The sequence below is a fragment of the Bacteroidota bacterium genome (assembly GCA_016715945.1).
In the GTDB taxonomy this organism is placed as follows: domain Bacteria; phylum Bacteroidota; class Bacteroidia; order Bacteroidales; family F082; genus JALNZU01.
In genome coordinates, this window is sequence record JADJXJ010000001.1 from 2,248,799 (window position 1) to 2,479,484 (window position 230,686).

General features: G+C 52.0%; 192 protein-coding genes, 2 tRNA genes and 1 pseudogene (2 of these 195 cut by a window edge). 93 read left to right on the plus strand and 102 right to left on the minus strand.

Annotated elements, in window-relative coordinates; all coding sequences use genetic code 11:
- Window positions 1–267, minus strand: partial view of a hypothetical protein gene (locus IPM52_08760; GenBank protein MBK9291700.1) — the 5' portion only. Its footprint begins 234 nt before the window's first position; only the first 267 of its 501 coding nucleotides appear in the window; the start codon lies at window positions 265–267; its stop codon lies off the left edge, out of view.
- Window positions 268–423: 156 nt separating this feature from the next.
- Here IPM52_08760 and IPM52_08765 point away from each other — a divergent pair, with 156 nt between their 5' ends.
- The 6 genes from IPM52_08765 (at window position 424) to IPM52_08790 (ending at window position 6,393) form a co-directional block, all read left to right on the plus strand.
- The gene (locus IPM52_08765) at window positions 424–1,203 is read left to right on the plus strand and encodes an enoyl-CoA hydratase/isomerase family protein (protein MBK9291701.1); all 780 of its coding nucleotides are present in this window, start codon (window positions 424–426) and stop codon (window positions 1,201–1,203) included.
- Window positions 1,204–1,233: 30 nt separating this feature from the next.
- The gene (locus tag IPM52_08770; GenBank protein ID MBK9291702.1) at window positions 1,234–2,577 is read left to right on the plus strand and encodes a 3-hydroxyacyl-CoA dehydrogenase family protein; all 1,344 of its coding nucleotides are present in this window, start codon (window positions 1,234–1,236) and stop codon (window positions 2,575–2,577) included.
- Window positions 2,578–2,586: 9 nt separating this feature from the next.
- Entirely contained in the window at window positions 2,587–3,822 is a 1,236-nt protein-coding gene (locus IPM52_08775; protein MBK9291703.1) for a 3-ketoacyl-CoA thiolase, read from the plus strand.
- 24 nt (window positions 3,823–3,846) lie between these two features.
- Window positions 3,847–4,497 (plus strand): isoprenoid biosynthesis glyoxalase ElbB, encoded by a 651-nt coding sequence (gene elbB, locus IPM52_08780; GenBank protein MBK9291704.1) that lies wholly within the window; start codon window positions 3,847–3,849, stop codon window positions 4,495–4,497.
- Window positions 4,498–4,594: 97 nt separating this feature from the next.
- Window positions 4,595–5,362 (plus strand): T9SS type A sorting domain-containing protein, encoded by a 768-nt coding sequence (locus IPM52_08785; protein ID MBK9291705.1) that lies wholly within the window; start codon window positions 4,595–4,597, stop codon window positions 5,360–5,362.
- On the plus strand, window positions 5,359–6,393 hold the full coding sequence (locus IPM52_08790) for a hypothetical protein (GenBank protein ID MBK9291706.1): 1,035 nt from the start codon (window positions 5,359–5,361) through the stop codon (window positions 6,391–6,393). The genes IPM52_08785 and IPM52_08790 overlap by 4 nt, the downstream gene beginning before the upstream one ends.
- Before the next feature lie 44 nt (window positions 6,394–6,437).
- Here the strand turns inward: IPM52_08790 and IPM52_08795 are convergent, their stop codons facing one another.
- Both IPM52_08795 and IPM52_08800 read right to left on the minus strand, forming a co-directional pair.
- Entirely contained in the window at window positions 6,438–6,911 is a 474-nt protein-coding gene (locus IPM52_08795) for a DNA starvation/stationary phase protection protein (protein MBK9291707.1), read from the minus strand.
- Window positions 6,912–6,993: 82 nt separating this feature from the next.
- Window positions 6,994–7,620 carry a peroxiredoxin gene (locus IPM52_08800; protein MBK9291708.1) on the minus strand — a complete coding sequence of 209 codons (627 nt, stop codon included), beginning with the start codon at window positions 7,618–7,620 and terminating at the stop codon, window positions 6,994–6,996.
- A gap of 151 nt (window positions 7,621–7,771) precedes the next feature.
- On the opposite strand from IPM52_08800, the gene IPM52_08805 reads away from it, so the two are divergent.
- The gene (locus IPM52_08805; GenBank protein ID MBK9291709.1) at window positions 7,772–8,713 is read left to right on the plus strand and encodes a hydrogen peroxide-inducible genes activator; all 942 of its coding nucleotides are present in this window, start codon (window positions 7,772–7,774) and stop codon (window positions 8,711–8,713) included.
- Between the two features lie 13 nt (window positions 8,714–8,726).
- Here the strand turns inward: IPM52_08805 and IPM52_08810 are convergent, their stop codons facing one another.
- Entirely contained in the window at window positions 8,727–9,203 is a 477-nt protein-coding gene (locus IPM52_08810; GenBank protein ID MBK9291710.1) for a hypothetical protein, read from the minus strand.
- 179 nt (window positions 9,204–9,382) lie between these two features.
- Between IPM52_08810 and IPM52_08815 the strand changes: the two genes are divergently transcribed.
- From IPM52_08815 to IPM52_08850, 8 genes are all read left to right on the plus strand, one after another.
- Window positions 9,383–10,165, plus strand: a complete 783-nt coding sequence (locus IPM52_08815; GenBank protein ID MBK9291711.1) for a polysaccharide biosynthesis/export family protein — start codon at window positions 9,383–9,385, stop codon at window positions 10,163–10,165.
- 8 nt (window positions 10,166–10,173) lie between these two features.
- The gene (locus IPM52_08820) at window positions 10,174–12,639 is read left to right on the plus strand and encodes a polysaccharide biosynthesis tyrosine autokinase (protein MBK9291712.1); all 2,466 of its coding nucleotides are present in this window, start codon (window positions 10,174–10,176) and stop codon (window positions 12,637–12,639) included.
- Window positions 12,640–12,677: 38 nt separating this feature from the next.
- A complete protein-coding gene (locus IPM52_08825; protein ID MBK9291713.1) occupies window positions 12,678–13,184 on the plus strand; it encodes a UpxY family transcription antiterminator in 507 nt (168 codons plus the stop codon).
- Window positions 13,185–13,187: 3 nt separating this feature from the next.
- Window positions 13,188–14,195 (plus strand): SDR family oxidoreductase, encoded by a 1,008-nt coding sequence (locus tag IPM52_08830; GenBank protein MBK9291714.1) that lies wholly within the window; start codon window positions 13,188–13,190, stop codon window positions 14,193–14,195.
- A 100-nt stretch (window positions 14,196–14,295) separates the two neighbouring features.
- Window positions 14,296–15,198, plus strand: a complete 903-nt coding sequence (locus tag IPM52_08835; protein ID MBK9291715.1) for a hypothetical protein — start codon at window positions 14,296–14,298, stop codon at window positions 15,196–15,198.
- Between the two features lie 113 nt (window positions 15,199–15,311).
- Window positions 15,312–16,253: a ribose-phosphate pyrophosphokinase gene (locus IPM52_08840; GenBank protein ID MBK9291716.1), complete on the plus strand. Its 942-nt coding sequence runs from the start codon at window positions 15,312–15,314 to the stop codon at window positions 16,251–16,253.
- Between the two features lie 27 nt (window positions 16,254–16,280).
- Complete coding sequence (locus tag IPM52_08845; protein ID MBK9291717.1) at window positions 16,281–16,862, plus strand: 50S ribosomal protein L25/general stress protein Ctc; 582 nt, start codon at window positions 16,281–16,283, stop codon at window positions 16,860–16,862.
- 72 nt (window positions 16,863–16,934) lie between these two features.
- Window positions 16,935–17,498: an aminoacyl-tRNA hydrolase gene (locus IPM52_08850; GenBank protein ID MBK9291718.1), complete on the plus strand. Its 564-nt coding sequence runs from the start codon at window positions 16,935–16,937 to the stop codon at window positions 17,496–17,498.
- 18 nt (window positions 17,499–17,516) lie between these two features.
- Here the strand turns inward: IPM52_08850 and IPM52_08855 are convergent, their stop codons facing one another.
- From IPM52_08855 to IPM52_08875, 5 genes are all read right to left on the minus strand, one after another.
- Entirely contained in the window at window positions 17,517–18,155 is a 639-nt protein-coding gene (locus tag IPM52_08855; GenBank protein ID MBK9291719.1) for a hypothetical protein, read from the minus strand.
- Window positions 18,098–18,796: an SDR family oxidoreductase gene (locus IPM52_08860; GenBank protein MBK9291720.1), complete on the minus strand. Its 699-nt coding sequence runs from the start codon at window positions 18,794–18,796 to the stop codon at window positions 18,098–18,100. Before IPM52_08860 ends, IPM52_08855 begins: the two co-directional genes overlap by 58 nt.
- A 100-nt stretch (window positions 18,797–18,896) precedes the next feature.
- On the minus strand, window positions 18,897–19,406 hold the full coding sequence (locus IPM52_08865) for a cytidine/deoxycytidylate deaminase family protein (GenBank protein ID MBK9291721.1): 510 nt from the start codon (window positions 19,404–19,406) through the stop codon (window positions 18,897–18,899).
- An 11-nt stretch (window positions 19,407–19,417) separates the two neighbouring features.
- Window positions 19,418–19,972: an AAA family ATPase gene (locus tag IPM52_08870; GenBank protein MBK9291722.1), complete on the minus strand. Its 555-nt coding sequence runs from the start codon at window positions 19,970–19,972 to the stop codon at window positions 19,418–19,420.
- Window positions 19,969–20,565: a TIGR00730 family Rossman fold protein gene (locus IPM52_08875; GenBank protein ID MBK9291723.1), complete on the minus strand. Its 597-nt coding sequence runs from the start codon at window positions 20,563–20,565 to the stop codon at window positions 19,969–19,971. Before IPM52_08875 ends, IPM52_08870 begins: the two co-directional genes overlap by 4 nt.
- A 171-nt stretch (window positions 20,566–20,736) precedes the next feature.
- On the opposite strand from IPM52_08875, the gene IPM52_08880 reads away from it, so the two are divergent.
- The 4 genes from IPM52_08880 to IPM52_08895 are packed head-to-tail and all read left to right on the plus strand — an operon-like array spanning window position 20,737 to window position 24,741.
- Window positions 20,737–21,717: a class I mannose-6-phosphate isomerase gene (locus tag IPM52_08880; GenBank protein MBK9291724.1), complete on the plus strand. Its 981-nt coding sequence runs from the start codon at window positions 20,737–20,739 to the stop codon at window positions 21,715–21,717.
- 14 nt (window positions 21,718–21,731) lie between these two features.
- A complete protein-coding gene (locus tag IPM52_08885) occupies window positions 21,732–22,226 on the plus strand; it encodes a TlpA family protein disulfide reductase (GenBank protein MBK9291725.1) in 495 nt (164 codons plus the stop codon).
- Window positions 22,227–22,247: 21 nt separating this feature from the next.
- Window positions 22,248–23,900 (plus strand): hypothetical protein, encoded by a 1,653-nt coding sequence (locus tag IPM52_08890; protein ID MBK9291726.1) that lies wholly within the window; start codon window positions 22,248–22,250, stop codon window positions 23,898–23,900.
- Window positions 23,901–23,910: 10 nt separating this feature from the next.
- On the plus strand, window positions 23,911–24,741 hold the full coding sequence (locus IPM52_08895; GenBank protein ID MBK9291727.1) for an Omp28 family outer membrane lipoprotein: 831 nt from the start codon (window positions 23,911–23,913) through the stop codon (window positions 24,739–24,741).
- Between the two features lie 66 nt (window positions 24,742–24,807).
- Here the strand turns inward: IPM52_08895 and IPM52_08900 are convergent, their stop codons facing one another.
- The 3 genes from IPM52_08900 to IPM52_08910 are packed head-to-tail and all read right to left on the minus strand — an operon-like array spanning window position 24,808 to window position 26,765.
- Window positions 24,808–25,680, minus strand: a complete 873-nt coding sequence (locus IPM52_08900) for a hypothetical protein (GenBank protein MBK9291728.1) — start codon at window positions 25,678–25,680, stop codon at window positions 24,808–24,810.
- 22 nt (window positions 25,681–25,702) lie between these two features.
- Window positions 25,703–26,017 (minus strand): cytochrome c, encoded by a 315-nt coding sequence (locus IPM52_08905; protein ID MBK9291729.1) that lies wholly within the window; start codon window positions 26,015–26,017, stop codon window positions 25,703–25,705.
- 49 nt (window positions 26,018–26,066) lie between these two features.
- Window positions 26,067–26,765 (minus strand): hypothetical protein, encoded by a 699-nt coding sequence (locus IPM52_08910; GenBank protein MBK9291730.1) that lies wholly within the window; start codon window positions 26,763–26,765, stop codon window positions 26,067–26,069.
- A gap of 176 nt (window positions 26,766–26,941) precedes the next feature.
- On the opposite strand from IPM52_08910, the gene IPM52_08915 reads away from it, so the two are divergent.
- Window positions 26,942–28,396, plus strand: a complete 1,455-nt coding sequence (locus tag IPM52_08915) for an NAD(P)/FAD-dependent oxidoreductase (protein MBK9291731.1) — start codon at window positions 26,942–26,944, stop codon at window positions 28,394–28,396.
- A 231-nt stretch (window positions 28,397–28,627) separates the two neighbouring features.
- On the opposite strand, the gene hemW is transcribed toward IPM52_08915, so the two are convergent.
- A complete protein-coding gene (gene hemW / locus IPM52_08920) occupies window positions 28,628–29,758 on the minus strand; it encodes a radical SAM family heme chaperone HemW (GenBank protein ID MBK9291732.1) in 1,131 nt (376 codons plus the stop codon).
- Window positions 29,759–29,914: 156 nt separating this feature from the next.
- Here hemW and IPM52_08925 point away from each other — a divergent pair, with 156 nt between their 5' ends.
- Window positions 29,915–30,574 carry a YceI family protein gene (locus IPM52_08925; GenBank protein MBK9291733.1) on the plus strand — a complete coding sequence of 220 codons (660 nt, stop codon included), beginning with the start codon at window positions 29,915–29,917 and terminating at the stop codon, window positions 30,572–30,574.
- Window positions 30,575–30,645: 71 nt separating this feature from the next.
- Here IPM52_08925 and IPM52_08930 read toward each other — a convergent pair whose 3' ends face one another.
- The 8 genes from IPM52_08930 to IPM52_08965 all read right to left on the minus strand — a co-directional run bounded on the left by IPM52_08930 (window position 30,646) and on the right by IPM52_08965 (window position 38,505).
- Window positions 30,646–31,314 (minus strand): inorganic pyrophosphatase, encoded by a 669-nt coding sequence (locus IPM52_08930; GenBank protein ID MBK9291734.1) that lies wholly within the window; start codon window positions 31,312–31,314, stop codon window positions 30,646–30,648.
- Between the two features lie 144 nt (window positions 31,315–31,458).
- Window positions 31,459–32,922, minus strand: a complete 1,464-nt coding sequence (locus IPM52_08935) for a TrkH family potassium uptake protein (protein ID MBK9291735.1) — start codon at window positions 32,920–32,922, stop codon at window positions 31,459–31,461.
- An 11-nt stretch (window positions 32,923–32,933) separates the two neighbouring features.
- Window positions 32,934–34,274, minus strand: a complete 1,341-nt coding sequence (gene trkA, locus IPM52_08940) for a Trk system potassium transporter TrkA (protein ID MBK9291736.1) — start codon at window positions 34,272–34,274, stop codon at window positions 32,934–32,936.
- Window positions 34,275–34,283: 9 nt separating this feature from the next.
- Window positions 34,284–35,090, minus strand: coding sequence for an amidohydrolase (locus IPM52_08945; protein ID MBK9291737.1), 807 nt, complete (start codon window positions 35,088–35,090; stop codon window positions 34,284–34,286).
- Window positions 35,078–36,235, minus strand: coding sequence for a methionine aminotransferase (locus IPM52_08950; GenBank protein ID MBK9291738.1), 1,158 nt, complete (start codon window positions 36,233–36,235; stop codon window positions 35,078–35,080). Before IPM52_08950 ends, IPM52_08945 begins: the two co-directional genes overlap by 13 nt.
- Window positions 36,236–36,355: 120 nt before the next feature.
- Window positions 36,356–37,081 carry a 2-phosphosulfolactate phosphatase gene (locus tag IPM52_08955; protein MBK9291739.1) on the minus strand — a complete coding sequence of 242 codons (726 nt, stop codon included), beginning with the start codon at window positions 37,079–37,081 and terminating at the stop codon, window positions 36,356–36,358.
- Window positions 37,081–38,190, minus strand: a complete 1,110-nt coding sequence (locus IPM52_08960; GenBank protein MBK9291740.1) for an ATP-dependent 6-phosphofructokinase — start codon at window positions 38,188–38,190, stop codon at window positions 37,081–37,083. Before IPM52_08960 ends, IPM52_08955 begins: the two co-directional genes overlap by 1 nt.
- A gap of 242 nt (window positions 38,191–38,432) precedes the next feature.
- Window positions 38,433–38,505 (minus strand) — tRNA-Phe (locus tag IPM52_08965).
- A 120-nt stretch (window positions 38,506–38,625) separates the two neighbouring features.
- On the opposite strand from IPM52_08965, the gene IPM52_08970 reads away from it, so the two are divergent.
- The 5 genes from IPM52_08970 to IPM52_08990 are packed head-to-tail and all read left to right on the plus strand — an operon-like array spanning window position 38,626 to window position 43,961.
- Window positions 38,626–39,351: a type III pantothenate kinase gene (locus IPM52_08970; protein MBK9291741.1), complete on the plus strand. Its 726-nt coding sequence runs from the start codon at window positions 38,626–38,628 to the stop codon at window positions 39,349–39,351.
- Between the two features lies 1 nt (window position 39,352).
- Window positions 39,353–40,627 carry a hypothetical protein gene (locus tag IPM52_08975; protein MBK9291742.1) on the plus strand — a complete coding sequence of 425 codons (1,275 nt, stop codon included), beginning with the start codon at window positions 39,353–39,355 and terminating at the stop codon, window positions 40,625–40,627.
- A gap of 27 nt (window positions 40,628–40,654) precedes the next feature.
- The gene (locus IPM52_08980) at window positions 40,655–42,061 is read left to right on the plus strand and encodes a tetratricopeptide repeat protein (protein MBK9291743.1); all 1,407 of its coding nucleotides are present in this window, start codon (window positions 40,655–40,657) and stop codon (window positions 42,059–42,061) included.
- 16 nt (window positions 42,062–42,077) lie between these two features.
- Window positions 42,078–42,638: an LPS export ABC transporter periplasmic protein LptC gene (lptC, locus tag IPM52_08985; protein MBK9291744.1), complete on the plus strand. Its 561-nt coding sequence runs from the start codon at window positions 42,078–42,080 to the stop codon at window positions 42,636–42,638.
- A gap of 54 nt (window positions 42,639–42,692) precedes the next feature.
- Window positions 42,693–43,961, plus strand: coding sequence for an HlyC/CorC family transporter (locus IPM52_08990; protein ID MBK9291745.1), 1,269 nt, complete (start codon window positions 42,693–42,695; stop codon window positions 43,959–43,961).
- A 20-nt stretch (window positions 43,962–43,981) separates the two neighbouring features.
- On the opposite strand, the gene IPM52_08995 is transcribed toward IPM52_08990, so the two are convergent.
- The gene (locus IPM52_08995) at window positions 43,982–45,979 is read right to left on the minus strand and encodes a thioredoxin domain-containing protein (GenBank protein ID MBK9291746.1); all 1,998 of its coding nucleotides are present in this window, start codon (window positions 45,977–45,979) and stop codon (window positions 43,982–43,984) included.
- 212 nt (window positions 45,980–46,191) lie between these two features.
- On the opposite strand from IPM52_08995, the gene polA reads away from it, so the two are divergent.
- The 10 genes from polA to IPM52_09045 all read left to right on the plus strand — a co-directional run bounded on the left by polA (window position 46,192) and on the right by IPM52_09045 (window position 57,205).
- Complete coding sequence (gene polA / locus IPM52_09000; protein MBK9291747.1) at window positions 46,192–48,954, plus strand: DNA polymerase I; 2,763 nt, start codon at window positions 46,192–46,194, stop codon at window positions 48,952–48,954.
- Between the two features lie 21 nt (window positions 48,955–48,975).
- Complete coding sequence (locus IPM52_09005) at window positions 48,976–49,410, plus strand: nucleoside deaminase (protein MBK9291748.1); 435 nt, start codon at window positions 48,976–48,978, stop codon at window positions 49,408–49,410.
- Window positions 49,411–49,523: 113 nt separating this feature from the next.
- Window positions 49,524–50,861, plus strand: coding sequence for a PhoH family protein (locus IPM52_09010; protein MBK9291749.1), 1,338 nt, complete (start codon window positions 49,524–49,526; stop codon window positions 50,859–50,861).
- A gap of 53 nt (window positions 50,862–50,914) precedes the next feature.
- Window positions 50,915–51,802, plus strand: coding sequence for a cell division protein FtsX (locus IPM52_09015; protein ID MBK9291750.1), 888 nt, complete (start codon window positions 50,915–50,917; stop codon window positions 51,800–51,802).
- 49 nt (window positions 51,803–51,851) lie between these two features.
- Window positions 51,852–52,112 carry a DUF3098 domain-containing protein gene (locus IPM52_09020; protein ID MBK9291751.1) on the plus strand — a complete coding sequence of 87 codons (261 nt, stop codon included), beginning with the start codon at window positions 51,852–51,854 and terminating at the stop codon, window positions 52,110–52,112.
- A gap of 7 nt (window positions 52,113–52,119) precedes the next feature.
- Window positions 52,120–52,899, plus strand: coding sequence for an undecaprenyl-diphosphate phosphatase (locus IPM52_09025; protein MBK9291752.1), 780 nt, complete (start codon window positions 52,120–52,122; stop codon window positions 52,897–52,899).
- Window positions 52,900–53,008: 109 nt separating this feature from the next.
- Window positions 53,009–53,704, plus strand: coding sequence for a tRNA pseudouridine(55) synthase TruB (gene truB / locus IPM52_09030; protein MBK9291753.1), 696 nt, complete (start codon window positions 53,009–53,011; stop codon window positions 53,702–53,704).
- A gap of 168 nt (window positions 53,705–53,872) precedes the next feature.
- On the plus strand, window positions 53,873–54,922 hold the full coding sequence (queA, locus tag IPM52_09035) for a tRNA preQ1(34) S-adenosylmethionine ribosyltransferase-isomerase QueA (protein MBK9291754.1): 1,050 nt from the start codon (window positions 53,873–53,875) through the stop codon (window positions 54,920–54,922).
- Window positions 54,923–54,992: 70 nt separating this feature from the next.
- Window positions 54,993–55,574 carry a DNA-3-methyladenine glycosylase I gene (locus tag IPM52_09040; GenBank protein ID MBK9291755.1) on the plus strand — a complete coding sequence of 194 codons (582 nt, stop codon included), beginning with the start codon at window positions 54,993–54,995 and terminating at the stop codon, window positions 55,572–55,574.
- A 104-nt stretch (window positions 55,575–55,678) separates the two neighbouring features.
- Window positions 55,679–57,205 (plus strand): glycine--tRNA ligase, encoded by a 1,527-nt coding sequence (locus tag IPM52_09045; GenBank protein ID MBK9291756.1) that lies wholly within the window; start codon window positions 55,679–55,681, stop codon window positions 57,203–57,205.
- A gap of 65 nt (window positions 57,206–57,270) precedes the next feature.
- On the opposite strand, the gene IPM52_09050 is transcribed toward IPM52_09045, so the two are convergent.
- Both IPM52_09050 and IPM52_09055 read right to left on the minus strand, forming a co-directional pair.
- Window positions 57,271–57,777 (minus strand): mechanosensitive ion channel, encoded by a 507-nt coding sequence (locus IPM52_09050; protein ID MBK9291757.1) that lies wholly within the window; start codon window positions 57,775–57,777, stop codon window positions 57,271–57,273.
- A 129-nt stretch (window positions 57,778–57,906) separates the two neighbouring features.
- On the minus strand, window positions 57,907–59,682 hold the full coding sequence (locus tag IPM52_09055) for a C69 family dipeptidase (GenBank protein ID MBK9291758.1): 1,776 nt from the start codon (window positions 59,680–59,682) through the stop codon (window positions 57,907–57,909).
- 228 nt (window positions 59,683–59,910) lie between these two features.
- Between IPM52_09055 and IPM52_09060 the strand changes: the two genes are divergently transcribed.
- A complete protein-coding gene (locus IPM52_09060) occupies window positions 59,911–60,867 on the plus strand; it encodes a CPBP family intramembrane metalloprotease (protein MBK9291759.1) in 957 nt (318 codons plus the stop codon).
- On the opposite strand, the gene IPM52_09065 is transcribed toward IPM52_09060, so the two are convergent.
- Both IPM52_09065 and IPM52_09070 read right to left on the minus strand, forming a co-directional pair.
- Window positions 60,864–61,790, minus strand: coding sequence for a bifunctional riboflavin kinase/FAD synthetase (locus tag IPM52_09065; protein ID MBK9291760.1), 927 nt, complete (start codon window positions 61,788–61,790; stop codon window positions 60,864–60,866). The genes IPM52_09060 and IPM52_09065 overlap by 4 nt on opposite strands.
- 37 nt (window positions 61,791–61,827) lie before the next feature.
- A complete protein-coding gene (locus IPM52_09070) occupies window positions 61,828–62,826 on the minus strand; it encodes an aspartate-semialdehyde dehydrogenase (GenBank protein MBK9291761.1) in 999 nt (332 codons plus the stop codon).
- Between the two features lie 60 nt (window positions 62,827–62,886).
- Between IPM52_09070 and IPM52_09075 the strand changes: the two genes are divergently transcribed.
- Together IPM52_09075 and IPM52_09080 are read left to right on the plus strand one after the other, a co-directional pair.
- Window positions 62,887–65,472 (plus strand): lamin tail domain-containing protein, encoded by a 2,586-nt coding sequence (locus IPM52_09075; GenBank protein MBK9291762.1) that lies wholly within the window; start codon window positions 62,887–62,889, stop codon window positions 65,470–65,472.
- Between the two features lie 368 nt (window positions 65,473–65,840).
- Window positions 65,841–66,380, plus strand: a complete 540-nt coding sequence (locus IPM52_09080; GenBank protein ID MBK9291763.1) for a hypothetical protein — start codon at window positions 65,841–65,843, stop codon at window positions 66,378–66,380.
- A gap of 73 nt (window positions 66,381–66,453) precedes the next feature.
- Here the strand turns inward: IPM52_09080 and IPM52_09085 are convergent, their stop codons facing one another.
- Entirely contained in the window at window positions 66,454–66,780 is a 327-nt protein-coding gene (locus tag IPM52_09085; protein MBK9291764.1) for a single-stranded DNA-binding protein, read from the minus strand.
- Window positions 66,781–66,827: 47 nt separating this feature from the next.
- The gene (gene ssb / locus IPM52_09090) at window positions 66,828–67,184 is read right to left on the minus strand and encodes a single-stranded DNA-binding protein (protein ID MBK9291765.1); all 357 of its coding nucleotides are present in this window, start codon (window positions 67,182–67,184) and stop codon (window positions 66,828–66,830) included.
- A 322-nt stretch (window positions 67,185–67,506) separates the two neighbouring features.
- Between ssb and lipA the strand changes: the two genes are divergently transcribed.
- Window positions 67,507–68,370: a lipoyl synthase gene (gene lipA / locus IPM52_09095; GenBank protein MBK9291766.1), complete on the plus strand. Its 864-nt coding sequence runs from the start codon at window positions 67,507–67,509 to the stop codon at window positions 68,368–68,370.
- A complete protein-coding gene (lipB, locus tag IPM52_09100) occupies window positions 68,370–69,089 on the plus strand; it encodes a lipoyl(octanoyl) transferase LipB (protein MBK9291767.1) in 720 nt (239 codons plus the stop codon). Before lipA ends, lipB begins: the two co-directional genes overlap by 1 nt.
- Here the strand turns inward: lipB and IPM52_09105 are convergent.
- Both IPM52_09105 and IPM52_09110 read right to left on the minus strand, forming a co-directional pair.
- Window positions 69,073–69,474: a hypothetical protein gene (locus IPM52_09105; GenBank protein ID MBK9291768.1), complete on the minus strand. Its 402-nt coding sequence runs from the start codon at window positions 69,472–69,474 to the stop codon at window positions 69,073–69,075. The genes lipB and IPM52_09105 overlap by 17 nt on opposite strands.
- Window positions 69,475–69,554: 80 nt before the next feature.
- Window positions 69,555–70,145, minus strand: coding sequence for a 3'-5' exonuclease (locus tag IPM52_09110; protein MBK9291769.1), 591 nt, complete (start codon window positions 70,143–70,145; stop codon window positions 69,555–69,557).
- Window positions 70,146–70,306: 161 nt separating this feature from the next.
- On the opposite strand from IPM52_09110, the gene IPM52_09115 reads away from it, so the two are divergent.
- The 7 genes from IPM52_09115 (at window position 70,307) to IPM52_09145 (ending at window position 84,738) form a co-directional block, all read left to right on the plus strand.
- The gene (locus IPM52_09115; protein ID MBK9291770.1) at window positions 70,307–71,377 is read left to right on the plus strand and encodes an efflux RND transporter periplasmic adaptor subunit; all 1,071 of its coding nucleotides are present in this window, start codon (window positions 70,307–70,309) and stop codon (window positions 71,375–71,377) included.
- Entirely contained in the window at window positions 71,374–74,472 is a 3,099-nt protein-coding gene (locus tag IPM52_09120; protein MBK9291771.1) for an efflux RND transporter permease subunit, read from the plus strand. Before IPM52_09115 ends, IPM52_09120 begins: the two co-directional genes overlap by 4 nt.
- A complete protein-coding gene (locus tag IPM52_09125) occupies window positions 74,469–75,773 on the plus strand; it encodes a TolC family protein (protein ID MBK9291772.1) in 1,305 nt (434 codons plus the stop codon). Before IPM52_09120 ends, IPM52_09125 begins: the two co-directional genes overlap by 4 nt.
- 166 nt (window positions 75,774–75,939) lie before the next feature.
- A complete protein-coding gene (locus tag IPM52_09130) occupies window positions 75,940–79,959 on the plus strand; it encodes a PAS domain S-box protein (protein ID MBK9291773.1) in 4,020 nt (1,339 codons plus the stop codon).
- Between the two features lie 16 nt (window positions 79,960–79,975).
- Window positions 79,976–82,384 carry a response regulator gene (locus IPM52_09135; protein MBK9291774.1) on the plus strand — a complete coding sequence of 803 codons (2,409 nt, stop codon included), beginning with the start codon at window positions 79,976–79,978 and terminating at the stop codon, window positions 82,382–82,384.
- Between the two features lie 4 nt (window positions 82,385–82,388).
- Window positions 82,389–83,579 (plus strand): hybrid sensor histidine kinase/response regulator, encoded by a 1,191-nt coding sequence (locus IPM52_09140; GenBank protein MBK9291775.1) that lies wholly within the window; start codon window positions 82,389–82,391, stop codon window positions 83,577–83,579.
- A gap of 58 nt (window positions 83,580–83,637) precedes the next feature.
- Window positions 83,638–84,738, plus strand: coding sequence for a 1-acyl-sn-glycerol-3-phosphate acyltransferase (locus IPM52_09145; GenBank protein ID MBK9291776.1), 1,101 nt, complete (start codon window positions 83,638–83,640; stop codon window positions 84,736–84,738).
- On the opposite strand, the gene IPM52_09150 is transcribed toward IPM52_09145, so the two are convergent.
- Entirely contained in the window at window positions 84,727–85,902 is a 1,176-nt protein-coding gene (locus IPM52_09150) for a universal stress protein (GenBank protein MBK9291777.1), read from the minus strand. The two genes, IPM52_09145 and IPM52_09150, sit on opposite strands and share 12 nt — an antisense overlap.
- Before the next feature lie 281 nt (window positions 85,903–86,183).
- Between IPM52_09150 and IPM52_09155 the strand changes: the two genes are divergently transcribed.
- The 11 genes from IPM52_09155 (at window position 86,184) to IPM52_09205 (ending at window position 101,463) form a co-directional block, all read left to right on the plus strand.
- Window positions 86,184–87,431 carry a pseudouridine synthase gene (locus IPM52_09155; protein ID MBK9291778.1) on the plus strand — a complete coding sequence of 416 codons (1,248 nt, stop codon included), beginning with the start codon at window positions 86,184–86,186 and terminating at the stop codon, window positions 87,429–87,431.
- A 93-nt stretch (window positions 87,432–87,524) separates the two neighbouring features.
- Complete coding sequence (locus IPM52_09160; GenBank protein MBK9291779.1) at window positions 87,525–90,956, plus strand: isoleucine--tRNA ligase; 3,432 nt, start codon at window positions 87,525–87,527, stop codon at window positions 90,954–90,956.
- A 107-nt stretch (window positions 90,957–91,063) separates the two neighbouring features.
- A complete protein-coding gene (locus IPM52_09165; protein ID MBK9291780.1) occupies window positions 91,064–91,477 on the plus strand; it encodes a TraR/DksA C4-type zinc finger protein in 414 nt (137 codons plus the stop codon).
- Between the two features lie 80 nt (window positions 91,478–91,557).
- Entirely contained in the window at window positions 91,558–92,175 is a 618-nt protein-coding gene (locus IPM52_09170) for a lipoprotein signal peptidase (GenBank protein ID MBK9291781.1), read from the plus strand.
- Between the two features lie 109 nt (window positions 92,176–92,284).
- Window positions 92,285–93,796 carry a F0F1 ATP synthase subunit beta gene (gene atpD, locus IPM52_09175; GenBank protein ID MBK9291782.1) on the plus strand — a complete coding sequence of 504 codons (1,512 nt, stop codon included), beginning with the start codon at window positions 92,285–92,287 and terminating at the stop codon, window positions 93,794–93,796.
- A gap of 17 nt (window positions 93,797–93,813) precedes the next feature.
- Complete coding sequence (gene atpC, locus IPM52_09180) at window positions 93,814–94,053, plus strand: ATP synthase F1 subunit epsilon (protein MBK9291783.1); 240 nt, start codon at window positions 93,814–93,816, stop codon at window positions 94,051–94,053.
- Window positions 94,054–94,884: 831 nt separating this feature from the next.
- On the plus strand, window positions 94,885–96,486 hold the full coding sequence (locus tag IPM52_09185) for a T9SS type A sorting domain-containing protein (protein ID MBK9291784.1): 1,602 nt from the start codon (window positions 94,885–94,887) through the stop codon (window positions 96,484–96,486).
- An 890-nt stretch (window positions 96,487–97,376) separates the two neighbouring features.
- A complete protein-coding gene (locus tag IPM52_09190; GenBank protein ID MBK9291785.1) occupies window positions 97,377–98,201 on the plus strand; it encodes a hypothetical protein in 825 nt (274 codons plus the stop codon).
- Window positions 98,202–98,345: 144 nt separating this feature from the next.
- Window positions 98,346–98,567, plus strand: a complete 222-nt coding sequence (locus tag IPM52_09195) for a hypothetical protein (protein MBK9291786.1) — start codon at window positions 98,346–98,348, stop codon at window positions 98,565–98,567.
- Complete coding sequence (locus IPM52_09200; GenBank protein MBK9291787.1) at window positions 98,561–99,358, plus strand: hypothetical protein; 798 nt, start codon at window positions 98,561–98,563, stop codon at window positions 99,356–99,358. The genes IPM52_09195 and IPM52_09200 overlap by 7 nt, the downstream gene beginning before the upstream one ends.
- Before the next feature lie 425 nt (window positions 99,359–99,783).
- A complete protein-coding gene (locus IPM52_09205) occupies window positions 99,784–101,463 on the plus strand; it encodes a hypothetical protein (protein ID MBK9291788.1) in 1,680 nt (559 codons plus the stop codon).
- Between the two features lie 656 nt (window positions 101,464–102,119).
- Here the strand turns inward: IPM52_09205 and IPM52_09210 are convergent.
- The 7 genes from IPM52_09210 to atpB form a co-directional block, all read right to left on the minus strand.
- On the minus strand, window positions 102,120–102,641 hold the full coding sequence (locus tag IPM52_09210) for a ferritin (protein ID MBK9291789.1): 522 nt from the start codon (window positions 102,639–102,641) through the stop codon (window positions 102,120–102,122).
- An 82-nt stretch (window positions 102,642–102,723) separates the two neighbouring features.
- A complete protein-coding gene (atpG, locus tag IPM52_09215) occupies window positions 102,724–103,605 on the minus strand; it encodes an ATP synthase F1 subunit gamma (protein MBK9291790.1) in 882 nt (293 codons plus the stop codon).
- A gap of 9 nt (window positions 103,606–103,614) precedes the next feature.
- Window positions 103,615–105,198 (minus strand): F0F1 ATP synthase subunit alpha, encoded by a 1,584-nt coding sequence (locus IPM52_09220; protein ID MBK9291791.1) that lies wholly within the window; start codon window positions 105,196–105,198, stop codon window positions 103,615–103,617.
- 20 nt (window positions 105,199–105,218) lie between these two features.
- Window positions 105,219–105,779, minus strand: a complete 561-nt coding sequence (gene atpH, locus IPM52_09225; GenBank protein ID MBK9291792.1) for an ATP synthase F1 subunit delta — start codon at window positions 105,777–105,779, stop codon at window positions 105,219–105,221.
- Between the two features lie 21 nt (window positions 105,780–105,800).
- Entirely contained in the window at window positions 105,801–106,298 is a 498-nt protein-coding gene (atpF, locus tag IPM52_09230) for a F0F1 ATP synthase subunit B (protein ID MBK9291793.1), read from the minus strand.
- Between the two features lie 98 nt (window positions 106,299–106,396).
- Complete coding sequence (gene atpE / locus IPM52_09235; protein MBK9291794.1) at window positions 106,397–106,657, minus strand: ATP synthase F0 subunit C; 261 nt, start codon at window positions 106,655–106,657, stop codon at window positions 106,397–106,399.
- Between the two features lie 35 nt (window positions 106,658–106,692).
- A complete protein-coding gene (atpB, locus tag IPM52_09240) occupies window positions 106,693–107,787 on the minus strand; it encodes a F0F1 ATP synthase subunit A (GenBank protein MBK9291795.1) in 1,095 nt (364 codons plus the stop codon).
- Between the two features lie 233 nt (window positions 107,788–108,020).
- On the opposite strand from atpB, the gene IPM52_09245 reads away from it, so the two are divergent.
- The gene (locus IPM52_09245) at window positions 108,021–108,536 is read left to right on the plus strand and encodes a nuclear transport factor 2 family protein (GenBank protein MBK9291796.1); all 516 of its coding nucleotides are present in this window, start codon (window positions 108,021–108,023) and stop codon (window positions 108,534–108,536) included.
- Window positions 108,537–108,608: 72 nt separating this feature from the next.
- On the opposite strand, the gene IPM52_09250 is transcribed toward IPM52_09245, so the two are convergent.
- The 4 genes from IPM52_09250 to IPM52_09265 all read right to left on the minus strand — a co-directional run bounded on the left by IPM52_09250 (window position 108,609) and on the right by IPM52_09265 (window position 111,983).
- Window positions 108,609–109,664, minus strand: coding sequence for a glycosyl hydrolase 53 family protein (locus tag IPM52_09250; protein ID MBK9291797.1), 1,056 nt, complete (start codon window positions 109,662–109,664; stop codon window positions 108,609–108,611).
- A gap of 50 nt (window positions 109,665–109,714) precedes the next feature.
- A complete protein-coding gene (locus tag IPM52_09255) occupies window positions 109,715–110,605 on the minus strand; it encodes an NAD-dependent epimerase/dehydratase family protein (GenBank protein MBK9291798.1) in 891 nt (296 codons plus the stop codon).
- Between the two features lie 33 nt (window positions 110,606–110,638).
- Entirely contained in the window at window positions 110,639–111,001 is a 363-nt protein-coding gene (locus IPM52_09260) for a YraN family protein (GenBank protein ID MBK9291799.1), read from the minus strand.
- Window positions 111,002–111,077: 76 nt separating this feature from the next.
- Complete coding sequence (locus IPM52_09265; GenBank protein MBK9291800.1) at window positions 111,078–111,983, minus strand: LD-carboxypeptidase; 906 nt, start codon at window positions 111,981–111,983, stop codon at window positions 111,078–111,080.
- Window positions 111,984–112,038: 55 nt separating this feature from the next.
- On the opposite strand from IPM52_09265, the gene metG reads away from it, so the two are divergent.
- From metG to IPM52_09290, 5 genes are all read left to right on the plus strand, one after another.
- A complete protein-coding gene (gene metG / locus IPM52_09270) occupies window positions 112,039–114,102 on the plus strand; it encodes a methionine--tRNA ligase (GenBank protein MBK9291801.1) in 2,064 nt (687 codons plus the stop codon).
- Window positions 114,103–114,113: 11 nt separating this feature from the next.
- On the plus strand, window positions 114,114–115,079 hold the full coding sequence (tal, locus tag IPM52_09275; GenBank protein MBK9291802.1) for a transaldolase: 966 nt from the start codon (window positions 114,114–114,116) through the stop codon (window positions 115,077–115,079).
- A gap of 48 nt (window positions 115,080–115,127) precedes the next feature.
- Window positions 115,128–115,199 (plus strand) — tRNA-Arg (locus tag IPM52_09280).
- Between the two features lie 170 nt (window positions 115,200–115,369).
- Window positions 115,370–117,697 carry a type I DNA topoisomerase gene (gene topA, locus IPM52_09285; protein MBK9291803.1) on the plus strand — a complete coding sequence of 776 codons (2,328 nt, stop codon included), beginning with the start codon at window positions 115,370–115,372 and terminating at the stop codon, window positions 117,695–117,697.
- Between the two features lie 37 nt (window positions 117,698–117,734).
- On the plus strand, window positions 117,735–118,904 hold the full coding sequence (locus IPM52_09290; GenBank protein ID MBK9291804.1) for a formimidoylglutamase: 1,170 nt from the start codon (window positions 117,735–117,737) through the stop codon (window positions 118,902–118,904).
- 52 nt (window positions 118,905–118,956) lie between these two features.
- Here IPM52_09290 and IPM52_09295 read toward each other — a convergent pair whose 3' ends face one another.
- The 5 genes from IPM52_09295 to purH all read right to left on the minus strand — a co-directional run bounded on the left by IPM52_09295 (window position 118,957) and on the right by purH (window position 124,054).
- Window positions 118,957–120,069, minus strand: coding sequence for an AhpC/TSA family protein (locus tag IPM52_09295; protein ID MBK9291805.1), 1,113 nt, complete (start codon window positions 120,067–120,069; stop codon window positions 118,957–118,959).
- An 81-nt stretch (window positions 120,070–120,150) separates the two neighbouring features.
- Window positions 120,151–120,663 carry a rod shape-determining protein MreD gene (gene mreD / locus IPM52_09300; GenBank protein MBK9291806.1) on the minus strand — a complete coding sequence of 171 codons (513 nt, stop codon included), beginning with the start codon at window positions 120,661–120,663 and terminating at the stop codon, window positions 120,151–120,153.
- Window positions 120,656–121,474 carry a rod shape-determining protein MreC gene (gene mreC, locus IPM52_09305; protein MBK9291807.1) on the minus strand — a complete coding sequence of 273 codons (819 nt, stop codon included), beginning with the start codon at window positions 121,472–121,474 and terminating at the stop codon, window positions 120,656–120,658. The genes mreD and mreC overlap by 8 nt, the downstream gene beginning before the upstream one ends.
- A gap of 27 nt (window positions 121,475–121,501) precedes the next feature.
- Window positions 121,502–122,524, minus strand: a complete 1,023-nt coding sequence (locus IPM52_09310) for a rod shape-determining protein (protein MBK9291808.1) — start codon at window positions 122,522–122,524, stop codon at window positions 121,502–121,504.
- 15 nt (window positions 122,525–122,539) lie between these two features.
- Window positions 122,540–124,054, minus strand: coding sequence for a bifunctional phosphoribosylaminoimidazolecarboxamide formyltransferase/IMP cyclohydrolase (gene purH, locus IPM52_09315; GenBank protein ID MBK9291809.1), 1,515 nt, complete (start codon window positions 124,052–124,054; stop codon window positions 122,540–122,542).
- 174 nt (window positions 124,055–124,228) lie between these two features.
- Between purH and IPM52_09320 the strand changes: the two genes are divergently transcribed.
- Entirely contained in the window at window positions 124,229–125,482 is a 1,254-nt protein-coding gene (locus IPM52_09320; GenBank protein MBK9291810.1) for an ABC transporter permease, read from the plus strand.
- Between the two features lie 153 nt (window positions 125,483–125,635).
- On the plus strand, window positions 125,636–127,390 hold the full coding sequence (gene recJ, locus IPM52_09325; protein ID MBK9291811.1) for a single-stranded-DNA-specific exonuclease RecJ: 1,755 nt from the start codon (window positions 125,636–125,638) through the stop codon (window positions 127,388–127,390).
- Here the strand turns inward: recJ and IPM52_09330 are convergent.
- The 3 genes from IPM52_09330 to IPM52_09340 form a co-directional block, all read right to left on the minus strand.
- The gene (locus tag IPM52_09330) at window positions 127,374–127,934 is read right to left on the minus strand and encodes a DUF308 domain-containing protein (GenBank protein ID MBK9291812.1); all 561 of its coding nucleotides are present in this window, start codon (window positions 127,932–127,934) and stop codon (window positions 127,374–127,376) included. The two genes, recJ and IPM52_09330, sit on opposite strands and share 17 nt — an antisense overlap.
- A gap of 209 nt (window positions 127,935–128,143) precedes the next feature.
- Entirely contained in the window at window positions 128,144–128,788 is a 645-nt protein-coding gene (locus IPM52_09335; protein MBK9291813.1) for a LysE family transporter, read from the minus strand.
- 24 nt (window positions 128,789–128,812) lie between these two features.
- A complete protein-coding gene (locus IPM52_09340; protein MBK9291814.1) occupies window positions 128,813–130,360 on the minus strand; it encodes a GH3 auxin-responsive promoter family protein in 1,548 nt (515 codons plus the stop codon).
- Window positions 130,361–130,683: 323 nt separating this feature from the next.
- Here IPM52_09340 and IPM52_09345 point away from each other — a divergent pair, with 323 nt between their 5' ends.
- Window positions 130,684–132,057, plus strand: coding sequence for a BamA/TamA family outer membrane protein (locus IPM52_09345; protein ID MBK9291815.1), 1,374 nt, complete (start codon window positions 130,684–130,686; stop codon window positions 132,055–132,057).
- Between the two features lie 79 nt (window positions 132,058–132,136).
- Here the strand turns inward: IPM52_09345 and IPM52_09350 are convergent, their stop codons facing one another.
- Window positions 132,137–134,038 (minus strand): S9 family peptidase, encoded by a 1,902-nt coding sequence (locus IPM52_09350; protein MBK9291816.1) that lies wholly within the window; start codon window positions 134,036–134,038, stop codon window positions 132,137–132,139.
- 152 nt (window positions 134,039–134,190) lie between these two features.
- On the opposite strand from IPM52_09350, the gene IPM52_09355 reads away from it, so the two are divergent.
- Entirely contained in the window at window positions 134,191–135,693 is a 1,503-nt protein-coding gene (locus IPM52_09355; protein MBK9291817.1) for a HAMP domain-containing histidine kinase, read from the plus strand.
- A gap of 29 nt (window positions 135,694–135,722) precedes the next feature.
- Here the strand turns inward: IPM52_09355 and IPM52_09360 are convergent, their stop codons facing one another.
- From IPM52_09360 to dut, 9 genes and pseudogenes are all read right to left on the minus strand, one after another.
- On the minus strand, window positions 135,723–136,772 hold the full coding sequence (locus IPM52_09360; protein MBK9291818.1) for a LacI family DNA-binding transcriptional regulator: 1,050 nt from the start codon (window positions 136,770–136,772) through the stop codon (window positions 135,723–135,725).
- 13 nt (window positions 136,773–136,785) lie between these two features.
- Complete coding sequence (locus IPM52_09365; GenBank protein ID MBK9291819.1) at window positions 136,786–139,743, minus strand: GH92 family glycosyl hydrolase; 2,958 nt, start codon at window positions 139,741–139,743, stop codon at window positions 136,786–136,788.
- A 75-nt stretch (window positions 139,744–139,818) separates the two neighbouring features.
- On the minus strand, window positions 139,819–142,137 hold the full coding sequence (locus IPM52_09370) for a family 20 glycosylhydrolase (GenBank protein ID MBK9291820.1): 2,319 nt from the start codon (window positions 142,135–142,137) through the stop codon (window positions 139,819–139,821).
- A 10-nt stretch (window positions 142,138–142,147) separates the two neighbouring features.
- Window positions 142,148–142,602, minus strand: a pseudogene (locus IPM52_09375) (methylglyoxal synthase).
- Window positions 142,603–142,610: 8 nt separating this feature from the next.
- Entirely contained in the window at window positions 142,611–143,837 is a 1,227-nt protein-coding gene (locus IPM52_09380; GenBank protein ID MBK9291821.1) for a peptidoglycan DD-metalloendopeptidase family protein, read from the minus strand.
- 10 nt (window positions 143,838–143,847) lie between these two features.
- Window positions 143,848–144,666, minus strand: a complete 819-nt coding sequence (locus tag IPM52_09385; GenBank protein MBK9291822.1) for a DUF4292 domain-containing protein — start codon at window positions 144,664–144,666, stop codon at window positions 143,848–143,850.
- Window positions 144,659–146,401 (minus strand): tetratricopeptide repeat protein, encoded by a 1,743-nt coding sequence (locus IPM52_09390; protein MBK9291823.1) that lies wholly within the window; start codon window positions 146,399–146,401, stop codon window positions 144,659–144,661. Before IPM52_09390 ends, IPM52_09385 begins: the two co-directional genes overlap by 8 nt.
- Window positions 146,402–146,425: 24 nt before the next feature.
- A complete protein-coding gene (locus tag IPM52_09395; GenBank protein MBK9291824.1) occupies window positions 146,426–147,433 on the minus strand; it encodes a nucleotidyltransferase in 1,008 nt (335 codons plus the stop codon).
- Between the two features lie 19 nt (window positions 147,434–147,452).
- A complete protein-coding gene (gene dut, locus IPM52_09400; protein ID MBK9291825.1) occupies window positions 147,453–147,884 on the minus strand; it encodes a dUTP diphosphatase in 432 nt (143 codons plus the stop codon).
- A 168-nt stretch (window positions 147,885–148,052) separates the two neighbouring features.
- Between dut and IPM52_09405 the strand changes: the two genes are divergently transcribed.
- Both IPM52_09405 and IPM52_09410 read left to right on the plus strand, forming a co-directional pair.
- A complete protein-coding gene (locus tag IPM52_09405) occupies window positions 148,053–148,466 on the plus strand; it encodes a hypothetical protein (GenBank protein MBK9291826.1) in 414 nt (137 codons plus the stop codon).
- A 3-nt stretch (window positions 148,467–148,469) separates the two neighbouring features.
- Complete coding sequence (locus IPM52_09410) at window positions 148,470–150,716, plus strand: TonB-dependent receptor (GenBank protein MBK9291827.1); 2,247 nt, start codon at window positions 148,470–148,472, stop codon at window positions 150,714–150,716.
- A gap of 3 nt (window positions 150,717–150,719) precedes the next feature.
- Here the strand turns inward: IPM52_09410 and IPM52_09415 are convergent, their stop codons facing one another.
- From IPM52_09415 to asnB, 5 genes are all read right to left on the minus strand, one after another.
- Window positions 150,720–151,172, minus strand: a complete 453-nt coding sequence (locus tag IPM52_09415; GenBank protein ID MBK9291828.1) for a hypothetical protein — start codon at window positions 151,170–151,172, stop codon at window positions 150,720–150,722.
- Between the two features lie 20 nt (window positions 151,173–151,192).
- Window positions 151,193–151,588 (minus strand): hypothetical protein, encoded by a 396-nt coding sequence (locus IPM52_09420; protein MBK9291829.1) that lies wholly within the window; start codon window positions 151,586–151,588, stop codon window positions 151,193–151,195.
- Window positions 151,585–152,139: an RNA polymerase sigma factor gene (locus tag IPM52_09425; GenBank protein ID MBK9291830.1), complete on the minus strand. Its 555-nt coding sequence runs from the start codon at window positions 152,137–152,139 to the stop codon at window positions 151,585–151,587. Before IPM52_09425 ends, IPM52_09420 begins: the two co-directional genes overlap by 4 nt.
- A gap of 310 nt (window positions 152,140–152,449) precedes the next feature.
- Entirely contained in the window at window positions 152,450–153,427 is a 978-nt protein-coding gene (locus tag IPM52_09430) for a deoxyhypusine synthase family protein (GenBank protein ID MBK9291831.1), read from the minus strand.
- A 139-nt stretch (window positions 153,428–153,566) separates the two neighbouring features.
- Window positions 153,567–155,240 carry an asparagine synthase B gene (asnB, locus tag IPM52_09435; GenBank protein ID MBK9291832.1) on the minus strand — a complete coding sequence of 558 codons (1,674 nt, stop codon included), beginning with the start codon at window positions 155,238–155,240 and terminating at the stop codon, window positions 153,567–153,569.
- Window positions 155,241–155,903: 663 nt separating this feature from the next.
- Between asnB and IPM52_09440 the strand changes: the two genes are divergently transcribed.
- The 7 genes from IPM52_09440 to IPM52_09470 all read left to right on the plus strand — a co-directional run bounded on the left by IPM52_09440 (window position 155,904) and on the right by IPM52_09470 (window position 161,275).
- Complete coding sequence (locus IPM52_09440) at window positions 155,904–156,950, plus strand: hypothetical protein (protein MBK9291833.1); 1,047 nt, start codon at window positions 155,904–155,906, stop codon at window positions 156,948–156,950.
- Between the two features lie 109 nt (window positions 156,951–157,059).
- A complete protein-coding gene (locus IPM52_09445) occupies window positions 157,060–157,461 on the plus strand; it encodes a hypothetical protein (GenBank protein MBK9291834.1) in 402 nt (133 codons plus the stop codon).
- Between the two features lie 11 nt (window positions 157,462–157,472).
- The gene (locus IPM52_09450) at window positions 157,473–158,348 is read left to right on the plus strand and encodes a hypothetical protein (protein MBK9291835.1); all 876 of its coding nucleotides are present in this window, start codon (window positions 157,473–157,475) and stop codon (window positions 158,346–158,348) included.
- Between the two features lie 35 nt (window positions 158,349–158,383).
- The gene (locus IPM52_09455; GenBank protein ID MBK9291836.1) at window positions 158,384–158,797 is read left to right on the plus strand and encodes a cytochrome c; all 414 of its coding nucleotides are present in this window, start codon (window positions 158,384–158,386) and stop codon (window positions 158,795–158,797) included.
- 128 nt (window positions 158,798–158,925) lie between these two features.
- Window positions 158,926–159,882, plus strand: a complete 957-nt coding sequence (locus IPM52_09460; protein ID MBK9291837.1) for a cytochrome c3 family protein — start codon at window positions 158,926–158,928, stop codon at window positions 159,880–159,882.
- Between the two features lies 1 nt (window position 159,883).
- Window positions 159,884–160,501, plus strand: a complete 618-nt coding sequence (locus tag IPM52_09465) for a cytochrome b/b6 domain-containing protein (protein ID MBK9291838.1) — start codon at window positions 159,884–159,886, stop codon at window positions 160,499–160,501.
- A 51-nt stretch (window positions 160,502–160,552) separates the two neighbouring features.
- Window positions 160,553–161,275, plus strand: a complete 723-nt coding sequence (locus tag IPM52_09470) for an SH3-like domain-containing protein (GenBank protein MBK9291839.1) — start codon at window positions 160,553–160,555, stop codon at window positions 161,273–161,275.
- Between the two features lie 4 nt (window positions 161,276–161,279).
- Here IPM52_09470 and IPM52_09475 read toward each other — a convergent pair whose 3' ends face one another.
- The 21 genes from IPM52_09475 to IPM52_09575 form a co-directional block, all read right to left on the minus strand.
- Window positions 161,280–161,924, minus strand: a complete 645-nt coding sequence (locus IPM52_09475; protein MBK9291840.1) for a ribonuclease H family protein — start codon at window positions 161,922–161,924, stop codon at window positions 161,280–161,282.
- Between the two features lie 104 nt (window positions 161,925–162,028).
- Window positions 162,029–162,676, minus strand: coding sequence for a carbohydrate-binding family 9-like protein (locus IPM52_09480; GenBank protein ID MBK9291841.1), 648 nt, complete (start codon window positions 162,674–162,676; stop codon window positions 162,029–162,031).
- Between the two features lie 77 nt (window positions 162,677–162,753).
- On the minus strand, window positions 162,754–165,030 hold the full coding sequence (locus tag IPM52_09485) for a DUF4623 domain-containing protein (GenBank protein MBK9291842.1): 2,277 nt from the start codon (window positions 165,028–165,030) through the stop codon (window positions 162,754–162,756).
- A gap of 106 nt (window positions 165,031–165,136) precedes the next feature.
- A complete protein-coding gene (locus IPM52_09490; protein MBK9291843.1) occupies window positions 165,137–165,667 on the minus strand; it encodes a hypothetical protein in 531 nt (176 codons plus the stop codon).
- 23 nt (window positions 165,668–165,690) lie between these two features.
- Window positions 165,691–168,111 carry a glycosyl transferase family 36 gene (locus tag IPM52_09495; GenBank protein ID MBK9291844.1) on the minus strand — a complete coding sequence of 807 codons (2,421 nt, stop codon included), beginning with the start codon at window positions 168,109–168,111 and terminating at the stop codon, window positions 165,691–165,693.
- Window positions 168,112–168,132: 21 nt separating this feature from the next.
- Entirely contained in the window at window positions 168,133–170,904 is a 2,772-nt protein-coding gene (locus IPM52_09500; GenBank protein MBK9291845.1) for a hypothetical protein, read from the minus strand.
- A 23-nt stretch (window positions 170,905–170,927) separates the two neighbouring features.
- The gene (locus IPM52_09505; GenBank protein MBK9291846.1) at window positions 170,928–172,253 is read right to left on the minus strand and encodes an HAD family phosphatase; all 1,326 of its coding nucleotides are present in this window, start codon (window positions 172,251–172,253) and stop codon (window positions 170,928–170,930) included.
- Complete coding sequence (locus tag IPM52_09510) at window positions 172,250–173,677, minus strand: phosphoglucomutase (GenBank protein MBK9291847.1); 1,428 nt, start codon at window positions 173,675–173,677, stop codon at window positions 172,250–172,252. Before IPM52_09510 ends, IPM52_09505 begins: the two co-directional genes overlap by 4 nt.
- 6 nt (window positions 173,678–173,683) lie before the next feature.
- A complete protein-coding gene (locus tag IPM52_09515; GenBank protein ID MBK9291848.1) occupies window positions 173,684–174,985 on the minus strand; it encodes an FAD-dependent oxidoreductase in 1,302 nt (433 codons plus the stop codon).
- Entirely contained in the window at window positions 174,966–175,676 is a 711-nt protein-coding gene (locus IPM52_09520; protein ID MBK9291849.1) for an N-acetylmannosamine-6-phosphate 2-epimerase, read from the minus strand. The genes IPM52_09515 and IPM52_09520 overlap by 20 nt, the downstream gene beginning before the upstream one ends.
- Before the next feature lie 3 nt (window positions 175,677–175,679).
- Window positions 175,680–176,402 (minus strand): FAD-dependent oxidoreductase, encoded by a 723-nt coding sequence (locus tag IPM52_09525; GenBank protein MBK9291850.1) that lies wholly within the window; start codon window positions 176,400–176,402, stop codon window positions 175,680–175,682.
- A 3-nt stretch (window positions 176,403–176,405) separates the two neighbouring features.
- Window positions 176,406–178,550 carry a hydantoinase gene (locus IPM52_09530; GenBank protein ID MBK9291851.1) on the minus strand — a complete coding sequence of 715 codons (2,145 nt, stop codon included), beginning with the start codon at window positions 178,548–178,550 and terminating at the stop codon, window positions 176,406–176,408.
- A 13-nt stretch (window positions 178,551–178,563) separates the two neighbouring features.
- Window positions 178,564–180,057, minus strand: coding sequence for a citrate transporter (locus IPM52_09535; GenBank protein MBK9291852.1), 1,494 nt, complete (start codon window positions 180,055–180,057; stop codon window positions 178,564–178,566).
- A 12-nt stretch (window positions 180,058–180,069) separates the two neighbouring features.
- A complete protein-coding gene (locus tag IPM52_09540; GenBank protein MBK9291853.1) occupies window positions 180,070–181,218 on the minus strand; it encodes a family 10 glycosylhydrolase in 1,149 nt (382 codons plus the stop codon).
- Window positions 181,215–182,645 carry a DUF5009 domain-containing protein gene (locus IPM52_09545; protein MBK9291854.1) on the minus strand — a complete coding sequence of 477 codons (1,431 nt, stop codon included), beginning with the start codon at window positions 182,643–182,645 and terminating at the stop codon, window positions 181,215–181,217. Before IPM52_09545 ends, IPM52_09540 begins: the two co-directional genes overlap by 4 nt.
- A gap of 12 nt (window positions 182,646–182,657) precedes the next feature.
- The gene (locus IPM52_09550; GenBank protein MBK9291855.1) at window positions 182,658–184,394 is read right to left on the minus strand and encodes a family 10 glycosylhydrolase; all 1,737 of its coding nucleotides are present in this window, start codon (window positions 184,392–184,394) and stop codon (window positions 182,658–182,660) included.
- Between the two features lie 60 nt (window positions 184,395–184,454).
- Window positions 184,455–186,122: a DUF4623 domain-containing protein gene (locus tag IPM52_09555; protein ID MBK9291856.1), complete on the minus strand. Its 1,668-nt coding sequence runs from the start codon at window positions 186,120–186,122 to the stop codon at window positions 184,455–184,457.
- A 37-nt stretch (window positions 186,123–186,159) separates the two neighbouring features.
- Window positions 186,160–187,635, minus strand: coding sequence for a SusD/RagB family nutrient-binding outer membrane lipoprotein (locus IPM52_09560; protein ID MBK9291857.1), 1,476 nt, complete (start codon window positions 187,633–187,635; stop codon window positions 186,160–186,162).
- A gap of 17 nt (window positions 187,636–187,652) precedes the next feature.
- Window positions 187,653–190,868 carry a SusC/RagA family TonB-linked outer membrane protein gene (locus IPM52_09565; GenBank protein ID MBK9291858.1) on the minus strand — a complete coding sequence of 1,072 codons (3,216 nt, stop codon included), beginning with the start codon at window positions 190,866–190,868 and terminating at the stop codon, window positions 187,653–187,655.
- A gap of 47 nt (window positions 190,869–190,915) precedes the next feature.
- Window positions 190,916–192,160 (minus strand): ROK family protein, encoded by a 1,245-nt coding sequence (locus IPM52_09570; protein ID MBK9291859.1) that lies wholly within the window; start codon window positions 192,158–192,160, stop codon window positions 190,916–190,918.
- 12 nt (window positions 192,161–192,172) lie between these two features.
- Entirely contained in the window at window positions 192,173–194,044 is a 1,872-nt protein-coding gene (locus IPM52_09575) for a phosphodiester glycosidase family protein (GenBank protein MBK9291860.1), read from the minus strand.
- Window positions 194,045–194,427: 383 nt separating this feature from the next.
- Here IPM52_09575 and IPM52_09580 point away from each other — a divergent pair, with 383 nt between their 5' ends.
- Entirely contained in the window at window positions 194,428–196,674 is a 2,247-nt protein-coding gene (locus tag IPM52_09580; protein ID MBK9291861.1) for a glucosamine-6-phosphate isomerase, read from the plus strand.
- Between the two features lie 34 nt (window positions 196,675–196,708).
- Here the strand turns inward: IPM52_09580 and IPM52_09585 are convergent, their stop codons facing one another.
- Complete coding sequence (locus IPM52_09585; protein MBK9291862.1) at window positions 196,709–199,201, minus strand: prolyl oligopeptidase family serine peptidase; 2,493 nt, start codon at window positions 199,199–199,201, stop codon at window positions 196,709–196,711.
- Between the two features lie 213 nt (window positions 199,202–199,414).
- Between IPM52_09585 and IPM52_09590 the strand changes: the two genes are divergently transcribed.
- The 3 genes from IPM52_09590 to mscL all read left to right on the plus strand — a co-directional run bounded on the left by IPM52_09590 (window position 199,415) and on the right by mscL (window position 202,539).
- The gene (locus IPM52_09590) at window positions 199,415–200,317 is read left to right on the plus strand and encodes a hypothetical protein (protein MBK9291863.1); all 903 of its coding nucleotides are present in this window, start codon (window positions 199,415–199,417) and stop codon (window positions 200,315–200,317) included.
- Entirely contained in the window at window positions 200,318–201,979 is a 1,662-nt protein-coding gene (locus IPM52_09595; protein MBK9291864.1) for a GAF domain-containing sensor histidine kinase, read from the plus strand. It begins immediately after the preceding gene.
- Window positions 201,980–202,113: 134 nt separating this feature from the next.
- Entirely contained in the window at window positions 202,114–202,539 is a 426-nt protein-coding gene (gene mscL, locus IPM52_09600; protein MBK9291865.1) for a large-conductance mechanosensitive channel protein MscL, read from the plus strand.
- Window positions 202,540–202,569: 30 nt separating this feature from the next.
- Here mscL and IPM52_09605 read toward each other — a convergent pair whose 3' ends face one another.
- Together IPM52_09605 and IPM52_09610 are read right to left on the minus strand one after the other, a co-directional pair.
- The gene (locus IPM52_09605; GenBank protein MBK9291866.1) at window positions 202,570–203,136 is read right to left on the minus strand and encodes a DUF3109 family protein; all 567 of its coding nucleotides are present in this window, start codon (window positions 203,134–203,136) and stop codon (window positions 202,570–202,572) included.
- Between the two features lie 77 nt (window positions 203,137–203,213).
- On the minus strand, window positions 203,214–204,050 hold the full coding sequence (locus IPM52_09610) for a mechanosensitive ion channel (GenBank protein MBK9291867.1): 837 nt from the start codon (window positions 204,048–204,050) through the stop codon (window positions 203,214–203,216).
- Between the two features lie 263 nt (window positions 204,051–204,313).
- Between IPM52_09610 and thrA the strand changes: the two genes are divergently transcribed.
- From thrA to thrC, 3 genes are all read left to right on the plus strand, one after another.
- On the plus strand, window positions 204,314–206,761 hold the full coding sequence (gene thrA, locus IPM52_09615; protein ID MBK9291868.1) for a bifunctional aspartate kinase/homoserine dehydrogenase I: 2,448 nt from the start codon (window positions 204,314–204,316) through the stop codon (window positions 206,759–206,761).
- Between the two features lie 237 nt (window positions 206,762–206,998).
- On the plus strand, window positions 206,999–207,940 hold the full coding sequence (locus IPM52_09620) for a homoserine kinase (protein ID MBK9291869.1): 942 nt from the start codon (window positions 206,999–207,001) through the stop codon (window positions 207,938–207,940).
- Entirely contained in the window at window positions 207,937–209,232 is a 1,296-nt protein-coding gene (thrC, locus tag IPM52_09625) for a threonine synthase (GenBank protein ID MBK9291870.1), read from the plus strand. The genes IPM52_09620 and thrC overlap by 4 nt, the downstream gene beginning before the upstream one ends.
- Window positions 209,233–209,301: 69 nt before the next feature.
- Here the strand turns inward: thrC and IPM52_09630 are convergent, their stop codons facing one another.
- The 7 genes from IPM52_09630 to IPM52_09660 all read right to left on the minus strand — a co-directional run bounded on the left by IPM52_09630 (window position 209,302) and on the right by IPM52_09660 (window position 215,675).
- Window positions 209,302–209,925, minus strand: a complete 624-nt coding sequence (locus IPM52_09630; protein ID MBK9291871.1) for a nucleotidyl transferase AbiEii/AbiGii toxin family protein — start codon at window positions 209,923–209,925, stop codon at window positions 209,302–209,304.
- Window positions 209,880–210,185, minus strand: a complete 306-nt coding sequence (locus IPM52_09635; GenBank protein ID MBK9291872.1) for a hypothetical protein — start codon at window positions 210,183–210,185, stop codon at window positions 209,880–209,882. Before IPM52_09635 ends, IPM52_09630 begins: the two co-directional genes overlap by 46 nt.
- A 198-nt stretch (window positions 210,186–210,383) precedes the next feature.
- Window positions 210,384–212,303: a sulfate adenylyltransferase subunit CysN gene (gene cysN, locus IPM52_09640; GenBank protein ID MBK9291873.1), complete on the minus strand. Its 1,920-nt coding sequence runs from the start codon at window positions 212,301–212,303 to the stop codon at window positions 210,384–210,386.
- 206 nt (window positions 212,304–212,509) lie between these two features.
- A complete protein-coding gene (locus IPM52_09645; GenBank protein MBK9291874.1) occupies window positions 212,510–212,878 on the minus strand; it encodes a four helix bundle protein in 369 nt (122 codons plus the stop codon).
- Between the two features lie 93 nt (window positions 212,879–212,971).
- Window positions 212,972–213,889 (minus strand): sulfate adenylyltransferase subunit CysD, encoded by a 918-nt coding sequence (cysD, locus tag IPM52_09650; protein MBK9291875.1) that lies wholly within the window; start codon window positions 213,887–213,889, stop codon window positions 212,972–212,974.
- 10 nt (window positions 213,890–213,899) lie between these two features.
- Window positions 213,900–214,733, minus strand: a complete 834-nt coding sequence (gene cysQ / locus IPM52_09655; protein MBK9291876.1) for a 3'(2'),5'-bisphosphate nucleotidase CysQ — start codon at window positions 214,731–214,733, stop codon at window positions 213,900–213,902.
- Window positions 214,734–214,745: 12 nt separating this feature from the next.
- Entirely contained in the window at window positions 214,746–215,675 is a 930-nt protein-coding gene (locus IPM52_09660; protein ID MBK9291877.1) for a Gfo/Idh/MocA family oxidoreductase, read from the minus strand.
- 454 nt (window positions 215,676–216,129) lie between these two features.
- On the opposite strand from IPM52_09660, the gene IPM52_09665 reads away from it, so the two are divergent.
- The 4 genes from IPM52_09665 to IPM52_09680 are packed head-to-tail and all read left to right on the plus strand — an operon-like array spanning window position 216,130 to window position 220,491.
- On the plus strand, window positions 216,130–216,843 hold the full coding sequence (locus IPM52_09665) for an ABC transporter ATP-binding protein (GenBank protein ID MBK9291878.1): 714 nt from the start codon (window positions 216,130–216,132) through the stop codon (window positions 216,841–216,843).
- An 18-nt stretch (window positions 216,844–216,861) separates the two neighbouring features.
- Complete coding sequence (locus tag IPM52_09670) at window positions 216,862–218,097, plus strand: ABC transporter permease (protein ID MBK9291879.1); 1,236 nt, start codon at window positions 216,862–216,864, stop codon at window positions 218,095–218,097.
- A gap of 20 nt (window positions 218,098–218,117) precedes the next feature.
- Complete coding sequence (locus IPM52_09675) at window positions 218,118–219,374, plus strand: ABC transporter permease (protein MBK9291880.1); 1,257 nt, start codon at window positions 218,118–218,120, stop codon at window positions 219,372–219,374.
- Window positions 219,375–219,408: 34 nt separating this feature from the next.
- Complete coding sequence (locus IPM52_09680; GenBank protein ID MBK9291881.1) at window positions 219,409–220,491, plus strand: efflux RND transporter periplasmic adaptor subunit; 1,083 nt, start codon at window positions 219,409–219,411, stop codon at window positions 220,489–220,491.
- A gap of 63 nt (window positions 220,492–220,554) precedes the next feature.
- Here the strand turns inward: IPM52_09680 and IPM52_09685 are convergent, their stop codons facing one another.
- The 6 genes from IPM52_09685 to IPM52_09710 all read right to left on the minus strand — a co-directional run bounded on the left by IPM52_09685 (window position 220,555) and on the right by IPM52_09710 (window position 225,783).
- On the minus strand, window positions 220,555–221,034 hold the full coding sequence (locus IPM52_09685) for a DUF4625 domain-containing protein (GenBank protein ID MBK9291882.1): 480 nt from the start codon (window positions 221,032–221,034) through the stop codon (window positions 220,555–220,557).
- Window positions 221,035–221,044: 10 nt separating this feature from the next.
- Window positions 221,045–221,485, minus strand: coding sequence for a DUF4625 domain-containing protein (locus IPM52_09690; GenBank protein MBK9291883.1), 441 nt, complete (start codon window positions 221,483–221,485; stop codon window positions 221,045–221,047).
- A 24-nt stretch (window positions 221,486–221,509) separates the two neighbouring features.
- Window positions 221,510–223,882: a TonB-dependent receptor gene (locus IPM52_09695; protein MBK9291884.1), complete on the minus strand. Its 2,373-nt coding sequence runs from the start codon at window positions 223,880–223,882 to the stop codon at window positions 221,510–221,512.
- A 74-nt stretch (window positions 223,883–223,956) separates the two neighbouring features.
- Window positions 223,957–224,295, minus strand: a complete 339-nt coding sequence (locus IPM52_09700; protein ID MBK9291885.1) for a hypothetical protein — start codon at window positions 224,293–224,295, stop codon at window positions 223,957–223,959.
- A gap of 1 nt (window position 224,296) precedes the next feature.
- On the minus strand, window positions 224,297–224,710 hold the full coding sequence (locus IPM52_09705; protein MBK9291886.1) for a transcriptional repressor: 414 nt from the start codon (window positions 224,708–224,710) through the stop codon (window positions 224,297–224,299).
- Between the two features lie 71 nt (window positions 224,711–224,781).
- On the minus strand, window positions 224,782–225,783 hold the full coding sequence (locus tag IPM52_09710; GenBank protein ID MBK9291887.1) for an isoaspartyl peptidase/L-asparaginase: 1,002 nt from the start codon (window positions 225,781–225,783) through the stop codon (window positions 224,782–224,784).
- A 667-nt stretch (window positions 225,784–226,450) separates the two neighbouring features.
- Between IPM52_09710 and IPM52_09715 the strand changes: the two genes are divergently transcribed.
- The 4 genes from IPM52_09715 to IPM52_09730 all read left to right on the plus strand — a co-directional run.
- Window positions 226,451–227,335, plus strand: a complete 885-nt coding sequence (locus IPM52_09715; protein MBK9291888.1) for a hypothetical protein — start codon at window positions 226,451–226,453, stop codon at window positions 227,333–227,335.
- Window positions 227,336–227,347: 12 nt separating this feature from the next.
- Window positions 227,348–228,628, plus strand: coding sequence for a hypothetical protein (locus IPM52_09720; protein ID MBK9291889.1), 1,281 nt, complete (start codon window positions 227,348–227,350; stop codon window positions 228,626–228,628).
- Complete coding sequence (locus IPM52_09725) at window positions 228,625–229,890, plus strand: PQQ-binding-like beta-propeller repeat protein (GenBank protein MBK9291890.1); 1,266 nt, start codon at window positions 228,625–228,627, stop codon at window positions 229,888–229,890. The genes IPM52_09720 and IPM52_09725 overlap by 4 nt, the downstream gene beginning before the upstream one ends.
- A gap of 661 nt (window positions 229,891–230,551) precedes the next feature.
- Window positions 230,552–230,686, plus strand: partial view of a hypothetical protein gene (locus IPM52_09730; GenBank protein MBK9291891.1) — the 5' portion only. The gene runs 840 nt beyond the window's last position; 135 of the gene's 975 nt are visible here — the first part of the coding sequence; its start codon is at window positions 230,552–230,554; its stop codon lies beyond the right edge, outside the window.

Here is a 230,686-nt window from a genome sequence, read left to right on the forward strand (position 1 = left end):
GACTGCCTTGAGTGTAGTCAAACCATCTTCCGGAGGTGCCAACGGAGCGTAGCACTTGCTTTCGGGGCCGCAGCTTTCGTGCTGATCAATCTGGCAGCAAGCCTCTCCAACTTCATGCTGACAGGAAGCTTTTAGAAACGAAATGCCAAAAGTGCGCTCATTACTGGTATAACAAATGTGTGCGCTCATGCCAACAACAGTGTAGGTTGCCATAGTGATGGCAGCTACGAAAACCATAAGTGTTCTGTTGCGGCGAAAAATATCCATGGTGCAAAAATATCATTTCACATAATATAGACAACTACCTTTCTGGCAATGCTCACAAGAGCCAAACAAACGGTTGAAAACTCTTGTTCATGCATCAGCGTAATCGATTGCGCCGGAGGCAAAAAAGCTTATTTTTGGGCAATCAAACTCATTTTTATGGAATATCAGGTGCTCAGGCACATTTTTGAAGCCGGCATTTTGCACGTGACCATTTCCCGGCCCAATGCACTCAATGCCCTGAATACCCGATTCTTCGACGAGATGGAACACCTGCTCAACAACGAGGGCAGCCGTGAAGAAGTGCGGGTTATGGTAATCACAGGCGAAGGCAAGGCCTTTGTGGCAGGGGCCGACATTGCCGAAATGGTACATATGAACCCCTCGGAAGGCGAGGCATTTGGCAGCAGGGGTCAGATGGTTTTTGCCATGCTGGAACAAAAGCCATATCCCGTGATTGCCGCCATCAATGGTTTTGCACTGGGAGGCGGTCTGGAACTGGCTATGGCCTGCGATTTCAGGATAGCCTCCGACAAAGCTAAATTCGGACAACCCGAAGTCAATCTCGGCCTCACCCCCGGTTACGCTGGCACACAAAGGTTGCCCAGGCTCATCGGTCTGGCCGATGCCCTCCTGCTGCTCACCACAGGCGAGATGATTGACGCCACAGAAGCGCTCCGCCTGCGGCTGGTGCAGAAGGTTGTTCCACACGAACAACTGAAGGATGAGGTCGATCGCATAGCCCGTTTGATTGTCACCAAAGGACCAAAGGCGGTTGAAAAAGTCAAATTGCTTGCGCGCAAAGGATTGGAACTAGGAATGGTAGCCGGATCAAAGCTTGAGGCACAGCACTTTGGCTCTTTGTTTGGCGAGGGATCGCAAGGCCGGGAAGGAATGACGGCTTTTCTGGAAAAACGCAAACCCGTCTGGCCGAAATAAACCGAAACACCAAAAAAACAACATAAATCAATGATGACCTACGACGAACGCCTTCAAAAGGTGGCTGTGCTCGGAGCTGCCGGAAAAATGGGCAGTGGCATTGTGTTGCTTACCGCACTCGAAATGGCCGACCTGAGCCTGAAACCCGAAAACAAAGGCAAAACTTTTGTGCTTAATGCCATTGACCTGAGTGATGAGGCATTGGCCGGACTGGTCGAATACATTCGTGCACAAACAGTTAAAGTGGCCGAGAAGAAAACCGTTGCCCTCCGTCAGGCCTATGCCGACCGTGCCGAGCTGATCGAAAACGGCGAAATCATCGAGCAATACGTGCGCGATGTGCTCCGCATCGTCCGCCCGACCACCGCCATCGAAGCCGCTTACCAGTCCTCCCTCATCTTCGAAGCCGTAAGCGAAAACCAGTCGCTCAAAGTGAAGCTGCTCAGCCAGATTGAGCAGCACAACCCACACAAACCCTGGTATTTCACCAATACCTCCAGCGTGCCTATCCACCTGATCGAGCAAGGCGCAGGTTTGGACGGAAGGGTGCTCGGGTTCCACTTCTATAACCCTCCTGCGGTGCAAAAACTTGTGGAGCTCATCACTACCGGCCACACCCTGCCCGAAGTGAAACAATTTGCCCTCGATTTTGCCAAAGCACTCCGCAAAGTGGTCGTGCCCAGCAACGACTTTGCCGGCTTCATCGGCAATGGTCATTTCATGCGCGATGCCCTGTTTGGCATCAACAGTGCCTTGCAACTGGCCAACGAAATGCCACTGCCCCAGGCAATTTATATTGTCAACAAAATTAGTCAGGACTACCTGGTGCGACCGATGGGAATTTTTCAACTCATTGATTATGTGGGTATTGACGTGGTCCAGTTTATTATGCAGGTGATGAACCCATTTCTTCCCGACGAAGACCTGCATTCCGACCTGCTCGACCGGATGTTGCAGCTTGGGGTGAAAGGAGGACAATATTCGAACGGCTCGCAAAAAGACGGATTCCTGAAGTACGACAAAGGCGCCATCGCGGCTGTGTTCGATCCGGATGCGCAGACATATGTGCCCGTCGAAAACTTTGCCGAAGCCGCAGCCGAATGGATAGGTCCGATGCCCGAAGGTTTTGTTCCGTGGAAAAATGCCATCCGGCTGGCCGACAAGGAAGCCCATTTCAGGAAATGGTTCGATGCGCTCAAAGCCTTGGGGGCCAGAGGTGCACGGCTTGCAGTGAGTTATGGAAGAAATTCGGACGCCACTGGTCGCAAGCTCGTTTCCGACGGTGTTGCCCTCAACACCGACGATGTCAACACAGTGATGCTCACCGGATTCTTCCATGCGTACGGACCTGTGAATGAATACTTTAACCAATAGACAAAAACAATGAGGCGAAAAATATATCTGGCCGCCGGAGCCAATACCATTTCGATGGGTACCGGCCGAAAGGAGTTTAATCCAAAGAAAGATCGTCCCGGCCTGGAGTATTACATCAGGGAAGCCGGACAGGCAGTTATTGCACAACTATCTGATCCGGAGGCTATTGACGAAACAGTGATCGGCAACTTTATGTCGGCGCGGTTCAACAGGCAGGCACATTTAGGTGGTTTTGCGGCCACCATTCATCCCTGCCTGGAATTCAAGCCATCGCACAGCGTGGAAGGCGCCTGCGCGTCGGGAGGTCTGGCCCTGATGGCCGGCATCCGATCGGTGCTGGCCGAAACTGCCGAAGCCGTGCTTGCCATAGGTGTAGAAGTCCAGAATACCGTCAAAGCCATTTACGGAGCCGATATTCTGGCCGGTGCCGGATGGTTTCAGAAACGCAAACAAGGGCACGCGTATTTTTTCCCGGGACAGTTTTCCGACAGAGCCGGAGTTTATTACACACGCTATGGCTTCGATTATGCCCGGGCAGGCATGCGTCAGTGGTATGTGAATGCCATCGAAAATGCCCGCCTCGACCCCACAGCGCAGGAATATCACAACACCACACCAGACCTCGGTGCAGTTTACGACAGCATGAAACCCAACGGGAAAAACTTTGTTGACCATCTGAACGTGCTCGACTGCTCCAAGGTGAGCGACGGGGCTTCGGGGATCATCATCGCATCGGAAGAAGGTTTGAAGCGACTGGGCATTGCCCGCGAAGATGCTGTGGAACTTGTGGCTTTTGCCCAACTGACCCGCAACATCACCAACGATCCGGAGGATCCGGCTGTGCTTTCCACCATTGGTCGCACGGCAGCCCTGGCGCTGCAAAAAGCGGGTATTGGCACCGGACAACTCGGCACCATCGAAACCCACGACTGTTTCAGCATTGCCGGTATTTTGGCTGTAGAAGCCCTCGGTTTTGCCAAAGCAGGTCAGGGTGCGGCATTTGTGGCCGATGGGCACACTTCACGCACCGGCCAGATTCCGATGAATACCACCGGAGGTTTGATTGGCTGGGGACATCCCACCGGCGCCACTGGCGTGCACCAGGCCGTAACCATCTGGCAGCAACTCAGCGGCAAGGCAGGCCAGGCCCAACTGAAACTTTCGCCCGAAAAATCCTACGGAATGACCATCAATATGGGCGGTGACGACGTAACTGTTGTATCTTTGGTTTGCAGACCTGTTTGAGTCACAAACCAGAATAAATATCAAATGCCCATGAAAAAGTTTGCAGTAGTGCTTGCCGGCTGCGGCGTTTACGACGGTGCTGAAATTCACGAAGCAACCCTTGCCCTGCTGGCTATCAAAACACAGGGGTGCGACTATCAGTGCTTTGCACCCGACATTCCGCAACATCACGTGATCAACCACCTGAGCGGTGAAGAAATGCCCGAACAGCGCAATGTGCTGGTGGAAGCAGCCCGAATTGCAAGAGGCAACATCAAACCTTTGAGCGAATTCAAGGCTGATGAGTTTGACGTATTGCTTTTCCCCGGCGGATTTGGAGCGGCAAAAAATCTTTCTACCGTCGCCTTCGACGGCCCGAATGCCCGCGTCAATCCCGAAGTGGAAGCGGCCATCAAAACCATGCATCAGCTTGGCAAGCCTATCGGAGCCATGTGTATCTCCCCGGTTTTCGTTGCCAAAGTGCTTCAAAATGTGAAAGTTACCATCGGACAGGACGAAGGTACGGTTGCAGCCATTCAGGCCATAGGTGCCGAGCATGTGGCCACCAGCCACGGGGAAGTGGTGGTTGACAAAGAAAACAAGGTCTTCACTACCCCATGCTACATGCTCGATGCCAGCATAGCCGATATCTGGCAGGGAGCGCAAAATCTGGTAAAATCCATCCTGGAATTTTAGTAAACAAGTTGTTAAAAATTAACAGCCAGGATTCCTCTCCTGGCTTTTATGTTTTCAAACCGTCTAATTTTGGCAGGTTTACAAATAACAAAAACCCATGAACAAACACCTGGTAATCCTCCTGACGGGTTTGATGTTCACCAAATTTCTGCCGGCACAGACCACTGCAACAAATTTCAGTGTCAAAGATTGCGCCGGCTTGCAATACACTTTGTTCGATGAGCTGAATGCCGGCAAAGTGGTGGTACTCACCTGGACCATGCCCTGCGGTTCGTGTGTTTTGCCACTCAAAACTACATACAATGTGGTGCAAAGTTTTCAGAACTCACATCCGGGCATGGTGCAAATGATATTGGCCGACGATTATGCCAACACCTCCTGTTCATCTATTGATCTTTGGGCCAACAGCAACGGCTTGACCAATACCCGGCGTTTCTCGAACCCGGCCATCCGTATGCTCGACTATGGTTCGAACGGTATGCCCAAGGTGGTAGTGGTGGGCGGGCCGGATAAAACGGTATTCTACAATGCCAACGACGCCGTGGATCATGTGGCGCTTCAGTCAGCCATCCAGCAAGCCATTTCTGTTGTTACCGCTCTTGACCCACCTCAGCCTGTCATGGGCATAAGAATTAGTTATCAGGCTGTTAATCATTCTATTGAGATTACCGGACTTCCCGCTATGGATTCGGATATCGTGCTGGAGATCGTTTCGTTGCAAGGCCGGATGGTGTATCGCGGGCAGTTAGCACGAATACATGGCCACAGCGCAAGCTTTAAGCTGCCTGGCCTGCCGCCGGCGATTTATGTGGCCAGGGTGAAATATGACGGACAAAACCAGCAAACAAAATTTGTTGTCGAATGACGGGTAAAAAGCTGCTTTTCATTTGGTTGGTTGCCACAACTTTTTTTTACCACAATGAGCTCAATGCCCAGTGCTGCGGTGTTGGTGGAGGCAATCCCATGGCCGGCGATGCCTCCCGTGGTGTGCTTAAGCAGGGGCAAACCGAGCTGGCCCTGTATTACCAACTCTCGCGTTCGGATAAGTTCCTGACCGGCACTGCCACCGACACGGGATTTATGAAACAGTTTTCATCCGATTACCTCTATACCCGGCTGGCTTATGGCTTTTCGGAACGCGTCACCCTTGGCATGGAACTGGGCTACTGGATAGATAAAAAACAACTCGGTTTCCGGGATTGGGATACGTATAGTTCGGGCGGCCTGGGCGATCTGATTCTTTACCCGCGTTTTAACCTGATCAAACCCTCGGCAGCCAATCGCCTGAATGAGCTCACCCTTGGGCTCGGATTCAAAATCCCTTTGGGTACCTTCAACGATTCCATTGGTTTTTATGAACCTTTCTCAGGTGAAACTTTTTACAGCACCATGCCGCCGGCTGTGCAGGCAAGCACAGGAGCCAACGACCTGCTTTTCAACTTATTCTGGAGCGCACCACTCAGGGCAGAGGGCCTCCGACTGACCGCAAATACCACCTTTATCCTGAAAGGCTGGAATCCGTTGGGCGAAAAAATGGGCAACTACTTCAGTTCCGGCATTTTTGGAAGTGGAAAGCTCGGAAAAACCCTGTTTGGTGCGGTTCAGGTCCGGTATGAATGGATAGGCCGCATGAAACTCAACCCTGACGTACGCATGCTAAGCTTCCCCAATTACGACCCGGAGGCAACAGGCAGCCAAAAACTATTTCTCGCGCCGCAACTAAGCTATTCACCTCTTGATTACCTGACATGCCTTTTGCAGGCAGAGTACCCGATTTACCAAAAAGTGAACAAAACACAGCTTGCTTCCGAACACCAATGGGTGATTGGTTTGGCTTTCAGGCACATGAAGAAAGAAAAAGGTGTTATCAACCCGGCAAAAAAAATCGGAGAATAAAAAAAGCCGACAAATGCCGGCCTTTTGTATTTGCAGTTTTAAACCTATCCAAGCCAGGCGTTGAGCATCCATATAGTTTTTTCCTGCTCACGAATGTAGTCGCTCATCAGGGCGTTGGTACCTTCGTCTCCGGCATCGGCCGAAAGCTCGAGCAACTCGCGCTCCAGTAAGATGATTTTTCCAAATGAATCAACCAGCGAGGCTACCGCAGTGCGGCCATCGCTCACATTTTTCACTTCCTTGATCACGCTCACCTCGTTGTAGGTGCTGTAAGCATGCGCAGGAGTATATCCAAGCGTGAGGATACGCTCGGCAGTTTCATCAATTTTCACCTGAAGATCGTTGTAGATTTCTTCGAACTTGAGGTGCAGCTCGAAAAATTTCTCCCCACGTATGTTCCAGTGGAATCCTCGCACATTCATATAAAATACAGAGAACCCTGCCAGCAGATTGTTCAGCTTTGCAGCAAGCTGGGCCGATTTTTCCACATCCAGCCCGATGTGTGATAAACGCTTCATATTTTCCATGATTTGATTGGCTTCTAAAGTTAGCTAAACCGGATGCGGATTTGTTTCCACATCCGGTTTTCGGTTGTGATTATCAACCTATCGGTTTCTTCGCCAGATAGAAGTCCACCATTTCGTAGTCCGACTTGAGACGTTCTTCCATTTCATCTATGGTTTTCGGTGGTGGTACGATGGCTTTCTCACCGGGCTGCCAGTTGAGCGGAAGTGCAACTTTATATTTATCCGCCGCCTGCAGCGCAAGCAATGCACGCATGATCTCGTCCATATTGCGACCCACATTGAGCGGATAATACATGATCAGCCTGATCTTGCCGTTGGGGTCGATGAAAAAGACAGCCCGCACTGCTGCTGTTTCGCTTTCGCCGGGTTGAAGCATGCCATAAAGTTTGGACACCTTCATGTCGATGTCGGCAATGATGGGAAACTTCATCAGGATGCCCATCTTTTCGCGCACATTGTTCACCCAGGCCATGTGGGAGTGGATGCTGTCGATGCTCAGTCCGATCAGCTTTGTGTTCAGTTTGGTGAATTCGTCTTCGCGCAAGGCAAAACCAGTCATCTCGGTGGTGCATACCGGTGTAAAGTCGGCCGGATGCGAGAAGAGAATCACCCAGCTGTCCTTGATAAATTCCGAAAAACGAATCATGCCCTGGGTAGTCATGGCGGTAAAGTCGGGAGCCATGTCGCCAATGCGAGGCATAGTGAAAACCTGTTGTTCTTGCATAGTTTTAAGATTTTATTATGTTAATTATTTGTTAATGCGACAAAGATACCCCATCTGTTGATATATGTCAATTCAATTATTGTTAACTTTTAATAAATAAAATCTATTTTTGCAAAAAAACTCACGTATGGTAACACTTGTACAGCTGGAATATGTGTTGGCTGTCGACACGTTCAGGCATTTTGCCAGGGCAGCCGAGCACTGCAATGTGACACAGCCCACCCTGAGCATGCAGATCAAGAAGCTGGAGGATGATCTGCAAATCCGGATTTTCGATCGCCAGAAGCAGCCTGTGGTGCCTACCGATCATGGTACGGAGTTCATCGAGCAGGCACGCAAGGTAATGGCTGAGGCCGGCCGGCTTACCGAGTTGGTCGAAGCATTCAAAGGCAGACTGGGTGGTCAGCTGAGGCTTGGAATCATCCCAACCCTTGGGCCATACCTGCTACCGCTTTTTGCCGGCAACTTTAAGAAGCAATACCCTAACATTCAGCTGTTTGTAGAGGAGTTGGTGACTGAGGAGCTAGCAGCAAGGCTCAAAAGCGACCAGCTTGATGCAGGAATTTTCGTGACGCCTTATGGCGACAAAGGCATTGTGGAGGAACCTTTGTTTTATGAAGAAATGCTGGTGTATGCGCACCAGGATCATCCCTTGCTCATGCAGGACAATATCCGACCTACCGATATGGCCATGCCAGATTTGTGGCTGCTGAGCGACGGACATTGCTTCCGCAATCAGGTGATCAACCTGTGTGCCCTTCCACCCGGCAGCCGGCAGGAACTGCCATTTCAGCTAGAAGGCGGCACGCTCGAAACCCTGATGCGCATCATCAGGCGCGAAGGGGGGTATACACTCATCCCGGAACTTGCGGCCAATGATGCCGCCATATGGCAATCGAAAAACATTAAACGATTTAGCGGCACAAAACCACTGCGTGAAGTAAGCCTCTGCTATTCACGTCATTACGTAAAGGAACGCCTGCTTCGGGTGCTCGCCGAAGAGATAAAAAGATCGGTGCCTGCAGTAATGCTCGACAAGCAAAGGGGAGAAATTGTGGGCTGGAGATAACTATAGCGCCGCTTTATTGCTTTTTGCCCGAGCGTTCCACAACCAGCCCGACCGAAGCAATACCTGCCATATTGAACTTGGTCATTTTGTTCTCGATCCGTACCCTGGTCACGCCTGCTTCTGGAAAGCGCATCCCGAGGTTCACAGGGAATTCATTGTAAAAGAATTCACCCTGTTTCTGCCCGAGCCACTGCAGATCGGCATCCTGCAACCTGAACTCATAATCGCGCGATCGCATGCCGCCATTCGGAAAGTAAAATGTGATATTCATGGCAATATGATCGGAAGGGTAGATGTCGTTGTGCACAAAACGCACCTTAACATCATAGAGGTTTTCGGCATCTTCCACCGGTAGATCGAGCTCGATGATGTTGAAACGGTTCCAGATGAGATCGTCAAACCTGACATCCTGATCAAAAACAATACGGCCAGTGCAGGCACCCAATAGCAACAGAAGAAGAAAACCAATCGTTCTATTGAACACTTTCATGCTGCAAAATTAAGCAAAGCCGGCAAAACTGCCGAATCGCTTCACCTGCACCCTCATTGCTACGATGATAAGATATTGCAACTGATCGGTTCACTTTATCATCTGCTTGTGAAAACTGGTATGGAAAAAGGTTTAAATTTGCGCGTTAACTCCGCCACCCCGTAGGAAATCAACCAAAAATGAAAATTCACATAAGCAATTTCAGGCTGACGGTGCTGATTCTGGCCGCTGCGGCTATGTTTTCCTGCGTTCCCCAACGCAAAATGCTTTACCTTCAGCAAGAATCCAACAAGGCTGCCCAAACACATTTCGAAAACGAAAGGGCACTATCCTATCTTGTTCAACCCGGCGACAACCTTATCATCCGGGTAGTGAGTCTCGACGACCGGATGACCGCCCTGTTCAACCCCATGGACCGCACGCAAAACGCCGGCATGACTGACCAGACAGTGTTCCTAAATAGCTACACGGTGGATGAGCGCGGTCAGATTGATTTCCCGCTAGCCGGAAAAATCACCGTTCAAAACCTGACCACCGAGCAAATCAAAGAACGCATCAAAGAGGTGCTCGACCAATACCTCAAAGAAACCGTCATTATTGTAAAACTGGTCAACTTTAACCTTACCGTGCTTGGAGAGGTGCGGCGCCCCGGCCAATACAAAGTGTATCAGACCGAGATCAATGTGTTTGAAGCCATCGCCATGTCGGGCGACCTGACTGAGTTTGCCGACCGCAGCGAAGTGATGATCGTACGTCAGACCAAGAAAGGTTCCGAGATCATCACCGTGAATCTCGAAAAGGCCGACATCCTGGCTTCCGATTATTACTACCTCAAGCCCAACGACATCATCTACGTCAGACCACTCAAGATCAAACAGTTTGGTTTTGCAACCTTCCCTTACAGCCTGATTTTCACCACCATATCTACCGCTTTGCTTCTGATCAATTTCTTCAGTAAATAATCTGCCCCGTGGAAAACTTTCAGCCCTACCAACAGGAGGAATCAATCGACCTGAAGGCTCTATTCTTCAAGTTTGCCCGATTCTGGCACCTTTTTGTCATCTCAGTATTCATCGCCCTCTTGCTGGCCTTCCTTTTTAACAAGTACACCAAGCCGGTTTACGAAGTAAAATCTACGGTGCTTGTTAAAGACCAGAAAGGCGGCAAACTCGATCCCACCGCCCTGCTGGGATTAGGCTTAGGCACCCAGCAAAACGTGCAGAACGAAATCGGCATCCTGATGTCGTACAGCCTTGGCAGCCGTACCATCAAAAGCCTGGATTTTGAGGTGTCGTATTTCAGGGAAGAAGGCTTCATCAACCAGGAACTCTACAAAAATTCGCCCTTTGAAGTCATTATCGACCGGGAAGTCCCTCAATCTGTCAGCCTTACCTATATCATTACCTTTGTGGATGCCAACACATTCACGCTGGAGGCCGAGGGCGAAAACATCACGCTCTATGATTACAAAACAGGGCAGCCCACAGGTAAAAAGAATGATAAAGTCCGATGGTCGGGCATGGGCACCTATGGTGAATGGGTGGACAATGGCTTCAACAGGTTCAAAGTCATCCTCAACGAACGATTCAATTTCGACGAAGCGCGCAAAGGCACCTACAGCTTTGTGCTCAACGACTACCATTCGCTGCTGAACCTGCTCAGAGGCTATAAAATTGAAACAATAAACCGGGAGGCCAGCATTCTTGAGATTTCGCTCCGCGGCAACAACAAAGACAAGATTGCCGACTTTCTGAACCGTCTGACGGAAACCTACGTGCGCCGGGGACTGGAAAGCAAAAACCAAATAGCCGAAAGCACCATTCTGTTCATCGACCAGCAACTGGTGGACATTCAGGATTCGCTTCAGCTTGCCGAGATTGCCCTGCAGGAATTCCAGACACGCAACGAACTGCTCAATCTCGATTTTCAGTCGCAAAAAGTCTATGACTACCTGAAAGAGCTCGACAAGCAAAAAGCTGAAATGATTGTCAAGAACAAGTACTACCGCAGCATGCAGAAGTACATTCAGGAAAACATTGACAATCTGGACAGGCTGGTTGCCCCCAGTGCCATGGGTATCGAAGACCCCTTGCTTAACAGGTTGGTTCAGGAGCTGGTTAATCTGTCGTCACAAAAAGCCGAACAGTTGCTCACAAGCACCGAAAAACACCCCCTGGTTGTGAGTCTCGACGCTCAGATAGCCAACACCAAGCGCACCTTGCTCGAAAACATCAACAACATCATCCGCAATTCCGACCTGGCCATCAACGACATCAACCGCCGCATCGCGGATCTCGAATTGCAGATTAACAAACTGCCAGTGACGCAGCGCCTTTTGCTTGGTTACCAGCGCAAATTCCAGCTCAACGATGCCATTTACACCTTCCTGATGCAGAAAAGGGCCGATGCACAGATCACCAAAGCCAGCAATGTGCCCGACAATGAAGTGATTGACAAGGCCGACCCACAGCTGGCTTCCATGGTATTTCCGAAAAAAAGCCTTAACTACACCATTGCCCTGCTGATTGGGCTGCTCATCCCTATTGCTTATGTGCTCGGACGCGATTACTTCGACGACAAAATCCACGAGCGCCGCGATATCGAGAAAATCACCAGGCTTCCCATCATCGGGCAGGTGCTGCACAGCAATAAAGAAACCCAGCTCGTGGTCATCGAATCCCCGAAATCGTCCATTTCCGAGTCGTTCAGGTCGGTGCGAACCAATATTGACTACCTGACCCAGAATGCCGAGAAGTGTGTGATCCTGGTCACAGCCGACATGGTTAATGCCGGTAAAACATTCATCTCGATCAACCTGGCCAGCATTTATGCGCTTTATGGCAAAAAAACCATACTCCTGGGTTTCGACCTGCGCAAACCCAAGATCTATCAGGACTTCGGCCTGACCAACACCCTGGGTATAAGCGATTATCTGAGTAAAAAGTCGAGCCTTGACGAGGTGATCCAAAATTCGGGCAAAAGCGAAAACTTCGATATCATCATGGCCGGTAAGGTGCCGCCAAATCCTGCCGAACTCATCGCTTCGCCACGCTGCGCCGAACTATTCGACGAACTACGCAAGCGCTACGACTATGTCATCATCGACACCCCTCCCATCGGTCTGGTTACCGACGCATTTCTTCTGATGAAATACACCGATGTGAATACATTCGTCATCCGGCAGGGTTATACCCACAAGCAAATTTTCGAGACCATTATCAAGGACATCGAAGAACGCAAGATACCCATGAGTCTTTTGGTGAACGACATTAAAGTCGGCGGAACGTATGGTTATGGATATGGTTACGGTTATGGCTATGGGTACGGATATGGCTATGGGTACGGATACGGATATGGCTATGGATATGGCTACTATACCGACGAAAGCAAGGAAAAGAAACCCGGATTCTTCAAACGGCTGCTCAACAAAATCTGATTAATGTTCTGGCTTCCAGCCTGTTTTGACCGCGAAGCATGAGCGAAGAAAAGAAGTGGTATGCCGTTTATACCCGCTCGAAAGGCGAAAAAAAACTTGCCATCGAACTTAAGTATGCAGGCATTTCACATTACCTGCCCTTGGTTAAACGCATGAGGCAATGGAGCGACCGAAAAAAAATCGTTGAAGAACCTTTGTTCAGGTGCTATATTTTTGTGCATATCAGCGAATCGGAGTATTTTAAGGTGCTCAATGCGCCGGGTGCGGTACGGTTTGTCAAGTTTGAAGGCAAGCCGGCCGAGATTCCTCCGCAACAGATTCAGGCCATCAGGCATTACATCGAAGACCCTGATCCGGAGGAAGTTGACCTGAGCCAATTGCAGGAGGGCCAGCTGGTGAGGGTCAAAAGCGGGCCGATGGAAGGGCTGATCGGGCGGCTGGTTCAGATGAGAAACCAATACAGGCTCGTGGTACTCATCGAAGCTGTGGGTCAGGTGATCCGGCTGAATATTCCCCGATCGAGGGTTGAACCTGTGAACGAATAGAAAATGAACTGGAAGGATCAATTCGGAACATATTTTGAGGGCAAAGAGGTGCTGGTAACCGGCGGCGCCGGTTTCATCGGCTCGAATCTTACGGAGGTTCTACTTGAACTTGGTGCGCATGTGACCTGCCTCGACAACTTTGCCACCGGCCACAGACACAACATTGCCGACTTTTTGAAGCATCCGGCATTCAGGCTGATCGAAGGCGATATCCGCAATCTGCAGGTTTGCATGCAGGCCTGCGAAGGAAAGGAGCTTGTGTTTCATCAGGCCGCTCTGGGATCCGTGCCGCGGTCCATTAAAGACCCCATCACTTCCAACGAAGTCAACGTAAGTGGAAGCCTGAATATGATGATAGCCAGCCGCGATGCCGGAGTGGCCAGGTTTATCTATGCAGCCAGCTCGAGCACCTACGGCGATTCGGAAAGTTTGCCCAAGGTGGAACACATCATCGGAAAGCCCCTCTCGCCTTATGCGGTTACAAAATTTGTAAACGAGCTTTATGCCGACGTTTTTGCCCGAACCTATGGCCTGGAAAGTATTGGCTTACGGTATTTTAACGTATTTGGCCGCAGGCAGGACCCCAACGGAGCCTATGCCGCAGTTATCCCAAAATGGGTTATGCAACTGCTCAGGCTGGAGAGCCCGGTCATCAATGGTGCCGGCGAATACAGCCGCGATTTCACCTATGTGGACAATGTGATTCTGGCCAACCTGCTGGCTGCAAAAACTGCCAATCCTGAGGCAGTCAATCAGGTATATAATGTAGCTTACGGCGACCGGACCACGCTGAATCAGCTTGCCCATACCCTTAAAGAAATCCTTTCAGCATACAAACCTGAAATTGCCAATATCGAAATCCTTCATGGGCCATACCGCAAAGGCGATATTCCACATTCGATGGCCTCAGTCGAAAAAGCCCGTCGCCTGCTTGGATACATCCCATCATTCAACCTCCGCGCTGGCCTTGAGGAAGCCTGCAAATGGTACGTAAAGCACCTGGGAGCTTGAATCCTTTTTCAGGCTCGCACCCGGGAATTGCTCCGAAAAGCTGAGGCAAGTTTGCCAATCAGGCACTTATTGTTAATTTTGTAGCAATTCTTTAATTGTCATGAACACATTCAACGGAAACAACAATACCCGCTGGCTGTACATTGTACTTGCAGTCCTGGCCCTGGCAATTATTGCCCTAAGCATCTGGCTTATTTCGGCCAAGTCGAACCTCAGAGAGCTGCAGGAAGAAAAAGAAGCCCAGCGGATTATGTTTCAGCGGGAGGTGGACAGCCTGATGGAAGAGCACAATAAGGTTAAAGCGGCCTATGGTGCGCTGGCTGATTCATTGCTGGCAAAAGATTCCATCATTCAGGCCAATGCCCAGGAAATCAAACAACTGCTTGATACCCAATGGGAATATTACCGGATCAAGCGCAAGTTGCAGCAGCTTCAGGTCATCTCGCAAAACTATGTGAGGCAGATGGACTCGTTGTACACGGTGAACCGCGCCCTCACCGAAGAGAACGAACGCATTAGGGAAGACCTGAGCCAGGAAAGGCGCAGGGTGCAACAATTGCAACGCACACGCGACGAGCTGACTACCAAAGTGGAACAGGCTGCGGTATTCAAAACCTATAACATTGAAGTAACCGGAGTGAGGCAGCGCGGCCGAAACGAAGTTGAAACCGATCGGGCCAACAGGGTTGAGCGCATCAAGATATGTTTTGTGCTGGCCGAAAACAGCATCATCCAACCCGGAAACAAAAACATTTACATCCGCATTGCTGCCCCCGACTCCAAAATTCTCATCAAGAGCCGCGACGATGCCTATTCCTTTATCTTCAAAGGCGAGCGCCTGCAATACAGCCTGATGGAAGTGGTGGACTACCGCAATGCCGATACACCAGTTTGCGTTTACTGGGACAAACGCGATACCCAGGAACTGAAACCCGGATTGTATCATATTGACATTTACGAGGGCGACCACCAGATAGGCGAGACAACATTGCTCCTGAGGTGAGCCGGACACCTCTTGGATATACCAATCTGATAAACAATAAATTAAGTTTTGGCTATTTTTTCTGTCAGAAATAGCCTAACTTTGCACCCGTTTTTCAACAAAACGGATTCGCCATGCCAGAGCCAATCGTGAGTATATTTTCGGGCCGAGCCTCGGAATATCTCGCAAAAAAAATTGCAGACAGCTACGGTACCACTTTAGGTAAAACTATATTCACCGACTTCTCGGACGGCGAGTTTCAACCCTCGTTTGAGGAGAACATCCGTGGCCGCGATGTGTTTCTGGTACAAAGCACCTTCCCTCCGACTGACAATCTTTTCGAACTCCTGTTGATGGCCGATGCCGCACGCCGGGCATCTGCACGAAAGATAACTGCTGTCATCCCGTATTTCGGCTTTGCCCGCCAAGACCGCAAAGACAAGCCACGTGTAGCTATTGCTGCCAAGCTTGTAGCCAACCTGCTCATGACGGCTGGCATAACCCGTTTGATCACCATCGACCTGCATGCCGACCAGATCCAGGGATTTTTCGATGTGCCTGTAGATCATCTGTATGCCTCGAACATTTTCATACCCTACATCAAGGCACTCAACCTGCCCAACCTGACCTTTGCCTCTCCCGATACAGGGGGTACGCGCAGGGCAGCCTCCTATGCCAAAATGCTGGATTGCGGATTTGTGATCTGCTACAAGCAAAGGGCCAAACCCAATGTGGTTGAAGAAATGGCGCTGATTGGTGATGTAAAAGGCAAAGATGTCATCCTGCTCGACGACATCATCGACACCGGGGGCTCGATCACCAGAGCTGGTGAGCTCCTCATGGAGGAAGGTGCCAACAGTGTAAGGGCTTTTTGCACCCACCCCATCCTCTCAGGCGAAGCTTATGAGCGCATCGAAAAATCGCCTTTTGTGGAGGTGGTCGTTACCGACACCATTCCGCTACGCAAACAAACCGAAAAAATCAAAGTATTGACAACAGCCAATCTGCTCGCCGAAGTGATCCGACGTGTGGAAAACTATGAGTCGATCAGCTCGTTGTTCAAGGTAAACAAATAATTCATTTATCAACAATTCACAAAACCCATGAAAACAGTATCATTGAGCGGTGTGCTGCGTGCACACGTAGGGAAAAAAGATGCTAAGAGTCTTCGCAACGAAGGCAGGGTTCCTTGTGCGCTTTATGGCAACAATACCGAACAGGTGTTGTTCTCCATTGATGCCAAGGCTTTCAAGCCCGTCATCCACACCCCTGAAACTTATTTAATCGAACTCAACATCGACGGCAAGGCTCACAAAGCCGTGCTTAAGGAAGTGCAGTATCATCCCGTTTCGGACAAGGTGCTCCACGTCGATTTCTACGAGGTGCGCGAAGACAAGCCTGTGCTGGTTTCGTTGCCCGTAGTGCTGAAAGGAACTTCGCCAGGTGTGATCCGCGGTGGTAAGCTCAAGCTCAAGATGAAACGACTGAATGTGAAAGGACTGATTGCAAACATGCCCGAAAACATCACGGTTGACATTTCGAAGCTCAATGTGGGCCAGGCCATCAAGGTGAAAGACCTGAAAACTGAAAACGTGACTATCGCTGACAACGCCAACAATGTGATCGTTGAGGTGAAGACAGCGCGTGGTGTGGTGATTGCCGCCGAAGAAGAAACGCAGGAATAACATCAGGCACACAAGCCCGGGAAGGCATAAGGCTGTGCGCCTTGTGCCTTTCTTTTTTCAAAGCTGCAACACATGAAATACCTCATTGCCTGTTTGGGAAACATAGGCGCAGAATATACCGACACCAGACACAACATCGGTTTTATGGTGGGTGACCAGCTGGCCCGTGACTTAGAAGTACAATTCAGTACCCAGCGATTGGCGCAACTGGCCACAGCCAAACACAAAGGACGCACGCTTGTGATCATCAAACCCACCACCTACATGAATCTGAGCGGCAAAGCTGTGCAATACTGGTTAAAAGCTGAAAACATTCCGCTCGAGAATCTGCTGGTTGTGGTGGACGACATTGCCCTGCCTACCGGTACGCTCCGCATGAAAACCAAAGGCAGCGATGCCGGACACAATGGCCTGGCCAGCATCATCGAATCGCTGGGCACACAGGAATGGGCACGGTTGCGCTTTGGCATTGGAGACAACTTCCCCAGAGGCAAGCAGGTGGATTACGTGCTTGGCAAATGGACTCCGCAGGAACTGGACATCATCCTGCCAAAGATCCCTGTGGCAGCCGACATCGTTAAAAGCTTTGTGACCATTGGCGCCGCCCGCACAATGAACCTGTACAATAACAAATAGCCCATTGTGAGCAGCAAGTCAGCACCACACCACACCTTCCGCTTCCGAACCATACACGTTTGAGCGCCCATGCATCTTGAGCCAACCCGCAAACCATGCCAGTGCGCTGTCGATACCGTGAGGGCTGATTGCTTTATCGGCAACCAATTCGAAGCCTGTGAGTTTTTTTAGCTGAGCAGCAAGCACATCGCATTCCGGACGGTTTTCACTACCAAAATATGAACGCAGGCGGCTTGGCCAGGTCTCGAAAAACGGTATTCCCTGCGCCGCGAAAAAAGCTGAAAGCTGCATGGCACGCGCCGTCAGTCCGCCAAGGAACATGGGCGACATGGCCCCCAGCTGACGGTCGGCCTCACGAAAAAAATAATCATCCTCCGGAGAAAAAACCGCATCGCGCGGCTTGGTGTAAACGCGTGGAAGTGACAAAGGGGCATCGATCATGACAAAAGATGGCTTTCTGGCGCTGATCTGATCGCGACAAAAAGCGTCAGCATCCTGCTTTTTTGCAGCCTGAAGAATCAAAAGCGAGCTACCCAGGTCGAAGCAAACGGCTGTAGTGCCCGCAAATCGTGCACCATAATCGATGCCAAAGTGCATGGTCACACGCTCAGGCTCGACAAACCACCATCGACCCCAATGATTTGCCCGGTGATCCAACTGCTTTGGCTACCCAGCAAAAAGACTGCAAGACGGGCCACGTCGTCGGGTGTGCCCACCCGCTGAAGCGGATGACGCTTGGCGCTTACTTCAATTTTTTCGGGACTGGACAAGAGCCGTTGTGCAAGCGGGGTGTCTGTCAGTGATGGAGCAATGGCATTTACCCGGATGCCGGGCGCCCATTCGGCAGCAAGCGAGCGCGTCAGGCCTTCGATGGCCCCTTTGGCCGATGCAATGCTCGCATGGTATGCCATACCGCGGCCCACAGCCACCGTGCTGAACAAAACCACCGAAGCCAGACTACTGTTTTTCAGCGATTTAAAAGCAGACTGCAACACCCTGACTGCTCCCAGCACGTTTACTTCGAAATCGTGAAGAAAATCCGAAGGTTTGAGCCCCCTGAAAGGTTTCAGGTTGATCGTCCCGGGTGCATAAAGCAGTCCGTCAAGGACTTCCGGAAGACCCACTGGTGAAAAATCGTCGCTTAGAAAGTTGCCCTCAACAAACTGAATGCCAATCAGATGCGTAAGTTTTTCGGGATGGCGGCTGATCACAAAAAGCTGATGACCGTCGTTGTGGAGTAATTCGGCTGTTCGGAAGGCTATGCCCGAAGAAGCACCCACGATAAGAAAATTGCCCATTATAAATTGTTTTGAAAAGTAACAACCCTGGGCAACTTTTGTTTTTACCGGTTGTCAGGTGTTCAGTCCGGCCGGCTCTGGCTGATGAACGGAGCCTGAGCTATTGGTTGTCGTACTGCTGCACTTCGTGATGCACAAATTCAAGTTTCACGCCTGCTTCGGCAAACATGGCCTCGGATTCGGCTCCGGCATGGTATTTTTTTTCACACACCACCCTCACGATGCCGCAGTTGATGATGAGCATGGCGCAGGTTCGGCAGGGGGTCATCCTGCAATAGAGTGTGCTTCCCTCGAGGGCAATACCCCTTCGGGCTGCCTGGGTGATGGCATTCTGCTCGGCATGCACGGTGCGCACACAATGCTGGGTGATGCTACCGTCTTCGTGTATCACTTTCTTCATCAAATGTCCCACCTCGTCGCAATGGGCCAGTCCGCGGGGCGAGCCCACGTATCCGGTGACCAGGATCTGACGGTCTTTCACAATTACACAGCCGCTCCGGCCACGGTCGCAGGTGGCACGGCTGGCCACACTGTCGGCAAGCTTCAGAAAGTATTCGTCCCAGCTTGGACGGACATATTTGGGTTTATTGCTTTCGGCCGGTGTTTCCATGTTCTTGTTGTTTAACGACTTAACTTTGAAAGAATCTCGTCAATCTGTTCATACAGCTCAGCTGTGCTGCCGTTGTTTTCAATCCGGTAGTCGGCCTGGCGGATGCATTCGGCCAGGTTTTGGTGGTTGGGGTCGGCACTCTGCATTTCGCGCGCTTCGTTAGCCAGAAAAGTTTTGTAGTCAACAGCATCCGTCTCGCTTGCACGTTGTGTAATTCGGTCGAACCTCAGCTTTGGGTCGGCATCCACAGCCAGAAGCACAAAATTTCCTTTATTACGCAGCGAAAGAATCTCACCCGGGGTGCGAATGCTTTCGATGATTGCAGGTCCTCCTGCAAGACTTGCCTGCCCGAATAGCTCGTCCACAATATACGATGGTCCGTATTGCGCACGAAGTTCATTGGCCAGATGGGTCATGGTATCGCGGTTTTTTGGCAGTCCCAGCCGGTCGAGGGCGTCGATCAGATAGGCCCTTACACTGTAATGTTTGAAGCCTTTGTTGTGAACCAGGTAATCCACGATGGTACCTTTGCCCGCCCCAAGTGTGCCTGTGATGCCAATGATCATAATTGCCTGCTTTCGTTTTTGATATCTTCAATCCATTTGGGCGATTCGACAGGACGGTATTGTTGAAGCAGCCCGGGAAGCTCAACAGGCTCTGTGGCCACAAGGATCCCATTCCGGTGCTCAGGCCTGACGAAGCCTTCCTCGACGGCATGATCCAGAAATTTAAGAAGCTGGTCAAAATAGCCCAGCACATTCAGAAGTACCAAGGGCTTGTCGGCCAAACGGAGTTGACTCAGGGTGATGACCTCAAACAGCTCATCGAGGGTGCCAAACCCGCCAGGAAGCACCACAAAGGCATCCGACACCTCTACCATCAGCTGTTTGCGGGCTGCCATGCTATCTACCGTGATAAACTCATGCAATCCATTGTGTGCCACTTCTTTGGCCACAAGATTTCCGGGCATGATGCCGGTGACCCTGGCGCCGGATTCCATGGCCGTATCAGCCAGCACTTTCATCAAACCCACACTGGCGCCGCCATAAACAAGCTCAAATCCGGAAGATGCCAGCACCTGCGCGGTTTGCCTGGCCGCCATGCGGTAGGCTTCCTTACGTCCGGCACTGCTGCCACAGAAAACACATATTTTCTTCATGATGTCAAGTTGGTGGCGCGAATTTAGGTCATTACCGCAAACCTTTGATCCGGGAGACAGCGCTTTGTGAGTATGGTTGTGGTTTTGCCCTGTTAATGGCCTGCTAAATCGATTTTGGTTTACATTTGCCTGAAAAGCCGGATTCATCAGCATCAACAAAAACCCTTGGCTATGAATACACTTTATCCGATGACTTTCAGGCCGCTTTTTAAAGAAAAAATCTGGGGCGGACAAAAAATCAGACAATTGCTGGGCATGGAAACGGGGCTTTTGCCCAATTGCGGTGAAGCCTGGCTGCTTTCGGGTGTGGAAGGCAACCCAACCGTGGCGGCCAATGGCTATCTTGCCGGAAACGAAATCAACGAATTGGTAGAGGTGTTTATGGGCGACCTGGTGGGCGAAAAGGTGTATGAGCGTTTTGGCAAACAGTTTCCTATCTTGGTCAAGGTGATCGACTCAAACGACTGGCTCTCCATACAGGTGCATCCGGATGATGAGCTGGCCAAAAAGCGCGGCATTGGCTATGGTAAAACCGAAATGTGGTATGCCATGCAGGCCGATGAAAAAGCACAGTTGATCTGCGGATTCAATCAGGCCATGGACGAAGCCACCTATCTGTCGTACCTGAATGCCGGAAAACTGCCCGAAATCATGAACTATGAAAATGTAGCGCAAGGCGATGTGTTTTTCATCCCGGCCGGAAGGGTGCATGCCCTTGGACCAGGGCTGCTGATTGCCGAAATTCAGCAAACCAGCGACACCACCTACCGCATCTACGACTGGGGGCGGGTGGACGACAAAGGTAATCCCAGGGAACTGCATACCGAGCTGGCCCTCGAAGCCATCGACTATACCATGCATCCTTATTATAAAACACCTTATGATAAGGCAGGGCATCACCCACAAAACCTTGTCAGGTCGCCCTTTTTCACAACCAATATCTTAAGGCCCCTCAAAACTGAGCACAAGACTTACGATGGTCTCGACAGTTTCGTGTTGCTGATGTGCACCTCGGGCACCTGCTCGGTGGAGGGCGAAGGCCAGAAACTCAGCCTGAAGCCCGGAAGTGTGGCCTTGCTGCCAAACGCCGCCAAGGAAGTAAGCCTGATTCCCGGCGAGGATTGTGTATTGCTCGAAGTTTACATTGAATAAACATAACATTGATTATGAAACAGTTATTTGGATTTCTGCTGATGATTCTGGCATTCCATGCCCAGGCACAGCAAAGCCTGCCCTCCGTAAACCTGAAAAACCTCGGAGGAAAAACCATCAACACTGCCGATATTGCAAAAACAGGCAAGCCTGTCATACTCTCGTTCTGGGCCATGTGGTGCAAACCCTGCCTGAAAGAGCTGGAAGCATTCAATGAAAATTATGCGGCATGGAAGGCCGAAACAGGGGTTGAAATCGTGGCTGTTTCGATTGACGATTCGCGTTCGGTTTCGCGCATCTCACCTTTTGTAAAAAGTTCGGGCTGGGAGTTCGAAGTGCTGCTCGATCCCAACGGAGAATTTAAGCGTGCCATGAACGTGAACATGATTCCCCATACTTTTTTGCTCGATGCGGGCGGAAACATTGTTTCGCAACACACCTCATATGTAGAAGGGGCTGAATTTGAATTATTTGAGAAAGTAAAAAAACTGGCCGGAAAGAAGAAATAATCCCCCAACCGGTACACATCGATGAAAAAACAAATACTCTTTCTGGCACTGCTGACCAGTTTGGTTGTACGTGCACAACAGCCTGTGGTTAATGGTAGCTTTCAGCTTGATGCCCAGGCCTATGTCACCGATGCAGCCATTGGCATCACCGATTCGGCCCTGGCTGGTCAGCGCAGTGGCTTCAATGGTTTCGGAAATGTGGTGATCAACTGGGGCGATTTCAGGGCAGGAATGCGCTACGAGGCCTTTCTGCCCCCGCTGCGGGGCTTCGACCCCCGCCTCGAAGGTAATGGTTTTGCCAATGTCTGGCTGAACTACCGGACCGATTTTGCCGAAATCACTGCGGGTAATTTTTACGAGCAATTTGGCAGCGGCCTGCTTTTTCGCGCCTACGAAGAGTGGTCGCTGGGATTCGACAACAGCCTGAATGGACTCAAACTGCAGGTTTATCCCACTAAAGGCGTTGTTTTAAAAGGAGTTTACGGCAGCCAGCGCTACTTCTGGCAGCCATACACCCGCAACAGCCGCGGACTGGTGCGCGGGCTGGATGCCGATTTCAACCTGAATGAGCTTATCCCGGAGCGCGAAAACGCACCCTGGCGCCTGAGCCTTGGAATGAGTGGACTGAGCAAATATCAGCGCGATGCCGACCCCATCTATGTCCTTCCTGAAAACGTCGGCGGATGGGCAGGACGTTTCACAGCCGGCTGGGGCAATTTTATCCTTGCCGGGGAATATGCCACAAAAATCAACGACCCGGGCGCCGTAAATAATTTCATCTACCGCGAGGGCCGGGCTGCATTGGCATCCTTGTCCTATGCCACACGCGGTTTCGGAGCAGTGCTTCAACTGAAACGGGTGGACAATATGGGCTTTAAAAGCGATCGTACACAGCTTGGCAACGCATTGGACATCAATTTTATACCCCCATTGAACCGAATCCATGCCTACAGTCTCACAGGCAAATACCCTTATGCGACACAGGTGAACGGTGAAATGGGTTTGCAGTTGCAGCTCAATTATAAAATCCCGCGAAACAGCCTGCTCGGCGGCAAATATGGCACCTCTGTAGCAATTAATTTCAGTCAGGTGAACGACATCGTCAGGCAGCCCGTGAACGACACCACGCCCATTGGGCAGGATGGGTCAGAAGGCTATAAATCAAAGTTTTTTGCTGTTTCGGACCATGTGTTTTTCCGGGATCTGAATGTGGAAATCGACAAGCGGTTCAGTTCCAGGCTCAAAGGCGTATTTCAATACATGAACCTGCACTACGACATTGCCACTTTGCAGGGCCATGCGGGCGAGGAAGCCGTTGAAGCGCACATCGGCCTGGCCGATCTTACCTATCGCATCGACACGCGCAAAACGATCAGGATGGAAGCACAACTGCTGCTCACCAAACAAGACCTTGGCGACTGGGCTGCGTTGATGGCCGAATACACCATCGCACCCAAATGGTTTGTGTCGGTGTCGGACCAATACAACTTTGGCAATCCCGACAATGCTATGCGCAAACATTTTTATACAGTTGCTGCCGGAACCAATCGCGGTGCTACGCGCCTGGCGCTGAGCGCCGGCAGACAGGCCGAAGGCGTGGTGTGCGTTGGCGGGGTTTGTCGTCAGGTGCCTGCAAGCAGCGGACTGACCCTCACTTTCTCGACTTCATTCTAAGCCACAGAAAATGAAAAATATAGCGATTTTATTCGTATTGCTTGCAGCCATAATCGGATCAGGCTGCGACCACATCGAGCCGCCTTACAAACAACAGTCCGGGCAGGTGGGCACTGCCGACCGCAAGGTGCTGCTCGAAGATTTCACTGGTCACACCTGCGTTAACTGTCCCACTGCTGCGCTGATTGCCCATAACCTGAAAACGCTTTATGGCGACCGGTTGATCGTAATGGCTGTACACGCCGGGTATTTTGCCCGCCCCCAGTCGGCACCTTTCGATGCCGACTACCGCAGTCAGGCAGGTGAAGCCTGGGATCAGTTTTTCAACATATCGGCAAATGGCAACCCCAATGCCCTGATCAACAGGCAAAAAAACAATACCTACTGGCATTACCCTCCGGGCAGCTGGAGCACTAAGGTATCTGAAGCCATGCAAAGCGAGGCACATGCAAAAATTGAACTGAACACCAGTTACGAAGCCTCGACCCGAAAACTCGGAATCACAGCCAAAACCACCTTCCTCACCAGGCTTCAGGGAAATTTCAGGTTGCAGGTCTGCCTGGTGGAAGACAGCCTGGTAAGCGCCCAACGAAACAACGACCCGAATGCCGGCACAACCCCCGTGATTTCACAATACGTTCACCGGCATGTGTTGCGCGAAGCTGTAAACGGCATCTGGGGCGAACAGATTCTGTCCAATCCCGAGGCTGGTTATTCGGCTACCAAATCATATCAGCTGAATCTGCCTGCAGGCTACAATGCACAGCACTGCGCTGTAATCGTGTTTGTGTACGATGCAGAGACGTACGAAGTGCTTCAGGTGGAAGAAAAACACCTATAATAACTCACCAGTTCCTGTTAATGCTTTCTCCATAAAAAAGCAATAAGCGGGCAATCCGGGCATCGCTCATTTGAGCACAAAGTTCCGGTAAAGGTTAAAACCAAAATACACGTCGCCTTTGGCCCAGCTTCCCTGTGTTTCGGTAATAAAGGCCCGCTCGAACATGGCTCCGGCATTGCTGAAATGCAGCTGAAACACGTGGCCTCCGGTCTCTATGTCGAAACCTACTGAAAGGGCATCGTTGCGCTTGAGGGTAGTTTGCGAGGAGGGGTAATAAAAATACTCCGCATTGAAAGAGGCACGCTGGGTGAGCTTGAATCGCCCACCGGCACCCAGCGCAAATGAAGTATTCTGATCCTTTCGCGTGGAAACAAGGTTTTTGTGGATGAGCGTTGGGCTGAGCTGCAAGCTCACTGCCTGATTTAATTTGCGGGCAATGAGCAACTGGTGGTAATACGAAAGACGCGAACTGAAATAATTTTTCCTATCCGGATTGGCCCAACGGGTGCTGTTGAGTGCCATTCCTGTTGCGTAGGAAACCGTTACAGGCATCACCTTTGCTCCACTGCTCTGACGCAACAGCCTGACTTTGAGGCCGGCATCGTATGTCTTCTGCCAAGTGCTTCGTCCTGCAGCCAGCATGATGCGATCGTTGAGCCCATATTCCAGGGCCATGCGCATGGTAGCTCTGTCGAGACCAAACAAATCGTAAAAACCCGAGTTGACCGCCCCGAAATTGTGCTGAATCAAAAACATCAAATTGTTTTTTGCCGGCTGCTCCACGCTTTGTCCATAAACCACCCTGGGTGCCTTGAAGGTTGCATATGCATACTCGGTGGTGGGCGCCTCATCCTCAAACATGTCCAACAGGTTGTTCTGCGCAACCAAAGGCCATGTCAGAAAGATCAGGGCCGTTACAGATAATAGCTTGATTTTCATTGGTCCTGGTTCTGAAAAATATCTAGTTGTTTGGCTTGCCCTGTGCCACCCATGCCTCTATCTGGCTGATCTGACAATCGGTGAGCTTTGGCCCGGAGGGCGGCATAGCCGAAAATCCACTTTGATGCTTGATGGCACCCAGAAGCCTGCCACCATCCACCGCCGCTACCACCTCGCTGTGATTGGACAGCCTGATGCCTGCCGAAGCTCCGGCGCCACTGTGACACGACACACAGCTGGAATTAAATATGGGCTGTATGGTGGTGCTGAACTTGACATTTTCGGTGTTGCACCCACCCGGATACAAGTCTTCCTCATTGTCCTTGTAGCACGACATGACGAAAACCGGAATAAGAAAGATTGCCAGAAGGCGAAGAACTGAATTTTTAGTTGTTGGGACTACCATTTTCTATCCATTTTCTGATTTGAGTGATTTTACAATTGTCGAGCTTTGGTGCGCCTTGCGGCATGGCAGCATATCCGGGGCTGTGCATGATGCTTCCGAGCAAACGACCAGTAGCTGCTGCAGCCGATATAGTTGTGTGGTCAGTAAGCAATATTCCGCCCTGAGGCTGGCTTCCTGAATGGCATCCGGTGCAATTGTTCTGCATTATAGGTTGGATATGGGCCGAAAAGGTAACATTTAAAGTATCGCAATTGTTTGACTCACAGCTGTTGTTTTTAGCCCCTTGCTCAATCCATTTGCGTATTTTGCTGATTTGCTCGGCTGTGAATGGAGCGCGGGGTGGCGGAGGCATGCGGTCATCCGGATCACTATCAATCAGAACCTTGTATAGCTTGGAGTCGCCAGGATTGCCTGCTTTCACTTTTCCTGTACGAATGATATTGCTGTAGTCGGTGAGAATTACACCATCCTGGGCAGAAGCTGCATTGTGACAGCCCGAAACCGCGCATCCTGAATTGAGTAAAGGAAGTATCTCGTTTTTGAAATAAACGGTATCGGGATCACAAACTGAACTTGGAGGCGGATTCTGACCATCGTCGGGCAAAACCGGATCGTGCTTGCAGGAAAACAGGACTAAGAACAACAGCAGAGAAAAGCTGTACACGCGAAGTGTCGTCATAGGATTCATTTTTGGTTCCCGGGACTTAAGAGCGCAAGTTGCACACAATTATTGCACCCGGCACACTCGTTAACATTTTATTAGCGTTTCATTTTCAATTACATCTAATTTTATAAATATTTTGTTTTTTATCATGTGGTTAGCTAAATTTGAAGCTGAAACCAAAACCGACACACATGGCCAGGGTTGTTGTACTTGGGGCTGGCATTGCCGGACACACGGCTGCAGCTTATCTACGTAAAAAGTTGAGCAAAAAACACGAAGTCGTGGTTGTGGCACCTGCTGCTTACTACCAGTGGATACCGTCGAATATATGGGTGGGTGTGGGCAGGATGACTGTTGATCAGGTGCGTTTCAGGCTGGCGCCACTCTACAAGCGCTGGGGCATCGAACACCATCAGGCTAAGGCCGTGAACCTTTTTCCGGAAGGGCGGGAGGGCAGCCGGCCATGTGTGGAAATAGCATACACCAGCGACCAGAAACATGGAGAATCAGCGTTTCTGGAGTACGATTATCTGGTAAACGCCACCGGACCAAAGCTCAATTTTGACGCCACCGAAGGATTAGGCCCTGGCAAAAACACGGTTTCGGTTTGTTCGTACGACCATGCGGCCCATGCCTGGGAGACGCTGAAAAAAAGCCTCCGGAAAATGCAGCAGGGCATCCCCCAGAAAATCGTCATTGGCACCGGCCATCCCATGGCCACCTGCCAGGGCGCTGCTTTTGAGTACATCCTGAATGTGGCATTCGAAATCAGGAAACGCAAACTCGAGCACATGGCCCAACTCACCTGGATTACAAATGAATACGAGCTGGGCGACTTTGGCATGGGCGGTGCACACATCAAAAAAGGTGGGTACATCACCAGCACCAAGGTGTTCACCGAAAGCTTCCTGCGCGAAAACAACATCAGCTGGATCAAGCGTGCAGGCGTGAAAAAAGTCGAGCCCGGCCTAATTCATTACGAAACCCTGGATGGCGAAAACCACACCATCGAATTCGACTTTTCAATGCTTATCCCTGCGTTTGCAGGCGCAGGTCTGAAAGCCTTTGACGCCGGAGGCACCGACATCACTTCGAAGCTTTTTGCGCCCAACGGACTGATGAAAGTGGATGCCGACTACACGGCCAAACCTTTCGAAGAATGGAGTGTGGACGATTGGCCTTCGACTTACCGAAACCCTGATTACCCCAACATTTTTGCGCCCGGCATTGCCTTTGCTCCGCCGCATAGCATTTCGAAACCCATGTTCAGCAAAAACGGCACCCCCATCTACCCTACTCCACCCCGCACAGGCATGCCATCGGGCGTGATGGGTAAAATCACGGCACTGAATATCGTTAATCTGATAAACAAAGGAGAGCACGAATTGAAACACCGTGCTTCGATGGGCCGCATGGGTGCAGCCTGCATTGTTTCGGCCGGATTTGGTATGACCAAAGGGGTGGCCGCCACCATGACCGTATTCCCCATCGTGCCCGACTTTGACAAATATCCCGAATACGGCCGGAGCATCAGCTACACCATGGGCGAACCTGGTCTGGCAGGCCACTGGCTCAAATGGTTCATGCACTACATGTTTCTGCACAAGGCCAAAGGTTATCCATTCTGGTGGCTTTTGCCTGAATAATAATGTTTGAAATAAACACCTTTAGCCATGTACAATAAAAGTATAACCCCTTACACCGAAGAGTCGTATCCGCCTGTGCCCACACGAGCTACCAGGTTTTGGCGAAGTTTCGTTCCATGGCAGATTGTGCGGTTTTTTGTGTTGAATATCAAAATATTACGTATTGTCGTGGGTGGCCACTCCTGATTGGTTACCTTGCCTGCTCACCAATACCTGACCCAAAGGCCGGGATTATTCTTCGGCAAAGAGGCCGGAGGCTATGCCGTCGGCAAACAGCTTGCCTTTCGTGCTGAGGAATAGTCGGTTGCCACGACGTTCCAACCGCCCGTCGGACAGATACCTGGATGCTGCCTTTTCGCAATAGCCGGCCATTTGTTTGCCAAAAACTGCTTCGATATGCTCCAGGTCGGTTCCCCAGCTGGTGCGCAATGAGGTCATCACATATTCATTGTAACGCTGTGCATCGTTGAGCACCTCTTTCTCCAGCACCACGCTTTCGGTGGCGCTGCCGGCCATGTATTGCCCCAGGTTGGCCACATTCCACTGGCGTGAGAAACCGTTGAATGAATGCGCCGAAGGCCCAAGACCTAGATAATGCCCTCCGAGCCAGTAGAGGCTATTGTGTCGTGAATAATGTCCGGGCAGGGCAAAATTCGAAATTTCATAATGCACAAAACCTGCATCCGACATCCGCTGCATCAGTATTTCGAACTGAGTGGCCGTCTGCTGTTCGTCCACCGGACTCAATTTCCTCCGTGCAATCAGATGGTCGAGCGCAGTGCGGGGCTCCACAGTGAGCGCATAAGCCGAAAGATGCTTCAGACCAAGCTCTAAAAACCGATCGATGTTTTGATGCCATGCCCGGTCATCAAGGGTTGGTATGCCGTAAATCAGATCAATGGTCAGGTTGTCGAAGCCGGCCTCCCTGGCCGATTCCACAGCCCTGATGGCCCCATTGCCCGAGTGCACACGGTGAAGGTATTTCAGGTCGTCATCCCTGAAACTCTGAATACCAATGCTTAACCTGTTTACCGGCGTGGAAGCAAGCGCCGAAAGGTAAGCGGCCTGCATGTCGTCGGGGTTGGCCTCCAAAGTAATCTCCGCATTCGGATCTATCTCATAAAGCTGCCCCAACCGGTCGAGAATTTTCGTAATTGCCGAAACGGGCAATAGCGAAGGTGTGCCACCGCCGAAATAAATTGTTTTTACCATTTCGCCGCCAAGGTAGTTTTGCCTCGCCTCAGCCTCGGCAATCAGTGCATCTACAAACGATTCACGATGTTTGACTGTTGCCAGCGAGAAAAAGTTACAATAGTGGCATTTTTGCTTACAGTATGGTATATGTATGTATATTCCAGCCATTTAAGCTGATAATTTTTGAATTAAAGTTTTTAAAAATTCATAAAATTGAGAACAAAACGCACAAATATGTGTTTTTTTGCATGTGTTTATAGATTAAGTATATAAACCGAGGGATTAGATAACTTTTTTTTATCAAAAACCAAATCATTTATTCAAATGAACAAACTAATCTACACCATTGCCGCTTTAGTACTGATGACATCCTGCGGAGGCGGCGGACAAAAAACTGCGCAGGAAGCTGGTGAAGTTGCCGCAGCAGGCGAAAACGCGGTAGTTTACACCGTTGACACCGAAGCCAGCTCACTTCGCTGGGAAGGGGCCAAAATTACACAAACCGTGCATCACGGAACAGTTAAGATTGCTGAAGGCTCGTTGTCGTTCGACGACGGACAGCTCGTTGCCGGAAATTTTGTGATCGACATGAACACCATTGTGTGTGAGGATCTTGACGAAGCCAACGGCAAGCTGAAGCTCGAAGGTCACCTCAAGAGCGCCGACTTCTTCATGGTTGAAAATTTTCCCACTGCCAGATTCGAAATCACAGGCGTTGAAGCCATTGCAGACGGCTCGGGTGCCACGCATCGCATCACCGGTAATCTTACCATCAAGGATGTGACTAATGGAATCAGCTTCCCGGCTGTTGTATCGCTTACCGAAAACGGTGCCAGTGCATCGGCAAGTTTCGAAATCAACCGCAACGAGTGGGGGGTAGTCTGGGGTGGTTCGCTCACCGAGCAGAGCATCAAAGATTTTCTGCAGAACAATCTGATCAAGGACACCATTGCCTTCGAGGTAAATCTTGTTGCAAAGCAATAAGGTCTTAACCTCTTCAAAAAAAGAGGCTGTTTCCGGGTGGAACAGCCTCTTTTTATTTTGATCCGATATGCCTACACTTCCGACAGGAAAGTATCGAGGTTATCGAATTTGTGGTGGTAATCTTCCATCGATCTGCGAATGATTTCATAGGCTTCCTCTATGCCGAAAACATGGGTGATTTGGACCTTGCTTTCGCGACCAGGCAGGTCTTTGTAGGTGAGGAAATAGTGTTTCAGGCGATCAACCACCAGCGGGGGGCAGTCCGTGATGTCTTTGTAGTTGCCGTAAACCGCGTCGTCGTTGAGCACCCCTACAATTTTATCGTCGGCCTCGTTGCCGTCGATCATCCTGAACCCTCCGATGGGTCGCACCCTGACAAGGATGTCGCCATGGGTGATGGTTTTCTCGGTGAGCACGCAGATATCAAGCGGGTCGCGGTCGCCACGAATGTCGGTGCGTCCCGTTTTTTGGTTGCAGTATTCGGCCACCCGGGTATGGCAAAAAGTCTGAGGAATAAAGCCATACAAGGCCGGCACCACATTGGAATATTTTTGAGGACGATCGAGGCGCAGGTAGCCCGATACCTTGTCCACCTCATACTTCACGGTATCAGTTGTCACCATCTCGATGAAACAGGTGATCACCTGGGGAGCATCCGGACCAATCTCCACCCCATGCCAGGGATGTGATTTATAGCGCAATCCCATCAAACGTCCGATGGGGTCCATGATCTTCGACATTGCTGATTGGTTTTTAATTAGTGCAACAAAAGTAGGGATTTTGCAGGCTTTAGGCTGACTAATAATTTGAGTGAACTAATCCAATAATCGATATTTCTGGTGTGGATAAGCTTTCAAACAACGGGCAAAACTGATTCAGCGGGCCTATTTGCGCCAGAAATGCCGGGAAAACAGCATGAGCACGGTAAAAAGCTCAAGCCTGCCCAGCACCATAAGCAACGAAAGCACCCACTTTGCAGCGTCGGGTAAAAAGAAATAATTGAAAACCGGACCCACCTTTCCGATGCCCGGGCCAATGTTTCCCAGGCAGGCCGCGGATGCTCCGATTGAGGTATCGAAATCGATGCCCATAGCTGAGAGCACCATAACCCCCGCGGCAAAAATCAGGATGTAAACCACAAAAAAGCCCATCACTTTGTAAACCACATCCTGCGAAACGCTTTTTCCATTGTATTTGGCTGGTAACACTGCTGCCGGATGAATGGCACGCCGCATTTCAAGAAACGAATTCTTCAGAAGCAGCGATTGCCTGATCACTTTGATGCCCCCACCTGTAGAGCCGGCACTTCCGCCGATAAACATCAACACAAAAATGATCATCCACAGGAAAACCGGCCACTGCAGGTAATCGACCGTCACAAAGCCGGTGGTGGTGAGTATGGAAACCACGGTGAAAAGGATATTGCGCAAAAGCGGCTCCAGTTCGCTGGAAACATGAAAATAAAGGTTAAGCGCAATGATCAGGGTGCTGAATACGATGATGTTGAGATAAATGCGGAACTCCTCGTTCTCCCATACTTTACGAAACCATCCGTGAAGGGCAAAATAGTGAAGGGTAAAATTGGTGCCGGCCAGCACCATGAAAATAATAGTAACATATTGGCTGTATGGACCAAAGGCAGCCATGCTGGCATTACGGGTCGAAAAACCGCCTGTAGCCATGGTGGCAAAAGCATGACAGGCCGAGTCGAACCAGTCCATTTCGCCAGCCCAGAGCAGCAGGAATTGCGCAATGGTAAGCAGCACATAAATGCCCCACAATCGCTTGGCAGTGGCCGTTATGCGCGGATGCAGCTTATCGTAGGTCACGCCGGGCATTTCGGCCATAAAGAGCTGCATGCCGCCAATGCCCAAAAAAGGAAGCACAGCAACCGAAAGCACAATAATACCCATGCCCCCCAGCCAGTGTGTGAGCGCCCTCCAGAAAAGCAAATCGCGCGGCAAAACCTCGATATCGGTAAGTATGCTGGCACCCGTGGTGGTAAATCCCGAAACAGTTTCGAAGTAAGCATCTGTAATTGAGGGGATATACCCACTAAGATAGAATGGCAGGGCGCCGAAAAAAGAAGTCACAATCCACGTGAGCGAAACGATGATGTATGCATCCCGCTTTCCTACCTTGGTGGGGGCCTTGGTGCCTAAAGCGTACAAAATAATCCCTGCCAGCAAGGTAATTCCGACGCTCCTGGCAAAGTATCCGTTGTGTAAAGTATTGTCCACGAACGATATCGATAGCACCATTGTCATGAAAACTGCTTCGATCAGCAGCAGAATCCCGATGATGCGTGCAACAATGCCAAGGTTAAAGTCCTGAAATCTGCCTTGCATGGCCCGTTTGGTTAATGGAAGAGCTTCTCTACCTTATGGATTGCCTTGGGAAGTGCCAGCACGACCACATGGTCGTTTGCTTCGATCTGCATATCGGCAGTGGCAATGTATGCCTTGTCGCCTCTGACCAGCCCACCGATGATGGCGCCCTCGGGCAGTTGCAGCTTGCGGATGGGTTTGCGGGTCACGGGCGAACCTTCGCGGGCCACCAACTCCAATGCATCGGCTTCGATGCCGCTCAGGCACTTCAGCTGAACCACCTCTTCGCCCATGGTGTATTTAACCATATGGCTTGCCGCAATCAGCTTTTTATTGACAATGGTGTCGATGCCCACGCTTTGCGAAATGTCGATGTAATCGATGTTTTCCACCAGCGCGATGGTTTTCTTTACGCCTTTAGACCGGGCATGAAGGCACGACAGGATGTTGGTTTCTGCACTGTTGGTCAGGGCAATAAAGGCATCCATGCTGGCAATGTCTTCATCATCGAGCAACTGCACATTACGTGAATCTCCGTTCACTATCAGGGCATCCTCAAGATAATCGGTCAAGACCATGCAGCGGTCTTTGTCCTTCTCTATGAGCTTGATATTCATTTCCTTCTCAAGCCTTTTGGCCGTAATTCTTCCTACGCGGCCTCCACCTACAATCATCAGGTTGCGGATGGAGTGCTGCACTTTGCCTCCCAGTTCCAAAAGACTATTGATGGCATTGGGTTTGGTAATCACATAGGCCAGGTCATTTTCCTGAAAACGATCTTCGCCTTTGGGGATGAACGTTTCACGGTTGCGGTGTACGGCCAGTGCCCTGAAATCGAGATTGCGATGGCTGGCTGCAATCTCGTTGAGCGATTTGCCAATCACCGGTGCCGGCGACTCCAGCTTGATCATAAACAGCTGAAGGCGTCCGTTGGCAAAATCAAACACCTCAGTAGCTGCGGTTTGCCTGAGCAGCGAGATAATTTCCTGTGCAGCAATATCTTCAGGCGAGATGAGTGCGTCAATTCCGAGCTCCTGATATATTTTTCTGTTTTGCACGCTCAGATTTTCCATGGTGTTGACCCTGGCGATCACCTTTTTAGCGCCAAGCTTCTTGGCCAGGATGCAGGTGAGCAGGTTCACCTCCTCCTGCCTCACCACGGACATCACCAGATCGGCACGGTGCACATTGGCGCGCTGCAGGGTTGAAATCGAGGTGCTGTCGCCATTGATGGTCATCAGGTCGGCATGCGCCTCAATCATTTTCAGCAGGTCTTCGTGCGGGTCAACTATGGTGATGTCGTGGTTACTGTTTACAAGCGATTCTGCAAGATGAAATCCTACTTCACCATCGCCTGCTATGATAATTTTCATATCACCGAATTATTTTGGGCTTGTCAAATTTAGACGAAATGCATCCCAGTCGGCCGATACGCCAAATTTTTCGCGAAACATCCTAAGCGAAGCCGCATCAATGGTGCCTTCGAATATTTCTTCTTTACCCGGATTGCCCTGCCACAAAAGGTTTCCTTTGGCGTCGATCAGGCCGGAGTCGCCACTGTAGGCATTGCCCAACCCATCTTTCCCGATCCTGTTGAGCCCGATAACAACCGACTGGTTTTCTATGGCCCTGGCGATCAGCAGTTGTTTCCATGGCCATGCACGCACTTCAGGCCAGTTTGCCACAAATATCATCATATCGTAAGCAAAGTTGGCCCCATCGAAAGTGTTTCGGCACCATACCGGAAAACGCAGGTCATAGCACACCATGGGCCTGATTTTCCAGCCTTTGAGTTCGACTGTCAGCAATTGGTTGCCGGGTACAATGCTGTGATGCTCGCCACCCATCCTGAACACATGCCGCTTGGCGTAAGTCGCATAAGTACCGTCGGGGCGCATCCAGACAAAGGTATTTTGGTAGCCTTGAGCAGTTTCGAGCAGCAGGCTGCCACACAGCACTGCATTGAGCGATGCGGCCTGCTCGGCCATCCATTGCATGCTGATGCCATCGGGCTTTTGCGAAAAACGTGAGGCATCCACAGGAAAACCTGTGTTGAAAGTTTCGGGCAGCACCACCAGATCGGGTGCCGATTTCAGCGAGTTCATCAGCGCACCGAAATGCCGGTGATTGGCTTCGGGATCTTCCCAAACGATGTGTGTCTGGATGAGGGCAACCTTCAGATCTTGCATAGGATTTCGGCGGCTTTGGCCAGGGTTTGTTCGGTTTTGGCAAAACAAACCCTCACGAGTTGCTGGTTGAGCTGGTCGTGATAGAATGATGAAAGCGGAATAACTGCCAGACCATGTTCGCGAACCAGCCATACGGCAAATTCCTTCTCAGGCAGATCGGAAACACGCGAATAATCAAGCAGCTGAAAATATGTTCCTTTACTGGGAAGCGGCTCAAACTTTGAATTGCTGATCAACGAAGCGAAATAATCGCGCTTTGCCTGAAAGAAAGCTGGCAACCCCTGGTAACTTTCAGCTTCTCCGAGCATGTCGGCTATGGCATGCTGTATGGGCGTATTGGCAGCAAACACATTGAACTGATGCACTTTACGAAATTCTTCCGTAAGCCCGGCAGGTGCCAGTACAAAACCGGTTTTCCAGCCTGTGGCATGGAATGTTTTGCCAAAACTGCCAACCACCAGACTGCGGCTGGCCAGTCCGGGATACAGGCAAGCGCTCTGATGTGTCTGGCCGTCGAACACTAGATGTTCGTACACCTCATCGCTCAGCACTATGATGTCGCGATTGTGGGTGAGCTGCTCCAGTTGCTTCATGTCGTCATGGCTGAGCAGGCTGCCTGTGGGATTGTGCGGACTGTTGATGATGATCATCCGGGTGCGGTTCGAGATCAGTTTGGTCACAGCGTCCCACTGAATACTGAAATCAGGTTTTTGGAGGCGCGCATATTTTACAAGTCCGCCATTCAGGCGCACCGCCGGGGCATAGCTGTCGTAGGCCGGTTCGAAAATAATGACCTCATCGCCTTCTTTCACAAATGCCGTGATGGCCGTAAACAAGGCCTGTGTGGCCCCTGCCGTGATTGTGATCTCTTTTTCAGGATCATAGGCCACGCCGTAAAGGTGGTGCACTTTTTTTGCAATGGCCTGACGAAGCGCCTGCACACCGGGCATGGGCGCATACTGGTTGAAGCCCTTTTTCATGTAATGATGAACACGGTCAACCAGCCTTTTGTCGATCGGAAAGTCAGGAAAACCCTGCGAAAGGTTGATGGCATTGTGCTCAACCGCCAGCTTCGACATTACGGCAAAAATGGACGTGCCTACGTTTGGTAGTTTGCTGATCAGCTGTCCCGGAAATTGAGGCATGGAATCGGAATTGGTTTTACACGGCAAAATTAGTCAATTGGGCTGAGCAAAGGTGTGTTCAATAGAATGGATAAACAGGCCTGATAATTAAGGAGTATTGTCAGAACTTCTCCTGCATTTTCACAAATTACCGGCCGCAACGAACCAGCCTTGTGGGTTGCGGATTGGAACAGTTTCGACGCAATCGGTTGTCAGGCAATAGGCTAGGTCGCGGGCATATCCCGATGCTTCGAGAAAGACTTTGTGCGTACAATGCCTGAGCTTGCCTGCAATGCTTCCCCTTTGGCGGGCAAATTTCAGCAATACTTCGCCCAGGTCATTGGTTTTTAAGTTCGTGAGCTTCGAAAGCAGCCCGAGGGTCATACCGGCACACAGGGCATCATCCATTGAGAATCGTCCGTTTGTGCCGGCACACAGCAACTCAATATCCAATCCTGTCTGCAGCAAGGTCGTGGCGGCAGCGCTCATATTAACAAATGAGAGGGCCAGCACGACTTTTGCCTCTGATGCGGCAGCAATCGCCCGTGTGCCATTGGTGGTGCACATGATCAGTGACTTTCCTTCAACGGTTTGACGATCAAACTCGAATGGTGAGTTGCCCAGATCGAAACCCTCAATGCGCCTGCCATTGCGCTCACCGCAAAGCAAGGCGTTATCATCACAATCCTGCCTTAACCTGCGTGCCTGATCGATTTCGGCCACAGGAAAAATACCTTTTGCACCGTGATGCAAAGCAGTGGCCATGACCGAGGTGGCACGCAGCACATCGATCACCGCCACTGCTTTTGTTGCCAGGTTTTCAGCCGGTACCTCAGCAGGCAAGGCCCGGACGCTGACGTGAAGCATCAGGGGTTGTTAATGTCGATACCAAGAGAAATGCCCAGACCTGTGGCGGTTTTCACCAGAGCATTGTCGAGTGTGACAAAATTGGGTTTGGCAATGGCATCTTTCAAAGGCACAGAGATAAAGTAAGGATGACGGTAGGACACCATCTTACCAAACTCGCCCTTGAGCACCATTTCGAATGCCTTGACACCAAACTGGGCCGAGAGCACGCGGTCGTAGGCGATCGGGATACCACCGCGCTGCAGGTGACCCAGCACGGTTTCGCGCATGTCGGGTTCGAAACCAGCCTCTTTCAGCTGACGGATCAGCTGGCGGCCGATGCCACCGAGACGCAGGTTTTCGTAGCCTACCTCATCGCTTTTTTCGTACACCATCTCGCCATTTTTCGGACGGGCACCTTCCGAAACCACCACAACGGCAAATCCGCGGCCGCGGTTGAATCGCGACTCCAGTTTCTGCTTAACGATGTTGATGTCGTAAGGGAATTCCGGAATCAGGCACACTTCAGCCCCTCCGCCCACAGCAGCGTTCAGGGCTATCCATCCGGCATAGCGTCCCATCACTTCCACCACAAACACACGGTTGTGGCTTGCAGCGGTGGTTACAAGTTTATCCACAGCCTCGGTGGCCACTTCCACGGCTGTTTGGAAACCAAAGGTTGAGTCGGTCGAAGAAAGGTCGTTATCAATGGTCTTGGGTACACCAATAATAGGGAGACCTTTTTCGTAGAGTGCCTGCGAAATACGTTGCGAACCATCGCCTCCAATGTTGATCACCGCATCAATGCCCAGGTATTTGATCTTGCGGATCATCTCGTCGGAGCGGTCAACCGCACTCCAGCTACCATCGCTGTTGCGCACGGGCCAGGCAAACGGGCCGCCTTTATTGGTAGTTTCGATGATGGTTCCGCCCTGAAAGTGAATACCCCTGACTACTTCAGGAGTGAGCACCTTCACTTCGGTGGGCTCCCACAAAATTCCGTTGAATGCCTGAATGCTTCCAAGCACTTCCCAGTCCTTTTCCAGACTGGCACGTTTCACAATGGCCCGGATGACTGCATTCAGACCGGGACAGTCACCACCACCGGTGACAATCAGAACTCTTTTCATATTGTTTTGGATAATATGTCTTTAAAATTTCCAGGATGTCTGTGGTTTTTGGTCTTTAAGTTATTCATGCACAGCCCTTGCTACACTTGCGCGGGTGCAAAAGTACGCATTTGAATGCCGGGGTCGGATGTGTACATTGGAATGTATGGCATATTTATGCTGCAAACGGTTGTGATTTGGGTTTTACCCTTGCAGCTGAAAAATAAAAAAGCCAAACCGTTGATAATAAACAGTTTGGCTTGTGGTACCACTCGGATTCGAACCAAGGACACACGGATTTTCAGTCCGTTGCTCTACCAACTGAGCTATGGTACCATTAGGTTTGGGAGTGCAAAGATATGTCAAAACTTTAAATTTCCGAATCCGATGCCTCAAAAAAAATGAGATGCCTCAAAATCAATACCTTTGCAGATCCAAAACGAATCCAAAAGGGAAATGCGTTTAGCAATTGATTTGGGCAACACCCTGGCGAAAGCCATGTTTCAGGATGAAAGTTTTAGTTCGGGGGCTGTAATGTTCGAGCCTGAAAATCCGCTGGCCCTGATGCAGGTCATGGAAAGTCTGCCTCCGTCGGCTGCCATGATCTCGGCTGTGCGCGACGTTCCTGAGGCACTGATTGAAACTGTTTCAGCGTATTGTCCGGTTCATGTGCTCAGCCACGAAACGCCCCTTCCCTTCTCAATTGAATATGAGACGCCTGAAACACTGGGACGCGACCGCATTGCCGCTGTTGCTGCTGCCTATGCACGTTTTCCGGGATGCAATGTCCTTGTCATCGACATGGGCACCTGCATCACTTACGACCTGCTTACTGCCGACGGTCGTTACCTTGGCGGAGCCATCAGTCCGGGAATTGCCATGCGGCTCAAAGCCATGCACACCTTTACAAGTCGCCTGCCCCTGGCCGGGATAAGCCCGGAGGCTCCCCTCGTCGGCCAGACCACCCACCAATCGCTCCTTTCGGGCGCAGTAAACGGCACCCGGGCCGAACTCGAAGGCATGATCAGGAGATATGAAAAAACGGTGGGCAAACTGACTGTGCTTGTGGGCGGCGGAGACAATAAATACTTTGAAACTAAGTTTAAAAGTCGCATCTTTGCAGCCTCAAATCTCGTACTCGAAGGTTTGCAGGCTATCATGAAATTCAATAAGATAGGATAAGTTGAGAAAAGGACTCTTACTGCCTTTGGTGCTGCTGTATGCCTTGACCGCATGGGCCCAAACCGGAATTGATTCGCCTTATTCACGTTTTGGACTGGGCACCATGTCGCCTGCCAGCAACCATACCCGCCAGGTCGGGATGGGTGGAATTGGGAACGCATTGTCGAGCAACCGTTTCGTTAACCCGGCCAACCCGGCCAGTTATTCTGCTGTTGACTCACTCTCGTTTCTCTTCGGCACCGGCCTGAGTTTCACCGGGGTTAGTTACCGCACTACCCTGCGCAACGAGAGTGGCAACTATGCCAACCTTTCGTTCTTCTCGGCCGCCTTTCCAGTAACGCCCTGGCTACGTACAGGCATCGGCCTTTTGCCCTACAGCCATATTGCCTTCAACCTAAGTTCAACGGGTACCACCTCGCAAAACGTGCGTTACAACAAAATCTACGAAGGCAAAGGTGGAATCAATCGCTTTTTTATCGGAAACTCCATCAAGCTCGGACGAAATGCCTCTGCAGGTTTTAACGTCAATTACCTCTTTGGCCGAAACAGCACGCTGAGCTATCTTTACTTTCCCGACTCGGCCAATATGGCCACCACAAAAGTGGATAGCCGGTTGAATGCCAGCGCTTTTAGTCTTGATGCAGGCCTGTTGTACCGCATCGATCTCGGAAAGGAAACCAGCCTTCAACTTGGGGCGACCTATGGTTTGGGGCACGATATGCCCGTTAAGCGCGAATACCTGGTGCAATCGCAGTTCGGTGGCTTGTTTGGCAGCATTGAGTATGTGATCGACACCATCTTTTACCGGCCGGAACAACGTGCCACGCTCAGCATTCCCTTCTCGGCAGGCGGCGGCCTGGTGCTCGAAAAAAAAGACCGCTGGCTTGGTGGCATCGACTTCAATTGGCAAAACTGGGCTAATTACAACTCTCCATTGTATGCCGACTCGCTGGTCGATAGCTGGAATGTAGCTGCTGGTTTTCAGTATCTTCCAAGTCACACCGCCATATCAAGTTATTGGCGCAAAGTGACTTACCGCACCGGCGCCCGTTACAAACAAACTTATCTGAACATCAACGGGCAAGCCGTCAATGAGTTTGGCATCAGTTTTGGTGTCAGTTTGCCGTTGCCTCGTACGTTCACCACTGTCGATCTGAGCCTTGAAGCTGGCGGCAGGGGCAGCACCAAAAGCAACCTGGTCAGGGAAGGTTTCATCAACTTCCGGGCAGGAGTTTCGATCTACGAGCGATGGTTTGTTAAACGAAAATATGATTAGGCTATAACGTTCCAACACATAAAAACCATGAAACCCTACACTTACCTCAAGGCACTTTTTGCAACAGCAGCGTTGGCGCTTACACTTCAGGTGCAGGCAGGCAGCGACCGGTTCAGCTTTGAGCCTCAGGACAACATGCCCAAATACGGAAAAGACAGCGTCAACTGTGTGGTAAACATCTCGTTGTACCGCGAGTTTTACAGGCAGTGGAGAGCCAGCAATTTTGAATCGCCTGTGATCAAAGATATCATCGGGCCTTGGCGCTGGGTGTTTAACAACTGTCCGCTGGCCAGTGAAAACACTTATGTGGACGGGGTGCGTATCATGCAATATCGCATCGAAAATGCAAAAACCGATGCCGAGCGTAGCAAGCTGATCGACACGCTGATGATGGTTTATGACCAACGCATCAAATATTTCCCGAACCATTTCCGTACGGGCCAGCCTCAGAAAGGCGCCATTCTGGGACGCAAAGGGATTGACCTGTTCACTTACGACCAGGAACGATACGAAGAAGCCTACAACGTGCTGAAACAATCTATTGAGCACGACGGGGACAATACCGACGGAACTGCCCTCATCTACTACTTCAGGGCGGTAGTAAAAATGGCGCGCAAAGGCAAGGTTGACACCGCTTTTATTGTGGACACCTATGATCAGGTTTCGGAGATACTCGACCACAATATCAGCAGGGCTGTGGCCAACAACGACGACAAATGGGCTGAGAACTACCGCAATTTTAAAAACAACATCGAAGCATCGTTCGAACCTTTTGCAAGCTGCACCGACCTGGTGAGGGTATATGGCAACAAGCTGGCCAAAAGCCCCAACGACGTGGAATTGCTCAAGAAAGTTACTAACCTGCTCGACAGGCGTGGCTGCCAGGGCGATCCGCTTTATCTGGATGCCAGTGTGCGCCTTCACAGGCTGCAACCCAGCCCGGAATCGGCATTCAATATCGGCCGCCTTTTGCTTCGCGACGAAAAATTCAACCAGGCTATTCCCTACCTGGAAGAGGCCACCAAATCAGCCGAACAAGATCGTGCACATAGTGCCTTCAAGCTATTGGCCGAGACTTACAAAGCTGTGAAAAACTATCCCCGTGCACGTCAGGCAGCCTTGAATGCTTTGCAGATTAATCCGGCTGATGGCGCACCCTACATCACCATTGGCGACTGCTACGCGCTGTCGGCCAAAGATTGCGGTGACAACGATTTCACCAGCAGGGTAGGTTATTGGGCCGCGGTTGACAAGTACAACCAGGCAAAACGGGTTGATCCCTCGCAGACCGAAACTGCCAGCAAGCGCATAGCCACCTACAGTGTGCACTTTCCTTCGGTAAACGTGATATTCTTCCACGGCTACGAGGAAGGACAAAGCTACACCATCGACTGCTGGTACAGGGAAGAAACCACCATCAGGGCATCCAGATAATAACGTCATAAACAACTTGGACTTCAGAAGTCTTCTCACCCGCATCCTCACGCTCCTGAGCGTGGCGATGTGGGTTTCGTGCGAAAATTCGCTTACCGTGATCCGCGAAGTCACGGCCGAAGACACCCTCTCGGCGGTGCGTGCCAGAAATATTGAATACCTGCGTAGCGATTCGGGACATGTGTACATGCGGCTGGTTGCTCCACTAATGCTCAGGTTTGCAGGCGATGAGGAAAAGGTGGAGTTTCCCGAAGGTTTCGAAGCATTCTTTTATGATTCCACCGGCCAGCAGTCATCGCGCATCAAGGCCAATTACGGACTAAACCTCGAACGCGAGCAATGGATGGTGGCCCGTGGCGATGTGGAGGTGGAAAACTTTCAGACAAGCGAGCTGATGCAAACCTCCCAACTAATCTGGAACCAACGCTACAAAACCATACGCACCGGAGCACCCATCGTGATAACCGGGGCCGACAAAAAGCTTTATGGCGACAGCCTCACGGCCAATGACGACCTTTCGCAACGCACCATTTACAATATCAGAGGCACACTCGAGCTTGAGGATGATGACGAATAGCCCTGAAAGCATGGAATATGTGCTATCTTTGCTGCCAATGCGAAGCCTTGCTATATGAGTGATATTCAAATCATTCTGCTGACCTTGTTGTTTTCCGCTTTCTTCTCCGGAATCGAAATCGCTTTCGTCAGCGCAAACCGACTGAGGCTCGAAATCGACCTGAAGCGCAATCTCTTACCCGCAGGAATTCTCAATAAATTTTACAAAAATCCCTCGCGCTTCATCGGAGCCATGCTGCTCGGAAACAATATCGCCCTGGTGGTTTACGGTATGGCCATGGCCAACCTGCTCGAACCGGTGCTTATCAGAAACTTCCCGGATTTTATGGCCAGCAACATCAATCTTATTCTGACACAAACCATTGTGGCCACCTTACTTATACTCGTATTCGCAGAGTTTCTGCCTAAAATCCTCTTTCGCATCAATCCCAATGCTACCCTTTCGTTTTTTGCTGTTCCGCTCTGGATATTCTACCATCTGCTTTTCCCGTTTATCTGGATTTACACAGGAATTTCGGAATTGATCCTGCGGGTTTTCACCGGCCTGAAAATCAAGCACGATACCTACAAGTTCAGCGCTGTTGACCTGGATAATTACCTCAGAGACTTGGCCGCCGACGAGGCTCAAACCAATACAGAGCTGGACCCGGATCTGCAGATTCTTCAAAATGCTATTGAATTCCGACATATTCGCGTACGCGACTGCATGATACCCCGCCCGGAAATCGAAGCCATTTCAAGCGACAGCTCAGTGGATGAACTGCTGGCGAAGTTCACCGAGACCAAGCACTCAAAAATTCTGGTTTACGAAGAAAGCGTGGACAACATCACAGGATATGTACATTCGTACGATATGTTTACCCGGCCGGAGAGCATCCGTCAGGTGATGCGCAACATCGAAGTGGTGCCCGAGACCTATCCTGCAAGCCGGTTGCTGAGCCGTTTCATTCAAAACCGGCAGGGCATTGCTGTGGTGGTGGACGAATTCGGTGGTACAGCCGGCATAGTTTCGATGGAAGACATCATCGAGGAGATTTTTGGCGAAATTGACGACGAGTACGACGAAGAGGAAACCATTGAAGAACAGCTGGGATCCAACAGCTGGATTTTTTCGGCCCGGCTCGAAATTGAATACCTCAACGAAACATACAAGCTCGACATTCCGGAATCGGATGAGTATGAAACCCTGGCCGGATTCATCATCAGCCGACACGAAAACATCCCTGCTCCGGGTGAGAAAATACAGATAGACAAATTCAAAATCACCATCCTTAAATCCACGGGTAACAAACTCGAAGAAGTGCGGCTCGAAGTGGAAGAATAGACAAGGATTGACTTCGGCGGTTAGCCGGACAGCTTTTCGGGGATTGCGCAACCACGATAGTCGCATTTCCACAACCAGGTGCCGGGTTGCAAGGTTTTTGAATTTACAGCCGGAATGGCCGACTGACCGGTTGCAGCAGCTACCAGATGCCACATCGGCCGGTTTGCGAACAGCGATTTTGCAAAGCGAATTGCATCGTTTCCCCTCAACACACTGATATCCTTTTTTTCATGCATATACAGCGCCTGACCCCAGTGGCTGAATCCGGCAGGATACTGCATCATGAGGGCTACCTGATTTTGCAACAAGGCCGAAGCAATCCCCGATAGCCGATCGTCTTCGAAATAAACACTCAACATGCTTATAGCCATACACATAGCTGCATTTGAAGAAGGCATAACGTTGTCGTACATTTCACGCGGTCTTACCGCAAGATCGCTGCTTCCGTGCTGGTTGTAACTGAAACAGGCCTCGCCTTCGTGATAAAAATTGCTTAGGGTAAAATGGGTAAGCTGGTAAGCCTCAAGCAGATACTCCTCATCGAAGGTAATCTGATAAAGGGTGATGAGCGCCTGGATGTAAAAGGCATAGTCATCGAGAAAGGCGGCGATATGCGCATTGCCGTTTTTGTAGGTCCGCAGCAGGGCTCCCTCAGGTGTGCGGAGCCTGAGCCGGATAAAACGGGCCACATCCCGGGCTGTCTGGAGGTATGTTTCAATACCAAGAGCAAGGCTGGCATTGCACAAACCCATGATCATCAGCGCATTCCACGATAAAATCTGCTTATCGTCGAGCTGAGGCGCCTGTCGTGAACGTCGTATCCGGCAGAGGATTTCGGTCGCATCGGATAGCATTCTGGACCATTTGGAAGGCTCAAGCTGATGTTTACGACAAAACTCTTCGGTGGTATAAGGCCTGACAAGCACATTTTTTCCGTGCTCCCAGGCTGCAGGTCCACCTATGCCGAACCAATCCGACAAAATCGGAGCAATATCGCCGGGAAGTTCGTCGAATTCAGCCTTCGACCACACGTAATATCGGCCTTCCTCACCCTCGCTGTCTGCATCGAGCGCAGCACAAAACATCTCGCCCGGTCTGTAAAGCGCATCCATGCACCATTGTATTGTTCGGCGCAGCGCCGACTCCAGCTCAGTATCCCGGGTGCTGCGGTACACTTCTGCATATAGTCTGATGAGCTGGGCATTGTCGTAAAGCATCTTTTCGAAATGCGGCACATGCCAGCCTTCGTCGGTGGAATAACGCGCAAATCCTCCCTCGAGCTGATCAAAAATACCGCCGCGATGCATCCGGTCGAGGGTGAACAACACATGCCGTCCGAACCTGGGTTCGTCGAGCTGCGAGGCGAGCAACCACTCAAACAGCAGCAGGTCTGGCATCGGAAACTTTGGAGCTCCTTTCTGGCCGCCATAAATTGTATCGGCCTGACCAAACAACCTGCGGGCCATGGCTTTGAGCACAGCTGTGGCATCGTATTCATCTTGCCTCAGAGCCACCTTCATGCGCTCGTTCAAACCCTGATGCACATTGTCGGCCTGCTGCCAAAGGGCATTGTCCTGATTTTGCCAAAGCCTGGCAAAATGTTCCACCACATTCAACCACTGTGCTTTGCGGAAATAAGTACCGCCCCATACCGGCCTTCCGTCGGGCATGGCAAAGCAATTCAAAGGCCAGCCCCCGTGCCCTGTGATCAGTTGCACCGCCTCCATAAACATATGATCCACATCAGGACGCTCTTCGCGGTCCACCTTGATGCATATGAAGTGAGCATTCATGAGCTTTGCAACTTCCTCGTCTTCAAACGATTCTTTTTCCATTACATGGCACCAGTGACAGGCCGAGTAGCCTATGCTGACCAGGATCATGCGGTTTTGTTCAACCGCCAACCTCAGGGTATCCTCATTCCATGGGTACCAGTCCACAGGGTTGTAAGCATGTTGCAACAGGTAGGGGCTGGTTTCGTTGATCAGCCGGTTTGGTTTGCGGTGAGCCTGGCTCATGGACAGTTTTTTGAAATTTATAAAAGTATCAAGGCATCTAAGTTAACGCTAAAGCCATTGCAGTGTTCAGGCAATGTGTCAGGTGGGTGTGTTTTCGTGTCCAAATCAATCAAAAATCTTTCTCCACCGGGAGGTTTACAGGATTTTTGAGTCGTAGAGGGTTAGCAAAGGCTTCAATAGCCCTAATTTAGCAAACCAAATTTGAATCAGGCATGACGCAATCACGTCCGAAACTTTTTCTTCTCGATGCCATGGCGCTCATTTACAGGGCCTTTTTTGCGATGAACAAGACTCCCAGAATCAACTCCAAGGGCATGAATACCTCAGCCATTCTGGGTTTTGCCAACACCTTGTACGACATTATCCGCAACGAAAGGCCCAGCCACCTGGGAGTGGCTTTCGATACCATGGCGCCCACCCAACGGCACACCGATTTTGCTGATTACAAGGCACATCGTGAAAAAATGCCTGATGACATTGCACAAGCCATCCCCTGGGTGATCGAACTTGTGAAAGCTTTCGACATCCCGGTGTTGATGCTGGATGGCTACGAAGCCGACGACATCATCGGCACCCTGGCCAAAGCCGCAGAACGTCAGGGTTTTGAGGTATATATGATGACTCCGGATAAAGACTTCGGACAACTGGTGAGCGAAAACATCAGGATGTATAAACCGGGCCGTGCAGGCGAGCCGGCGGAAGTTTGGGGTGTGAGCGAAGTGTGCAGTCGTTATGGCATTGAACGACCCGAACAGGTGATCGACATCCTTGGCCTGATGGGCGATGCCAGCGACAATATTCCGGGGATTCCGGGCGTGGGCGAAAAAACTGCCATCAAGCTGGTGCAGGAATTCGGCTCGATTGAAAATCTGCTGGCCAACACCCATCAACTCAAAGGGAAGCTCAAAGAAAATGTGGAACAATTTGCAAATCAGGGGCTTCAGTCGAAGCAGCTGGCTACCATCATCACCGATGCGCCAGTGCCCTTTGAGCCCGACAAGCTGAAGATGGGCAGCCCTGACCTGGAAAAGCTGAAAGAAATTTTCGATGAGCTGGAGTTCAGGACCTTTGCGCGCAGGGTGTTCAACGATTTACAGAGTGCAGGCAACGACCTGTTCAGTGGGCTGCCCTCCGAAGATCAGGGCCTGGCTTCGGGGACCAAACTCACCATCGAAACCCTTGCACATCGTTACGAACTGGTTCAGGGAGAAGATGAGTTGCGACAGTTGGCATCAAATCTACTGAATCACAAGGTAGTGTGCTTCGACACCGAAACCACAGCCCTGGATGCACACACAGCCGAACTAGTTGGCCTGTCGTTTGCCGTTGAGCCACACCATGCGTGGTACGTCCCCATGCCCGAAAACTATCATCAGTGCCAGCAAATGCTCGACCTGTTGAGGCCGTTCTTTTCCAATCCGGAAATACTCAAGGTAGGTCAGAACATGAAATACGACATGGCTGTGCTACGCTGGTATGAGATACCGGTGGCGGGTCCATTGTTCGACACCATGATTGCCCATTACCTGATTGAACCGGAACAGCGTCATAGCATGGACTATATGGCTGAAACCCTGCTCAACTACAGCCCGGTATCCATCGAAAGCCTGATTGGCAAAAAAGGTAAAGGGCAGGGTTCGATGCGCGATGTGCCTTTGGAGAAAATAAAGGAATACGCAGCCGAAGATGCCGATATCACCCTGCAACTGTATCACAAACTGGCTCCGGAGCTCAAAAAAAACGGGCTTGAAGAGCTCATGCACGGCATTGAGATGCCGTTACTGAGCGTGCTGATGGACATGGAGGCCGAAGGCGTAAAACTCGACATTGCCACCCTGAACGAAATCGGGGAGGGAATGCAGCAGGAGATACAACAACTTGAGAAAGAGATTCAAGCCCTGGCCGGAACCCCATTCAACATTGCATCGCCAAAACAACTTGGTGAGGTGCTTTTCGAAAAACTCGGCCTGCGCACCAACGCCAAAAAAACCAAAACAGGACAATATCCCACAGGCGAAGAAGTGCTCAGCCAATTGGTACATGCCCATCCCATTGTAGAAAAGATCCTGGAATACCGCCAGCTGACCAAGCTCAAATCGACCTATGTGGATGCTTTGCCTGCACTCGTCAACCCGCGCGATGGTCGCGTGCACACATCTTATAATCAGGCTGTTGCTGCCACCGGGCGGCTCAGCTCGAACAATCCCAACCTGCAGAATATCCCCATACGCACCGAGCGCGGCCGCGAAATTCGCAAGGCTTTCGTGCCACGAAACAAACACTACACCCTGCTGGCTGCCGACTATTCGCAGATCGAGCTTCGCATCATCGCCCACCTGAGCGGCGACCAGGGAATGATTGAAGCATTCAGAAGCGGGCACGATATTCATGCTGCCACCGCATCAAAGGTGTATGGCGTTCCTATAGAATTGGTAACCAAAGAGATGCGGCGCAATGCCAAAACAGTCAACTTTGGCATCATTTACGGCATTTCGGCCTTTGGCCTGTCGGAGCGCCTGGGCATTCCGCGCAGCGAAGCCGCACAAATCATCAACAGCTACTTCAAGGAATATCCCGGCATCAAAGCCTACATGAACCGACAGATAGAATTTGCCAGGCAAAACGGTTATGTGGAAACCATGCTTGGCCGCCGGAGGTACCTCAGGGACATCAATGCCGCCAACAGCGTAGTGCGAGGTTTTGCCGAGCGCAACGCCATCAACGCACCCATTCAGGGCAGCTCGGCCGACATGATCAAGCTGGCCATGATCCGCATACACGCACAGATGAAACAATTGGGCATGCAGTCGAAAATGATTCTTCAGGTGCACGACGAATTGGTGTTCGACGCCCTGATCGAAGAGCTCGACGCACTCAAGCCATTGGTTGAGCAACATATGCGCGAAGCATTGCCACTTTCGGTGCCCGTTGTGGTGGAGATGAATACCGGAAACAACTGGCTTGAGGCACACTAAACCGGAGGGGATATGCTGAGCATCATGAGCGACGAATATTTTATGCGCGAGGCATTGCGCGAAGCAGCAAAGGCAGCCGAAGCCGGTGAGGTGCCCGTGGGAGCCGTGGTTGTGAGCAACGGAAAGATTATTGCCCGCGCCCACAATATGACCGAAACCCTCAACGATGCCACTGCCCATGCCGAGATGCTCGCCATCACCGCCGCCACAAACTACATCGGAGGTAAATATCTGGAAGAGTGCACCTTATATGTGAGCCTTGAACCCTGCCCCATGTGTGCATCGGCGCTCAACCTGTCGCAAATCGGAAAGATTGTCTGGGCTGCCGACGATCCCAAACGTGGTTTTTCGAGGTACAGCCCGCTGCTGCTCCATCCGAAAACAAAAGCCGAGAAGGGATTGATGGCCGAAGTGGCCGCCCGCTTGCTGACAGATTTCTTCAAAGCCCGACGTTAATTTTTTGACTTTAACAGCTGTTTGTTGATAAGTAATTAGGCTGGCGCTGATCCGGCAGACCTGTCAGGGCTAATTTTATCCACAGCCAGCAAGGGCGATAAACCACAGCACCTATGCCCGTTAAAAAACCTTCCTCCCCGAAGATTTTTGTGCTCGACACTTCGGTTATCCTCTACAACCACAACGCAATCAACACATTCGAAGAGCACGATGTGGCCATCCCGATCACAGTTTTCGAAGAGCTCGACAACTTCAAAAAAGGCAACGACAACAAAAACTACGAGGCCAGGGAGTTCATCCGGCTCATGGACCGCATTTCGGGCAAGACCACCATGAAAAACTGGAGACGCATCAACGGCCCGACCAAGGGACGCTTCAAAGTGCTGATGAACGAGATGAGCAAGCTCGATGCACGGCAGGTTTTCGGAGCCGACAAACCCGATCACCGCATCCTGAATGCTGCCATCAAACTGGCCGAGGACAATCCGGACCGCAAGGTGATCCTGGTTTCGAAAGACGTCAACCTGCGACTGAAGGCCAAATCGCTGAACCTACAGGCCGAAGATTATGAGACAGGCAAGATCAAAGACGTGGAATCGCTCTACACCGGCAAAAGCTATCTGGAAGATGTGCCCCCCGAAGCCATCGACAAGCTCTTTGTGGATGGTTTTTGCCCACTTCAGGACATCGGGTTGCAAAAGGCTGTGCCCAACCATTATTTCACCCTGAAAAGCCATCGCAATTCGGCCCTGGCATTCTACAATCCTATCACCGACAGGCTCGAACGCATCGACAAGCAATCCGTGTCGCGCATCTCGCCACGCAATGCCGAGCAGGTGTTTGCCCTTCACGCCCTGCTCAATCCTGAAGTGAAACTGGTTACCATTCAGGGTATTGCAGGCACAGGAAAGACCCTTCTTGCCCTCGCAGCCGCCTGGGAACAAAGGCGCAACTACAAACAGGTTTACCTGGCACGGCCAATCGTACCCCTGAGCAACAAAGATATCGGCTTCCTGCCGGGCGACATCAAATCGAAACTCAACCCCTACATGGAACCGCTTTGGGACAATCTGAAATATATTCAGAACCAGTACGGTGAAGAGGACAAAGAGTATAAACGCATCACCGAAGCCATTGACAAAGAGAAACTTGTGATCACACCCCTGGCCTACATCCGCGGAAGAAGTATCTCGAATGTATTCTTCATTGTGGACGAAGCCCAGAACCTTACGCCCCACGAAGTGAAAACCATCATTACCCGTGCAGGCGAAAACACCAAGATTGTTTTTACAGGCGACATTTTCCAGATCGATACCCCGTATCTTGATGCGCACTCCAACGGGCTTTCGTATCTGATTGACAAGATCAAACACCACAGCATCTATGCCCACGTCCGCCTTGAAAAAGGCGAACGCTCGGGTTTAGCCAACCTGGCCAACGACCTGCTTTGAACGCCGGCAACCGGGGTATTTTGTAACTTCGCTCCGCCAGAGCACGGAAAAGTATGGTGGCAATTGACGAGGAAAAATTCAACAAACGCAGGCTGGCCGGCAGCTACATCACCTCGGTGATCAGCATCTGGCTTGTGCTTTTCGTGCTCGGTCTGTTTGGCCTCATCCTGATCAATGCAGCCACACTCTCGCAGCTCATTCGCGAAAACATCGGGCTGGAAGTGATCATAAAAAAAGGTGTGAACGAAGCCACCATACTGCAATATCAGAAAATGCTTGAATCTGAGCCTTTTGTTAAATCGGCCAGATACATCCCGCGCGAAGAAGCAACCCGACTGCTGGCCGAAGACCTGGGCGAAGACTTTGTCAAATGGCTGGGAGATGCTGACAATCCGCTGCTGCCCTCCATCGAACTCAAGTTTAAATCAGAATGGGCCAACAACGACAGCCTCGAAGTCATCAGTCGCAAAATCATGCGCAATCCTGACATCAAGGAAGTGTATTACCAAAAATCGCTGGTCGATATGATCAACGAAAATTTCAAACGCATCAGCCTGTTGCTGCTGGGCTTCGGGAGTTTATTGTTAATTATTGCCATCATTTTGATACACAATACCATTCGCCTCTCGATCTATGCCAAAAGGTTCATCATCCGCAGCATGCAGCTTGTTGGCGCCACCGAGGGTTTCATCCATCGTCCGTTCTTTTTCAGGGCCTTGCTGCAAGGTATCATAAGCGCCATCCTGGCCATCCTATTGCTCGCCCTGGTGCTGTATGCCGCACTGAGCAGCATTCCTGAATTGCTTTTGATTTACAACCCGACTCAGGTGGGCATCCTGTTTGGGGCGATGCTGCTCACCGGTATTCTGCTTACCACCCTGTCCACCTGGCTTGCCCTTCGCCGCTACCTGCGCGTTAAAACCGACAAACTCTTCATCTGAAAGTCCCTATCCCCAAAAAACATATTTTTGCACCAAATCCACCGGAATTATGTCCGCAAAAAAACCGACAGTTACCCCGAAAAACGAACCATCCAACGACCAGTTTGCATTCACACGCGAAAATTACAAGTGGGTGCTTATCGGATTGGCGTTCATTATATTGGGATTTATCCTCATGATAGGTGGCGGCTCGAAAGACCCTAACGAATTCAGCGAAGGCATCTTTAGTTTCAGGCGCATGACCCTTGCCCCCATTCTGGTGCTGGCCGGCTATGCCATCGAGATTTACGCCATCATGAAGAAAGACTGAGCCAGCAATGAGTTTGTTCGAAGCCATTGTCATTGCCATCGTCGAGGGGCTCACCGAATTTTTGCCGGTTTCGTCCACAGGTCACATGATCATCACTCAGGAATTGCTGGGTATGGAGATCAACGACTTTGTAAAAGCCTTCACCGTCAACATTCAGTTTGGAGCCATCCTGAGTGTGGTGGTACTTTACTGGAAACGTTTTTTTCAGTCGTTCGATTTTTATCTGAAACTTTTTGTGGCTTTTCTGCCCGCAGCAGTCATCGGTTTTCTTGCCAGCGACCTGATTGACCAGCTGCTCGAAAACGTGGTGGTAGTGGCCGTGATGCTTGTGCTGGGCGGCATCGTCCTGGTGTTTGTGGATCGTTGGTTTAAAAATCCCTCACCCAATCAGGACATCACCTATGAGAAAGCGCTCAAGATTGGTTTTTTTCAGGTCATTTCCATGATTCCGGGGGTGTCGCGCTCGGCAGCTACCATCATTGGCGGTATGACACAAAAGCTCGATCGCAAGCATGCTGCAGAGTTCTCTTTTTTTCTTGCAGTGCCCACCATGTTTGCCGCATCGGGCTACAAGCTCCTTCAGAATTATCAGCACATCAGCAGCCAGGATATTGATATTCTGATCATTGGCAATATTGTTGCTTTTGTTGTGGCCATGATTGCCATCAAAACATTCATCAGCCTGCTCACCCGCTACGGATTCAAATGGTTTGGCTACTACCGCATAGTGGTCGGCCTGACCATTCTGATCATGCTGGCCATGGGATATGAACTGAGTATGATTTAATGCGGCTGTTTACCAACAACCACCTCATCTGGTTTACGGGAATCCTCACCTCAGCCCATATAACAGCAGAAACATAGTTTGCCCGGGGAAAATGGCCTAATTTTGCCTCATGACACACGACTTTGAAGCAGGCCGGTTGCTTTTGATCGACAAGCCTGCAGGCTGGACTTCGTTTGATGTTGTAAACTTTATTCGTATCCAGATTCGCCGCAGCCTGCAGATACCGCGGCTGAAAGTGGGACACGCAGGCACCCTCGATCCGCTGGCCACAGGTTTGCTACTGGTTTGCACAGGTAAGTTTACCCGGCAAATCCAACAGCTTCAGGATCAGGACAAAGAATATACGGGCACCATCCGGATCGGAATGACCACACCGTCGTACGACCTCGAAACCGCGCCCGACAGCACCCAGCCGTGGGCGCACATTCGAGTGGAAGATATCGAAGCTGTGCTGCCGTCATTCACCGGCAACCTCATGCAGGTGCCCCCGGTTTATTCCGCCATCAAGGTGGATGGAAAAAGGGCTTTCGACATGGCCCGCCGAAAGCGCGAGCTGAAGCTCGAAGCCCGGCCGGTGGTGATTCATGCCTTCGTGATTACCGACATCCGCCTTCCTGAAATTGACTTCCGGGTGCGCTGCAGCAAAGGCACTTACATCCGCAGCCTGGCACACGATTTTGGCCAGGCCCTGGGCACAGGGGCTGTACTGACCAGTCTCAGGCGCACTGCCATAGGGCAATACACTGTGGATGAAGCCATAAGCCCCGAACAGTTCAGGCTTCACCTGGAATCGGCCACAGGTTAAAAAAGCTTAAACCTGTTGCTTTAGTCTTATCGAACAAGCACTTACACTGCCACATAGCTTGACAAGGCCTCGTTCTTGGGCTACCTTTGCAAACCCTACCTTTTTTCGTTGCTTAAACGGACCGGAGGATTTTTAGAAAATCAAGTTGGAAATTAACAGGTTAAGCAAATGAAACTATCTCAATTCAGGTACAACCTGCCCTCGAACCTTATTGCAAGCTACCCCCCAAAAAACCGCGACGAATCCAGGCTGATGGTGCTCAACCGCAAGGATCAGACCATAGAGCACAGGATTTTCAAAGACATCGTGGAGTATTTCAAAGACGGTGATGTGTTTGTGCTCAACAACACCAAGGTGTTTCCTGCCAGGCTGTATGGAGAAAAAGAAAAAACCGGAGCCAAGATCGAAGTTTTTCTGCTTCGTGAACTCAATCGCGAAAGCCGCCTCTGGGACGTGCTCGTTGACCCCGCACGCAAGATTCGCATTGGCAACAAGCTCTACTTTGGCGAGAACGACGACCTGGTGGCCGAGGTTATCGACAACACCACCTCACGTGGGCGCACCCTGAGGTTTTTGTTCGACGGACCGTACGAGGAGTTCAAGAAAACCATCTACTCCCTGGGCGAAACCCCGCTTCCCAAGGTGCACGAACGTCCGGTGGAACCACTGGATGCCGAGCGGTATCAGACCATCTTTGCCAAGCATGAAGGTGCAATAGCCGCCCCGACCGCAGGTTTGCATTTCAGCCGCGAGCTGCTCAAAAGGTTGGAGCTCATTGGTGTGAACTTTGCCGAAATCACCCTGCACACGGGCATGGGCAATTTCCGTCCCATCGAAGTGGAAGACCTTACCAAGCATAAAATGGACTCGGAAGAGATGTATATCGACGAGGAAAATGCCGCCAAGGTGAACGATGCCAAAGCACGCGGAAACGCCATCGTCGCTGTCGGAACCACCTCCATGAAGGCCCTCGAAAGTGCCATGACCATTCCCGGACGCATCAAGCCCTTCAAAGGCTGGACCAACAAATTCATCTTCCCGCCCTACGACTTTGGAGTGGCCGATGCCATGGTAACCAACTTCCACCTGCCCAAATCGCCCATGCTGATGCAGGTGACTGCCTTCGGAGGCTACGACTTCATCATGAAGGCCTATAAAGAAGCCGTGAACATGAAATATCGGTTTTTTACCTATGGCGATGCCATGCTAATACTCTGACAAAGTTGAAGTTAAAAATATCCCCATCTTTGAGCCGGAAACAGCCTTCCGGCTCAGTTTTTTTCACTTTATGACAAGCGACATCTGCCGTTGCCCGTGGGCTGAGGTTCATCCGCTCATGCAAAAGTATCACGACGAAGAATGGGGTGTGCCCCTGCACGACGACCTCAAACTATTCGAGTATCTGGTGCTCGATGCTTTTCAGGCAGGGCTGAGCTGGCTCACCGTACTCAAAAAACGGGAGGCCTTCAGGGAGGCCTTTCAAGGTTTTGATCCTGTGCGCATTGCCAATTTTGGCGACAAGGAAGTGGAAATGCTGTTGCAAAACCCCGGAATTATACGCAACAGGCTAAAAATCAATGGCACCATACGCAATGCACGGGCGTTTCTGAACCTTTGCGAAAGGCATGGCAGTTTCGACAGCTACATCTGGCAGTTTACTGATTATCAGACGATACAGAACAACTTCACCAGCATAAAAGAGCTCCCGGCGCGCAGTGTGCAATCGGATGCCATGAGCAAAGCACTCTTCAACCAAGGTTTCACTTTTGTGGGAAGTACCATCTGCTACGCATTTATGCAGGCAGCCGGTATGGTCAACGATCACCTGACCAGTTGTTTCAGGCATCCTGAAAATCAGAAACTAAAGTAGCATCAGCGCTATGGCGGCACCTGCAAATGTTTGCGGAGCGTTTTAAGCAGAGGTGCGGCCAGGGTAGATGACGAAACATTGCCCATTTTCTTACCTTTGCGCCCATGAATCAGGACGATTTTTTCAAAAAGCTGACAGCCCATGCCAAGGAGTATGGGTTTGTGTTTCCGTCGAGCGAGATTTACGACGGACTTAGTGCGGTTTACGATTACGGCCAGAACGGTGTCGAATTGAAGAACAACATCCGCAACTACTGGTGGAAAGCCATGGTGCAGCACCACGAAAACATTGTGGGCATCGACGCTGCCATTTTTATGCATCCCACCACCTGGAAAGCATCGGGGCACGTGGATGCATTCAACGATCCGCTCATCGACAACAAAGACTCCAAAAAGCGCTATCGTGCCGATGTGCTGGTGGAAGACCATGTGGCTAAGATTGAAGATAAGATAGCTAAGGAAATCGAGAAAGCACGCAAGCGTTTTGGCGAAAGCTTTGACGAACAGCAGTTTGTGAGCACGAATGCCAGGGTGCTGGAATACCGCGAACAGGCCGAAAACATCAAAAAACGGCTTTATTCGGCCATGGAAGCCGGCGATATGGCAGCCATCAAACAGCTGATTGAGGATATTGGCGTAGTTTGTCCGGTGTCGGGCACACGCAACTGGACGGATGTCAGGCAGTTCAACCTGATGTTTTCGACGCAGATGGGCTCAACTGCTGAAGGCGCCAGCGAAATTTACCTCAGGCCCGAAACTGCTCAGGGTATTTTTGTGAACTACCTCAACGTGCAGAAAACCGGCCGCATGAAAATCCCCTTCGGCATAGCCCAAACCGGTAAAGCCTTCCGCAACGAGATCGTAGCCCGGCAGTTCATCTTCCGCATGCGCGAGTTCGAACAGATGGAGATGCAGTTTTTTGTCAGGCCGGGCGAAGAGCTCGAGTGGTTTGATTACTGGAAGAAAGAGCGCCTGAAATGGCATCTCTCGCTGGGCATACCTGCCTCCAAATACCGCTTCCACGACCACGAAAAGCTGGCCCACTATGCCAATGCGGCCGCCGACATCGAGTTCGAGTTTCCGTTCGGGTTTAAGGAACTCGAAGGCATCCACTCGCGCACCGATTTCGACCTGGGCGCCCACCAGAAATACTCCGGCAAAAAGATCCAGTATTTCGATCCGGAGCTCAACCAGAGCTATGTGCCCTATGTGGTTGAAACCTCAATCGGTCTCGACCGTATGTTCCTGGCAATGCTGAGCCACGCCTATACTGAGGAAAAACTTGAGGATGGTTCTGAGCGCGTTGTACTTAAACTGCCGGCCATACTGGCACCTGTCAAGGCTGCCATTCTGCCCCTGGTGGCCAAAGACGGCCTGCCCGAAAAGGCGCGCGAAATCATGGAAACCCTCAAGTACGATTTCTATTGCCAGTACGAGGAAAAAGACTCCATCGGCAAGCGTTACCGCAGGCACGATGCCATTGGCACACCCCTTTGCATCACAGTAGATCATCAAACACTTGAAGATCAGACTGTTACTATCCGAGACCGCGACAGCATGCGCCAGGAAAGGGTAGCTATAGATGCTTTGGAGCGCATAATCAGCCAAAAGCTGAAGCCACTGAAAGTTTGACAGGTTTGCAATCCATAAAAAAAGCCGCTGTATTAAGGCGGCTTTTTTCATATCCAAGGGCAATGTCACTCAGCATTCAGCTCATCGCTTAGCTGGATGGTTTTTTGGAGCACGATATTGTTTGGCAGCGAAACCAGCTGCCCCTCTTCGGTTCGGATATAGGTGAAAAAGAGGGAGATATTGTCCACAACACCTTCGATGGGGTAGTCTTTGTCCAGAATTTTTATTTGGGCTCCAATGCGCACGGGGTGGTTAAAAAACAATATCAGGCTTGCGCTGATGTTCGACAAGATGCTCCACTGGGCAAAGAAAGCCACGCCCAGAATGGTTAGGGTAGATGTGATGAAGATGGTGAACTGCTGAGGTTTGACCCCCCAGATGGCTGCAAGGAGCACAATTGCGACCAGAATCAGGAAAAAGTTGATGATTTTGGTAATGATGCGTTTGCGCTGAAGGGCAAAATGAAATTTTTTCATGATTCCGTTCACCAGGCTGCGCAAAACGATTTTACCCGCCAGGAGCACCACCAGCACCACCAGCGATTGGATGAGTTGTATCTGGATTGTTTCCATTTTCGGTTTGTGTTGATTTTCAGCTACCGGGTCTGCGATTCTCAAAAAGTATGCCAACAACATAAAAAAGACAGGCTGCCCCATATTGAAGGCAACCTGTCGGTCGTGCAAGGAACGACAATATTTTGTTTAGTGGTTGTCGGGTGCAGTCATGCGCAGTTTGTCTCCTGCATCTTCGACCACTTTACGCAGAAACTGTTCGCTGTATCCGGGCTGTTTCACCTTGGGGTTGCGCTGGCCGGGCTGGCGGGTTTTGATGTTGCCATCCATGTATTTCATGAAAAGTTCCTGATACAGATGCTTGTAGGCATGGAAAGTCCGGGCCACCTGGTCGGTGCTGTAATCGGTGAGGAAAGCCACGGCCGCATTTTTATCTTTTTCGTACAATTTGAGTGCTGCAGCATCGATGGAAGGCGTACGCTCGATAAACATTTTTTCCAGGCCGTCGCGCACTGTTTCCACATCGGGTTGAATATACATCCAGCGGGTATAGGCCAGGTTGGAGATTTGATTTGTTACCCAGAAAAGGGAGGTTTCTGACCATTCCATCATGCCACCATTGCCTTCGGCGATGTGATGCGGGTTGTTTGTCATACTCGAGTAAAGCGGCATATAGACGGTGGCATTGGCATCGTCAACACCCCACCAGATGATGCCCCCGATTTCGTCGGGCAGCCAGGAGCGCGACTGGCTCACAAACGAAAATCCGGTTTGCTGTGTCACTGTGGCGCGTTCGTTCACATAAGTAATGCCATCCACCTTCCAGGTGAGGGGACGCCAGCGGTAGGGCAGGCCGTATGGTCCTGCACCAAAATCTTTGGTCATATCCAGTTCGGTGCCCTGAAGGTGGTCGCGCATGAACATCATCATGTCGTGCAGGCTGATTTTACGCTCGGGCTTTACCCACAGGGGCATACGGTTGGTTGCGTACTTGTTGGGGTTGGGACGGCCGTCGGCAAAGGTCTCATCGTGGCGGATGTTGCCTTTTACATATTCCCAGTATGCATCCATCCCCGGGCTTACTTTGTTGAACATGGTCCAAACCCGGATATCGCAGAAACGTGCGCCGCCAAAATCGACGGGTGCATAGGTGTCGCTGAAACTGAAATGTGCATCTTCGCCTACATACCAACCTTTGCTGCGGGCAAAACTGATCACATCGTGGGCATAGACCACCTCGACAGCCGGATCAAAAATTTTGTCCATCTGTTTTGAAGTGATTGAGGTTTTGCCGTTTGCAAGCGGGAAGGTCTGAATGCGCGCCTGGTTGGCATGGCCGCTTACATAGCCATCGGGAATGCGGAGGGCTACCCAAACAGCTCCCTTGTTGGCATTGAATTGCTGGCGCGTCTTGCGGTCGGTGCGCATATCGGTGCCTTTGCCGATGAGTTCCATGATCCACACTTCGTCTTTGTCGGCAATGCTGAACGACTCCCCTGAGCTGTAATAACCATATTCATCGAGGAGTTCGGCAATAATCTTGATTGCCTCGCGGGCTGAGCGGGCACGTTGCAGGGTCACATAAATCAGGCTGCCATAGTCCATGATACCAGTGCTATCGGCCAGTTCGGGACGGCCGCCAAAGGTGGTTTCGCCTATGGCCACCTGAAACTGATTCATGTTACCTACTACATTGTAGGTGCGTGGTGCTTGTTTTATTTTTCCAAGATATTTTCCTGTATCCCACTCATATATATCGATCATTGTGCCCGGGGCATGTTCGCCAGCAGGCCAATGGTATAGCTCGCCATACAGCACGTGCGAGTCGGCGGCATAGGTGATCATGGTGCTTCCGTCAACGGAAGCGCCTTTGGTTACCAGGTAATTGGTGCAGGCCTGGCCGGCAAGGGGCAGAGCAAGAAAGAGAACTGCCAGGGCAATGGCAAAATACATTCTGAACTTCATAGGCATATGTGCTGATTTTGTGTTTCAACAAATGTAGGCATTTTGTCCGATATTGCCCCTATAGCACAGCCTCCGGCATGGAATGAACGGTAAGCGGATTCAATCCAGCCTGTTCAAGCCATATCCGTTGCCCCGGGGACATCGTTTTTTTACCAAATCAGGTGAGATATTTAACGAAAGGTTTGTATTACATCATGTTACATTGTTTATTTTCACCAAAAATCTGTCATGAAAAACAACACCATTTTTCTATACAGCCTGGTACTGATTGCAGTCAGCTGGGCGGTTGCCGGGATTTTCTACCTCACCGGCCTCGAGTTTAGCGGCACCACAGCCCTGCTTTTTGGGTTTGGCTACATGTTTCTTCCCTCCCTTGTTGCCATTGCCCTGAAGCCCAAAGGGGTAAGCTTTCGCAATCTGGTCTATCTCAATACCCGGCTGAATATCTGGTATTTATGGGCATGGATCATTCCTCCAGTGCTGGTATTGGCAAGTGTTGGCATGGCTTTGTGGCTGCCCGGGGTGGAATATTCGCCCGACATGTCGGGCATGTTCGATCGGTTTGCTGATAAGCTGAGCCCGGACGACCTGGCCCTGATGAAAGCACAAATGGAGTTGCTGCCCGTTCACCCGTTCTGGATTGGGCTTGTTGGCGGCATGTTTGCCGGAGCCACGCTCAATCTGGTTGCCGGCATGGGCGAAGAAATGGGCTGGCGTGGCTACCTGCTGAGGGCTTTCGAAGGAAAAGGTTTTATGTCAGCTTCGCTTATCACAGGTTTTATCTGGGGAATATGGCATGCCCCAATTATCCTGATGGGCCACAACTATCCCGACCATCCGCAGCTTGGCGTGCTCATGATGACGGTTTGGTGCATTCTGCTTGCCCCAATGTTTCTTTACCTCACGTTGAAGGCAAAATCGGTGCTGGCTGCCGGCCTGATGCATGGGACGCTCAATGGCACAGCCGGCACTGCGCTGGTGGTGCTCAACGGTGGCAGTGACCTTACGGTGGGTGTAACAGGAATCTCCGGGTTTATGGCGCTGGTTGTTATTCTGACCGTTATAGCAGCCTACGACTACTTTTCGGGCCAGCGCATCATGTGGAGCACAATAAACCTGGCGGAACACAGCCTCACATCAGAAGCAGGTAAGGATAGCAAGGCTGTGGAACAAACGGGAGCTTAGGCCAGCAACTTCAGGGCAGCTTCTTTGTCTTTTTCGAGCTGGTGGCTCAGCTGTTCGAGCGAGTCGAACTTTTGCTCATCGCGTATGCGGTCCACAAAGCTGATGCAAAGCTCGTCGCCGTATATTTCCTGGTCAAAATTGAAGAGGTGTGCTTCAATGGTCAGGTGTTGTGATCCTACTGTAGGGCGAAATCCTATATTGCTCATTCCCAGATATGTAGTGCCTTTATAGGTGACGCGGCAGGCATACACCCCGGTGGCATGGATGAGTTTGTATTGTTCGTCAACGGCCAGATTGGCTGTCGGAAAACCGATCTTGCGGCCCATTGCATTGCCGTGCACAACGGTTCCGCAAATGGTGTATTCGTAGCCCAGCAGTTTGTTGGCCTTGTGCACATCGCCGGCTTCGAGTGCCTTGCGGATTTTGGTTGAGCTCACTGCAATGTTTTCCACATCCTGAGCTGGGATGCGCTCGAGCTTGAAGTTGTATTTGAGGCTCAGGTCGTAGAGCAGCTTGAAATCGCCCATGCGGTTTTTGCCAAAATGGTGATCGTAGCCTACCACCAGGCGGGCAGGTTTTATTTTTTCGACGATGTAATTGCGGATAAACTCTTCCGAGCTTGTGCGTGAAAAAGCCCTGGTGAATTCGATGATGATGACATGGTCGATGCCGGTTTTTTCGATCAGCTTCAGCTTTTGCTCCTGGGTGGTGATGAACCTCAGGTGCTGGCTGTCGATATTGAGCACAACGCGGGGATGGGGATAAAAAGTAACCACAACGGTCTGACCACCAATTTTGCGGGCATCCTCCACCATTTTCCTGAAAATGGCCTGGTGGCCAAGGTGAACCCCGTCGAAAGTGCCTACCGTAACGATGGCATTTCTGACTGGTTGAAACTGATTTATGTCGTTATAAACTTTCACTTTTCAATGATTTTCGTGGTGCATTTTGCAGGATGAATCACCGGGCAATCAACCCTTGTTCGCGCATGTATTCAGCAATTTGCACTGCATTGGTTGCAGCGCCCTTGCGCAGGTTGTCGGCCACAACCCACAGGTTGAGGCCCGAAGGTATGCTGAAATCGCGCCGGATGCGTCCCACAAAGGTCTCGTCGCGTCCTTCGGCAAACAAAGGCATGGGGTAAAGATTGAGCGAAGGATCGTCCTGCACCACCAGATTCGGCCAGGATGAGAGCAATTGCCTGACTTGTTCGAGCTCGAAAGGTTTTTCAAATTCGATGTTGACCGCGATGGAATGGCCACCTTTCACCGGAACCCTGACCACCGTGGCTGTGATGGCAATTTCGGGCGCCTCCATGATCTTACGCGTTTCGAAAACGAGCTTTTGTTCTTCGCTGGTATAACCGGTTTCGTCGAAGTCGCCCCCGTGCGGGATGAGGTTCATATGGATGGGATGCGGATAGGCCTTCGTTTCGGGTTGGCGCCCCTGCTGTTCTGCTTCGAGCTGGGCCACACCTTTGAGTCCGCTGCCCGAAACCGATTGATAGGTGCTGATTACCAATCGTTTGATATTATATGCCCGATGCAATGGGGCAAGTGCCATCACCATCTGTATGGTGGAGCAATTGGGGTTGGCAATGATTTTATGGCCGGCTTTGATGGCATGACCGTTTATTTCAGGGACAACAAGCGGTATGGCAGGGTCTTTGCGCCAGGCCGAGCTGTTGTCGATGACCACTATTCCGGCCTCGGCAAACAATGGTGCCAGGCGGAGCGAGGTGCCCGCACCGGCTGAAAACAGTGCAAGATCAGGCTTTTGCTCAAGCGCCCGGGTGTAATCCACTACCGTATATTGCTTTCCGGCAAAACTGAGCCGGCTTCCCACCGATTTCTCGGAAGCAACGGGAATGAGCATCTCTACCGGAAACTGCCGTGCTTCGAGCACTTTCAGCATTTCGCGCCCCACCATGCCGGTGGCCCCAACAACTGCTACTTTCATGAAGATCAGGCTAAAATTGAATACCTTTACCAGTCTGAAACGCTGCAAAAATAGAAAATTATGAAGCGAGTGTTATGGTTGTTCCTGTTCATGCCCCTCTGGCTCAGTGCACAGCTTTTCGATAATTTCGATGATGGTGACTTCACAAACAATCCTACATGGTCAGGTACAAGCACACGCTATACAGTGAACTCCGCTTTTCAGCTTCAGCTCAACGCCACCGAGGCAGGTAACGCATGGCTGAGCACCCCATACAATCATCCCGGTGGCGATGTGGAGTGGCGCTTCTGGATCAGGCTCAACTTTGCACCTTCGGGCAGTAACTTCAGCGATGTATATCTGGTGAGCAATCAGCCCGATCCCACCGGGCCGCTCAACGGATATTTTTTGAGGTTTGGCGAGGCCGGAAGCAGCGACGCCATTGAACTTTACCGCAAACAAGGCACCCAGACCACCCGCATCCTGCGCGGAGCTGAAGCCTTCATCGCCTCGGCTTTTGCCATTCACGTAAGGGTAACACGCTCAACTGCAGGCGAATGGAAACTATTTGCCGACCAAACCGGCCAGGGATTTTATCAGCTGCAAGCCACTGGAACCGACAATACCTTTGAGCCCGGAGGATATTTTGCCATCTACAGCCAGTACACCATCAGCAATGCCACCCGAATGTATTACGACGATATATACTTCGACCGTGAGTTTGTGGACACCACCCCACCTGAGCTGAGCTCGGCCACAGCGGTCAGTCCGTTTACCATCAGGGTGCAATTCAGCGAAGCAATAAAAACCGAAAGCCTCACCAATCCTCAAAATTACACTTTGGATCAGGGAATCGGAAACCCGGCCGAAGTGAATGTAAACAATCCTGCACAGGCCTTGCTGCAACTGGCTATGCCGCTCGACAACGGAAAAGTGTATCAACTGACTATCAGCAACATCGAGGATCTGGCAGGAAATATCATGCAAACGCTCACTGTTCCGGTAAGTTATTATGAAGCTGCCACAGGCGATGTTGTGATCAACGAAATCATGGCCGATCCCAGTCCGGTGGTTGGGCTGCCCGAAGTGGAGTTCATCGAACTTTACAACACCACTGCCGTACCTATCAACCTCGAAGGCTGGAAGCTTTATATCGGCACATCCGAACGTGTGATTGGTCAGGTGAATCTGGCTCCGGGCGGATTTCTTCTGCTTGGGCACCAGAACTCGGCCAGCCAGCTGGGTCAGTTTGGTGCGTTTTTCGGTTTCAGCAGCTTCCAGCTGGCCAATGCCGGAGCCTCGCTCAGCCTGATCAGCAACCAGGGCAACCTGATTTCGGCCGTCAGCTATACCGATGCCTGGTATGGCGACAACAAGAAAAAAGACGGCGGATGGACCCTGGAACAGATTGACCCCGGCAATCCCTGCGGTGGCCGCAGCAACTGGACAGCCAGCAACGACCCCAGCGGTGGCACGCCCGGCAGGCAAAACTCGGTCTATAATGTGCTGGATGCACGCCCAAAACCTGAATCCTTCCGGCTGATCGGCGACAACATCGTGCAGATCTGGTTCGACCAGGTGATGGACAACGCCAGCACAGGCTTAGCATCCAACTACCTGCTTCAACCAGGCAATGTGATACCCAACCAGGCCGCCACCAATCCTGCCGATCCACAATTTGTAGAGCTTGTTTTTAGCAACCCATTGCAAACCAATGTTTTATACAACCTTGAGATTCTCCCCTCCGTGATGAATTGTGCAGGTAAACCGGTGTTGCCTGGTACCCGACTACGCTTTGCAAGACCCTCACCGGCCGAAGCTGGGGATGTGGTGATCAACGAGGTGCTCTTCAATCCGCTTGCCGATGGGGTGGACTTTGTGGAGCTATTCAACAAAAGCGAAAAAATTGTCAATCTCGAGGAGTTGAGGCTAGGGGCTGTGCAGCAAACCATACCCAACCCGCCCGATACCACCCTTCGCGAGATAAGCGCAACCACCCGCATCCTGCTGCCAGGAGAGCTGGCATTGCTTTCAACTTCTACCCGTGCCGTCACAAGCCAGTATCCGGTGCAAGATACCGGACAGTTTGTCGAGATGGCTCAGTTTCCAACCTATCCCAACGAGTCGGGCACAGTGCTGCTGGCGACACGCACAGGCAAAGTGATCGACGTTTTTTCGTATCACGAAAAAATGCACCACCCCTTGCTGAAAATTGTCAAAGGAGTCTCGCTCGAGCGCATATCGCCCTTCCGCCCCAGCTCCGATCCAAACAACTGGCACTCCGCTTCGCAAGCGGCAGGTTTTGCCACACCCGGCTATACCAACTCAATGTATGTATCCGATTTGCCACAGGATCTTGATCTTGTTGTTGACCCCGAGATTTTTTCGCCCGATGGGGATGGGTATGCTGACCTGACCACCATCAGATGGAACTTTCCAAACGAGGGTAATGTGCTCAATATCAAAATCCTGAATGCCGAAGGTTTGCAGGTAAGGCATCTGGTAAAAAGTATGCTTACCGGACAAACTGGCGCTGTAAGCTGGAACGGGCTGGACGAACAAGGCCGGCGTTTGCCCCAGGGTATCTATATTGTGCTAACTGAAGCCTTTGCCATGGACGGAAGCCGTAAGCTCATTAAACGACCTGTAGTGCTGCACATTAAATAATTGCCTCTACTTCTGGCAGAATCTTCAGGGCATGAAGAAAGACCCTTACCGCTCAGCAAACTCAAAAAACACCAGCACACCCCGAAATTAATTACAAACCTGATAGACCTATCTGGCTGAAAAACTGCATTCCTATCAGATAATACCGGATATTTCCATCTTACTTCGGAGGACTAGAACCATGAATTTAGGTAATGCTATGCAGAAATTTTGGGCTCCATGCCACGAAATGCGATCAATCTGCATCTGATTATGAAAACTTTAACACCAAAGTATCCAAAAGTTTATTGTAGTTCACCCATTGTTTAACTTACATTTGTGGCCTGAAGTTCAATTTAGTAATCAACCAATTAAATCCTTATCAAATCATGAAAAAGTATCTTTTAATCTTTCTGGCGCTTACGTCCGTAGGTTTTTTCAGCTCGTGCGAAAAGCTGAAGAGTCTGGCCGATGTTGAATTTGACGCCGATTATGAAACCGAGCTGAATGTGGACATCCAACCTACTTTTAAGTCAGGTGTAGGGACATTCAACCAGACAATCACGATCGACCCGCTGACCAATGCTGACTTTCAGAAGTATAAAGACAAGATTAAGAACATCAGCATCAGTTCGGCGGAGATTACCATTACCCAGCTCGACCCTTCACCTATCGTTATTTCCGGCACACTCACGGCAAGCGCACCTAACCTTCCGTCTGCTTCGTGGAGCCTGAACAACGAAACCCTGACTGTGAACAAGGTGATCACCCTCGACAACAACAACCAACAGTTCGATAAATTGAAGGACATCTTCAATACCAAGAATCCTTTTGATGTGAACGTTCAGGGTCAGGCAAGCGTGCCGCAAGGTACTTTCAAATGCAAGGTGAAGTTCAAAACCAAGGTCAAAGCCAATCCCCTGAACTAAAATACCCCTTGATAAAAAGCAAAGAGAGGCTGCCTCACTTTTGAGGCAGCCTCTCTTTGTTTAATGAGCTTTATCAGGCTGGCATGTACTCGTTTGCGACAATTTCGGTGAGGCTGCGCATCTTGCCTTCGTTGTCTTTCCAGCGGTTGTTCACCAGTTTGCCCGAGATGGCTACCAGCTGTCCTTTTTTCAGTTGCTTACCCATGCGTTCGGCCAGTTTGCCCCAGGCTACAATCCGATGCCAGTGGGTGGTTTCGACGCGTTCGCCGCGCTCGTTGTAATAGTACTCGCTGGTGGCCAGGCTAAAGCGCAACATGCTGCGGTTGTTGCCCAAAGTTTTCAGGACGGGTTCGTTGCCGGTGCGGCCGATCAGTTGAACTGAATTGGTTAAAGTTGCCATGGTTTTCAAGTTTTGTGGGTTTGACATCAGTTAATTTGCATTCTGTTTTACACATTCCGGTCTTTTTTCTCGCCATTGCCAATGAGCATGAAATCGTTCACAGTGACCTCGGTGGTGTAGTGCTTTTGCCCATCTTTGTCCTGCCATTGGTTGTTGGTAAGCTTACCTGTGAGCGCCACGTGTGTACCTTTTTTCACCTGTTTTTCAATGCGCTCGGCCATCTTGCCCCAGGCTACAATGCGGTGCCATGTGGTATCTTCCACGCGCTCCCCTTTTTCGTTGGTGTAAAACTCATTGGTGGCCACGTTCAGGCGGACTACCTTGCCGCTGTTGCCAAAGGTGCGCACTTCCGGATCGTTTCCTGCGTGTCCGATCAGCTGAACAAAATTTCTCATCGTTGTCATGGTTTTCAAGTTTTAGGGTTTGACATTTTGTTGATGAACGATTGATGCAGCAAAGGTATATCCACCCATCAGCCTGAGTCGTATGTTATCCGGATAGATACGTATGTAAGCGTTTATAAACGTTTAAAAACGGATATATTATTGAATTACAATTATTTGATTATCATATCGTCGTATCTGTGTAATGCGTTGTCAAACGCAATCCTGCTTCCAGAGTCAGCCTCAATGAGCAAGCCTGTGTTTTTCTGCGACAGCGCTGCCAATGATGTGTAGTGAGGTATTATTTACCTTTGCAGTTCGAACTTCATAAACTACGATTACTATGGACGACATCCGACAGACTACGCTGCTGCGCAAGCCTGAATGGCTCAAGACCAAAGTGCCTGCAGGAAAAGAATATATTCAGGTGCGCGAAATAGTAGAAAACCACAAGCTGCACACCATATGTACCAGCGGCCATTGCCCCAACATGCATGAATGCTGGGGGCGTGGCACAGCCACTTTGATGATCCTCGGGAACATCTGCACCCGTTCGTGCGGCTTCTGCAACGTAAAAACCGGCAGGCCTTTACCGGCCGACTGGGAGGAGCCGGAGCGTGTGGCCCGTTCGGTGAAACTGATGAATCTGAAGCATGTGGTGATCACCTCGGTGGACCGCGACGACCTGAAAGACCGCGGAGCCGAAATCTGGGCCATGACCATCCGGGCCATCAAGCGCGAAAACCCCGGCACCACCATGGAAACCCTCATTCCGGATTTCGACGGACGCGAAGACCTCCTGCAACTGGTGTTCGATGCCGGGCCGGAAGTGATTTCGCACAATCTGGAGACCGTGCGTCGCATCACCCCCTGGGTGCGAAGCCGGGCCAAATACAACACCAGCCTCAAGGTGCTCGAGCTGGTGGTGAAAGCCGGTATCCGGGCCAAATCGGGCATCATGCTCGGACTGGGCGAAACGCGCGAGGAAGTGCTCGAAACCATGGACGACCTGCGAGGTGTTGGTGTACATGTGATGACCATCGGACAATATCTCCAGCCCACACGCAACCACCTGCCTGTGAAAGAGTTTGTAAAACCTGAGGTATTTGCCGAATATAAGCGTGAAGGCCTGGCACGCGGTTTCCGCCATGTGGAAAGCGGACCGATGGTGCGCAGCTCCTATCATGCCGAAAAGCATATCCTTTAATGACAAACATGTCACCAATCGCATTCGAAGATCTGGGAACCGCCGACTACAAGCAGGTTTGGGATTATCAGGAAAAAATATTCTCGAACTTGTTCGAAAACGCAGATCAGGACAGCCGGTCGGCCGGAACCTTGCTTTTTGTGGAACACCCCCATGTGTACACCCTGGGCAAAAGCGGCAATGCAGCCAACCTGCTTGTGAACGAAGACTTTCTGCGATCGAAGGGTGCCGCATTTTACCGCACCAACCGCGGGGGCGACATCACCTACCACGGTCCGGGACAACTGGTCGGCTATCCGATTCTAAACCTCAGTGTATTTGGCATTGGGGTGCGCGAGTATGTGCACCGGCTCGAAGAAACCATCATCCGCACACTAGAAGTCTATGGGATCGAGGCTTCCAGGCTGGAAGGCGCCTCAGGGGTGTGGCTTGATCCGCACACTCCCGGTAAAGCTCGAAAAATTTGCGCCATCGGGGTGAGGGCCAGCAAAAATATCACCATGCATGGCTTTGCATTTAACGTGAACACCGACCTGCGATTTTTCGATTATATCAACCCTTGTGGTTTTACCGACAAAGGTGTGACCTCAATGCAGAAAGAGCTTGGATTTTCACCTGATTTTGAGGAAGTTAAACAAAAGGTGCTAAGCTCGTTTTTTCAAATTTTTCAGGCAACCGTTCAGCCGGCAACGCACCCAACGATCAGGCAGTTGCTTTAGGTTTGAACAAGGCAAGCCCCAGCAAAGTGGCTCCCATGAGTAAAAACGGCAGGTGCAAGGGCGGATAAAATATCTGCAACAGCATCATCTGCATGGTAATCCAGCCCCCAGGAAGAATTCCCTGTGCAGCAACAAGTCCGCGGGCTATCGGGTGTCGGAACAAAACAGCAGCAAGGGTCAGCAAGCCGAACAATCCGTTGACAGCAAACAATACCACACCAGGCCAGAAATAGTCGGTGAACGGACTTTTTTCGAGGTAACTGAGCGGCATTTGCAACCTCTGGCCTGTTGGGTCGGCAATCAGGCTGAGGCCACCATAAAATGCACCGGTGGAATTAATTACAAGTATGGCGATAATCAGGGTTTTGAATAATTTATTGGCCATGATGTAATTGTTCTGGTGACTGATTTCAGAACGCTATTAATGACACGCGAAAACACGGGAAGTTGCTGTGGGGGAAAATATCAAAACCTGAATCCACCTGCCAGCTCGAAGTACTTTTTGAAACACTGGTAGGTAATTCTGGCATCCTCGAGGGCATTGTGTGTGCTCTCGGAGCGCTGCAGCCCGAACATACCGGCCACGGCATCGAGGCTATAAGATTTTGGGCGACTGCGGCCGTTGCGGTCGTAAATGTGATAGAACAAAATGGTCAGGCTGACCAGGTCGAGGATACGCCGGGCAAAAGGCCACTCCAGATTGAGTTCGTCGTATTTGTATTCCAGAAAGTTCACATCGTTCATCACACTTTGTCCGCAAAGCACCACATCGGTGAGCGATTCGCCCTGCCGGCGCCTGAGTGTTTTTCGCAGCCACAGTTCCATGGCTTCCAGCGCTTCGTAGCTCGAGGGGGCATCCTGGAGGTCGTCGAGTGCAATGCCGTGCACTGCTTCGGCATAGCTGTTGAATGTTTCTTCATTATCAGGATAAACCAGGGTTTCGAATTCGCCTAAGGGCTGCCAGTTTTCGCCGGCCAGCACCGCTCCAATTTGAATGATATCGTGGTATCCGGCTTTGTGACCCGACATTTCCAGATCGATGACAAGGTAGTACATAAGTTATTTGTTTTGTCTTGCAAAATTATTCCACTATTCCATTAACTTGCCAGAGTGGTAACTTCGCTGCCCAAGGTTTGCTTCCCAAAACTGTTGGTTTACTTTTGGCAAGGAACATTTTGTTTTTATTGATTGTTGAATACCTGCAACATAGATAAGAGATGAATCAAAAAACGCTCATAAGGGTATTGGCCCTGCTCGTCATGGCCGGGCTGCTGGTCTGGTTTGTGCTGCCCCGCAAAAAGCAAGCCGGAAAGGCAGATATAGCTCAGCAGCAACGCGGTACAGCGCTACCCGTAACTGCGTACATTGCCAGGGTAATGCCAGTGAACGATGTAGTTGTTGCCACCGGTACGGTGATGCCCGACGAGATGGTTGAATTGGCATCGGAGGTGCCGGGGCGCATTGTTGGTATTCATTTCACTGAAGGACAACCTGTTAAAAAAGGGCAGTTGCTGGTGAGCCTGAACAATGCCGATCTGCTCGCACAACAGGAACGCAACATGCACCAGCTCAGGCTGGCCGAAGAACGCGAACGCCGGCAAAAGGTGTTGCTCGAAAGCGAGGGCATCAGCCAGCAAGCCTACGAACAGACCCTGACCGAGCTCAACAGCCTGAAAGCTGAGGCCTCCCTCTTGCAGGCCCAACTGGACAAAACCCTGATCAAGGCACCCTTCGACGGCCTTGCCGGCTTGCGGTTGCTGAGCGAAGGCGCCTATGTTTCGCCCGGCACCAGGCTGGTCAAAATTGTGCGTACCAGGCCGGTCAAAATCGACTTTAGCGTGCCTGAACGCTATGCCCAGTACGTGCGCACCGGCACACCGGTGCAATTCACGGTTGAGGGCAATGAAAAAGTTTTCAGTGCCAGTGTATATGCCACCGAATCCATGGTGGATCAGCGAAACCGTTCGCTCATGGCCAGGGCAAGGTTTGCGAATCCCAATGGCGAAGTGCTTCCAGGAATGTTTGCCCGGGTTGAGCTTTCGGCCAATGGTCTGGTGGAAGCCCTTCAGATTCCGGCAAGGGCCATCATCCCCGAAATGGGCACAAGCAAGGTGTTTGTGTATCGCAATGGCAAGGCATACCCGGAAGTTATCGTACCCGGCCTGCGCACAGCCTCCAAGGTGCAGGTGCTCAGCGGCCTGAACGAAAACGACACGGTCATCACCTCAGGCCTGCTTCAACTCAGGCCAGGTATGGATGTTCAACTCAAATCGGTGGAGCAGCCATGAGCCTTTCGTCAGTGAGTATCCGCCGGCCAGTGCTGGCCTCGGTGATGTCGATCCTGATTATCATCTTTGGCGTCATCGGTATGCTAAACCTGGGCGTCAGGGAATATCCCTCTGTGGATCCGCCTGTGATCACTGTTTCCACCAATTATGTGGGCGCCAATGCCGATGTGATTGAATCGCAGATCACCGAACCATTGGAAGAGTCGATCAACGGCATTGATGGCATACGGACAATCAGCTCGGTGAGCCGCGATGGACGCAGCACCATTACGGTGGAGTTCGACCTTTCGGTGGACCTTGAGACTGCTGCCAACGATGTGCGCGACCGGGTTTCGCGGGCATTGGGACAACTTCCCCCCGATGCTGACCCGCCAATTGTAGCCAAAGCCGATGCCGACGCCACTCCCATTGTGTTTTTGAACATCAAAAGCGAGCAACGCTCGTTGCTCGAGCTCACCGAAATTGCCGAGCGTACGTTCAAAGAAGCCTTGCAAACCATACCCGGGGTGAGCGCCATCAACATCTGGGGAGCGAAGCAATACAGCATGAGGCTCTGGCTCGATCCGTCACGGCTGGCAGCCTATGGCCTCAGCCCCATCGATGTGCGCAATGCCCTGGCACGCGAAAACCTGGAACTGCCCAGCGGTCGCATCGAAGGCACTGAAGTTGAGCTCACTGTGCGTACGCTTAGCCGCCTGGAAACCCCTGAACAATTCAACAACCTGATCATCCGCGAATCGGAAGCCGGAATTGTGAGGTTGCGCGATGTGGGCCGTGCCGAACTCGGACCACTCAACGAACGCACCATCCTGCGGCGCGACGGCGTGCCCATGGTGGGCAATGTGATCATCCCCCAGCCCGGATCGAATCACATCAGCATAGCCGACGAGTTCTACAAGCGCCTCGAAACCATTAAAAAAGACCTGCCCGAGGACATTGAGCTTGGCATTGGATTCGACACCACCACCTACATCCGCGATGCCATCAACGAGGTGGAACAAACCATCTACCTGGCATTTGCGCTGGTAGTGCTGGTTATCTTTTTCTTTCTCCGCGACTGGCGCACCTCGCTCATTCCTGTGGTTGTCATTCCTATTTCGCTCATCGGGGCATTCTTTGTGATGTATGTTGCCGGTTTTTCCATCAATGTGCTTACAATGCTCGGCCTGGTGCTTGCCATTGGTCTGGTGGTGGACGACGCCATTGTGGTAATCGAAAACATCTATGCCAAGATTGAAAAAGGCATGCCCCCTGTGGAGGCTGCCACCCAGGGTGCAGCCGAGATTTTTTTCGCCGTCATCGCCACCACCGTGGCGCTGGCCACAGTTTTTTTGCCCGTCATTTTTCTCGAAGGCCTCACCGGAAGGCTGTTTCGCGAATTTGGGGTGGTACTGGCCGGATCGGTCATTATCAGTTCATTTGTAGCCCTCACCCTGACGCCCATGCTCTCTTCGCGTCTGCTCAGGCGAGAGGAAAAGCACAACTGGTTATACACCCGCACAGAACCATTCTTCAATAAAATCAATACGCTTTATTCCAATAGTTTAGCTTCGTTCCTGCGGCGTCCGTGGCTGGCATTTGTCATCTTGCTGGTTTCGGGCTTGCTGATTTATTTCGCCGGACGGCAATTGCCCTCAGAGCTGGCGCCTATGGAAGACCGTTCGGGTATGATGGCATTTGCCACCGCGCCTGAGGGTGCCACTTTTGAGTTCATGGAAGCTTTTGTACAGGATTTGATTGAGGTGGTTCAGCGCGAGGTGCCGGAGCTCTATTCGCTGGTTACCATAACCTCGCCTGGTTTTGGGGCGGCAAGCTCCGTCAATTCGGCTTTTGCGCGCATCCGGCTGGTCGATCCGGATCAGCGCCAGCGATCGCAGCAGGAAATTGCCTCCCATCTGGGCAGGCAACTGTCGCAACTTACTCAGGTGCGCACTTTCATCACTCAGGAGCAGAGCATCTCCACCCAGCGTGGCGGATTGCCCGTGCAATACGTGATTCAGGCACGAAACATCGAGAAACTCCGCGAGGTGCTGCCTGCCTTTATGCAGGAAGTATCCCGCAGTCCGGTATTTCAGTTCTCGGACCTTAACCTGAAGTTCAACAAGCCTGAAATACAGATCAGTATAAATCGCGAAAAAGCCCGCAGCATGGGTGTGTCGGCTCAGGATGTGGCCCAGACCCTCTCGACCGCGCTCAGTGGTCAGCGATACGGATTTTTCATCATGAACGGCAAGCAGTATCAGGTGGTTGGCCAACTCGACCGGCAGTACCGCATGCAGCCCTCCGATCTGGATCAGCTCTATGTGAAGAACAACGCTGGCGAGCTTGTTCAACTCTCGAACCTGGTGGAGATTGCCGAGCAGATCAATCCCCCTGCCCTGTACCGATACAACCGCTATGTTTCGGCCACCGTTTCGGCCAGTCCGGCTCAGGGACGCACCCTGGGTGAGGGCATAGCCGAGATGGACCGGATTGCGGGCATGTTGCTCGACGACACTTACAGCACAGCACTGGCCGGGGTGAGCAAAGATTTTGCGGAGAGCTCGTCGAGCCTGGTGTTTGCTTTCATGCTGGCGCTTGTGCTGATTTATCTGGTGCTGGCAGCCCAATTCGAGAGCTTTCGCGATCCGCTCATCATCATGTTCACTGTGCCACTGGCCCTGGCCGGCGCTGTATTGAGCCTCTGGGTTTTCGGCAACACCCTGAACATATTCAGCCAGATAGGCATCATCATGCTCATCGGACTGGTCACCAAAAACGGTATCCTCATTGTGGAATTTGCCAACCAGCGCAAGGCTGCGGGCCTGAGCCGCCACGAAGCCATACACGACGCCGCCGTGGCCCGGTTCCGCCCCATCCTGATGACCAGCCTTTCGACCATCCTTGGCGCCCTGCCCATTGCGCTGGCCATAGGCGCCGGCTCGGGCAGCAGGGTCTCAATGGGGATAGCCATCATCGGCGGGCTGACGCTGGCCACCGTGTTCACACTTTTCGTGATACCTTCCATGTACCTCTACATCTCCGAAAAAACCAAGGCCGTATCGAATGTGGCCGAACTTATGCAAACCCAAACCGAAGCAGAGGAGGCGCCATGAAAAGAATTCTGATTGTCGCACTGTTTGCGTTCGTTTGGTTCAACTGTGGTGCACAAGAGTTGTTGCGGCCTGAGGACGCCCTGCGCATCGGGCTGGAGCACAACTTTGGTATTCAGCTGGTACGCAACGAGCGCGTGATGGCCGAAAACAACGCCACGGCAGGCAATGCCGGCATGTTGCCACGTATCAGCCTGACCAGCAACCAAAACTTCAGTGTCAACGACAGCCGCCAGGAATTTCTGACCGGCCAGGTTAACGAACGCAACAACGCCAGGTCGCAGGTATTCAACTACGGCGCCCAGCTCAACTGGACCATCTTCGACGGATTCCGCATGTTCAGGCGACTCGACCAGCTCCGCCTGCTCGAAGACAAAGCCGAATTGCAGGAGCTTCTGGCCGTTGAGCAAACCATTCAATCAATCTACAATCAATATTACAGCCTTGTTTTGCTGGAAAAAAAACGCAAGGTGCAGGAGCAAAGCCTTCGCCTGAGCAACGAGCGCGTGCGGCTTGCCACCACGCGTCTCGAAAGTGGCAGCGGGTCGAGGCTTGAGTTGCTGCAGGCTCAGGTGGACCGCAATGCCGACAGCAGTGCATTGTACGACCTCAACAACCAGCTGGTGAAAGCGCGTATGATGTTGAATCACACCCTTGGGCGCAATCCGCAAACCGGTTTTTCGGTGATCGACAGCATCCCGCACGGTGCCTTGCCTGCCAACGATATCCTGGTGCAGCGCCTGAGCCGTTATAACACCCTTTTGCAGCTTGCCTCACAGGATGAACAAATGGCCATGCTGAGCATCAGGGAGTTGCGCGCAAGATTTTATCCGGAAATTTCGGCCACCGCAGGCTATAACTACCTCAACCAGCAAAGCGAAGCCGGCTTCCTGCTCCGCAACAATACGTCAGGATTCACCTATGGGTTGTCGGCCAGTTGGAATGTTTTCAATGGCATGAACCTCCGTCGCGACATCAGCAACTATCACATCCTGGCCAAAAACAGTGAGCTGCGCAAAGCTTCGCTCGAGAACGAACTGAATACCAACCTCTTGTCGATGATTCAGCAATACCAAAGCAAGCAAAGCCAGTTGGTGCTCGAGCAACAAAACTCCCTTGCGGCCAACGAAACACTCCGTCTGGCCGAGCAACGTTACCGCATTGGCGACCTTTCGGGCATCGAATACCGCGAAGCCCAGCGCAATCAGCTGAATGCAGCCGTGAGGTTGCTCCAGACACAACAGGAAGCGCTCCTGCTCGAAACGGCAATCAGGCAAATGACCGGATTGCTGAATGCCGAATAACTAACCGGAATGACGGTTGTTGCCAGGCAAAAATTTCATTTGCTGCAGCTTGATTTTTTTCATAAATTTACGCTTGCAATTGATCTGTTTACTGCAGGTTTCTCAGGCAAGAAAAGCAGGCAAAACGAGCTGATCAAGCCTCCGGACCGACCAAAAATTTTCAAACATGCCAGGCGAGTTATCATTATTACGCATATTACTTGAGCATTTTGAGAAAATTCTTTTTGTGCTTGAGGACGGACGCATTACTTATGCCAACAAGCTTGCCCGCGCCCTCCTTGGCATGGACAATGCGATTGGGGAAGTTGACTTCAGCTCCTTTGTGATTAACGATGAAAAGCTCGGAATTTGCAACTGCAACGAAGGCATCCAGGATCATGGGGAACTTCACCTGATGATGTTGCGGTTGGCCGATAAAACGGTCAGGCACTTCAGGTTGCTCAAAAAGCAGATTGAACACCAGGGTAAGTTGCTTGATTTTTACCAGGAATGCGATGTAGAAAATTGTGAGCTCAGGCTCGATTATGAGCGAGAGCGCAACGATGCGCTGCTCAACATGATTCCGGACCTGATGTTTTTGCTCGATGAGCAGCACCGCATCATCGAGTTTCATACGCTCGATTACAGCAGCTTGTACGACACCAGCCTCTCCTTTTTGGGCAAACCTTACACCGAAAGCATGCCCCCGCACACCCACGGGATCATCAGCAAGGCGCTGGAAGAAGCCCGCGAAAAAGGGGTTTCGGCTGGCGCACAATACTGGCTTGAGCAAAACGGTGAGGAGCGATGGTGGGAAATTTCCGTGCATTGCACAAACATTGGCGAAACCCTTCGCTATGTGGCAATGGCACGCGACATCACAAAAATCCGCCAAAGCTCCATGGCGCTGGCCGAAAGCGAAGCCCTTTTCCGCTCTGTGGCTGAGCAGGGTCGCGACGGATTGGTGGTTGCTGATAAAACCGGCAAGGTGGTGTACTGGAACCGCAGCATGGAAACCATCACCGGATTTGAGCGAAATGAAGTCGTTGGAAAACCCCTGGCCGAGATATTGTTCAGGCTGAGCAAAGAAGAACAGCAGAAGGTACCCGATGCCTACGAACAGCTCGAGGCGCGCATCGGCCGGATACTCCGCAAAGAAGAATTGCATTGGTTTGGCCAGCCAGCCGAGCAGGAAATCATGCGGCCCGACAACAACATCCGCCTGGTTTCGACCCTGATGTTTCCCATCGAGTTTGACAACCAGTACCTCATCGGCGCGTGGTTTTCCGACATCACCGAGCAACGCATGTCGGAACTCGCGCTTGTGGAAAGCGAGGCCTACATCAGGACATTGTTCTACGATTCCCCCGTGCCGGTATTGGTGGTGGAGTTGCCCGGGCTCACCATTTACGACCTCAACAAAGCAGCCATTGAAGCCTTTGGCGCAACAGACCGGGAAGCGCTTGAAGGCAAAGTGGTCAGTGATCTGCTGCCCAAGGATGAGAATTTGAGAAAAGAACAGGAAACAAAACTGCAGAAACTCATCGAAAACCAGTCCACCTCGGTCGAATGTCACTTCAGGCGCCTGGGAGGTGAGGTGTGGGATGCCCGCATTTATGCATTCAATATCTCACTTGTGGGCCGCGACCTCTTGCAACTGACCATCATCGACACCACTGCCCAGAACAAAGCCATGCAGGCGCTCTTCGAAAGCGAATCGCGCTACCGCGCTGTGGCCGAAAACGCCAATGCGGGCATCGGAATTTTCGATCTGGAGGAGCGGGTGGTATTTGCCAACGATACACTCGCGCAGATGTTCGGATACGAACGCGAAGAGTTCATCGGTAAGTCGATGGCGGAGTTTGTTTCGGACGAAACTTTCGAGCTATTTAGAAAAAAGACCTCCGAGCGCGAACGCGACAATATCGACCGCTACGAAGCCTGCATACACCACCGCGATGGCAGCATGCGCTATCTGTCAATATCGGCTTCGCCACTCTTTTCGGCCGACAGACAGCTCACCGGCACCCTGGGTGTACTCACCGACATCACCCATCAGAAACAAACCGAACAAAAACTTGTCGAAACCTCCGAACGCCTGCAAGCCATCCTGGCCTCCATGCCCGACATGATTTTCATCCACGACCGCAACGGAAAATACCTCGACCTTTTCATCAACAAAAAACTCTATCCCAACACAAAATATCACCCAAAAATCGGTCAGGAACTCAGCGAGGTATTCGAACCCGACACAGCAAAGAACATTTTGCTGGCCATCCGACAATGCCTCCAGAAGCAGGAAACAGTCGAAATTCAGTTCGAGTATATGGTTAACAACAACCTGCGGCACCTTCAGGCCCGTCTGTCTCCCATGGGCGAGGATTGGGTTGTTTCGGTGGTGCGCGATACCACCCTGCTTTACAACCTCGAAAAAGAAATCATCCACAACAACGAACTGCTCAGGGTGCTCACCCAGCTGGCCACACGTTTCATCAACCTGCCGGTGACAGAAATAGAATCGGAAATCAACAGGGCACTGGCCGAAATCGGGCAATTTGCCCAGGTGGACAGGGTGTATATCTTCGATTACGACTGGCAAGCCGATACCATGACCAACACCTATGAATGGTGTTCCGAAGGTACCACGCCCGAAATTGATAACCTCAAAGACCTTCCAAACAGTTTGCTGCCCGACTGGGTTGATTCGCACAAAAGCGGCCAGATGACCTATGTGCCGCGTGTCGACGACCTCGATCCGGAAGACAACCTGCGCAAGATACTTGAACCCCAGGGCATCAAATCGCTCATTACCATTCCGCTGATGGATGGGGAAAACTGTATGGGCTATGTGGGCTTCGACGCGGTGAAATCGGAGAGACACTTTACTGACTCCGAACTTTCGGTACTGCGCATCTTTGCCGAACTGCTCACCAACCTCAACATCCGGCAAAAAACAGAAAACACCCTGCACCAAAACAAACTCATGTTGCAAAAGCAAAACGAACAACTGCTTTTGCTCAACGAAAAACTCAAGCAGCAAAACGAAGAAATTCTGCAGAAAAACCGCGAACTCGACATCGAGCGCGAACGTGCCCTGGCCAGCGACAGGCTCAAAACTGCTTTCCTGAACAATGTGTCGCACGAGGTGCGCACCCCGCTGAACGGCATCGTGGGCTTTGCTCAATTTCTGACCGATGACAGCCTGAGCTCCGAGGAAAAACAGGAGTTTGTGAATGCACTCAACTCCAGCGTTTCCAGGCTCACCGATACCATCAACGACATCATGGACGCCTCCCTGATAATGTCGGGCAATGTAGTGGTGCACCACGAACATTTCGTGCTGGGCGATGTGCTTCAGGAAGTGTACCGCAAATACCAGTATGATGCCCGTACCAAAGGCCTGAAATTCATCATCAAGCCCGAACCAGGCAATGTGGCGGTGATCAGCGACCAGAACATGGTTAAGCGAATGTTGGATGAAGTGGTCGGCAATGCCATCAAATACACGCGCAAAGGCCAGGTTGTTTTCGGAGCCACACTGGGCGGGGGCAAAATCGTGCTCGAGGTTACCGACACCGGCAAAGGGATATCAGAGGAAGCATTGCCACGCATCTGGGAACCATTCATGCAGGAGGATGTCTCGACTACCCGTTCGTTCGAAGGCAGCGGTCTGGGCCTGACCATCGTAAAGGGATTTATCGACCTCCTGGGCGGCACAGTGGAAGTGGAATCAAAACCCGGAATGGGAACCACATTCCGCCTTATTGTCCCCGACCTGAATCCGGACAATGCAAACCTCTCAGCCCGGGCAAGCAAGCCCGAAACCAGCCTGGCCAAACCCAACATCCTGATTGCCGAAGATGAAGCCTTGAATGTGCTCTATCTGAAACGCGTGTTCCGGAACAAAGATTTCGTACTTCACTTTGCCGGCAACGGACAGGAAGCCCTCGAACTGGTGCAGCAACATCCGGACATCAACCTGGTTTTCATGGACATCAAAATGCCGGTGATGGATGGCCTCGAAGCTACCCGGCGCATCAAAGCCCTGAGGCCAGACCTGCCGATTGTAGCCGTGACGGCCTATGCCGCCAGCGAAGACCGGCATGCCTGCTTCGAAGCCGGTTGCGACGAATATATCTCCAAACCCTTTACCCCCGAAGAACTCGATGTGATGATCAGGCGTTACACCTCGGGCTCATTGTTGTAATCAAAAGAATCTCAATATGAAGTTTCAGCTGAACCCCATCGAATCGGACATCCTGCGCAGCCTGCCGGCAACCATCTTTGCCTACAGCTATTCATCATCCGATGGTGTAGCAACATTCTCCAGCCTCAACGAAGGCCTTGTCCCCCTGCTTGCACCAGGCCAGACCAATGAAGCTGCAAATCAGGTCTTTGCCTTTCTGAACCCAGAACAAACCAACAAATTGAAACAATCCCTGGCCACTGCCGGTGCAGGCGAACAATGGAGTTGCAACTTCCTGATTGATGTTTCGGGCCGAAAGCAGTGGATTGCGATTTCGGGCAAACACCTAAGCGCACATGAAGGGCAGATTGAAGGTTCCGGCTTTGCCACCCTGGCAGGCGACCAAATACTCGAGTTGGAAAAAAGCCGCGAAAAACTTGCTTCGCTCAACCAGCTCCACGACCTGATCATCAACTTTTCGACCTTGCTGGTGCAAGCCCGCCTCGAAGAAGTTGATCAGGCTGTAAATATCACCTTGAGCCGCCTGGGCGAATACGCCGAAGTCGATCGGGTGTACATCTTTGAATATGACCCCGTTGCAGATGTGGTCAACAACACCTACGAATGGTGCAGCCCCGGCACCAGCCCCGAAATTGACAACCTCCAGGGCGTCCCCTTTGAAGCCGTACCACGCTGGAAAGAAAAGTTCTCCCGCAACGAGTATGTGTATATCCCCCTGGTGAGCGAAATTGCGCCTGAATACCATGTGGAAAAAGAAATCCTTGAACCACAGGGAATTATCTCCCTGTTGGCGCTCCCTCTGTATTATGGTGAGCGGCTTTACGGTTTCATAGGTTTCGACTCGGTGAAGCGGCAAAGGGAATGGTCGGTCGAGCACATCAACCTCCTCCGTCTGGCAGGCGAAATTATTGCCGGAACCATCAACAGGGCACATTTCGAACGCAGCATCGTGGCAGCCCGAAAGGAAGCCGAAGAAGCCAACAAAGCCAAATCGGAATTTCTGGCCACCATGAGCCACGAGATCCGCACCCCAATGAATGCCATCCTGGGTTTCAGCGAGATACTGAGCAACAGCATCAACAGCCCGAAAGAAAAACAATACATCGATGCCATCCTCACCAGCGGGCGCACCCTGCTGGCGCTGATCAATGACATTCTCGACCTGTCGAAAATCGAATCGGGACAGATGCACATCATCGAAGAACCCGTGGATCTGCTCCGGCTCACCGATGAAATTGTCCAGCTTTTCCAGCCCAAAGTGGCCGAGAAAAATATTTACCTCCATATCGAAAAACCGGCCGAATTCCCGAAAGCCCTGCTCACCGATGAAGTGCGCATCCGGCAGGTGCTGTTCAACATCATCGGCAATGCGGTTAAGTTTACCCTGGAGGGCGGGGTGATGATAAGCCTGAATGCTACACGGACAAACGAGGGCAGCTTTTATGATGTAGAAATCAAAGTGCGCGATACCGGCATCGGCATTCCACCCGAAAAACTGGAACATATCTTCCAGTCGTTCTACCAGGTGGAAAGCGATGTGACACGCAAATTCGGAGGCACCGGCCTTGGGCTGGCCATTTCGCAAAAACTGATGCAACTGCTTGGAGGCAAAATCAGTGTGAAAAGCGAGCAAGGCCGGGGCAGCACATTTACGGTTGAATTGAAAGGCCTCGAAGAAACGGAATTTGCCGAACTGGCTGCAGACCAGCACGATTGGTCGGAAGAAAATGTGGAGTTCGATCATGCCCTTGTGCTGCTGGTGGACGATGTGGACTACAACCGCGAGCTGGTGAAGAAATACCTCGAAAATTACCACATCGACCTGCTGCAGGCTGTCAATGGCAAACAGGGTGTCGAAATTTGCCATCAGTACAAGCCACAACTGGTGCTCATGGACCTTCGAATGCCCGAAATGAATGGTTACGAAGCCACCGAAGCCCTGAAAAAAGACCCGGCCACAGCCCACATCCCGGTGATTGCTTTCACGGCCTCGTCGATGAAACACGACGAAGACAAAATCAGAGAACTGTTCGACGGGTATGTGCGCAAGCCTGTCACCCGCAACGAGATTGTGCGGGTGCTGAAAAAATTCCTTCCGTACCGCACACTCAGCGAACCAGTAATGGCAAGCGATGTGGCATTGCCTGACCTCGAGGCTGGTCAGGTCGGCCTATTCCTGAAAGCATTCTACGAAGCGCTTCACCCATTGCTGGAGGAGCTGCGCACCTTTATTGAACCTGATGCTGCCGAACAATTTGTACGCGACCTTGCTTTTTATGCAAGGCAATACAACATAAGTCATATGGTGGAACGCTCGGAACAACTGAAACAGGCGCTCGAAAGCTTCGATTTCGGGCAGTTCGACAAACTGCTGGGTATCATTGCCGGCGAAATCGCCATGATGACTGAACAATCAAACCACTGACCGGATGACAAACGAAAATAACGAACAGACTGTAATCTTAGCGGTTGACGACAATCCGCGCAATCTTCAGCTCATTTCGGCCCTGCTCAGCCAGTGCGGACATAAAGTAGTTGTGGTGAATTCGGGTGAGAACGCCCTGAAATATCTGGCACTCAAACAACCCGACCTTATTTTGCTCGACGTCATGATGCCAGGCATGAGCGGATACGATGTGATTGAGAAGATTCACAACAACCCTGAATGGCGCGAAATTCCGGTGATATTCCTCACTGCAAAGAACGAAATTGCCGACCTCGTGCAAGGCTTCCGATTGGGTGCGGTTGATTACATCACCAAACCATTTCGCAGCGAAGAGCTGCAGATGCGCATACGCACGCATCTCGAACTGATGGCAAACCGAAAGCTGCTCAAAAAGCAAAACGAGGAGCTCAACCGCCTGTATGCCGAACTCGAACAAAAAAACCAGACCATCAGCCAGGATGCAGTCCGGCTTACCAGAATTAACGCTGAAAAAGACCGTTTTTTCTCCATCATTGCACACGACCTGCGCGCGCCCATTGCAGGATTCCTGGCTGTGACCGAGGTATTGCATCAAAACATTCAGCATATGAATCCCGACGAGGCCGGTCTCTTTATCAAAACCATGGCCGACTCGGCACGCGAGCTCAACACCCTGCTCGAAAACCTGCTGCAATGGTCGCAGATGCAGCTTGGCAGCCTGCAACCAAATCCCGAAAGTTTCGACATCCACCTGGCAGTGGCCGATGCGCTCAAGGTGCTTTCGGCTGCCGCTGCCCAGAAACAACTTCAGGTAGAAAACGAATTGCCTCAGGGGCTGATGGTATTTGCCGACCGGCAGATGATTGTCACCATCATGCGCAACCTGCTGAGCAATGCCATCAAATTCACCCCCCGTGGTGGCAGGATCAGGATACACATGGTCGGGACAATCGAGAAAAAAGTGGATGTTGCCGTAAGCGATACTGGTATCGGCATGTCTGCCCAGATGGTTGAACAACTGTTCAGGCTCGATGCCAAGGTTTCGCGCAAAGGCACCGAAGGTGAGTCCAGCTCGGGTTTGGGGCTCATCCTGTGTCACGATCTGGCATTGCGCAACAATGCCGGGCTGAGCGTTGAGAGTGAAACAGGCAAAGGAACCACCTTTACCCTGAGTTTGCCTGCCTCTGAGGCATGAGTATTGCCCCCGCTGGTTTATTTACTACCTTCGTCCCGATTGCACCAAGGATTTTGCCATGCAACCGGGATTGCTGTACCGATTTCTGAAACTGTATCTGCCTTTCGTCTTCCGGATATATTACCGCCGTTTTGTGATTCAGGGCCTGGAGCATGTGCCCGCCGGCGGCCCACTGATTTTTGCCGTTAACCACCAGAACGCGTTCATGGATGCCATAGTGGTTGCCGCCTCAAGCCGGCGCAACCCATGGTTTCTTACACGTGCAAGTGTATTTGCCAGCCCGGTGGCCCGCTATTGGCTCAACAAGCTGCAGATGATCCCCATCTATCGCTTCCGCGACGGCATGGCGGCCATGAAACGCAACGACGAGACCCTCGAAACATGCAGCCGTTTGTTGCAACAAAACCAATGCATCCTGATCTTCCCCGAAGGCAACCACGACGGACGCTGGTCGCTCCGGCCCCTGCAGAAAGGACTGGCACGCATCGTGTTCGACACCATTGAAAAATCGGGCGGCACTTGCAAACCATTGATTGTGCCCGTGGGATTGCAATACGAAAATATCTTTGCTTCGTGGTCCGACCTGCTGATCAGTTTTGGTGCGCCCATCGATGCTTATGAATATTACGGGCTGTATCAGTCCGATCCCGGCAAAGCCTATTCCGGCCTGATGGAAGAGGTGCGCAAGGGCATTGCCCACCTGATGGTGGATATTCAGCCAATGGGCGAATATGAAGCAAGGCGTGAGGACATGCTCAACCGCCAGGGCCGCGAAACATCGCTGCCCGAAAGACTGGCGGGCGACCAGCGTTTCCTGGAAAAGTGGCAGAAAGGCAGCCTGGGAGAGAAAAAAGCCCGGAAGCAGTCGTTGCGTCCGCTCTTTTGCCCGCTCTCGGCGCTCATGCTCCTGCCGCATCTGCCGGCCATCTGGATGATCAGGATGATTGTCAATGCCATAGTGAAAGATCCGCACTGGACTTCATCCATTCGTGTGGCCGCCCTGGCTTTCGGTGCCCCTTTGGTTTATGCTGCCTTGCTGGTGGTGATGTCGCAGTATTTTGAAGGCTGGCTCTGGCTGCCTGTGGGCATTGCCCTGCTTTTCGTTAGCGGCTGGTTAGGTCTGGAGTTTCGCCACAGGTGCCGTGGCTCAGCCCTTTGAGGCAATCCAGGAAGCATTCTCGGTTTCGCGGAATACCAACAGCGGCACGTCGGCCGAAAACAACAGCTTGCGCGTAAGACTTGGCCTGAGCAGCTGCTCAATGAGGTTGCGCTTGCGCGAAATCAAGGCCAGCACATCGATCTGCTTTTCCATGACAAATTGCTTCAAACCTTCGAGCGCATCGGCACTTTCGATGAGTCCGCATTCAATTTCCACATCCGTGATGGCCTCAGCAAAATAATCGCGCAGCTTTTTCATCCTCAGGCTGTCGAGCGCAAGGCTATCGTCGGGATGGAGGTGAACACAATAAATCTTAACTTTAAAAGGACGTGCAAAAGCCACAAGCCGGTGGATGGCCTGCAGGTCGTTTTCGTCGAAACGTGTCAGGTAAGCCACGTTGCGTGGTGCGCTGAAATTGGAGGTATCGTATCCCCAGGGCACCGCCAGCACCGGCACCGGGCATTTCTCGATGAGCCGGGCCGTAGTGCTTCCCAGCAGAGCCAGGCCCTCACGCCTGGTGCCATGCGTTCCCATAACTACTGTACCAGGTTGATATTCTGCTATATAGTCAAGGATGCTTTCGATTGGCCCTCCCCTGACCAGGTCGTAATCCACCTTTACCCCACGCATCTTTTCGTCGCGTATGCGTTTGCGCAGTTCGGTGGCCAGGTCTTCAATCTGCGCCTGTGCCTGTTGTTCCTGCTCGCGCAGCAGCTCTTCCACATTGAGCTGGTAGGCATACATTTCGTTGAACACAAAACCCTGGTTGGCGGCGTTGAACCAGGCATTGAGCAACATCACCTCGGCTTTAAGCGTACGGGCAAGGTCGAGGGCATAATGGGCTGCCTTGACGCTCAGCTCCGAAAAATCAACCGGAACCAGGATGCGCCTCAGGCCCCGCATCTTGCGCACAATGGCCTCTTTCTGGATGCCCGTAGCCTCACGAAGCTCATCAAGCAACTCGTACGCCAACTGCGCATCAGCTTCGGGAATGTTCAGGTCAACCCCCACCTCGGGCTGATAGATGTGTGTGATATAGCTCTGCACCCCTTCCATCTCGAGCCGCATCTTAAGCAGCAAAGCCCGGCTGTAGCTGAGGTTGCGAATCACAACAAACTGTTCCTTTTGTTCGTTCACGGTTGTTTGCGGATGATTCTCGTTCATAAGCTTTGATTGATTTTTAAAGTCGTCCGGCCACACAGCCCGCTGCATGGCCCTGTTGTTTGGATTTGCAAAATAAAATTACGCATTTCGCGGGGCGGATGCAAGTTTGCGGGCGTGTTTTTCAATGCGGTGAACCATAATTTTCGGGCCAGCCCCGGGCTTTAAACCAGAGTTTAAGTTTCGACGCAAAGAGAAATTTTTGCCAATGGCCGGATCATGCAGGTCGTTTCGCCACACGAGCCGGTATAATTCGTATCTTTGCCGGCTCAAAAAAGCTGAAAATGAGCGCAAAACAAAAATCTGACCGCCTGCCGGGCGAGAAAAGACCACGCATTCCGGGCGAGGCCAAATTATCTGAAATCAAGTCGTCGCGGCCAGGGAAGTCGGTGCAGTCACGCCAGGGCAACCGGAAGGATAGCAGCAGGCAATACGAATCAGGGGCACCCAAAGCTGCAGGAGACTATCGTCAGAAAAAGTATCGTTCGACGGGTGACGAACCTGCTGCGGGCAAGCGCGGGGAGTCGCATCGGACGGGCAGATATGCACCAAAACCGGGCCAGCCGGACGAACACAGGCCGGAATCCCGCGGTGGCAGGCCTGCTACCGGTTATGGTAGGGATCGTGCAGCACGCGACAATGCAGCTGAAGACCAGAAAAGCTATAAGCGAAGTGCAAAGCCTGAAAGAGCCGACGGACCTTCATATGCCCAAAAGCGCGACAACAGGTATGCAGGGGGCGAGCGAAACGCGCGGCCGAAAGGCCGTCCGGCAAAAAACAAGCCGCTGACCGAAGGCCTCGAGCGCAAAGACAAGCAAACCATCATCCGGCTCAACAAATACCTGGCCGATGCTGGCATCTGCTCGCGCCGCGAAGCCGACAAATACATCCAGGCCGGTGTGGTCAAGGTGAACGACAAGGTAGTAACCGAATTGGGTTCGCGCGTCAGCATACACGACAAAGTTGAGTTCGAAGGCCAGGTGTTGCGCCGCGAAAAACTGCGCTATGTGCTGCTCAACAAACCCAAAGGCTACATCACCACCTCCGACGACCCCTACGAGCGCAAAACCGTGATGGAGCTGGTGGCCGGCGCCTGCGAAGAACGCATCTATCCGGTGGGAAGGCTCGACCGCAACACCACAGGCCTGTTGCTGCTTACCAACGATGGAGAGCTCGCCAAAGCACTCACCCATCCCTCGCATGGCGCCAGAAAACTCTACCACGTGTGGCTCGACAAACCCCTCACCCGTGCCGACCTGCGTAAAATTGCCGAAGGCGTGGAGCTTGAGGACGGAAAAGTGGAAGTGGATGCAGTGGACTATGTGGCTGAAGATGAAACACATAAACAGGTAGGCATCGAACTGCACTCGGGACGCAACCGGGTGGTGAGGAGGCTCTTCGAACACCTGGGTTATGAAGTGGTCAAACTCGACCGGCCCATGTTTGCCGGACTTACCAAACTCAAACTCAGCCGGGGTCACTGGCGTTTTCTTACGCCCGCCGAAATCAGCATGCTCAAGCGCATCCGTTAACACAGCGCATACAGGCCAACTGCCTTAAACTGCCTTTTTTCATACCTTTGCAGCCAATTTTCCGGATTCGCAGCCCGAAAAAACATGCAGCCTATGACGCTGAAATACAGAGAATACAAACAACTCGACCTGAATGCCACAGGCAAAGAAATACGGGCCTGGTGGGAACAGAACGACATCTTCCGTAAGACGCTGGAAAACAGAAAAGATGGCAAACCCTTCGTCTTTTACGAAGGCCCGCCCTCGGCCAATGGCGTACCCGGCATTCACCACGTGATGGCCCGCGCCATCAAAGACATCTTTTGCCGCTATCAAACCCAGAAAGGCAGGCTCGTTGAGCGCAAAGCCGGATGGGATACCCACGGCCTTCCCGTCGAAATCGGCGTCGAAAAAAGCCTGGGCATCACCAAGGAAGACATCGGCAAAACCATCAGCGTCGAAGACTACAACAAAGCCTGCCGCTCGGAGGTGATGAAATATAAAGACCTCTGGGACGAGCTCACCCGCATGATGGGCTACTGGGTGGATCTGGAAAACCCTTACATCACCTTCGACAACAAATACATCGAAAGCGTCTGGTACCTCCTTTCGAAACTTTTCGAAAAAGGACTGCTCTACAAGGGCTATACCATTCAGCCTTACTCCCCTGCTGCCGGCACCGGACTGAGCACACACGAGCTCAACCAGCCAGGCTGCTACCGCGATGTAAAAGACACCTCGGTGACCGCTCAGTTTGAGCTCGAACCCCATGAGCGCCTGAACAGCCTGCCAGATGCCGGCTTGCCACTGTATATCCTGGCCTGGACCACCACACCCTGGACCCTGCCCTCGAACACCGCCCTGGCCGTTGGACCGGACATCGAATACGTGCTGGTCAAGACCTATAACCCCTACACCGGACAACCCATTCGGGTAATCCTGGCCAAAGACCTGGCTGGCAATTACTTTGACGACAGAATGGCTGAGGCCGACTTCGAGTCATACAAACCCGGCGACAAAAAGTTACCCTACCGCATCCTGCACACCTTCAATGGATTGTGGCTCGAAGGGCTGCGCTACAAGCAACTTATCCCCTGGGTGAAGCCCATGGGCGACGCCTTCAGGGTGATCGCCGGCGACTTTGTGACCACTGCCGATGGTACTGGCATCGTGCACATTGCCCCCACCTTTGGCGCCGACGACGACAGGGTGGCCAAGGCTTCGGGAATTGTACCCCTGCTTCTCATCGACCGCGACGGACAAAAACGACCCATGGTTGACCTCCGGGGCAGGTTTTACCCCATTGAAGACCTGGACGCAGACTTTGTCAGAAACCAAGTCAACACACAGGCTTACAGCGAGTTTGCCGGCAGGTTTGTAAAAAACGAATACGACCCCGAACTCGCACCTGATGCACCCACCCTCGACGTGGACCTCTCGGTCATGCTCAAAAAAGATGGCAAAGCCTTCCGCATCGAAAAATATGTGCACAGCTATCCCCATTGCTGGCGCACCGACAAACCCGTGCTCTACTACCCCCTCGACAGCTGGTTTATCCGCACCACGGCATTTCGCCAGCGCATGCTCGAGCTCAATGCCACCATCAACTGGAAACCCAAAGCCACAGGTGAAGGCCGTTTCGGCAACTGGCTCGAAAACCTGGTGGACTGGAACCTCTCGCGCTCGCGCTTCTGGGGTGTGCCCCTGCCCATCTGGATGACTGAAGACAAAACCGAACAACGCTGCATCGGCTCGGTGGCCGAACTCAAAAAAGCCATTGACCAGGCCGTGGCTGCCGGCTTTATGGAAAGTAACCCGCTGGCCGCTTTTGCCGAAGGCGACAACAGCAGCGAAAACTATAACCTGTTCGATCTGCACCGGCCTTATGTGGACAGAGTGGTGCTGTGCTCACCATCGGGCAAACCCATGTATCGCGAACCCGACCTCATCGACGTGTGGTTCGACTCGGGTGCCATGCCCTATGCCCAGTTCCACTACCCCTTCGAAGCTGCCGAACAATTCGACAGGTACTTCCCCGCCGACTTCATCGCCGAAGGTGTTGACCAGACACGCGGCTGGTTTTTCACCCTGCACGCCATTGCCGTCATGCTGTTCGACTCGGTTGCCTTCCGGACTGTGGTCTCCAACGGATTGGTGCTCGACAAAAACGGCAATAAAATGTCCAAACGACTGGGCAATGCCATCGACCCCTTCGAAACCATCGAAAAATACGGCCCCGATGCCACCAGGTGGTACATGATCACCAACTCCCAGCCCTGGGACAACCTCAAATTCGACCTGGGTGGCGTGGACGAAGTGAGGCGCAAATTCTTCGGCACCCTTTACAATACCTATGCATTTTTTGCGCTCTATGCCAACATCGACGGCTTCCGTTATGCCGAAGCCGAAGTGCCACACGATGAGCGCCCCGAAATTGACCGATGGATCCTGTCGTCGCTCAACACCCTGATAAAAACTGTGGACGAAGCCTATGCCCAATACGAACCCACCCGTGCCGGACGTGCCATTCAGGACTTTGTGGACGAAAACCTGAGCAACTGGTATGTGCGCCTCTCGCGCCGCCGGTTCTGGAAAGGACAATACACCACCGATAAGATTTCGGCTTATCAAACCCTTTACACCTGTCTGGAAACCATCGCCATGCTGGCTGCCCCCATAGCGCCATTCTTCTCCGAGCAGCTCTACCGCGACCTCAACCAGGTTTCGCAACGCAATGCAGCCATCTCGGTGCACCTGACCGACTTCCCTCAAGCCAACGAAACCCTCATCGACACCGACCTGGAAGAACGCATGGCTATGGCACAACACTTCTCGTCGATGATTCTCTCGCTGCGCAAAAAAGCCAACATCAGGGTGCGCCAGCCCCTGCAATCCATCATGATTCCGGTGGCCGATGCAAAGATGAAGGCACAACTGCAGGCCGTCGAAAACCTCATCCTTTCCGAAGTCAATGTGAAAGAGGTGATCTACCTGGAAGGCGACAACAGCGTGCTCATCAAACGCGTCAAACCCAACTTCAAAACACTGGGGCCACGCTACGGCAAACTGATGAAAGACATTGCCGTGCTGCTCACCGGCCTGTCGCAATACGACATCCGCAGGCTTGAACAACAGGGCAGGCTGCACCTGCATGTTGGAGAACAGGAAGTTGAGGTAGGACTGGAAGATGTGGACATCATCACCGAAGATATCCCTGGCTGGACGGTGGCCACTGCCGACGGCCTTACCGTGGCCCTCGATATGGGCATCAGCCCCGAGCTTTACCGCGAAGGACTGGCCCGCGAACTGGTCAACAGGGTGCAAAACCTTCGCAAAGACCGCGGATTCGACGTAACCGACCACATCATCCTGAAAGTGGACGGCAGTGAGGAGCTGTCGGAAGCTGTCAAGGAGTGTGCAACATACATCAGCACCGAAACCCTGTCGGAAATTCGCTGGGAAACGGGCCTGGCAGGCGATGAGGTGTTCGATACGGAACTTACCGACGAGGTCAGCGCCCGTATCCATGTGCAGAAAATCGGCTGAGATTCGGCCGAAACCGCGTGCCGATGACAAAAATGCATTATATTTATACCGGTTTCACGCGTTGAACCCGGAGATACAGTTTAGATTGGACACTAACACTTACCGCTATGAAAGAGAAGGAAAAAATCGAGCAGGCCGAGGTAAACAAAACCCGCTACTCGGACGAGGAACTGGAAGAATTCAAGGAAATCATACTGAAAAAGCTCGAAAAAGCCCGGGCCGACCTTAAATTGCTTACCGAAGCCCTGAGTGCCGATGGCGAAAACGGCACCAACGACACTTCGCCTACCTTCAAAGTGCTCGAGGAAGGATATCAGGTGCTCTCGAAAGAGGAAAACGGACGCCTGGCTGCACGTCAGCAAAAATTTATCCAGAACCTCGAGAACGCACTTATCCGCATCGAAAACAAAACCTATGGCATCTGCCGGGCCACAGGTAAACTCATTGCCAAAGAACGCCTCCGCATCGTGCCACACGCTACCCTGAGCATCGAAGCCAAACTTCAGCAAGGCAACAAGTGAAAATATTATATCTGAAAAGAAACCGCAACTCCCCGGTCAGACCCTGGCCGGGGTTTAATGTAATGTGTTGATTCCCGAAAATGAAAAAACCTCTCTTCATCATCTTGCTGGTGCTGCTTGCCGACCAGGCCCTGAAGTTCTACATCAAGCTCAATATGACCATGGGCGAGGAGATTCCCGTGCTGGGCAACTGGTTTGTGCTTCACTTTACCGAAAATCCGGGTATGGCTTTCGGGCTGCAGTTTGCCGGCGAGTGGGGCAAGCTGATTCTCAGCCTGTTTCGCATTGCTGCTGCCTTCGCCATTGGATATTATTTATGGCGCCTCACCCAGAAACAAACCCCTTTTGGTCCTGTTCTGGGCATCTCGCTCATCCTGGCAGGCGCCCTGGGCAACATCATCGACAGCTGCTTTTATGGCCTCATTTTCAGCGAAAGCACCTGGCACACCGTTGCCACATTTCTGCCCGAGGGCGGTGGGTATGCCGGCTTTCTGCACGGACATGTGGTGGATATGTTCTATTTTCCAATCATCATGATTCAAAAAGCACAAGCGCCTTCCTGGATGCCCGGCTTTTTGTTCGGACCGGATGATTATTTCATTTTTTTCCGGCCGGTATTCAATATCGCCGATGCTTCCATCACTACGGGTGTGCTTTGGCTGCTCCTCTTTGAACGCAAATTTCTGCGGGGATTGTAAAAAATATTTAACAACAGGCTGAATTATAGCCACAAGGCTTGTTGAGCTGTTTTTTTATTCCGAGCCAATTAACTACTTTTGCAGCTTACAAAATGACCAGGCTATTTCGATGAACACACAACAAAAAGGACGCATCTCGCAGATCATTGGTCCCGTGGTGGACGTAAGCTTTGACCATGGCGCAACACTTCCAAATCTTTACGAAGCATTAGAGGTGACGCGCGACAATGGCGAAAAACTCATCCTCGAAGTGCAGCAGGATATTGGAGAAAACACCGTGCGCGCCATTGCCATGGACTCGACCGATGGTTTGCGTCGCAACATGGAAGTAAGGGCCCTTGGTGCACCAATTTCGATGCCTGCCAGCGAAGATGTAAAAGGCAGGTTGTTCAATGTGATTGGCGAACCCATCGACGGGCTGAAACCCGTGCAGGCAAAAAAACGCAACAGCATACACCGCAAGCCGCCAAAATTCGAAAATCTCAGCACACAAACCGAAGTGCTCTATACCGGCATTAAAGTCATCGACCTGATTGAGCCTTACGCCAAAGGTGGCAAGGTTGGACTGTTTGGCGGTGCAGGTGTAGGCAAAACGGTGATCATCATGGAGCTGATCAACAACATTGCCAAGACCTATTCAGGTATGTCGGTATTTGCCGGTGTGGGTGAGCGTACGCGCGAAGGCAACGACCTCCTGCGCGAGATGATTGAGTCGGGTGTAATCAAATACGGCCCTGAGTTTTTACACAGCATGGAAGCCGGCAGCTGGGACCTGAGCAAGGTGGACTACAATCAACTCAAAGAATCGCAGGCCACGCTGGTTTTCGGACAGATGAACGAACCCCCGGGAGCACGTGCCCGTGTAGCCCTGAGCGGACTTACCATGGCCGAATATTTCCGTGATGGCGAAGACGAAGCCGACGGACGCGACATCCTGTTCTTTATCGATAACATTTTCCGTTTTACTCAGGCAGGCTCCGAAGTTTCGGCATTGCTTGGCCGCATGCCTTCGGCCGTAGGTTATCAGCCCACCCTGGCCACCGAAATGGGAATCATGCAGGAACGCATCACCTCCACCAAACGCGGATCCATTACCTCGGTTCAGGCAGTTTACGTGCCTGCCGACGACCTCACCGACCCCGCCCCGGCCACCACATTCTCGCACCTTGATGCAACCACCGTACTCAACCGTAAGATAGCCGAGCTGGGAATTTACCCCGCTGTTGACCCCCTCGACTCCACCTCGCGCATCCTCACCCCCGACATTGTGGGCGAAGCACACTACAAAACCGCCCAGCGCGTGAAAAATATCCTGCAACGCTACAAAGAACTGCAGGACATCATCGCCATCCTGGGTATGGATGAGCTTTCGGAAGAGGACAAACTCATTGTGCACCGTGCGCGACGTGTGCAGCGCTTCCTCTCGCAGCCCTTCCATGTGGCCGAACAGTTTACGGGTATCCCCGGCTGTGTGGTCTCAATTGACGATACCATTAAAGGTTTCAACATGATCATGGACGGCGAAGTGGACGAATACCCCGAAGCTGCCTTCAACCTGGTAGGAACCATTGAAGAAGCCATCGAAAAGGGTAAAAAACTGTTGGCCGAAAGCAAAGCATAACCAACAACCACCCACGCATGAAACTGGAAATCATCACCCCCGAAACCACAATCTTTTCAGGCGAGGTACAATTGGTGCAGCTGCCAGGACCCGATGGCCTGTTCGAAATCCTGCACAACCATGCTCCCATGATTGCCGCCTTAGGTAAGGGCCGGGTGAAAATTATTACAACCACCGATAAATCAACCGAATATTTCGAAATCAAAGGTGGTGTGCTCGAAGTGAAAAAAAACAAAATCATCGTTCTGGCCGACTGACACATCAACTTACCGGCAATCGGACTACAGTTCAGATATCGATAAAGCCTCCAGCTCAGGGGGCTTTTTCTTTTCAGCCCCCCGCTAACGCCCCGCTACCGCACGATTCCACCGTGCAGTAACGAATAAAACACCCCCACCCCCCTGCTGTACTGCCCGAATCCGTTTTTGCTGCTGTAAAAACCACGTTGTATTGTCCTGTTTTTCAGCACATTGAAAAAATGTTGAAAAAAAGTCCAAAATTTTTGATGCGATTTTGGCATTGAGTGGTACTAATAGGCGTAAAAAAGGAACAATGCCCGAAGCAAAAAGGCACATAGTGCCCCCCCGCAAAAAGCAAGCATTTGCTGCATGGGCAGCAGGGTCAGGCCATAGGCTATGGTCATGGAAACGCTTTTACACAGCTGTTTTGTACGCAATATTTGCCCTATTATACCACAAAACACATTTTTTGGCTGGGCAAGAATAAGTTCGACTGAGGTGGGCCTGGATATGCAAGCTCCGGGCCATCCATATCGTAGCCACTCAAAGTCGAACAACAGGGTGAGAATCCAAAATAAATTATGAACTTTAACCAGTTATTTAACATGATAAAAAAACTTTTCATACCAACAATGCTTATTGTTATGGTGCTTGCGCTATCGTGCAAAAAAGACCATCCGGTTCAGGAAAAACAAAGCCACATCCAGCAATATACCCCCGAGGCTATGGCCATTTGGCAGAAGCTTAACAGTTAAATTACACAGCGTACTCAGCAGCGTCAAACGGTGAACCTCGAGACAGCCTCAGCTACTTTTTATTAAATATATGATTACTATTGACCTTTATCCTATGAAAAAGATTTTTAACACACTTTTATTAATCCTTGCTCTGGGCGCTTCAAATGCGCATGGTCAAGGGCAGTTTACCCTGCAAACCGACACTGTTTGGGTGGCCGATACGGTTAAAATTCACCAAAACATGGTTGTGCCGGCAGGCCTTACTTTAAGCATACAGGCGGGGGTTGTAGTCGAATTTCAAGGCAATTACAGCATTGATGTTTATGGTAAACTCATGGCCATTGGCACGCCTGCAAACAGGATACTTTTCACCGTGAGCGACACCACTATGTTTGCCGACACAACCACCCTGAGTGGCGGATGGGGTGGTTTGCGCTTTCTGCAGAACCAAACCGATACTTCAGTCTTAAGCTATTGCAGCTTCAAATATGGCAAGGCTGTTGTTCCGGGTGCTTTTTGGTTTCTTGGAGGCGAGGACAACAAAGGTGGCGCTGTGTATGCCAATGGCTACAAAAGCCTGGTTATTTCAAAATCGCTCTTCGAAAGAAACCATGCCAACTATTATGGAGGCGCTATTTATGTAAAAAATATGCAAAAGTTTGTACTTACCGATAACATCTTCAGGCGAAACAGTACCTATGATAGCGGAGGTGCAGTTTCAGCAGAACAATCCAGCTTTTGGATAGAGGGCAATCTTTTTCAACACAATATAGCTATGAATGTTACTGAGACTATTTGGGGGCCAATGGGATCAGGAAGAGGTGGAGGATTTTGTGCTCATATGGGTACCACGGGAACAATTATCAGCAACAAATTTTTTAACAACATAAGTGTAAATGGGGCATTGTATGAAACTGCCTATAAGGTTTCGGTGGTTAACAACCTTATTGCAAACAACCTGGCCACTGGTTTATTTAACGGTCATGGATATGGCATCTCAAGGTATCTTAACAATACTGTAGTCAACAATAATTATTATACACCAGGAACTCCAGGTATCTTCTATGAAAGCCCGCATTTAACCATGCGTAATAATATTATTCAAGGCAACACATCAAGCTTTGGAGAACCTTTTCAGATTTGGACAGTTAATTCCCAATTCGTTAACCTTTCCTATTCCTGCATTGCCGATCCTCCTGTTTATTACTATGGCGAGGGCAATACTGCCGGGCCGCCCCTGTTTGTGAATCCCACACAGGGCTCGGGGCTGGGCTACGATGGCTCCCTGGCCGATTGGTCGCTGATGGATAACTCGCCCTGCGTGAATGCCGGCACACCCGATACCACAGGGCTTGGCTTGCCCGCCACCGACCTTTTGGGCAATCCGCGTATTTTCGGTGGCCGCATTGATATGGGTGCCATCGAAAACCAACACGTGGTGGTGGCTCTGCCCCAAAACCCGCTGGTAAATGCACGTGTGCAGGTTTATCCCAATCCTTTTCGTGGCAGCCCGCGTATTGTGGTCAACGATGCCTCGCGCCTCAGCAGTATGGAGCTCTACAACCAAAAGGGGCAACTGATGGGCAAAATTGAACTGTCAATGCTTAACAATGGGGCGATTTACGAGCTGTCGAAGCTCCCGAACGGCCTCTACCTGCTGCGTACCCGCTTTGATGATGGCAGCATCGAAACCACAAAGCTTATCAAAGAATAAATGTAGCTGGCCAGGGTGTGTATTGTGAAATATCCAGATTGTGTAATCGCAATTGCAGGCACGATAATGGTGGACTCATTTTCAGGAATGCAGCCTGTTCTGTTTTGGTTGGCCGCCTGGATTAATAAGTTTATCATTTGATTGTTAAATCAATATGACAAATAATGACAAGAAAAACTCAACCATTGATAGGTTTGAAAACAGGACTTACAGGGGTATTTATATCACTTCCAATAAATGTCGTATTCATCTGCTTATCAATTAGTTATGAACTTACGTTAATGGTTGTTTTATGGTCTGTTATATTTGGCATGACTTTCCTGAGCGGTATAGTGATCTTGCGCAGGATATTCCAAAAAGAAAGTGTATCAGAAAATGATTCCAAGCAGAAGTCTTCACAATTATAGATTGTTGTTTTCAGATATAAAGTCCCAGCTTCGGGCGGCGGTTGTACCGCCGCCCGGCTTAATTCGCCGGATTCCGCACGATTGTATCGTGTGGTAACGAATAGAACACCCCCCACCCCCCTGCTGTACTGCCCGAATCCGTTTTTGCTGCTGTAAAAACCACGTTGTATTGTCCTGTTTTTCAGCACATTGAAAAAATGTTGAAAAAAAGTCCAAAATTTTTGATGCGATTTTGGCATTGAGTGGTACTAATAGATGTAAAAAAGAAACAATGCCCGCAGCAAAAAGGCACATATTGGCCCCCCGCTACCGCACGATTGCATCGTGTGGTATAAAAGAATATACTCTTAAGTTCAAGGCTGCGCCTTCTTTGCTTTGTGAACCGCACGCCCGCGCCGAAAGCGGGCGGTTTGTGTCCCCCCCCCCCCGCAAAAAGCAAGCATTTGCTGCATGGACAGCAAGGTCAGGACATAAGCTATGGTCATGAAAACGCCTTTATCCAGCTGTTTTGTACGCAAAATGTGCCATCTTGCAACACTAAGCATATCTTCTGGCTGGGAAAGAATAAGTTCGACTAAGGTGGGCCGCTTACATCAAACCGAAGCGGCTAAACCTAAAGTCAGTTTATTTTTTAAAATCACCAATAAAACAATAATTAAAATGAGAAATTTAGTTTGTTTGATCGTGATCGCCATTTTTATGGCAAGTTGCTCCAAAGAGAAGTTTGCAGAAAGATCTGCTGACAATCATGGAGAAATCAAGCTCATAACATTAACAGCTGGTAGTAAGACTGGTGTAACCTTACTTGAATTTAGCAGTGTTGAGCATTATGAAGCAACAATTGCCTCTCTTGAGGCTCAGATGGAACAACATGAAAATGCCTTTTTAGCGGCATGGAGTAGTTTAAGTGATGATGCTTTAAATGCAAAAGAGGATGAAGTTGGTTTTGTTGACCATCAACCATTGATTAATTTTGAGAATTATTACAACATCCCTTTAACTTTGAGACAAGTTTACGTTGCTGCCGAGGAGTTATGGCTCAACAACGATGAACTCAACATTGAAACTTATCCCAAAAAGAAGTATCCATTCAGCCTTGTTGAAATGACTTTATTGAACGGCAACGGAGAAGTAAAAATCGGGGATAAAATCATTAAATTAACTGATAGAGGTTTTGTTGAAATCAGAAATCTTGATGTTGCAACACTGATCAGGATTAATGAAGGAGATGAAACCGCTTACAGCGAACCAACCGTAACCACCAATATTGAATTTGATGGAGGCGGTAAAGGCGAATGTACCAATTAGAAAGGGAGAGATTATCCGGATTATTATGCAACAGACCGTAAGGTTATCAAACATGTACATTTCCACAGTTATCCATGGAAAGGTGTTGGTTGTGCCGAAATCACTTCTTATAAGAAGCAGGGAAGCAGCTGGGAAAAATACAAAATGGATTTAGGAGTAGGTGTCCAATGCTCTTTCAGGGATGTGGATTGTAATAATGTTGCTTTTCAATGTTGGTCAGGCATGAAATATAAAAAAGCAAAAAGCATAGAAAAGAACTGCTCTTCATGGGGTGCCTTTCCACAATACAGGGCTGAAAAGAATGTATCAATTATTGGTTATTTTGAATATGCCAGTTATTCTAATCAAAATGTTCTGACATGGTAAGGATCTTAAAAATCGCATTGCTGGGCCTTCTGCTCAGCAATGCTTTCCTGAAAACAACTTTTGCGCAGGAGCAAATAGTTTATTATGAACTCTCTAAGTTTTCAAAATGGAGTTTTGTTGCCGGACCGGTATTATATAACAAGGCTGAACTTACTCCCCGGTATGGTAATCTTACTTTTGAAAATAAATCTATGTGGGGCTTTAATACAGGAGTGTTGTATGATTTCTATCCTGACAGGAAGTGGTCATTTCAAACGGGGTTGCTTGTTGCAAAAGAACCAATATACTCTGTAACCTTCAAAATATTAAAAGAAGATCTTTATTCTGAATATCAGGAGGATCTAATAGACAGTTACAGATCATATGCTCTTTATACTTTCTCATTTCCATTGTTTTTACATTTAAATTTACAAACAGGAAAAAAAACCTTTACATCATTTATAACGGGTTTTAAAGCAATGTATTTCCCTAATGGAAGTTCTGACCTTGTTGTATCAATTTCAAATGAAGAGCTTTCTGACTACAGAGAAATATTTGGATTAAAGCTAAAAAGTCCTGAGAACTCATTTCAGGGTAGTTTTGTAATTGGCACAGGGTTCTCTTATGCTTTAGAGAAAGTTCTTCTCAATGCAAACCTGATCTATGTAATGAACTTTCAGAATACAATTTCCGGAGAGTATCAATTTGCACACCTCTTTACATCGCCTGATACCAGAGGGTATTATGATCTGTCCGGGAATTATCTAGGATTACTTTTTACGGTAAGTTTGAAAAAAAGTAAAAAGCAATGAAAAGATGCTCCCCGCTACCGCACGATTCCACCGTGTGGTAACGAATAGAACACCCCCCACCCCCCTGCTGTACTGCCCGAATCCGTTTTTGCTGCTGTAAAAACCACGTTGTATTGTCCTGTTTTTCAGCACATTGAAAAAATGTTGAAAAAAAGTCCAAAATTTTTGATGCGATTTTGGCATTGAGTGGTACTAATAGATGTAAAAAAGAAACAATGCCCGCAGCAAAAAGGCACATATTGGCCCCCCGCTACCGCACGATTGCATCGTGTGGTATAAAAGAATATACTCTTAAGTTCAAGGCTGCGCCTTCTTTGCTTTGTGAACCGCACGCCCGCGCCGAAAGCGGGCGGTTTGTGTCCCCCCCCCCGCAAAAAGCAAGCATTTGCTGCATGGGCAGCAGGGTCAGGACATAAGCTATGGTCATGAAAACGCCTTTATCCAGCTGTTTTGTACGCAATATGTGCCATCTAGCAACACTAAGCATATCTTCTGGCTGGGAAAGAATAAGTTCGACTGAGGTGGGCCGCTTTGCTCAGGAGCGGCCTTACAGTTATGAAACTACCATATTATCACTTATAAATCAAATTACCATGAAAAGAAACCATAACAATCACATATTTTGTATAGCTATTATTGTTACGCTGTTCATCTTTCAGAGCTGCGACAAAGAAATCACAAGTGTCCGGCAAACCCAAAGCAACGAAACAAAAACAAAATCCGTCTATCAGAAACAACTTAAGAACCCCTACACGGTTGAAAATATGCAGGAAGCGCTCAACAACCTTTTAGACGGCCAGGGTGCTTATGAAATCACTCCATCGCACTACTATGTGAAGTTTATCCCATACGATGACGACGAACTGTCGTTGCTCAAAAACGATACATCTATATACCTGTATCAATATCCGCTTGATGTGGAGATCGAAGAAGGCTCGCTTACTTACCAGGATCCTGAAGTGCCGATTGGTCAGCCCACCTACCAATACACTTCTGTGCCTGTTGACTATGCGTTTCCTGATGTGGCATTCGAAATACTGGCAGAACTTTTTATTCCTGAATCAAGCGAGGAGGTGAAAGAGGAATTGCCGGTGCCGGTTGAAAAACTTGTGTATGAGGCTTTACGAATTACTGATAACCTCGGCGATGATAAAACGGCCAAATCAGGCCCATGGACACCATCCGGAACCATGCGGGTTTGGGATGACACACTCAATACCTTTGTTCCGATTGTTGGCCTCGAAGTTAGGGCCAGAAGGTGGTTTACAACCTATAAAGGAACCACCAACGAAAACGGCTATTATATCTGCGATGGCACTTTTGACCGGGAAGCCAATTATAGCCTGCAATTTGAGCGGTACGATTTTGAAATTCGCGATGGGTGGCTAAGCACGGCAAACATCAATGGCCCAAAGAAAAAGGGGCAGTGGAGTTTAGATATGGGCTCAGGAAAAGAAAAATTCTGGGCCACTATTTTCCGGGCTACCCACCATTATTACTACCAAGACATCCAGGGATTGCGACGGCCTCCTCAAAACAGCTTCTGGAACACACAACTCAAGCTAAGGGCGGTGTATGAAACAAACTCCAGCAATGGCACCCACTGTGCATCATGCAGGTTTCTGGGGTTGGGTAGTGCCATAAAAATTTATAACCCGCAAAACTCCTCAATGGAAATTTATGGCACGACTATTCATGAAATTGCCAATGCCAGCCATTGGAAAATGGACCCTGCTACTTACAATTGTCAATACGACAGCGATTGCTGGATTAATTGCTGCACCGGCGACCTCAAAGTTTCCGAATCGTGGGCCAGAGGGGTGCAATGGGTTCTGACCGGTATGGTTTACCCGCCAAATAGCATGGGTAATTATCCAAGTTATGATCCTGTAAATGGTGGATCTGTGCCAATTTACACAGGAGTAGTTCAAGATATGATAGACGGGATTGAAGGATACGATCAGGTAACCGGCTACACCATCAGGCAAATCGAGGATGCCCTATTAGGCCAACTTACATGGAACGCATGGCGTGATAACATTAAAAACCTTTACAACAATGCAACAGAAAACAATTTGGATGCTCTTTTTGCTCATTGGAATTAGTGTTTTGGCTTATTCCTGCGGGAAACATGTTAGTGCAGTAAAAACAATAACTTATGTTTATCGCAATAGTTCCGGGCAAGATTTGAATATAGAGGTTTACAATTCCGATGATGTCCTAAATAGAAACTATTATATTCCAAACAATAGCAGTATCGAGACTCACACCTCAAGATCGGAGACCATATCAATCTTCCCGAGCGGAGACTCGGTTGTGCTAAGGTTTACAGACGGTAGATGTATCCATTACTCAAAGAATAATAACGATAAGATCTTTAATGTTTCGCGTTATGATAATTATGATCCTGTATTAATGGAATACGGCAAACCAGTTACATACACCTTGTATTATACCATTACAGTGGCAGACTACAATGAATCGGTGGTTTGCCCATAAACTTTTGACCCTGTTGCCGCACGTTTTGTCGCGCGGCAACAGGGTTCGCAACAATCCGGCAAATCGAAGGTGCCTTGATAGGCCAACTCACATGGAACGCATGGAAAACGATTATTAAAAAGCTTTACTCCGCTACCGCACGATTGTATCGATTTGTAGCAGGGGGCAATAGCGCGGCAAAATCCGATCATTGTTAAAACAACAAAGAGGCTGTCTCATGCATTGCGACAGCCTCTTTGTTTAGCTCTATTGTGGAGAAGGTTTATTCGGCCTCTGTGCCACCGCTCACAGGCGCAGCCGAAAGGGCTTCGAGTTCTTTATCGATGTGGAACATACCGGCTTTATCGTCGCCCACGAGCTTAATTTTGTCGAGGATTTTCGACATGGTGCTTTCCTCTTCAATCTGTTCGTTGATGTACCACTGCAGGAAATTTCCGGTGGTGTAGTCTTTTTCGTTGAGGGTTACTTCGTAAATATCGTTGATGGAGCTGGTGATATAACGCTCGTGCTCCATCACCTGTTCGAACACCTCTTTCAGGCTGTGGTAACCCACCTCTGGAGCAGGAAGCGGCATAAGGGTAGCATAACCGCCGCGGTCGTTAATGTAATGCACGATCTTAAGCTGATGCATGCGCTCTTCGTCGCTCTGACGATACAGGAATGCGGCTGCGCCCGGATAGCCGTTGGCTTCGCACCAGCTGGCCATGGCAAGGTATAGCCTGGAAGAGAATTCTTCGCGCTTTACCTGTTCATTGAGGGCAGTTTCGATGGTTTTCTTGATCATAGCTTTGTGTTTTTTGATTTCAGACTTTCAACAAACACAGATGTGATAGGTTGTCGGCTGCTAATGAAATTTGTGTTAAAATTTATTTCAGCGCATTGGCGCCAGCCACAATTTCCAGAATTTCCTTGGTGATGGCAGCCTGGCGGGCCTTGTTGTAGCTAAGCTTGAGGTGACGAAGCATTTCGGTGGCATTGTCGGTGGCTTTGTGCATGGCAATCATGCGGGCGCCGTTTTCCGAGGCCAGGCTGTCGAGTATCACTTTGAACACCTGCGTACGCAAGGTCTTGGGCACCAGCTCATTCAAAATCTGGGCACCATCCGGTTCGAACAAATATTCGATGGTAGCTTTTTGTTTACTTTCGTCCACTACCGGGAGCTGGATGGGCAGAAACTGCTCAACGACGACCATCTGGCTGCTGGCACTTTTGAACTGACTGTACACGAACACAATTTTGTCGTAGGTTCCATTGAGAAAGCTCTCCATGAGGTGATCAGCCAAAGCTGCAACTGATTCATAATTCAGCTTGTCGAGCAGGTTGTTGTGTGTAGCCGTTACAGGGTATTTGCGGTTTTTGAAAAACTCGTCGCCTTTTCGTCCGATACACATCAGTTCGAGCTGGTTGTTCTGCTGGTGTGCGCTTAGCTCGTCGGATATGAGTTTTGCAGCAGTGCGGATGACATTGGTATTGAAGGTACCGCACAGCCCCCTGTTGGAGGTAACGGGTATGACGAGCACCTTGCCGCCTTCGCGCTGTTCGGCCTGGGGCAGCGTGAATCCTGCAGGCAGGCCGCCCACAATTTGCTGCATCATCTCCTTGAGCTTGGTGGCATACGGACGCATGGTGCCAATAGCTTGCTGCGATTTGCGCAGCTTGGCAGCAGCCACCATCTTCATGGCACTGGTGATCTGCTTGGTGCTGTTGACCGATTCGATGCGCGTCCTGACTTCCTTCAGACTGGGCATGGGTGAGGATTATTTTTCGTAACGTGCTGCTATTTTTTTGGCTGCTTCGGTGAGGGTATTCACTATTTCGTCGGTGTATTTGCCTGCCTTGAGCTGGCTGAGCACATCGGCATGGTTGTCGTCGAGATAGTGCAGAAACTCATCCTGGAAGGCACTGATGGCATTCACAGGCACCCGGCGAAGCAGGTTATTGGTGCCGCAGAAGATGATAGCAATCTGGTGTTCCACCTTCATTGGGCTGTATTGGGGTTGTTTGAGGATTTCGAGGTTGCGTTTGCCCTTTTCGAGCACGGCGGTAGTGGCAGCATCAAGGTCGGAGCTGAATTTACTGAAGGCTTCGAGTTCGCGGTATTGTGCCTGGTCGAGTTTGAGGGTGCCGGCAACTTTTTTCATTGATTTGATCTGTGCATTACCCCCCACACGCGAAACCGAGATACCCACGTTGATGGCCGGGCGGATGCCTGAGTTGAACAGGTTGGTTTCGAGGAAGATCTGGCCGTCGGTAATCGAAATTACGTTGGTAGGGATATATGCAGAAACGTCGCCGGCCTGGGTTTCGATGACCGGCAGTGCTGTGAGCGATCCGCCGCCTTTAACCATTGGCCTGATGCTTTCGGGCAGGTCGTTCATATTGCGGGCAATCTCGTCGGAGTTGATGATTTTTGCGGCGCGTTCGAGCAGGCGCGAGTGCAGGTAGAATACGTCGCCTGGATAGGCTTCACGTCCGGGCGGGCGGCGCAGCAGCAGCGACACTTCGCGGTAGGCCACGGCCTGCTTGCTGAGGTCGTCGTAGATGACGAGCGCCGGGCGGCCTGTGTCGCGGAAAAACTCGCCAATAGCGGCGCCGGCAAAAGGCGCATAAAACTGCATGGCGGCCGGATCGGAAGCCGTGGCCGAAACGATCACAGTGTAAGGCATGGCGCCTTTGTCCTCGAGGGTCTTCTGGATATTGGCTACTGTGCTGCCCTTCTGGCCCACAGCCACATAGATGCAATACACAGGTTCGCCACGTTCGTAATACTCACGCTGGTTGATGATGGTGTCGATGGCAATGGCGGTTTTTCCTGTCTGGCGGTCGCCGATGATGAGCTCGCGCTGTCCGCGCCCAATGGGAATCATGGCGTCGATGGCCTTGATACCGGTTTGCAGGGGTTCGTTCACCGGCTGGCGGAATATTACGCCGGGGGCTTTGCGCTCGAGGGGCATTTCGTAGGTTTCGCCTGTTATCTCGCCTTTACCATCTATGGGCTGCCCGAGTGTATTGATAACGCGTCCGAGCATACCTTCGCCCACTTTGATGGAAGCAATACGGCCGGTGCGTTTCACCACGTCGCCTTCGTTGAGGCCGGTGCCTGAACCAAGCAGTACTACACCCACATTGTCTTCTTCGAGGTTGAGCACAATGCCCATCATGCCAGTCTTCTCGAACATGACCAGTTCGCCCGATTCGGCATTTCCCATGCCATACACACGTGCAATACCGTCGCCCACCTGGAGCACGGTGCCCACTTCCTCGAGCTGGGCAGCAGTTTCGAATCCGGATAATTCTTTACGAAGTATAGCGGTAACTTCAGCGGGTTTAATGATTCCCATATGTTTAGCTTTGTCTTGTTTTAATATTCCCTGATGTATAGGTTTTTCCTGAATTTTGCCCTGAGCCGTTTAAGCATCGTGTCCACACTGCCATCGTAAAGGTAGTCCTCGATGCGGATTTTGAATCCGCCGATGATGGCGGGATCAATATGTTCTTCGATGATTACGGATTTGTGGGTTTTTTGAGCGGCAAGTGCTGCAATTTTTTGTTTGGTGCCTTCGTCAACAGGTATGGCAGTGGTTAGCATTGCTTTCACCTGGTTGTGGTGTTCCAGATACACTTCATCGAAGCGGGCGGCAATGCCGGGGATTTCCTTTTCGCGTCCTTTGCGGAAAAGGATATCGAAATAGGTGAGGGTGATGGGATGGATGTGCTGTCCGAAGATATCGCGGAAGATGCGCCGTTTTTTAGCCGGTGTGATGGTCGGATTGATCATCGGAATTCTGAGCTCGTGGTGGTTTTCGTCCATCACCTGATTGATGAGCTTCACATCCTGATACACCCTTTCGAGCTGGTTTTGCTCAAGGGCGATGTCGTAAAGCGCCTGGGCGTAGCGTTTGTGCAGTATGCCTGATTTCATGGCCTGGTGCGGGGTTGTAGGTTACGACAGGTGTTGCTTTTCGCTGAGCACCTTTTCGATGAACGACTGATGGTCTTTGGGGGTTTGGATTTTTTCGCGCAGGATGCGTTCGGCCACTTCGATGGAGATCTCGGCAATCTGGTTTTTCATCTCGGTGATGGCGGCCATGCGCTCGTTTTCCATGCGTTCGCGTGCCGAGGCCACAATGCGTTCGGCCTCTTCGTTGCCCCGCTGACGGGCTTCGTCGAGCAGTTTGTCGCGCACTTTTTTGGCATCGGCCAGCAGCTGGTCGCGTTCTTCTTTGGCCTGCCGCAGCAACTCCTCGTTGTCGAGCTTGAGTTTTTTCATCTCTTCGCGGGCAATATCCGCAGCGCGCAGGGCTTCTTCGATGTGCATCTCACGCTCTTTGAGTGCCTGCATGATGGCCGGCCATGCAAATTTGCGAAGCACAAATAGTACCACGCCGAATGCGAGCAACATCCAGAATACCAGTCCGATTCCCGGGTTAACAAGTTCCATAATTCAGTTAATGTTGGCTTGTATTATGTGCTAACAGAATAATTCAAAAAAAGGGTTCCGGCCTCAACCAACCGTTGATCGCCGGAAACCATTGGTTTTTACATGAATACGATAAGCAGACACACTACGATGGCGAAGAACGCTACACCTTCGATGAATGCGGCTGTTACGATCATGCTCGAACGGATGTCGCCTGCTGCTTCGGGCTGACGGGCAATCGACTCAACCGAACCACGGCCGATCTGGCTGATGCCCATTCCGGCACCAATAACGGCAATGCTGGCTGCGATGGCTGCGGCTGCCTTGGCAATAGGGGCAAGATCCGTTGCTGCTTCGAGTAAGATGCTTAATAACTGCATGATAGATTGGTATTAAGGGTTATAAAAAAGTTTCTTTAATGATGTTCTGCGGCATGGGCATGGTCTTCGTGGTGATGCTCCTCAACCGCCGAACCGATATACATGGCCGACAACAAGGTGAACACGAAGGCCTGGATGAATGCCACCAGCAATTCGACAAAATTCATAAAGATGGCCAGCACCACCGAAAGCACGGAGATACCGTAGCCGGCAAATACGTTGGTCTGGCCGAATACAAAAATGAGGCTGATAAAACCAAGAATGATGATGTGACCGGCAGTGATGTTGGCAAAGAGACGCACCATGAGCACAAACGGCTTGATGAACATCCCCACCAACTCGATGATGGGCATGAGTGGAAGCGGAAACTTGAGCCACCATGGCACACCAGGGGTGTTGAAAATGTGCGCCCAGTAGTTTTTGTTGGCCCGGATAATGATGGTAAGAAAAGTGAACAGGGCAAGTATGCCTGTCACCGCCAGGTTGCCTGTCAGGTTGGCCCCAAAGGGAAAAATGGGAATGAGCCCCATCAGATTGTTGAAAAAGATGAAAAAGAACAGGGTGAGCAGGTAAGGTGCAAATCTTTCGTAATGTTTCTCGCCAATGGAAGCTTTGATCACTTCGTCGCGGATAAAGATGATGAGGGGTTCGAGAATGGCCTGAAATCCGCGGGGTGCATGCCTGCGCGTTTTCCTGTACATGCGGGCCACATAGAGGAAGATAAGGATAACGAGCGCAGAAGCGATGAACAGGCCGAGCACGTTCTTGGTGATCGAAAAATCAAGGGGACGGATGTATGAACCATCGGCAGCACGGCGGACAATCTTTCCTTTGAGTGCGCCCTCGGTGGCAAGTTCGTAGCCTTTGTAGCTCTCGGTGCCGTGATGAAACTTTGCGCTGCTGAAAATGTGCCACTGGCCTTCGTCGTACAATATCACCGGCAAGGGGATGCTCACATGGGTATGCCCTATCGAGAGGATGTGCCATTCGTAGGCGTCCACAATGTGCGAGATGATCATCTCGCCGGCATTGAAGCCCTCCTCTCCGTGTCCTCCTCCTGCATAGGCATGCGGAGCGGATGAAAACAATGAGGCAAAAAGAACAAACAGATAAATCCTAACTCTCTTTATATCAAATATTTTCATTGTGTACAGGAGGCTTTTCGACTTACTGGTTTGAAGGTGCAATTTTACGGAAGAATTTGGAATTAGGAAAGCTAAAAATCCCAAAATGTTTGAAAAACAGCCTTTTTGCCGGCATTGATGAGTGGTTTCCGGGCCGGAACAGTTAAAAATTGGCATGCCCTTGCTTTAGCCCATCAGGTTTTTGTATCTTAAGGCACTGAATCAGAAACCATTTTGCCATGAAAAACATTTACACCCTGTTGCTGGTTTTTATTGCTGCCATTTGCGGATCGTGCAGCGGCGGACGGCCTGACGAAAGCCCCGGGCAGACCGACCTGGATCGCGAGCGCGAAAAAGTGGAGAATGTCCTCGAAAAGTATATGATAGCCATCGAAAATCAGGACTTCAAAGCCATAGAAAATATTTGGGAAAGTGGCGACAGCGCCATGTTGCTGGGCACCGACAGCGACGAACGACTGATGGGCTGGCACAGCATCCGGAATGCCTACCGCAAACAATTCGGGCTGATCAACGACACTTATATTGCTGTAAAAGATCAGTTTATACGGCTAAGCAATGACGGCAGGACGGCCTGGTTTTCGCAGCGGATGAATTACAGCTTCATGTATGAGGATAAGGCCATGAACTTCGACGGCATCCGTTTTACCGGAGTGCTCACCAAAAACGAGGACGGACAGTGGAAGATGGTGCAGGGCCACCTTTCGGTGCCTGCCCAGATCAATCTGGGTAAATAAAGCCGCAGAAGCCGATCATTTTCATGCAGGCTTGGGAAAAATTATTTCGCCCGATCAGTGCGCCTGTTGTTCCTATTTCCTGAAGCAATCCATGGCAGGCAGGGCTTTGCCCTCAAAGTCCCACAAGGCCTGGTTTTCCCAGCTCGAACCATTGGTTGCTGCGGGGCCTTTGTAGCTCACCCATTCTGCACCCCAGTAGCAAAAGCCTGTGGCTCCTGCCTCCTCGGCAAGCTGCCTGATCCGGCAGACAAAGTCGCGCTGGCCCTGAGGTGTGGCCGGATATCCGGGCAGAAGCTGCTCGGGCTGGCCAATCACGTTGTGCGTATTGTCGTTCCATTGCAGGCTGAAAGGATAGGCCGTTTCGGCCACAATCACTTCGCGGCCGGTTTGGGCTTTAAGCTGGCGGATGGTCTGGCTCAAGGTTTCGAGGCTGGTGCCATGCCAATAGGGATAATAGCTCAATCCGGCCAGGTCGTAACTGATTTCGCTGAGGCGACCAAAGAACTCCGGCGCTCCGTCGATGCCGGCATAATGCAGGATTATCCTGCTTCCCGGGTTTGCTGCCCTGACCGCCGAAACTCCGGCCTGGAGCAATTGCACAAATGCCTGGTGGTTAGCCGATGAACCATCGGGCCACAAAAACCCGCCGTTGATTTCGTTGCCCACCTGGATGTATTCGGGCCGGATCGTTTTTGTGATGCGATAGGTAAAATCGTACACACTGTCGCGAAGCGCATCGAATGGTATGCCCTGCCAGGCGGCTGGTTTTTGCTGGTTTCCCGGGTCGGCCCAGGTATCGGAGTAGTGCAGGCTTAGCATGACGCGCAGCTCAAGTTGCCGGCAGCGTTCAGCCCGACCGGCCACCACCTGCGGCGACGAAACCGGATGTGCCTGATGATTCCAGACCCTGATTCTTATGGTGTTCACACCGGCTTTTTGCAGTGTCGCAAGCGGATCCTCGGCTTTGCCGGCACTGTTGCGGAGCACATATCCTGAGGCTTCAATATCAGGCAGAAACGACACATCTGCGCCACGCACAAACAGGTCCACTTTTTCTTCCGACCTGCGGCAGGCCGGCAACATCAGGATGCCAATGGCCAGGCTGCAGATGGCCAGCAATCGGAACATCGTCATATCAATGGCCTGGTGAGGGCGTCGACGGTAAGTTTCAACGCTTCCTAGTGTGTTATCGGACTGGTTTTGAAATACTTATTGTACTTGCTGCTATCAAAAAAATAGGGTCTGTCCCACTGCGCCCTCACGTCGTACAATTCCCTGAGCACGGGCACAAACACGCCCAGCATACGCATCATCGGAGCAGGTAAGGTATTCACCCTGGCCGGTTTGTTGAGCAAGCCGGCAATCAGGGCTGTCCATTCGCGACCGGTGGGGCAATGGCTGTGGGTGGGCAGGTTCCATATCTGGTTGTATGCTTCGGGGGTATTGCCAAGCAAGGCTGTGGCCTGTGCAAGTTCAGGCGCATAGCCCATGTTGTGGGGCATATCGGCATTGCAGATCCACTGGGCTGCCTTGCCTTTGGCCAGGTTGTCGTACACCATGATCATGAGCATGCTCGTTTGTTTCATGGGACCAAAAAAATCGGGTGAGCGCACAATCATGGCATCAAGCTTGCCTTTGTCCACCAGGCCTTGGATGTACATATCCACAAAAGCCCTCACCTCACCCTTTTTGCTTGAGGGTTTGATGGGGGTTTGCTCGGTTATCTGCCCGAAATGAGCCGGATCGAGGGCATACACGTTGTCGAAAAACACCAGTTTACACTTGTGCATCATGCAAGCCTCGGCCACATTGCGGATGAGCACCGGCCAATATTTCTGCCACACGCTTGTTTTGTATTCCAGCCCGACGGTGAGGTAGCAGATGCTGCTGCCCTCGACAGCCATTCTGGCTTCGGCCGCATTGGTCAGGTCGGCCCGGTGGAGCATATCGGTGGGGTTAACCTTGCGGGGATTGCGGCCCACAAGCCGGATGTTTCCGGTGAAAGAGGTCAGGTGAATGGCCAGGGAGGTTCCGATGGGACCACCGGCGCCCAGAATGGTCTGTGTCATAACTTAGGATTGGATTGATTGCATCTGATTGATTTACAAAGTGGGATAGAAAGCATCTTCGATATGATGTACGGTTTTGCCCTGTGGGCTGATGATGACCGAGATGATGTCGAAGCGGGTGTCGAGGTTCAGGTCGTGCTTCATGATGTAGGCTTCGGCAGCCCGGATAAGGATACGCTGTTTGGCTTTGTTGACGGCAAATTCGGGCTCACCATACCAGTTTGTGGCCCTGGTTTTCACCTCGATGATCACCAGGGTATCCTTGTCGCGGGCGATGATGTCGATTTCGTCGCGTCCGAAACGCCAATTGGTCTCCAGAATTTCGTAATCCATCGCCCTAAGATGTTTGAGGGCCATTTCTTCCCCGGTTTTGCCGAGGTCGTTGTGTTCGGCCATGAGTAAAGAAAATGGGGAGTTTGGTTGTTACAAAATGAAAAGTCTTCCTTGCCACAAAGCTATAAAAAAATTCAGGTTAGTCCAAGCCAGCATAATTCAATGTGGCCCCATCGAGGTTTACCGAAAGCCGGACTTTGGCACCCAGCAAAAGGGGCTGTTGCTGACTGATATGTCCGGCCGGAAAGCCAAAGCAAACGGGATAATGGTAGGCATCGGTGTGCTGGCGGATGATTTCTTCGGCTGTGCAGCCAAAGGGTATGTGGTTGTCTTTCATATCTGTAAATGCGCCAACCACCAGGCCGGCCAGTGGGGCCAGCAGGCCGGCACGCTTCAGCGAAAGCACCATGCGGTCAATGTGGTAAAGGTATTCGTCCACGTCCTCGATGAACAGGATTGTTCCTTCAGGGTCGGGCAAAGTGCGCGAGCCTTTCAGGGCATAAAGTATCGAAAGATTGCCTCCCGCAAGTATGCCTTCGGCAGTTCCGCAACGGTTAAGCTCGTGGACCGGTATGGCTGTGCCTTGCGGCTTGTGTTCGAGAAACTGCCGAAGCAGGTGGAATGCAGGTGCATCGTCGGGTCCGAAATTGAACGGCATGGGGGCATGCAGGCTTGCCAGACCCAATGCCTGAAGCCTGGCATGAAACACAGTGATATCCGAAAAACCCACCAGCCATTTTGGCCGCTCGTACAAAATCCCGAAGTCTATTTCGTCCACAATGCGCAGGCTGCCATAACCTCCGCGTGTGCAAAAAACGGCCTTCACCGTTGGGTCGTCTATCATTGCCTGCAAATGCCGGGCACGCTGTGCATCAGTTCCGCCAAACTGATGATGACGGGCAAAACATACCTCGTCGGTTCTGACTTTCCAGCCGGAATCGGAAGCAAAACGGATAAAATGCGACACTTCGGCCGGTGCAACGAACCGTGCCGGCGAAACCAGGGCAACAGTATCGCCCTTTTGGAGCGGGGGTGGCAATATCATTGGAGGCTATTCTCTACCTTTGCAAAAATTTTCCAATAACCTCATTCTTTGCAGAATGGAAACCAAAAGTAAACAATTCCGGCGCTACACCGTGACTTCGGCCCTGCCCTACGCCAATGGTCCCATCCACATCGGGCACCTGGCCGGGGTGTATGTGCCGGCCGACATCTACGTGCGTTACCTCAGGCTCAAAGGCGAAGAAGTGCTTTTTATCGGCGGCAGCGACGAGCACGGGGTGCCCATCACCATCAAAGCACGCCAGCAAGGTGTGAGCCCGCAGGAAGTAGTGGACAAATACCACAACATCATCAAAGCGTCGTTTGAAGAATTCGGTATTTCGTTCGATGTATATTCGCGCACTTCGGCCCCAATCCACCACCAGACGGCCGCCGATTTTTTCAGCAGGCTTTACGAAAAAGGGGTGTTTATCGAGCAGTCGTCGCAGCAGTATTTCGATGAGGAAGCAGGGCAGTTTCTGGCCGACCGTTATATCACCGGCACCTGTCCACATTGCAGTTTCGAGAAGGCCTACGGTGACCAGTGCGAGCGCTGCGGCACCTCGCTCAGTCCGCTCGATCTCATCAATCCGCGCTCGGCCCTGAGTGGCAATGCGCCTGTGCTCAAAGAAACAAAACACTGGTATCTGCCCCTCGACAAGGCCGAACCCTGGCTGCGCGAATGGATACTGGAGGGCCACAAAGACGACTGGAAAACAAATGTGTACGGCCAGTGCAAATCGTGGATCGACCAGGGTTTGCAGCCCAGGGCGGTAACCCGCGACCTCGACTGGGGTGTGAAAGTGCCTTTGCCCGGCACCGAAGGCAAAGTATTGTATGTGTGGTTCGACGCACCTATCGGCTACATCTCGGCCACCCGCGAATGGGCACAGACACAGGGCAAAGACTGGGAGCCCTGGTGGAAAAACGACGACACCAAGCTGGTGCATTTCATCGGCAAGGACAATATCGTGTTTCACTGCATCATTTTCCCTTTCATGCTTCGCAGCGAGGGCAGTTTCATCCTGCCCGACAATGTGCCGGCCAACGAATTTCTGAACCTCGAAAACGACAAGATCTCCACCTCGCGCAACTGGGCCGTATGGCTGCACGAATACCTGAACGACTTTCCGGGAAAGCAGGATGTGCTGCGCTACGTGCTCACCGCCAATGCGCCCGAAACCAAAGACAGCGATTTTACCTGGAAAGACTTTCAGGCACGCAACAACAGCGAGCTGCTGGCCATCTACGGCAATTTTGTGAACCGCACACTGGTGCTCACCCAAAAATATTTCGGCGGCACCGTGCCCCAGCCCCAGGCCCTCAGCGACACGGATAAGGAGCTGCTTGCTGCCATACGAAACACCGCCGCAAACATTGGCCAAAGCATAGAGAACTACCGTTTCCGCGAAGCGCTCAACGAGCTGATGAACCTGGCACGGGCCGGCAACAAATACCTCACCGACAACGAACCCTGGAAACTCATCAAAACAGATGCCGGAAGGGTGCAGACCATACTTTACGTATCGCTGCAGGTGGTGGCCGGTCTGATGCTGCTCAGCGAACCTTTCCTGCCTTTCAGTGCACAAAAGTTGTCGGGCATGATCCGCCTTAAACTCAGCAAATGGCAGGACGCTGAAGCCGCAGAGCTGTTGCCTGCCGGACATGTGCTGGGCGAACCGGGCTACCTCTTCGAAAAAATTGAAGACGCAGCCATTGAGGCTCAGGTGAACAAACTGCTCGAAACCCGCAAAGCCAACGAACAAAAGACAGCCCCGGCTGTGAAGCCTCAGAAAGAACCGATCAGCTACGACGACTTTGCACGCATGGACATCCGCACAGCCGTGATCGAACATGCCGAAAGTGTGCCCAAAGCCAAAAAACTGCTCAAACTGACCGTAAACACCGGCATCGACCGGCGAATCATCGTCAGTGGTATTGCCGAGCACTACAAACCCGAAGAAATCATCGGCAAAAAAGTGGTGATGCTGGTCAACATGGCCCCACGCGAAATTCGCGGAATCCTGTCGCAGGGCATGATCCTGATGGCCGAAAACAACGAAGGTAAACTCTGTTTTGTGTCACCCACCGAGGACTTTCATCCCGGAAGCGAAGTAAAATAGCCACATATCCCATGGAAAACGCACTCGAACAACTCAGGCGATACACCCGGGTGGTAGCCGATACAGGCGATTTTGAAAGCATGCGCATCTATCAGCCCGAAGATGCCACCACCAACCCTTCGCTCATCCTGCAATCGGCTGCCGATGAGCGGTATGCCCATCTGGTTGACGAAGCTGTGGCGGCAGCCCGAAAAATGAATACCCCCAGGGAGGCCCGTCTGGCCGCCTGCCTCGACATGCTGGCCGTGAATTTTGGCCTCGAAATTCTGAAGATTGTCCCCGGCAGGGTCTCAACAGAGGTGGATGCACGGCTTTCGTTCGACAGCCAGGCCACCATTGCCAAGGCCCGCCACCTCATTGCGTTGTACGAAGCAGCTGGTTTTGACCGCCAGCGCATCCTGATCAAGATTGCCTCCACCTGGGAAGGCATCAGGGCAGCCGAAGTGCTCGAAAAGGAAGGCATACACACCAACCTGACCCTGCTCTTTTCAAAGATTCAGGCGGTGGCTTGTGCCGAAGCCGGGGTGCAGCTCATCTCGCCCTTCGTAGGACGAATTCTCGACTGGTACAAAGCTTTCCGCAAGGTGGATCACATTCCCGCCGAAGAAGATCCCGGTGTGATCTCGGTGACCGAAATCTTCAACTATTACAAGCACTTCGGCTATCGCACCGAAGTGATGGGGGCAAGTTTCCGCAACAGTGGCGAAATACTGGCCCTTGCCGGATGCGACCTGCTTACCATTGCCCCGTCGTTGCTGGCCGAACTGCAACAGATGAACACAGCTGTGGAGCCAAAGTTGGATGCCTCGCGCGCTAAATCGATGCCTGTTGAACGCATGGCGGCCGACGAAAAACACTTCAGGTGGCTGCTCAACGAAGATGCCATGGCTACCGAAAAACTTGCTGAGGGTATCCGTCGGTTTGCCGCCGACACCCGCAAGCTGGAACAAATGGTCGAGCCGCGTTTGTTTGCATGATGCCTTTTTGCTGAAACTTGCAAAATTGCTTACCTTTGCAGCCTGTCTGGCCCCATAGTTCAAGGGATAGAACGGAAGTTTCCTAAACTTTAAATCCAGGTTCGAGTCCTGGTGGGGCTACAAGAAATGCCGCCGGTGTGCGGCTTTTTTGTTTAGTCATCCTGCCACAGCGAGCCGATGAATCACACCGGCTGTCCGGCAATCGTACATAACTACACAGCCTACACCTTATATATATGACTCACCGAAAAAATTTACTTTTGCCCCCGATTTATCCCCTTACTCAACCCATGCCAAAAAACTTAGTCATTGTTGAATCACCTGCCAAGGCCAAAACCATCGAAGGCTATCTTGGCAAAGACTTTAAGGTACTTTCGAGTTACGGCCATGTGATGGACCTGAACAAGAACCAGTTAAGTGTTGACATAGAAAATGGTTTTGAACCGCAGTACGAAATTGCTCCCGACAAAAACAAGCTGGTAGCCGAGCTGCGCAAGGCCGCCCGCGATGCCGATATGGTGTGGCTGGCTTCGGATGAAGACCGCGAAGGAGAAGCCATCTCGTACCATCTTTTCAAGGCACTTGGTCTGAAAAAAGAAAAGACAAGGCGTATTGTTTTTCATGAGATTACCAAAGACGCCATACTGAAAGCCATCGAAAATCCGCGCGACATCGACCTCAACCTCGTTGCAGCCCAGCAGGCACGCCGCGTGCTCGATCGTCTGGTAGGATATGAACTTTCGCCACTCCTGTGGAAAAAAGTTAAACCCGCCTTGTCGGCAGGCCGGGTGCAATCGGTGGCTGTGCGGCTTATTGTGGAAAGAGAAGAGGAGATCAAACAATTTCAGACACAGTCGTTTTTCAAAGTCTCGGCACAATTCACCGCATCTGGTTCAGGTGGTCAGCAGCACACCTTTACGGCCGAGCTGCCCGAGCGTTTCGAGCACGAAAGCGAGGCCATGGCCTTTTTGCAGCAACTCGTAGGCGCCAGCTATCAGATAGATGCGGTTGAGAAAAAACCTTCGAAAAAGTCGCCTGCACCTCCGTTTACCACCAGCACCCTGCAACAGGAAGCCAGCCGGAAACTGGGTTTTTCGGTGGCCAACACCATGCGTGTGGCACAGGCGCTTTACGAATCGGGTAAGATCACTTACATGCGTACCGACTCGGTTAACCTGTCGGATCTGGCCCTGAACACAGCCGCCAAGGTGATAGCCGAAAGCTACGGTCAGGAATACGTCAAAACACGCAGATACACCACCAAAACCAAGGGCGCACAGGAAGCGCACGAAGCCATCCGTCCCACCTACATCCAGCATGCCACAATCAGCGGAACGGCCGACGAAAAAAGGCTCTACGAACTCATCTGGAAACGCACCGTGGCCTCGCAAATGGCCGACGCCAGGCTCGAGCGCACAGTGGTGAATATCAGCATCAGCACCAGCGACAAACATTTTGTGGCCACAGGCGAAGTGGTGCTTTTCGACGGTTTTCTCAAACTATACCTCGAAAGCACAGAAGACGAAGGCCAGGAAAACCAGGTTGGCATGCTGCCCCCATTGCGCAAAGGACAACAACTCGAAGCCGACCAGATACTTGCTACCCAGCGCTTTACACGCCAGCCGCCCCGCTACAACGAAGCCAGCCTGGTTAAAAAACTGGAAGAACTGGGCATTGGCCGTCCTTCGACTTACGCCCCCACCATCTCCACGATTCAGAAACGCGAATATGTGAAGAAGGAAGACCGGCCGGGCGAAAAACGTCCGTACAAGCAACTGATCCTTCAGGCCGGCAAGATCAAAGAAAAAACACTGACCGAACTGGTCGGACAGGAAAAAGGCAAACTCGTGCCGACCGACATCGGCATATTGGTAAACAGGTTTTTGATGGAATACTTCGAAAGTATTGTGGATTACCAGTTTACAGCCAACGTAGAGAAGGAATTCGACGAAATCGCCATGGGAAAGAAAAAGTGGAACAAGATGATAGGCGATTTCTACAAACCCTTCCACAAATCAGTGACCGAAACAACCACCAATGCCGGGAAGTTTTCGGGCGAACGCTTGCTGGGCATTGATCCGGCCACGGGCAAGAATGTCTATGTCAAAGTAGGACGCTTCGGCCCGATGATACAGATAGGCGACACCGACTCGGACGAAAAACCCCGTTTTGCAGGGATGCGCAAAGACCAGAGCATGGAGACCATCACTCTGGAGGAGGCGCTTAAGCTCTTCGAGTTTCCCCGCTATCTGGGTGAGTTTGAAAACAAGGAAGTGGTGGTTTCGGTCGGACGCTTCGGGCCTTATGTGCGCCACGACGGGCAGTTTTTCAGCCTCAGCAAAACCGACGACCCCGGTTCGATAGGCATCGAAAGGGCCATCGAACTGATTCAGGAAAAGCGCAACAAACAGGCCGAGTCCATCATCAGATCCTTTGCCGAAGAACCCGATCTTCGTGTCCTGAACGGCCGCTTTGGTCCATACATCAGCTACAAGGGCAAAAACTACAAAATACCCAAAGGCACCGACCCGGCTGGCCTGAGCCTCGAAGACTGCAAAAGCATTGTGGCCAATCCCGATAACGCCCCCAAGAAACGTTTTGTAAAGAAGAAGAGCTGAGGCACAAGCTGTTATCCACCACAATCCGGAAAACCAGATGGACTTCAAGATATTTCTCGAACCTGTGCGCGAGGTGCCCCATGTTGCCGGAGCCTGGCCCGGGCATCTGCCGCTGGGGCAAAGCATGCGCATTCACCACGACACATTTCCTTCGCTCGAAGGCGTGAGGGTTGCCCTGCTTGGCGTGAAAGAAGAGCGGGGAGCCGACAACAACGAAGGCTGTCTTCACGGCCCTGATGCCGTCAGGGCTGCCTTTTATCGCCTGTTTTCGCATTGGCCCGCCCTCCATATTGCCGACCTGGGCAACATCAGGGCAGGTTTTTCGATCGACGACACCTATTTCGCTCTCAGCCAGGTTGTTGCCGAACTGCTGAACCAGAAAATCATCCCTGTGGTTATCGGCGGAAGCCACGACCTGACCTATGCATTGTATCAGGCCTACCAACAGTTGTCAAGGCTGGTCAACATCACTTCCGTTGACCCAATTTTCGACCTGGGCACCGACCAAAGCCCCCTTGGCAGCCGTTCGTGGTTGTCGCACATCATCATGTCGCAGCCCAATTTTCTGTTCAACTACACCAACCTGGGATACCAGACCTACCTGGTGGACCAGCAGAGCCTCGAACTGATGTCGAACCTCCTTTTCGATGTGTATCGCCTGGGCAACATCAGGACAAACATAGGGGAAACCGAGCCAGCACTTCGCAATGCCGATATCCTGAGTTTCGACCTCACCGCCATACGTGCAGCCGATGCCCCGGGCAACGGCAACGCCATTCCGAACGGACTGACGGGCGAAGAGGCCTGCCGCATTGCCCGTTACGCCGGAATGAGCGACAAGCTGAGTTCGGCCGGATTTTTCGAATACAACCCCACCCTCGACCGCGGCAGAATTACAGCCGAGCTTATTGCACAAATGATCTGGTACTTTATCGATGGGATCGCCCACCGCTTTGGCGACACACCCGGTTCAACGACAGAAGGCTTTGTGCGCTATCTCGTTAAAATTGAAGGGCATACCGACGAGCTTATCTTCCTGAAAAGTAAAAAGTCGGGCCGCTGGTGGATCGACCTGAGCATGAGCAGGCAAGCCGGCAGCAAATACGAAAAGCACCACTATGTGCCTTGCTCCGAAGCCGACTATCAGCAGGCTTTGCAAGACGAGCTGCCCGACAGGTGGTGGCAGTTCTATCAGAAGCTGATGTAATAAAAAAGGCTGTGAGTCGGGCTCACAGCCTTTTTTATTGTTGAACTTTGGCTTATTTCAATAGCTCTTCCACTTTTTTCCGCAGCTCGTCGCCCCGAAGGTTTTTGGCAACAATGATGCCATTGGCGTCGAGCAGCACGCTGTGCGGAATGGCCTGAACGCCATAGAGCCTGCCCGCTTCGTTGGCCCAGCCTTTGAGGTCGGAAACATGCGTCCAGGTGAGCTGATCTTTCTCGATGGCTTCTATCCATTTTTGCTTGTCGGTATCGAGCGAAACACCAAACACATCAAAACCCTTTGCATGATAATCTTTCCAGATAGCCACAATGTTGGGATTTTCCTCCCGGCAGGGGCCACACCACGAAGCCCAGAAATCGATCAGCAGCAGGCCTTTGCCGGCCACCGAGGAGAGTGCAATCAGGCTGTCGTTGGGATCATACTGGCTGAAGTCCTTGAACGGCATGCCCACTGCCACACTTTTGAGCACCAGCACACGGTCTCTCAACGCATCAAGGTAAACCGATCCGGGCTCGTGTTCAAAATTGATTACGAGGCTCTCGAGCTCATCGAGTTCAAACTGGTAGGCATTCTGATAAAGGATAAAGTGCGAAACAATATCGGCATTGTTTTTTCGGATGTAGTCCACCATGAATTTGCGTTGTGCCTTTTCGGTTTCCGTGTATTTTTCGTCGGCGGCTGAGGCTGCTGCGGTGTCATCCGTTTGCTTAGCAGCAAGGTAGGTCTGGTAATGCTGAAACAGTTCTTCGTTGAAATTGTCGTACTCCTCGTTGAACGCCAGATAGCGTTCATGTGTGGCCGATCCGGTAATCTTTGCCTCACGTATATCGTTGGCATCCAGCACAATACTTATTTCCGAAGGCTCTGCGAAGAACGGCACACGACCCCTGATGCCATCAAGGTTGAGATAAAACATCTCGGGTGCCACAAGTTCGCCCTTAAATTTCAGCACGCCTCCTTCCGACACACGCGCCGAGTCGAGCGTTACCCACTGGTCGTCGGACCTGCGCTGAAGGCGAACCAGTCCGTCATCGAAATTGCTGATGTTCACAATGACATCAAAACGCTGGGGTTTGTTTTTTTTGCCCGGACTGCAGGCAAACGCGGTGAGTCCGGCAAGGACAATAAGAAACAATCTGATTTTCATTTATTCAGGCTTTAATAGTTGCTGATGGAGGCAAAAGTAAAGAAAAGGCCGAAAAAGCAAGTGTGTTTTGTTTGACCGGAATCAAGGTTTGGACATCCTTGCAAAAAAAAGGCTGATCATGAGTATCACGAAGCCCGAAAAGAGCAGGCTCAGAATGATTCGCAGTATGGTATGTGCCAGGCCAGCAAAACTGAAGGATTCGAGCAGGAAAAGTGCAGTGTGATGGCTCAGAAGCATGGCAAACACGTAGCTTGTCCATGACCTCAATCCCAGACTCTCCACCGAAGGTTCGAGATCGGGCTCGGGTTCGGTGACGCCGGCAGCCATGCTGATGAGTCCCGGACGCACGAAAGCCGCAAATACTGTTGCAGCCGCGTGCAGTCCGGAGGTGGACATAAACAAATCCACCACAGTGCCCGTGAAAAATCCAAGCAACAGCAGTGCCCATCCCGGCAAGCCGGCCGGAAGCATCATGATGAACAATACATACACAAACGGATTGGCATAATGGCCGATCTGAACGCTGTTGAGCACCCACACCTGCAGGAGGATAAGGCCGGCAAACCTGAACAGATGTTTAAGCAACTCATTCATGTGTTTTCGTTTTGCTCAGCACATCAAACTCGTTGGCATGGTTGTTTTTTATCACATACACATTGCGCAGTTTGTTGAAATCGACAGCGTAGGCAATGCGGGCAGTATTGAGACCTCCGGTGGGCGATTGGGTTACCTCGTGGATGGTTCCTACCATGACATCCGGGGGAAACACCAGGCTGAAACCGCTGGTGAGCAGGGTATCGCCGGGCTTCATTTCGATATGTGTGGGGATGTCCACCACGTCGCCAAAGCGGTAGTTTCCGCCATTCCACTGCAAAATGGCCAGCTGGTCGTTGTTTTTGAAACGCACACTGATCGATCCAAACTTATGCAACAACGACATCACGCTGGCATAGTTTTCCGACACGGCGATCACAATTCCGGCGGCGCCTTCGGGTGCTATTACCCCCATATCTTTGCGCACTCCGTGTTTTCGCCCTTTATCGATTACAAAGATGTTGTTGCGGAGGTGCACGGTGTTGTTCACAACGCGTGCCGGAATAAATTCAAACACCTTTAAGGTATCCTTAAGTTCGGGCAAGGGCACTGTGCTGCGGAGCAATGCTATTTCGGACATCAGCCGGGCGTTTTGCTCGAGCAGTTTGGTGTTGGCATCGCGCAGGGCAAGGTAGCTGGCAATGTTTGCGCGCAGCTCGTACACTTTTCCGGCCAGGCCGCTGCTTGCAGTGTTTATGGCTGCCTTTTGAAAACTATGGCTGCGGGTGAGCATGATCAGCGAAACCACTTCGAGCAGCACAAACAACAGAAAAAAGTTGTGTCGCTGCAAAAAGCGGAGGATGTTGTACATGAGCCGGGCAGATGATGCTTGATGAGACTATTTAATCAGGAAGGGGAACTTATCGAAGTTTTTGAGGGCGATGCCCGTTCCGCGGGCAACGGCCCGCAGGGGGTCTTCGGCCACGTGCACGGGCAGCTTGGTTTTTTGTGAGATGCGTTTGTCGAGACCGCGCAAAAGCGAACCTCCGCCGGCCAGATAGATGCCTGTGCGGAAGATATCGGCCGAAAGCTCGGGGGGGGTCATCTCGAGGGCGTTGAGCACCGCTGCTTCGATCTTGGAGATGCTTTTGTCGAGGCAGTGGGCTATTTCGCTGTAGTTGACCTTGATTTCTTTCGGAATGCCCGTGAGCATGTCGCGCCCGTGCACGGGGAAATCGTCCGGCGGATTGTCGAGGTGTGGCAAAGCCGATCCTACCTCGATCTTGATGCGCTCGGCCGTACGTTCGCCAATGTTGATGTTGTGCTGTTTGCGCATGTATTCCTCAATGTCGGCATTGAAGTCGTCGCCTGCGATGCGGATGGACTTGTTGTTGACAATACCGCCCAGGGCGATAACGGCAATTTCGCTGGTACCTCCGCCAATGTCGATAATCATGTTTCCGGTGGGCTCGAGCACGTCGATGCCAATGCCGATGGCTGCTGCCATAGGCTCGTGAATGAGCCGCACTTCCTTGGCACCAGCCTGTTCGGCCGAGTCTTTCACCGCACGTTCTTCCACCTCGGTGATGCCGCTGGGGATACAGATAACCATTTTAAGCGCCGGAGGGAAAAACCTGTTTTTGATGCCGATCATCTTGATCATCTCGCGCATCATATGTTCGGCAGCCTGAAAGTCGGCAATCACGCCGTCGCGCAGTGGCCGGATAGTCTTGATGTTTTCGTGGGTTTTGCCATGCATCATCATAGCCTTTTTGCCCACGGCTATGATCTTGCCTGTGGAGCGCTCGATGGCAACAATCGAAGGCTCGTCGACCACCACCTTGTCGTTGTAGATGATGATGGTGTTGGCAGTGCCAAGGTCGATGGCAATTTCTTTGTTAAGGAAGGAGAATAGTCCCATGTTTCAAAATTTTCATCAATGTTTAAAATGCCTCAGCCCGGTAAATACCATGCTGATGCCCAGTCGGTTGCAGGCTTCCACCGATTCCTGGTCGCGCACTGAGCCTCCCGGTTGGATTACTGCACTGATGCCGTGCGATGCTGCCATTTCGACCGAATCGGCAAAGGGGAAGAAGGCATCAGAGGCCATGACTGCTCCTTTGAGGTCGAACCCGTTTTCGAGGGCTTTGGTTATTGCGTGACGCACTGCATCCACGCGTGAGGTGTGTCCGGCCCCCTGTCCGAGGAGCTGGCCGTTGCGGGCCAGCACAATGGCATTGGAGCGCGCATGCTTCACGGCTTTTGCAGCAAACAACAGGTCGGCTACCTGTTTTTCGTCCGGAGCTTTCAGGGTTACGACATTCCAGCCTTGCTGCGAGGCGCGATGCAAATCGCGGTCCTGGGCAAGTATGCCGTTCAATGCCGATCTGAACAGCTTTTGGGGAAAAACTGCAGCCTTTGTCCGCAAAATTATCCGATTTTTCTTTTGCCTCAGTAGGTTAAGCGCGCTTTCGACGTAATGGGGAGCGGCAACCACCTCGAAAAACAGCTCATGCATGGCAGCAGCAGTTTCGGCATCTATGGGCCTGTTGGCCACCAGCACGCCGCCGAAAGCCGAAAGCGGATCGCCTGCCAGGGCAGCCTTGTAAGCCTCTGCCATGGTGTGGCGGCAGGCCAGCCCGCAGGCATTATTGTGTTTGAGAATTGCAAAGGCAGGCTCTTGGAATTCGGCAATGAGGCCAAGGCCGGCATCAAGGTCGAGGATGTTGTTGTACGACAGTGCTTTGCCCGAAAGCTGCTCAAACACCTCATTGAGTTTGCCGTAAAAGGCACCCTGCTGATGCGGGTTTTCGCCATAGCGCAGCGGTTCGGTGCCCTCTATGGCCAGTCGCAGCCCATGCTGTCCGCCGGCAACCCAGCCGTAAATAGCTGAATCGTAGCGGGAGCTAACGCCAAATGCATAGGCAGCAAAACGCCGCCTTTGGTCATAGGTGGTTGAACCTTCCGACTGATCGAGCAGCATCTCGAGCTCCGCATAGTATTCAGCGGCAGGCACAACGAGCACGTCGTGGAAATTTTTTGCAGCTGCCCGAATGAGCGAAATGCCGCCTATGTCAATCTTTTCGATGAGGGTCTGTTCGTCGGTGGTTTCGGCAATTGTTTTTTCAAAAGGATAGAGGTCAACCACTACCAGATCGAAAACAGGTATGCCATGGGTGCGGAGCTCCTGCTGATCGGCAGGATGACCGGACCTGCCGAGGATGCCCCCAAAGACTGCCGGATGCAGGGTTTTGACCCTTCCGCCCAGGATGGCCGGAAAGCCTGTGAGCGACTCCACAGTGCTGGCCGGAAGACCCAGGCTCAGGATATACTCGTAGGTGCCACCTGTGGAATAAAGCTCCACGCCAAACTTATGAAGCTTTCGCAGGAGGGACTCAAGGCCCTGTTTGTGGTAAACAGAGATGAGTGCCCTTTGGATTTTTCTATTCATAATGAAGCAGTTAGGTTAGCGGGGCTCAAACAGGTAAAACCGCAGCAAATTTCTGAAAATAAAAGCCATGTTGCTCTGAACAGGCCGCGATTTATTTGTGTTTAGAGCGGGCCGGGAAGATTAACCCGGCTCAAGCCAACTTATGGTTAACTTTACGCCCTAATCCCGATGCTGATGAACCGGTTTCCCCTTCTGCGTCTGCTCAACGAGAGCCTGCGGTTTGCAGTGGTTGCGCTCATGGTCAACAAGGTGCGCACCGTGCTTTCGCTGCTCGGAATCACCATAGGTATTTTTTCGATTATCGCGGTGTTTTCGGTGTTCGACAGTTTGGAGAAAACCATACGCACCGAGATCAACTCGCTGGGCGAGAATGTGTTGTTCATTCAGAAGTGGCCCTGGATGGCTGGTGGAAGCGACTATCCGTGGTGGAAATACTGGCAGCGGCCCGAGCCGAGTTTGCAGGAGATGGCTGAGCTGGAGCGGCGTTCGAATGCGGCCAAAGCTTTTGCTTTCATGGTGGGTACAAGCCGGAGCATAAGCAGCGGCACGGCCACAGTTGAAGGGGTGACCATCAATGCCGTTTCGCACGATTATGCCGAAGTGATGCCGTTCGACCTGGAGGCCGGACGCTATTTTACCCCGCTCGAATCGCAGAGCGGCCGCAACGTCATCATCATAGGGGCCGAAGTGCGCGAGGCCATTTTCCCCAATACCGACCCCATCGGCCAACAGGTGAAAGTGTTCGGCAGACGCATGGAAGTGATCGGCCTGCTGAAAAAACAAGGCGAAAACCTCTTTGGCAACTCCAACGACAAATCGGCCATCATCCCGGTGAACTTCGCACGCAACGTGATGGATATACGCGACCGTGGTACTAACATCCTTGTCAAAGCCAAGCCCGGTGTGAGCAATGCCGAGCTGAAAGACGAGCTCACCGGACTGATGCGCTCGGTGCGTAAGCTCAAACCCGCTGCCGAAGACAATTTTGCCATCAACGAAATGGACTTGATCAACAAGTCGTTCGACCAGCTTTTTGGCGTGATTGCCGTGGTTGGATGGATCATAGGCGGGTTCTCGCTGCTGGTGGGCGGTTTTGGCATTGCCAACATCATGTTTGTTTCGGTGAAGGAACGCACCAGTCAGATTGGCATCCAGAAAGCCCTTGGTGCAAAAAACTACTTCATTCTGGTGCAGTTTCTGCTCGAGGCCGTTTTCCTGGCCGTGATGGGGGGCATCGTCGGACTTGCCATCGTGTTTTTGCTGGCGCTGGTTGTTACCCTGACAACCAGTTTTACCCTCACCCTGTCGTTGCAAAACATCCTGCTGGGATTGTTTGTGTCGGGATTTATCGGCCTGATTTCCGGGTTTTTACCGGCCTGGTCTGCTTCCAGGCTCGATCCCGTGGAAGCCATGCGGTCGAACTTTTAAGCTTCAACCGGCGTTATTTGCACCGGAGATCGTCCGCTGACTTTTTCATTTGCCTTCATCCAGGCGATCGTTTCCACGACGGATGCCTAGGCAAAAAATGGTGTTGCAGATGGGCTGTTTCTCCCTATCTTTACACATTCATAAGCATTAGGCATGGATTTCCGATGGGTACTGAAGCAACAAGGTGATAGTGAGGTCGTAAGAAGGCTTGCCGAGGTATTGTCCGTCGATACGAACATTGCCAATCTGCTGGCGCAACGCGATATCAGCTCGTTCGAAGAGGCCAGGTATTTCTTCCGGCCAGATTTCGACCAGCTGCACGATCCCTATCTGATGAAAGATATGGACAAGGCCGTAGCGCGCATCAGGCAGGCCATTCAAAACAACGAAAAGGTCCTCATTTATGGCGACTACGATGTGGACGGCACCACCTCGGTGGCCATGATGTACACTTACCTGAAGAAGTTCTTCAAAAAACGCATCGCATTTTATATCCCCGACCGTTACGAGGAGGGCTACGGCATTTCGTACAAAGGGATTGATTATGCCGCTGAAAAGGGGTTCAATCTGGTGGTGGCGCTCGACTGTGGGATCAAGGCTGTTGAGAAGATCAGATATGCCAACGAGAAGCAGGTGGATTTTATTATCTGCGATCACCACAGGCCGGGCGACGAGTTGCCCGAAGCCGTGGCCGTGCTCGATACCAAACGGCCCGACTGTTCCTATCCTTTCAAAGAGCTCAGCGGTTGCGGGGTGGGTTTCAAGCTGTTGTCGGCCCTTTCGGCCGAGCTGGGCGAAACCTTCGACAGCATCACCGGTCTGCTCGACCTGGTGGCTATCAGTATTGCCGCTGACATTGTTCCCATCACCGGCGAAAACCGTGTGCTTGCCCACTATGGCCTGAAGCTGCTCAACACACGCCCAAGGCCCGGCATCGAAGCCGTGTTGCGTTTTGCCCAGGTGAACAAACGCGAGGAAGAAAATGGTGCCAACGGCCTGTATTTCAACCGCGAACTTACCATCAGCGATCTGGTTTTTCTCATCGGTCCACGAATCAACGCCGCAGGAAGGATAGAAAGAGCCAGCGATTCGGTGCGTCTGTTGCTTGCCGACAAAATGAGCCATGCCGAAAAACTCGCCTCGGCCATCAACGACCTGAACAACGAACGACGCAGCCTCGACAACCAGATCACCGAGGAAGCCCTGCAGATGATTGAGGAAAACCCCGGGCTACAAACCTCAAAAACCACCGTTCTTTTCAACGAAAACTGGCATAAAGGGGTGATTGGTATTGTAGCTTCGCGACTTACCGACACCTATTACCGGCCTACCATCATCCTCACCCGCTCGAACAACCTGATCACAGGTTCGGCCCGCTCCATCAAACACTTCGATGTGTATGATGCCATCGACCATTGTTCGGATCTGCTCGAGCACTTTGGCGGACATAAATATGCCGCAGGCCTTTCGCTCAGGCCCGAAAACCTGGAACTATTCCGCGAACGCTTCAATGCCTATGTGAGCAGCGTGATTGAAGATCATATGCTCGTGCCTGAAATAGAAATTGATATTGTATTGAACCTCAACGACATCACGCCGAAGTTTGTGCGCATACTGAAACAATTTGCACCATTCGGGCCGGGCAATATGTCGCCCGTCTTCCGCACCGACGGGGTGGTGGATACCGGCCGTTCGCGCATTGTAGGAAAAAACCATATCAAGCTCGAGCTTTTTCAGCCCTCAACCCAGTCCGAAGCTTTTCAGGCCATAGCGTTTCAGCAAGGCCAGCATTATGAGCTGATCCGCACCGGAAGGCCATTCAGCATCTGTTACCACATCGAAGAGAATGAATGGATGGGCAAATCGTACCTTCAGCTCAATGTGAAGGACATTAAATTTCCGGATTGACGGGCAAATCCTCCCGGGCTATTTTCCGGAGCTGCCAGCCAAACCACAACAACAACACCCCGGCAAAGAGCGAAACGATTCCGCTCAGAATAACAACCGCCTGCGCAAAAGCAAAGGGATTCAGCAGCAAAAGCAGTCCAAACAGCAGGGTGAGCAGGGCATTGGTCAGGCCAAGGTTTTTGCCCTCGAAGCGGTTGCCCAGATTGACCAGCACCACCAGCTGAAACACGCCGGCAAGCAGGGCAAGGATGCCTATCACAGCCACAAAAAGGCTTAAAGTTTCGCGCGTGTAAACCATGATAGTGGCCCCGGCTGCCATATACACTACGGCCTGCAGCATGAGCAAACCCCATGGCATTCCGCTGCGTAGGCGATTGATGGTGACCACAAGCACCACCAAACCAAAAAGCAATATGGCCAAGCCCGCATACCAGGCAATGGCTTCGGCTGTGGCTGCCGATAAAAACAAGGCCATAAACCCATAAAGCAGCGCAATGAGGCCGTTCAAAAGATAAATCCACCAGTTCCGGACGAGTATAAACATGACATTGCTTTTTTGTTACCAATATGGACAAAGCTATGAATTATTTGCCTTGGGCTGCAACAAACTTTTGCTAATTAGCATTGCGTTGCCTTTGCAATTGACTGATTTGTGGGTGAATGCATTTTAGGCTTAATTGCGAGGCAATCGCACCACGCCGGGTGCAGGCACACGCCACGAAGGTTGAGTAAGACCAGTCTGAAGCCGGAGGTTCAGATGTAATCGAAAAGGACCCGCCCGATTACAAAAAGGCCAAAACCCACCAGACCAACGCCGGCAATGCGGTTCAGCATATGGATCTTGGATGGCGTGAGCAGGCGTTTGATGTTGTAGGCTCCGTATGCTTTAAGCAGGTCGGTGATCAGCACAGTGAGTAAAGTGCCCGAAAAAAACCAGCGCAGTTCTTTTTCGTGTCCTCCATAGCGTGCCGAGATCCCCACCACCACGCCAATCCAGAAAATCCAGACAAATGGATTGATGATGTTCATCACAAAACCTTTGGCAAAATAGGTAAGCAGGCGTGGCTGCCGCGACTGGGCCGGCAGCAGGTCATTGTCGCCGACAGGTTGCACGGGTTTGCGGCTGTAGGTGACCAGGCCGAAGATGATGAGGATCATGCCACTGGCCAGTCCAAACCACAGCTGATTGCTGGGCTCGGTGATGATTTGCACAGCACCCACCAGGCATAGAAATACCATCAGCACATCGCACAGAAAGATACCGAAGGCAAGTATGGCAGCAGGCAGCAGGCCACGGTGGATGCTTGTTTGTACCAGGGCAAAGAATGCCGGCCCCAGCCCAAAGAAGGTGGCCAAAGTGAGTCCGAGCAGAATGCCCTCGCCGATGATTGCTGTCATAATGCGGATGTGCGCATAAGCGGTTTAAGGTATGGCATAACCTTTTTCGCGCAGAAAATCAGCCCAGTGGTCGTGGCGCTGACCCTTGAGCACCCTGGGAAACTTCACGGCACTGCCCTCTTTGCCCTGTTTGCGGAGGTAGTCGTAGAACACCTGCGAGGGCAAGACTTCGCAAAACACATCGGTAATGGCTTCGGTGCGCTCCACCATGTAGTCGTCGTTGAGCTTGCACAGGTATTCGTCAATCTTGCGGGCAGCCAGCCTGGGATCGATGCTGTTGTCGGTGCCCAGATACCAGCGGTGGGCAAACATGGAACCATGCCGGAAGCCTGTGACAGTGAACTCCTTAACCACGATATTGAATTCGTCCTGAAGCATTTCGATGGCCCGGGTCATATTTTCGACCGACAAGTGTTCGCCTGCAAGGCTGAGAAATTGCTTGGTGCGACCGGTAATGACCAGCTCGCAATTACGGGCATCGGTGAATTTGATGGTATCGCCGATGAGGTAGCGCCAGGCGCCGGCATTGGTCGAGAGCAACAGGGCATATTCCACATCGTCCTGAACCTCACCAAGATGCAGCGTTTCCGGATTTTCTTTCAGGTTGCCCTCGTCGTCGAAATTCTTTTCGTTGAAAGGTATAAACTCGAAGTAGATGCCATTATCCACAATCAGCTGCATAATCCGACGATCGAGGCGGGTCTGGTAGGCAATATAGCCTTCCGAGGCCAGATAACTCTCGGAATAGATCACCGGTTTTCCAAAGAGTTTTTCGAAGCTTTTCTCATAAGGAGCAAACGAAACCCCGCTGTGGACATACACAGTCAGGTTGGGCCAGATGTCGTGGATGGTATTGAGTTTGTAGGCTTCGATGATGCGTTCGAGCAAAATCTGTACCCAGGCAGGTACACCGACAATGACACCTATGTCCCAGCTTGGGGCTTTGCGCACCATTTCGGCCAGCTTGGTGGCCCAGTCGGTAGTGCGCGAGATGCGACGGCCGGGTTTATAAAAGTGCTCGAACCAGAAAGGGATGTTGGCCGCTGTGATGCCCGACAGGTCGCCGGCAAAATAGGTGCCATTGTACTGCAGATGGGTGCTTCCGCCAATCATCAGCATCCCTTTCTCGTAGAAGTGTGTCGGAAAATTATACTTGGCCGACGAAACCAACTGCCTGATGCTGGCCTTTTTGATGCTGTTGAGCATATCCTGTGTGATGGGGATGTGTTTGCTCGAGGCTTCGGAAGTACCCGAACTCAGGGCAAAATACTTCACCTTTCCGGGCCAGCTCACATAAGCCTCGCCATTGAGCGCACGGTACCACCACTGCTTGTACATGCTGTTGTAGTCGAACACCGGCACGGCATTGCGGAAAGTATTGGCCATATCGCGGCTTTCCAGAATATTTTCGAAGCCATAATGCTCCCCAAAAGCCGTAAACTGGGCTTTACGAAGCAATTTGCGCAGCTCTTTCTGCTGGGCATCAACTGGTTTGAGCCGGCTGATTCTCATCTCTACAGGCATGTGCCGCAGCTCATAAGCCTTTTTGATCAAAGCACCAAGGATAGGCATGTCATCTGGTTTTGATTTGACTGCGCAAAAATATGAAAAACAAGGTGCAAGGGCTGAAATGCCCCGATCCCTCCCCGTAAATGACAAGCAAACAACACTAAACAATTTAGGTAGTTAGAAAAAAGACTATGCCCGGATGCATGAAAATGCATGAAACCGCAAACGATTGTGATGCACGAAACCGGATGCGGAAAAGCATAAGGAGTATAATTACACAGCGCTTTTTAGTTATGGCATCCGCACAAGGATTTTTTAGGGATTCATCTCCAATTTGTAAAAACTACATATCGGCTTATATTTGCGCAAATCAAAAAACCAACAACATGAAAACCAAACTGCTCGCAGTCACGGTGGCGCTAATGCTCGCGGTGTTTCCGGTATCGGCACAGGAAGGAGACGGAGCCGATCAGCAAAAAAACGAAAAGGTAAAAACCGGCTGGACCTTTGGGGCGCTGCCTGCAGTTTCGTACAATACCGACCTTGGATTTCAGTACGGGGCGCTGGTCAACCTTTTCAATTTTGGCGACGGAAGCTCATATCCGAAATACATGCATTCGCTTTATGCCGAAGTATCGCGCTATACCAAAGGCAGTGGCATCAACAGGTTTTTCATCGATTCGGAACACCTGATTCCAAACATCAGGACCACAGTGGACATCAGTTATCTCACTGATAAGGCCCTCGATTTTTTCGGATTCAATGGCTACGAAGCTGTTTTCAATCCCGAATGGCAATCCACCGACGAGGCCGGCTACATCACGCGCATGTTTTACCGCCACGAACGCAATACCTTCAAAGCCACAGCCGACTTTCAGGGCAAGCTGGGCGACAGTAAATTCCGCTGGGTGGCAGGTGCCGGTTTGCTTAAACACAACATTGGACCAGTGGACATTGCAAGGCTCAACAAAGGGAGGGATTCGGCCGACATGCTGCCCAACGTGCCCGGACTGTATCAGAAATACGTGGAATGGGGTGTGATAAAGGCAAATGAAAAAGACGGTGGCTGGGGCAACCACATCAAAATTGGCCTGGTGTACGACACCCGCGACTTCGAACCCAACCCCATGAAAGGCATCTGGTCGGAGGTGGTGCTCTTTGTCGCTCCGGAATTTCTGGGCAATGGCGACTTTGGCTTTACCAAAATTTCGGCTACCCACCGCCAATATTTCACCCTGGTTGAAGACAAGTTATCGTTTGTGTATCATGTTAACTATCAGGGTACTATCCTGGGTAAGGCCCCCTTCTACATGCAGCCTTATGTGATCAATTCGTTCAACAACAGCTCGAACATCGACGGACTGGGTGGTTCCAAATCGTTGCGCGGTGTGGTTCGCAACCGGGTGGTTGGCGATGGCATGGCATTTGCCAATGCTGAGTTTCGCTGGAAAGTATTCCGGACCAGGGTGCTCAATCAGAACTTTTATCTTGGGCTCAATGCCTTTGCCGATGCCGGAAGGGTGGTTCAGAAAATGGACCTCGACAAGAGCGGAGTGCCTGATACTTTTGTGATCGGAGGCAAGACCTACAACAAATCAGAGTTTTTCAGCAACGACGACGAAGGGCTGCACACCACTGCCGGAGCCGGGCTGCGCTTTGTGCTCAACGAGAATTTCATTGTTGCTGTTGACTATGGCCGCGCTTTTGACAAACGTGATGGAAAAGCCGGGCTTTATATTGGGCTTAATTACCTGTTTTAGAGATTATTTCATAATGAAAAACAGGCCGTTCCCGGTGGAACGGCCTGTTTTTTTTGCACTTGATCAGGACCTGAAGTGGTTAGTTTTTCAGGTGTTTGTCGAGGAATCGTTCCATCGCCCTGTAGAAGTCGAAGCGGTTTTCTTCGTTGCGGAATCCGTGACCTTCGTTTTCTTTGACCATATATTCCACGTCCACCCCACGTTTGCGCAGTGCCTCCACAATCTGATCCGATTCGGCAATATTTACCCTGGGGTCTTTGGCACCCTGGGCCACAAACAGGGGTGCAAGAATGCGGTCGGCATTCAGTGCGGGGGAGGTGGCTTCAAACTGTGCTTTGTCTTTTTCGGGATGCCCCACCATTTCGTACATCATATCGAGCAGGGGTTTCCAGTAAGGCGGGATGGTGTTCATGAAGGTGAACAAATTCGACACCCCCACATAATCCACACCGGCTGCGTAGAGCAGAGGGTCGGCCACCAGGCCCTGCAGTGTGGCATAGCCGCCGTAGCTGGCGCCATAGATGGCCACGCGTTTCGGGTCGGCAATACCCTGAAGGATAAGCCAGTACACCCCATCGGTGATATCGGTTTGCATACTCAGACCCCACTGGCGGAAGCCGGCTTCGAGGAATGAACGGCCATAACCCGTTGAGCCACGGAAGTTCATTTGCAGCACGGCATAGCCCCGGTTGGCCAAAAACTGCACTTCAGGATTGAACCCCCAGTTGTCGCGTGCCCAGGGGCCACCATGCGGATTGATGACGACCGGAAGATTTTTGGGTTCAACGCCTTTTGGAAGGGTGAGGTAGCCGTGAATGATAAATCCGTCGCGCGCACGATAGCTCACCGGTTTGATTTCGGCCATGTGGTCTTCGTTGAGCCAGGGGCTCACGTCCTGAATTTTGGTCAGCTTATCCTTTTTGCTGTCGTAGATGTAATAAGCGCCGAGGGAGCGGTCGCTGTAGGTGCGGACGATAAAAACAGTTTCGTTTTTATCGCTGGCAGAGAGCGAAATCTCATAGCCCGGCAGCAGCGTTTCAAGGCGCTGGTATAAATTGCGGCTTTGCTCGTCGAAGAAGTGCCTTTCGCGTTTCCAGGATGTATAGCTGGCTGCGGTGATCACCTTGCGTTTGCGCGAGTAGCTGAGGCCGCTCAGGTCGAAGGTGTCGTTTTGGTAAAGCAACAGGGTTTCGCTTGCTGTTTCGGGATCGAAGATCACAGCAGCGCTTTTGTCGCGTCCGAGGTTCGAAATGGCATACAACTGCTTGTTGTCGAAAGTGAAAAAGGCCGGGCTGACCGACTCTTTGAAGCTTGTTGTGATGACCGGCCGGAATTCCTCTTCTTCGCTGTTGCGGTAGAGCAGCTGGGTGTTTACCCCGTCCACAATGGCTGTGGCCACCCTGAGTTTGCCGTCGTGGTCGGTCATCCATCCTTGGATGTTGCCGGGGTTTTCGGCCAGCATGGTCATCTCGCCGGTTACTATGTTGAGCCGGTAGGGATCGAACACCATGGGGTTGCGCTTGTTGAGGCCCACAATCACAAAGTCGGGCTGGTCTTCAAGGTCGTCGATGATCTGGGTGCGCACATTCTCGAAACAGGTGAGGCAACGCAGGTTTTTTCCGTTGAGGTCAACACCGTAGAGGGCAAAGTTTTCGTCGCCGCCATTGTCTTTCAGGTAAAGCAGCCGTTTGTTGTTTGCCCAGTAGTATCCGGCAATGTCGCGGTCGGTTTCCTTGGTCAGGCGGGTTACCTTGTCGCTCCCCACGGCTTGTACATGGATGTTCATGCGGCTTTCGTAGGGTGCCAGAAACGAAATGTATTTTCCGTCGGGGCTGATGTTGAATGAGGTGCGCTCAGGATTGCGGAAAAAATCCTCGAGCGGAATCAGGGGCGGACGTCCCGATTGGGGTGCTTGTGCCATAACGCTGAAAAAATTTGCCACCAGCAACAGGCCGGTGAAGGTTAAATAACGAAGTTTCATGGAATTGGTTTTGATTGATAACTCCTGTGGATAAGAATTGCCAAAATTAGGCTTTTTGCTAAAGACCCGTCAAAACAACAAAGGTTGCAATAGCAGCAGAATGCATACTTTTACGCAGGCAAACGACGTTTAACCGCTAAAACAGGTAAGGCTTGAACCTTTACACCCGCAAAAAGCGCTGGAAGATTGTGTTGGCCCTGGTGGCCTTGTTCATCATTGGCGGATCGGTGTATTACACAAACAATCTGGTCAATCAGTTTGCCAACCAGGAACGCCAGCAGGTGAGGCTATGGGCCGATGCGGTGGAGCGCAGGGCAAGCCTGATGCGCTATACAGAACAATTTTTCAGCGAACTCAGGGTGCAGGAAAAGAGCCGGGTGGAACTGCTCGCCAAAGCCTACCGCAGGCTGCTCGACGGCTCAACGAGCGAAGACCTGAACTTTTATCTGGAAATCATCAGCCAAAACACAAGCATCCCTGTGATTGTGGCCGATGCCGACAGCAACATCATGCTGTCGAAAAACCTCGAAAGCGAGTTTCAGGCCTTCAATCGCATCGAGGGCAAACTGGCCGAAGCCTTTTCGGTGTACGAACCCATCCCCATCCGCATCCCACCCGACCGGACAGACTATCTTTTTTACAAGGAGTCGTTGATATTCAGTGAGTTGAAAAGAGTACTTGATGATCTGGTGAGCTCGTTTCTGATTGATGTGGCCTCAAACTCGTCGAGTGTCCCGGTGATTATCACCGACAGCACCCAGAAAAATATCCTTCAGCATGGCAACCTCGAAGTGCCCCGCATGGCAGATTCGGCTTTCTGGGCAAGCCAGATATCAGCCATGAAAGCCGAGAACAACCCCATCGAAATCAGTTTTCTCGACCACGGCAAGACCTACATATTCTACCGAAGTTCGCCCCTGCTGCTCAAGATGCAGTATTTTCCGCTGCTTCAGATACTTATCATTGCGCTGTTTTTACTCATTGCCTACCTGTTGTTTTCGTACGCCCGCAAAGCCGAACAAAATCAGGTGTGGGCCGGCATGGCCAAGGAAACGGCACACCAGATTGGCACACCGCTCTCGTCGCTCATGGCCTGGCTCGAACTGCTTCGCATGCAACACGAAGATTTTGAGGGCACGGCCGAAATGGAGAAAGACATCCACAGGCTCGAGATCATCACCGAGCGTTTTTCGAAAATCGGCTCTGATGCCGTGCTCCAACCCACCAACCTGATACAAACCATAGAGGAAACCATCAGCTATCTTCAGGTTCGCACATCAAAAAAAATCGCCTACAAGCTTAACCTGCCCGGCTATCCGCTGGTTTTACCCCTGAACGAAATCCTGATTCAGTGGGTTATTGAGAACCTTTGCAAGAATGCCATTGACGCCATGGACGGACAGGGAACCATCAGTATTGATGTGATTGATGAGCCCGACAGGGTGCTGATTGATGTGAGCGACACTGGGAAAGGCATCCCCAAATCGGCGTTCAAGAGCATTTTTCAGCCGGGATATACCAGCAAAAAGCGGGGCTGGGGACTCGGGCTTTCGCTGGCCAGGCGCATCATTGTAAGTTACCACAAAGGGAAGATTTTCGTCAAATCGTCCACCCTTCACAAAGGCACCACATTCCGCATTATCCTTCGGAAATAGTACTTTCCTAACGGCTTTTAATCAGATAGTTAACTGACTGATTGCCCAACCATCTGTTTTCGGGAGGTGGAGTGCCTGACAACGAGCTCAACGGGCAGCACCTCGTGAACAGGCATAGGTAAGTTGCCGTCAGGAATTTGTTGCATCAGCAAATCGAAAGCACGCTGTGCAATTTGTGCCACGGGCTGTGCAATCACGGTGAGCGAAGAACTTTCGAACGAAAACCAGGGGGCATCGTCGAAGCCGACGAGCATCACCTGTTCGGGAAGCCGGTAATTCAGCCTTTGCAGGTGTTTCAGGCAATAGGTGGCAATATTGTTGTTGAGGGCAAAAATGGCATCGGGCATGTTTTGTTGCCGGTGGTATTCCTGAATCTTTTCCTCCACAGCTTGTTCGAGCTTATCGAATGGTGCCAGAAATATCCCGACCGGCGTGGCGCCCTGCTTTTGCCCCATGCCGGCCAGAAAACCCTCGGCCCTTTGCCGGAGCGAGGAGATGTGTTCGGGTTCCAGGGAAAATACCACCGGTCGTTCAGCGCCCTGCTCCAGCAGATGCTGTGCAGCCAAAGTGCCACCACCGAAGTTGTCCACCGACACGGCAGCCGATTGCATCCCGGCAAATACCCTGTCGATGAGCACATGGGCTTTGCGCTGCTCCAGCATACGGTCGAACCTGCTGGTATCGTGCAAAGTGGACGAAATGATCAGTCCGTCAACCTTGCGGTCGAGCAGGAGCTCCATTTGCCGCAACTCCTTTTCCTCATTTTCATCGGTACTGCAGGTAATAAGGGTAAAACCCTGCGACCAGGCCAGGTCTTCGATATGCCTGGCCAGATGCGCATAGAACAGGTTGGAGATGTCGGAAACGATCAGTCCGATGGTGTGTGTGCGACCGGTGCGAAATCCCCGGGCAAGCTGGTTGGGGGTGTAGTTGAATTCCTTGATTTTTTCCTCCACCCTGCGGCGGGTCTCGCGGCTGATGCCGTGTTTTTCGGCTTTGCCGTTCACCACCAGCGAAACGACGGTTTTTGAGATGCCCAGGCTGGCAGCCACCTCAGTGAGTGTGATTTTCTTTTTCATAGGGTTGGCTGTGTCAGTCGATTTTTATTTCATCAATAAAGATAAAGGCATCGCCACCGGCACCCAGGTGCCATTCGGGCAGTTTGCCGTAGTTGATAGCCCGAACCTTGACAAACCTGCCGCTCACATTGGCGCGGCCGCCCAGTTCGGCATAGGTCATCTCATATTCATCGTCGGGAATCTTGTGTGTGGCTTCGATAACCCGGCGGTAATTGACACCATCGTCGGAAACCTCGAAAATCACCCTCTTTGGCATCAGTATCCACGAGCGGGTATCCTGCACAAAGCTGGCCGACAGTTTGCGGATGTACTGGCGTTTGCCGAGGTCGATCACAGCTTCGAAGTCGGTGCCCTGAAAACCCTGCCAGCCTCCCAGCCTCCAGTTGGCAGCACCTTTGAGGCCATCGATGAGTATCTCGGCCCCGCCACCTTCATAATTGGGATGCGGGGGATAGCTCAGGCTGATCTGATGCATGTGGTTCACCTTGATGAATTGCCTTTGCGCAGGCGCACTATAGCCAATGCCCTGCCGCCATGCCACTGCAGTTACAAGTACCGATTGGGTGAGTACAAAAGGTTCGGTATAAGCCGGGCTGTTGGATGTGGGCAAGCTTCCGTCGAGGGTATAAAAGATGCTTGCGCCTTCGGGTGCACCCTGTATACTCACCAGTGTTTGGTCGGGAAACCTGGAAGGTGTGTTTTCGAACCACGGCGCTGCCAGGAGCTGAGGTTGTGAAACTGAGGTCACAGGGCGGTGCTCAGGGGCTGTGGCCCAGTCTTTGTTGGGTTTGCTGTCCATTTCGAACTCGAGCACACCGCCCGCGGCCACCTCTTCGTGCCATAGCCAGCTGCGCAGCAGAGGACGTCCGTTGAGCCAGGCCTGACGGATGTATGGCTTTTGCGCCGAAGCGCCTTTGGCCACCACCCTGAAGGTTTTCCCAGCACCAAGGTCGAGCTCAAGCTCCGGAAACCAGGGTGTGCCAATGACATATTGGTTGCTGCCCGGGGTCACCGGATAGAAGCCCATGGCACTGAAAATGAGCCAGGCCGACATCTGACCGCAATCTTCGTTGCCAATGAGGCCATCGGGGCGCGCAGTGTAGAAATGATCCATGATGTAGCGTACTTTTTCCTGGGTTTTCCAGGCCTGGCCGGCAAAGTTGTAGAGGTAAGCCATATGGTGGCTGGGTTCGTTGCCATGCGCATACTGGCCGATGAGTCCGGTGATGTCTTTCATATCGCGTCCGCCAACACCTTCCTGGTTGCTGAACATGTCGTCGAGTTTCCGGGCCAGGGCTTCGTAGCTTCCATGTGCTGCAGCCAGGCCTGCCACATCGTGGGGGACATAAAAGCTGTATTGCCAGGAGTTGGCCTCGGTGAAGTGCCAGTCGACCACTGCTGGGTTAAAAGGCTCGAGCCAGGCGCCGTTGACGCGGGGTCGCATGAAACCGGTCTGAGGGTCGAACAGGTGTTTCCAGGCCTGCGAGCGGCGGGCATACTCGCGCACCACATCCTCGCGCCCGAGGTCGGCTGCCATCACGGAAACGCACCAGTCGTTGTAGGCATATTCCAGGGTTTTGCTCACCGATTCATGCTCTTTTTCGCCCGGCAGATAACCAAAGCGCTGATAGTCGTCGAGGCCGAAATGCTCGCGCGTGCTGCTGTGCAGCATAGCCTCCAGCGCTTTGCTTCCGTCGTATCCCCTGATGCCTTTCATCCAGGCATCGACGATGACGGGAATGCTGTGGTTGCCTATCATGCAATACGTTTCGTTGGCCGACAGCTCCCAAATGGGCAGCAGGCCTCCTTTGTCGTACATATTGAGCATGGTACGGATAAAGTGGTTGGTGCGCTCAGGCTCCATAATGGTCATCAGCGGATGCCAGGCCCTGTAAGTGTCCCAGAGCGAAAAAACCGTATGGTTGTCGAAATCATCGGCCCGGTATATCTGCAGGTCCATGGCCCGGTAACGTCTGTCGGCATCCATGTACGTATTGGGCTGAAGATAAGCATGATACACAGCAGTGTAAAAGGCCTTGAGCTGGTCGGGGCTGCCGCCTGCGGTTTTGAAACGTTCCACCACCCTTCGCCACTGTTCGCGTGCCTGGCTCCGGGCAGTTTCGAACGACATGGTGTCCGACTCGGCGCGCAGGTTGCTGGTAGCCCCGTCGAGGTCAACGGCCGAAAGCGCCACTTTGATTTCAACCTTTTCATTATCAGCTGTTGCGAAACCCAGCCATGCCTTGAGGTTGGTTCCGGAGGCTGAATGCAGTTCAGGCTGCGCCGTGTCGTTCACGGCAATGAGCATCTGACTGAAAGGTTTGGAGCTTTTCAGGTGAAAATACCACACCATATCCTTTGCCCAGTTGGTGCTTCGCCGCATGCCCCGGAGCTCTGTGTCGCTCACAAACTCGATGTACGACTCCAGCACCCGGTCGCGGTGTTGCAGGTCGAGCAGCAGACCTGCCTGGGCTGCCGCCGGAAAGGTGTACCGGTGCACCCCTGTTCGGGTGGTAGCCGTCAGTTCTGCCAGGATGTCGTATTTGTCGAGCTTCACGGCATAATAGCCCGCCGAAGCCTGCTCGTTTTTCTTGCTGAAAGGCGAAGCATATTCCTTGTTGCTCCATGACGGGCCTCCGGTCATGGGCATGAGCAAAATATCGCCGTAATCGCTCACACCCGTGCCGCTCAGGGCAGTATGGGAAAAACCATACACAATCGAATCGGTGTAATGGTAGCCCGAGCAGCCGTCCCAGCCGTCGAGGCGCGTTTGCGGGCTCAGCTGCACCATGCCAAAAGGCACCGTAGCACCTGGATAGGTGTGTCCGTGAGCATCCGTGCCAATGAAAGGATCAATATAATCGACCGGGCTTTTCGCCGAACGGCAGCCCGAAAGACCCAGAAAGAAAGCCAGTGGCAGAAACAGGGCAATAAAAAACTGCCCGGGTGTGGAAAGAACGTTTTGTTTCATGGTTCAGGTAAGTTTACCAGCCGATGGCCCGGCTGCTTTCAAGGCAAAGATAACGACCTAAATCGTTTTAACCAATCAATCGGCTGTGATCTCGCTGAAAAACATCCATACTTTTTCCCCATGTCCGGGATGGGTTGCCGGAATGTCGGCCGTACGGAAGGCGCCGATGCGTATGGCTTTGTAGCGACCAGGTGCCGGATATAGTACAAAACGATGTGTGCTGACCTCGTTTGTGTTGGTGCTGGGGACAGATTTCAGGTGACCGGCCGGACGGAAGGTTCTGCCGTTTTTGCTCACGTAAACCACCAGGCTGTCGGGCAAAAAAATCCATGAAGCCGGGTCGTGAAGGGCAGTCAGTCCGATCTGTTTTACCCTGGTAGCTTTCCCAAAGCTCAGGCTTGCCTGCCAATGGTCGTCGAGTATGCCGCTCCAACGTCCGTCGGCAAACCATCGCGAACCTTCGATGCCGTCGGTCAGGCTGTATGCCGTGCCGGGATAGCGTTTCGAGGGGGTGGGCTGCTGCTCCACCTGCAGCCCGAATGCCTTATGAATGTGGTAGTTGCGCTCAACAACAGGCGTGGAAGTGCCATTCACCACTGCATAGGCCTGCAACTTTGTGCTTTGGCCGATCATTAGCGGATTGCGGTAAACCTGCGGGCTATTGCCAGAGCCTTTCCCTTCGGTCCGAAAGACAATGCTGTCCACCGGCAACAGGGTGGTCAGGCTGACTTTGATCTGACGGGCTTCGGGAAGCACTTCCTCAGTTGCCTGCACTTTCCAGGCCGAGCGCGCATAGTTGTACCCGTGGGCTTCATAATTGCGGATGAGATGTGGCAGACGCCTGACAAAGCTTTCCCAGTTGCGGCTCTGTGCCGGCGACCACAGCACTTCGGACAGGGCGGCCATGCGCGGCAGCACCATATATTCCACATGTGCAGGCACGGGCATATATTCCGTCCACACATTTGCCTGTGCACCAATTATATACGTTTTTTCCTCCGGTGTCAGTTCGGCCGGTTCAGGCTCGTAGGCATACACTTTGTCGAGTGGAGTAAATCCGCCGATAGCCAGAGGTTCGGTCGAAGGGTCGCCCTGGTAGTGATCGAAATAGCAGTGCGAACCAGGTGTCATCACCACATGATGTTGCATTCGTGCTGCCTGAATACCTCCTTCTTCGCCCCGCCACGACATCACAATGGCATTTTCGGCCAGTCCGCCTTCCAGAATCTCGTCCCACCCCATCAGCCTGCGGCCATGCGATGCCAGAAAAGCGCCGATGCGCCGGATAAAATAGCTCTGCAGCGCATGCACATCGGGCAGGTTTTCAGCGGCCATGCGTGCCTGGCAAAGCTCACAGCTTTTCCATTCTGTTTTGTCGGCTTCGTCGCCTCCAATGTGAATCAGGGGCGAGGGAAACAACTCCATCACTTCGAGCAGGACATTTTCCAGAAATTCGAACGTTTCCTCCTTGCCCGCGCAATAGATATGGGTGATGGGCCAGACACCTCCGGGGGGCACACCAAGATTTTTTCCGGTACACGACAAGCCGGGATAGGCCGCCAGGGCCGACATCACATGGGCAGGCATTTCTATCTCTGGTATCACTGTGATATTTCGTGCTTGGGCATAGGCCACCACCTGCCGCACTTCGTCTTTGGTGTAAAAGCCTCCGTAGGTTTTCGGAGCTTCCGGACTGCTGAGCGGGCGATGGTTCCAGTGTTCGTGGCTGCGGTCTTCGCGCCAGGCGCCAACTTCGGTCAGCAAGGGATAGCGGTCGATCTGCAACCTCCAGCCCTGATCGTCCACCAGATGCCAGTGAAAAGTGTTCATGCGGTGCATTGCCAGCAGGTCGAGATAACGGAATATAAACGCTACCGGCATAAAGTGCCGCGACACATCGAGGTGCATGCCGCGGTAAGAAAACCTGGGATAATCGGTGATGCTCCATGCTGACAGGCAATCGTTTGCTGCTGCCCTGAGCAATTGCCCGAGGGTATTGATTGCATATTGCAAGCCTGCATTGCTGTTGGCCAAAATACGTATTTCGGAGGAGCCGATATGGAGGTGGTAGCCCTCGTTACCGATCAGCGAATCAAACTCGGTCAGGTAACTGAGCCTCAGGGTTTGTCCGCCCAGAATCCGGCCATCGGTAGCAAAAGCATGGTAGCCTGATTCAGCAAACAGATTGACAACCATTTGAGTGAGTGCGCCTTTGTCCGAATCCGGACCCAAAACACCTATGGGCTTTTGCAATCCAAAACAGCCCTCGCCAAGGCTGTAGCTGGCAGGCAGAGGGATCACCGGAGGCTGTGTGGCGCCGAGCGCAAGCGGGAGGAAACAAAACAGCCAGAGCTGCACAAAGCGCTGCCTGAGCGTTCGTAGAATGATCTTCATAATCTTCTGACTAAAGTTCCTGATGATTTTCTCCTGACACAAAGCGCTTCAGATATGCGCTGTAGTCTTTACGCACAGGCTGGTAATCTTCGTCTTCGTAGAGTGTGGAAGTAATCAGGTAGTCGGCCGTGGCCCGGTTGCAGGCAGTGGGCACATTGTAGAGCACGGTCATGCGGAGCAGCGCTTTCACATCCACATCGTGGGGCTGGCTGGTCATGGGATCCCAGAAAAGATCATGAAGTCGATTTTTTCTTCGGCAATGAGGGCGCCCAGTTGCTGGTCGCCACCGAGCGGCCCCGACTTCAGGGCTGTCACATTTGGCAATATGCGGCCTACCATGCTGCCGGTGGTCCCTGTGGCAAAGATGCGATGTGGTTCGAGTTTTTCGCGATTATGTTCCACCCATTCTACCAGGTCATTTTTTCTGGCGTCGTGGGCCACCAAGGCTATATTTCTGATTTTCATGTTATTAATTATTTAGCCAACCAGGGTGCAGGGTCAATTTGTGTGCGGTTTTGCCAGATTTCGAAGTGCAGTTCGGTTTTGCCTTCGGTTTTGTCGGTGTGGATCAGTCCGAGGATGTCTTTGTGGTTTACCTTGTCGCCCCGCTTGACGTACACCTGTTCGAGGTTGCTGTAAACGGTGAAAAAATCACCGTGGCGCAGGATAACTGCATTGTTGGTGGCGGTGATGCGGTTTGTGCTCACCACCACGCCTTCGAAGACGGCCCGGGCTTCGGCGCCTCGGGTGGTGGCAATGTCGATGCCGTTGTTGCGGATGGTCACTTTGCGCAACACCGGGTGAGGCTGCTCACCGAAGCGGGAGGAGATGACGCCTCTTTCCACAGGCCAGGGCAGTCGGCCGCGGTTTTGTGCAAACTGGTTCGAGAGGATTTGCTCTTCGGGGGTGAGGTTCATCAGGCGGTCGGGCGAGGCAGGCCGGCCGGTGGCTTCGCGGTTGCGTCTGATTTCTTCGGCAATGATGCGTTCGAGTTCGCGCTGAAGCTGGCGGGCTTCCTGCTGCTTTTGACGCACCTGCTGTTGCAGTTCGCGTTCCTGACGCGAGATTTTCTGCACATTAAGCTCGACGCTGCGTTTTTCGTTGTTCAGCAGGGCCTGCTGGCGGCGTTCGTCGTCGAGCAGCCTGGCTTTCTCGTCGCGCTCGGCGGCCAGTTTTTGTTTTTGTGCCTCGAGCCTGTATTGTGCCTCGCTGATGCGTTCAATTTGTATTTTTCGCATGGCAGCATATTGCTGCAGGTATTTCATCCGCCTGTAGGCCTGGTTGTAGCTCTCGGACGAAAACAAAAACATGAGTTTGTTCAGGCCGTTGCGGTTCCGGTAGGCAAAGGTGACCATGGCGGCATATTCGCTTTGCAGGCCTTGCAGTTCTTTCTGAAGTTTCTCAAGATCCGACTGGGTTTGCCTGAGTTGGCCCTCAAGGCCGGTAATCTGTGTGCGAAGGGTGGCAATGAGGTTTTCGCGCTGGCGGATGCGTTGCTGAAGGAGGTTGAGCTCGGTGAGCGTACTGTTTTTCGATTGTCTTGTTTCCTCGAGCAGGCGGCCAACCAGGGCAAGTTCTTCCTCAATTTTCTTTTTGCTGGCCTCCAGTTCAGCCTTGCGGTCGGCGCCCTGGGCCACCACCGTGTGGGTTGCAGCCAGCAGCAACAACAAAACCATAAAGCCGATAGCTTTCTGCATCATGCAGGTAAAGTTACTTCATTTTGGTGAAGTTGTCGGGTATTCTGAAGGGCATGGGTTGAGGCACATCCAGTTCCGGGCGCTGATAGGTGATTTTGATCTCCATTTTACGGGATGCATTGACTTCGAAAACCAGTTGTGTAGGCAGCACACGGTCGCCTGATTTCTCAAAAGCATCGTAGATAGCCTGAAGGCGCTGTGTGTCTTCACCTATTTCGCGGAGGTTGATGCGGGTAATTTTGTAGGTTTCCGGATCGAGCCAGATGTTGTGCACCAGGATCTGCTGTTGGTCGCTGCGCCGCAGATAACGCTTCTTTTTTGCCCTGCCGGTGCTCGAAAGTCTGTATTCCCGGCTGTCGATAGCAGCCCTGAAGTTTTCGGTTTCGTAGTTCACCAGGTCGTTGCCTGTGAGCAACGACTGCAGCAGGTAATAGTCGGCAGAGGAGGAAAACATGGAGTTGATCAGGCTAAAGTCGTCGTTGTAATAGGTTTTGTCGAGCCTGTTGATCAGTTTTACCGAATCGGGGGTGATGAGCAGCCTGGCTGCCTCAATGTTGAGCATGGGTGTCAGGCTGATCCAGATGGCGCTGTCGCGCCGGATGCGCAGCTGTCCACGCAGTTCGGTGGTGTTTCGGCGATCGTCGGTTACTGAGATATTCAATCTGCTTGAAAACCATTCGTATTCCAGTTGGGCCTCCTTCATGCGGTCGAGCAGATAGGCCTCGCCAAATTCTTTCAACGGGTCTTTCATCAGCTTGCGGGTACTGCGGCACGACGAAACCAGCAGCAGCATGGCCGGCACCAGGACAAGCCACCACAACCGCCTATTCATAGAGCTTTCCCTCCCTGGCCTTTCGCTCGAGAAATTCGGAACCCTCGCCGGCATTGCGGGCTTCTTTCCATTGCTTCCAGGCTTCTTCGCGCCGGCCGAGTTTGTAAAGGATATCACCATGGTGCTCTAACAGGGTGGCGTTGGGTTTTTCGGAGGCTTTCAGCGCTTTTAAAATATATTCCAGCGCCTGCTCATACTGACCAAGCTGATAAAGCACCCAGGCATAAGTGTCTAAAAATGAGGCATTATCGGGCTGAAGCTCGAGCGAGCGTGCCGACATCTCTTTGGCCTTGTCGAGTTTCTGCTTTCTCAACGACAGATAATAGGCATAGTTGTTGAGCACGGTGGCATTGGCCGGATTGATTGTCAGGGCTTTTTCGTATGCGGCATCGGAAGCCTCATGGTTTTTGAGTTTGTGCTGGGTATCGCCTATGCTGCTGAAAAATTCGGCCAGCAGGCGGTCGTTGTTCACCACCAGGCGTCGTCCGGTTTCGAATGCCCGCAGCGCCGCTTCGTAGCTGCCCTTCTGGTATTTGGCATAACCATCGAAAAGGTAGAGCAGCGGCTGTTCGGGAAAATAGCCCAATGCCTTTGTGGCGTGCACACCCAGGGTGTGGTAATCGCTGAGCTGGATATCGGTAAACAGCAGGGTTTCCCAGGCTGCATAGTTGCCCGGCTCCATTTCGACGGCTTTTTCGAACTGCTCACGGGCTTTCTCCATCTCGTTGCGCCGCAGGTAAACATCGCCGAGCAGCTGATGGCCGCGCGGACTTTCGGGATGCGTGGCCAGCAAGGTTTGCGCAACCTGTTCGGCTTTCTCGTTGAGCTCTTCCGAAAAACCTGCCCCCTGAAACCAAAGCATCATCACCTGCACTTTGGTCTCTATGTCGAGCGCAGGACTACCAAAGGCTTCGAGCAGCATCTGAAATGCTTTTTCCTCATCGCCCTGATCCTTGTAAAACTCGGCCAGCGACATGATCACATTGGGATCGTCGGGATTGATCTCACGCAGTTTTTCGTATTGCCTAAGCGCAGCAGCCGTGTCACCGTTTTTGAGGTACATATCGGCCAGCATGGCCTGATATCGCGTTTCGAACGGAAAGGCCGCAGCAAGTTTTTCAACTTCTTTGATCGCTGAGGTAGCATCGTTGTTGAGCAGGTGCAGGTTGAACTTTTGCATGCTTATTTCCTCGCCCGTACCTGCAATGGTTTCCAGCTGGTCGAGCACTTCCAGGGCTTCGGGCAGGCGTCCCATGGCCACATAGGCCTGAGCCAGCTCGGCGTAATACTCCTGTCGCTGAGGTTTCAGGCGGATGAGCTGGTGCCAGGTTTGGAGCATCTCGTCGTAGCGGGCTGTCATTTTGCACAGCTGTGCCAATCGGAGCAGATACCATTCGTTTGAAGGGTCGAGGGCTGCGGCCTGCCGGGCCATCTGGAGGGCTTCGTCGGTGCGGCCCTTCCGAAAATACAATTCCGAGAGCTCAAACATGCTGGCATGGTCAGCCGGATAGGCTTTCAAAGCAAGTTCGAACCGGGCGATGGCCCGCTCGGGCTGCCCGACAATCTTTTCGCGCAATCCATCCGAAAAAAGCATGGCATTCTGCCTCTGCCGGGCAAAGTCGATGCTGTCGGCACGGGTTTTTTCTGCTGCGCTGCGCGCTGCCTTACGTGGCGAGGTGCAGGCAAGCAAACCGAAAATCAACCAGAAGAAAAGAAATATGGTGTACTTATTCAATGACTAGATTTTTAGATGTAACGTTTAGTCGGTCAGTTCATTGTAGTCGCCCAGGCTATACACATCAAACCGGCCGGAGAGCCGGGCATGGTTGCCTATCATGCTGTTTTCCAGGTGCTTGTTTTCGATCCGGGCATGCGATTGGATGATGCTGTTGCGCACCACCGAATTGAGAATCACACTGCCCTGCCCTATGGAAACATATGGCCCGATGACGCTGTTGGTGATCACAACGTCTTTGTCGATAAAGCAAGGCTCGATGATGATGGCCTCGTCCAGGTCGGCCTGTGGGGATATGAGCTCCTCATTGTCTTTGAGGTGATGGAGCACTTCGCGGTTGGTGTCCACCGTGGCGTCTTTATTGCCACAGTCGAGCCAGGCATCCACGCTTTCGGTACTGAAACGGGTGCCTTTTTTCATCATGTTTTGCAGGGCATCCGTGATTCCGTATTCCCCTCCGGTGGTGATCTTCTGATCGAGCAGGTACTGCAGTTCGCTGCGCAGGTATTCGCCGTCGCGGAAATAATAGATGCCGATGATGGCCAGGTCGGAGACAAAGGATTTGGGCTTTTCGTAGAAACCTTCGATGGTGCCGTTCTCATCCAGTTTGACCACGCCGAACTGCTGGGGATTTTCGACCTGTTTCACCCAGATGGCGCCTTCCTTGTCGTCGTCGAGCTGAAAACTTGCCCTGAACAGCGTGTCGGCATAGGCCACCAGTACCTTGCCTGTGAGCAGTGGTTCGGCACACAGGATAGCATGGGCAGTACCCAGCGCTTCGAGCTGATAGTGGATGCTGCCCTGTGCACCCACCGAGGCTGCGATCTGAAGCAGCTTTTCTTCGGTTTCGTGGCCGAAATTTCCGATCACAAAGCCGATTTTTTCGATGGGTTCCTGCACCACGGCAGCAATATCTTCCACCAGTCGTTGCACGATAGGCTTACCTGCCACAGGGAGCAAGGGCTTTGGGGTGGTGAGGGTATGCGGCCGTAGTCGCTTGCCCATGCCTGCCATTGGAATGATGATGTTCATAAGTTCAATTGTTTGGTATTTATTTTCCGGTATGTCCGAAGCCTCCCTGACCGCGTTCGGTGTTGCTGAGTTCATCGGCAGCTTCCCACTGCACTTTTTCGTGCCTGGCCACAATCAGCTGGGCAATGCGGTCGCCGTGTGAAATCTCGAAGGGCTGATCGCCCAGGTTGATCAGGATGACATTGACCTCGCCCCTGTAGTCGGCATCAATGGTGCCCGGGCTGTTGAGCACTGTAATGCCATGACGGATGGCCAGACCGCTGCGCGGACGCACCTGGGCTTCGAAACCCTCGGGGATCTCCAGAAAAAGGCCGGTAGGTATCAAACCCCGCTGTCCGGGCTGCAACAACACCGGCTTGTCGAGCTTTGCCCGCAGATCCATCCCTGCGGCATGCGCAGTTTCGTAAGCCGGGAGAGGGTTGGTTGAATGGTTGACAATCCTGATTTTCATGCCTTCGGACATTTTATTCTGCCGGCAAAAGTAAGCAAAAGCATGCATTGATTGTCGCAATCCGGGCATTGGACAGGGCGCTTCCGGGGCAGGAAGTGCAAGCCTCAGCACATATTGATTTTTGTGAATGTTTGCCCGTATATTTGCCAAATTCCAAATTATACCCCAATGAAACGAAACCTGCTGTTTTTTGCCATAGTAGCTTTGCTGGCCCTGGCGGCTTCGTGCAGCAAATCGGGCGATGACGACCGTTTTGAGATCATCACCGGACAGAGCTGGCAAACCGACAGCCTGCTGGTGGATGGTCAGGATGCCAGTCAGCCGGGTCAGATCCTGCACAAGTTCAAGGGCGAAGCCCGTTTCAACCGCGATGCTACGGGCACCTTTGGCCAATATAGCGGCACCTGGCGCTTTACGAACAACCGTACGGCCCTGGAAATCAAAACCGACTCGCTTCCTATTCCCTTGCTGGCCAATATAGTAGAGCTCACCAAACAGTCGCTCAAGATTACCACCGCCTATCCTCACCCAGAGGTGCCCAATACGGACATGAAGATCCGCATGACATTTAAAGCCAGATAGCTCATGCGCCGGCTGCTCGCAATGTTGCTGCTTCCTCTGACCTCGCTGGCACAGCCGATGGGGGTAATCACCGGTAAGGTGAACGACAGGGTTACTGGCGAAAGTCTGCCCGGTGTGAATGTGGTACGCAAAAACACCGGCACCGTAAGCGATGCCTCCGGGCATTATACCCTGAAGCTGGAGCCCGGAACCCACAGCCTGCTTTTCCGCATGGTTGGCTACAAAAGTCAGTCGAAGAACGTTGTGGTCAGAAGTGGCGACACCATCCGGCTCAATGTTGCGCTGGAGCCCGACATCATTGAAATCGAGCAGGTGGTGGTTACTGCCAGCCGCATCGAACAGAAGGCTGCCGAACTCACCGTTTCGATGAGTGTGATCAAACCATCGGCGGTGGGTGGCCGCCACATCAGCAATGCCCAGGAACTGATGAACAAAGCTCCAGGCCTGGAAATCCTCGACGGACAGGCCTCCATGCGCGGAGGCAGCGGATTTGCCTATGGCGCCGGAAGCCGGGTGCTTGCCCTGCTCGACGGCCTCCCCATCATTTCGGCCGATGCCGGAAACATCCGGTGGCAGTTCCTGCCCTTGGACAACATCAGCCAGGTGGAAATCATCAAAGGCGCCTCGAGCGTGGCCTATGGCTCGGCTGCCCTCAACGGGGTAATCAATTTCCGCACCGCCGATGCCACCAACATCCCCCAAACCAGGGCATATGCCGAAACTGGTTTGTACGACAGCCCAAGAAACAAAGCCTGGAAATGGTGGACAGGCCCACGCCTCACCTCCACCGCCGGTTTTAACCACCTGCGCAAATCAGGTGGAACCGACATAGGATTCGGACTGAATGCCCTGACCGATCCAGGTTACCGCAAGCGCAACGACGACAACGCATTGCGGCTGAACCTCAAACTGAAACACTTCGACAAAACAATCGACGGACTGCGCTACGGTGTGGCCCTCAATGGGGGCTTCACACGCAAAACCGATTTTGTACTCTGGGAAAACGCCAGCACCGGCGCCCTCATTCACGACAGCAGCACCGCCATACAACTTCAAAGCTCTTTCTTCGCCCTCGACCCCTTTGTGTCCTACAACCCCAACGAACAAACCCGGCACGACCTGCGTGCACGCCTGCAGCGCAGCGATAACCGCTTCCCCAAATCGGCCCAGAACAACAGCGAGGCCTGGGTGGCCTATGCCGAATATCAGTACTGGCAGCAATTGTTCCGGGGTCTGGAACTTTCCGCAGGAGCCTCGGTGAATGCAGGAATAGTGGAATCGAACTTCTATGGCGACCACAACAGCCTCAATGCCGGTGTGTATGCACAGGTGCAGGGCGAGCCTGACCCAAATTTAAAACTCGTGGCCGGTATGCGCCTCGAACACAATCGCCTGGACGGGGCCGCCGACAGCAATGCTTTCTTGGTTCCACTTTTTCGTGCAGGGATCAACTACCGCCTGGGCAAGTTCACCTACCTCAGGGCATCTTTCGGTCAGGGTTACCGTTTTCCGTCCATAGCCGAAAAATATGCTTCTACCACTCTCGGATCGGTCAAGATTTTTCCTAATCCGTTCATTCAGAGCGAAAAAGGATGGAACGCCGAACTTGGACTCCGTCAGGGATTGGCCTTTGGAGGCTATCAGGGTCAGGCCGACCTGGCTGCTTTCCTGACACGAAACCGCAATATGGTGGAGTTTATCTTTGGCATCTACCCCGATCCGGTGACAGGAGTGTTTGGCACGGGCTTCAGGGCCGACAACCTCGAAGCCTCGCGTGTGGCAGGTATAGAGACCGAACTGTTGCTGGCCAACAACCAAAGCCGCATCGGCCACACTCTTACATTAAATTATGTGCTGCTGAACCCGCAGGAGCTCAACCCAGAAACCGGTCAACCCAACGGTTTCAAACTCAAATACCGGCGCACCCACACGTTGAAGGTGGGTTTGGACGGACGACTGGGTAAATGGTCAGCCGGAACGGATGTGATTATCCGCTCAAAGATGCTCAGGGTGGATGATGTGTTTTTGCAATCCATTCAGGGCCAATACATTTTGCCGGGTTTCCCCGAATATTGGCAAGCGCACAACACGGCTCATATGGTTGCCGACCTGAGGCTGGCTTATGCTCTGACAGAAAACATCAGCATATCGGCCGTGGTAAAGAACATCAGCAATACCGAATACATGGGCCGGCCGGGCGATATACAACCTCCTCGCTGGTTCAGCCTGCGGCTGAGTGGCTCGTGGTGAGCATCAGGCTTTGGGGCAGGTGCGTAGAGGTGCCTGACCCGGTTGAACCGGATAAGGAGGGATGAACCACGCATCTTTGCGCCTTTGCTCTTCCCTTTGCTCGCGGCGCTTTCGGGTCTTTTCCTTGAAATCCATCAGGCGCTGCCACTGTGCCTCATCAAGATAGGGCTTCACCAGGCTGTCCATCTGGTCGAAGAGGGTCTTCTGGTTTTCCCAGTGCTTTTTCATCAGCTCCCAGTGCAGGCTGCCAAACGAATCGAGCAACGGCCCGATTTGTTCCTGCTGGCGGGCATCGGCTTCGATGATGTTGAAAAAATGCTGCCGGAAACCTTCACGGGTGTTCCACGATTTGATTTTTTCCACCTTGTTGCGGGTGATGCGACCTGTGGCTAGCGCACCTATGACAATACCGGCTAAAAAAGTCAGGATGAGAATGATGATATATCTGCTTTGCATGACGAAACGGTTGTTTGACATCAATAATTGGCCAGGAGGTTGGCAAAGTCGTCGGTTTTAAGGCCTGCCAGACCCAACAGGTGCTCAAGGCTGAGCGACTGTTCCTGGAAATACACCCATACGATGAGCAGCACAACAGCTGCGGCAGCTGTGAGGCTGAAACGCAGCATGGTGAGCCACAGCCTGTGCTCTTGCAGCACCATGAGGTGCTGCGAAGCCAGCCTTTGAAACACACGTTGTTCGAAGCCGGCTGCAAAATCGGGCTGATAGCCCAAAAGGCAGGTCATGACCCGCTGCCAGGCGGCGCTTTGCCGGCGCAAGGCCGGATCTTCGGCAAGCTTTTGCTCAAGCACCTTGCGGCGCGATGCAGGCAGCTCGCCCAGAAGATGTTTCAAAAGGGTCTTGTTCAGGTTCATATTTCTTCGTGTTTTTTGAGGATCAGGCGCAATCGGTCGAGTGCACGCGAGAGGCGCGACAGTACCGTTCCAAGCGGAACCTGAAGCATTTCGGCGGTTTCCCTGGTGGAGTAGCCCTGCACCAGGCGCATCACCACTACCGCCCTTTGCTGCTCATCGAGTTGCTGCAGGGCAGCTTCGATGTGTTCCATCTGATACCGTTGGTCGAGTGACTCGTCAACTGCCGGGCGTCCGGCTTCTGCTTTTGTGTTGCTGATCCATTCCTGTTTTCTTTTTCTTTTTCTTATCTCGTTGATTGATAGATTTATAGCAATTCTTGTCAGAAAAGTTGAGATTTTGGCTTCATGGGTGTAAGCTTCCATATTGTTCCAGAACCGGATGAAAGTTTCCTGCCCCACATCGTCAGCCTCAGGCGTATTGCCCAACATGCCAATGACCACGCGTGCCACCTGCTGTCGGTGCCTGCGCATCACCTCGCCCAATGCATCCTGCCTGCCCTGCTTCATCAGGCGTACAAGCGCCCCATCGTCCAATGTCCGCAAATCTTCCAAACCTATATGCGATGTCTTTTGGGTTCTCAGCTTTTGTGACTCAACCATTTAAACATTGATCCAGGCAAATTTATTCCATATGGAGATGGTTGTAAGCGAAAAATGGCACGACCGCAGGCTGCCTGTCGGCAACTTTTCTGAGCAGAAAATTGTTTTGGAATGACGAAGCGTAAAAGTGACAATCCGGCAAGCATGGTCGTGGAGGCATTACAAAATGCCCCTGCCAATGGGCGGGTTAATCAAAACTAAAGAGAAGAAAACTTCGTTTCGGAATCCTTTCAAAGCCTGGCTCTGGATTGCCAGGGCCGGATCACCAGCCCAGTATCCAGGCAAACACCAGCGGAGCGACGATGGTGGCGTCGGATTCGATGATGAACTTGGGGGTGTTGATATCGAGCTTGCCCCAGGTGATCTTTTCATTGGGCACGGCGCCTGAATAGGAACCGTAGCTGGTGGTCGAATCCGAAATCTGGCAGAAGTAGGCCCAGAAAGGAACGTCGGTCCACTCCAGGTCCTGATACATCATGGGCACCACACAGATCGGGAAGTCGCCGGCAATGCCTCCGCCGATCTGGAAAAAGCCTACGCCCTTGCCTGACGAATTGTGGCGATACCAGTCGGAAAGCCAAACCATGTAGTCGATACCGCTTTTCACGGTGGTGGATTTCAGTTCGCCTTTGATGACATATGAGGCAAAGATGTTGCCCATGGTCGAGTCTTCCCAGCCTGGCACAACAATTGGGAGGTTTTTTTCGGCTGCTGCGAGCATCCAGCTGTTTTTGGGGTCAATTTCGTAGTATTGTTCGAGCACGCCCGAAAGCAGCATTTTGTACATAAACTCATGCGGGAAGTATCGTTCGCCTTTTTCGTCGGCTTCTTTCCAAAGCTTGAAAATATGTTTTTGCAGCCGGCGGAAAGCTTCTTCTTCCGGTATGCAGGTATCGGTCACCCTGTTGAAACCTTGTTCGAGCAATTCCCATTCGTCCTGCGGACTCAGGTCGCGGTAATTAGGCACGCGTTTGTAGTGCTTGTGGGCAACCAGGTTCATGAGGTCTTCCTCGAGGTTGGCCCCGGTGCATGAGATGATTTGCACCTTGTCCTGACGAATCATTTCGGCCAGCGAGATCCCCAGCTCGGCAGTACTCATGGCTCCGGCCAGGGTAATCATCATTTTGCCGCCGGCATCCATATGGGCCTCATAGGCTTTGGCAGCGTCCATCAATGCTGCGGCATTGAAGTGGCGATAATGGTGCTGCATGAATTGCGAAACAGGACCTTTGTTTTTCATGGCATTGATATTCAATAGGGTGAAATAATGTGCAAAGATACGACTTTCAACTGTTTTGGCACATGGAAATCCCATCCTGCGCCATGCACGCCGGGCAGGTTGAAGGGATTGTCAATACCGGAAGCTTCGCAGAACTGTGTTATTCCGGCTGATACGACTGTGCATGCACTCCGGCAACAGCCCTGCCGGAGGGGTCGATCATTTTCCGGAAGGCGGGATCCCATGCCAGGGCTTCGGGGGTGCTGCAGGCCACCGAAGGCACTGAGGGTACGGTGGCGGCGGCGGTATCGGAAGGAAAGTGCTCGCTGAAGATGCTGCGATAGTAGTATTCTTCCTTGCTTTGGGGGGTGTTCACCGGAAAGCGGAACCGGGCATTGGCCATTTGCTCGTCGCTCACCTGCTCGCTGACCAGTTTTTTCAGGCTGTCGATCCAGTTGTAACCTACCCCGTCGGAGAATTGCTCTTTTTGCCTCCAGGCGACTTCGGCAGGCAGGTAGTCTTCGAACGCCTTGCGAAGCACCCATTTTTCAATGCGGCCATTGCCGGGCTTTTTGTCGGCCGGGTTAAGGCGCATAGCTACATCAAGAAATTCCTTGTCGAGAAAAGGCACCCTGCCCTCCACACCCCAGGCTGCAAGGGATTTGTTGGCACGGAGGCAATCGTACAGATGCAGTTTACTGAGTTTTCGGACAGTTTCTTCGTGAAAAGCCTGTGGATCAGGTGCTTTGTGGAAATAAAGGTAACCACCGAACACTTCGTCAGCTCCCTCGCCTGAGAGCACCATCTTGATGCCCATCGACTTGATCACCCTGGCCATCAGATACATGGGCGTAGAAGCGCGCACTGTGGTCACGTCGTAGGTTTCGATGTGATAGATCACATCGCGTATGGCGTCGAGGCCTTCCTGCACAGTGTAGTGGATTTCGTGGTGAACCGTGCCCAGGTGATCGGCCACCTTGCGGGCAGCAGCCAGGTCGGGCGAGCCTTCGAGACCGATGGCAAAGCTGTGCAGCCGGGGCCACCATGCGGTTTGCTGGTCACCACTTTCAATGCGCCTGGGTGCAAAACGGCTGGCGATGGCCGAGATGATGGACGAATCGAGGCCACCCGACAGCAATACTCCGTATGGCACATCCGACATCAGCTGCCTGTGCACAGCCGCTTCCAGGGCTGAACGGAGCTGCGCAAGATCGGTGGCGTTGTCTTTTACCGCCTCGTAATCTGTCCAGTCGCGCGCATACCAGCGCACCATTTTGCCTTCGGCACTGTGGTAATAATGCCCGGGAGGGAAGCTTTCGATGCGGTTGCATACCCCCTCGAGGGCCTTGAGCTCCGAAGCTGTGTAAAAATTTCCAAACTTGTCCCAACCAATATACAGTGGTATGATGCCAATGTGGTCGCGGGCTACCAGATAGGTATGATTGCGGCTGTCGTATAAGGCAAAAGCAAAGATGCCATTGAGGTCATCGAGAAAGTTTACCCCCTTTTCTTCGTAAAGCGCCAGGATCACCTCGCAGTCCGACTGGGTGCGAAACCTGTAAGGCCTGCTCAGGCCGGCCCTGAGCTCCATATGGTTATATATCTCGCCATTCACAGCGAGTACAACTGTTTTGTCTTCGTTATACAGAGGCTGCCCGCCGGAAATCGGATCCACAATGGCCAAGCGCTCGTGTGCCATGATGACCCGCTCGCCGGCATAAATGCCCGACCAGTCGGGGCCACGGTGGCGCACCTTTTTTGACATGTCGAGTATCTGAGGCCTGATGGCTGCTGCGTCCGACTTCAGATCGAATACACAAACTATTCCGCACATAAAAAATGAATGTTGTTTTTTGCAGCGGCAAAATTAACATTTCGGCATCAGCCCAAAAATCAAGTAGCCCCATAGCCTGCCCCCGGAAAAGTTTACATATCAGCATGCGTGAGGAATCTTTTGGAAGCAGTTTCACAGGGGCACAACCAAACTAATATGTATAACTATCTGATATTATGCCTGTTATCTCAAAGAAGGTTTTCAATTAAACTTAAGATTCAGGGCATGAAAACAGCTCAACGGCCACTCGTCGGACTATTTGGCTCGTCTGGCTCCGGCCATCAGGTGCTTTCACACCTGGCCGGCATTTAATGCAATCGTTTGAAACCTTGCAAAAAGAACTCTTTCTGCCTGGTGATTTGAGCCGGAAACACCCCTGAAACTGTTTTAAAAATTATTAACACTTATAACTTTTTTTAACAAGTCCGGGCATTTCCCGTCCCTCGGACAAAAATTTTTAACTTCGTATTATACAGTGTTTTATGGTTTTTTATTGATTTATATCAATTTATTTTTTTGCATAAACCATATTTATTTCAGCAAAAGTTCATTTTTAATGGGGTGCACATTTTTTAAAGCAATGTTAAAATTGCAATGCTCAAGGTCAGGAACGGATCTAGGGCTGAAAGATCAGGAAATGTAACCAAAACAAAACTAATATTTATGAAAAAGCAGATTTTCAAACTTGGCATGATGCTGTTGGCAGGCGCCATGGCATTTGCTGCTTGTACGAAAGAAGGCCCGATGGGACTTCCGGGCAAGGATGGCAAAGACGGACGCGATGGTCGCGACGGTCAGGATGGCACAGCAGGCTGTATTCAGTGCCACGACAACAGCCAGGTAAATTTTGCGGTAACAGCACAATGGGAACGTTCGGTGCACGCCACCGGCGGGTTGTTCGTGCGCAATACCAATACTTGTGCAGGTTGCCACACCAGCCAGGGTTTCCGCGAAATAATTCAGACAGGACAAGGAAATACGGCTGCAACCATCAACAATCCTGTGCCGCCAAACTGCTACACCTGTCACAACATCCACACCACCTACACCCCTGCCGACTGGGCGCTGAGCACCACTGCAAATGTGACTTTCAGGATCAAGCCTGACCAAAGCCACGATTTTGGTAAGGGTAACCTATGTGCCACCTGCCACCAGCCCCGTTTGCCCAGCCCGATGCCCACACTTGGCGGACCTGATGTAAACATCACTGCTGCCACCTGGGGACCCCATTATGGCACCGCAGCAGCCATTGTTGCAGGTAAAGGCGGCTTTGAGTTTGGCGAAGGATACAGCAATTCGGCCCACGTCAATATGATCAGTCAAAGCTGCGTGGCCTGCCACCTTACCACCGCAAGTGGTGTGGATGGCGGCGGTCACATGATGAACCTGGGTTACACCACCAGCACAGGTGCCCATGCCGTGATTACCACCTCATGCACCTCATGCCACAGCGATGCAGCTGCACTGAACACCCTGATCAACACCAAAAAAGACGAGCTTGCAGCTTTGAAAAATCAGCTCCGCGACCGCCTGATCCAGATTGGCATGCTCAATGCAAGCACCGAACGCGTGGTTCCGGGCACATGGAGCTCAGCACAGGCAGGCGCATTCATCAACTACAAGCTGGTAAGCAACGACAACGGTGCCGCAGTCCACAACTTCCCCTATGCCAAAAAACTACTTGAAAATTCAATTGCCGCTATCCAATAGCAGCCTGACCATGTGACAGAAATTGAGCAGGGACTGCCGGTCTCTGCTCAATTTCATGTTAGGACACGCAAAATAACAATAAGTACCTTTGATGATTAAAAAAGAGCGTATGAGATCACACTTTATCAGCCATTTTAGGGCAAGATTTGCGGGCCTTGTTTTGCTGGCTGCCGGATTGCTCAGTTCGTGCCAATACGAGTTTATCGAACCTGAACGACCAATCATTGACCCTACCGTCGAAATCAAATTCGCAGAGGAGATAGCCCCGATTTTCAGCAACAACAATAACTGCACGGCCTGTCACCGCACCGGCGCCACCCCGCCCGACCTTACACCCGATCGCGCATACAACGCCATTGTGCCCACATATGTGAACACCGCTGCCCCCGAGCAGAGCAGCATTTATTGGTTTGCGCATCCAAATTCGACCACCCACAACTGGAAGAAGCTCACCCTCAGCGAGGCTGCCCTCATTCTTGAATGGATCAAACAAGGCGCTAAAAACAATTAACCCCCACAGCCATGAAAAAAATAGCAGCTTTACTCCTGATATCATTCGCTTTTGTAGCGCAACTGGGTGCCCAGGAAGAACAAACTTCCAAACCCAAAGACCGCCCGGTGCGTGCCCCCTTTGAGAGCGGTTACCTGATTGATAACCAGACCACTGTAATCCCATCGCCAAAAACACTGGAATACATCATCCAGCATAAATTTGGCAATATGAACAACGGCTTATCGGACCTTTTTGGCATTTACGCCCCCGGGGCCAATATCCGTATGGGACTTAATTATGTACCTTACAAAAACCTGCAGGTGGGCTACGGACTCACCCGGCTGAATATGTACAGCGATTTCTCGGTGAAATATACCATACTCGAGCAAACACGCCGCAACACCGTGCCTGTGGCAGTGGCAGTATTTGGCACAATGGCCATCGACGGACGCAACGAAAAAGTGTTCGGCAAAAACTACAGCTTTGCCAATCGCTTTTCCTACTTCAGTCAGCTTATCGTCGGGCGTCGTTTCAACGACTGGCTTTCGGTGCAGGCAAATGCAAGCTTTACACACTACAATGCCACCGACTCGCTTATCGACCACGATAAAATTGCTGTTGGCATCAATGGCCGCGTGAAGTTTTCACCCCAGTCGAGCATCTTGTTTCAATATGATCAACCGTTGAAAATCAAGGCAATAAGTGAACACCGCGAGTTTACCAACCCCTCAAAACCAAATTTGGGCATCGGCTGGGAAATCCGAACAAGCACCCACGCATTTCATATCTACGTTTCATCAGCCGACGGATTGGTGCCTCAGCACAATGCCATGTATAACCTGAACGATTTCACCAAAGGCGATATGATGTTTGGTTTCTCGATTACGCGACTTTGGAGTTTTTAATGATTCGCATGTCTAACCCTCAAATAAACTTTAAAATGAAAAAACTCGTGATTGTATTGGCAGGGATTTTTGCACTCGGCCTGCTCGCATTTACTATGCCTCAGGAACAGAAAAAAGGCGAACCCTGGAAGATTCCGGCAGAGTACAAAAACAAGAAAAACCCGTACACCGTGGATGCAGACTTACTTAAGATCGGCAAGGACGTGTATGCCAAGCACTGCCGTTCGTGCCACGGCAATATAGGTAAAGGCGATGGCCCCAAAGCCCGTAACCTGAAAACACATCCCGGCGATTTTTCGGATGCTAAATGGCAAGGATCGGTTACCGATGGCGAATTATATTACATGTCGATCATCGGGCGGGACGAGATGCCAAACTACGAAACCAAGATAACCGACGAGGAAGAGCGCTGGGCTGTGGTGGCCTATGTGCGCAGCCTCAAGAAATAATCAACTGTTTGTTTTACAACCTACCGGGGCAGTCCATAACGCTGCCCCGGCGTGGTTTTATTTCGCAGATTTTATCATAATTCTTATCTTGCGGCTGAGTTGAATCCTATTGAACCAAAACCTGAGCTATGACAAAACCAACTGCCTGGCTGGGCATAATTCTGATACTCGGCTTCAGTCCACTCTTTGCACAGCTTACCGTGGATATGGATGCCGAGCCGGCCGGATTGGCCGATAACCAAACCTGCTTCGACTGCCACGGGAAAAGGATTTATGCCTATGAGAACCCCGTAACCGGCCGCATCGAGCGCAAAGCCATGAACCCCAATTTTGTGTTCGATCAGGAGGCATTTTATCAGGGGGTACACCGTCATTTTCGCTGCACCGACTGTCATTCGCCTGATTACGAGACCTTTCCGCACAAGGCTGAGCTCAGGTTCGAGCCTATGTACAGTTGCCTCGACTGCCACGGGGGCGATCCCACCTACGCTCATTTTCACTTTGACGAAATTGGCGTGGAGTTTGAGAAAAGTGTGCATTTTGAGCGGCAACCCGAACGTTTTAATTGCTGGAGCTGCCATAATCCCCACAGCTACAAGGCAATGACCAGAAGCGGATTCAGGATCACCGAAATAGTGCAGTATCACAACAATATGTGTGCCAGCTGCCACAACAATACCGACCGCTTTCAAACGGTGAGCGACAGCCTGAAGCGCCCGCTCGACCAGATCCATGCCTTTTTACCCAACTTCAACCTGCATTTTAATGCCGTTCGTTGCATCGAATGCCATACTGCTACAGAAGACACCATGTGGGTGGCGCACAACATCCTGCCTAAAGAACTTGCCGTGAAACGCTGCGTGGAATGCCATTCGGCCAACTCCCTGCTGATGTCATCACTTTACAAATACCAGAATATCGAATCGCGCCGCAGCCGTGGTACCCTCAATGCCATTATCCTCAACGAGGCTTATGTGATTGGGGCCAACCGCAATATCTACCTCAACATCATCAGCATCGTACTTTTCGGGATGACCCTGCTTGGCGTTCTGGTTCACATCATTTTCCGCATTAAAAAACCCTGATATGTCCGAACGATTGTACCTATACCCCATATGGCTGCGTTTGTGGCATGCCCTGAACGCAATAATGTTTCTTGTGCTCATTGCCACCGGCCTGAGCATGCAGTATTCCAGCCCCGATGCGCCTTTGATTCGTTTCGATCTGGCAGTGCGCCTGCACAATATTGCCGGTGTAATTGTATCGCTTAATTACCTGATTTTCATTGCCGGAAATCTGGCAACAGGCAACGGACGACACTACCGCATTGTATTTGAAGGTTATACGAGGCGAATCATGCAGCAGGTGGACTATTACGTGCGTGGGCATTTCAAGGGCGAGAAAGCCCCGTTTCCGGTGACTGCCAACCGCAAGTTCAACCCCCTGCAGCAGGCCACTTATGTGGGCACCATGTACCTGCTGCTGCCCCTGATCATCATCACCGGGCTTGCCCTGCTTTTTCCCGAAACTATCGCCAATCGCGTGGGCAACCTGAGTGGTATTTACCTCACTGCCCTGCTGCATTCGGCTGTGGGCTTTCTGCTTTCGCTCTTTATGGTCATCCATATTTACTTTTCCACCATGGGTGCAACCCCTACAAGCAATTTTAAGAGTATGGCCACCGGTTGGCACGAACCCCATTAATCAAAAGGCCAAGTGCCTATCTTTGCTGCACTTTATCAATACCAAACAGACATGAAACAACTGATTATTCTGCTCTTTTCTGCCCTGATCCTTTCTGCGTGCGGCAATCAGCAACCCAAGGTGGAATATGCCCTCGATCCGAACAATACTGCCATCACCGTGAAAGAGGTCAGGCAAACGCCCATGTACACCTATATTCTCGGAAAGATTGACAGCAAAGACACCTGGATTGCTGTTTCGGCCGATGAGGTGGAAACCGGCAAGACTTACTATTTCTCGGAAATGATGGAAATGACCAATTTCCACAGTAAGGAACTTAATATGGATTTCGACCGCATTTTGTTTGTCGGCAACCTGAGTACGATGCCCATTCCGGCCACAGCCATGTTGCAACAGCCTCAGGCACAGCCCCAGCAAAGTGCCGGCGCCCCACACCTTGCGCGTCAGGAAGTCAATATCAGGCCTGTGGAAGGCAGCATCACCCTGGAAGAACTCTGGCAAAAAAGAGCGCAGCTCGCTGGTAAGACAGTAAAAATCACCGGACAGGTGGCCAAATACAATCCTGCCATCATGGGGACCAACTGGATCCACATTCAGGATGGCACCGGAAGCGAGGAGTTTTTCGACCTGACCGTGACCAGCATGGACATGGCCACGGTGGGCGATGTGGTGGTAGTGGAAGGCACGGTAGTGCTCAACAAAGACCTGGGTTCGGGCTATTTTTATGACATCCTGCTTGAGAATGCGAAGGTTACCCGTTTAAGCATTCAGTAGCACGTTATTTCCGGCCGAAATCGGCTGGTATCTGACCCCATCGGGCAGTGTCCCATTTGCGCAATGGCACCTCGATGGGGTTTTCTTTTAACCACTTTTCCGCCCGTTCAACCACCGCATAAAGCTGCTCCGTATCCTGATTGCGCGGCAGCTTACTCTTGGCTTTGCCTTGCTGTACCCATCTGAGTGCCAGTTCCGAGTCGGAATACACCGGAAGCCTGAGCCGATTTTTCTTTTGCCAGGCCAGGGCATGCACAATGGCTAAAAATTCCCCGATGTTGTTTGTGCCGACCTCCCAGACCGGGCTGCGGAAAATTTCGGTGCCGGTTCCGGCATATACCCCTTTGTACTCCATCCGGCCGGGATTGCCCGCACAGGCGGCATCCACGCAAATGGCATTGGCCTCGGGTTCCTCGGCCGAAAACAGCTCAATTGAGCCGGTTTTAACTTTGGTCGGTGCGAGTTTCAGGCCCTCCTCCGGACCAGCCGCAAATGCCTGGCGGGCAAGCTCGAGTGTTGGAAAAGCCTTGTACCTGGCGCCCGCGTAGCCATGCACCTGCTCGCGACAGGCATGCCAGTTTTTGTAGATGCCCGGTTGAAACCCCGACCAGACTACATAAAACTTCGGCTGCTCTTTTTTGCTCGACATGGCACAAAGATAAGACACCTCACGGGCCAGGGCAAATTGTATAATTCTCTGATGTTGACCAACAAACGGGTTTCAAAATGATTTGCTTTGGACAGATGTGTGCATCAAAGCTGAAAAACCAGCTGCACAAAGTGTTCCATGCGATGAAAATCTATGGCACCAGTGGGCTGCCATGCCTGGTAGGAAAAGGGCAGCAAACCGGCGTCGATTCTGAAAAAATTGGCCCGCCAACCGGAAGCCATACTGCCATCGGACGACAGAAGATTTTTTATTGGAATAGCCATTTCGGCTATCCATTGCCTGCACTGACCTTTGGCATTGAGGGTGCCATCTATCCAGACACGTGTCTCAATACCCGGACAATTCCAGCTTTTATCGCCTTCGTATCTGCGGCTTGCACCCGGAGCACCATCGTTGAACACCTTAAGCTGGGTGAGGGTATTGAGCGGATTCAGGTCGATTTCGTAGTAAATGTTGGATTGATCAGGTGGCTGCAGAAACACCTCTGCTGCTTCTTCCTCCCAGACAGGTGAGCCGGCACGGGTATGGGTGGCATACACTGAGGTGCTTTGGCATTCGAATCGCACACAAAAAATATCGCCTGCCATGCCAAGCCTGACAGTGGTGGGATGAACCGGCTTGCTGCCATCAGTTACCTCGCTCAGCTGAAGCTGGAATGCAGCTTGCCAGCGACGTGCGTTTCGTTTGATGTCATAGAAGAAAGGATGACCGCTGAGTTGTGGGATAATCATAGGCTGAAGCATGCCATGAAAACAAATGAAACTGCTGGCCAGAAGCCGGCAGTCAGTTAACCAAGATTCACTATCAATTACCTATTTATCAACAGTTTGCTTGTTGAGACACTGCCCTCGGCCTGCACATGTACCATATACACACCTGGTTTGAGGCTGGTGGTGTTGATTTGCACATTTGCGGAGGCAGGCTGCAGTTCGAGGTGCAGCCGGCCAGCCAGGTCGAGAATCTGAATGTGGTTGATATGCTTATCCGAGCTGATGGTAAGCTGCGTATTTGCAGGATTTGGAAACATTTTGAAGCTCATTCCATCCGCACGGTTTTCCGCAAGACCAACCGGGAAATTGCCGACTTTTTGCACGATGAATCCGTTTGCGGCGGCATAGGCCATCATCCAGATATTGCCCCCCTCGTCAGCCAATACATCGAGACCAACCGACGCATTGCCATTGGCATTGTCGCCCAGGTTGACCTCATGTACCACACGATCGGCAAAGGGCACATCCATCATGGTTTGCACAGCAGCTACGGTATTTGGAGCCTGACTGATGTCGAGCACATAGAGCTTGTTTTCGGCAGGCGTGTCTTTGATGTGGATGTAGGCCAGATAACGTTTACCGTTATAGTAGAAGATATGAGGGTACATGCTCCAGTAGGGGAAATAACCGGCTTCCAGGGTAGCCTGAATCTGCAGGTTGGCGTCAACGAGCACCAGGCCAAACTGCGATCCGCTTGCAAGATACAGGTCTTCATTCATAACTTTAGTCACACGGCCAAAGTTGACCCCAGGAACGTCGGGTACAGCAACCTCAGTAAAAGTGCTGCTGATGTTTCCATTGGTGATATCCCAGATGTAGAAGTTGGTGGTGCCATGTCCGCTGGCAATGAGCTGAGCTTGCTGTGCAGGATTGCCCAGCACTGTGAAGGCGTCACCCAGACGGGCCGGAGCATTGGGCAGGCTCAGGAAAACAGAGGGTGCTGCAGAAAGGTCGTCCCATTTGTACACTTTAAACTCGCCGCCTGAAAAGGTCATATTCGACACAAACAGGCTATTGCCGGCCCAGGAAGCATCGGAAAGCGTAAATGTGCCGCCAGCAACACCGGTCAGGTTCAACTCGCCCGGGTCGGCATTCGGATTGCCAATGTCCCAGTGATACACATGGTTACCATCCTGACGCGAGGCAACAAACACTTTCTGACCGTTGAAGGTGGCACCACGATTTGCTCCGGCATTGTTGATGATGGCCGGAAGGTTGCCGCCAGCCTTGGTCTTATCCATGATGGTGGTCACCGGACCAAATGTGGATCCCTGGTTATTGCCCACTTTCATTGCCACAAAGCCATTGGCAGCAGCATAAGCCATCATAAGGATATTGCCATTTGCATCCGGAAATACATCCAGGCCTACGGAGGCATTGCCGTTGCCATTACCACCAAGATCAAGTTCATACACCACCCTGTTGGCAAAGGGCACGCTCATCATGGTTTGCACTGCTTCGAGGGTGGTAGGCGCTTCACTGATGTCGAGCACATAGAGCTTGTTTTCGGCAGGAGCATCTTTCACGTGGATGTAGGCCAGATAGCGTTTGGCATTGTAATAGAAAATATAGGGATACATGCTCCAGTAGGGGAAGTAACCGGCCTGAACCGAAGCCAGGGTATCCATTTGCGGACTAAGCAGTTGCAGGCCAAACTGAGAACCGCTGGCCAGGTAAAGTTCTTCGTTCATCACTTTGGTAATGCGGCCAAAGTTGGCACCCATGATGTTGGGGAAGTTGTAAACCGTGGGATCAGGATTTGGGATAACGCCACCAGCAATGTTCCACACATAAAAATTTTTGGTGCCATGGCCGCTGGCAATGAGCAGGGCATTGGTTTCAGGATTGCCGATGATGGAAATGGCATCGCCAAGGCGGGCTGGGGCATTGGGATAGCTCAGCAACACAGCAGGCTGGGCAGTCAGGCTGTTCCAGTGGTAAACCTTGAACTCACCACCGGCAAAGGTCATATTGGAAACAAACACATGGTTGCCCACTGCCACAAGGTCGCTCAGGGTGAAGGTACCCCCACCCACACCTGTGAGGTCGAGTTCGGATGGGGCAGCAGGATTGTCGATGTCCCAGTAATAAACATGGTTACCATCCTGACGGGATGCCACAAACACATATTGGCCGTTGAATCCGGCTCCACGGTTATTGGCATTACTGTTGATCATGGGCGGGAGGTTTCCGGTGGCAGCAGATTTGTCGATGAGTATGTTCACCGGCTCAAAACCCGTCTGTGCAAATGCCGTTGCCCCCAGTAAAATGCCAAGTGCAACTGTCCAAAGCGATTTGAGCGTAAAGTTTTTCATCTTTTCAAATTTTTTTGGTTAGGAGATTTTTCAAAAACATATAAAACACCTCTCAATATTATTAAATAATTTAAAATATAAACTTAGCTTTTCATATTTTTTTCAATTATGAGAGCAAAATTTGCAAAAGTGCGGCCCAGTTGCGGTAGGCCTCGGGGGTGAGGTGCAGGCCGTCGTTTGTGAAGCGATGTTGCAGCCGGCCGTCATGGCCAGTAAAAAAGGGGAAGAGATGCCAGTAGTCCACATCCAGGTCGATGGCCAGGGTGTGCAAGAGCTGGTTGTATTGCCGGATGAGGCTGTTGGGCCGGGGCGGATTGTGGAGGGTGGGAAAGAGTGAGGTAAGCAGGATGCGGGCCTCCGGAGCATGTTTCCGGATGCGGTGCACAATGCGGGTGGTATTGCTCAGGATGGATGCCAGGGGGATGTTGCGGGCAAGATCGTTGGTGCCCACGCAGAGGAACACATGTGTGGGGTTTGATGAAAACCAGTCGTCGCGTATTGCGTCGAACAATTCGCCGGAGCTCAGGCCCGAAATGCCATGATTGACGGCATTCATGCCCGGTAAGAAGGCTGCCAGGTCGAACCCTTCGGTGATGGAGTCGCCCAGAAAAAGCAGACGCTTTTCGTTGTGTTGCATAACTTTCGTTAAGATTTTTGCGATTAGCCCAGCACTACCTCCACCTCTATCCGTTCGCCGAGGTAATCCGAAGGGAGAATCCAGCTTCCGGGTTCAGCTTCAGCTCCGTTGATGCGCAGGTGTTTCACTCCCTTTCCACGTCTTTCAGGATTGAGGACATGTACGGCAATGGTTTTGCCCATGTACTTTCTGTTGATTTTTATTTCATTCCAGTCGGCCGGGATATTGGGGTTCACGGTGATGCCACGCAGCGAGGTGCGCAAGCCCAGGATGTGGTCGAGGCCGATGCGGTACATCCATACGGAAGTGCCTGTGAGCCAGGAGTGTGAGGCTTGCCCTTCGGTTTCGTGCTCACGGCTGGTGACATATTCCGAGAACACATAAGGTTCGGTTTCGTAGCGGTCGATCCCCACCGCAGCCGAGGAGTTCACAGGGAGCATTTTTCGGTAAATACGCAGCGCTTCGTCGGTTTTGCCATGCATAAGGGCGGCAAGCACAAACCAGGAGGAGGCATGGTTGAATACTGCTCCGTTTTCCTTTTTACCCGGCACGCAGCGCGAGATGAGTCCGATATCGTCTTCTACTTCACGATAGGCTGGCCACACAAGCTGCATTCCGGTTTTATTTTCCAGGTGCCGGAGGCAGCTGTTGAGCGCCTGTTCGGCCCTTTCGCGCGGGGCCACGCCCGATAGCACCGCCCACGACTGGCTGTTGAGAAAGAGTTTGCCTTGTTGCATGGTTGCCGAACCAACCACCTTGCCATTATCGCGGAAAGCACGCACGTACCATTCACCATCCCAGGCAATTTCGTTGACTACCGACGCAATGCGGTCATAGGCCGACTTCCATCGGGTATATACGTCCTTGAGCCCCAGGTGGTTAATTAATTCAAAGGTCTTTTCGAGGGCATAACACAAAAAGAAAGCGCCCCAAATGGTTTCGCCCTTGCCCTGTGGGCCGATGTGGTCGAGGGTGTCGTTCCAGTCGCCTTTTCTGATCCTGGGCAGGCCGCGTTCGGTGCATTCGCTGATGGCAAAATCGAGCGAGCGGATCATGTGCTCAAGCACGGTAGCTTCGCCTTCGTCGTAAAAGGGTACCACTTCGTCGAGTATGCTGAAATCGTGGGTTTCGTTGAGGTATTCGACCAGCCCGAACGATATCCACAAAGGTGTATCGCTGTGGTGGGTGCGCTCGCCATGGTTGGTCAGCTTGAAGAAGTTGTGCAGTGTGGAACCATCTTTGAACTGAAATTGCATGGCATTAAGCATGCGCTGGCGCACCCTGGCGGGTTCGACAATCACCATGCCCAGAATGTCCTGAAACTGATCGCGCATGCCGGTGCCAAAGAGCAGTCCACCGTGGTAATATCCGGAGTTTCGGGCCATGTCGAAGGTGACGGCGCTTTGGTATTGGTTCCAAACATTGAGCATCAGGTTGACGCTGTCGTCGGGGGTTTGCACCTGCACATGGCCAAGGTAGTTGTCCCAGTATTTGCGGACTGCATCAAACTGTTGTTCAACAAAATGCATGTCGCGGAATTGTTCGAGCTGAAGTGTGCGATACGGCTCCGGGTCGTCTTTTGAGGCCACCCCGAGCAGCACTGCAAAGGAGAAAGACGAATCCGGATCGAGCTGCAGGCGGGATTGAAGGGCCACAACGGGGTCGCCGGCAGTAATCTCGGTATCGAAACAGCTGCCGCGCTCGACGGCTATGGGGTTGGCCTCGGAGCGCCAGCGACCTGTGAAGGTATCGAGGCTGCCATCAAAACTCTCTACAGGCAGGCTGAGGCTGAAATAGACTTTGTAGCGCCAGTCGATATTGGGCTGTTCCACGGTAGCGGCTTTTTTGTTGAGCACCCAATAACGGCGGGTAGCCTCAAGGGTTTGCTTTTCGCGGTTGAAGCGGATATCGGTGAAGTGCTTGTCGTTGGGCTGGTTGATGATATCGTTCAGTGCATTGCCCATCATAAGTTCCTGAAAAGCAAACACCTGGATGTTGCGTGGGCGGCCACTCAGGTTTTGCAGCTGCACGTACCATACCTCGGCCAGGGTGTTTCGGGGCACAAAATAGGTGAGGGTAGCCCGAATACCCTCGTATTCGGTAGTGATTCGGGTATACCCCTGACCGATGCGGGCTTCATAAAAGTCATACTTCCGATCGGTGGTGGGTGCCCAGCTCAGCGACCAGTATTCTCCGGTTTCGGCATCGCGCAGCAAGACATACCGGCCTGGGCGGTCCCAGGGCTGGCAGTTGTAACGCATACGGCTGATGCGGTTGTCGCGGGGGGTGTCAACAAACGAGAATCCTCCGCCACCATGCGAGACCAGCCCGGCATAACGTTCGTTCCACATGTAGTTGAACCACGGACGGGGTGTTTCGGGGTTCGTGATCACAAATTCCCGGTAGTCGTCAGTGAAATACCCGTATTGGTTTTTGAACTTCATGATATATGGTTTTTTTGATTGTTATTCTTTTTGGAATTCAATGCTGAAGCTGAGAATCTTACCCGGCCCTGCCTCAACAACAAAGCCGTTGTTTTCGATAGTGCAGGCTTCGCCTGTGAGCAATTCTTCCAGGTTGACCGGCAAAGCGCAGCAGATGGGCACCGCAAAGCTGACCTTACCCTTGACGGTTTGCCTTGTGGGATTGTACACACGCAGGATGGCCGTTTGGGCTTTCCCGTTTTCGGGTTTTTTGAGGGCGCTGAATACCAGTCCCTCGCCCTCGAGCTGCATCAGGCTGATTTGCGTGCCAAGCTCACCCTTCAGGGGACCGGTCTGTGCCAGACGCAAGGGGTAGTTGAAGGCAAAGGCTCGTTCGTAAAGCCTGCCTTCGGTCCAATCACCCATGTGGGGGCAGATGGCCAGGCGGTAAGCGGAGAAACCAAGCATCTGTGCGCCTTTTTCGTAGCTGTAGTCCTGCGGGGCCGAGGGGTTGATTTTGTATTCAAAAGTGCGCAGGAGGGTGATGGCCAGGGTTTTGGCTTCGTCGGGCAGCACTTCGTATTCCTTGAGGCCATCCACCAGCACAGCCAGGCCATGTTGCCCGTCGCTCACATCCACAAAATGATGCATGGGATAGTCGTACATAGGCTGTTCAATCCAGTCGGAGGTATCTGGGCGATGGAGGCTGCGGCAGGGCACATCGAATTGTCCCTCGCCCCAGGAATACTGTGCAGCCGTCAGGCCGGTGGGCAACATCAGGCGAAGGCGGTGGCTCTCGCTCTGGTTGTCGAGCTCAACGCGGATGTGCAGGTAAGGTTCGCCGGACGCGAGAGCCAGATATAAAGCAACCTTATTTTGCTTGTATTCAGGGGTTTGCTTGTCGCGATCGGCAAGGGTGGCAGGCAAATTCAAGGTATGTTCCACCTTCACTTCCTGCCAGATGGGGCCATTGTGCAGCAAGTCGAGGCAGGCCTGGCTGCCCAGGGTTTTATTTACCGGACCTACAGGCTTGTGCACCCACGCATGACCGGCTTCGCCCTCGTCTTCGAGCCAGCCAATATTTGCGTAAACCTTGCCACTGGGCTTGTGTGTAAGCTGAAAGCTGCCATCGGCTGCAAACTGCACTTTGAGTGTCTCGTTTTCGAGCAGGCCGTTCCAGGGATTTTGCTCCGACATGGCCGGGGGCTCTACAGGTACCACTGCGAGGGCTTTCATGCCAAACTGTGGTATCTTGCTGAGCTTCAGCTTGATTTCGTAGCGCATCATATCGAAAAACATGGGCCGGTTGATCATCTGCTCGAGCACAGGTTGATGGTGGAAACGCTTCACCAGTTGGTGGGGAATCTCGTTGCCGTTTTGGTCGAGGATGCGTATCCCGCCCTTGTCGAGGCGCACCGGCACATCCACAAAGGCGTCCACCACCTGGGTAGTTTCGTAGGCTGTGGTGTTGATGGCGGTGAGAAAGATATTTGTACTTGTGGCATCTGCCAGCTCCCGGGTATTGAGTTTGTTCACCAGATGTTTGACGGCACGTTCGAACACCCCTTTAGAAATTTCGGTGACCTGCTTGTAGCGGCACATCATGTCGGCATGGATGGCATCGAGCGAACATCCACCAATGCTGTCGTGGGCAGAGTTTTGCACCAGCATTTCCCAGGCGGTTTCGGGATAGAGGTCGTTAATGTCGCGCCCCATCATGGCCGAAAAGATGTTGAATGGTTCGGCATAATATTGCAGCCACCGCTCTGCATCGAAGTTGGTCTGCTTGAGATACATGCGTGCAGAGGTGGTATAACCAAAGAGGTTACCGCAGCGGTTGTTGTTCTGGCTGCTGCGCCGCTCGCCGGTGACCAGCTTCAGTTCGTCCACATTCACCGATTCGAACACCAGCTGCGCATATTCCTCAAGGGTGGAGTGGCGCAGGTCGAGCCAGGGCATTCTGGCCCTGATGTCGCGTATGATGTCCACCGTGAGCCTGTTGGGGCCGGAGGAATCGTGCCCTTCCATCCATATCTTGTGCGGGGTGGTGAAATCGTCGGCCTGGTCGGCGATGATTTTTTCCACCTGTGGCACGAGGGTTTCGGGATAGTATTCGGTATGGGGCGAGATGATAAAATAGTCTTCGCCCTGTTGCTGGCGGTCGGCAAAATGGAAAGGGGTGGTGCCTTTGTTCCAGTTATATTCCACATCGTAAAAGCCTTCGTTGTGCACGGCAGGGCGGTAGATGTAGAAATAGAAATTGTAGCGCGGCATGGTGCTGAAGCGCGACGAGATCATGCGGGTGCCATCGGCGCCTTCCCAGAGAAACTCGGCTTTTGGACTATCGAGGCTGTTGATGCCCCGATAAAACATTATCAGGTTGATATTGAACTGCTTGTATATCTGTGGTAGTTGAGAGATTTGTCCCCACGAAAAAGGCGAGTACCCGATTTTTGAAACCCCTCCGTGGGCGTTGCTTACCTTGTGGCCGATGAGCAGGTTGCGGATGAGGTTTTCGCCCCCTACCTGGAATTCTTCGGGCAGGATGTACCATGGGCCATGCAGCAGTCGGTTTTCGCGGGTAAGTTGTTCGATCAGGGCACGGCGGTGGGGTTTAATTTCGAGGTAATCTTTGAGCACAATGCTTTGGCTGTCGAGGTGGAAGGCCCGATATTCCGGTTCTGTTTCCAGGATGTGGAGTACGGCATCAATCATATCCACCAGCATTTGCCTGTTGCGCTGGAACGTAAACCGCCATTCGCGGTCCCAATGGGTGTTGGAGATGACGTGAAACACTTGTTTTTTCTGACTCATTGTATGCTTGCTGGGTTTTTGTGTTACAAATCGAGGAAAAGGTTGTGTTCGAGGATCACCTGCGGTATGCCACCAATGGCGATGTGGGTGGCTGCTTCAAAGTTGTGTCCTTTGGTTTGGGCAAAAGGAACAGCCACACAGCAGCCGATACCGGCAGCGCGGATGGCCACCGTGCCACTCTGGCTGTCCTCGAAGCCTACCACATTGTCGAAATCGGAGGGTAACAAACCTGCTTTGTGCAGGGCAATGCTGTAAAGGTCGCGGTGGGGTTTCAGGCGAATTTCGTTCGAGTCGGAAGCAGTCACAAAGGCGTCGTACCAATTGTGGTAATCGTCGCATGCCCGGCAAATGAAGGCTTTACGCTCAGCGCTAAGCGCACTTTGGCTGATGGTTTCGGCCAACACCTGCATCACCTCGCGGATCACAATGTCGGCCTCGTAGAAAATGGATGAGGTGACAAGTCCCAGCTTTGCAGGTTGGGCAGCAAAATATGCCCCTAGTGACTTGATTCGTTCAACAAACAGATCTTTTTGATTTTCAGAAACTTCTTTGTCTGTGCTTTTGCGATAATCGTCGAAAAGCACGTCCGCCAGCAGATGGGCTTCGTGGCCCAGCCAGCCTTTGAGCAGAGGCAAAAGGAAGGTGATGCCGGGCATAGGCGAGATCAGGTGGCCGCCTGCATGGGCATGACCAAAGACCATGCGCTTCACCTCGGCGGAATTTCCACTGCTCAGGAGCGCCAGAATGCGGTGGTAGGTTTCATAATAAATGTCAATACCCAGGCTCACCAGCAAGGTGAAATCGCCCTGTTGGAGCAAGGGCAGAAGCTTGGCACTCAGGTCGGAAGGGACATCGGCAACTGCGATTGCGTTGATAAGATCTCCGAGTCCGGTTTTGCGGAGGTTTTGTATCACTTCCGATTTGCGCTGGGCATCGCGGCCATGCCTCAGCGTCCACCAGGCTGCCTCTGCAAAAGATTTTGCTACCCAGGCTGGGTCAATCAATGGCTGGTATTTATTCAGGAGATATTCCACATGCCTGGTGGTGCTGTTGCCGATGATGAAGGGCAAGTCGGCATGGTGGTCGATGCCTTCCCATTGACTTTTGTCCATCAGGCCGCTCATGCGTCGCACCATGTATTCGAGCGAATGGATGCAGAGCACTTCGGTGGTAGTGGTGGTGCCGTCCATATCCATCATGGCGGCGCTGAGGCCTTTGAGGCGGAAAATTTTCGGTGCCAGCGTATAATACTCCACCGGCGGATAAATGTAGCCGGGATTGCGCACCTCGGCAAACTCCCCGTTGTGGGCGGCGATGGATTGCATCACCGTATTGTGGTTGACTATCATAGGGTTTTTAATTCGTTTTGCAAGTTTTCAAAGAGGCTTTTTCCCTCGGCAAGCAGTTGTTGCACTTCGCTGTCCGACTGGCCTTCGGCATAAATGCGCACCATGGGTTCGGTTTCCGAAACACGGAGGAGCAGCCAGCGATCCAGGCCTTCGAGTCTGATTTTCAGCCCATTGATAATGCCCCGGCTGCTTTTGTAGGGTGTCATCTTATCGATGGCGAAGCCGGCCACCGTGGCAGGGGGAAGGTTGTACATGCTGGCAAGCACTCCGTGCCGCTGTTCGTTGTGGTTGTGCCAGTCGATGCGGGAATAGCAGATCTCGCCCAGCTCTTCCTTTTGCTTTCCGAGATATTCTGAAATATCGGCAAACCCATTACTGGCCAGCATCTCAAGCATCATCAGACCGGAATAGATCCCATCGCGTTCGGGCAGATGACCGCCAAAGCCAAAACCGCCCGACTCCTCGGCTCCAAAACATGCGCCGTTTTCCATCATGGCTTCTGCCACATATTTGAATCCCACCTGCACATCGATCACCTGATCATCGGGCACCAGGCGACGAAGCTTATCGGCCACCGATGCCGTTTTTACCAAGGGTCCCGGGCTTTGCCTGTGCAACTTGACGTAAGATGCCAGTGCCAGAATCACCTGCTGAATGTTGACGTACCTCCCCTGGTTGTCCACCACCCCGAGGCGGTCGGCATCACCATCCGTGGCCAGGCCAATGCCAAAACGGGTGGCTTTCATGTGCCTGCAAAGGGGTTGAAGGTTGGCTTCCGCAGGTTCGGCAAGGCGACCGCCAAAATCCGCAAGTGGCTCTGCAGCAATAGTTTGTGCGTCAATCTGGTGCTTTTTCAGCAATTGTTCAAGCAGGCTGCCTCCTGCGCCGTGCATGGAGTCGATGGCTACCCTGATGCCGGATTTCCGGATCGTGCCGAGGTCGAACGATTGCTCAAGGTGCACAAGATAGGCTTCAATCAGGTTGGTAACGGGCGGGGTTGCAGAGGATATCCGGACATGGCTCCGGCCCACAAGGTCTTCCACTTTTGCCGTTTCTTCGGTAAAGAACGGACTTCCGGCAGGTGATTTGAATTTGATGCCGTTGTATTGCGGGGGATTATGCGAAGCTGTGATCATCACGCCCGGCAGGCCAAGCCTTGCACAATGAAAAGAGACCACTGGCGTAGGTACAATGGTGTGGCTGAGCAGAGATTCTAATCCGTTGTTTTGTAATATGTTAGCAAACATTCGGGCAAAATCTCCCGATTGCTGCCGGCCATCGTAGCCCAGCACCACGGCCTCGTAGCCCTGGTACCGACAATAGTCGGCAAAAGCCTGAGCTACCAGCCCCACCGATTGCATGTTGAACTCGCTGCCCAAAAGTGCCCGCCATCCATCCGTGCCGAAAATTATTTTCTGTGTCATGATATATTATTCGAGGTTGTGGGCCAGATGTTCGCGGATGAGGAGGTAGGGCACCTGGTCGGCGGGTTTTTTATATCGCACAGCCAGGGCGGCTGCCACGCCACAGGCTTCGCCCGTGGCCGAGGCGGTGGGTTGGATGCGCAAGGCAGCATGACCTTCGCGCGTGGCCCCAATACACCGGCCTGCAACGAAAAGATTTTCTGACTCCGCTACCCTGAGCGAGCGCAGGGGCACTTCGTAATAATCGCCTTCCTGCAATTCGTCCATGCGGCTTTCTTCGCCTTTTTGTCCGTGAATATCAATACCATAGCAGGCTCTGGCCACGGCATCATCAAACTTTGCCCCCGAGAGCACATCGTGCCCGGTGACCATATATTGGGCCTGTGCGCGGCGCGTTTCGCGCACCCCAACCTGCACAGCCGTATCAATCAGGTAGGCCTGCTCGAAGCCGGGCACGTCGCTGTTCAGAAAATCGACAATCTGTGCCACCTGCCGGTGACCTTCCTGTTCGGCCTGCGTGAGGGTGAAGCTGGTTGTGGGATCGATGCCCAGGATGTTTGTGGTGTTGAAGGAGCCTTCGCCCGAGGATGGCAAAGTGGTAAAGAACACATAGTCCACATCGGCGGGGAAACGACCTTCGTCTTTGGCTTTCCTGATCAGCCCCTTGTAACCGGCAATGCTCACAATGCGTGAAAAGTCGAAGTTGAAATCCATCCAGGGCAGAAAATCTTCCGGATGACGGGCGCTGTATTCGGCTGTGCGCTGCACATCAATGCCTCCCATGCGGAAAAAGAGGGTCAGTGCCTGCAGCTTTCCGGTTTGCTCATCGCCTTTGAGCCAGGGAAATCCACCCAGGGCTACAAGCTGGGCATCGCCGGTGGTGTCGATAAACTGATCTGCTTCCACAATGCGATAGCCGGTGGGGCTCAGCAGTTTTATGCCGGTAATTCTGTCATTGTGGCGAAACACTTCCGTCACGTCGGAATTGTAGGCCAGATGCACCCCGGCATCGCTGAGCATATTGTTGGCCACGGCGCGGAAAGCCCAGGAATAGAAGCCATTATCAATCATTCCGCCAATGTGGCGCATGCGGTCTTCTATTTCGAGGTAGATGCCCCGGACCAGATTTTTGCCGCCGGTGACCGATTTCATAAAGGGCGAGACCATGCCGGCCGACGACATGCCACCCGGAAAGGGATAATGCTCAACCAGAAGCACCGAGGCTCCCAGCCTTCCGGCAGCCACAGCGGCCGAAATGCCGGCTATGCCGGCACCGGCAACGAGAATATCATATTTGTCGTATTGCATCGCTAAACCATTTGGTTATTGTTTGCGGACGTGTGATGGCGGTGCCCACCACCACTGCCCATGCGCCTTGTTTGATGGCCTGAGCCGCGAGCGCGGGCGTATTGAAACGCCCTTCGGCAATCACTGGCAAATGCTGTCCGAACTGTTTCACCAGCCGGTTAAGCAAGTCCCAGTCGGGTTGCCCGTGGTCGAAGTGAAGCGTTTCGGGGGTGTAGCCGCTCAGGGTAGTTGAAAGACAGTGGGCACCAGCAGAGGCGCAAGCCTCGGCTTCGGCCGGGGTGGCAATGTCGGCCATCACCAGTATGTCGTATTTCTGCACGATATGGCTGATAAACTGAGGGCCGGTCATGCCCTGGCGCCCGCGAAACGTGCCATCAATAGCCACCATGTCGCATCCTGCGGCAATGAGGGCCTCCACCTCCGATTCGCTGCCGGTGATGCGCACCATGCCATTGTCGAAGTACGATTTCACCAGGCCGATCAGGGGCAAAGGTACCAGGCTGCGGATGGCGGCAGCTTTGGCCACACCTTCGGTGCGAATACCCACAGCCCCGCCCATCATGGCCGCAACAGCAAACTTGGCCACATCGGCAGGGTTGTTGAATGGCGATTCGCCCTCGGCCTGGCACGAAACAATCAGGCCGCCCTTCAGCTCTTCGAAAATTTGTGTCGCTTTGCGCTTTGATTGCATAACTTATTGTTGCACAGGGATTATTTCGGGATAAACAGGTATCATCCTGATTCGGGAACGGTATTTGCTCCAGCCCTCCGTCGAGAGGCGGTTGAGTTCGCGGTTAAAGGTATCGTCGATGGCCCTTCCCGCCACCTTGCGCAAGGAGATGCTCACAAACCGGCCAATAGGGGTTTCCACATTGCGCACCAGGTTAAAGCCGGGTAAGCTCAGCGGCAGAGGATCGTTGAAAATGGCGTGGATGTACATGTTGTAATGTGCATCCGCATGAATGCCGCTCAACGGAATATTATCGGCATGGTCTTCAATGGCACCGGCAGTGAGTTCGAAAAAACCCTCGCGCCCGAAAAGCCTGAGCACATTGCCTTGCTCATTTTTCACCAGTCCGGCAGGCAGCACATGAAACAGCACCGGAAGTTCGGCCTTTGTGATCCACTCCCAGCATATGCGTTTAATAGATTCGGGATGTAGCAGTATGCCCGAGGGATTTTGGTTGAGCACGCCAAATGGCATGGCAGCTGCACGGCTCACAAGCCGCTGATCGAGGCTGTCTTCACCCTTGAGAGATTTGCCGAAAAAGGCTGCCAGCGATTCGGTGTGCTTACCGCCCGGAAAGCCGAAACGGGCAGCAAGCAGTACTTTTTTTCCGCTGTTTTTGAGGGCAATGGCACGTTCGATACCCCGCGGGCTGCTGCCCCAAACGATCACGTCGAAATGTTTGTCCATAATCTATTTTTTACGCACTGCCAGCACAATGGCAGGTTCCTGAGGTTCAATGCCTTTGAGGTCGTATTCGACCAGCGAGAGGATCTGGCCCAGCTCGAGCAGGCCCGACATATCCACAATTTTTCCCGAAACCACCACAAACACATCGGGCATGAGCTCGCCACCATCGCCATAGGAGCGCAGTTCGGCTATCAATTCCGACACCACGCCTTTCACGCCATCCACGGTGCTTTTGCGGAGCACTACATTGTCGAATTTCCGGCGCACGACCCCGTCGCTGGTGATGATGAGCGCCGGGCGGATGGTCTCGGCCACCAAACCAAAGAAATGTTTTTTGATGCGCTCGAAGCCCACCACAGCCAGCAGGTTGGTGCGACCGTACAGCTTCAGCTGATCGGGTTTTACTTTCAGGGCTTCGGCTGCTGTGGCCAGCAGATCGTTTTCCGGCAAAGCCCCGCCTTTGCGCTCGGTGCCCATTTCGCTGGAGCCTGTGGCCACAGCAATGACTTTTTTATTGGCATTGTCGATCTCTATCTGTACTTCGACCGACTCGGGGCTGGCGCCCATGGCTATGACCGACTCGTAGGCTTGCTGACGGATGCGGATGATGTCGCTTTCGGTGGGGTTGATGATGCTTCGTTCGACGGTGTCGCGTATCATGCCCATGGCAGCGCCAATGGCAGAGATCACCTCTGCATTTTGGGCTATCTCGTGTTTCATTTTCATATGTTTGGCGGCATGTGGCACAATGGCGCTGGCGCCTCCGCCTCCACCATAGATAACCACAAAATCGGGATCGAGTTTGTATTCCCGTATGAGGCCTTTGACTACTTTCTCCACCTTGCGCGAGGTGATATCGAGTATGCTTTCTGCCAGTTCCACAGGGTCGCTGTCCATGTGTTTGGCCACATTTTCCACGGCGCTTTTCACTGCCTTTAGGTTGGCTTCGCCATGGCCTACTGCTTTCACCAGTCCCAGGTAATAGGATGCAGCCGTAGGCGTAATGGTGTAGCTGCCATCGCTTCGTTTGATCTTAAGGTAGTCGGAGGGATCGCCTTTTTTTGGGCAGATGGTTTCGAGTTCGATGTCGGTAAAATCGTCGTTGGTGGCATAGGCCGAATAAGAGAGGTTGGCGATGTGGGCGCTTCGCGGACCTACGTCGTGCACTTTGTTTTTATGGAGCCTGGGCACCGAACCTCCGGCCACGCCAATGGTACGCACATCAATAGTCTTGACGCTCAGCCTGTTGTTGCCGATCTGGGCAGTTTTCACCTGCGGCATGCCGTTTTTGATGACCGAGATGTCGCTCGAGGTACCCCCCACCTCCACGAAGATGCCATCGGAAATCCGGGCATACATGAGTGCGGCAGCCACCCCGGCAGCCGGTCCGGAGAGCATGGTCAGGATGGGACGTTTGCGCATTTCGTTCACGTCCATGATGCCACCATCGGAACGCATCACCATCAGGGGTGCACTGATGCCGCTTTCGCGCACTGCCTGCTCGGTCATGTTGGCCGTTTCAATCATTTTGGGCATCATGCTGGCGTTTACAATAGCCGTACGGGTGCGCACCCTCATGCCGTAGAGCTGGCTGAGGTCGCAAGCTGCAGTAGCCATCACCCCAAGGCGCGCGGCCACCTCCAGCACCATCTTTTCGTGGTGGTTGTCGTCCGGACCAAAGGCCTCGCTTGCCACAAATACTTTGGCGCCTTCGGCCTGCATTTTTTGAATGGCAACTTCAACCTGGCGTTCGCTGACGTCGCTGTTGGTATCGAAAAAAGAGAATGACACGGGCAGTATTTTCCCGGGCGCCAGTTCAATATCGTCGAGCAGGGCCTGCCGGCGTGCCAACCTGCCCTCCAGACCCTTGCCAAAAGCCAGCACACCCACAGGCGCCACATCGCCCTCGAGCAAGGCATTGGTGGCCTGGGTGGTACTGTGGGCGATGAGCACAATTTCTTCAGGCAGAATACCGGTCTTTTCGATGAGTTTCTTCATACTGGCTACCACACCCTCGGCCACCCCCTGCCGGGCATCGTGGGTGGTGGGCACACACGCCTTGCCTATCACACTGAACGACTGCACATCCACGGCCACGGCATGCGTAAAGGTGCCTCCAACATCAATTCCTATCTTTATTTTTCTCATGGCACTTTCCGTTTCAGAAATACATTACTGCAGCAATGATCAAACCCAAAAAGGCAAAAACCCAGGCAAAAGGGAGGGTGTTGTAAAGTATCTTTTGCACGTCCACCTTCATTTCGTTGGCAATCCACACGTTTTGTATGTTGGTCGGGTCGCTGATGCCCTGCAACTGTCCCACCGACCACAGCATGCCCAGGATGGCGCCCGAAGGCATACCGGCAGCCATCATCACCGAGGCGATGCCAAATCCCATGCCCCACACATTGAGTGGCCCCCGGTAAAGCGCCAGCGGTGCAAGCAGGGTAAAAGTAATCACGTACATCAGGCCATTGGAAGGGATGATGGTTTTGACCAGCGGAATCATCAGGGTGCGCACCGGCCATTCCGGGGTACCATAGTGTGCCATAAGGTACTCGGGAGAAACTTCTTTAGGACCAAGCACAGCCACCAGCAACCATCCGATGCCAAACATCAGAATCACTGCCGGCATCACTATGGACGAACCTTCGATGAGCGATTTGATGAGCACGGTTTTGTGATCGCGCTTGTAGGTGATCAGATAGGCATACACGATAGCCAGAATGAATGCAGCCAGAAAATTGACGTGGAAAAACAGGATGAGTACCAGCGGAATCACAGGCGTGAAAATGGCCGTCCAGTGAATGGCTGCCCGGGCACTGCTGCGATGCAAAAAGGCCCTGTATATGGCATTGGCATAAAGCAGGACAATGATGGCCAGAAAAGCATAATAAAACACCTGGCCTGCAGTATGGATGATGGGTTGGAAGCCGGGCATGGTGTTGAGCTTCTGGATGCCCCAGATTATCACTCCGATGCCAGCCGCAGAAATGGCCATCATGCCCAGATTACGTGCAATGTTACCGGCGGTGAGCGAAAATCCGTCGCGATAAAGCTGAACCACGATATAAACCAGTGACCCGCCAAACACTACTCCAAAAAGCGAAAGGATAAACCTTACCACTTCCCACTGGGTGAGGCCCAGCGAGTTCATGTAAAGCGACCAGTTGCCCACATTGAACATGCCCCCAATGTTGACGCCCATGAGCATGATGACGCCTGCGGTGAGCCGGCCAATGCCTACCGAGGTGAGAATGGGCAGCACAATGGCACCCACCATGATCATGGCACCCAGTCCACCTAAGGTGGTGAACAGCAGGATGATAAACAAAAACATCACCAGGGCTATGACCAACGGATTGTCGCCCGAGAGCTCCGCGCCTTTTTTGATGAAGCCTTCGGCTATGCCGGTTTTTTGCATCATGATGCTGAGTACGCCCCCGAACATGGAGATGATGATGGGTTCGGTTAGACGAAACGAGCCCTCACCGATCACATAGGTGAAAATATCGTCGGCCGATAGTCCGGCAACCAGGGCAATTAGGATGGCCAGCACCGGCATGGCCAGCAGGGCCGGCCAGATGCGCTTGGACATCATGCCTGTGATGAACAGAAAAACTACCAGCAGCGCTATGCCTTGCACGATTTCCATAAGAAAATGGTTTCAGGGTTTGTAAATGGCTTTCAGATCGTCTTCGTAGCGGTGTAGCCCTTCATAGAAAAAGAACACCTCGCCATTCAGGCCCATGCGCCGGTTTTCCTGAATCATGTAGCGGAAATAGGCCTCCGAAGGTTGCCAATCGCCCACACGGATAAGCACGCCAGGCACCAGCAGATGGCGTTTTTCGGGGAGGATGTAGTTGTAAGTTGCTTCGAGGGTGCGGGTGTAAAAGGCGCTGTCTTTGCGATAAACCTGGGGTACCACCATATCCACCCAGCCGAAATTGACCCAGGTGGGCCAGTCCTGAAGATACTCCTCCTTCGACCAGGGGAAGATGCTGGGCGACATGCTGACAATGCATTCGGGCCTGATGGCTTTCACTTCCTTGTAAAGCCTTTCAGCAAAACGGTTGAGTATTTCGGCCCGCCACTGCACCCAGTTGAAGTCTTTGTGGTATGCCGGAGGTTCCTGCCCGAAGTTGTCGGCTTTGTAGGCCTCAATCACAGCCGGATTGTAGCCGCCCTCGCTGGGCATGGCCGGCAGGCGGTCGTCGCCCTGAATGCCATCCACTTCATAATTCTTCACCACCTCGAGCACCAGCGAAAGCATAAAGTCCTGAACTTCAGGATCGAGCGCATTCATCCATTCGAAACCGTTTTTGGTGGTCAACCGGCCCTGTGCATCGAGCGATGCCCAATGGGGTTTCTTTTGCAACAGGATGCCGCCATTCTCGCCATAACTCGACGAAAACCCAAACTCGAACCAGGCTATGACCTTGATGCCGTACTTTCTGGCCTCGTCGATCACTTCCTGCAGCGGGTCACGACCGATGCCCTCCGGGTCGAGCTGCGGGTCAATCTCATAGCCGGTGAGCTCTTTCATCACCTGCGAGCGATACATAGTCATGGCTTTGTTCCATGTAACCACAAAAATGGTGTTCAGTCCGAGCTCGTGGCATTTTTGCACAGCCTGGCGCACATTTTCGGGGGTGTAGAGGGCATCGCTGGCCACGTTGGTGAGCCACACTCCCCGCACGGGCTCGCTGTAGCCCAACACAAATTTCTCTTCCTGAGCTGCAGGTTGCTTTTCAGTCACCGGAGCACATGCCATGGCTACCAGCACAACTAAAAACCAAAGAATGCTTTGTCTCATGTCTTCCAGAACAATTTTTTATTTGTAAACCATTGTGTTGCAAACATCATCATCAAGGTCAGTACGAGTCCGCGCAGCACTCCCAGCCAGGGGTGGGCCAGGTGCCAGCGATCCATCCAGGACAGAATGTGCACAAACTGCAACAGGGGTGCAATGGCATAGCTCACCACCACATAACCAATCATAGGGTTCATACCCGTGTTGGCCAGAAGCGATAATCCGTTTTTCCACCTCTGGCGCTCAACTGCCTGCCTGAGTGCAAGCAGCGAGAAACCCGAAAGCGCCGCAGTGACGAACAAATAGCTGTAAGTGGAAGGGTCTTTTTTAATTCCGCCCTCCCATGCCTCAAATGCGGTGCCGATGAGCAGCCATGCATAGCTCCAAAGGGCAATGTGGAGGTCCTTGCCCTGAAGTCCGGGCAACAATTGCCTGCGCCTGATCAATAACAGTCCGAGAATGATGTTGAACGCCCAAAACCAGCCGGTTTCACGTGCCTGCAGTGCCCAGGTGTTAAACACTACCGTTATGACAAAAACCAGGGCAGCGCGACTGCCCACAGCCGGCCGGGCTTTGTTGCTCAGCAATATGTCGCCTGCAAGTGTGCCGGGAATGAGAATGAGCAGGTATTTCAGGAATTCGGGATTGTAGAAAACCGTTTTATTGAGGTCGCCAAACGCACTCAAAAGCTCCTGCAGCCAGGGCAACCAGGCCGATATCAATTTCGCCGGGCTCAGGCTCCACAGCCATTGGTTTACCGAACCTTCCACGCCATGTGTGAGCCTCAGCACAAATACCAGCGCCATCACGGCCAGCCTTGCTGTGGGATTGGTGTGGGTGAACAGCCAGATCAGGCCACCAAAAAAAGCCAGATTTGCAAGTACCAGCATGATGATGTCGTTCTTATTGAACGAAAAAGCAAGTCCAAACACACTGTGTCTGACAACTATAAGCGTGATAAGCAAAACGTAGCCTGCAGCTTCGGCCAGATGTTGATACCGGTCTGCGAAAGGCAGCCGGCCGAACGCCAGAAAAAACCCGGCAAAGGAAAGTAGCGCTGCCAGCCAGGGATAATAGCCTTCCACGCCAGGATAATGCCAGGGCGAAAGCTGACCAAGCAGCACGGCAAAGACAAAAAGTCGCATGGAACGTACAACCAGCTTGCGGACTATTGCGCCAAACCCGGCTCCCTTGTGTATGAGTCCGCCGAGCGAATATGGGATTGCCACTCCCATGGCAAAGATGAAAAAAGGGAACACCAGATCCACCCAGGTGAGGCCGGGAAGCCCCGGGTTGAAGGTAAAATCCGGAGGAGCTATCTGGGCATGAAACAGCCATGCCGGCAATTCCGAGTTGCGCGAGATGGTACCCGAAAGCACCATGCCCACAATGGCCAGCCCCCTCAACACATCCACACTGCGTTCCCTCATGCCGCGATCTGGTCAGAAATTGGGGAAGATGGCCGGAGCAGGATACATGGCTTTGATAACCTTACGGATGCGTGCATCTCCCAAGGGTGTGTTGTAGAAAAACGACTCACCCGGAATACCCACCTGCCGGTTGTACTTGATTTGTTCCGCAATGAGTTCAGGGTCGGTCAATCCGGCAGAGCCATAGAGAATCAGCCCCGGAGCCAGCCGTTGTTTGTTGCCATCGCTGTTGGCCATAAAATGACTCAGCATCTCGTCCACCGTGGAACGGTAGCCCTGCAGGGTGTAACGATAACACTGCACCATCATGGCCTGCACGTTGTTTTGGCTGAGCCATACCGGCCATTCCTGCATCAGGTTTTCGAATGCCCAGGGGTAGGGATTGGGAGAGGAAGCAACCAGCACATGGGGTTTGGCAGCCTTTACGGTTTGATACAGGGTTCCGGCAAAGTTGTTGAGGATGTTGGCCCGCCAGCGCACCCACGACCATGCATTAGGGTCGTTGGGCGGGTTGGCCCCATTGTGTTCGGCCTTGTAACGGTTCACGGTGTATTCGTCATATCCGGCATTGCGGGGCATGGCTGGCAAACGGTCGTCGCCCTGCACACCGTCGATGTCGTAATTATTGACGGCCTCCATGATGAGGTCGAGAATAAACTGCTGTACTTCAGGATTATAGGCGTTATAGTAAAAATCCGTGTTGTTGTAATTGGCAGGTTGACCGGCATTGTTGATGCCCACCCAATGCGGATGCACCGCCAGGATGCGGTCGTTTTGCGGATTGGGCGCCGAACCCCAGCGGGCCATGAAACCGTATTCGTACCAAAGAATGACTTTCAGTCCTTCGGCATGGGCCACCGTGATCAGGTCGGCCAGCGGATCGTCGGTAAGGCCGCTGTAAGTGGGTGTGAACATGCCCTCGCGTGCATTGGAATAAGTGGAATTGTTCGCCAGGGTCTGACTGGGATAAAGGGTACGTGTTTTTGCCCAGGCACACACATACAAGGCATTGAAATTAAGCTCTTTAGCCATAGCCACACCTTGCTGAATGTTTTGCAGACTGGTCAGAAAAGGCGTGTGCGTGGGGTCAGGAATCCAAAAGCCACGAATGGCAGTTTCCTGGGGCAAAACTGTGGTATTCAGGGTGTATGGTCGGGTGCTACCATCTTCGGCTGTCACAGTTACAGTCAGGGGCTGGCTCAGGTTGACCATACTGCCACTGGCTGGCTGCACGCTGGCAAATGGAGACACATCAAACTCTACGAGCACTTCATTAAGGTTGGTACCGTATGGAACTTCCAGGCTGATGTTGCTTCCGCTGATCTGGCCGGTGCGAAACAGGTCGGGGAAACGCACAGCAAGCAACTGGTTTTCGTTGCTGGCCTGGTAGGTGACCGTAGCTGTGTAGCGCACCACTTCGGCACCTTTTCGGAGCGAGAATTCGAGGGGATTGCTGAAATCGTAGGAAAAACCGGAAGGGGGTGTCAGGGTAGCCCCCTCGGTGAAGGTCACAGTAACCTGCAGGTTTCTGATGTTGGCGCTGCGCGGCACAGCACCGGTGATAGTTTTTGTTTGCTGGTTGATTGCAGCTGCAACGGCTGGATTCAGACCACTGAAAACAAAGCTTTTAATCATCAGCGTATCCACAGGATCGGGGTCCGGATCGGGCTTGGGCGGGTCGCTTTTCTTGCAAGCCATTGCACTGAGCAATCCGAGGATCAGAAAAAACTGCAGCAGGTTAGCCTTCATGGTTTGAGTTTTTAAAGGTTGGCGGAAGCATGTTCCGCCAACCTGATTTTTGGTCAATAACTAATTCGAAAACTGGTGTACAATAAATCCATTGTTCAGACCGAAGCTCATGGCCCTGGGTTTGCCATCGGCGCCGAAGCCTACCTGGTGTGTGGCTCCTACCCACACAGCGGCTGCAGCCCCAAAGTTGTGACGGAACACGCGTTTCTGGGCTATGTTGTTGTTGTTCAGGCTGCTGAGTTTCTGAACAATGCCAGTGCCTTCGGTAATGTTGATTACGTCGTAATAGATACCCTTGTCTTCGGCGGTGGAACCCTCCCATTCGCGGTTGACTACGTAGGAGAGGTAGAGGCCGCCATTGTATTCCCAGATACGGAAATCGTAGGAACGCGACTGGATCATGGGTTCGGAAGATTCGTAGAGGAAGGTGCCGTCGAATTTCATTACGGCCACACCCATTTCGGCTCCGGTCACAAGCAGCTTATCGGCTTCGCCGGGTACAGGGCTCACGCGACCATACTGCCCCATGCGCAAAGCCACGGTGGGCGTGATGGGCAGGATGGAAGGACCACTGACCTCTCCATTGTTAAAGCTCCAGACATAAAACTCACTGGCATTGTTGGGCCAGGCAAAGTTGCTGGCGAAGATGTAGCCGTTCTGGGGTGGGTTGCCAATTACCGAAATGGCATCGCCCAGACGGATGTTCGATGCGGGAACGGTATAGCTCAGCACAAGCTCAGTTGTGGGGTCGTCGCGTCCATCCCACTTGTACACTTTAAACACCTGCTCGGGGTTCATCACCATGTTCGAGAGGAAGATCTTACCATCCACCACTCGCACATCCGAGAGCAGCCAGGTGCCCCCCGAAACCACATCAGTCAGGGGCATTTCGGCCGGGTCAGCCGTTGGCGCATTCATATCCCACACATAGAGATGGTTGCCATCCTTGCGCGAGGCGGCATACACATACCGTCCGTCGAATGCCAGGCTGCGGGTGTTTTCGTTGTTGATGATCGAAGGCACCAGACCCGATTTGCCGCTGCGGTCGAGCAGCACCGTGGTCTTGGTGGGGTCGAAACCAGCCTGAATCACATTGGCCACCACATTGTAAACGGTGTTGGTGCCGGCATAGGATACCGTGATGGTTTTGGCCGAGCTCAGGTCAAGGGTATCGCCCTGGCCCGAAGTCGTATAAGTAGCTCCGGCAGGTTGCAGGCTGATCTGGCTGATCACCGCCTTGAGGTTCTGCAGTACGTTGATGGTCACAGTGATGCGCTTCTCGCCCTGGTTGATCTCAGAAGGATACGTCTCGCCCGAGCTGTACGACTTGAAGCTGATTGCAGATATAACGCCCGAAGTTGGAGCTGCCCTCTCGACGGTGACGCGGTAAGTGCTCGAAGCTTCGCCATTGGTAACCACAAAGTTACGAGCCTGGGTAAAGTCGAGAGGCGTTCCGGAAGCGGGAACCACCTGTGCGCCATCCGAAACTTTGATGTCGGGTATGAGGGCGGTGAGGTTGGTCTCGAAAGGCACTTCTACAAGAATGTTGAGGTTTTCGATCACGCCTTCCACGCGCTCATTGCCTGCCTGTCCGGCATTGGTGATGGCAAAGCTGGTGATCTTGGCTTCTTTGGGTTCGGGTTTGGGATCGTCTTTTTTGCATGCGACGATGGTGGTGAAAGCGATGAGCAGCATCGCCATCCAGTTGACTAATCGGTTCTTGATCATAGGTTTATTTTTTGGGGTGAGTGATTGGATTCATAGTTTACCTGCCGCCATCCCACCAAACGCGGGTGTATTGGCTGTCGCCTCCCATACGGGCCACTGCGGCATTGTAGTTGTCGGCATTGTTCTGGCGTTCGTAGTCGGGAAAGGGTTTGCGCCTGGGCATCTGTTCGTTGCCGGGGAAGGTGTACACCGGCTGGCGCATCTGGGGCACGCCCGTCTGGCGCACCAGGCTCCAGGCCTCATGGCCGTTGGGGTACAGGGCTATCCAGCGCTGGGTGTAAATCTGCTCCAAAGCCCTGGCCGGATCAAACCTGGCCGGTCCATTCAGATAGGCATTGATGGTATCGCTGCCAAAGATGCCAAACTGATTAAACGAAGCAACGATGCCTTCGTTGTAAAAAGCTTCGGCGCTGCCGGGCAGGTAGCCTTTCTGCGCAGCTTCGGCCTTGAGGAAACAGCTTTCGGCATAGCTGAGCAGCACATGCGGGGTGCGCTCCTGCAGGAAGTAAGGGCCGATGTCGCAGAAATCGGGTTTGAAATGGCTGTCGCGCTGTTCGCTTAGCAGCGAGTGGGGCTGGCCGTTGGGCAAACCCACATACTGACCGGCAGCATTTGGCGCGGCAAACACAAACAGCCTGGGATCGTTCAGGTTGTTGAGAATGTCGAACATGGTCTTGCTCAGGCGCACCTCATCCCAACCGGCTACAAAAGCCAGCGGGTTTTTTACATGGTAGGTGGGGCCGGCCGGGTCGGGAATAATTCTGGCCGCCTGCTGCAGGCTGGCAATGGTCAGGGCCGGGTCAATCTGCTGCAGTCCGGGAAGGATTTGCGATGCAAATTCCGGTGTGTTGGATGCCCGCAGTGCAATACGCAAATAAAGTGTGTTGGCAAAGCGTTTCCAGTTATCCAGATTGCCTTGATAAAGCACATCGGCAGGCCCATAACCCGGGTAGCCAAAACTTTGGTATTTCTCGATGTTGGCCACAGCCTCGCGCAGCTCTTTCAGCAGGTCGAGGTAAATGTCTTTCTGGCTGTCGAAAGGCGGCTTAATTTCTTTAAAGGCCTTGAAATAAGGCATATCGCCGTACATATCGGTGATTTGCTGCACCAGATACACATTCCAGATGCGGGCCACATTTTCTTTGATGGGATTTTCGATTTCGCGCGAGAGGTTCATCACGTGATAGTTGTAGTGCATAGGGGCAAAGTTGGCACGCGAGTAATACCATTCCCATACTTCGTTCCAGGCACGGGGCTCATAGTTGTCGGAGGTGAAGTTGGCTCCTACCTGAATGTTGGCAAAGTGCTGGGCATAAACCGATCCGCTGATCTGGTGCATCCATTGCCAGATGCCTACGCTCAGGCCCGAACCTGTGACCAGAGATCGTGTAAAAAGCGGCGCCGGGTCGATGCGGGTGCTGGTGGTCTTGGGCCGGTCGAGTTCTTCAAAGTTTTTGGTGCAGGCTGCCAACATCAGCGCAACCAAACCAAAGGATAATATCTTGTTTTTCATGGCTTTCGTATCTGAGGTTAAAATGACAGTTTGAGGCTAAGTCCCATGTTTCGCATCTCGGGGTATGCGTAGATTTCATATCCCGGATTGTTGCCGGTGCCAAAGGTGGACTCGGGGGAGATGTTCTTGGTTTTGCGCATCAGATAAGCGATATTGTTGGCAAAAGCCGATATCGCGAGCTCGCTGAAGGGGGTGTTTTTAAGCTGCTGGCTACCAAAGTTGTAGCCAAGGTTCACCGAGCGGAAGCGGATATATGAGGCATCATACACAAAAGCTTCGTGAATGCGCGACACGCGGTCCCAATATTTCTGAGGGTCAACGGCAAAGGTGCCTTCCACACCGTTTTTCACTCCTGTCACACGGAAGCCCAGGTTGAAGTCTTCGGGACGGATGTTCGGGTCGCCGGCATCCTGGGCCAGTTTAACTGCCCGGTACCACTCGTCGCGACCTTCGGTGGTGAATCCGAGTGTGCCGTATTCTGCGCCGACCATATTGGTCACCGAGAACAGCTGGTGACCGAGCTTGCTGTCGAATTGCAGGCTGGCAAACCAGCGTTTGTATTCGAACTGGCTGTTGAGGCCCATCAGGTATTTGGGGGTGGCATTGCCGATCACATTGTCGTCGAGAATGGCGCCCGAGGGAGCTGTTTTAAGCCTTGGCAGGTTTTCCGAATCGAGCACAATGCGTCCTTGCGCGTCGCGCTCAAAAGCAGTTCCCAGCATCACGCCGGCCGGCTCACCTAATCGGGCCACCACACGCATGCCGGCCACACCGCCCTGCGTGATCAGATCAATCTGGTCGCTGAGTTCCTGCACCTTGCTCCACTGGCGGGTGAAGTTGAAACCTGCCCCCCAGCGCATAAGCGGCTTGTAAATAATTTTGTAGTTGGCAGCCAGCTCAATACCGGTATTGTTGACAAAGCCTGAGTTGATGAAACCAGAGTTGAAGCCCGAGGAGGGTGGCAAGGGGTTGTTGAAGATCTGGTTGCGCGTACCTGTTTGATAAACAGCCAGGTCGGCACTCAGGCGGTTTTTCCACATGGCCAGTTGCACCCCGGCCTCTTTGCTCACAGTGTATTCGCTGCGCAGGTTGGGTTCGGGCCTGTCGGCATTGAAGAAACCATAAGGCAGACCGTTGAACTGGTTAGGTGTGGTGCCGTATTGAAAGTAGCGCTGGCCGGCAATGTTGCCGCCCGAACCTACTCCGGCCCAGGAAGCGCGAAGCTTAAACAGGTCGATGGTTTCGGGCAGGGCAAAGGTTTCATTGAGCAACCAGCTCAGGCTAACCGATGGGTACTGATACGACCAGTATTTTGGAGAAAGCACCGAGGTCCAGTCGTTGCGGAAGGTCAGATCGAGGAAGACCATACGGCGGTAGTCGGTGCTCAGCATGGCATACAGCGAGTGGATGCGGATATCCGTCAGGCCATTCGACACCACGGGGTTCACAAAGTTTTGAATCACATAGGGGCCGTATTCGTTGATCAGTCCGCTTTCCGACGAGGCAGAGAGGCCGCGGAAGCTGCGCTGCATGATGTTGCCGCCTCCCGAGATGCTCAGGAAAAATTTATCCATCTGCTTGCTTCCGCTCAGCAGGAAGTCGTAGTTGCCTTCCATCACCTGCAGTCGCTGGAAGCTGCCTGTGGCTTTGCCTTCCGATTTGTAATAGGTCTTGTCGGCAGTGATGCGCTGGCGTTCGTCGTTATAGAAGTCGAGGCCGGCTTTGGTGCTCAGCCTGAGGTCGAAGCCCAGGTCGAGGAGTTTTTTCAGGTCGAGGTTCAGGCTGGCAAAGCCCATCATGCGGTCGCGACGGTCGGCATTGGTGTTGCGGTACACCGCCCAGTAGGGGTTGTTGAGCAAGGGAGAAGAAGCAAACACCGGGTCCTGGTTCAGGCTCAGGCTGCCGTCGTCGTTGCGGCGGTAGCGGCTGGTCCAGACCACGGGATATCCGGCCACAGTGCGATAGGGGTCGAGTTGGTCCAGACCCACCGAAACCGGCTTGAGGTTGAACAGATAGATAGGGTTGTCGGGCGAGCCGGCCAGATTAGGACGATTGCGGGCCGACTGGTTGATGTAGTTGGCACGTGCATCGAAGGTCAGAAATTCCGAAAGCCTGGACTCGTACCTGAGGTTGAACGACTTTTTGTCGAAGCGGTTGGTGGGGATCAGGCCATTGTTGCGGTTCCACGAGGCCGAGAAAAATATGGCGTTGGTTTCGCCTCTTTTGTCGATGCTCAGCGAATGATCCATGTTGAAGTCGTATCGGAAAAACTCATCATAAGGATGCTTTTCCACCGGATTGAGGGTCTGATTTTCGTCCAGAAAATTGGTCACGGTCTGGCCGCTCATCTTCGGTCCCCAGCTGCGCGGGTTGAGCTGGCCGAAATTGCCTCCCGAACCCTGGGCATACAATGTCTGAAAATCAGGTTTGATAAGGGGATGCTGGGTGCTGAACAGGGTTTGATAGCTCACCCCGAGGCCTTCTTTGCGCGAGCCGCTTTTGGTGGTGATGATGATGACCCCATTCTGGCCACGTGCACCATAGAGTGCCGAGGCGGCACCACCTTTGAGCACCGAGATGCTCTCGATATCATCGAAGTTGATATTGTTGATGGCACTGCCATAGTCGAAACCGCCAAAGAGGCCGCCCGAACTGCCGCCTGAGTTATCCACCGGCACACCATCAATCACAAACAAAGGGTCGTTGCTGCCTGTCAGCGAGTTGGCCCCACGGATCAGGATCTTCTGCGACCCCCCTGCTCCGCTGCCCGATTCGCTGATCTGCAATCCGGCCACCTGGCCTGCAAGCCCGGTCAGGGGCGAGATGCGGTTGGTTGTCTGCAGGTTGGCAGCATCCACCTGTTGCACCGAATACCCCAGGGCTTTCGATTCGCGTTTGATGCCCAAGGCGGTCACCACCATCTCCTGAAGCTGTTGCGCAGCTACCGACAGCACAACCTCAACCTGGCTTCTGCCCTGCACATTGATGCGCCGGGGGGTATAACCCACATAACTCACTTCGATCTCTTCGCGGCCGGCCGGCAATTCGAGGGTAAACTTGCCGTCAAAATCGGTGGTTGTGCCCACCAGGGTTCCGGTTACCACAATATTGGCACCTGGCAAGGTCTGGCCCTCGGTGTCGCGCACCACCCCGCTCAGTGGCCGCTGCGCATAAAGCCCGGCACCAAACAGCATCAGGACCACCAGGACGATGTTTTTCAAATATTCTTTCATGCCGTGTCTGGTTAATTGTGAAATGTTATTGTTTTGGTTCTGGTTTGTCAGAAATAGACGGGATTCTCGACGTTGCGGTTCTGCAACAGCTCGAAATGCTCAAATACCAGCGATGCCACCCCTTTGAGAAGCGCCATATCGCCCAGAACAGATGCCTCGAGGCGGCACATTTTCAGGGGATTGATGAGCGCAGACTCGGCCATGCCCGACCGGACAGGATCAAGAATGATGGCGCCAAGCTTGGCAAATTTTCCGCCCAGCACCACAAGCTCCGGATTGAGCAGGTTTATGATGTTGCCCAGGGCATAACCCAGGTCACGCCCCATCTGCTGGATGAGCCTGATCGACAGCTGGTCGCCTTTGAGCGCGGCCTCAAGAATCTGATCGTAGCGCACGCCATCCCCAATTTCTCCGGCAAGGAGCGAGGGCTGACTTTCGGAAATCTGTTGCATAAACTGCTCTTCCAGCGCATGACCACCTACCATGGTGCCCAGGCAACCCACCTTTCCGCACAAACACATCTTTTCGCCCTTGCCAAAATGCATATGACCAAACTCACCGGCATAGCCTGCTGAACCGCTTACAAGATTTCCGTTGATTATCAACGAAGTACCCAGACCTCGGCTCAGGTTGATGACTACTGCATTGTTGGCATTCATGGCGTGTCCGAGGTTCTTTTCGGCAATGCCAAGACAACGGGTGTCGTTTTCGATAAAAACCGGGGTGTTGAAACGCTCCGAAAGATATGCAGCAAGCGGTTGCTCAAGAAAATTGAAATAGGTGATCGACCTGCCGCTTTCGGTATTCACCCGGCCGGTGATGCCGAATCCCATGCCCAGCACGGTGTCTTCTTTTACCTCGCAATTGTCGAGACATTGCTGAACAAAGGCGACCACTTCTTCAAGACAAGTTTCAGTGTTTTCAAGCTTGAAGTCTGTTTTTTGCCTGTATTTGAGCACATTGAGCCCCGGATCGACCATGGCAACCGAAATGCGCTTAATGGATACCTCGACAGCAATGGCGAAAAAGTTCGGATCGTTGAGCGCATAAAGCAAGGGTTTGCGACCGTTCTGGTTTTCTTTCTTTCCAACCACTTTGATCAGGCCCTCTTCCTGAAGCTCGTTCATGAGCTTGATGCCGGTTGGAATGCTGACGTCGAGCTTTTTGCAGATCTCGGGTATGGTGATGGCCTCACCTTGTTGCGAGATGGCCTGTATGATTCTGAGCTTACGCTGTGCGTTGCGGTTTTTGGAAGCAGCTTCGTCCTGCGGTTTATTGAATATTGTTTTCATCGTCTAAAAGTATCAGTATGACAACATTTTGAAATAGCTTGTTCCCGGGGCGCCTTTGAGCACGGCGATAAACATCCCGCTTCCATATGCCTGAATGTCAATCAGATGGCTAAAGCTGCCGCTGAGGCGTGACTGCTGCACAATCCGTCCGTCGGCAGCCAGGATGAGCAGCTCGATGGGTTCAGTTGTTTGTCCCGACAGGACGTAACGTCCGGCCGCTGCACCTTTGCGCAGATTGATTCCCTGGAAGGCCGTTTGACCCAGCGAAGAAGGCTGTTGAACTTCGATGGGGGCAGACACCTGCAGCAGGATGGGCGGGTTGCTCTGCAACACCCCTTCGGGCAGCTCGAACATGCCGGTGGCCAGGTAGGTGCCGGGCAGGTCGCCATTGTAATCGGGCGCATCCCAAAGGAGGTCCACAGTAAACACCTGGTTGAGGGTGGTAGTGATTTGCGTTTGCGGACTCAGTTGTGCGAGTGCCTGCGGCTTGCTTGTCCCCAGCGGAACGCTGATGCCGGGTACAGGTGCAATGCTATTGATGATGTTCAGGTTGAGGCTCGGATCGTAAGACACAATACGTATGGCATCGGCCACTACATACGAGCCGGAAGTGGCAGCCGCGGTAATGGTGATGTTTTCGTCGGGCGTAGCGTTGAACTGAAAGCTGCCCACATAAGCCCATGTGCTGCCCTGTTGGGTCTGGTTCATGGGCACAGTGGTGGTTTGACCGGCGTGGGTGACTACAAAAGGCGTGTTGGTGGCACGGTTGGCAGCAGCAGTCCACCAGCCATAAATCTCATATTGTCCCGGAGCGGGCAGGTTTAGCGGAAAGCGGTAATACTGGCTGGCCGTACCAAGTGCATGAAGCATCGAAGGCGTTTGCCACGATCCGGGGTTGGCTGTGGGGAACCAGTTGCCCGCACTGGTCACACCCTCATCGCCTGTGTCGATAATTTTGGTGAAGGTGGGTGTGGGCGGTATGTTGAGCGAATCGGCATGCACAATGGCCAGGATGGTGGGCACAGCGCGATTTTGGTTGTACAGGCTCTGGCTGCCCGCAGCCATGGCCGTCGAGCCGCCCCCATCGAGGTTGATGGCCTCGCTGCAGCCCAGCGAAAGCATAATCTCTGCCAGGTCGGGGATGCGCAGGTTGTTGCTGATGAACAAGATAGCTTTATTGTCGGCCGTGCGCCCCACAGCCGTGCGCGGCCTGTAGTCGGTGAGCAGGATGCCACTGCCCCAGAATATCTCTTCGCAATAGGTGATGTTCACCTGACCGTTTTTGACAAGTTGCGGCCCGCCTCCCAGCCCGAAAAGGATGTTGCTGTATTGCGTCCCCTCGGCTTTGGTTGGCGCCGGAAGCGGGTTGGGCGCATTGCAGGCATAGGGCAAAGGCTGGGCGTAGTAATAAATATCATCAAAATTGTAGGAATGATGATACACCCAGCGCGTGGCCAGCTGACGTCCCTGCTCCATGGCAAACAGCGGCCGGACGAGCGGATAGTTCTGCCCGTTGCGCACCACCGAGGTCACATTGATGGCTTTCACCTGACTGGGATAAACCACAGACGAAACCGAGGTGCCACCTGAAAAAAATCCGCCGTTGATGGCCCCGTAGGCACCCACCTGGGCCGAAAGCTGATGCACCTGGGCCGGACTGGCCACAAGGTAAGGACGTACACCAACCGTAGGCACTGCCATGTCCACCTTATAATAATAGGCTAAAAAATTCGGATCGGCAGGATTGGTGCCTTTAAACAACTGCACACCAGCCGGCAGGCTGTATTGTCCGGTTTGTTCCTGCCAAACCAGCGACTGCCCCTGAACGACCCACGAGCCAACAATGCATGCCAGGAAAAGAATCACGCTTCTGTGTAATTTCATTGCGAGGGGTGTTAATGAAATCTTCACACCAAAATTAAATTTTTTAAAAACTTACCTATACTTAAGTAAAAAAATTTTTTATTTCGCAGCACATTTGAAAATGCATACCAAAGGGCAAATGCGGTCAGGTTCAGGCAAATCAGATGCAAATAATTCATTTCCAAATACATGTATTTTTTAAATTTTGAAAATCCCCCTGGGGCTGTCAAAGACCCGGAAAAAATCACCGCAACTATTACCGCAACATTTGCATTAATCAAATCAGAAATCACCCACAAAACGAACTATAGCACACCATGAACAAAAAAATTATCCTGCCGGAAACCCTGAGCCCGGTAGAACGCGCCGTATGCTGCCACATTCCCCGAAAACATCCTGTGAACATTCCCTACATCACGGTGGACAATTTCCCCAAACTTGGGCTGCTCACCGCACTGCGCTTTCTCGAATGGGTGGCCGATCATCCCGAGGGCGTCATCAGCCTGCCTACCGGCAAAACCCCTGAGTACTTCATCAAATGGACGCAGCAGATCCTCGAAAACTGGAACAGCCGCGAAGGCGAAAAACTGCGCAGGGACAACGGCCTGTTGCTGGACAAAAAACCCCGCCTCGACCTGCTTCGATTTGTGCAGATCGACGAGTTTTACCCAATCAGCTCCGCACAGCACAACAGCTTTTACAACTACGTGAGCAATTTCTATATCAGGGGTTTTGGCCTCAACCCCAAACGCAGCCTGCTGATCAATTGCGACGAGATACCATTATGGGAAGGCAGACATTTCAGCAAGGTCTTTCCCGATACCATTGTGGATTTGGGATTGCGTTACCGCGAACCCAAAACCCGCCTGGAGGAAATTCAGCAGAAATCCATCTTTATGATCGATGACTGGTGCACCCAATACGAGCAGCAAATCCGCGAAATGGGGGGCATCGGATTCTTTCTGGGAGGCATAGGTCCCGACGGGCATATTGCTTTCAACACCCGCGGCTCAGACCACCACAGCACTACCCGCCTCACAGCCACCAATTTCGAGACACAGGCTGTGGCAGCCGGCGACCTTGGCGGCATCGAAGTGTCGCGCAACAGGCTGGTAATCACCATCGGACTGCAAACCATCACCTACAATCCGGAGGCTGTGGCCATCATATTTGCCGCCGGCGAAGCCAAAGCCCCGATGGTGCGCGATGCGCTGGAAGAAACCCCTTCGAACATGTATCCCGCAACTGCCCTCACCCGCCTGCCTCATGCCAGGTTTTACCTGACCACAGGTGCAGCCAGCATGCTCAGCGATGCCATGGAACACTACTACACCGGCAGTCCGTGGACACAGGAAAAAACAGAGCGGGCGGTACTCGACCTGTGTCGCAGGATCAACAAGTTTGCCGACCGCCTCACAATGGACGACCTCAAATCTGATCCCTATTGCCGCCTCATTCCCGGCCTGAATGCCAATACGGTGAGCGAGGTAATGGATAGCATCACCAAAAAAATCGAGAAGGGTACCGCCCCACTCGGAAACCAGGTATTTTACCACACCGGCCCGCACCACGACGACATCATGCTCGGGCTGTTGCCACACATCCACCGGCTCTCGCGCAACGAAACCAACCGCAGCCACTTCAGTGTGCTCACCTCTGGCTTCACGGCCGTCACCAACAAGTTTCTGATTCAGAAACTCGAAGACGTACTCTACTTTCTCGACCGCGAAGAGATTCAGATGGTCAAATACCCCGATTTCTTCGAACGGGGCTACAAACATAAATATGACAAAGATGTGTATCACTACCTGATCAAGGTGGCTTCGGGACAGGAGATCGAGCGCCGCAGAGGATTTGCCCACCGCATGGTGCGCAACCTGATCGAGGTGTATAGCGTGAAAAACGAGAACCAGCTCCGCGATACCATCCATGATGTGCTCTCGGTGGCACGCAACAGTTACGACGGCGCCAAAATGCCCCCCAAAATCCAGACCCTGAAGGGAATGATCCGCGAGTTTGAAGAAGAACTGGTGTGGGCCTGCTTCGGCATGACGAAAAATGAAGTACGGCATTTGCGACTGGGCTTCTATACCGGCGACATATTTACGGAAAAACCTGAACGTCAGCGCGATGTGCTGCCCATACTGGAAGAGCTGCGCCGCATTCAGCCCACGGTGATCAGTCTGGCCTTCGATCCGGAAGGCAGCGGCCCCGACACCCACTACAAGGTGCTTCAGGCCATAGCCGACGCCATCCGCCTCTGGGGACAGGAAAAAGACCTTAGCCAGCTGCGCATCTGGGGTTACCGCAATGTGTGGTATCAGTTTCATGCGGCCGAAGCCACGCACATCGTACCCGTTTCGCTCAATGCCATGGGCATCATGGATTACACCTTTACCAACTGCTATCTGAGCCAGGTGGACGCCTCCTTCCCCAGCTACCGCCACGACGGAAAATTTTCCGACCTGTCGAAACGCATCTGGGTAGATCAGCTCAGGCAGGTGCAACTGCTGCTGGGCAAACCGTTCTTTTATCAGAACGAAAGTCCCAGGTTGCGCACCACGCATGGCCTGCTGTATTTCAAGGAGATGGATGTGGAAGAGTTTTTGCGCTCGGCACGCGAACTCGAAAAGTCAACCGAGGGATTTTAACAGTCCCCAGCCGCCACTTATCCCCGAAACGGAGTCAGGGCTTCGACAGTGTCCAGCTGCCGGAGTCCACTCCCCAATCGGGACCAAAAAAACCGCTCATCCGCATGTCTTCCAGGCCGTTGAGCAGCCAGCCGGCTTTGAAAATCATCAGGTCGGGAAAGGCTGTGATGCCTGAGAAATAGTGGTTTTGCACGGCAGCCTTCAGACCAGTCAAACCACTGCCTCCCACTATGCCTATCAGGTTGTCATTAGTTCCTTTCAGCGGAAATACTGCATAGAAACCAAGGTCGTCGCCCTCAAACCTTTGGCGCCCCACCTGCACATACCCCTCACCGGCCTGCAACGGAGCATCGCTGAGCAGCTTGTTCCATGCACGGTTGGTTTCGGCATTGCCATACAGGATGATGTTGCGGCCGGCAAACTGCTTTTCATCGAAAAGGGTGTCGGCCAGCACTTCCGGTGCGCCATTCGCACGGTAAAGAAAGGTTTCGGCATCGAACAAGGCCCTGCGGCGGTTCCACTCCTGCATCTCCTCCGAGCCGCCAGTGCCGTAAACCAGCACAAAACGCTTTTCGAAAGCCGTCTTGAATCCCCCGTTTCGCCCGGGATGCTTTTCGTTTTCCGGAATGTTATCCGTTGGTTTCCAGCGTTTTCCGTCAAAATAGAAATATTTTGTTCCGGTGGAAACTTTTTGGCCATCAATGGTGACCTGTTTCACCTGCAGGGTGCCGAAGGCCTCGTCGGACAATGCGAGCCGGCGTACATTGGCAGTTTTTATTTCAAGGCTTTTGGGCGAGCGTATGGCCTCTGCGCGGCTCATCATTCCGTTTTGCTGCTGCTGCCCGATGGTCAGCCAGGCGTTGGTGGCATTGACGCCAATATTGGCTGTGAGTAATACCAGCGTATCGCGTTCCGAAACGGGTTTCATTTTGTGCCTCCGCAAAAACTCGAACAGGGGTGGCCAGTCCATGCTTTCGTCTCCATACCAGTGCGTTCCTCCCGGGTGTTCGTAGTAGGCCATGTGCCTGTGCAGGGGCGCCAGGATGTCGCGCATGCTGCGGGCCTGTGTTACCGGCACCACTTCGTCGGCATCGCCATGGAGCACATAGAGCGGGGTTTGCACATAGTTTTCTGTAAAGGCGGTCATGCGTGCGTGCAGGGCCGAGCGGTAAAGCATCTGATAATGAGGGTGATCGAAAAATGCGGTGTCCGAACCTGTGCGGCGGTAAGCGATGATGTCGGGATAACCGGCCGCAGGCGCCATGGCAGCAAACATGCCCGGATAGGTGCCACCCATAACCCAGGTGCCATGTCCGCCCATGCTGTGGCCGGTCACATAGGTGCGCAGGCTGTCGGTTTGCCAGAGCCTGCGGGCCTGATCAAGAACCTCGAACGCGTCGAGCCGGCCCCAGTCTTCCCAGTTGAACCCAAAAGGACGGCGGTTGGTTGGCGCCACTATATGTGCCCACGACTTGGGCTTATAAGCCCTGATCTGGTTGGTGGCCTCTACCGAAGCCCCATGCAACGAAAGCACCAGGGGCTGAGCTGCGGAATCGGACAACGAAGGCAACACGCTGAAATACTGCACGCTGCCATCAATCTGGCTGACAAAAGTGCGTTCGTGGTAGGTGCGGGCATCCTGCACCTTGAGCATTACGTCTATTTGATGCAACATTTGGTTATGTGCATCCAGAAGCTGCAGCCTGGCCTCCACTTTGTCAATCTCCGGCAGCTGCAGGGGTGCAGGCACCAGAAAAGGCAATTTCCGCTGGCTCATGGCAGGCACGTGCAAAAGCGGTGAAACCAGCTCCTCGCCACTGGCCAGCATTACTTTCATTTTGAGCCCCGATAGCTCATCTCGGGTTGCATTGAGTACCCGGATAGCCGCATGCAAGGGCATATGCGCACCCTTGAGCACCGTTGGCAAGGTCATGTCGCGCCTGAGCAGCATCACGGGTTGCGAAGGAATCACCAAAGCCGCCTTGAGCCGCTGAAACCTGCCATACGAAAACAAAAATGTGTTGATGCCCTGCTTGAGTTCCACGGGGTGCAGGGTGTAGCCGTAATCGTAATGATCCCCTTCGTAGGGCAGTCCGTTTATTAAGGCCATGGTATGCCCCGTTGCCTCGAGCAATACGATCTGTCGCTCCGCGCTTTCGAACTCGGCATAAAGCCAGCCGCGCTGCATGCCGGTAAAGAGGTGGTTGCTGTCGGCCCGGACAGCTTCCCAGCGCAAGGTGTCCTGCCTTTGCGGAAAACCGGCTATCAATTCCTCACCTGCTGCCGGCTGCTTCCGTTGCCCTGTGGCCATTAGCCAGAGCACCACATCCTGATTGCCCATCAACATACCCGGCCGGATGGCGCCATTCAACATCAACCCCTGGTGAAAACGGTGCAAAACATGACCTTCATCCGTGGTTTCGACACGTTCCTTGCCAAAGTATTCCACTACATTGCCCTGCTGTTGGGCCTGCATGTTCATGGCTATCAATAAAACCCACAGGAAAAGGCTGATTTTTAACGTCATTGTGCAGCGGTTTTGGCAAGGTAAAAGTACTAAAACGATTTAGTCATTATCGCTTTTTACATCAAAAATGCCTGCCCCATTGCGGATATATTGTCCGTATTTTTCGCGCAAACATCTTCTGTTCAAATATTATATGGGACTATTGATTTTAAAACCACAGTGCCATAAATTTGACGTGTTGATGAAGTCACGAAACAAACCAATCATTGCCACATGCATATCAACATCCCGGGAACAGCTTTGGTGGTCAATGGGTTGGCTTTGCTGCTCATAGCTCTGTATTTTGACCGGCGCAAGCAGGAGCCTTTGGCAGAGTCGGTTTGGTGGCTGATGATAGCCGCCGCATGGTGGTCGGTATTTTACGGCATGGAGCTGTCGGCAGAATCCGAACGTTACCTGCATCTGCTCTTTGTGATGGAATTTCCGGCGGTGATGACTGTTCCGGTATTCTGGCTGCTTTTTGTGGTTCGCCTCACAGGATATCGGTTCCTCAAACCCTACCGCCTGGGCTGGCTTTTTGTGGTGCCGGCATTCAATTGGCTGATGCTGATCTCCAATCCTTTGCATCACCTTTTTTATACCGGCGCCCGTATTGTCGAAACGAATGGTTACAGCTACACACAATTCGATCCTGGCCCGGTCTTTTTGTTTGTTCATATTGTCTATTCACATCTTTTGGTTGCTGCCGGACTGATGTTGCTGGTCCGCGCCCTTGCGCTGAGCACAGGCATCAACCGCAACAAGGCTGTTGTTTTTCTTTTTGCCGCCACATTGCCATATATCCTCAGTCTCTTCTGGATTCTGAATATCAGACCCTATGGCTTCCTCGACCTCACTCCCTTCGGGTTCACGGTCATTGGTTTGACGATGTTCGCGTTTTACAAAAACCTTTCGGACTTCGAACTCCGACCACTGGTGCTCAACAGCCTGTTCGACAACCTGCCCGATCCCCTTGTTGTGGTCGATGTGGCCCGGAAACATGTGACTTATACCAATGCCTCCGGACAACAGCTATTAAAAGCGCTGGAAGAAACTAACGAAAACAAGAGCCACTTTGAACAGCTGAAACAATTGACCGACGAAACCCAGCTGGAATATCAACAACGTTATTATTAGGTGCGGACAAACCTGCTGGACGAAAACCTGGCTGGTCAAAAGTTTCAGCTTTACCGCTTTCAGGACATCACCACGCAAAAAACGCACGAAGCACATTTGGCGGAGCTTACCCGGACTGCCTCCACCTTTGGCAACGATGACAGGCAAAACATCGAAAAAATACTGGCGCTGCTGGGTGAGATTTACGGCGCCGATGCCTGCCTGTTTAATGTGAAAGTGGGCAGCAATCTGATTACCAAAGCATCATGGAACGCACCCGCAGGCTATCAGGAAGTGGACAAGGCCGATGGTCACATTTGCACCGATGTGATCCGTGAGCGCAGGGCCGATCCGGTGGCAATACAGCAGCTGCAACAAACGGCCTATGCCAGCACCGACCCCAATGTGCAGCAGTATAACCTACAGACGTACCTCGGCATAGCCTTGTCGGCTGAGAATCACCCGGGCGCAACAATCTGCATGGTGTTCACCCAAAACCGTGAATTCACAGAAAGCGAGCTTCAGTTGCTCAAACTGGCTTCGTATGTGGTTTCCAACGAACTGACGCGTCAGTCTCAACTTAATAAACTCACTGCTGCCGAGGCCAATATGCGTGTTGTGCTCGAAAACTCACTCGACAGCATCTGGTCGGTGGATACCGACTTCCGCATCACCTATGTCAACGAGGCTTTTCGCAAAGCCTACTTTCGTGCCTTTCATGTGGAGCTCAGTGAGGGCATGCACATCCTCAACACCTTGCCCCAGCAGATCCGTCCGGTATGGGAAGAGCGCTACAGGCGCGGACTCAAAGGCGAACGCTTTGTGTTTATCGATTCCGTTCCGCTGGACAATGATGTGGCATACATTGAGCAATCGGTAATGCCCATTGTGATCGACAACCGTGTGACGGGCATTTCGTTCTACGGCCGCAACATCACCGAAAAATACCTGGCTGAGCAACGCCTGATACAAAGTGAGCAGCGCCTGTCGCAACTCAATGCGGCCAAAGACCGCTTGTTTTCGATTATTAGCCACGACCTGCGCAGCCCCTTCAACAACATCATCGGTCTGAGCGAGGTGATAGAGGAAATGGCCGCCGAAAACGGCAATGAGGCCCTGAAAGAATATGCCTCAGCCATCCTGAGGGTGTCGAAAAACACTTTTGCCCTGCTTGAAAACCTGCTGCACTGGTCGCGTATGCAGAGCGGAAAAATGCAACTCGAACCAGCTAAAGTATCGCTTGCTCATATTGTGGCTCAGGAACTGGAATTTTTGCACCAGCACATCAATAAAAAACTGATTAAAATCACCAATCAGGTGGACCAAGGGCATTATGTGATGGCCGATGCGCAATCGCTGGCTGTGATTGTAAGGAACCTCATCTCCAATGCCATTAAGTTCAGCCACGCAGAAGGTGAGGTTGTGCTGGAATCGGAGCTGGACAATGCATATGTGTTGTTACGGGTACGGGATTTCGGGGTGGGCATCCCGGCCGACGACCAGAAAAACATGTTCAAGCCTGAAACCCACCCCACTAAAAGGGGTACACAGAACGAAACAGGCACCGGCATTGGGCTGTTGCTGTGCAAGGAACTGGCCGAGAAAAACAAGGGATACCTGCTGGTAGAAAGCCGACCCGGAAAAGGCAGCACCTTCACACTCATGCTCAATCCGGCCGGTTGAAAACGCCAGACATAAGTGGTCAAGCCCCAAATGCGGATTTCCTGGCCAAAAATCATCCTTTGCTCCGAAATTTTGACTTCGGGGCGCCAATTGTTATAACTTGCGCCTGATTTATTCACCAAAAACCAAAAACTATGGGCTTCATTTCCGAATTTAAAACCTTTGCCATGCGCGGCAATGTGCTCGATATGGCTGTGGGTATCATCATCGGTGGCGCCTTCGGGAAGATTGTTTCCTCGTTTGTGGCCGACGTCATCATGCCTCCCATCGGGCTGCTGGTAGGTGGGGTTGATTTCAGCGACATTAAACTAACCCTGAAGGAAGCGGTGATGAATGGCAGCGAGGTAACCACTCCGGCTGTTACCATGAACATCGGGTTGTTTCTGAACACGGTGATCGACTTCACCATTGTGGCTTTTGCCATTTTCCTGCTTATCAAAGGAGTGAACAACCTGGCACGCAAAAAGGCCGAAGAACCAGCCGCTCCACCAGCACCCCCGGCACCGAGCAAAGAAGAGCTGCTGCTGACCGAAATTCGCGACATCCTGAAAAACAAGTAAAAGAAAGTCCGGCTACAAGGCCGGATTTTTTCATTTGCTTTGCTGCATTTCTCTTTCGAGCTGTGCATACCACTCCTGGCCAAACTTGCGGATGAGGGCCTCTTTAAGAAATTTGTAGAGCGGTGTTCCGGTGCGGTTACCAAGCTTACGGGCAGGGTTGCATATGCTCCACTGGTGGTAGTTGACATGCGTAAAACCGCCCTTGACCGCCAGCCTCACCGGATACAGGTGACAACTCACCGGCTTGCGAAAACCTGTCTTCCCCTGGCTCCACGCCCTTTCGATTGTGCAGTAACTCACCCCGTTGGGATAAAAACCGGCAAAAGCGCACTCTTTGCCATCCACCAGCGGAGTAACGAAATTGCCCGCTTCGTCGTAATCGAACACCCCCTGCTGGCTGACCACCTCCCTGCCTGCCTCGGTCATAAATGGCAGAATATTCTCAATTTCATCTTCCAGAATGCTGATTTCCTCTTCTTCGAGCGGAGCACCGGCATCGCCGCCCACACAGCACTCGCCTTTGCAGCGGGGCAGGTCGCACACAAACCGGGCGTTCAGAAAATCGTCGGAAAGGATGGTGTTGCGAATGATAATCATGGCGCAAAATTAACCAAACAAAGCCTTGCCGGAATAGCAGTCAGAAAGCGACAGACTTTATTGCAAAGTGTTTACCATCAACTTGTTGCCGTGCGCAGATGCACATCCATTTGCGGGAAAGGTATGGTAAGCCCTTCGGCAGCAAAGGTTTCGTACACCTTGCGGTTCATGTCGAAAAATACGGGCCAGTAATCCTCCTGTTTGGTCCACACGCGCACCACGATATCCACCGAACTGTTGTTGAGCTGATGAAGCGCCACAAAAGGCTCAGGCTCGGCAAGGATACGTTGGTCGCCGGCAATCAGATTTCTGAGCACTGCCTCAGCCTTTTTATACGAATCGCCGTAGGCAATACTGAATACCCAGTCCACACGGCGCTCAGGCATCTTGGTGTAGTTGATGAGCGATCCGGTGGCTAAGGCGCTGTTCGGGATGGTCACCACACGGTTATCAAAAGTGGTAAGCAAGGTGTACATCATCTGGATTTCGCGAACGGTGCCGATGTAACTGCCGCTTTCAATCACATCACCAACACGGAACACCTTGAATAAAAGGATAATAACCCCTCCGGCCAAATTTTGAAGCGTGCCTTGCAGCGCCAGACCCACAGCCAGACCGGCAGCACCCAGCATGGCAATGAAACTCGTCATCTGCACCCCGATCATTCCGAGCACAGTGATGATTACCAGTATTTTAAGCGCAATACTCAGAAAGCTGCGCAGGAAAGTACGCAGCGATGCATCCACATTCCTGCGCTCCATGATCTTCATCAAACCGGCTTTCAACCGGCCTACCAACCAAAAACCTATGACAAGAGCAACGATACCGCCAAACAACCTGAAACCAAACTCCACCAACATTTTGAGCAACATGTCCGGATTTTCAGCAAGGGTGGTGAGTGCACTTTTTTCCATCGTTTGTACTTTAGAAGCGGCTAAATTACCCAGAATATCCCAAATCGGCATCAACGGAAGCATTGACATGGTGACTTGCATCGTGCAACCGATGTAGCCGGGTCTGGCATTCGGATATGAAGTCAGGTTTTTCAATATTCAGCCAAACTCCTACATTTGTCAGCCATCCAATGAGACTTTCGCTTGGCTATTTGCACTGTTTGACGGTATAGGTGCAACGGACAAGCCGTCGGCGTGGATGAGAAAAATGTAACTATCAATCTATGAAGGTTTTAAAATTTGGCGGGACTTCGGTTGGCACCGCCGGAGCAATACGCAAGGTGGCCGAAATTGTCGGAGGACGCATATCGGAAGGCGTGCAGCCATTGCTGGTATGCTCAGCTATGGGAGGCGTGACCAACCAGCTTATCGGCCTGGCAGAGGCGGCAGGTGCACAGCAAAACTACGCCTCCGGCCTTCAGCAACTGGTGAGGAGGCACATGGACACCGCCGGTGAACTTTGTCCGGATGATACCGAACTGCGCAACGAACTGATCCGTCTGTTTGCGCGGCTCGAAAACCTGTTGCAGGGCATCGCAGCGGTGGGCGAGCTTTCGATGCGCACACGCGACCTGGTGATGAGCTTTGGTGAGCAGCTTTCGTGCCGTCTGGTAACCTCCTTTCTGCAACAGGCCGGCATCAATGCAGTGTTTACCGACAGCCGCAAACTGGTAATCACCGACAATCGTTATGGCCATGCTGCTGTAAACGAACAGATTACCTATGACAATATCCGCCAGTGGTACGGTCATACCGCTCCGGCCGTTGCCGTGGTAACCGGCTTTATAGGAAGTACCGCCCAGGGACAAACAACCACCATCGGACGTGGAGGCTCCGATCTGACAGCGGCCATTTTCGGAGCTGCATTGCAAGCCGAAGAAATAGAGATCTGGACCGATGTGGATGGTTTTATGACGGCCGATCCGCGCCTGGTGCGCAATGCGTTCACCCTGAACGAACTCAGCTACAAGGAAGCCATGGAGCTTTCGTATTTCGGCGCCAAGGTGATCTATCCTCCCACCATCATTCCTGCCATTGCCCGCAACATCCCGATCCGCATCAAAAACACTTTCAATCCTGCCCATTCCGGCACAGCCATCGTGCCCGAAGCAGCCGGCAATGGCAGCATCATCAAAGGCATCTCGTCGATCAACAAGGTGAGCCTGGTCAATGTGGAAGGCGGTGGTATGGTAGGCTTACGTGGTTTTGGTGGCAGACTGTTCGGAGGACTGGCCGAGGCAGGGGTCAACGTAATACTGATCACCCAGGCCAGCTCGGAGCATAGCATCAGCTTTGCAGTGGCTCCCGAAGATGCCGCCCCGGCTCTGGATGCCATTCAAAAAACCTTCGCCTGGGAAATATCCACACAAAAAATTGAACCCCCCACCGCCGAACACAACCTGAGCATCCTGGCCGTGGTGGGCGAAAACATGCGCCGCACCAGAGGCCTGAGCGGCAAACTGTTTCAGGCACTGGGCCGAAGCGGGGTCAATGTGGTGGCCATTGCCCAGGGCTCATCCGAACTTAATATCTCGGTGGTCATCAGCGCAGCCGACCTGCCCAAGGCAGTGAATGCCGTGCACGATGCCCTCTTCCTCTCACCATACAAAAGCCTCAACCTTTTCCTTGCCGGCACAGGCAACATCGGCCGTGAGCTGCTGAGCCAGATTGCCGATACCAAAAAACACCTGCAACAGGAACACCATGTCAACCTCAGGCTGATGGGGCTGATCAACAGCCGGCAGATGCTGCTGGCCGAAGAAAACAGTTTCGACCCCTCGCAATGGCAGCAACTAATGGCCGAAAAGGGTCAAAAAGCTGACCTGCAGCACTTTGTGGAGCGCATCGTACAACTCAACCTGCCCAATTGCATCTTGGTGGACAATACCGGCAGCGCCGCAGTAGCTCAACAATACGAAAGCCTGCTGCGCAACAATGTGTCGGTGGTGGCCTGCAACAAGCTGGGCGCCTCGGGCAGGCAGGAACAGTACGACAGGCTGCGGCAAACAGCCCGCAAACAGGGCGTGGATTTCCTCTACGAGACCAATGTGGGGGCAGGCCTGCCCATCATCAAAACCATGACCGACCTGCTGGCCAGTGGCGACAGTTTCCTGCGTATCGAAGCCATTCTTTCGGGAACCATCTCCTTTATCTTCAATACCTACCAGCCCGGCCGAAGCTTTGCCTCGGTGGTGCGCGAAGCCCGTGAAAAAGGCTTTACCGAACCCGACCCCCGCGACGACCTCAACGGCACCGACTTCCGGCGGAAAATACTCATCCTGGCCCGTGAAACCGGACTCAAGCTCGAACTCGAAGATGTGCACATCGAACAGCTCCTGCCCGAAGCCTGTGTGAAAGCCGAAACCGTCGAAGATTTTTTCCTTGCGCTCGAAGCTGCCGAAGACCACTTTGCACGTCTGCTGGAACAAGCTGCTTCGCAGGACAAAAAACTCCGCTACATCGGCCTGATCGAAAACGGAAACGCCTCCATCAAACTTCAGATGGTTGGCCGCGAACATCCGTTCTTCAGCCTCGGGGGCAGCGACAACATTATCTCGTTTACCACCCTGCGCTACCGACACAACCCCCTAGTTGTCAAAGGTCCCGGTGCAGGCGCCGGCGTAACTGCCGCCGGAGTGTTTGCCGATATCCTCAGAGTAGGATACAAATAGTGACGGGTGACGCGTGACGGGTGACGGGTGACTATTAGCAAATTTTTGATGTATATTTTTCGAAAACGCGAATCTTTGAATCATTGAATCAGGAATCTTTGAATTTTCGCCCCCGCAACCCGGAACTCTCTTCCCGTAACCCTCAACTCGCAACCCGCACCCCCCTTGAATCTTTGAATCATTGAATCAGGAATTTTTGAATAATTTACCTCCCTTTGAACCTCAAAAAGACTTTTCATGTCCGACCAAAAAATCGCTGTTTTCGCACCTGCCACTGTTTCTAACCTCAACTGCGGTTTCGATGTGCTTGGCTTTGCCTTGCATGCGCCCGGCGACACCGTGGAGATGGAGCTCAACAACAGCGGAAAGGTAGAACTGGCCGGCATTACCGGCGATGGCGGCCTGCTGCCCACTGAGCCTGAACGCAATACTGCCACTGCTGTGGTGCGCATGTTTTTCGACAAACAAAAGCTTCCTTATGGAGCAAGAGTTTGGTTGCACAAGGGCATGCCGCTCAACAGCGGACTGGGCTCGAGTGCAGCCAGCGCCGTTGCCGCGCTGGTTGCCATAAACGCACTCACAGGCAACAAGATGAGTAAGGACGAGCTGTTGCTTCTGGCCATGGAGGGCGAGCGTCTGGCCTGCGGCAGCGCCCATGCCGACAATGTGGCGCCCTGCTTGTTTGGCGGGCTTGTGCTCATCCGCTCCTACGACCCTGTCGAGGTGGTTCAGCTGCCTGTTCCAGATGGTTTACATTGCATGGTGGTGCATCCACATGTGCACATCCCCACCCGCGAAGCCCGCGAGGCCATGCCAAAAGCCATCCCCTTGAAAACTGCTGTTGCCCAATGGGCCAACCTTGCAGGTTTTGTTTCGGCCTGCTACACCGGCGACCTGGGGTTAATGGGACGCAGCATGACCGACATGGTGGCCGAACCTGTGCGAGCGCCACGCATTCCCCTGTTCGATGACATGAAAGCCAAAGCCCTGAGCAGCGGCGCACTGGCTTTCGGCATATCCGGCTCTGGACCAACGGTTTTCGGTTTTTTCGCAACAGAGGCACAGGCAGCAGCCTGCGGGCACGAAACAGGTGCCATGCTCAGCCAGGCTGGCATAGGAAACGAATGGTACACCTCAGCAATCAACCAGCATGGCGCCAGAATAATTGAATCGAGATGAAATACTACTCCACGCGCGATACCCAACACCTCCACCCGGCAACTTTTGATGCCGCAGTACTGCACGGGCTTGCCCCCGACGGAGGCCTGTACCTGCCGGAAAACATACCATCGGCCGGCCCGACTTTCGCAAAAAACTATGATGGTCTGCCAGAACTTGCTGCAGAGATGCTATGGCCTTTTGTCAGCGAACACATTGGCAGACAAGAGCTTAAACTGCTTTGCGGGGAAGTCTTCAGTTTTCCTCTTCCGCTGGTACAGCTCGGCGAAAAGCTTTTCAGCCTCGAGCTTTTTCATGGCCCGACCCTGGCCTTCAAAGACTTTGGCGCGCGTTTCATGGCGCGGGTGCTGAGCCATATTGCTCAACAAAAAGGCCGCGAGATAAGGGTTGTTGTGGCCACCTCGGGCGATACCGGAAGCGCCGTTGCTGCCGGTTTCTTTAAAGTTCCGGGCATCAGGGTATTCATCCTCTACCCAAGAGGCAGGGTGAGCCCGGGGCAACAAAAACAACTCACCACCTGGGGCCACAACATCACTGCCCTCGAAATCGAAGGCAGCTTCGACGATTGCCAGCGGCATGTGAAGCAACTGCTTTCGCAACATAACGACAACAATTTTCTGATCACCTCGGCCAACAGCATCAACATTGCACGGCTGTTGCCACAAATGGTGTATTATGCTGCTGCCGGCATTCAACTGGGCGGAAAGCAGGTGGTATTCAGCGTTCCGAGCGGCAATTTTGGCAACCTCACCGCCGGACTGATGGCGGCCCGCATGGGCATGCCTGCTACGCATTTTGTGGCCGCAACCAACATCAACGATGTGGTGCCGGAATACCTGCTCAGCGGAGCATTCAAACCGCGGCCATCGGCCAGCACCCTGAGCAATGCCATGGATGTGGGCAATCCGAGCAATTTCGAGCGCATGCTGCACCTCTACGGCAACAGCCCGGAACGTATGAAAAACCACATCAGTGGCATGGGATTCACCGACCGTCAAACCCTCGACGGTATGAGGGAGCTTTACGAACGCTATGGTTATGTGGCCGACCCCCATGGCGCCATTGGATACCTTGGTGCCAGACACTTTGCTCAAAAATTTCCGGAAGCCGCTTTTGTGTTCCTCGAAACGGCCCACCCGGCTAAATTCCCTGATGCTGTAAAACAGGCCATCGGCATGGAGGCAGAAGTTCCAGAAAGGCTGGCAGAGTTTTTCAAAAAACCAGAAAACCCCATCCGGCTACCAAACGACTATAACAAAGTAAAGGAAGCAGTATATAATTACCGTGGTTAAATGCTCCTCCAGCCTCAGGCCGTCAAAGCCTGTTATGTGAATATTACCTGAGTGTGCAAGATTACTTTATTAATGCGCATTTGAATTAAAGGCTCTCACAGCTGCAATAATTTTACTTTTTACATCACTCCAGCTCAATTGTCCGAAAACATGAGGCAAAGGTTCGGCTTCTGCGTCATCAAAATATGTGAGGCTTTTAAGCACCAGAAAAACTGAGCCGTCGGGGTATTTCTTATTGTATAAATCAAGCATCCGGGATAATGAGAAATAATCCAGCAAATAGTATATATCAATGAAATCTTTAATACTCCCTCTGCCGGTTATTGCTGCCATCTTCATTGCAGCGATATCCTGAAGGCCTGCAAGCCGGATTTGACCGATCTGAACCGTGTTTTCGAGCCATTTGTAGGAATAATTGACAAAATCAACCTTGATGTTGTTGATGATAAAGATATTGATGTTTTTTGACCTTTTTAAAACAGTTATATTTTCAACTTCCGAAAACAATTCGTCAGTATCAAGATCATCGAAATTAATGCTTCCAAAAAAATCCAGGTCAACTGATTTTCGATGACCAATCTGCAGGGCAAGCGCCGTTCCACCAACAAGCCTCATATTACTGAGCAAAGGTTTTTGCATCAGCAAGATCAGAAGTTCCAATGTTTGGGAGTCGATTGTTGAAATGTGTAACATCTGAATTCTGTAATTGGAATATTCGTTAGCGCAGAAATAAATGATACCGCCTTTGGATCGAGCTCGCGAAAAGTTATTGCAACCCGGGAAATTTCGTCAAGTCCGTAGTATTTCTTCAGCAATTGCCAGTCATCCAATTTACCGTACTCTAAAATTTGCTTAATGATATATGCTTTATGCGCATCAAGGCTGAGTGCATTTCGGTCAACATCCCAGAACAGATGTTTTGAGAATTGGGATATAGAAAATTCCTTCTCCATGGCTTCGTACAAAGCTAATCAAATGCCTTTATCTGATTAAAGCGTCCACCGTCGTTGGGCAAACATTGCACGCCGGGCATCTTACACTGCCTGTTATTGCGCATTTATCAAAGGTCAACGTCAAAGATAGATGTTGTATTTTGTTGTATAAAACATCGTCAACGGGCTTGATGATTGACAAAACAAGTCACATCAACCTTACAACCTCAACGGGAAAACCTGATTTTTTTCGAGAAATTCCATCACCCGTGCAATGTTTTCTGACATGTTTTCGGGCATGAGACTTAGTGCCGGAGATACCGGCACTTCGTAGGGTTCGTCCACACCAGGCAAAAAGCGGAGCTCACCCTTTTCGGCCAGTTCGTAGAGTTCGGGCTTGTTGTTGCGGCAATAATCCAGTGTCGCATCCATATAAATCAGGTGGAATCGGTCTTTGCCAATGATTTCGGCCAGTTGGCCGCGCACCTGTTCGCGGGGCGAGATGAACGAACAGATAGTGATGATGCCCTGGTCGTTGAGGATGCGGCACACGTGGGCCACCCGTCGCATCTGCTCGGCACGTCCGGCCGGACTGAAGTCGAGCTCGCGGTTCAGGCCCGAGCGTGCTGTGCTTCCGTCCACCATCACCACGGTGGCTCCGGCATCGAAGAGATGTTTTTCGAGCGAATAGGCCAGCACATTTTTGCCGCTGCCGTGCAGGCCGGTGATCCAGATGGTGGCACCGCGCTGGTGATAGCGTTGTTCGAGTTCCTGCCGGCTGATGAGGCTGCGGCCCTGGTCGATCAGCCTTTTGGCTTCGGGATCTACCAGGCGCGAAGGCAGGTCGCTCGGGTTGAGCTTGTCGATGATCATCCCCACTGCCGAGGTGTTGTGCGTGATGGGGTCGATGAGGATAAAGGCTCCCGTGCTGCGGTTGCGGTGATACGGATCAAAGAGCAAAGGCTTGGCCGCAGTGATTACCACCCTGCCGATTTCGTTGAGCGACAGCGCTTTGGTTTCGTGCTGCTCCAAAGTGTTCACATCCACGCGGTAGCGGATCTGGTCGATGTGCGCACGGGTGGTATTGTTGGCATGTTTAATAAAAAACTGGGTGAAGGGGTCCATCGGTTTTTCGTCCATCCACACCAGCATGGCTTCGAACTGGCGTTCCACCCTGGGCTGGTTGTTGGGATGCACCAGCATTTCGCCCCGCGAGATGTCGATTTCGTCGGCCAGGGTAAGTGTGATGCTTTGGGGAGGAAAAGCATACTCCAGGTCGCCATCCGGCCCGATGATGCGTGTCACGGTAGAGGTTTTGCGCGAGGGCAGGGCCATCACCTGATCGCCACGGCGCACAATACCTGAGGCCATCTTGCCGGCAAAACCCCGGAAGCCCAGGTCGGGACGAAGGACCAGCTGCACCGGAAAACGAAAGTCTTCAAAATTGCGGTCGGAGCTCACATGCACCGTCTCGAGATAATGCAACAGGCTCTTGCCTTTATACCAGGGCATGCGGTCGGAATTTTCGACCACATTGTCGCCTTTCAGGGCCGAAAGGGGGATAAAATAGATGTCGGGCAACGACAGCCGCGTGACAAAACGTTTGTAGTCGTCGCAGATTTTTTCGAAAACTTCCTCGCTGTAGTCCACCAGGTCCATCTTGTTCACAGCCAGCACCACATGGCGGATGCCCAGCAACGACACAAGAAAAGTATGCCGGCGGGTTTGTGTAATCACGCCTTTGCGCGCATCCACCAGGATGATGGCCAGGTTGGCCGTGCTGGCCCCGGTAACCATATTGCGGGTATATTGCTCATGGCCGGGCGTATCGGCAATGATGAACTTGCGTTTGTTGGTCGAAAAGTAACGGTAGGCCACATCAATGGTGATGCCCTGTTCGCGCTCGGCCTGCAAACCATCGAGCAGCAAGGCATAGTCGGTTTCGTCGCCGGCATGGCCAATGCGCTTGCTGTCGCGCTCCAGGGCCATGAGCTGGTCTTCGTAAATCTTTTTGCTGTCGAAAAGCAGCTTGCCAATCAGGGTCGATTTTCCGTCGTCAACCGATCCGGCCGTCAAAAACCGCAGCAGGTCTTTCTGCTGATCCTGATCAAGGAAGGAGGAAATGGAGCGGGAGTGCATGGTACTAGGTTCTAGGTGCTGGTTACTTGGTAAATGTCGTATTATTCAATGGTACTAGATTCTGGGTTCTGGGTGCTTGGTACATGTCGTATTTTTCTATGGAACTGGGTTCCAGGTTTTGGTTACTTGATACATATCGAATATGAAGTATAAATTAAACGAACAGTATTGTGCTTATGTAGAGATAATTTCACCTACTTAGCCTATTAAAATTTATTCCACTCATTTTCAACATACTGAATATACTTGTTAATTTTCCTGCCGAGCATTTCATAAGATTCCAATAGATCCTCCCACGCTGTTTGCTCGGGATATAATTGATTTATCATCATAATATGGCTGATACACTCGTCGCCGGAGGCAAGGGCGTTCGTCAGAAATTTAATAAAATCCTGCTTGTAACGTCTTCGTCCGTAACCTTCAGCAATCTGAGCATAAATACTTTTCGATGAGCGTCTGATTTGACTGCCTAATTCAAATTTCTCATAGGCTGGCAACTGTAAACTCATTTTATGCACGCTCACTGCCAGGTCGAACGAAATTCTGAATATCTCAAGATCCTTATATCCAGCCATTTAGAACTAATTTATGGAATTTACCTTTGCCTTCAAACCAGCACCCAGTACCCAGCACCCAGTACCCAGTAACCAGTAACCAGTACCCAGTACCTAAAAATACCCTTCCCTCTTTTTCTGTTCCATGCTGCCTTCCTGGTCGAAGTCGATTACGCGGGTGGTGCGTTCGCTTTTGGTGGTGGTCATCATTTCTTCGACGATTTTTTCGATGGTATCGGCCTCCGATTCGATGGCTCCGGTAAGGGGATAGCATCCCAGGGTGCGGAAGCGCACTTTGCGCATGGTGGCTTTGCGGGCAATTTCGGCGGGCATGCGGTGGTCGTCCACCATGATCAGGTTGCCTTCGTGTTCCACGATGGGGCGCTCTTTGGCAAAGTAGAGCGGTACGATGGGGATGTTTTCGAGGCGGATATATTGCCAGATGTCAAGTTCGGTCCAGTTGCTCAGGGGGAATACCCTGATGGACTCGCCTTTGTGCACTTTGGTGTTGTAGATGTCCCACAGCTCCTGCCGTTGGTTTTTGGGGTCCCATTGATGGAAGCGGTCGCGGAAGCTGAAGATACGTTCTTTGGCCCGGCTTTTTTCCTCATCGCGGCGTGCTCCGCCAAAGGCGGCATCGAAGCGGTGTTTGTCGAGGGCTTTGAGCAGGGCCTGGGTTTTCATCACGTCGGTATGCACCTTGGAGCCATGGGTGAACGGGCCGATGCCGGCTGCCCTGCCCTCTTCGTTGATTTCGACGATGAGCTCCCAGCCGTTTTCGGCGGCATATCGGTCGCGAAACTCCACCATCTCGCGAAACTTCCAGGTAGTATCGATATGCATTAGCGGAAAGGGCACCTTGCCCGGATAGAAAGCCTTCTCGGCCAGACGCACCATCACCGAGCTGTCTTTGCCAATGGAGTAGAGCATGACGGGCTTTTCGAATGAGGCTGCTACCTCGCGGATAATGTGGATGGATTCGGCTTCGAGCTCGCGCAGGTTGTTGAGCGAATAATTCAGATTTTCAATCATTGGATGCTCATTATGATTGTGGTTCAGGCTGGTAAGGGAATGCCAGGAAGGATGGGTTTTGAAGGTCGGGTTTGTTGTAGCGCAAAGGTTGTGCAGGTTGGTCGGCCAGCACCACTTTGCCTCCTGCAGCCAGGATGATGGCATGGCCGGCTGCGGTGTCCCATTCGCTGGTCTGTCCGAATCGGGGATAGACATCGGCCTGTCCTTCGGCCACCATACACATCTTGAGCGAGCTGCCGCGCGAAACGATGCGGATGTTGTAGTGTTCGCGTTTCACACGGTTGATGTAGTTCATAGTTTCGGAAGTGAGGTGGCTGCGGCTGGCTACGATGGTAAAATCCTCGTCCTGACGCGGCAGTGGCAGCTGTCTGGCCTGCCTGCGCAAGGATGTAAGTTTTCCGTTGGCTTCGACCAGGCCTGCAGCATGATCCAGCCGAAAAGCCCCCTGGCCGTCGGTCCAGTAAAGCACATCGTTCACCGGTGCATAGATGATACCCATAACAGGTATCCGCTGTTCGATGAGGGCGATGTTGACACTGAATTCCCCGTTGCGGTGTACAAACTCTTTGGTGCCGTCGAGCGGATCGACCAGCCAGAACTTATCCCAGGTCTCGCGGATATGCCATGGAACAGTTCGGCCTTCTTCGCTCACCACAGGTATCCCGGTTTGGCTGAGAAACTGCTGGATGATTTCGTTGGCCCGCGTATCGGCCAGGGTAAGCGGGGTGCGATCGGGTTTAATTTCCACATCGAAATTGGTGGCATACACCTCCATGATGGCCTTTCCGGCACGGATGGCAGTGAGGATGAGTTGTTCGAAAGTTTCGCTTGTGATCTGTTTCATAAGGGTTGGTTGTTATCTGAGTCGGGCTGCCTGCACACGGATGTCGTGCACCAGGCTGATGGAAGGGCGTGCATCATCCAGGCCGAAGCCGCCTCCTTCGAGTATCTGTTTGTAGCTTTGGGTGTGCAGGTCGGTAAAACCTTCGCTGAATTCAAACTCCTGGTCGTCGATACTGAGCGAACGGTAGGTGGTCTTGCCTTGTTGTTTCACTTCGTTGGGCAGGGTTTCGGCATTGATGCTCAGAAACCAGCTTACTTCAGCCTTTTCGAGCCTGAGGCGGCCGGCAGCCCTGTCGTGGGTATGTTGCTCAAGCACATTTTCTTTCACCTCGCCGAAGATCCAGCTCAGCATATCGAAAAAGTGCACCCCGATGTTGGTGGCAATGCCGCCCGATTTTTCCAGGTTTCCTTTCCATGAATACTGGTACCAGCATCCGCGCGAGGTGATGTATTCGAGCTGCACATTGAACACTTTTCCGGGCGGGGCGTCCTGCACCTGCCGGCGCAGGGCCTGTACAGCCGGATGCAGCCTGAGCTGAAGGATGGTATAGATGCGTTTGCCGGTTTCGCGTTCAATCTCGGCCAGGGCGTCGAGGTTCCAGGGATTGAGTACCAGAGGTTTTTCGCAAATGGCATGGGCCTGGTTACGCAATGCCATGCGGATGTGTGCATCGTGCAGGTAGTTGGGCGAACAGATGCTCACATAGTCCACCTTGTCGCTGCCCTTGCGGCGGAGTTTATCCAGGTGCCTGTCGAAACGTTCAGGCTCTATAAAAAACTGTGCATCAGGAAAGTAGCTGTCGATGATGCCCACGCTATCGAAAGGATCGAGGGCAGCCACCAGGGTGTTACCTGTGTCGCGGATGGCCTTCATGTGGCGGGGTGCAATATAGCCCGCTGCACCGATGAGGGCAAAACGCAAGGGTGTTGTCGGATGCGACATGTCGGGTTGTCTGTTCGTTGGGCCACAAAGATAAGCAAATGGGCGCTGTTGCCCTGCATGGGCGAGGCCCCTTCCGGGGTCTGAGCAGCCTGGCAGGATGCAGTGCATCGCCGGTCGCAAATAAACATTCCGGTTGAATGCCCCATGCAAGTGAGCATGCCATCGGGAAGTCTGTTGAAACAAGCCCAATGCCACCCACCGCAAACAATCTTTCGTTGCACTTGAAACGATAAAAACCGCGAAAGCCTGTTCCCTGGGTCGCTGTTCAGCATTCCCGAATGCCCGGCTCCCCGTCCGATGCCGAACACTTGCGGCCGCCTACGCACACCGGACGGACAGACAACTGGGCTGATGTTTTGAGGTAGTGTGGCGCTATATTATTGATATTAAGTTTTTTACAATTTATGGCATGATATTATTTCTCTAAGGATCAACAAAAAATCGAAACGCTGTCATGATTCAATTGCAGAACATTCACAAAAGCTATCCCATGGGCAACAGCAGCCTGCATGTGCTCAAAGGCATCGACCTCACCGTGGAAGAAGGCGAAATGGTGTCCATCATGGGCTCGTCGGGTTCGGGCAAAAGCACCCTGCTCAACATCATCGGCCTACTCGATGTGCACGACAAAGGGGAATACTACCTCAACGGACTTCGCATCGAAAAGCTGAATGAAACCAAGGCAGCGAAGTTGCGCAACCAGTTGCTGGGCTTTGTGTTTCAGTCGTTTAACCTGATCAGCTTCAAGAATGCCATGGAAAACGTGGCCCTGCCGCTCTATTACCACGGAGTTAGCCGCCGCAAGCGAAACAGGATGGCCCTGGAATTTCTCGAAAAGGTAGGCTTGCGCGATTGGGCCGGCCATTTGCCGAGCGAGCTGTCGGGCGGACAAAAGCAGCGGTTGGCCATTGCCCGCGCGCTCATCACCAATCCGAAGGTGATCCTGGCCGACGAACCTACCGGCGCCCTCGACAGTGTGACCTCCAACGAGGTGATGGGTCTTTTCCGCGAGATTAACCAAACGGGCAAGACCATCATCATCGTCACCCACGAAAACGACATCGCCCAACAGACGCAGCGCATCATCCGCCTGCGCGACGGGCTCATCAACACCGACGAGCGCAACGGATACCACTCTGTGGCTCCTGTCTATGCACGTGCTGTTTAACCCAAAACCGGCAAAAAAATGTTCGACCTCGACAAATGGCAGGAAATCCTGAGCACCATCAAAAAGAACAAGCTGCGCACCTTTCTCACAGGCTTTTCGGTGGCATGGGGCATTTTCATGCTCATTATCCTGCAAGGATCCGGGGTAGGCCTGCAAAGAGGTGTGGAATCGGACTTCGAAGGCTCTGCTACCAATTCGGTGTGGATTTGGAGCGGCCAGACCAGCAAAGCTTTTGCCGGAATGCAGCCCGGACGCTACATGCAGATGACCAACGACGACCGTGATCAGATTGCGCGCAACGTGAAAGGCATCGACAATATTTCGGCCCGGTTTAATATTCAGGGTAACAACCGGGTATCCTATAAAAGTGAAACCGGCACCTACAACGTCCGAACCGTACATCCTGACTATCAGCTGATTGAAAAAGTGGAGATGCTCGAAGGTCGTTTTATCAACCTGCCCGACCTGAACGAAAAGCGCAAAGTAGCCGTGATCAGCTATAAGGTGCGCGACGAGTTGTTTAAAAACGAACCCGCCATGGGCAAATACATCACCGTGAACGGGGTGCCTTTTAAGGTGGTGGGCATATTTACCGACGTGGTACGCAACAACAGCGAGAACCTGCATATGGTCTATCTGCCCATCACCACAGCCCAGCAGGTATTCTCGGGCGGCAACCGCATCCACCTGATTGCCCTCACCGTGGGCGATGCCACCCTCGAAGAGGCCAAGGCCATCGAAAAACAAGCCAAAACCATCATTGCCAACCGGCAGAAATTCGATCCCGAGGACGAACGCGCCCTGGGTTCGTGGAACAGCAGCGAACCCTATCAGCAGATGCAAAAGCTGTTCCGATCGATCAGCCTGTTCATCTGGATTATTGGGATAGGTACCATCATCGCCGGAGTGGTTGGCGTGAGCAACATCATGATGATTGTGGTGAAAGACCGCACCAAGGAGATTGGCATCCGCAAGGCCATAGGCGCCACACCTGCCAGCGTGATTTCGCTGGTGCTGTTCGAGTCGGTTCTGATCACGGCCTTTTCGGGCTACATCGGACTCGTTGCCGGAGTAGGTTTACTCGAAGTGCTTTCGGCCAATATCAACGCACCTTTTTTCAAGAATCCCGAAGTGAGCCTCAATCTGGCCATCAGCGCCACACTTTTGCTGGTGTTTGCCGGCACACTGGCCGGTTTCATCCCAGCCCGCAGGGCCGCCTCCATCAAGCCCGTCGAAGCCCTTAAAGACGAATAAACCCAAAACAAACCACACATATGTTCGACATTGACAAATGGAAGGAAATAGGCAGCAGTCTGGCCAAGAACAAGCTGCGCACTGCCCTCACGGCCTTTGGGGTGTTCTGGGGGATTTTCATGCTGATCGTCATGATAGGTTCGGGCCGTGGCCTCGAAAACGGGGTGATGAACGGCATGGGAAAATTTGCCACCAACAGCGTGTTCATCTGGGGGCAACGCACCTCGGTGCCATACCAGGGCATGCAGCGCGGACGCAGCATCCAGCTCCGCAATGCCGACACCGAAGCCCTCAAAGGCATCGAAGAGCTCGAAAAGCTGGCCCCAAGACTCGATGTGCGCGGAGCGGGCAACAACAATGTGAACCGCGGCCAGAAATCCGGGGCCTTCAGCATCTTTGGCGACTATCCCGAATGGAACGAGATAGACCCGGTGGAAATGTTGGCCGGCAGGTTTATCAACCATACCGACATCGCCGAAAAACGCAAAGTGGCCGTCATCGGGCAGCGGGTGCGCGAACTGCTTTTTGCCGCCGACGAAGACCCTATCGGACAATATATTCAAATCAAAGGTATTTATTTTCAGGTAGTTGGTGTGTTTAAGCCCCTGAGCGTCAACATGAACTTCGGAGGCGACAAAACCCAGACCATCCATATCCCCTTCAGCACCACCCAGCAGGCCTTCAACTATGGCGACCGCCTGAGCTTTTATGCCATGACGGCAAAGCCTGGCATAAACGCCTCAGTGCTGGAGGAAAAAGCACTTACACTGCTGCGCCAGCGCCATAAGGTGGCCCCCGACGACGCCCGCGCTTTCGGCTACTTCAACCTCGATAAAGAGTTCAAACAAATGAGCAACCTTTTTCTGGGCATCAATGTGCTGGTGTGGATTGTGGGTACAGGCACCCTGCTGGCCGGCGTGATTGGCATCAGCAACATCATGCTGGTAGTGGTTAAGGAACGCACCAAAGAAATCGGCATCATGCGGGCCATAGGTGCCACGCCGCGCAAAGTAACCACACAGATCATCAGCGAGGCTGTGCTGCTCACCACGGTTGCCGGATATACCGGTCTTGTGCTCAGCGTGTTTTTGCTCGAACTGGTAAGCAAAAGCATTCCGGCCGGTGGCGGTCAGCAAATGTTTCTCAACCCGGGTGTAGATTTTCAGGTGGCCATTGCTGCCTTGCTCATCCTGATCGTCTCGGGCGTGTTTGCCGGATTCATACCCGCCCGCCGCGCCGTGGCAATGAAACCCATTGACGCTTTGCGTTACGAATAAAATCAAATCAACAATCATCAATAAAACTAAAGCCATGAAAACCTTTCTGAAAATTGCCGCCGCCCTCGTTGTGGTGGGTGTTTTTGCCGGAACCCTGCTCTATCTCTACAAAAAATCGCAGGCCAAACCCGTGGTTTACAACACCGAAAGTCCGTTCGAAACAACCATAGTCCGAAAAACGGTAGCCACCGGTTCGGTGGTGCCGCGTCACGAAATCGATATCAAGCCCAAGGTGTCGGGCATCATCGAAGAAGTTTTTGTCGAACCGGGCGACATGGTGCGCAAAGACCAGCTCATTGCCAGGGTGCGCATTATTCCGGATATGATCAACCTGAACAATGCCGAGGCCAGGGTCAAGAAGGCCGGCATACAGCTCGACGAAGCACGCCGCAACTACCTCAGGTATAAAGAGTTGTATCGCAAAGGGGTGATCCCGGAAGCCGAATTCAACACCTATGAAGTAAGTTTCCGGACGGCTGAGCAGGAGCTCGAAGCTGCCGAAGACCACCTCGCCCTGATCCGCGAAGGCGCCACACGCAAGGCCGGCAATGCCACCAATACGCTCATCCGCAGCACCATCGATGGCATGGTGCTGGCCGTGCCGGTCGAAAAAGGCCGCTCGGTGATCGAAAGCAACACCTTCAACGATGGCACCACCATTGCCACCATAGCCGACATGAACGAGATGATTTTTGTGGGTAAGGTGGACGAATCGGAAGTGGGAAAAATACGCGAAGGCATGGAGCTGGTTCTGACCATTGGCGCCATTGAAAGCGAAAAATTTACTGCCCGCCTCGAGCGCATCTCGCCCAAGGGTGTGGAGGAAAACGGCGCCATACAGTTCGAGATCCGCGCCGCTGTTGAGCCTCGCGCCGGACAGTTCATACGGGCCGGATACAGCGCCAATGCCGACATTGTGCTCGAAAAGAAAGAAAACGTTTTGGCTGTGAATGAGGCACTTGTGAAATTTGAAGGCGACAGCGCCTTTGTTGAGGTGGAAACTACCCCTCAAAACTTTGAAAAACGTGCGATCAAGACCGGGCTTTCGGATGGCATCGTGGTGGAGGTGCGCGAAGGCCTGGGCAAGGAAGATAAAATCAAGGCGGCCGCAAAATAGCCTCCCTGGTTTGTGTGTTGGTTTGGTTGCCGCAGTCTCCGGGGCAGGAGGCTGCGGCCTTTTTTATGGTTGCACAAGCTTGAGGCCGAAACCACTGCGCGACGACCAGCCGGTTTTGTCGGTCAGGCTGATAAAAAAGTGGTAATCTCCACCCTGCAGGGGGCCATTTTGGTTTTGCAATGGCAGGGCAATGTTCACCAAAGCTTCGTATTCGCGCCGGCCTGCCGGGATGTCGAACACGCCAATAAACGCAAAGGGGTTGGTGGCCGGCTTCTTCGGGTCGAGCTCACAACTTATGGGTTCGGTGCTGTGCGAGTGGTGGTCGAAGTTGTGGTGGATATCCACACGAAACGACCCCAGCTCCACATTGTCCGACATTCGCACCCGCAGCCGGAGCGTATCGCCCAGCTGCAAAGTGTCGCAGGGCAAAGGCGAAGCCCCCTCAAAGCCGAAGTCGATCACCGGTTTCTGGTCATCCACTTCGGCTTTGTTGCAGCCAGCAATTAACCATATGAGTAAAATAATAACTGCGGTACTGCGCATGGGGCATTTCTTATCGTGTGGGTAAAAGCACCCTGAGCTCACCTTCGGCTTCAGCCTTGTTGCCTTTTTGGTCTATCACGCTCAGGTGCAGATGATAATCGCCGGCAGGGGCATCGGCTGGCACATCCACATGCTCATGAAAGTCGGTGTCTTTCAGGCCTTTGAACTTGTCGTACACCTTTTCAAGATGCCATTCGCCGGCCCCAAACACCAATCGCAGGCTTTTGTGTCCGCCCTCTTTGTGGATTTCAAGCTCCACGCGTTCGATTTTTTCCGGGGCCAGAATCTCGGCTTCCAGGTGCAGCTCCTCGCCTGCCACTACCTGCCCGCTGTTGTCGTAACCGATTTCCAGGTTTTTGATCGAAGGCTTTTGGTCGTCTTTGTTGCAGGCAGTAAATGTGAATAATGCAAGAATGATGACAACAATTCCTTTGGAAATGATCTTATTCATAATGTGTTGAATTTTAATTTGTTACTAATTTTTCTCAAGAATCGGGATTTTAATTACCGCTATCAGGTTGCGTCCGGCTTCGGGCAGGTTGATGCGGCGGTAATAGCTCAGATGGTTCAGATACACATTGTTGGTGAGGTTGTTGAGTTGCAGGCTCAGCTCGAGGTTTTGACGGCCGAATGCAATGGTGGCATTCGCACGCAGGTTGACCACATACCATGCAGGTGTGGTTTGTTCCGGGGGAACAATGCGGTTTTGGGCCGAGGTGAGCCTGAGGTCGGCCGCCAGCTCGAAAGGCAGCTTGCGTCCGGGCGACCAGTTGAGGTTGAAGAGCAGCGATTGGGGCGGGCTGAGCGGCAGGCCAAAACCCTTTTTAGGCCCCGATAGCTGATAGGCAAACAGGGCTTCGTACATCAGCCCGAACATCCAGGCCTCCGCGATGGCGTAATGCAGGTGAAACTCCCCTCCGCCGCGGAACACATTGCTTTGGGTATATTCGAACTTCTGGTTTCCGTTTCCGTAGAGGTAGTCGTGTTCCGAGCTGGGGTTGAGGTAGATGTAATTGGGCGACCAGGCCAAAAAAGGGCTGATTTCCAGCGCTATGCGGCTACTTCTCCATTCGGCCGACGCATCCAGCTGATACGACACTTCGGGCTTCAGATCCGGGTTGCCCTGCTCGAAGCGAAACTGGTGATAGTTCACTCCGTTGGCTCCCAGCTCGGCCGCAGTAGGCAGCCTGAAGCCCTTGCCCACATTGCCGCTGATGGCCCAGTGTCCTGCCTGCCGGCTATATCCGGCCGACCAGCTCAGGCTCGGCTGACTGAACCTGAGATTTTCGGCCCGCTGCAAATACTGACCATCCGGCGCGGCAAACCAGTCGCTGTATTCTTCAATGCGTATCCGGGCAGCATCGAGCCTCACACCAGCCTGAAACAACCGGCCAGGCGAAATCGGATAATCCATCATACCAAACACGCCCAGTTTTTCGGAACGGTACTCGGGGAATACAAAGGCCCACCCACCGATGTGGTTGCGGATGGCCTCAGCCGAAAGTCCGGTTTTCCAGTTGAGCGATTGAGTTGTTTGCTCCCAAAGCAGCTCCACAGCCAGGGCATCTTTATTGAACATCCTTTCGGTGTGGGCATATTTTCGCATGGCCTCGGGCAGCACGGGCGGCATGAACCCATGGTTGACATACGGGCTGCGTTCCTCGAACAGGTTTTTCTGATAGCCGAGGGTGAGGTGCAGACTTCCGCTCCGGGTTTGCAGTTGCGATTGCTGGGTGAGCTTCAGGTGGGTAACTTCGTGCAAGGGTTGCTGCACATCGCGTTGCGAGCGGTCGTGGAGCAGGGTGTCCACATTACGTGGTTCGATACCGTGGGCGTGCGCAAAAAAACCCTGACGGCTGCGGAGCAGGCTCATCCTGGTCTGATGCTGCCATGCGCCATGTCCAAAACCATACCCTGCCCTGAAACTCTGCTCCATGCCGGCGGTATTGCGCAAACGCCGGGCGCGCAGCGGAAGACGGAAGTTGTACACATCCACACTGTCGGCGGGCACCTTGTAGTCGGCGGCATCCCACCAGCCCAGGGCTGCATAGGCCGATTGGCGGTTGTTTTTGTATTGCCATAAGATATGTCCGCCCAGCGTATTGTTCACAGTGGCGGCATGCAGTGTAAGCCGGGCGGCGTGGCCATCGTGCTTCAGACCCTCGTCCGAAACAATATTTAGCACTCCGGCAAGGGCATCGGAACCATAGCGCACCGACGACGGGCCACGTATCACCTCTACCCGACCAGCGCCCAGGGCATCGGTTTCCAACCCATGCTCCTCGCCCCATTGCTGACCTTCGTGACGCAGCCCGTCGGTCACCACAAGCACACGGTTGAACGCCATGCCACGTATCATGGGTTTGGATTGCCCCATGCCGATGCGTATGCTGTTCATGCCGGGCAGGCGTTCGAGGGTGGAAGCCAGGCTGCCTGCATAGAACTTTCGCACAAAAGCCTGACCAACAGCCTCGGAGGGCAGCATAAGCGCGGGCTTGCCCAAACGCGCAGCCGAAGCCGTCACCTTCACTTCCTGCAAACTCATCAGCCGGGCTTGCAGCACCACCTTCAGCGCCCCCCTGTGGGGAATATCAATCTCGCTGCTGTGCTTTTCGTATCCCAGATAACTCACCTCCAGACGGTATCGTCCATCCGGAACCGGGCCGATAACCGCAAGACCATTGGCATCGGTCAAAGCCATGTGCCTGCCGGGATAAAGCAAAACTACCGCTCCAGGCAAGACTTCGCCCGAGGTGTCTTCGACGCTCACCCACAGGCTGCCGGGCTGTGCGCACAACAGCATCGCATGGAGCATCAGAAATGCTGACGCAAAAAATTTTATTTTCAACCTTACTTACTTAGGAATTAAGCCTGAAAGTCCGGACAATCTCATCCGGATGTAATCCAATACAATATTTATTATCAGGCTTTTACAGGCGGTGCGCGTGGAGCCGGTCCCGGGATAGCCGGAATGAAAAGCCGGCTGGTTTTCTCAGCCTGAAAGATATACCTGAAGGTGAACGGCACAGCCAGATCAGGCGAGCCCGAAGTCTGACCGGGCAGGACAAGCTCATATTCGCACGCTGCACAGTGACCGGAGGGCGCAAAGTGCAGCGCTTCGTCCGACGGTTTGGCTGAAGCACATGTGCTCCCGCAGTCGTGCCGGGCCATAAGGTGGTCAAGCCGGTGCAGGCTTTGCCAGAGCATCGGAAAAACAAACAGCGCGATTGCCGTCCAGGCTATGCCACGGTAGCTTTTCACCTCAGTTTACCTTCGTTTGATTGCATGCATCGCAGGTGCCATGGATAATCATCTCGGTTGCCCTGGCAGTGTATCCTTCGGGCAGTTTCACCGGTGGCAAGTCTGCTCCGCCAAGGCAACGGACGCTCTGGCAGCTGTTGCAGTGAAAATGGGCATGGTTGCCGGTATATTCCACCCTTGCAAGGGCGTAGCGCACTTTTTGGCTGTCGAGTACAATTTTGTGGATGATACCCGACTCCTCGAGGGTCTTGAACGAGCGGTAGAAGGTTGTGCGGTCGTAGCTGGAGGAGAGTTTCTCGCGGATTTCGTGCTCCGACATGGCCCTTTCTTCGCTGAGCATCAGCTCGATGATGCCCTGGCGGCAACTGGTTCGCCGGAGCGCATGACGGCGGAGAATGTCGCGTGCTTCTGACATGCAAGGATGTGTTAAATGCAACCAGGTTGCAAAAATAACAAAAGCATGCCTGAAGGGTTCAGCCGGAGCGTTTATTTTTCTCTTGAAACGGCCACAAAGGCTTGTTGGCCGGCAATAACGTAACCACGGAACATGCCCGGGGTGTTGAAAGGCATGGCGATATTGCCCTGGCGGTCGAGGGCGATGATGCCGCCTCCGGCATCGAGGGCGGCAAGCTTATCCATCACCACGGCATTTGCAGCTTGCGCGAGGCTTTCGCCGAGGTATTTCATGCGGGCGCTGATGTCGCTGGCCACGGCATTGCGGATAAAGTATTCGCCATGTCCGGTGGCCGACACGGCGCAGCTGTGGTTGTCGGCCCAGGTGCCGGCGCCAATCACAGGCGAATCGCCGAGGCGACCCACCCGTTTAAAGTGCATGCCCCCGGTGGAAGTGCCTGCGGCCAGGTTGCCTTGCATGTCGAGGGCAACGGCGCCCACAGTACCTTTGGGTTGCAGCGGAAACTCGCGTTCGAGGCGGGTTTGGCGGGTTTTTTCCCAGGCATCATGGCGTTCTTTGGTGTAAAAATAATCGGGCGAAACGGTGTCCACGCCTTTGGATGCGGCAAAACGCTCAGCTCCGCTGCCCACCAGAAACACATGGCGGCCATCGTCCATCACAGCTTTTGCTGCAAGGATGGGGTTTTTGATGTTGCCAATCATTCCCACTGCTCCGGCTTTGCCTTCTTTGCCTTCCATGATGCTGGCATCGTGGGCTATCTGTCCGGCCTCGTTGTACACGGCGCCACGTCCGGCATTGAACAACGGATTATCCTCGAGCCTGACAATGGCAGCTACCACGGCATCTAGGCTGCTGCCCCCCGATTTCAGCACTGCCTCGCCTGCCTGCAATGCTTCGAGCAAGCCGGTTTCGTAGGCTTTACGGGCATTGTCCGACATGTTTTCCCATTCCATGGTGCCGGCACCCCCGTGCACTACCAGCACATACGGAGGCCGCTCTTCGGGCATGGCTTTCTGTGCAATAACCGGCAAACCGGAAATCAACACGCTTAAAAAAAGTACAATACGAAGCATAACAGATGATTTTAGACAAATGTATGTTTTTTGTCGGTTGAGCTGAAAAGCCATTGCCCCTTATTACCCCCCCCCCCGCTAACGCACGATTGCACCGTGTGGTAACGAATAGAACACCCCCAACCCCCTGCTGTACTGCCCGGATCCGTTTTGGCTGCTGTAAAAAACCCGTTGTATTGACCTGTTTATCAGTATATTGAAAAAATGTTGAAAAAAAGTCCAAAATTTTTGATGCGATTTTGGCATTGAGTGGTACTAATAAATGTAAAAAAGAAACAATGCCCGCAGCAAAAAGGCACATATTGGTCTCCCGCTACCGCACGATTATATCGTGTGGTATAAAAGAATATACCCCCAGTTCAAGGCCGAGCCTTCTTTGCTTTGTGAACCGCATCCCCGCACCGAAAGCAGGCAGTTTGTCCCCCCCCCCCCCCCGCAAAAAGCAAGCATTTGCTGCATGGGCAGCAGGGTCAGGCCATAGGCTATGGTCATGAAAACGCTTTTACACAGCTTTTTTGTTGGCAATATGTGCCATCTTGCAACACTAAGCATATCTTCTGGCTGGGAAAAAATAAGTTCGACTGAGGTGGGCCGCTTCTAATTTAGAAGAGGCAGAACTTTTACAGGCATAAATTCACAAAACACAAAACCACCAAAAGGAAATTTTATGAAAACTAAACCTATCATCTTGTTTGCGTTTATTCTGACAATTTCGTTCATAAGTTGTCAAAAAAGCTATCTGACTGATACCACAGAAAATAAGCATGCGGGGTACAAACAATCTGAAAATGAAATATTGACCCTTTCATACGATATATACATATATCGGGATTATGAAGCTGATTTTTCTACGCTCACCGAATTGGAGCTTTCCTATTTGAATCCGAGCGAAGAAAAACAACGAATCGAAATGACGCTGCTTAACAGTGGTCAAATAAACGTAACATTAGAAAACATTGCTTTTGAAAACACAATCAATTTACCGCATCATGCTCCACAAAACACCACCTCGAGGGTATCAAAAACCGTAATAATCGGAAGCTCTGTGTTATTTTATGATGCAAAAGGCCGGATTCTCGCGCAGGAATCATTTCCTGCGGGCATTTTCAACGAAATGGCTGAGCACATTCAGGCTTTGCGCCGAACACATTCTTCATCTGATATTAATCGCATTCTGGCAAATATGCAGGGACATTTCTTTATTGATAACCTGAATAGATTCATCGAAAATGCAGCCGAAAACGGTATAGAGGTAATTGAGCATAACGATCATTTGGTTACTTTACGGGCCTATTTTAATCGTTTTGACCCGCAAGCTGAGGGATCATCGGTGATTTTGATTGATAAAACCAAAAACAGGTTGCTTGGTATAAGAATTTATGATTCGGGCAATACTTTGATACAAAGCGTAGTGTATGGATATAACCGTGGTGAACGAGAAACCCTGAATGCGATTAAAATCGAACAAAACGAAGAGTTGGTTAATGGCACTGTGGTTAAGCTGATTAATTATATCAAAATTGACAACCTTGAGTTTAGTGTAAACATTTAATCATACAGCAAAATGAAAACTACGATAAAATCATCAGCAGCGATATTTGTATTTCTTTTTTGCTTTCTTATTGCAGAGGCCCAGCGAAATGTCGCATGGATTCATGGGCTGGAAGGGGATGAAGGCTCATGGGCACATTACGAGCAAATATTCACCCTGGAAAGAAATATAATCAGTTTGCGCGAAACGTATAACACAAGTAATGGATTAAATACAGCCGCAGTGCAGGTAATAGCATCAACAAACAGTTTTTGCAATCCTTACGACACAAACAATCTGGGCATCGGGCACAGTATGGGTGGTTTAATGTTACGACAAGCGGATCGAATAACATCTGGATCGAACAAGAGGTTTGGCGGATATATCACAGTTGCATCACCAAATTACGGTGCTCCCATAGCAAATTCAGTGCTTGATGGGAGTGTCCAATCTGCAGCTTCAGTTGCTTGCAACAAGCTGGCTGACGGACCATTAGCCGAACTATTCATTCTGCCGTGGGGAATCTATGCAAATTTAACTACTAATGCGGTCTGTAATTTCATTGCTGCCAACGCAAACATACAGAGCTTAGCCGGTTCACCCACTACAATAAATGATCTAAAGGTTGGAAGCCAAATCATTCAGCAGCTAAAGGCACATACCGACAATTCGAGTATTCCCCGTATTTCGGTATGGGCCGAAGAAACCTCGCCGGTACACTGGCGAATGTTCAGCACTGAGATCTACAACAATGATCTGGAGCTCGTTGATAAAATTGGTGTCGCAAGAAACGTTTACAATGCTTACTATGGAGTAAATCTAACCAAAGCTATTGCAGCAGCAATAGGTGCACTCTATAATCCGTTATTATTACCTTTATCAGCTTTGTACACCTACCGATCAACCCAATGGAAAAAAGGCCGCGACTGGTTTGATGACAGCGAGAACATATGGTGCGGTCTGATTAAAAGTACTGAAACGCAGCTGGTAACCTACTGGTCGTACGAGCTCATTTGCGAGCCCGATCCAAGCGGATACTACGAATGTTTGTATTATTACTGGGACTGGGTGCCTCGAACACGCTTTGTAAGTGTGAACACACCCAACGATGGCTTGTTGCCCAAACACACCCAGGTATTAAACAATATTCCTGCCGAAAACATTTACCGCGTTTATGGCGCTAACCACCTCGAAATAAGAAATATGAGCCAATGTACTCTAAACGGGCAACCCAATGATGCGATGCGCCAAAGGTTTAATGAGATCTTTAATAGACAACCAAGTGATTGGTTTCAAACCCCGGTACGACAATGAAAACAATATGTACACTATTGATTTCAAGTTTTCTCCTTGCTGCCTCGTGCAGCAAGGAGAAAACTCCTGATGTGCAAACCGATGAAAATGGGGTTGTTATAGCGAAACCCATTTTATGGAAAACGCATCGACATGCCACAACTGTTGTTAACAATAGTTACACCCGAAATCCCATTTATCACTACAATAATATTGTCGTACACACGACTAATGGCAATGAAAGAAGAAGACTGACCATGTTAAATAGTGATAATGGCGAAATAATCTGGCATTGGGATGATCATGTTTTTCCACAATCAACAGCCAGATTTATTGATATCAGTTATTACTTTCAAAAAGATCATTTACTCACCTGGCAGATGGGAAGCCGAAGTTATTGTGTTAACCTCAACAATGGCTCTACACATTGGAAAATACGAAGAGAAAATTGGTGGGATGTAAGAATTCAGCCTTACAGGGATAATTATTTCTTTTCGACAGTTGAGTCAACAAACAGCAGTAACTATGTTGTTTATAAAGCTCATATTACTGACATAACAGATGGTGAAACCAATGTATTTCTTGAGGCTAATTTGTCAGGGGATTTCATAAATAGTAATAATTCAAAGGGCGGGGTGCTGTATTCCAACCTTACATCCGACCCCAGTTTAATAGTTGTTACCTATTTTGAGCCTTTGCCGAATTGGTTTGCCAATATTTTTCATGGTCTTTACAACACTCAAACCAATGATTGGGTTTGGGACAGAAAACTATTGGGGCCACCAAGGCAGAGTTCAGGTGTTCATACGCCGCCAATTGTGTATCAAAACAGAATTTATGCGGCTTATAGCAATAGTATTGTATGTCATGATATTGCCACTGGTGTTAAACTTTGGCAAAAGGAATTTCAAGGAGACTTTGCTTTTTCAGGCTTTATCATTGAGGAGGATAAAATCATTGCCAATTGCGAGGATACCTATACCTATTGCCTGAATCCGCAAACAGGTGAACAATTGTGGAGAACCCAATCGGCCGGTACTTCAAGTCCTATAAGCTATTTAAACGGGGTAGTCTATTTTGCAGGAGGCTCAACCGGACGTTTGCATGCCATTGAAGTGGCAACAGGCAAAATGCTTTGGAGCATCAATGTGGATCGTTTGGGTGAAAAAGGGGGTATGTTTAGTTACAATGGCATTTATGTTTTACCTGCTTCGGGCGGCAAACCCGCCAAAGTAATAGCTTTATCCGGTCTGTATGCCTATTGTTTTGAGGCAGCCAAATAATACAGGAATGACTAATAGAATTTGGGCATTGATCAAACTTTCTCTTCAACAGATTATTTTGTTGCGGAGGATGTTTGCTCCACGATGCAATCGTGCAGTAACGAATAAAACACCCCCAGACCCCTGCTGTACTGCCCGGATCCGTTTTGGCTGCTGTAAAAAACCCGTTGTATTGACCTGTTTATCAGCATATTGAAAAAATTTCGAAAAAAAGTCCAAAATTTTTGATGCGATTTTGGCATTGAGTGGTACTAATAGGCGTAAAAAAGGAACAATGCCCGAAGCAAAAAGGCACATAGCTACCCCCCGCTACCGCACGATTGTATCGTGTGGCATAAAAGAATATACCCCCAGCACAGGGCTACGCCTTCTTTGCTTTGTGAACCGCATCCCGCAACGGAAGCAGGCAGTTTGTCCGCCCCCCCCCGCAAAAAGCAAGCGTTTGCTGCATGGGCAGCAGGGTCAGACCATAGGTTATGGTCATGAAAACACATTTACACAGCTGTTTTGTACGCAATATGTGCCATCTTGCAACACTAAGCATATCTTCTGGCTGGGAAAGAATAAGTTCGACTGAGGTGGGCCTGGATATGCAAGCTCCGGGCCATCCATATCGTAGCCACTCAAAGTTGAACAACAGGGTGAGAATCCAAAATAAATTATGAACTTTAACCAATTATTTCAGATGATAAAAAAACTTTTCATACCAACAACGCTTATTGTTATGGTGCTTGCGCTATCGTGCAAAAAAGACCATCCGGTTCAGGAAAAACAAAGCCAAATCCAGCAATATACC

What these genes read in the sequence shown, in the direction of transcription:
- IPM52_08765 (MBK9291701.1), top strand. Translation starts at nt 424, where the DNA reads ATGGAATATCAGGTGCTCAGGCACATTTTTGAAGCCGGCATTTTGCAC.
- IPM52_08770 (MBK9291702.1), top strand. Translation starts at nt 1,234, where the DNA reads ATGATGACCTACGACGAACGCCTTCAAAAGGTGGCTGTGCTCGGAGCT.
- IPM52_08775 (MBK9291703.1), top strand. Translation starts at nt 2,587, where the DNA reads ATGAGGCGAAAAATATATCTGGCCGCCGGAGCCAATACCATTTCGATG.
- elbB (MBK9291704.1), top strand. Translation starts at nt 3,847, where the DNA reads ATGCCCATGAAAAAGTTTGCAGTAGTGCTTGCCGGCTGCGGCGTTTAC.
- IPM52_08785 (MBK9291705.1), top strand. Translation starts at nt 4,595, where the DNA reads ATGAACAAACACCTGGTAATCCTCCTGACGGGTTTGATGTTCACCAAA.
- IPM52_08790 (MBK9291706.1), top strand. Translation starts at nt 5,359, where the DNA reads ATGACGGGTAAAAAGCTGCTTTTCATTTGGTTGGTTGCCACAACTTTT.
- IPM52_08795 (MBK9291707.1), bottom strand. Translation starts at nt 6,911, where the DNA reads ATGAAGCGTTTATCACACATCGGGCTGGATGTGGAAAAATCGGCCCAG.
- IPM52_08800 (MBK9291708.1), bottom strand. Translation starts at nt 7,620, where the DNA reads ATGCCTCGCATTGGCGACATGGCTCCCGACTTTACCGCCATGACTACC.
- IPM52_08805 (MBK9291709.1), top strand. Translation starts at nt 7,772, where the DNA reads ATGGTAACACTTGTACAGCTGGAATATGTGTTGGCTGTCGACACGTTC.
- IPM52_08810 (MBK9291710.1), bottom strand. Translation starts at nt 9,203, where the DNA reads ATGAAAGTGTTCAATAGAACGATTGGTTTTCTTCTTCTGTTGCTATTG.
- IPM52_08815 (MBK9291711.1), top strand. Translation starts at nt 9,383, where the DNA reads ATGAAAATTCACATAAGCAATTTCAGGCTGACGGTGCTGATTCTGGCC.
- IPM52_08825 (MBK9291713.1), top strand. Translation starts at nt 12,678, where the DNA reads ATGAGCGAAGAAAAGAAGTGGTATGCCGTTTATACCCGCTCGAAAGGC.
- IPM52_08830 (MBK9291714.1), top strand. Translation starts at nt 13,188, where the DNA reads ATGAACTGGAAGGATCAATTCGGAACATATTTTGAGGGCAAAGAGGTG.
- IPM52_08835 (MBK9291715.1), top strand. Translation starts at nt 14,296, where the DNA reads ATGAACACATTCAACGGAAACAACAATACCCGCTGGCTGTACATTGTA.
- IPM52_08840 (MBK9291716.1), top strand. Translation starts at nt 15,312, where the DNA reads ATGCCAGAGCCAATCGTGAGTATATTTTCGGGCCGAGCCTCGGAATAT.
- IPM52_08845 (MBK9291717.1), top strand. Translation starts at nt 16,281, where the DNA reads ATGAAAACAGTATCATTGAGCGGTGTGCTGCGTGCACACGTAGGGAAA.
- IPM52_08850 (MBK9291718.1), top strand. Translation starts at nt 16,935, where the DNA reads ATGAAATACCTCATTGCCTGTTTGGGAAACATAGGCGCAGAATATACC.
- IPM52_08860 (MBK9291720.1), bottom strand. Translation starts at nt 18,796, where the DNA reads ATGGGCAATTTTCTTATCGTGGGTGCTTCTTCGGGCATAGCCTTCCGA.
- IPM52_08865 (MBK9291721.1), bottom strand. Translation starts at nt 19,406, where the DNA reads ATGGAAACACCGGCCGAAAGCAATAAACCCAAATATGTCCGTCCAAGC.
- IPM52_08870 (MBK9291722.1), bottom strand. Translation starts at nt 19,972, where the DNA reads ATGATCATTGGCATCACAGGCACACTTGGGGCGGGCAAAGGTACCATC.
- IPM52_08875 (MBK9291723.1), bottom strand. Translation starts at nt 20,565, where the DNA reads ATGAAGAAAATATGTGTTTTCTGTGGCAGCAGTGCCGGACGTAAGGAA.
- IPM52_08880 (MBK9291724.1), top strand. Translation starts at nt 20,737, where the DNA reads ATGAATACACTTTATCCGATGACTTTCAGGCCGCTTTTTAAAGAAAAA.
- IPM52_08885 (MBK9291725.1), top strand. Translation starts at nt 21,732, where the DNA reads ATGAAACAGTTATTTGGATTTCTGCTGATGATTCTGGCATTCCATGCC.
- IPM52_08890 (MBK9291726.1), top strand. Translation starts at nt 22,248, where the DNA reads ATGAAAAAACAAATACTCTTTCTGGCACTGCTGACCAGTTTGGTTGTA.
- IPM52_08895 (MBK9291727.1), top strand. Translation starts at nt 23,911, where the DNA reads ATGAAAAATATAGCGATTTTATTCGTATTGCTTGCAGCCATAATCGGA.
- IPM52_08900 (MBK9291728.1), bottom strand. Translation starts at nt 25,680, where the DNA reads ATGAAAATCAAGCTATTATCTGTAACGGCCCTGATCTTTCTGACATGG.
- IPM52_08905 (MBK9291729.1), bottom strand. Translation starts at nt 26,017, where the DNA reads ATGTCGTGCTACAAGGACAATGAGGAAGACTTGTATCCGGGTGGGTGC.
- IPM52_08910 (MBK9291730.1), bottom strand. Translation starts at nt 26,765, where the DNA reads ATGACGACACTTCGCGTGTACAGCTTTTCTCTGCTGTTGTTCTTAGTC.
- IPM52_08915 (MBK9291731.1), top strand. Translation starts at nt 26,942, where the DNA reads ATGGCCAGGGTTGTTGTACTTGGGGCTGGCATTGCCGGACACACGGCT.
- hemW (MBK9291732.1), bottom strand. Translation starts at nt 29,758, where the DNA reads ATGGCTGGAATATACATACATATACCATACTGTAAGCAAAAATGCCAC.
- IPM52_08925 (MBK9291733.1), top strand. Translation starts at nt 29,915, where the DNA reads ATGAACAAACTAATCTACACCATTGCCGCTTTAGTACTGATGACATCC.
- IPM52_08930 (MBK9291734.1), bottom strand. Translation starts at nt 31,314, where the DNA reads ATGTCGAAGATCATGGACCCCATCGGACGTTTGATGGGATTGCGCTAT.
- IPM52_08935 (MBK9291735.1), bottom strand. Translation starts at nt 32,922, where the DNA reads ATGCAAGGCAGATTTCAGGACTTTAACCTTGGCATTGTTGCACGCATC.
- trkA (MBK9291736.1), bottom strand. Translation starts at nt 34,274, where the DNA reads ATGAAAATTATCATAGCAGGCGATGGTGAAGTAGGATTTCATCTTGCA.
- IPM52_08945 (MBK9291737.1), bottom strand. Translation starts at nt 35,090, where the DNA reads ATGCAAGATCTGAAGGTTGCCCTCATCCAGACACACATCGTTTGGGAA.
- IPM52_08950 (MBK9291738.1), bottom strand. Translation starts at nt 36,235, where the DNA reads ATGCCTCAATTTCCGGGACAGCTGATCAGCAAACTACCAAACGTAGGC.
- IPM52_08955 (MBK9291739.1), bottom strand. Translation starts at nt 37,081, where the DNA reads ATGCTTCACGTCAGCGTCCGGGCCTTGCCTGCTGAGGTACCGGCTGAA.
- IPM52_08960 (MBK9291740.1), bottom strand. Translation starts at nt 38,190, where the DNA reads ATGAAAAGAGTTCTGATTGTCACCGGTGGTGGTGACTGTCCCGGTCTG.
- IPM52_08970 (MBK9291741.1), top strand. Translation starts at nt 38,626, where the DNA reads ATGCGTTTAGCAATTGATTTGGGCAACACCCTGGCGAAAGCCATGTTT.
- IPM52_08980 (MBK9291743.1), top strand. Translation starts at nt 40,655, where the DNA reads ATGAAACCCTACACTTACCTCAAGGCACTTTTTGCAACAGCAGCGTTG.
- IPM52_08990 (MBK9291745.1), top strand. Translation starts at nt 42,693, where the DNA reads ATGAGTGATATTCAAATCATTCTGCTGACCTTGTTGTTTTCCGCTTTC.
- IPM52_08995 (MBK9291746.1), bottom strand. Translation starts at nt 45,979, where the DNA reads ATGAGCCAGGCTCACCGCAAACCAAACCGGCTGATCAACGAAACCAGC.
- polA (MBK9291747.1), top strand. Translation starts at nt 46,192, where the DNA reads ATGACGCAATCACGTCCGAAACTTTTTCTTCTCGATGCCATGGCGCTC.
- IPM52_09010 (MBK9291749.1), top strand. Translation starts at nt 49,524, where the DNA reads ATGCCCGTTAAAAAACCTTCCTCCCCGAAGATTTTTGTGCTCGACACT.
- IPM52_09015 (MBK9291750.1), top strand. Translation starts at nt 50,915, where the DNA reads ATGGTGGCAATTGACGAGGAAAAATTCAACAAACGCAGGCTGGCCGGC.
- IPM52_09020 (MBK9291751.1), top strand. Translation starts at nt 51,852, where the DNA reads ATGTCCGCAAAAAAACCGACAGTTACCCCGAAAAACGAACCATCCAAC.
- IPM52_09025 (MBK9291752.1), top strand. Translation starts at nt 52,120, where the DNA reads ATGAGTTTGTTCGAAGCCATTGTCATTGCCATCGTCGAGGGGCTCACC.
- truB (MBK9291753.1), top strand. Translation starts at nt 53,009, where the DNA reads ATGACACACGACTTTGAAGCAGGCCGGTTGCTTTTGATCGACAAGCCT.
- queA (MBK9291754.1), top strand. Translation starts at nt 53,873, where the DNA reads ATGAAACTATCTCAATTCAGGTACAACCTGCCCTCGAACCTTATTGCA.
- IPM52_09040 (MBK9291755.1), top strand. Translation starts at nt 54,993, where the DNA reads ATGACAAGCGACATCTGCCGTTGCCCGTGGGCTGAGGTTCATCCGCTC.
- IPM52_09045 (MBK9291756.1), top strand. Translation starts at nt 55,679, where the DNA reads ATGAATCAGGACGATTTTTTCAAAAAGCTGACAGCCCATGCCAAGGAG.
- IPM52_09050 (MBK9291757.1), bottom strand. Translation starts at nt 57,777, where the DNA reads ATGGAAACAATCCAGATACAACTCATCCAATCGCTGGTGGTGCTGGTG.
- IPM52_09055 (MBK9291758.1), bottom strand. Translation starts at nt 59,682, where the DNA reads ATGAAGTTCAGAATGTATTTTGCCATTGCCCTGGCAGTTCTCTTTCTT.
- IPM52_09060 (MBK9291759.1), top strand. Translation starts at nt 59,911, where the DNA reads ATGAAAAACAACACCATTTTTCTATACAGCCTGGTACTGATTGCAGTC.
- IPM52_09070 (MBK9291761.1), bottom strand. Translation starts at nt 62,826, where the DNA reads ATGAAAGTAGCAGTTGTTGGGGCCACCGGCATGGTGGGGCGCGAAATG.
- IPM52_09075 (MBK9291762.1), top strand. Translation starts at nt 62,887, where the DNA reads ATGAAGCGAGTGTTATGGTTGTTCCTGTTCATGCCCCTCTGGCTCAGT.
- IPM52_09080 (MBK9291763.1), top strand. Translation starts at nt 65,841, where the DNA reads ATGAAAAAGTATCTTTTAATCTTTCTGGCGCTTACGTCCGTAGGTTTT.
- IPM52_09085 (MBK9291764.1), bottom strand. Translation starts at nt 66,780, where the DNA reads ATGGCAACTTTAACCAATTCAGTTCAACTGATCGGCCGCACCGGCAAC.
- ssb (MBK9291765.1), bottom strand. Translation starts at nt 67,184, where the DNA reads ATGACAACGATGAGAAATTTTGTTCAGCTGATCGGACACGCAGGAAAC.
- lipA (MBK9291766.1), top strand. Translation starts at nt 67,507, where the DNA reads ATGGACGACATCCGACAGACTACGCTGCTGCGCAAGCCTGAATGGCTC.
- lipB (MBK9291767.1), top strand. Translation starts at nt 68,370, where the DNA reads ATGACAAACATGTCACCAATCGCATTCGAAGATCTGGGAACCGCCGAC.
- IPM52_09105 (MBK9291768.1), bottom strand. Translation starts at nt 69,474, where the DNA reads ATGGCCAATAAATTATTCAAAACCCTGATTATCGCCATACTTGTAATT.
- IPM52_09110 (MBK9291769.1), bottom strand. Translation starts at nt 70,145, where the DNA reads ATGTACTACCTTGTCATCGATCTGGAAATGTCGGGTCACAAAGCCGGA.
- IPM52_09115 (MBK9291770.1), top strand. Translation starts at nt 70,307, where the DNA reads ATGAATCAAAAAACGCTCATAAGGGTATTGGCCCTGCTCGTCATGGCC.
- IPM52_09120 (MBK9291771.1), top strand. Translation starts at nt 71,374, where the DNA reads ATGAGCCTTTCGTCAGTGAGTATCCGCCGGCCAGTGCTGGCCTCGGTG.
- IPM52_09125 (MBK9291772.1), top strand. Translation starts at nt 74,469, where the DNA reads ATGAAAAGAATTCTGATTGTCGCACTGTTTGCGTTCGTTTGGTTCAAC.
- IPM52_09130 (MBK9291773.1), top strand. Translation starts at nt 75,940, where the DNA reads ATGCCAGGCGAGTTATCATTATTACGCATATTACTTGAGCATTTTGAG.
- IPM52_09135 (MBK9291774.1), top strand. Translation starts at nt 79,976, where the DNA reads ATGAAGTTTCAGCTGAACCCCATCGAATCGGACATCCTGCGCAGCCTG.
- IPM52_09140 (MBK9291775.1), top strand. Translation starts at nt 82,389, where the DNA reads ATGACAAACGAAAATAACGAACAGACTGTAATCTTAGCGGTTGACGAC.
- IPM52_09145 (MBK9291776.1), top strand. Translation starts at nt 83,638, where the DNA reads ATGCAACCGGGATTGCTGTACCGATTTCTGAAACTGTATCTGCCTTTC.
- IPM52_09150 (MBK9291777.1), bottom strand. Translation starts at nt 85,902, where the DNA reads ATGAACGAGAATCATCCGCAAACAACCGTGAACGAACAAAAGGAACAG.
- IPM52_09155 (MBK9291778.1), top strand. Translation starts at nt 86,184, where the DNA reads ATGAGCGCAAAACAAAAATCTGACCGCCTGCCGGGCGAGAAAAGACCA.
- IPM52_09160 (MBK9291779.1), top strand. Translation starts at nt 87,525, where the DNA reads ATGACGCTGAAATACAGAGAATACAAACAACTCGACCTGAATGCCACA.
- IPM52_09165 (MBK9291780.1), top strand. Translation starts at nt 91,064, where the DNA reads ATGAAAGAGAAGGAAAAAATCGAGCAGGCCGAGGTAAACAAAACCCGC.
- IPM52_09170 (MBK9291781.1), top strand. Translation starts at nt 91,558, where the DNA reads ATGAAAAAACCTCTCTTCATCATCTTGCTGGTGCTGCTTGCCGACCAG.
- atpD (MBK9291782.1), top strand. Translation starts at nt 92,285, where the DNA reads ATGAACACACAACAAAAAGGACGCATCTCGCAGATCATTGGTCCCGTG.
- atpC (MBK9291783.1), top strand. Translation starts at nt 93,814, where the DNA reads ATGAAACTGGAAATCATCACCCCCGAAACCACAATCTTTTCAGGCGAG.
- IPM52_09185 (MBK9291784.1), top strand. Translation starts at nt 94,885, where the DNA reads ATGAAAAAGATTTTTAACACACTTTTATTAATCCTTGCTCTGGGCGCT.
- IPM52_09190 (MBK9291785.1), top strand. Translation starts at nt 97,377, where the DNA reads ATGAAAACGCCTTTATCCAGCTGTTTTGTACGCAAAATGTGCCATCTT.
- IPM52_09195 (MBK9291786.1), top strand. Translation starts at nt 98,346, where the DNA reads ATGGATTTAGGAGTAGGTGTCCAATGCTCTTTCAGGGATGTGGATTGT.
- IPM52_09200 (MBK9291787.1), top strand. Translation starts at nt 98,561, where the DNA reads ATGGTAAGGATCTTAAAAATCGCATTGCTGGGCCTTCTGCTCAGCAAT.
- IPM52_09205 (MBK9291788.1), top strand. Translation starts at nt 99,784, where the DNA reads ATGAAAACGCCTTTATCCAGCTGTTTTGTACGCAATATGTGCCATCTA.
- IPM52_09210 (MBK9291789.1), bottom strand. Translation starts at nt 102,641, where the DNA reads ATGATCAAGAAAACCATCGAAACTGCCCTCAATGAACAGGTAAAGCGC.
- atpG (MBK9291790.1), bottom strand. Translation starts at nt 103,605, where the DNA reads ATGCCCAGTCTGAAGGAAGTCAGGACGCGCATCGAATCGGTCAACAGC.
- IPM52_09220 (MBK9291791.1), bottom strand. Translation starts at nt 105,198, where the DNA reads ATGGGAATCATTAAACCCGCTGAAGTTACCGCTATACTTCGTAAAGAA.
- atpH (MBK9291792.1), bottom strand. Translation starts at nt 105,779, where the DNA reads ATGAAATCAGGCATACTGCACAAACGCTACGCCCAGGCGCTTTACGAC.
- atpF (MBK9291793.1), bottom strand. Translation starts at nt 106,298, where the DNA reads ATGGAACTTGTTAACCCGGGAATCGGACTGGTATTCTGGATGTTGCTC.
- atpE (MBK9291794.1), bottom strand. Translation starts at nt 106,657, where the DNA reads ATGCAGTTATTAAGCATCTTACTCGAAGCAGCAACGGATCTTGCCCCT.
- IPM52_09245 (MBK9291796.1), top strand. Translation starts at nt 108,021, where the DNA reads ATGAAAAACATTTACACCCTGTTGCTGGTTTTTATTGCTGCCATTTGC.
- IPM52_09250 (MBK9291797.1), bottom strand. Translation starts at nt 109,664, where the DNA reads ATGTTCCGATTGCTGGCCATCTGCAGCCTGGCCATTGGCATCCTGATG.
- IPM52_09255 (MBK9291798.1), bottom strand. Translation starts at nt 110,605, where the DNA reads ATGACACAGACCATTCTGGGCGCCGGTGGTCCCATCGGAACCTCCCTG.
- IPM52_09260 (MBK9291799.1), bottom strand. Translation starts at nt 111,001, where the DNA reads ATGGCCGAACACAACGACCTCGGCAAAACCGGGGAAGAAATGGCCCTC.
- IPM52_09265 (MBK9291800.1), bottom strand. Translation starts at nt 111,983, where the DNA reads ATGATATTGCCACCCCCGCTCCAAAAGGGCGATACTGTTGCCCTGGTT.
- metG (MBK9291801.1), top strand. Translation starts at nt 112,039, where the DNA reads ATGGAAACCAAAAGTAAACAATTCCGGCGCTACACCGTGACTTCGGCC.
- tal (MBK9291802.1), top strand. Translation starts at nt 114,114, where the DNA reads ATGGAAAACGCACTCGAACAACTCAGGCGATACACCCGGGTGGTAGCC.
- topA (MBK9291803.1), top strand. Translation starts at nt 115,370, where the DNA reads ATGCCAAAAAACTTAGTCATTGTTGAATCACCTGCCAAGGCCAAAACC.
- IPM52_09290 (MBK9291804.1), top strand. Translation starts at nt 117,735, where the DNA reads ATGGACTTCAAGATATTTCTCGAACCTGTGCGCGAGGTGCCCCATGTT.
- IPM52_09295 (MBK9291805.1), bottom strand. Translation starts at nt 120,069, where the DNA reads ATGAAAATCAGATTGTTTCTTATTGTCCTTGCCGGACTCACCGCGTTT.
- mreD (MBK9291806.1), bottom strand. Translation starts at nt 120,663, where the DNA reads ATGAATGAGTTGCTTAAACATCTGTTCAGGTTTGCCGGCCTTATCCTC.
- mreC (MBK9291807.1), bottom strand. Translation starts at nt 121,474, where the DNA reads ATGTACAACATCCTCCGCTTTTTGCAGCGACACAACTTTTTTCTGTTG.
- IPM52_09310 (MBK9291808.1), bottom strand. Translation starts at nt 122,524, where the DNA reads ATGGGACTATTCTCCTTCCTTAACAAAGAAATTGCCATCGACCTTGGC.
- purH (MBK9291809.1), bottom strand. Translation starts at nt 124,054, where the DNA reads ATGAATAGAAAAATCCAAAGGGCACTCATCTCTGTTTACCACAAACAG.
- IPM52_09320 (MBK9291810.1), top strand. Translation starts at nt 124,229, where the DNA reads ATGAACCGGTTTCCCCTTCTGCGTCTGCTCAACGAGAGCCTGCGGTTT.
- recJ (MBK9291811.1), top strand. Translation starts at nt 125,636, where the DNA reads ATGGATTTCCGATGGGTACTGAAGCAACAAGGTGATAGTGAGGTCGTA.
- IPM52_09330 (MBK9291812.1), bottom strand. Translation starts at nt 127,934, where the DNA reads ATGTTTATACTCGTCCGGAACTGGTGGATTTATCTTTTGAACGGCCTC.
- IPM52_09335 (MBK9291813.1), bottom strand. Translation starts at nt 128,788, where the DNA reads ATGACAGCAATCATCGGCGAGGGCATTCTGCTCGGACTCACTTTGGCC.
- IPM52_09340 (MBK9291814.1), bottom strand. Translation starts at nt 130,360, where the DNA reads ATGCCTATCCTTGGTGCTTTGATCAAAAAGGCTTATGAGCTGCGGCAC.
- IPM52_09345 (MBK9291815.1), top strand. Translation starts at nt 130,684, where the DNA reads ATGAAAACCAAACTGCTCGCAGTCACGGTGGCGCTAATGCTCGCGGTG.
- IPM52_09350 (MBK9291816.1), bottom strand. Translation starts at nt 134,038, where the DNA reads ATGAAACTTCGTTATTTAACCTTCACCGGCCTGTTGCTGGTGGCAAAT.
- IPM52_09360 (MBK9291818.1), bottom strand. Translation starts at nt 136,772, where the DNA reads ATGAAAAAGAAAATCACACTCACTGAGGTGGCTGCCAGCCTGGGCATC.
- IPM52_09365 (MBK9291819.1), bottom strand. Translation starts at nt 139,743, where the DNA reads ATGAAACAAAACGTTCTTTCCACACCCGGGCAGTTTTTTATTGCCCTG.
- IPM52_09370 (MBK9291820.1), bottom strand. Translation starts at nt 142,137, where the DNA reads ATGAAGATCATTCTACGAACGCTCAGGCAGCGCTTTGTGCAGCTCTGG.
- IPM52_09380 (MBK9291821.1), bottom strand. Translation starts at nt 143,837, where the DNA reads ATGATGCAGAAAGCTATCGGCTTTATGGTTTTGTTGTTGCTGCTGGCT.
- IPM52_09385 (MBK9291822.1), bottom strand. Translation starts at nt 144,666, where the DNA reads ATGAATAGGCGGTTGTGGTGGCTTGTCCTGGTGCCGGCCATGCTGCTG.
- IPM52_09395 (MBK9291824.1), bottom strand. Translation starts at nt 147,433, where the DNA reads ATGAACATCATCATTCCAATGGCAGGCATGGGCAAGCGACTACGGCCG.
- dut (MBK9291825.1), bottom strand. Translation starts at nt 147,884, where the DNA reads ATGAAAATCAGGATTGTCAACCATTCAACCAACCCTCTCCCGGCTTAC.
- IPM52_09405 (MBK9291826.1), top strand. Translation starts at nt 148,053, where the DNA reads ATGAAACGAAACCTGCTGTTTTTTGCCATAGTAGCTTTGCTGGCCCTG.
- IPM52_09410 (MBK9291827.1), top strand. Translation starts at nt 148,470, where the DNA reads ATGCGCCGGCTGCTCGCAATGTTGCTGCTTCCTCTGACCTCGCTGGCA.
- IPM52_09415 (MBK9291828.1), bottom strand. Translation starts at nt 151,172, where the DNA reads ATGCAAAGCAGATATATCATCATTCTCATCCTGACTTTTTTAGCCGGT.
- IPM52_09420 (MBK9291829.1), bottom strand. Translation starts at nt 151,588, where the DNA reads ATGAACCTGAACAAGACCCTTTTGAAACATCTTCTGGGCGAGCTGCCT.
- IPM52_09430 (MBK9291831.1), bottom strand. Translation starts at nt 153,427, where the DNA reads ATGAAAAACAAAGGTCCTGTTTCGCAATTCATGCAGCACCATTATCGC.
- asnB (MBK9291832.1), bottom strand. Translation starts at nt 155,240, where the DNA reads ATGTGCGGAATAGTTTGTGTATTCGATCTGAAGTCGGACGCAGCAGCC.
- IPM52_09440 (MBK9291833.1), top strand. Translation starts at nt 155,904, where the DNA reads ATGAAAAAGCAGATTTTCAAACTTGGCATGATGCTGTTGGCAGGCGCC.
- IPM52_09445 (MBK9291834.1), top strand. Translation starts at nt 157,060, where the DNA reads ATGAGATCACACTTTATCAGCCATTTTAGGGCAAGATTTGCGGGCCTT.
- IPM52_09450 (MBK9291835.1), top strand. Translation starts at nt 157,473, where the DNA reads ATGAAAAAAATAGCAGCTTTACTCCTGATATCATTCGCTTTTGTAGCG.
- IPM52_09455 (MBK9291836.1), top strand. Translation starts at nt 158,384, where the DNA reads ATGAAAAAACTCGTGATTGTATTGGCAGGGATTTTTGCACTCGGCCTG.
- IPM52_09460 (MBK9291837.1), top strand. Translation starts at nt 158,926, where the DNA reads ATGACAAAACCAACTGCCTGGCTGGGCATAATTCTGATACTCGGCTTC.
- IPM52_09465 (MBK9291838.1), top strand. Translation starts at nt 159,884, where the DNA reads ATGTCCGAACGATTGTACCTATACCCCATATGGCTGCGTTTGTGGCAT.
- IPM52_09470 (MBK9291839.1), top strand. Translation starts at nt 160,553, where the DNA reads ATGAAACAACTGATTATTCTGCTCTTTTCTGCCCTGATCCTTTCTGCG.
- IPM52_09475 (MBK9291840.1), bottom strand. Translation starts at nt 161,924, where the DNA reads ATGTCGAGCAAAAAAGAGCAGCCGAAGTTTTATGTAGTCTGGTCGGGG.
- IPM52_09480 (MBK9291841.1), bottom strand. Translation starts at nt 162,676, where the DNA reads ATGATTATCCCACAACTCAGCGGTCATCCTTTCTTCTATGACATCAAA.
- IPM52_09485 (MBK9291842.1), bottom strand. Translation starts at nt 165,030, where the DNA reads ATGAAAAACTTTACGCTCAAATCGCTTTGGACAGTTGCACTTGGCATT.
- IPM52_09490 (MBK9291843.1), bottom strand. Translation starts at nt 165,667, where the DNA reads ATGCAACACAACGAAAAGCGTCTGCTTTTTCTGGGCGACTCCATCACC.
- IPM52_09495 (MBK9291844.1), bottom strand. Translation starts at nt 168,111, where the DNA reads ATGAAGTTCAAAAACCAATACGGGTATTTCACTGACGACTACCGGGAA.
- IPM52_09500 (MBK9291845.1), bottom strand. Translation starts at nt 170,904, where the DNA reads ATGAGTCAGAAAAAACAAGTGTTTCACGTCATCTCCAACACCCATTGG.
- IPM52_09505 (MBK9291846.1), bottom strand. Translation starts at nt 172,253, where the DNA reads ATGATAGTCAACCACAATACGGTGATGCAATCCATCGCCGCCCACAAC.
- IPM52_09510 (MBK9291847.1), bottom strand. Translation starts at nt 173,677, where the DNA reads ATGACACAGAAAATAATTTTCGGCACGGATGGATGGCGGGCACTTTTG.
- IPM52_09515 (MBK9291848.1), bottom strand. Translation starts at nt 174,985, where the DNA reads ATGCAATACGACAAATATGATATTCTCGTTGCCGGTGCCGGCATAGCC.
- IPM52_09520 (MBK9291849.1), bottom strand. Translation starts at nt 175,676, where the DNA reads ATGCAATCAAAGCGCAAAGCGACACAAATTTTCGAAGAGCTGAAGGGC.
- IPM52_09525 (MBK9291850.1), bottom strand. Translation starts at nt 176,402, where the DNA reads ATGGACAAACATTTCGACGTGATCGTTTGGGGCAGCAGCCCGCGGGGT.
- IPM52_09530 (MBK9291851.1), bottom strand. Translation starts at nt 178,550, where the DNA reads ATGAGAAAAATAAAGATAGGAATTGATGTTGGAGGCACCTTTACGCAT.
- IPM52_09535 (MBK9291852.1), bottom strand. Translation starts at nt 180,057, where the DNA reads ATGGAAATCGTGCAAGGCATAGCGCTGCTGGTAGTTTTTCTGTTCATC.
- IPM52_09540 (MBK9291853.1), bottom strand. Translation starts at nt 181,218, where the DNA reads ATGAGACAAAGCATTCTTTGGTTTTTAGTTGTGCTGGTAGCCATGGCA.
- IPM52_09545 (MBK9291854.1), bottom strand. Translation starts at nt 182,645, where the DNA reads ATGAGGGAACGCAGTGTGGATGTGTTGAGGGGGCTGGCCATTGTGGGC.
- IPM52_09550 (MBK9291855.1), bottom strand. Translation starts at nt 184,394, where the DNA reads ATGAAGGCTAACCTGCTGCAGTTTTTTCTGATCCTCGGATTGCTCAGT.
- IPM52_09555 (MBK9291856.1), bottom strand. Translation starts at nt 186,122, where the DNA reads ATGATCAAGAACCGATTAGTCAACTGGATGGCGATGCTGCTCATCGCT.
- IPM52_09560 (MBK9291857.1), bottom strand. Translation starts at nt 187,635, where the DNA reads ATGAAAAACAAGATATTATCCTTTGGTTTGGTTGCGCTGATGTTGGCA.
- IPM52_09565 (MBK9291858.1), bottom strand. Translation starts at nt 190,868, where the DNA reads ATGAAAGAATATTTGAAAAACATCGTCCTGGTGGTCCTGATGCTGTTT.
- IPM52_09570 (MBK9291859.1), bottom strand. Translation starts at nt 192,160, where the DNA reads ATGAAAACAATATTCAATAAACCGCAGGACGAAGCTGCTTCCAAAAAC.
- IPM52_09575 (MBK9291860.1), bottom strand. Translation starts at nt 194,044, where the DNA reads ATGAAATTACACAGAAGCGTGATTCTTTTCCTGGCATGCATTGTTGGC.
- IPM52_09585 (MBK9291862.1), bottom strand. Translation starts at nt 199,201, where the DNA reads ATGACGTTAAAAATCAGCCTTTTCCTGTGGGTTTTATTGATAGCCATG.
- IPM52_09590 (MBK9291863.1), top strand. Translation starts at nt 199,415, where the DNA reads ATGCATATCAACATCCCGGGAACAGCTTTGGTGGTCAATGGGTTGGCT.
- mscL (MBK9291865.1), top strand. Translation starts at nt 202,114, where the DNA reads ATGGGCTTCATTTCCGAATTTAAAACCTTTGCCATGCGCGGCAATGTG.
- IPM52_09605 (MBK9291866.1), bottom strand. Translation starts at nt 203,136, where the DNA reads ATGATTATCATTCGCAACACCATCCTTTCCGACGATTTTCTGAACGCC.
- IPM52_09610 (MBK9291867.1), bottom strand. Translation starts at nt 204,050, where the DNA reads ATGGAAAAAAGTGCACTCACCACCCTTGCTGAAAATCCGGACATGTTG.
- thrA (MBK9291868.1), top strand. Translation starts at nt 204,314, where the DNA reads ATGAAGGTTTTAAAATTTGGCGGGACTTCGGTTGGCACCGCCGGAGCA.
- IPM52_09620 (MBK9291869.1), top strand. Translation starts at nt 206,999, where the DNA reads ATGTCCGACCAAAAAATCGCTGTTTTCGCACCTGCCACTGTTTCTAAC.
- thrC (MBK9291870.1), top strand. Translation starts at nt 207,937, where the DNA reads ATGAAATACTACTCCACGCGCGATACCCAACACCTCCACCCGGCAACT.
- IPM52_09630 (MBK9291871.1), bottom strand. Translation starts at nt 209,925, where the DNA reads ATGTTACACATTTCAACAATCGACTCCCAAACATTGGAACTTCTGATC.
- IPM52_09635 (MBK9291872.1), bottom strand. Translation starts at nt 210,185, where the DNA reads ATGGAGAAGGAATTTTCTATATCCCAATTCTCAAAACATCTGTTCTGG.
- cysN (MBK9291873.1), bottom strand. Translation starts at nt 212,303, where the DNA reads ATGCACTCCCGCTCCATTTCCTCCTTCCTTGATCAGGATCAGCAGAAA.
- IPM52_09645 (MBK9291874.1), bottom strand. Translation starts at nt 212,878, where the DNA reads ATGGCTGGATATAAGGATCTTGAGATATTCAGAATTTCGTTCGACCTG.
- cysD (MBK9291875.1), bottom strand. Translation starts at nt 213,889, where the DNA reads ATGATTGAAAATCTGAATTATTCGCTCAACAACCTGCGCGAGCTCGAA.
- cysQ (MBK9291876.1), bottom strand. Translation starts at nt 214,733, where the DNA reads ATGAAACAGATCACAAGCGAAACTTTCGAACAACTCATCCTCACTGCC.
- IPM52_09660 (MBK9291877.1), bottom strand. Translation starts at nt 215,675, where the DNA reads ATGTCGCATCCGACAACACCCTTGCGTTTTGCCCTCATCGGTGCAGCG.
- IPM52_09665 (MBK9291878.1), top strand. Translation starts at nt 216,130, where the DNA reads ATGATTCAATTGCAGAACATTCACAAAAGCTATCCCATGGGCAACAGC.
- IPM52_09670 (MBK9291879.1), top strand. Translation starts at nt 216,862, where the DNA reads ATGTTCGACCTCGACAAATGGCAGGAAATCCTGAGCACCATCAAAAAG.
- IPM52_09675 (MBK9291880.1), top strand. Translation starts at nt 218,118, where the DNA reads ATGTTCGACATTGACAAATGGAAGGAAATAGGCAGCAGTCTGGCCAAG.
- IPM52_09680 (MBK9291881.1), top strand. Translation starts at nt 219,409, where the DNA reads ATGAAAACCTTTCTGAAAATTGCCGCCGCCCTCGTTGTGGTGGGTGTT.
- IPM52_09685 (MBK9291882.1), bottom strand. Translation starts at nt 221,034, where the DNA reads ATGCGCAGTACCGCAGTTATTATTTTACTCATATGGTTAATTGCTGGC.
- IPM52_09690 (MBK9291883.1), bottom strand. Translation starts at nt 221,485, where the DNA reads ATGAATAAGATCATTTCCAAAGGAATTGTTGTCATCATTCTTGCATTA.
- IPM52_09705 (MBK9291886.1), bottom strand. Translation starts at nt 224,710, where the DNA reads ATGTCAGAAGCACGCGACATTCTCCGCCGTCATGCGCTCCGGCGAACC.
- IPM52_09710 (MBK9291887.1), bottom strand. Translation starts at nt 225,783, where the DNA reads ATGCTTCGTATTGTACTTTTTTTAAGCGTGTTGATTTCCGGTTTGCCG.
- IPM52_09715 (MBK9291888.1), top strand. Translation starts at nt 226,451, where the DNA reads ATGAAAACTAAACCTATCATCTTGTTTGCGTTTATTCTGACAATTTCG.
- IPM52_09720 (MBK9291889.1), top strand. Translation starts at nt 227,348, where the DNA reads ATGAAAACTACGATAAAATCATCAGCAGCGATATTTGTATTTCTTTTT.
- IPM52_09725 (MBK9291890.1), top strand. Translation starts at nt 228,625, where the DNA reads ATGAAAACAATATGTACACTATTGATTTCAAGTTTTCTCCTTGCTGCC.